This is a genomic window from Agreia sp. Leaf244 (genome assembly GCF_001422695.1).
Classification (GTDB): domain Bacteria; phylum Actinomycetota; class Actinomycetes; order Actinomycetales; family Microbacteriaceae; genus Agreia.
The window spans coordinates 173,015-401,739 of the sequence record NZ_LMLX01000001.1; the positions used below are offsets into that span (position 1 = coordinate 173,015).

The 228,725-nt window shown below is 66.4% G+C and carries 214 protein-coding genes, 2 tRNA genes, 1 other RNA gene and 1 pseudogene (2 of these 218 running past the window's edge); 74 read left to right on the forward strand and 144 right to left on the reverse strand.

Annotation, left to right across the window (positions count from 1 at the left end):
- From ASF06_RS00765 to ASF06_RS19920, 4 genes are all read left to right on the forward strand, one after another.
- A protein-coding gene (locus ASF06_RS00765; protein WP_082500597.1) for a phosphate ABC transporter ATP-binding protein crosses the window boundary here: on the forward strand, window positions 1-43 show its final stretch. Its footprint begins 878 nt before the window's first position; only the last 43 of its 921 coding nucleotides appear in the window; its start codon lies beyond the left edge, outside the window; the stop codon is at window positions 41-43.
- Between the two features lie 4 nt (window positions 44-47).
- Window positions 48-1,775 (forward strand): serine/threonine protein kinase, encoded by a 1,728-nt coding sequence (locus tag ASF06_RS00770; RefSeq protein ID WP_055942122.1) that lies wholly within the window; start codon window positions 48-50, stop codon window positions 1,773-1,775.
- Window positions 1,776-1,792: 17 nt separating this feature from the next.
- Complete coding sequence (locus ASF06_RS00775; RefSeq protein WP_055942125.1) at window positions 1,793-2,209, forward strand: GNAT family acetyltransferase; 417 nt, start codon at window positions 1,793-1,795, stop codon at window positions 2,207-2,209.
- Window positions 2,210-2,402: 193 nt separating this feature from the next.
- Window positions 2,403-5,093: a response regulator transcription factor gene (locus ASF06_RS19920; protein WP_055942127.1), complete on the forward strand. Its 2,691-nt coding sequence runs from the start codon at window positions 2,403-2,405 to the stop codon at window positions 5,091-5,093.
- A gap of 30 nt (window positions 5,094-5,123) precedes the next feature.
- Here ASF06_RS19920 and ASF06_RS00785 read toward each other — a convergent pair whose 3' ends face one another.
- The 7 genes from ASF06_RS00785 to ffs all read right to left on the reverse strand — a co-directional run bounded on the left by ASF06_RS00785 (window position 5,124) and on the right by ffs (window position 11,273).
- Window positions 5,124-6,308 carry an acetate/propionate family kinase gene (locus tag ASF06_RS00785; protein WP_055942129.1) on the reverse strand — a complete coding sequence of 395 codons (1,185 nt, stop codon included), beginning with the start codon at window positions 6,306-6,308 and terminating at the stop codon, window positions 5,124-5,126.
- A complete protein-coding gene (gene pta / locus ASF06_RS00790) occupies window positions 6,305-8,455 on the reverse strand; it encodes a phosphate acetyltransferase (protein WP_055923862.1) in 2,151 nt (716 codons plus the stop codon). Before pta ends, ASF06_RS00785 begins: the two co-directional genes overlap by 4 nt.
- A 104-nt stretch (window positions 8,456-8,559) precedes the next feature.
- Window positions 8,560-9,078 carry a hypothetical protein gene (locus ASF06_RS19770; protein ID WP_055942134.1) on the reverse strand — a complete coding sequence of 173 codons (519 nt, stop codon included), beginning with the start codon at window positions 9,076-9,078 and terminating at the stop codon, window positions 8,560-8,562.
- Window positions 9,078-9,692, reverse strand: a complete 615-nt coding sequence (locus tag ASF06_RS19775) for a signal peptidase I (protein WP_200920282.1) — start codon at window positions 9,690-9,692, stop codon at window positions 9,078-9,080. The genes ASF06_RS19770 and ASF06_RS19775 overlap by 1 nt, the downstream gene beginning before the upstream one ends.
- Window positions 9,689-10,333, reverse strand: a complete 645-nt coding sequence (locus ASF06_RS00805) for a SipW-dependent-type signal peptide-containing protein (RefSeq protein WP_055942137.1) — start codon at window positions 10,331-10,333, stop codon at window positions 9,689-9,691. The genes ASF06_RS19775 and ASF06_RS00805 overlap by 4 nt, the downstream gene beginning before the upstream one ends.
- A gap of 22 nt (window positions 10,334-10,355) precedes the next feature.
- Entirely contained in the window at window positions 10,356-11,012 is a 657-nt protein-coding gene (locus ASF06_RS00810; RefSeq protein WP_055942141.1) for a SipW-dependent-type signal peptide-containing protein, read from the reverse strand.
- Window positions 11,013-11,176: 164 nt separating this feature from the next.
- Window positions 11,177-11,273, reverse strand: an RNA gene (gene ffs / locus ASF06_RS18990) — signal recognition particle sRNA small type.
- A gap of 53 nt (window positions 11,274-11,326) precedes the next feature.
- Between ffs and ASF06_RS00815 the strand changes: the two genes are divergently transcribed.
- Window positions 11,327-11,980 (forward strand): SDR family oxidoreductase, encoded by a 654-nt coding sequence (locus ASF06_RS00815; protein ID WP_055942144.1) that lies wholly within the window; start codon window positions 11,327-11,329, stop codon window positions 11,978-11,980.
- Between the two features lie 88 nt (window positions 11,981-12,068).
- On the opposite strand, the gene ASF06_RS00820 is transcribed toward ASF06_RS00815, so the two are convergent.
- Together ASF06_RS00820 and ASF06_RS00825 are read right to left on the reverse strand one after the other, a co-directional pair.
- Window positions 12,069-12,153: transfer RNA gene (locus tag ASF06_RS00820), tRNA-Ser, on the reverse strand.
- Between the two features lie 60 nt (window positions 12,154-12,213).
- Complete coding sequence (locus tag ASF06_RS00825) at window positions 12,214-12,765, reverse strand: hypothetical protein (RefSeq protein ID WP_055942145.1); 552 nt, start codon at window positions 12,763-12,765, stop codon at window positions 12,214-12,216.
- Window positions 12,766-12,945: 180 nt separating this feature from the next.
- On the opposite strand from ASF06_RS00825, the gene ASF06_RS00830 reads away from it, so the two are divergent.
- Genes ASF06_RS00830 through ASF06_RS00840 form a run of 3 tightly spaced genes read left to right on the forward strand, consistent with a single transcriptional unit; the run spans window position 12,946 to window position 14,903 of the window.
- On the forward strand, window positions 12,946-14,052 hold the full coding sequence (locus ASF06_RS00830; protein WP_055942147.1) for a C2 family cysteine protease: 1,107 nt from the start codon (window positions 12,946-12,948) through the stop codon (window positions 14,050-14,052).
- A gap of 9 nt (window positions 14,053-14,061) precedes the next feature.
- Window positions 14,062-14,328 (forward strand): hypothetical protein, encoded by a 267-nt coding sequence (locus ASF06_RS00835; protein ID WP_055942150.1) that lies wholly within the window; start codon window positions 14,062-14,064, stop codon window positions 14,326-14,328.
- Window positions 14,325-14,903, forward strand: a complete 579-nt coding sequence (locus ASF06_RS00840) for a GrpB family protein (protein WP_055942153.1) — start codon at window positions 14,325-14,327, stop codon at window positions 14,901-14,903. The genes ASF06_RS00835 and ASF06_RS00840 overlap by 4 nt, the downstream gene beginning before the upstream one ends.
- A 56-nt stretch (window positions 14,904-14,959) precedes the next feature.
- Here the strand turns inward: ASF06_RS00840 and ASF06_RS00845 are convergent, their stop codons facing one another.
- From ASF06_RS00845 to ASF06_RS00855, 3 genes are read right to left on the reverse strand one after another with little or no spacing between them, the layout of a single operon-like run.
- Complete coding sequence (locus tag ASF06_RS00845; RefSeq protein WP_055942155.1) at window positions 14,960-15,997, reverse strand: AlbA family DNA-binding domain-containing protein; 1,038 nt, start codon at window positions 15,995-15,997, stop codon at window positions 14,960-14,962.
- A gap of 58 nt (window positions 15,998-16,055) precedes the next feature.
- Window positions 16,056-16,604 (reverse strand): hypothetical protein, encoded by a 549-nt coding sequence (locus tag ASF06_RS00850; RefSeq protein WP_157439027.1) that lies wholly within the window; start codon window positions 16,602-16,604, stop codon window positions 16,056-16,058.
- 34 nt (window positions 16,605-16,638) lie between these two features.
- Window positions 16,639-17,253 carry an RNA polymerase sigma factor gene (locus ASF06_RS00855; protein WP_055942163.1) on the reverse strand — a complete coding sequence of 205 codons (615 nt, stop codon included), beginning with the start codon at window positions 17,251-17,253 and terminating at the stop codon, window positions 16,639-16,641.
- A 226-nt stretch (window positions 17,254-17,479) separates the two neighbouring features.
- Here ASF06_RS00855 and pgi point away from each other — a divergent pair, with 226 nt between their 5' ends.
- The 7 genes from pgi to ASF06_RS00890 all read left to right on the forward strand — a co-directional run bounded on the left by pgi (window position 17,480) and on the right by ASF06_RS00890 (window position 22,629).
- The gene (gene pgi, locus ASF06_RS00860; RefSeq protein WP_055942166.1) at window positions 17,480-19,207 is read left to right on the forward strand and encodes a glucose-6-phosphate isomerase; all 1,728 of its coding nucleotides are present in this window, start codon (window positions 17,480-17,482) and stop codon (window positions 19,205-19,207) included.
- Window positions 19,208-19,238: 31 nt separating this feature from the next.
- A complete protein-coding gene (locus ASF06_RS00865; RefSeq protein WP_055942169.1) occupies window positions 19,239-19,868 on the forward strand; it encodes a dihydrofolate reductase family protein in 630 nt (209 codons plus the stop codon).
- A gap of 20 nt (window positions 19,869-19,888) precedes the next feature.
- Window positions 19,889-20,377, forward strand: coding sequence for a glutathione peroxidase (locus ASF06_RS00870; RefSeq protein ID WP_055923896.1), 489 nt, complete (start codon window positions 19,889-19,891; stop codon window positions 20,375-20,377).
- A gap of 5 nt (window positions 20,378-20,382) precedes the next feature.
- Entirely contained in the window at window positions 20,383-20,895 is a 513-nt protein-coding gene (locus tag ASF06_RS00875; protein WP_055923899.1) for a hypothetical protein, read from the forward strand.
- Between the two features lie 19 nt (window positions 20,896-20,914).
- A complete protein-coding gene (locus ASF06_RS00880; RefSeq protein WP_055942172.1) occupies window positions 20,915-21,532 on the forward strand; it encodes a J-domain-containing protein in 618 nt (205 codons plus the stop codon).
- A gap of 69 nt (window positions 21,533-21,601) precedes the next feature.
- A complete protein-coding gene (locus tag ASF06_RS00885) occupies window positions 21,602-21,931 on the forward strand; it encodes a hypothetical protein (protein ID WP_055942175.1) in 330 nt (109 codons plus the stop codon).
- 71 nt (window positions 21,932-22,002) lie between these two features.
- Complete coding sequence (locus ASF06_RS00890; protein WP_055942179.1) at window positions 22,003-22,629, forward strand: TMEM175 family protein; 627 nt, start codon at window positions 22,003-22,005, stop codon at window positions 22,627-22,629.
- A gap of 39 nt (window positions 22,630-22,668) precedes the next feature.
- Here ASF06_RS00890 and msrA read toward each other — a convergent pair whose 3' ends face one another.
- The 6 genes from msrA to ASF06_RS00920 form a co-directional block, all read right to left on the reverse strand.
- Window positions 22,669-23,187 (reverse strand): peptide-methionine (S)-S-oxide reductase MsrA, encoded by a 519-nt coding sequence (msrA, locus tag ASF06_RS00895; RefSeq protein WP_055923911.1) that lies wholly within the window; start codon window positions 23,185-23,187, stop codon window positions 22,669-22,671.
- Entirely contained in the window at window positions 23,184-23,705 is a 522-nt protein-coding gene (gene msrB, locus ASF06_RS00900; protein WP_055942182.1) for a peptide-methionine (R)-S-oxide reductase MsrB, read from the reverse strand. The genes msrA and msrB overlap by 4 nt, the downstream gene beginning before the upstream one ends.
- A 90-nt stretch (window positions 23,706-23,795) precedes the next feature.
- Complete coding sequence (locus ASF06_RS00905) at window positions 23,796-24,296, reverse strand: DNA alkylation repair protein (protein ID WP_235500853.1); 501 nt, start codon at window positions 24,294-24,296, stop codon at window positions 23,796-23,798.
- A complete protein-coding gene (locus ASF06_RS00910; RefSeq protein WP_055942185.1) occupies window positions 24,296-24,733 on the reverse strand; it encodes an SRPBCC family protein in 438 nt (145 codons plus the stop codon). The genes ASF06_RS00905 and ASF06_RS00910 overlap by 1 nt, the downstream gene beginning before the upstream one ends.
- A 14-nt stretch (window positions 24,734-24,747) precedes the next feature.
- Complete coding sequence (locus ASF06_RS00915; protein WP_055942188.1) at window positions 24,748-25,320, reverse strand: dihydrofolate reductase family protein; 573 nt, start codon at window positions 25,318-25,320, stop codon at window positions 24,748-24,750.
- An 18-nt stretch (window positions 25,321-25,338) separates the two neighbouring features.
- Window positions 25,339-26,325, reverse strand: a complete 987-nt coding sequence (locus ASF06_RS00920) for an EamA family transporter (protein WP_082479437.1) — start codon at window positions 26,323-26,325, stop codon at window positions 25,339-25,341.
- 72 nt (window positions 26,326-26,397) lie between these two features.
- Here ASF06_RS00920 and ASF06_RS00925 point away from each other — a divergent pair, with 72 nt between their 5' ends.
- Together ASF06_RS00925 and ASF06_RS00930 are read left to right on the forward strand one after the other, a co-directional pair.
- Complete coding sequence (locus ASF06_RS00925; protein WP_082500600.1) at window positions 26,398-26,955, forward strand: CGNR zinc finger domain-containing protein; 558 nt, start codon at window positions 26,398-26,400, stop codon at window positions 26,953-26,955.
- 9 nt (window positions 26,956-26,964) lie between these two features.
- Window positions 26,965-27,444, forward strand: coding sequence for a PPOX class F420-dependent oxidoreductase (locus tag ASF06_RS00930; RefSeq protein WP_055942194.1), 480 nt, complete (start codon window positions 26,965-26,967; stop codon window positions 27,442-27,444).
- Between the two features lie 24 nt (window positions 27,445-27,468).
- Here the strand turns inward: ASF06_RS00930 and ASF06_RS00935 are convergent, their stop codons facing one another.
- On the reverse strand, window positions 27,469-28,032 hold the full coding sequence (locus ASF06_RS00935; protein ID WP_055942198.1) for a manganese efflux pump MntP: 564 nt from the start codon (window positions 28,030-28,032) through the stop codon (window positions 27,469-27,471).
- A 118-nt stretch (window positions 28,033-28,150) separates the two neighbouring features.
- On the reverse strand, window positions 28,151-29,257 hold the full coding sequence (locus ASF06_RS00940; protein ID WP_055942201.1) for an AI-2E family transporter: 1,107 nt from the start codon (window positions 29,255-29,257) through the stop codon (window positions 28,151-28,153).
- Between the two features lie 64 nt (window positions 29,258-29,321).
- Between ASF06_RS00940 and ASF06_RS00945 the strand changes: the two genes are divergently transcribed.
- Window positions 29,322-30,605, forward strand: coding sequence for an MFS transporter (locus ASF06_RS00945; protein WP_235500854.1), 1,284 nt, complete (start codon window positions 29,322-29,324; stop codon window positions 30,603-30,605).
- A gap of 3 nt (window positions 30,606-30,608) precedes the next feature.
- On the opposite strand, the gene ASF06_RS00950 is transcribed toward ASF06_RS00945, so the two are convergent.
- Together ASF06_RS00950 and ASF06_RS00955 are read right to left on the reverse strand one after the other, a co-directional pair.
- The gene (locus tag ASF06_RS00950) at window positions 30,609-31,112 is read right to left on the reverse strand and encodes a dihydrofolate reductase (RefSeq protein ID WP_055942205.1); all 504 of its coding nucleotides are present in this window, start codon (window positions 31,110-31,112) and stop codon (window positions 30,609-30,611) included.
- Entirely contained in the window at window positions 31,109-31,915 is an 807-nt protein-coding gene (locus ASF06_RS00955) for a thymidylate synthase (protein ID WP_055942208.1), read from the reverse strand. Before ASF06_RS00955 ends, ASF06_RS00950 begins: the two co-directional genes overlap by 4 nt.
- 54 nt (window positions 31,916-31,969) lie before the next feature.
- On the opposite strand from ASF06_RS00955, the gene ASF06_RS00960 reads away from it, so the two are divergent.
- The 3 genes from ASF06_RS00960 to ASF06_RS00970 all read left to right on the forward strand — a co-directional run bounded on the left by ASF06_RS00960 (window position 31,970) and on the right by ASF06_RS00970 (window position 33,917).
- Complete coding sequence (locus tag ASF06_RS00960; protein ID WP_055942209.1) at window positions 31,970-32,326, forward strand: hypothetical protein; 357 nt, start codon at window positions 31,970-31,972, stop codon at window positions 32,324-32,326.
- 81 nt (window positions 32,327-32,407) lie between these two features.
- Window positions 32,408-32,713 carry an SHOCT domain-containing protein gene (locus tag ASF06_RS00965; protein WP_055942212.1) on the forward strand — a complete coding sequence of 102 codons (306 nt, stop codon included), beginning with the start codon at window positions 32,408-32,410 and terminating at the stop codon, window positions 32,711-32,713.
- A 43-nt stretch (window positions 32,714-32,756) separates the two neighbouring features.
- Window positions 32,757-33,917: a DNA alkylation repair protein gene (locus tag ASF06_RS00970; protein WP_055942215.1), complete on the forward strand. Its 1,161-nt coding sequence runs from the start codon at window positions 32,757-32,759 to the stop codon at window positions 33,915-33,917.
- On the opposite strand, the gene ASF06_RS00975 is transcribed toward ASF06_RS00970, so the two are convergent.
- Window positions 33,875-34,420, reverse strand: a complete 546-nt coding sequence (locus ASF06_RS00975; protein WP_055942218.1) for a DUF6328 family protein — start codon at window positions 34,418-34,420, stop codon at window positions 33,875-33,877. The genes ASF06_RS00970 and ASF06_RS00975 overlap by 43 nt on opposite strands.
- Before the next feature lie 25 nt (window positions 34,421-34,445).
- The gene (locus ASF06_RS00980) at window positions 34,446-34,952 is read right to left on the reverse strand and encodes a GNAT family N-acetyltransferase (protein ID WP_055942221.1); all 507 of its coding nucleotides are present in this window, start codon (window positions 34,950-34,952) and stop codon (window positions 34,446-34,448) included.
- Between the two features lie 161 nt (window positions 34,953-35,113).
- Here ASF06_RS00980 and ASF06_RS00985 point away from each other — a divergent pair, with 161 nt between their 5' ends.
- A complete protein-coding gene (locus tag ASF06_RS00985) occupies window positions 35,114-36,508 on the forward strand; it encodes a protein kinase domain-containing protein (protein WP_055942224.1) in 1,395 nt (464 codons plus the stop codon).
- Between the two features lie 3 nt (window positions 36,509-36,511).
- Here the strand turns inward: ASF06_RS00985 and ASF06_RS00990 are convergent, their stop codons facing one another.
- Window positions 36,512-37,453: an aldo/keto reductase gene (locus ASF06_RS00990; RefSeq protein WP_055942228.1), complete on the reverse strand. Its 942-nt coding sequence runs from the start codon at window positions 37,451-37,453 to the stop codon at window positions 36,512-36,514.
- Window positions 37,454-37,739: 286 nt separating this feature from the next.
- Between ASF06_RS00990 and ASF06_RS00995 the strand changes: the two genes are divergently transcribed.
- Both ASF06_RS00995 and ASF06_RS01000 read left to right on the forward strand, forming a co-directional pair.
- A complete protein-coding gene (locus ASF06_RS00995; RefSeq protein ID WP_157411948.1) occupies window positions 37,740-38,291 on the forward strand; it encodes a TetR/AcrR family transcriptional regulator in 552 nt (183 codons plus the stop codon).
- Between the two features lie 128 nt (window positions 38,292-38,419).
- Window positions 38,420-39,046: a hypothetical protein gene (locus ASF06_RS01000; protein ID WP_055942231.1), complete on the forward strand. Its 627-nt coding sequence runs from the start codon at window positions 38,420-38,422 to the stop codon at window positions 39,044-39,046.
- Here ASF06_RS01000 and ASF06_RS01005 read toward each other — a convergent pair.
- The 3 genes from ASF06_RS01005 to ASF06_RS01015 are packed head-to-tail and all read right to left on the reverse strand — an operon-like array spanning window position 39,043 to window position 41,906.
- A complete protein-coding gene (locus tag ASF06_RS01005; protein ID WP_055923966.1) occupies window positions 39,043-39,450 on the reverse strand; it encodes a DUF3224 domain-containing protein in 408 nt (135 codons plus the stop codon). The two genes, ASF06_RS01000 and ASF06_RS01005, sit on opposite strands and share 4 nt — an antisense overlap.
- 9 nt (window positions 39,451-39,459) lie before the next feature.
- The gene (locus ASF06_RS01010) at window positions 39,460-40,050 is read right to left on the reverse strand and encodes a GNAT family N-acetyltransferase (protein WP_055942234.1); all 591 of its coding nucleotides are present in this window, start codon (window positions 40,048-40,050) and stop codon (window positions 39,460-39,462) included.
- Complete coding sequence (locus tag ASF06_RS01015) at window positions 40,050-41,906, reverse strand: helicase HerA-like domain-containing protein (protein WP_055942236.1); 1,857 nt, start codon at window positions 41,904-41,906, stop codon at window positions 40,050-40,052. The genes ASF06_RS01010 and ASF06_RS01015 overlap by 1 nt, the downstream gene beginning before the upstream one ends.
- A gap of 154 nt (window positions 41,907-42,060) precedes the next feature.
- Between ASF06_RS01015 and ASF06_RS01020 the strand changes: the two genes are divergently transcribed.
- Complete coding sequence (locus tag ASF06_RS01020; protein ID WP_157439028.1) at window positions 42,061-42,978, forward strand: hypothetical protein; 918 nt, start codon at window positions 42,061-42,063, stop codon at window positions 42,976-42,978.
- Window positions 42,979-43,071: 93 nt separating this feature from the next.
- On the opposite strand, the gene menC is transcribed toward ASF06_RS01020, so the two are convergent.
- From menC to ASF06_RS01075, 12 genes are all read right to left on the reverse strand, one after another.
- A complete protein-coding gene (menC, locus tag ASF06_RS01025; RefSeq protein ID WP_055942243.1) occupies window positions 43,072-44,181 on the reverse strand; it encodes an o-succinylbenzoate synthase in 1,110 nt (369 codons plus the stop codon).
- Window positions 44,178-45,464, reverse strand: coding sequence for a saccharopine dehydrogenase family protein (locus ASF06_RS01030; RefSeq protein ID WP_055942246.1), 1,287 nt, complete (start codon window positions 45,462-45,464; stop codon window positions 44,178-44,180). Before ASF06_RS01030 ends, menC begins: the two co-directional genes overlap by 4 nt.
- Window positions 45,465-45,473: 9 nt before the next feature.
- Window positions 45,474-46,985 (reverse strand): arabinosylfuranosidase ArfA, encoded by a 1,512-nt coding sequence (arfA, locus tag ASF06_RS01035; RefSeq protein ID WP_055942249.1) that lies wholly within the window; start codon window positions 46,983-46,985, stop codon window positions 45,474-45,476.
- Between the two features lie 56 nt (window positions 46,986-47,041).
- The gene (locus ASF06_RS01040; RefSeq protein WP_055923985.1) at window positions 47,042-47,923 is read right to left on the reverse strand and encodes a carbohydrate ABC transporter permease; all 882 of its coding nucleotides are present in this window, start codon (window positions 47,921-47,923) and stop codon (window positions 47,042-47,044) included.
- Window positions 47,920-48,840 (reverse strand): carbohydrate ABC transporter permease, encoded by a 921-nt coding sequence (locus ASF06_RS01045; protein WP_055942252.1) that lies wholly within the window; start codon window positions 48,838-48,840, stop codon window positions 47,920-47,922. Before ASF06_RS01045 ends, ASF06_RS01040 begins: the two co-directional genes overlap by 4 nt.
- A gap of 99 nt (window positions 48,841-48,939) precedes the next feature.
- Window positions 48,940-50,304, reverse strand: a complete 1,365-nt coding sequence (locus tag ASF06_RS01050; RefSeq protein ID WP_055923991.1) for an ABC transporter substrate-binding protein — start codon at window positions 50,302-50,304, stop codon at window positions 48,940-48,942.
- A 71-nt stretch (window positions 50,305-50,375) separates the two neighbouring features.
- On the reverse strand, window positions 50,376-50,528 hold the full coding sequence (locus tag ASF06_RS19925) for a hypothetical protein (protein WP_157439029.1): 153 nt from the start codon (window positions 50,526-50,528) through the stop codon (window positions 50,376-50,378).
- Window positions 50,529-50,653: 125 nt separating this feature from the next.
- Window positions 50,654-51,664 (reverse strand): LacI family DNA-binding transcriptional regulator, encoded by a 1,011-nt coding sequence (locus ASF06_RS01055; protein WP_055942255.1) that lies wholly within the window; start codon window positions 51,662-51,664, stop codon window positions 50,654-50,656.
- Between the two features lie 35 nt (window positions 51,665-51,699).
- On the reverse strand, window positions 51,700-52,410 hold the full coding sequence (locus tag ASF06_RS01060; protein ID WP_082500603.1) for a phosphatase PAP2 family protein: 711 nt from the start codon (window positions 52,408-52,410) through the stop codon (window positions 51,700-51,702).
- 52 nt (window positions 52,411-52,462) lie between these two features.
- Window positions 52,463-53,704, reverse strand: coding sequence for a multidrug effflux MFS transporter (locus tag ASF06_RS01065; protein WP_235497096.1), 1,242 nt, complete (start codon window positions 53,702-53,704; stop codon window positions 52,463-52,465).
- 99 nt (window positions 53,705-53,803) lie between these two features.
- Entirely contained in the window at window positions 53,804-54,901 is a 1,098-nt protein-coding gene (locus tag ASF06_RS01070; protein WP_055942258.1) for a glycerate kinase, read from the reverse strand.
- Complete coding sequence (locus ASF06_RS01075; RefSeq protein WP_055942263.1) at window positions 54,898-56,100, reverse strand: ROK family protein; 1,203 nt, start codon at window positions 56,098-56,100, stop codon at window positions 54,898-54,900. The genes ASF06_RS01070 and ASF06_RS01075 overlap by 4 nt, the downstream gene beginning before the upstream one ends.
- Before the next feature lie 91 nt (window positions 56,101-56,191).
- Here ASF06_RS01075 and xylA point away from each other — a divergent pair, with 91 nt between their 5' ends.
- Together xylA and ASF06_RS01085 are read left to right on the forward strand one after the other, a co-directional pair.
- Complete coding sequence (gene xylA / locus ASF06_RS01080) at window positions 56,192-57,385, forward strand: xylose isomerase (protein WP_055942267.1); 1,194 nt, start codon at window positions 56,192-56,194, stop codon at window positions 57,383-57,385.
- An 88-nt stretch (window positions 57,386-57,473) separates the two neighbouring features.
- Window positions 57,474-58,877: a xylulokinase gene (locus tag ASF06_RS01085; protein ID WP_055942269.1), complete on the forward strand. Its 1,404-nt coding sequence runs from the start codon at window positions 57,474-57,476 to the stop codon at window positions 58,875-58,877.
- Window positions 58,878-58,951: 74 nt separating this feature from the next.
- Here ASF06_RS01085 and ASF06_RS01090 read toward each other — a convergent pair whose 3' ends face one another.
- From ASF06_RS01090 to ASF06_RS01130, 9 genes are all read right to left on the reverse strand, one after another.
- Complete coding sequence (locus ASF06_RS01090; protein WP_055942272.1) at window positions 58,952-60,049, reverse strand: substrate-binding domain-containing protein; 1,098 nt, start codon at window positions 60,047-60,049, stop codon at window positions 58,952-58,954.
- 54 nt (window positions 60,050-60,103) lie between these two features.
- Entirely contained in the window at window positions 60,104-61,474 is a 1,371-nt protein-coding gene (gene mmsB, locus ASF06_RS01095; RefSeq protein WP_055942275.1) for a multiple monosaccharide ABC transporter permease, read from the reverse strand.
- On the reverse strand, window positions 61,474-63,021 hold the full coding sequence (mmsA, locus tag ASF06_RS01100; RefSeq protein ID WP_055942278.1) for a multiple monosaccharide ABC transporter ATP-binding protein: 1,548 nt from the start codon (window positions 63,019-63,021) through the stop codon (window positions 61,474-61,476). The genes mmsB (ASF06_RS01095) and mmsA (ASF06_RS01100) overlap by 1 nt, the downstream gene beginning before the upstream one ends.
- 126 nt (window positions 63,022-63,147) lie before the next feature.
- Window positions 63,148-64,338, reverse strand: coding sequence for an ROK family transcriptional regulator (locus ASF06_RS01105; protein WP_055942283.1), 1,191 nt, complete (start codon window positions 64,336-64,338; stop codon window positions 63,148-63,150).
- Window positions 64,339-64,501: 163 nt separating this feature from the next.
- Window positions 64,502-66,019 (reverse strand): L-arabinose isomerase, encoded by a 1,518-nt coding sequence (araA, locus tag ASF06_RS01110; RefSeq protein ID WP_055942286.1) that lies wholly within the window; start codon window positions 66,017-66,019, stop codon window positions 64,502-64,504.
- Window positions 66,016-66,738 (reverse strand): L-ribulose-5-phosphate 4-epimerase, encoded by a 723-nt coding sequence (locus tag ASF06_RS01115; protein ID WP_442853917.1) that lies wholly within the window; start codon window positions 66,736-66,738, stop codon window positions 66,016-66,018. The genes araA and ASF06_RS01115 overlap by 4 nt, the downstream gene beginning before the upstream one ends.
- Window positions 66,735-68,411, reverse strand: coding sequence for a ribulokinase (gene araB, locus ASF06_RS01120; protein ID WP_055942289.1), 1,677 nt, complete (start codon window positions 68,409-68,411; stop codon window positions 66,735-66,737). The genes ASF06_RS01115 and araB overlap by 4 nt, the downstream gene beginning before the upstream one ends.
- 174 nt (window positions 68,412-68,585) lie before the next feature.
- The gene (locus ASF06_RS01125; RefSeq protein WP_055942294.1) at window positions 68,586-69,605 is read right to left on the reverse strand and encodes a LacI family DNA-binding transcriptional regulator; all 1,020 of its coding nucleotides are present in this window, start codon (window positions 69,603-69,605) and stop codon (window positions 68,586-68,588) included.
- Window positions 69,602-70,258, reverse strand: a complete 657-nt coding sequence (locus ASF06_RS01130) for a hypothetical protein (RefSeq protein WP_157439030.1) — start codon at window positions 70,256-70,258, stop codon at window positions 69,602-69,604. Before ASF06_RS01130 ends, ASF06_RS01125 begins: the two co-directional genes overlap by 4 nt.
- A gap of 192 nt (window positions 70,259-70,450) precedes the next feature.
- Here ASF06_RS01130 and ASF06_RS19325 point away from each other — a divergent pair, with 192 nt between their 5' ends.
- Entirely contained in the window at window positions 70,451-70,984 is a 534-nt protein-coding gene (locus ASF06_RS19325; RefSeq protein WP_055942300.1) for a hypothetical protein, read from the forward strand.
- Window positions 70,981-73,536 carry a LuxR C-terminal-related transcriptional regulator gene (locus tag ASF06_RS01140; protein WP_055942303.1) on the forward strand — a complete coding sequence of 852 codons (2,556 nt, stop codon included), beginning with the start codon at window positions 70,981-70,983 and terminating at the stop codon, window positions 73,534-73,536. Before ASF06_RS19325 ends, ASF06_RS01140 begins: the two co-directional genes overlap by 4 nt.
- 15 nt (window positions 73,537-73,551) lie before the next feature.
- On the opposite strand, the gene ASF06_RS01145 is transcribed toward ASF06_RS01140, so the two are convergent.
- The 4 genes from ASF06_RS01145 to ASF06_RS01160 all read right to left on the reverse strand — a co-directional run bounded on the left by ASF06_RS01145 (window position 73,552) and on the right by ASF06_RS01160 (window position 76,689).
- Window positions 73,552-74,388 (reverse strand): MetQ/NlpA family ABC transporter substrate-binding protein, encoded by an 837-nt coding sequence (locus tag ASF06_RS01145; protein ID WP_055942305.1) that lies wholly within the window; start codon window positions 74,386-74,388, stop codon window positions 73,552-73,554.
- A 38-nt stretch (window positions 74,389-74,426) separates the two neighbouring features.
- The gene (locus ASF06_RS01150) at window positions 74,427-75,134 is read right to left on the reverse strand and encodes a methionine ABC transporter permease (protein ID WP_055924042.1); all 708 of its coding nucleotides are present in this window, start codon (window positions 75,132-75,134) and stop codon (window positions 74,427-74,429) included.
- The gene (locus tag ASF06_RS01155) at window positions 75,131-76,159 is read right to left on the reverse strand and encodes a methionine ABC transporter ATP-binding protein (protein ID WP_326940632.1); all 1,029 of its coding nucleotides are present in this window, start codon (window positions 76,157-76,159) and stop codon (window positions 75,131-75,133) included. The genes ASF06_RS01150 and ASF06_RS01155 overlap by 4 nt, the downstream gene beginning before the upstream one ends.
- Before the next feature lie 68 nt (window positions 76,160-76,227).
- A complete protein-coding gene (locus tag ASF06_RS01160; RefSeq protein ID WP_055942311.1) occupies window positions 76,228-76,689 on the reverse strand; it encodes a GNAT family N-acetyltransferase in 462 nt (153 codons plus the stop codon).
- 67 nt (window positions 76,690-76,756) lie between these two features.
- Between ASF06_RS01160 and ASF06_RS01165 the strand changes: the two genes are divergently transcribed.
- On the forward strand, window positions 76,757-77,509 hold the full coding sequence (locus ASF06_RS01165; RefSeq protein WP_055942312.1) for an ArsR/SmtB family transcription factor: 753 nt from the start codon (window positions 76,757-76,759) through the stop codon (window positions 77,507-77,509).
- Here the strand turns inward: ASF06_RS01165 and ASF06_RS01170 are convergent.
- Together ASF06_RS01170 and ASF06_RS01175 are read right to left on the reverse strand one after the other, a co-directional pair.
- Window positions 77,506-78,840, reverse strand: a complete 1,335-nt coding sequence (locus ASF06_RS01170) for an O-acetylhomoserine aminocarboxypropyltransferase/cysteine synthase family protein (protein ID WP_235500855.1) — start codon at window positions 78,838-78,840, stop codon at window positions 77,506-77,508. The genes ASF06_RS01165 and ASF06_RS01170 overlap by 4 nt on opposite strands.
- On the reverse strand, window positions 78,837-80,036 hold the full coding sequence (locus tag ASF06_RS01175; RefSeq protein WP_055942315.1) for a MalY/PatB family protein: 1,200 nt from the start codon (window positions 80,034-80,036) through the stop codon (window positions 78,837-78,839). The genes ASF06_RS01170 and ASF06_RS01175 overlap by 4 nt, the downstream gene beginning before the upstream one ends.
- A gap of 98 nt (window positions 80,037-80,134) precedes the next feature.
- On the opposite strand from ASF06_RS01175, the gene ASF06_RS01180 reads away from it, so the two are divergent.
- The 5 genes from ASF06_RS01180 to ASF06_RS01200 all read left to right on the forward strand — a co-directional run bounded on the left by ASF06_RS01180 (window position 80,135) and on the right by ASF06_RS01200 (window position 86,296).
- Window positions 80,135-81,577: an NtaA/DmoA family FMN-dependent monooxygenase gene (locus ASF06_RS01180; RefSeq protein ID WP_157439031.1), complete on the forward strand. Its 1,443-nt coding sequence runs from the start codon at window positions 80,135-80,137 to the stop codon at window positions 81,575-81,577.
- A gap of 111 nt (window positions 81,578-81,688) precedes the next feature.
- Complete coding sequence (locus tag ASF06_RS01185; protein WP_055943995.1) at window positions 81,689-82,537, forward strand: DUF1684 domain-containing protein; 849 nt, start codon at window positions 81,689-81,691, stop codon at window positions 82,535-82,537.
- Window positions 82,534-83,766 (forward strand): LLM class flavin-dependent oxidoreductase, encoded by a 1,233-nt coding sequence (locus tag ASF06_RS01190; protein ID WP_055942321.1) that lies wholly within the window; start codon window positions 82,534-82,536, stop codon window positions 83,764-83,766. Before ASF06_RS01185 ends, ASF06_RS01190 begins: the two co-directional genes overlap by 4 nt.
- Window positions 83,763-85,142 carry an NtaA/DmoA family FMN-dependent monooxygenase gene (locus tag ASF06_RS01195; RefSeq protein WP_055942324.1) on the forward strand — a complete coding sequence of 460 codons (1,380 nt, stop codon included), beginning with the start codon at window positions 83,763-83,765 and terminating at the stop codon, window positions 85,140-85,142. Before ASF06_RS01190 ends, ASF06_RS01195 begins: the two co-directional genes overlap by 4 nt.
- Window positions 85,142-86,296 carry an FAD-dependent oxidoreductase gene (locus ASF06_RS01200; RefSeq protein WP_082500608.1) on the forward strand — a complete coding sequence of 385 codons (1,155 nt, stop codon included), beginning with the start codon at window positions 85,142-85,144 and terminating at the stop codon, window positions 86,294-86,296. The genes ASF06_RS01195 and ASF06_RS01200 overlap by 1 nt, the downstream gene beginning before the upstream one ends.
- A 6-nt stretch (window positions 86,297-86,302) precedes the next feature.
- Here the strand turns inward: ASF06_RS01200 and ASF06_RS01205 are convergent, their stop codons facing one another.
- Entirely contained in the window at window positions 86,303-87,247 is a 945-nt protein-coding gene (locus ASF06_RS01205) for a quinone oxidoreductase family protein (RefSeq protein WP_055942327.1), read from the reverse strand.
- Between the two features lie 115 nt (window positions 87,248-87,362).
- Entirely contained in the window at window positions 87,363-88,619 is a 1,257-nt protein-coding gene (locus ASF06_RS01210) for a DUF222 domain-containing protein (protein ID WP_055942330.1), read from the reverse strand.
- A 275-nt stretch (window positions 88,620-88,894) separates the two neighbouring features.
- Here ASF06_RS01210 and ASF06_RS18995 point away from each other — a divergent pair, with 275 nt between their 5' ends.
- A complete protein-coding gene (locus ASF06_RS18995; RefSeq protein ID WP_082500609.1) occupies window positions 88,895-89,944 on the forward strand; it encodes a GNAT family N-acetyltransferase in 1,050 nt (349 codons plus the stop codon).
- A gap of 17 nt (window positions 89,945-89,961) precedes the next feature.
- Here ASF06_RS18995 and ASF06_RS01220 read toward each other — a convergent pair whose 3' ends face one another.
- The 5 genes and pseudogenes from ASF06_RS01220 to ASF06_RS01235 form a co-directional block, all read right to left on the reverse strand.
- On the reverse strand, window positions 89,962-90,990 hold the full coding sequence (locus ASF06_RS01220; RefSeq protein ID WP_055942333.1) for an ABC transporter substrate-binding protein: 1,029 nt from the start codon (window positions 90,988-90,990) through the stop codon (window positions 89,962-89,964).
- A gap of 79 nt (window positions 90,991-91,069) precedes the next feature.
- The gene (locus ASF06_RS01225; RefSeq protein WP_082500610.1) at window positions 91,070-91,909 is read right to left on the reverse strand and encodes an amino acid ABC transporter ATP-binding protein; all 840 of its coding nucleotides are present in this window, start codon (window positions 91,907-91,909) and stop codon (window positions 91,070-91,072) included.
- Window positions 91,906-92,880, reverse strand: coding sequence for an amino acid ABC transporter permease (locus ASF06_RS19930; RefSeq protein WP_235500895.1), 975 nt, complete (start codon window positions 92,878-92,880; stop codon window positions 91,906-91,908). Before ASF06_RS19930 ends, ASF06_RS01225 begins: the two co-directional genes overlap by 4 nt.
- 255 nt (window positions 92,881-93,135) lie before the next feature.
- A pseudogene (locus tag ASF06_RS19935) lies at window positions 93,136-93,570 on the reverse strand (GNAT family N-acetyltransferase); the annotation flags it as partial.
- Window positions 93,557-94,699, reverse strand: a complete 1,143-nt coding sequence (locus ASF06_RS01235) for an LLM class flavin-dependent oxidoreductase (protein WP_055942336.1) — start codon at window positions 94,697-94,699, stop codon at window positions 93,557-93,559. The gene ASF06_RS01235 and the pseudogene ASF06_RS19935, both read right to left, overlap by 14 nt.
- A gap of 161 nt (window positions 94,700-94,860) precedes the next feature.
- Between ASF06_RS01235 and ASF06_RS01240 the strand changes: the two genes are divergently transcribed.
- Both ASF06_RS01240 and ASF06_RS01245 read left to right on the forward strand, forming a co-directional pair.
- On the forward strand, window positions 94,861-96,924 hold the full coding sequence (locus ASF06_RS01240; protein WP_082500612.1) for an FAD/NAD(P)-binding protein: 2,064 nt from the start codon (window positions 94,861-94,863) through the stop codon (window positions 96,922-96,924).
- 218 nt (window positions 96,925-97,142) lie between these two features.
- On the forward strand, window positions 97,143-98,915 hold the full coding sequence (locus ASF06_RS01245) for a M1 family metallopeptidase (RefSeq protein ID WP_157439032.1): 1,773 nt from the start codon (window positions 97,143-97,145) through the stop codon (window positions 98,913-98,915).
- Here the strand turns inward: ASF06_RS01245 and ASF06_RS01250 are convergent.
- The 8 genes from ASF06_RS01250 to ASF06_RS01285 form a co-directional block, all read right to left on the reverse strand.
- Entirely contained in the window at window positions 98,885-99,460 is a 576-nt protein-coding gene (locus ASF06_RS01250) for a hypothetical protein (RefSeq protein ID WP_157439033.1), read from the reverse strand. The two genes, ASF06_RS01245 and ASF06_RS01250, sit on opposite strands and share 31 nt — an antisense overlap.
- On the reverse strand, window positions 99,457-100,467 hold the full coding sequence (locus ASF06_RS01255) for a hypothetical protein (protein WP_157439034.1): 1,011 nt from the start codon (window positions 100,465-100,467) through the stop codon (window positions 99,457-99,459). The genes ASF06_RS01250 and ASF06_RS01255 overlap by 4 nt, the downstream gene beginning before the upstream one ends.
- A gap of 146 nt (window positions 100,468-100,613) precedes the next feature.
- On the reverse strand, window positions 100,614-102,167 hold the full coding sequence (locus ASF06_RS01260; protein ID WP_055942348.1) for a serine hydrolase domain-containing protein: 1,554 nt from the start codon (window positions 102,165-102,167) through the stop codon (window positions 100,614-100,616).
- A 2-nt stretch (window positions 102,168-102,169) separates the two neighbouring features.
- On the reverse strand, window positions 102,170-102,826 hold the full coding sequence (locus ASF06_RS01265) for a histidine phosphatase family protein (RefSeq protein ID WP_055924108.1): 657 nt from the start codon (window positions 102,824-102,826) through the stop codon (window positions 102,170-102,172).
- 104 nt (window positions 102,827-102,930) lie between these two features.
- Window positions 102,931-103,917, reverse strand: coding sequence for an NAD-dependent epimerase/dehydratase family protein (locus ASF06_RS01270; protein ID WP_055942351.1), 987 nt, complete (start codon window positions 103,915-103,917; stop codon window positions 102,931-102,933).
- Window positions 103,914-106,586 (reverse strand): alpha/beta fold hydrolase, encoded by a 2,673-nt coding sequence (locus ASF06_RS01275; protein ID WP_055944007.1) that lies wholly within the window; start codon window positions 106,584-106,586, stop codon window positions 103,914-103,916. The genes ASF06_RS01270 and ASF06_RS01275 overlap by 4 nt, the downstream gene beginning before the upstream one ends.
- A 77-nt stretch (window positions 106,587-106,663) precedes the next feature.
- Window positions 106,664-107,686: a 3-oxoacyl-ACP synthase III gene (locus ASF06_RS01280; protein WP_055924113.1), complete on the reverse strand. Its 1,023-nt coding sequence runs from the start codon at window positions 107,684-107,686 to the stop codon at window positions 106,664-106,666.
- A 196-nt stretch (window positions 107,687-107,882) separates the two neighbouring features.
- The gene (locus ASF06_RS01285; protein WP_055942354.1) at window positions 107,883-108,743 is read right to left on the reverse strand and encodes an SDR family oxidoreductase; all 861 of its coding nucleotides are present in this window, start codon (window positions 108,741-108,743) and stop codon (window positions 107,883-107,885) included.
- A gap of 89 nt (window positions 108,744-108,832) precedes the next feature.
- Between ASF06_RS01285 and ASF06_RS01290 the strand changes: the two genes are divergently transcribed.
- A complete protein-coding gene (locus ASF06_RS01290) occupies window positions 108,833-109,228 on the forward strand; it encodes a winged helix-turn-helix transcriptional regulator (protein ID WP_055942357.1) in 396 nt (131 codons plus the stop codon).
- An 84-nt stretch (window positions 109,229-109,312) separates the two neighbouring features.
- Here ASF06_RS01290 and ASF06_RS01295 read toward each other — a convergent pair whose 3' ends face one another.
- On the reverse strand, window positions 109,313-110,806 hold the full coding sequence (locus ASF06_RS01295; RefSeq protein ID WP_235500856.1) for an MFS transporter: 1,494 nt from the start codon (window positions 110,804-110,806) through the stop codon (window positions 109,313-109,315).
- A gap of 184 nt (window positions 110,807-110,990) precedes the next feature.
- Here ASF06_RS01295 and ASF06_RS01300 point away from each other — a divergent pair, with 184 nt between their 5' ends.
- Window positions 110,991-112,409, forward strand: coding sequence for a dihydrolipoyl dehydrogenase family protein (locus tag ASF06_RS01300; RefSeq protein ID WP_055942363.1), 1,419 nt, complete (start codon window positions 110,991-110,993; stop codon window positions 112,407-112,409).
- Entirely contained in the window at window positions 112,406-112,831 is a 426-nt protein-coding gene (locus ASF06_RS01305; protein ID WP_055942370.1) for an META domain-containing protein, read from the forward strand. Before ASF06_RS01300 ends, ASF06_RS01305 begins: the two co-directional genes overlap by 4 nt.
- 24 nt (window positions 112,832-112,855) lie before the next feature.
- Here the strand turns inward: ASF06_RS01305 and ASF06_RS01310 are convergent, their stop codons facing one another.
- Window positions 112,856-113,698: a helix-turn-helix transcriptional regulator gene (locus ASF06_RS01310; RefSeq protein WP_055942373.1), complete on the reverse strand. Its 843-nt coding sequence runs from the start codon at window positions 113,696-113,698 to the stop codon at window positions 112,856-112,858.
- A 101-nt stretch (window positions 113,699-113,799) separates the two neighbouring features.
- Between ASF06_RS01310 and hxlB the strand changes: the two genes are divergently transcribed.
- Both hxlB and hxlA read left to right on the forward strand, forming a co-directional pair.
- Window positions 113,800-114,387: a 6-phospho-3-hexuloisomerase gene (hxlB, locus tag ASF06_RS01315; protein ID WP_055942375.1), complete on the forward strand. Its 588-nt coding sequence runs from the start codon at window positions 113,800-113,802 to the stop codon at window positions 114,385-114,387.
- Between the two features lie 52 nt (window positions 114,388-114,439).
- Complete coding sequence (hxlA, locus tag ASF06_RS01320) at window positions 114,440-115,063, forward strand: 3-hexulose-6-phosphate synthase (RefSeq protein WP_055942378.1); 624 nt, start codon at window positions 114,440-114,442, stop codon at window positions 115,061-115,063.
- Between the two features lie 100 nt (window positions 115,064-115,163).
- Here hxlA and nrdF read toward each other — a convergent pair whose 3' ends face one another.
- From nrdF to ASF06_RS01410, 18 genes are all read right to left on the reverse strand, one after another.
- Complete coding sequence (gene nrdF, locus ASF06_RS01325) at window positions 115,164-116,138, reverse strand: class 1b ribonucleoside-diphosphate reductase subunit beta (protein ID WP_055942386.1); 975 nt, start codon at window positions 116,136-116,138, stop codon at window positions 115,164-115,166.
- A 114-nt stretch (window positions 116,139-116,252) separates the two neighbouring features.
- Entirely contained in the window at window positions 116,253-118,358 is a 2,106-nt protein-coding gene (gene nrdE / locus ASF06_RS01330; RefSeq protein ID WP_055924141.1) for a class 1b ribonucleoside-diphosphate reductase subunit alpha, read from the reverse strand.
- A 35-nt stretch (window positions 118,359-118,393) separates the two neighbouring features.
- Entirely contained in the window at window positions 118,394-118,804 is a 411-nt protein-coding gene (nrdI, locus tag ASF06_RS01335) for a class Ib ribonucleoside-diphosphate reductase assembly flavoprotein NrdI (protein WP_200920310.1), read from the reverse strand.
- A gap of 43 nt (window positions 118,805-118,847) precedes the next feature.
- Window positions 118,848-119,081 carry a glutaredoxin-like protein NrdH gene (gene nrdH, locus ASF06_RS01340; protein WP_044441583.1) on the reverse strand — a complete coding sequence of 78 codons (234 nt, stop codon included), beginning with the start codon at window positions 119,079-119,081 and terminating at the stop codon, window positions 118,848-118,850.
- 298 nt (window positions 119,082-119,379) lie between these two features.
- Complete coding sequence (locus ASF06_RS01345) at window positions 119,380-120,786, reverse strand: APC family permease (RefSeq protein WP_055942393.1); 1,407 nt, start codon at window positions 120,784-120,786, stop codon at window positions 119,380-119,382.
- 71 nt (window positions 120,787-120,857) lie between these two features.
- Window positions 120,858-122,819 (reverse strand): S9 family peptidase, encoded by a 1,962-nt coding sequence (locus ASF06_RS01350; protein WP_055942396.1) that lies wholly within the window; start codon window positions 122,817-122,819, stop codon window positions 120,858-120,860.
- Between the two features lie 9 nt (window positions 122,820-122,828).
- Window positions 122,829-123,503 (reverse strand): DedA family protein, encoded by a 675-nt coding sequence (locus ASF06_RS01355; RefSeq protein WP_082500614.1) that lies wholly within the window; start codon window positions 123,501-123,503, stop codon window positions 122,829-122,831.
- A gap of 119 nt (window positions 123,504-123,622) precedes the next feature.
- Window positions 123,623-124,789 (reverse strand): N(5)-(carboxyethyl)ornithine synthase, encoded by a 1,167-nt coding sequence (locus tag ASF06_RS01360; RefSeq protein WP_055942399.1) that lies wholly within the window; start codon window positions 124,787-124,789, stop codon window positions 123,623-123,625.
- 41 nt (window positions 124,790-124,830) lie between these two features.
- Window positions 124,831-125,067, reverse strand: coding sequence for a hypothetical protein (locus ASF06_RS01365; protein ID WP_055924161.1), 237 nt, complete (start codon window positions 125,065-125,067; stop codon window positions 124,831-124,833).
- Between the two features lie 50 nt (window positions 125,068-125,117).
- Window positions 125,118-126,275 (reverse strand): cystathionine gamma-synthase, encoded by a 1,158-nt coding sequence (locus ASF06_RS01370; protein ID WP_055942402.1) that lies wholly within the window; start codon window positions 126,273-126,275, stop codon window positions 125,118-125,120.
- A 44-nt stretch (window positions 126,276-126,319) separates the two neighbouring features.
- Window positions 126,320-127,684 carry a cystathionine beta-synthase gene (locus tag ASF06_RS01375; protein WP_055924167.1) on the reverse strand — a complete coding sequence of 455 codons (1,365 nt, stop codon included), beginning with the start codon at window positions 127,682-127,684 and terminating at the stop codon, window positions 126,320-126,322.
- A 42-nt stretch (window positions 127,685-127,726) separates the two neighbouring features.
- Window positions 127,727-128,503, reverse strand: a complete 777-nt coding sequence (gene aqpZ / locus ASF06_RS01380; RefSeq protein WP_055942405.1) for an aquaporin Z — start codon at window positions 128,501-128,503, stop codon at window positions 127,727-127,729.
- A gap of 28 nt (window positions 128,504-128,531) precedes the next feature.
- Window positions 128,532-129,953 carry a mechanosensitive ion channel family protein gene (locus tag ASF06_RS01385; RefSeq protein WP_055942408.1) on the reverse strand — a complete coding sequence of 474 codons (1,422 nt, stop codon included), beginning with the start codon at window positions 129,951-129,953 and terminating at the stop codon, window positions 128,532-128,534.
- Between the two features lie 7 nt (window positions 129,954-129,960).
- Window positions 129,961-132,138, reverse strand: coding sequence for an adenylate/guanylate cyclase domain-containing protein (locus ASF06_RS01390; RefSeq protein WP_200920283.1), 2,178 nt, complete (start codon window positions 132,136-132,138; stop codon window positions 129,961-129,963).
- Window positions 132,139-132,215: 77 nt separating this feature from the next.
- Entirely contained in the window at window positions 132,216-134,123 is a 1,908-nt protein-coding gene (locus ASF06_RS01395) for an ABC transporter ATP-binding protein (RefSeq protein WP_442853923.1), read from the reverse strand.
- 119 nt (window positions 134,124-134,242) lie between these two features.
- The gene (locus ASF06_RS01400; protein WP_055942413.1) at window positions 134,243-135,205 is read right to left on the reverse strand and encodes a carbohydrate ABC transporter permease; all 963 of its coding nucleotides are present in this window, start codon (window positions 135,203-135,205) and stop codon (window positions 134,243-134,245) included.
- Entirely contained in the window at window positions 135,202-136,545 is a 1,344-nt protein-coding gene (locus tag ASF06_RS01405; protein WP_082500615.1) for a carbohydrate ABC transporter permease, read from the reverse strand. Before ASF06_RS01405 ends, ASF06_RS01400 begins: the two co-directional genes overlap by 4 nt.
- Before the next feature lie 167 nt (window positions 136,546-136,712).
- Window positions 136,713-138,038 (reverse strand): ABC transporter substrate-binding protein, encoded by a 1,326-nt coding sequence (locus ASF06_RS01410; RefSeq protein WP_055942416.1) that lies wholly within the window; start codon window positions 138,036-138,038, stop codon window positions 136,713-136,715.
- Between the two features lie 306 nt (window positions 138,039-138,344).
- Here ASF06_RS01410 and ASF06_RS01415 point away from each other — a divergent pair, with 306 nt between their 5' ends.
- Window positions 138,345-139,373, forward strand: a complete 1,029-nt coding sequence (locus ASF06_RS01415; protein ID WP_055942419.1) for a LacI family DNA-binding transcriptional regulator — start codon at window positions 138,345-138,347, stop codon at window positions 139,371-139,373.
- Window positions 139,374-139,876: 503 nt separating this feature from the next.
- Here ASF06_RS01415 and ASF06_RS01420 read toward each other — a convergent pair.
- The 3 genes from ASF06_RS01420 to rplJ form a co-directional block, all read right to left on the reverse strand.
- The gene (locus ASF06_RS01420; RefSeq protein WP_055942422.1) at window positions 139,877-140,572 is read right to left on the reverse strand and encodes a hypothetical protein; all 696 of its coding nucleotides are present in this window, start codon (window positions 140,570-140,572) and stop codon (window positions 139,877-139,879) included.
- Window positions 140,573-140,712: 140 nt separating this feature from the next.
- Window positions 140,713-141,096 (reverse strand): 50S ribosomal protein L7/L12, encoded by a 384-nt coding sequence (gene rplL, locus ASF06_RS01425; protein WP_055924190.1) that lies wholly within the window; start codon window positions 141,094-141,096, stop codon window positions 140,713-140,715.
- 90 nt (window positions 141,097-141,186) lie between these two features.
- A complete protein-coding gene (rplJ, locus tag ASF06_RS01430; protein WP_055924194.1) occupies window positions 141,187-141,699 on the reverse strand; it encodes a 50S ribosomal protein L10 in 513 nt (170 codons plus the stop codon).
- Window positions 141,700-142,022: 323 nt separating this feature from the next.
- Between rplJ and ASF06_RS01435 the strand changes: the two genes are divergently transcribed.
- Window positions 142,023-142,454, forward strand: a complete 432-nt coding sequence (locus tag ASF06_RS01435; RefSeq protein ID WP_055942427.1) for a DUF4190 domain-containing protein — start codon at window positions 142,023-142,025, stop codon at window positions 142,452-142,454.
- Here the strand turns inward: ASF06_RS01435 and ASF06_RS01440 are convergent.
- Both ASF06_RS01440 and ASF06_RS01445 read right to left on the reverse strand, forming a co-directional pair.
- The gene (locus tag ASF06_RS01440; RefSeq protein WP_235500857.1) at window positions 142,445-143,374 is read right to left on the reverse strand and encodes a TolB family protein; all 930 of its coding nucleotides are present in this window, start codon (window positions 143,372-143,374) and stop codon (window positions 142,445-142,447) included. The two genes, ASF06_RS01435 and ASF06_RS01440, sit on opposite strands and share 10 nt — an antisense overlap.
- A 36-nt stretch (window positions 143,375-143,410) precedes the next feature.
- On the reverse strand, window positions 143,411-144,328 hold the full coding sequence (locus tag ASF06_RS01445) for an LPXTG cell wall anchor domain-containing protein (protein ID WP_055942429.1): 918 nt from the start codon (window positions 144,326-144,328) through the stop codon (window positions 143,411-143,413).
- 155 nt (window positions 144,329-144,483) lie between these two features.
- Between ASF06_RS01445 and ASF06_RS01450 the strand changes: the two genes are divergently transcribed.
- Entirely contained in the window at window positions 144,484-145,740 is a 1,257-nt protein-coding gene (locus ASF06_RS01450; RefSeq protein ID WP_055942432.1) for a hypothetical protein, read from the forward strand.
- Window position 145,741: 1 nt separating this feature from the next.
- On the opposite strand, the gene ASF06_RS01455 is transcribed toward ASF06_RS01450, so the two are convergent.
- Both ASF06_RS01455 and ASF06_RS01460 read right to left on the reverse strand, forming a co-directional pair.
- Window positions 145,742-147,229: a sensor histidine kinase gene (locus ASF06_RS01455; protein WP_055942436.1), complete on the reverse strand. Its 1,488-nt coding sequence runs from the start codon at window positions 147,227-147,229 to the stop codon at window positions 145,742-145,744.
- 29 nt (window positions 147,230-147,258) lie between these two features.
- Complete coding sequence (locus ASF06_RS01460) at window positions 147,259-147,999, reverse strand: response regulator transcription factor (RefSeq protein WP_055924209.1); 741 nt, start codon at window positions 147,997-147,999, stop codon at window positions 147,259-147,261.
- 182 nt (window positions 148,000-148,181) lie between these two features.
- On the opposite strand from ASF06_RS01460, the gene ASF06_RS01465 reads away from it, so the two are divergent.
- Both ASF06_RS01465 and ASF06_RS01470 read left to right on the forward strand, forming a co-directional pair.
- Complete coding sequence (locus ASF06_RS01465) at window positions 148,182-149,681, forward strand: ABC transporter permease (protein ID WP_055942438.1); 1,500 nt, start codon at window positions 148,182-148,184, stop codon at window positions 149,679-149,681.
- An 82-nt stretch (window positions 149,682-149,763) separates the two neighbouring features.
- Window positions 149,764-150,432, forward strand: a complete 669-nt coding sequence (locus tag ASF06_RS01470; RefSeq protein ID WP_055942441.1) for an ABC transporter ATP-binding protein — start codon at window positions 149,764-149,766, stop codon at window positions 150,430-150,432.
- Between the two features lie 105 nt (window positions 150,433-150,537).
- Here ASF06_RS01470 and ASF06_RS01475 read toward each other — a convergent pair whose 3' ends face one another.
- On the reverse strand, window positions 150,538-151,377 hold the full coding sequence (locus tag ASF06_RS01475; protein ID WP_055942444.1) for an NAD-dependent epimerase/dehydratase family protein: 840 nt from the start codon (window positions 151,375-151,377) through the stop codon (window positions 150,538-150,540).
- 98 nt (window positions 151,378-151,475) lie between these two features.
- Here ASF06_RS01475 and ASF06_RS01480 point away from each other — a divergent pair, with 98 nt between their 5' ends.
- The 3 genes from ASF06_RS01480 to ASF06_RS01490 all read left to right on the forward strand — a co-directional run bounded on the left by ASF06_RS01480 (window position 151,476) and on the right by ASF06_RS01490 (window position 153,423).
- Window positions 151,476-152,105, forward strand: coding sequence for a YqaJ viral recombinase family protein (locus ASF06_RS01480; protein ID WP_326940670.1), 630 nt, complete (start codon window positions 151,476-151,478; stop codon window positions 152,103-152,105).
- Entirely contained in the window at window positions 152,102-152,872 is a 771-nt protein-coding gene (locus ASF06_RS01485; protein WP_055942447.1) for an alpha/beta fold hydrolase, read from the forward strand. Before ASF06_RS01480 ends, ASF06_RS01485 begins: the two co-directional genes overlap by 4 nt.
- A 194-nt stretch (window positions 152,873-153,066) precedes the next feature.
- On the forward strand, window positions 153,067-153,423 hold the full coding sequence (locus ASF06_RS01490; RefSeq protein WP_055942451.1) for a nuclear transport factor 2 family protein: 357 nt from the start codon (window positions 153,067-153,069) through the stop codon (window positions 153,421-153,423).
- Window positions 153,424-153,505: 82 nt separating this feature from the next.
- Here the strand turns inward: ASF06_RS01490 and ASF06_RS01495 are convergent, their stop codons facing one another.
- From ASF06_RS01495 to ASF06_RS01505, 3 genes are all read right to left on the reverse strand, one after another.
- The gene (locus ASF06_RS01495; protein ID WP_055942454.1) at window positions 153,506-154,291 is read right to left on the reverse strand and encodes an SDR family oxidoreductase; all 786 of its coding nucleotides are present in this window, start codon (window positions 154,289-154,291) and stop codon (window positions 153,506-153,508) included.
- Between the two features lie 110 nt (window positions 154,292-154,401).
- Window positions 154,402-154,932: a MarR family winged helix-turn-helix transcriptional regulator gene (locus ASF06_RS19940; RefSeq protein WP_055942457.1), complete on the reverse strand. Its 531-nt coding sequence runs from the start codon at window positions 154,930-154,932 to the stop codon at window positions 154,402-154,404.
- A 33-nt stretch (window positions 154,933-154,965) separates the two neighbouring features.
- Complete coding sequence (locus ASF06_RS01505; RefSeq protein WP_235500858.1) at window positions 154,966-155,589, reverse strand: DUF998 domain-containing protein; 624 nt, start codon at window positions 155,587-155,589, stop codon at window positions 154,966-154,968.
- Between the two features lie 188 nt (window positions 155,590-155,777).
- Here ASF06_RS01505 and ASF06_RS01510 point away from each other — a divergent pair, with 188 nt between their 5' ends.
- A complete protein-coding gene (locus ASF06_RS01510; protein ID WP_055942462.1) occupies window positions 155,778-156,800 on the forward strand; it encodes an NADP-dependent oxidoreductase in 1,023 nt (340 codons plus the stop codon).
- Between the two features lie 49 nt (window positions 156,801-156,849).
- The gene (locus ASF06_RS01515; protein WP_055942465.1) at window positions 156,850-158,283 is read left to right on the forward strand and encodes an RNB domain-containing ribonuclease; all 1,434 of its coding nucleotides are present in this window, start codon (window positions 156,850-156,852) and stop codon (window positions 158,281-158,283) included.
- A gap of 44 nt (window positions 158,284-158,327) precedes the next feature.
- Here ASF06_RS01515 and ASF06_RS01520 read toward each other — a convergent pair whose 3' ends face one another.
- Complete coding sequence (locus ASF06_RS01520; protein ID WP_055942467.1) at window positions 158,328-158,990, reverse strand: TetR/AcrR family transcriptional regulator; 663 nt, start codon at window positions 158,988-158,990, stop codon at window positions 158,328-158,330.
- 75 nt (window positions 158,991-159,065) lie between these two features.
- On the opposite strand from ASF06_RS01520, the gene ASF06_RS01525 reads away from it, so the two are divergent.
- A complete protein-coding gene (locus ASF06_RS01525) occupies window positions 159,066-160,499 on the forward strand; it encodes an MFS transporter (RefSeq protein ID WP_082500617.1) in 1,434 nt (477 codons plus the stop codon).
- Between the two features lie 59 nt (window positions 160,500-160,558).
- On the opposite strand, the gene ASF06_RS01530 is transcribed toward ASF06_RS01525, so the two are convergent.
- The 7 genes from ASF06_RS01530 to ASF06_RS01560 all read right to left on the reverse strand — a co-directional run bounded on the left by ASF06_RS01530 (window position 160,559) and on the right by ASF06_RS01560 (window position 165,349).
- Window positions 160,559-161,089: a GNAT family N-acetyltransferase gene (locus ASF06_RS01530; RefSeq protein ID WP_055942473.1), complete on the reverse strand. Its 531-nt coding sequence runs from the start codon at window positions 161,087-161,089 to the stop codon at window positions 160,559-160,561.
- A 131-nt stretch (window positions 161,090-161,220) separates the two neighbouring features.
- Window positions 161,221-162,174 (reverse strand): hypothetical protein, encoded by a 954-nt coding sequence (locus ASF06_RS01535; RefSeq protein ID WP_055942475.1) that lies wholly within the window; start codon window positions 162,172-162,174, stop codon window positions 161,221-161,223.
- Between the two features lie 225 nt (window positions 162,175-162,399).
- The gene (rplA, locus tag ASF06_RS01540; protein ID WP_055924235.1) at window positions 162,400-163,089 is read right to left on the reverse strand and encodes a 50S ribosomal protein L1; all 690 of its coding nucleotides are present in this window, start codon (window positions 163,087-163,089) and stop codon (window positions 162,400-162,402) included.
- A 100-nt stretch (window positions 163,090-163,189) separates the two neighbouring features.
- Window positions 163,190-163,621 carry a 50S ribosomal protein L11 gene (gene rplK / locus ASF06_RS01545; RefSeq protein ID WP_055776148.1) on the reverse strand — a complete coding sequence of 144 codons (432 nt, stop codon included), beginning with the start codon at window positions 163,619-163,621 and terminating at the stop codon, window positions 163,190-163,192.
- A gap of 199 nt (window positions 163,622-163,820) precedes the next feature.
- Window positions 163,821-164,804, reverse strand: coding sequence for a transcription termination/antitermination protein NusG (nusG, locus tag ASF06_RS01550; RefSeq protein ID WP_442853918.1), 984 nt, complete (start codon window positions 164,802-164,804; stop codon window positions 163,821-163,823).
- Window positions 164,805-164,914: 110 nt separating this feature from the next.
- Entirely contained in the window at window positions 164,915-165,187 is a 273-nt protein-coding gene (secE, locus tag ASF06_RS01555; protein WP_055924239.1) for a preprotein translocase subunit SecE, read from the reverse strand.
- An 89-nt stretch (window positions 165,188-165,276) separates the two neighbouring features.
- A tRNA-Trp gene (locus tag ASF06_RS01560) sits at window positions 165,277-165,349 on the reverse strand.
- Window positions 165,350-165,557: 208 nt separating this feature from the next.
- Between ASF06_RS01560 and rfbB the strand changes: the two genes are divergently transcribed.
- The 3 genes from rfbB to ASF06_RS01575 are packed head-to-tail and all read left to right on the forward strand — an operon-like array spanning window position 165,558 to window position 168,070.
- Window positions 165,558-166,556: a dTDP-glucose 4,6-dehydratase gene (rfbB, locus tag ASF06_RS01565; RefSeq protein WP_055942478.1), complete on the forward strand. Its 999-nt coding sequence runs from the start codon at window positions 165,558-165,560 to the stop codon at window positions 166,554-166,556.
- 1 nt (window position 166,557) lies between these two features.
- The gene (locus ASF06_RS01570) at window positions 166,558-167,265 is read left to right on the forward strand and encodes an HAD-IA family hydrolase (RefSeq protein ID WP_055942480.1); all 708 of its coding nucleotides are present in this window, start codon (window positions 166,558-166,560) and stop codon (window positions 167,263-167,265) included.
- Between the two features lie 46 nt (window positions 167,266-167,311).
- A complete protein-coding gene (locus ASF06_RS01575) occupies window positions 167,312-168,070 on the forward strand; it encodes an HAD-IIB family hydrolase (protein ID WP_055942483.1) in 759 nt (252 codons plus the stop codon).
- A 66-nt stretch (window positions 168,071-168,136) separates the two neighbouring features.
- Here ASF06_RS01575 and ASF06_RS01580 read toward each other — a convergent pair whose 3' ends face one another.
- Window positions 168,137-168,913, reverse strand: coding sequence for an SDR family oxidoreductase (locus ASF06_RS01580; protein WP_055944023.1), 777 nt, complete (start codon window positions 168,911-168,913; stop codon window positions 168,137-168,139).
- 65 nt (window positions 168,914-168,978) lie between these two features.
- On the opposite strand from ASF06_RS01580, the gene ASF06_RS01585 reads away from it, so the two are divergent.
- Window positions 168,979-169,476, forward strand: a complete 498-nt coding sequence (locus tag ASF06_RS01585) for a MarR family winged helix-turn-helix transcriptional regulator (protein WP_055942487.1) — start codon at window positions 168,979-168,981, stop codon at window positions 169,474-169,476.
- 100 nt (window positions 169,477-169,576) lie between these two features.
- Here ASF06_RS01585 and ASF06_RS01590 read toward each other — a convergent pair whose 3' ends face one another.
- Together ASF06_RS01590 and ASF06_RS01595 are read right to left on the reverse strand one after the other, a co-directional pair.
- Window positions 169,577-170,332, reverse strand: a complete 756-nt coding sequence (locus tag ASF06_RS01590) for a glycosyltransferase family 2 protein (protein WP_055942490.1) — start codon at window positions 170,330-170,332, stop codon at window positions 169,577-169,579.
- Entirely contained in the window at window positions 170,305-171,429 is a 1,125-nt protein-coding gene (locus ASF06_RS01595) for a diacylglycerol/lipid kinase family protein (RefSeq protein WP_082500620.1), read from the reverse strand. Before ASF06_RS01595 ends, ASF06_RS01590 begins: the two co-directional genes overlap by 28 nt.
- Before the next feature lie 123 nt (window positions 171,430-171,552).
- Between ASF06_RS01595 and ASF06_RS01600 the strand changes: the two genes are divergently transcribed.
- Window positions 171,553-172,755, forward strand: a complete 1,203-nt coding sequence (locus ASF06_RS01600) for a pyridoxal phosphate-dependent aminotransferase (protein ID WP_055942491.1) — start codon at window positions 171,553-171,555, stop codon at window positions 172,753-172,755.
- Between the two features lie 102 nt (window positions 172,756-172,857).
- Here ASF06_RS01600 and ASF06_RS01605 read toward each other — a convergent pair whose 3' ends face one another.
- On the reverse strand, window positions 172,858-173,208 hold the full coding sequence (locus tag ASF06_RS01605) for a DoxX family protein (protein WP_055942494.1): 351 nt from the start codon (window positions 173,206-173,208) through the stop codon (window positions 172,858-172,860).
- Between the two features lie 102 nt (window positions 173,209-173,310).
- On the opposite strand from ASF06_RS01605, the gene ASF06_RS01610 reads away from it, so the two are divergent.
- Window positions 173,311-173,826 (forward strand): MarR family winged helix-turn-helix transcriptional regulator, encoded by a 516-nt coding sequence (locus ASF06_RS01610; protein WP_157439035.1) that lies wholly within the window; start codon window positions 173,311-173,313, stop codon window positions 173,824-173,826.
- Window positions 173,827-173,839: 13 nt separating this feature from the next.
- On the opposite strand, the gene ASF06_RS01615 is transcribed toward ASF06_RS01610, so the two are convergent.
- Window positions 173,840-174,121: a hypothetical protein gene (locus tag ASF06_RS01615; RefSeq protein ID WP_055924271.1), complete on the reverse strand. Its 282-nt coding sequence runs from the start codon at window positions 174,119-174,121 to the stop codon at window positions 173,840-173,842.
- Between the two features lie 195 nt (window positions 174,122-174,316).
- On the opposite strand from ASF06_RS01615, the gene ASF06_RS01620 reads away from it, so the two are divergent.
- The gene (locus tag ASF06_RS01620; RefSeq protein ID WP_055942499.1) at window positions 174,317-174,898 is read left to right on the forward strand and encodes a histidine phosphatase family protein; all 582 of its coding nucleotides are present in this window, start codon (window positions 174,317-174,319) and stop codon (window positions 174,896-174,898) included.
- Window positions 174,899-174,909: 11 nt separating this feature from the next.
- On the opposite strand, the gene ASF06_RS01625 is transcribed toward ASF06_RS01620, so the two are convergent.
- The 8 genes from ASF06_RS01625 to ASF06_RS01660 form a co-directional block, all read right to left on the reverse strand.
- Window positions 174,910-176,433 (reverse strand): hypothetical protein, encoded by a 1,524-nt coding sequence (locus ASF06_RS01625; RefSeq protein ID WP_157439036.1) that lies wholly within the window; start codon window positions 176,431-176,433, stop codon window positions 174,910-174,912.
- Window positions 176,349-177,590 (reverse strand): multiple monosaccharide ABC transporter permease, encoded by a 1,242-nt coding sequence (gene mmsB / locus ASF06_RS01630; protein WP_055942504.1) that lies wholly within the window; start codon window positions 177,588-177,590, stop codon window positions 176,349-176,351. Before mmsB (ASF06_RS01630) ends, ASF06_RS01625 begins: the two co-directional genes overlap by 85 nt.
- Before the next feature lie 33 nt (window positions 177,591-177,623).
- Window positions 177,624-179,192, reverse strand: a complete 1,569-nt coding sequence (gene mmsA / locus ASF06_RS01635; RefSeq protein WP_055927697.1) for a multiple monosaccharide ABC transporter ATP-binding protein — start codon at window positions 179,190-179,192, stop codon at window positions 177,624-177,626.
- Window positions 179,193-179,335: 143 nt separating this feature from the next.
- Complete coding sequence (gene chvE / locus ASF06_RS01640; protein WP_055942507.1) at window positions 179,336-180,460, reverse strand: multiple monosaccharide ABC transporter substrate-binding protein; 1,125 nt, start codon at window positions 180,458-180,460, stop codon at window positions 179,336-179,338.
- A gap of 303 nt (window positions 180,461-180,763) precedes the next feature.
- The gene (locus ASF06_RS01645; protein WP_235497179.1) at window positions 180,764-181,747 is read right to left on the reverse strand and encodes a LacI family DNA-binding transcriptional regulator; all 984 of its coding nucleotides are present in this window, start codon (window positions 181,745-181,747) and stop codon (window positions 180,764-180,766) included.
- A gap of 541 nt (window positions 181,748-182,288) precedes the next feature.
- The gene (locus ASF06_RS01650; RefSeq protein ID WP_082500621.1) at window positions 182,289-183,386 is read right to left on the reverse strand and encodes a fatty acid desaturase family protein; all 1,098 of its coding nucleotides are present in this window, start codon (window positions 183,384-183,386) and stop codon (window positions 182,289-182,291) included.
- 152 nt (window positions 183,387-183,538) lie between these two features.
- On the reverse strand, window positions 183,539-183,973 hold the full coding sequence (locus ASF06_RS01655; RefSeq protein ID WP_055942510.1) for a VanZ family protein: 435 nt from the start codon (window positions 183,971-183,973) through the stop codon (window positions 183,539-183,541).
- A 58-nt stretch (window positions 183,974-184,031) separates the two neighbouring features.
- A complete protein-coding gene (locus tag ASF06_RS01660; protein ID WP_055942514.1) occupies window positions 184,032-185,420 on the reverse strand; it encodes a sugar nucleotide-binding protein in 1,389 nt (462 codons plus the stop codon).
- A 127-nt stretch (window positions 185,421-185,547) separates the two neighbouring features.
- Between ASF06_RS01660 and ASF06_RS01665 the strand changes: the two genes are divergently transcribed.
- The gene (locus tag ASF06_RS01665; RefSeq protein ID WP_082500622.1) at window positions 185,548-186,798 is read left to right on the forward strand and encodes an MFS transporter; all 1,251 of its coding nucleotides are present in this window, start codon (window positions 185,548-185,550) and stop codon (window positions 186,796-186,798) included.
- A gap of 56 nt (window positions 186,799-186,854) precedes the next feature.
- Window positions 186,855-187,985: an SDR family oxidoreductase gene (locus ASF06_RS01670; protein WP_055942517.1), complete on the forward strand. Its 1,131-nt coding sequence runs from the start codon at window positions 186,855-186,857 to the stop codon at window positions 187,983-187,985.
- Here ASF06_RS01670 and ASF06_RS01675 read toward each other — a convergent pair.
- Window positions 187,969-189,429, reverse strand: coding sequence for an HNH endonuclease signature motif containing protein (locus tag ASF06_RS01675; protein WP_055942519.1), 1,461 nt, complete (start codon window positions 189,427-189,429; stop codon window positions 187,969-187,971). The two genes, ASF06_RS01670 and ASF06_RS01675, sit on opposite strands and share 17 nt — an antisense overlap.
- A gap of 358 nt (window positions 189,430-189,787) precedes the next feature.
- Here ASF06_RS01675 and ASF06_RS01680 point away from each other — a divergent pair, with 358 nt between their 5' ends.
- The 3 genes from ASF06_RS01680 (at window position 189,788) to ASF06_RS01690 (ending at window position 192,111) form a co-directional block, all read left to right on the forward strand.
- Window positions 189,788-190,165 (forward strand): hypothetical protein, encoded by a 378-nt coding sequence (locus ASF06_RS01680; protein ID WP_055942522.1) that lies wholly within the window; start codon window positions 189,788-189,790, stop codon window positions 190,163-190,165.
- A gap of 173 nt (window positions 190,166-190,338) precedes the next feature.
- The gene (locus ASF06_RS01685) at window positions 190,339-190,629 is read left to right on the forward strand and encodes a hypothetical protein (RefSeq protein ID WP_055942524.1); all 291 of its coding nucleotides are present in this window, start codon (window positions 190,339-190,341) and stop codon (window positions 190,627-190,629) included.
- 165 nt (window positions 190,630-190,794) lie between these two features.
- Window positions 190,795-192,111 (forward strand): UDP-glucose dehydrogenase family protein, encoded by a 1,317-nt coding sequence (locus ASF06_RS01690; RefSeq protein ID WP_055942527.1) that lies wholly within the window; start codon window positions 190,795-190,797, stop codon window positions 192,109-192,111.
- A gap of 61 nt (window positions 192,112-192,172) precedes the next feature.
- Here ASF06_RS01690 and ASF06_RS01695 read toward each other — a convergent pair whose 3' ends face one another.
- The 6 genes from ASF06_RS01695 to ASF06_RS20155 all read right to left on the reverse strand — a co-directional run bounded on the left by ASF06_RS01695 (window position 192,173) and on the right by ASF06_RS20155 (window position 199,372).
- Complete coding sequence (locus ASF06_RS01695; protein WP_162237666.1) at window positions 192,173-193,198, reverse strand: LCP family protein; 1,026 nt, start codon at window positions 193,196-193,198, stop codon at window positions 192,173-192,175.
- Window positions 193,199-193,416: 218 nt separating this feature from the next.
- Window positions 193,417-193,884, reverse strand: a complete 468-nt coding sequence (locus ASF06_RS01700) for a hypothetical protein (protein ID WP_055942533.1) — start codon at window positions 193,882-193,884, stop codon at window positions 193,417-193,419.
- Window positions 193,885-194,009: 125 nt separating this feature from the next.
- Window positions 194,010-195,701: a DUF4012 domain-containing protein gene (locus tag ASF06_RS01705; RefSeq protein ID WP_162237667.1), complete on the reverse strand. Its 1,692-nt coding sequence runs from the start codon at window positions 195,699-195,701 to the stop codon at window positions 194,010-194,012.
- Window positions 195,702-195,873: 172 nt separating this feature from the next.
- A complete protein-coding gene (locus ASF06_RS19005; protein ID WP_162237668.1) occupies window positions 195,874-196,758 on the reverse strand; it encodes a glycosyltransferase family 2 protein in 885 nt (294 codons plus the stop codon).
- Window positions 196,759-196,805: 47 nt separating this feature from the next.
- Complete coding sequence (locus ASF06_RS01710) at window positions 196,806-198,266, reverse strand: lipopolysaccharide biosynthesis protein (RefSeq protein WP_082500626.1); 1,461 nt, start codon at window positions 198,264-198,266, stop codon at window positions 196,806-196,808.
- Complete coding sequence (locus tag ASF06_RS20155; protein WP_442853919.1) at window positions 198,263-199,372, reverse strand: polysaccharide pyruvyl transferase family protein; 1,110 nt, start codon at window positions 199,370-199,372, stop codon at window positions 198,263-198,265. The genes ASF06_RS01710 and ASF06_RS20155 overlap by 4 nt, the downstream gene beginning before the upstream one ends.
- Before the next feature lie 330 nt (window positions 199,373-199,702).
- Between ASF06_RS20155 and ASF06_RS01715 the strand changes: the two genes are divergently transcribed.
- On the forward strand, window positions 199,703-201,874 hold the full coding sequence (locus ASF06_RS01715; protein WP_082500627.1) for an acyltransferase family protein: 2,172 nt from the start codon (window positions 199,703-199,705) through the stop codon (window positions 201,872-201,874).
- Between the two features lie 314 nt (window positions 201,875-202,188).
- The gene (locus tag ASF06_RS01720; RefSeq protein ID WP_157439037.1) at window positions 202,189-203,166 is read left to right on the forward strand and encodes an O-antigen ligase family protein; all 978 of its coding nucleotides are present in this window, start codon (window positions 202,189-202,191) and stop codon (window positions 203,164-203,166) included.
- A 50-nt stretch (window positions 203,167-203,216) separates the two neighbouring features.
- Here the strand turns inward: ASF06_RS01720 and ASF06_RS01725 are convergent, their stop codons facing one another.
- The 7 genes from ASF06_RS01725 to ASF06_RS01750 form a co-directional block, all read right to left on the reverse strand.
- Window positions 203,217-204,104, reverse strand: coding sequence for a glycosyltransferase family 2 protein (locus ASF06_RS01725; protein WP_200920284.1), 888 nt, complete (start codon window positions 204,102-204,104; stop codon window positions 203,217-203,219).
- Window positions 204,097-205,191 carry a polysaccharide pyruvyl transferase family protein gene (locus ASF06_RS01730; protein ID WP_157439038.1) on the reverse strand — a complete coding sequence of 365 codons (1,095 nt, stop codon included), beginning with the start codon at window positions 205,189-205,191 and terminating at the stop codon, window positions 204,097-204,099. Before ASF06_RS01730 ends, ASF06_RS01725 begins: the two co-directional genes overlap by 8 nt.
- A complete protein-coding gene (locus tag ASF06_RS01735) occupies window positions 205,188-206,075 on the reverse strand; it encodes a glycosyltransferase family 4 protein (protein WP_200920285.1) in 888 nt (295 codons plus the stop codon). Before ASF06_RS01735 ends, ASF06_RS01730 begins: the two co-directional genes overlap by 4 nt.
- Window positions 206,076-206,212: 137 nt before the next feature.
- The gene (locus tag ASF06_RS19010; protein ID WP_082500628.1) at window positions 206,213-207,241 is read right to left on the reverse strand and encodes a glycosyltransferase; all 1,029 of its coding nucleotides are present in this window, start codon (window positions 207,239-207,241) and stop codon (window positions 206,213-206,215) included.
- A gap of 37 nt (window positions 207,242-207,278) precedes the next feature.
- Window positions 207,279-208,679, reverse strand: a complete 1,401-nt coding sequence (locus ASF06_RS01745) for a sugar transferase (RefSeq protein ID WP_235500859.1) — start codon at window positions 208,677-208,679, stop codon at window positions 207,279-207,281.
- A 76-nt stretch (window positions 208,680-208,755) separates the two neighbouring features.
- Window positions 208,756-209,442 (reverse strand): arsenate reductase/protein-tyrosine-phosphatase family protein, encoded by a 687-nt coding sequence (locus ASF06_RS20160; protein ID WP_082500629.1) that lies wholly within the window; start codon window positions 209,440-209,442, stop codon window positions 208,756-208,758.
- Between the two features lie 65 nt (window positions 209,443-209,507).
- Window positions 209,508-210,905, reverse strand: a complete 1,398-nt coding sequence (locus tag ASF06_RS01750) for a polysaccharide biosynthesis tyrosine autokinase (RefSeq protein ID WP_055944032.1) — start codon at window positions 210,903-210,905, stop codon at window positions 209,508-209,510.
- A 175-nt stretch (window positions 210,906-211,080) separates the two neighbouring features.
- Between ASF06_RS01750 and ASF06_RS01755 the strand changes: the two genes are divergently transcribed.
- Window positions 211,081-211,812: a CPBP family intramembrane glutamic endopeptidase gene (locus ASF06_RS01755; RefSeq protein ID WP_055942556.1), complete on the forward strand. Its 732-nt coding sequence runs from the start codon at window positions 211,081-211,083 to the stop codon at window positions 211,810-211,812.
- 409 nt (window positions 211,813-212,221) lie between these two features.
- Here the strand turns inward: ASF06_RS01755 and ASF06_RS01760 are convergent, their stop codons facing one another.
- From ASF06_RS01760 to ASF06_RS01785, 4 genes are all read right to left on the reverse strand, one after another.
- Complete coding sequence (locus ASF06_RS01760) at window positions 212,222-213,787, reverse strand: acyltransferase family protein (RefSeq protein ID WP_082500630.1); 1,566 nt, start codon at window positions 213,785-213,787, stop codon at window positions 212,222-212,224.
- Window positions 213,682-214,371 (reverse strand): acyltransferase family protein, encoded by a 690-nt coding sequence (locus ASF06_RS01765; protein ID WP_162237669.1) that lies wholly within the window; start codon window positions 214,369-214,371, stop codon window positions 213,682-213,684. The genes ASF06_RS01760 and ASF06_RS01765 overlap by 106 nt, the downstream gene beginning before the upstream one ends.
- Window positions 214,372-215,294: 923 nt before the next feature.
- On the reverse strand, window positions 215,295-216,002 hold the full coding sequence (locus ASF06_RS19020; protein ID WP_162237670.1) for an SGNH/GDSL hydrolase family protein: 708 nt from the start codon (window positions 216,000-216,002) through the stop codon (window positions 215,295-215,297).
- 118 nt (window positions 216,003-216,120) lie between these two features.
- Window positions 216,121-216,342: a hypothetical protein gene (locus ASF06_RS01785; protein WP_055942574.1), complete on the reverse strand. Its 222-nt coding sequence runs from the start codon at window positions 216,340-216,342 to the stop codon at window positions 216,121-216,123.
- 503 nt (window positions 216,343-216,845) lie between these two features.
- Between ASF06_RS01785 and ASF06_RS01790 the strand changes: the two genes are divergently transcribed.
- Window positions 216,846-218,888: an acyltransferase family protein gene (locus ASF06_RS01790; protein ID WP_055942576.1), complete on the forward strand. Its 2,043-nt coding sequence runs from the start codon at window positions 216,846-216,848 to the stop codon at window positions 218,886-218,888.
- A gap of 284 nt (window positions 218,889-219,172) precedes the next feature.
- Here ASF06_RS01790 and ASF06_RS01795 read toward each other — a convergent pair whose 3' ends face one another.
- On the reverse strand, window positions 219,173-219,478 hold the full coding sequence (locus ASF06_RS01795) for a hypothetical protein (RefSeq protein WP_055942579.1): 306 nt from the start codon (window positions 219,476-219,478) through the stop codon (window positions 219,173-219,175).
- Between the two features lie 503 nt (window positions 219,479-219,981).
- On the reverse strand, window positions 219,982-220,527 hold the full coding sequence (locus tag ASF06_RS01800) for a TIR domain-containing protein (RefSeq protein ID WP_082500633.1): 546 nt from the start codon (window positions 220,525-220,527) through the stop codon (window positions 219,982-219,984).
- Window positions 220,528-220,944: 417 nt separating this feature from the next.
- On the opposite strand from ASF06_RS01800, the gene ASF06_RS01805 reads away from it, so the two are divergent.
- The 4 genes from ASF06_RS01805 (at window position 220,945) to ASF06_RS01820 (ending at window position 225,157) form a co-directional block, all read left to right on the forward strand.
- Entirely contained in the window at window positions 220,945-222,465 is a 1,521-nt protein-coding gene (locus tag ASF06_RS01805) for a sugar transferase (protein ID WP_082500634.1), read from the forward strand.
- Entirely contained in the window at window positions 222,465-223,724 is a 1,260-nt protein-coding gene (locus tag ASF06_RS01810) for a DUF1972 domain-containing protein (protein WP_082500635.1), read from the forward strand. Before ASF06_RS01805 ends, ASF06_RS01810 begins: the two co-directional genes overlap by 1 nt.
- Window positions 223,721-224,497 (forward strand): CDP-alcohol phosphatidyltransferase family protein, encoded by a 777-nt coding sequence (locus ASF06_RS01815; RefSeq protein WP_055942585.1) that lies wholly within the window; start codon window positions 223,721-223,723, stop codon window positions 224,495-224,497. The genes ASF06_RS01810 and ASF06_RS01815 overlap by 4 nt, the downstream gene beginning before the upstream one ends.
- Before the next feature lie 132 nt (window positions 224,498-224,629).
- On the forward strand, window positions 224,630-225,157 hold the full coding sequence (locus ASF06_RS01820; RefSeq protein ID WP_055942588.1) for a TIR domain-containing protein: 528 nt from the start codon (window positions 224,630-224,632) through the stop codon (window positions 225,155-225,157).
- A 96-nt stretch (window positions 225,158-225,253) separates the two neighbouring features.
- Here ASF06_RS01820 and ASF06_RS01825 read toward each other — a convergent pair whose 3' ends face one another.
- Together ASF06_RS01825 and ASF06_RS01835 are read right to left on the reverse strand one after the other, a co-directional pair.
- Window positions 225,254-227,548 carry a right-handed parallel beta-helix repeat-containing protein gene (locus ASF06_RS01825; protein WP_082500636.1) on the reverse strand — a complete coding sequence of 765 codons (2,295 nt, stop codon included), beginning with the start codon at window positions 227,546-227,548 and terminating at the stop codon, window positions 225,254-225,256.
- Between the two features lie 283 nt (window positions 227,549-227,831).
- Window positions 227,832-228,725 carry the 3' portion of a glycosyltransferase family 2 protein gene (locus ASF06_RS01835; RefSeq protein WP_055942596.1) on the reverse strand. It continues 69 nt past the right edge of the window, so 894 of the gene's 963 nt are visible here — the last part of the coding sequence; the start codon falls outside the window, past its right edge; its stop codon occupies window positions 227,832-227,834.

The window sequence follows — 228,725 nt, forward strand, 5'->3', positions numbered from 1 at the left end:
GGACGAGCGCACCTTCGACTACGTCAACGGTCGATTCGGCTGATCGCGTGACGGACACCTCCGACGCGCCCGGATCCGCGCCCGACGATGCACTCGTCGTCGGCGGCCGCTTCGAGCTCGGCCGCCTGCTCGGCTCCGGCGCATCCTCGGCCGTGTTCGAGGCGCACGACCGCGAGCGCGGCGACGCGGTCGCGCTCAAGATGCTGCATCCGCACCTCTCGTCACGAGACGATGACGTTGCGCGATTCCTCGGCGAAGTGGCCACGTCGCCCACGGCACCGCACCCGAATCTGGTGTGCACGCGCGCGTCGGGCGTGCACGACACCGGCGGGCTCGCGCAGGCGTGGATGGCCCTCGACCTCGCTCCGGGCATCACCCTGGCCGAATCGATCGAGCTGTTCGGGCCGCTGACCATCCCCGAGGCGCTGACCGTCTCGGCGGCTCTGCTCGGCGGACTGGCCGCGCTGCACTCCCACCAACTCGTGCACCGGGACGTGTCGCCCAACAACGTGATGATCTCGAGGCCCGCCGATCGCGCCCTCGAAATCTCCGACGTGCGCCTCATCGACTACGGGCTGGCGGATGCTCCGGGCCGGGCCGCCCGCGACGCCGACGGTCTCGTGGCCGGCAGCGTCAACTTCATCTCGCCGGAGCAGGCCAGAGGGCTCGAGGTCGACGCGCGCGGGGATCTCTACTCCGTCGCCGCCGTGCTGTTCTTCTGTGTCACCGGCCAGGTTCCCTTTCCGCGCGAGACGAGCGAACTGACGCTGCGCGCGCAGGTCAACTCGCCCCCGCCTCTGGCCTCGGCGCTGCGACCGGGGGTGTCGCGCGGGCTCGACGGCCTCATCGCCCGAGGCATGTCGAAGAGGGCGAGCGCGCGGTTCGACTCGGCGGCCCTGATGCTCGAGGCCGTCGCGGAGCTGCAGCAGCGGGAGCGGCCCGATCAGTCGTCGGAGACCCTCGCACGAACCACGGTGATGCCGCCGGACTCGGTCCGCACGCGCGTGACCGCGCCCCGCGACGCAGCGACCGAGAGGTTCGCGTCGCCGGGCGTGCGCTCCACGGTCACCGCGCGTCGCGCATCCGTTCGGCCCGTCGCACCCGTCGCACCCGCGCGACGAACGCGCCGCCGGGCGAACCCCGTTGTGGTGCTGGCGATCGCGCTCGGTGCCGCAGTCGTCGGTTGGGGCGTCGTCGCCGCGGTGCTGGAGGCGCCTCCGACTCCGACGATCGCGGCTCCGATCACCTCGACCGCCGCGGTCGAGCCCGCCCCGGTGGCGCCCGTCGTGGCCGACGAACCCGTGCGCCTGCAGCTGCCGAGCCTCGCGTCGCTGCCCATCGTGGAGGCGCAGCAGACGCTGGTGTCTCTCGGACTCACGGCCGGAGGGCTCACGGCCGTCGATGGCACCCAGCCCGCGAACACGGTTGTCGCCAGCTCTCCACCCGCGGGCGACTGGCTTGCGCCCGGCGACGTCGTGCAGCTCTCGTACGCCTCCGGATCGAACAGCGTGCCCGATGTGACCGCGATGAGCCGCGACGACGCTGTGGCGGCCGTTCAGAATGCCGGCTTCGCCGTGACCACGGCGACGGTCGAGGACCCGGTCGCCGCAACCGGATCAGTGGTCGGGAGCACGCCCGCTGGCGGTTCACGGCTCGTTCTGGGCAGCACCGTGACCGTGCTGATCGCGTTCACCACGCCCCACCCCACTCCGACACCGACCCCCACGACGACTCCGACGCCCACGCCGACTCCCTCGCCGTCCCCGCCTCGCTGACCGGGCAGGATGGAGGGATGCAGATTCGACCTTTCGCTCCCGAAGACACCGATGCCGTGATCGAGCTGTGGACCTCCGCAGGACTCGTGCGCCCCTGGAACGACCCGCGCAAGGACATCGAGCGCAAGCTCGCGGTGCAGCCGGAGCTGTTCCTCGTGGGCGAGTCGGACGGCCAGGTCGTGGCGGCCGCGATGGTCGGGTACGACGGCCACCGCGGGTGGGTCAACTACCTGGCCGTGTCGCCCGGATCCCGTGGCCTCGACTACGGTCGCCGCATGATGGAGGAGGCGGAGCGACTGCTCATCGAGCTGGGCTGCCCGAAGCTCAACCTGCAGATCCGCAGCGACAACGCCTCGGTGCGCGCCTTCTACGAGCACCTCGGCTACACGGAGGACGCTGCGGTGAGCTACGGAAAGCGGCTGATCACCGACTGAGGCCGGGGCTGCCGACACGGCAGCTGCCGAACCCCGCACTACTGAGAATTCGACTACTGAGACTCCGAGTCCCACAACTCAGTAGTCCGCGCCGAGGCTCTGAGAGCGTTCTCCACGTAGGCTCAAATACTACCGATCAGGGGTGATCGGGCATGGGGGTGTGACAGTGATTCCGCAGGCGGGCCACAGATATGTGGCATACAAGTCCGATCTGCGCACGATCGCGGAGTCGTCGGGCAGCAATCGGGATGAGCACATAGCCCGACTGAGATCGATCGTTCTCGGCGGAGGCACAGCGATCATCGCGGCCGCAGCCGGCCTTGGCAAGAGCTTTGTCGCACGGGGGATCGCCGCTGCGGTGACCGCCCTCGGCGGCTCGGTCAGCACCGTCGCCTGCGTCCACACAAGAGAAGACCAGCTCGTCGATGGAGTCGTTCCACGCAGCGATCTGCTGATCGTCGAGGATGCTCACCTGCTCAGCTTCGACGATGCAGTGCGGCTGACCCGCCTCGCCCTCGACCCGAAGCGGAGCGTCTTGATCACGATCGACTCGGGCATGTCATGCACGGCACCCCGCAGCGAAGCGTGCCATCGAGAACTCACCACACTCTGGACAGAGCATGGCGTCTCCCGAATCGACCTCAGCGGGGTCGGCTATGACGAGGCCGTGATCATCATCGAGGGAGTCGCCGGGCGCGATCGTATCGATGTCGTCACCCGGGCACGCATCCTCCTTCTCGCTGAAGGCAACCCTCGGCTGCTCGAGGAACTGACTCGGGAGGAACTGCACCGAGGCACCTATTCCGCCAGACAGCAGAACATCCTGCTCGGACCGTCCTACATGTCGCCCCGCATCCTCGATTTTGTTCGCCCCCTCCTGCGCGGGATGTCAGACGATGAGGAATACGCACTCGTCACCCTCGCTCGCCTGGGCGCTCTCCCGTTCGCGAGAGCAGCCCGGCTGGTCGGCAACAGCCCGCTCCGCTCGCTTCTGCGCAGGGGACTCGTGAGCTACGACCCCCGCACACCGGACAGCGTCTCGAGCAGACCCATCTACGCTGCTGCGGCCCTCGCGATCCAGGTCGGGGAGAATCCGTTCGAGGCCGGGCACACGGCCGAACTCATCCTGCTGAGTGACCTGTCGGCCGGTCTGGAGTTGTCGAACGCGGAGTGCGCCTTCGTGGCCGAGTACCTCGTCAACGAGCCGGGCCCCGATCCGCTCTCCGAGATCTCCAACACAGAGGCGGCGATTCTCCTCGCCAGGGCCGCCCGCCATGCGAACAAGACGGGTATGCCCGGCTCCGCTCGCATGTTCGCCCATCGCTCGCTCGGCTATGCCCCTACGCTCTCGGGCGTCGAGCAGCTGTCTCGATGCCTCGTCGCCCAAGGCAAGTTCTCCGAGGCGCTCGACGTGCTCGAAAGAGTGCCTGTCGAACACGTCGATCCTTCGGAGGACGCTGCGTTCCTGTCATGGTGGATGCTGGTGCTGAGCCGTCGCGGTCCCTCCTTCGAGCGAGTCGAACGCCTCGAGAAAGAGGCCAGATCCTGGGGAACTGTCGACTCGGCACTCGACGAGTGGACGGTGTTTCTCGCCGCGCGGTCGAACATGATGCTCAGCACCTATCGCGACGGTGTCGCAGAGATGGAGTCGATCGCCCGGGATTCATCGTCATCGGGCTACTTCGTTCTGCGAGCCCTGACCGAGTTGATGCCGTGCTACGTGCACCGGGGCGAGAAGACGAAGTTCACGTGGGCTCTCGAGAAGGGATGGGCGCTCATAGCCCCCATCCTCGCGTCGAATCCGGAAGATATGAGATGGGACCCGGCCCGCTCGACGACCGAGTTCATCATTCAGGCCTCGCTTGTCCGGGCCACGATCGGTCATGATCGGGCCGGGCTGGCGCGGGAGCTCGAATCGTTCGCCCTTCGCACAGTCGACACGGCCGACGAGTACGGAATGTCGCTGGTCAACCTTGTAGCGGGCCACCTCGCACTCGAACAGAGCGATGCCCAGCGTGCCGAGAACGAGTTGGCGCGCGCCTTGGAGAGAGTCGGCAACAGCCCTCAGACGAAGTGGGTGACCTGGATGCAGATTCTCCGATCCAATGCTCTCGCAATGCTTCAGCGGCACGACGATGCCCTGCTCTTGGAACGAGAGATCTCGCCGATCGAACGCGAGAGCACTCCGTGGCTCGCGCACTACTCTGGTCATCTCAGCGCGCGGATGAGGGCCTATGAGGGAAACGTCGCCGGCTCGATCGATGCCTGCCGTACCATCGCCGACGAAGAATCGAACTCTCGATTCTTCGCCATGCGTCCACTTCACGTCGCGGCGGCGTTGGGAACCGATCCGAGCACGCTAGTCGCAGAGATCGACAGGCTGCCCGCGCAGCAGATGTGGGATTCGACGCGGCTGCTCGAAGAGCATGTTCGCGCCTCCGCCAGCGGGGATGCACGCGCGCTCGAGCGGATCGGCGACGAACTCGCCTCCCTGAACCACTGGTGGGAGGCCGTGCTCTCGTATACGACGGCCGCCACACTGTTCGACGTGGCGGGAGAGGAGGCACGCCGAGCCACCGCATTGGAGAACGCCCGCACCACTCGATCGAAGCTGCCGGCCACTCCGAAACTCGGACTCGTGGACAACGGCGCATGGTCCGAGTCACCGTCGATTGATCCCGACCACCGGCGCTCGACCATGCTCGCCGCGCTGACACCTCGGGAGCGGGAGGTCGCCACGCTCGCGGCCGACGGCATGTCTAACGCCGAGATCGCTGCCCGACTCTATTTGAGCGTGCGAACGGTCGAATCGCATATCCTCCAGGCCCGCTCAAAACTGGGAGACGTGCGCCGCTCCCAACTCGCGTCGATCGTTTCGACCTGACGCTCGAGTCGAACCCTCGGCGACGGCGTTTCAGATCACGGCGAGTGTCTGTCGCGCGATCTCGAGTTCTTCGTTCGTGGGAATGACCAGCACGGCGACCCGGGACGCATCCGTCGAGATGACCCGCGCACCGCGCTCCGACGACTCATTGCGCTCCTCGTCGATCTCGATGCCGAGGATGCCCAGGCCCGCGAGCGCTCCGGCACGGATGAGGGGGGTGTTCTCCCCCACGCCCGCCGTGAAGACGATCGCGTCGAGGCGGCCGAGGTGCGCCGCGTAGGCGCCGACATACTGCTTCAGGCGGTGCAGGTACACGTCGAGCGCGGCCTGCGCGTCCGCGTCTCCCGCCCGCGCCGCCGCGATCAGATCGCGCATGTCGCCGTGGCCGCTGAGCCCCAGAATTCCGCTTCCGCGGTTGAGCAGCGTGTCGAGGTCGTCGAACGTCTGGCCCGTCTTGCGGTGCAGGTGGAACAGCACGGCGGGGTCGAGGTCGCCAGAGCGGGTGCCCATCACGAGCCCCTCGAGGGGAGTCATGCCCATCGACGTCTCGACCGACTTTCCGTCGGAGACGGCGCAGGCGGACGCCCCGTTGCCGAGGTGCAGCACGATCGTCTTCGTGTCGTCGAGGGGCCGGCCGAGGAACTCCGCGGCGGCCTCCGACACGAACTTGTGCGAGGTTCCGTGGAACCCGTAGCGCCGGATGCGGTGCTGGTCTGCCAGCGTCTTGTCGATGGCGTAGGTGTACGCGGCGGGCGACAGGGTGGAGTGGAACGCCGTGTCGAAGACGGCCACGTGCGGCACGTCGGGGAACGCCTTCTGCGCCGCGTCGATGCCCTGCAGGTTCGCCGGATTGTGCAGCGGAGCCAGATCGGCCAGATCCTCGATGTTGATCTTCACGAGATCGGTCACGATCGTCGCCTCGAAGAAGCGTTTCCCGCCATGAACGACACGGTGGCCCACGGCCACGGGCGGATGCTCGTCGAGCGACGGCCCGTTCGCCCGGAAGGCGTCGAGCATCACCTGGAATCCCTGCGAGTGATCCTTGATCGGAAGGTCGAGTTCGCTCGAGCCGTCGGCGGTGGTGTGCTTGGAGTGACCGGTCTCGTCGCCGATGCGCTCGACGAGGCCGGAGGCGAGCACCTCTTCGGTCGTCATCTCGATGAGCTGGTACTTGAACGACGACGAACCGGAGTTCACCACGAGAATCGCGCTCATGCGGGAACTCCTTCTGCTGCGACGGCGTCGACGGGCTGCGCCGCCGCCTGGATGGCCGTGATGGCGATGGTGTTCACGATGTCGGCCACGAGAGCGCCGCGGGACAGGTCGTTGATCGGCTTGTTGAGTCCCTGCAGCACGGGCCCGATGGCCACGGCGCCGGCGCTGCGCTGAACCGCCTTGTAGGTGTTGTTGCCCGTGTTGAGGTCGGGGAAGATGAACACCGTGGCGCGACCGGCCACCTTGCTGTCGGGCATCTTCGTGGCCGCAACCGCGGCATCCGCTGCGGCGTCGTACTGGATCGGACCCTCGACCAGCAGGTCGGGGCGTCGCTCGCGCACGAGTCCGGTCGCCTCTCGAACCTTCTCGACCTCGGCGCCCGAGCCCGATGTTCCCGTGGAGTACGAGAGCATCGCGATGCGTGGGTCGACTCCGAACTGCGTGGCGGTCGCGCTCGACGAGATGGCGATGTCGGCGAGCTGCTCTGCGGTGGGGTCGGGGATGACGGCGCAGTCGCCGTAGACCAGCACGCGGTCGGCGAGCGCCATGAGGAACACGCTCGAGACGACGGATACGCCGGGCTGGGTCTTGATGACCTCGAACGCCGGCCGGATGGTGTGCGCCGTCGTGTGCGCCGCGCCGGAGACCATGCCGTCGGCGAGGCCGAGCTTGACCATCATGGTTCCGAAGTAGGAGACGTCGGTGATCGTGTCGCGGGCCTGCTCGACCGTGACGCCCTTGTGGGCTCGGAGCCGGGCGTATTCCTCGGCGAACGGCTGGCGGTACTTCTCATCGAACACGCTCACGATGTGCGCGCCTTCGAGATCGAGTCCGAGTCCGGCCGCCCTGGTGCGCACCTCGTCCTCCTCGCCCACGATCGTGAGCTCGGCGATGCCTCGGGCCAGCACGGTGCTCGCGGCCTTCAGCACGCGATCGTCGTCGCCCTCGGGGAGCACGATGTGTCGACGCACGTGACGGGCCTGGTCGATGAGACCGTACTCGAACATGAGCGGTGTGACGACGGTCGACGAGCTCACATCGAGCAGCTCGAGCAGCTTCGCACCGTCGACGTGCTGCTCGAACAGGGCCAGCGCGCTGTCGTATTTGCGCTGCGAGTCGGCGGCCAGGCGCCCGCGGGTCGAGGTGATGCGCAGCGCCGTGTCGTAGGTTCCGAGGTCGGTCGTGACGATCGGCAGGGTCGAATCGAGGCCCGAGATCAGGCGGGTGATCGGTTCGGGAAGCTCGAAACCGCCGTTGAGGATGATGCCCGACAGCGACGGGAAGGTTCCCGACGCGTTGGCCATGAGAACTGCGAGGAGCACCTCGGAGCGGTCGGCGGGAATGACCACGACGGCGCTCTCGGTGAGCCGGGGAAGCACGTTGACCATCGACATGCCGGCGACGACCACGCCCAGGGCCTCACGATTGAGCAGGCTCGCGTCGCCCGAGAGCAGCGAACCGTTCGTGGCCTCGACGAGGTGCTGCATGGTGGGCGCGACCAGAACGCGGTCTTCGGGGATGGCCCAGATGGGAACGGACGCGGGTGCGTCGATGGCGGAACCGATCGCATCCCGGATCTCGTCGAGGCGCTCGGGATCTGCCCGGTTCGACACGATGCCGAGCAGGGTGGCGTGCGCCAGCTTGAGCTCGACCTGCGCCAGCTCGGTGAGCTGGCGCATGTCGTCGGGAGTGCGGGACTCGGAGTAGCCCAGCGTCTCCGACGAACCCTGGCCCTTGCGTCCACCGAGCACCAGCAGCACGGGCGCACCGAGGTTCGCGGCGACGCGAGCGTTGAATGACAGCTCGCTGGGGCTGCCGACATCGGTGTAGTCCGAGCCGAGGATGACCACGGCGTCGCACTCCCGCTCGACCGCCTTGTAGCGCTCGACGATGACCGACAGGGCGGCATCCGGGTCGTTGTGCACGTCGTCGTAGGTGACGCCGATGGTCTGCTCGTAGCTCAGCTCGACGCCGTCGTGAGCCAGGAGCATCTCGAGCACGTAGTCGCGCTCGGCGACCGAGCGGGCGATGGGCCGGAAGACGCCGACCCTCTGAAGCGAGTGGCACAGGGTGTCGAGCACCCCCAGCGCGATCGTTGACTTGCCGGAGTGGCCTTCGGCTGACGCGACATAGATGCTTCTCGACACTTCGGATCCTTCGAACTCGTGGTTGCTTAGGCTCTCCTCACCCTATTCGCTCGTGCTGTCGTTCAGCGGGGAACCCTCTCAGGTCGAGAGGATGTGCAGTGTGATCACGTCGGGTTCGGCGCACAGGTGGGATTCGCCCCGAGCAGGCCCATGGTGGCCGTGGCTCCGGCCCGCACGGAGGTCCATCCCGTCGCGTCGACGGTCTGCAGGTAGAGCCCGTAGCTGCCGCCGAGAAGGCCCCCCAGCACGGAAGCGGCGAAGGTTGTCGTGTACGTTCCTGCGACCGGCCCGGTCGTGGTGACTCCCTGGCCGAGCAGCACCACCGTGAGGTTCGGCAGGAGGCCACCCTCGGCCACCGCGTAGGCGATGTTCGCCGGTGCCGCGTAACCGGTGCCGGCCGGGAAGTTCCATTTCACGGTGATCGTCGGGCTCGTACCCAGCGTTCCGGGGCTGAGCACGCAGCTCTGGATGACCGGCTTCGGAACAGTCGTGGCGGTCAATGTGGTCTGGGCCACCTCCTTCTCCGCCCAGGAGGCCTCTGTCTCGTCGGCGCCTCCGACACCCCATCCCGCGATCACGGCCGCGCCCAGCACGATCGCGACGACCCTGTTTGCCCGCCGCATCAGCAGACGTATCCTCCGAACGAGTCGGCGCCGGCACGGTGTCGGGCGCGGGTCGTTCGTCGCGGCCTCGTCGATCGGGGCCAGAAATACCAGGTGATGAACGAGGCCACGACGACGGTCACCGAGCCGAGGGCCACGGGATTCGACATCGCCACGACGGCGACGGCGAGTCCCGGAACGGATGCCATGACGATGCGCACCGTCGAGACCGTGTACGGCGCCGGGTCGTCGACGGGGTTGGCATCTCCGCGCAGGGTCAGGATCGTCTGCCCGTCGGCGCCTCGTTCGGTGGCGACCACCCGGTGGGTGACGGGCAGCTGGTCGGGGCGGTCGACGGTCACGACGTCGCCGACTTTCGCTTCGGATGCCGGAATCTCGCGCACGACGGCGAGCGACCCGGCGGGGATCGTCGGGGACATCGACCCGGTCTTGAACATGATCAGCGTGACGTCGAACAGCACCGCCGCCAACGTGAGTGCGATGCAGACTGCCCCGAGCACGGATGCGATGTTCAGGAGCACCTCTCGAACGACGCCGTGCCGTCGACCGTGCGCGGCGGATGCCGGGGTGTCGGGTCCGACCCCGGAGTCGACTGCGGCCAGGGTTCCGATCATGAGCTCGAGGTGGCCTTCACTTCCCACGTGGCGGTGATGCTTCCTCCCTGCAGGGTGTTCGGGGCATCGGCGTTCATCGACACCTCGAAGCAGAGCTGGGTGACGGCGGACTGGTTGGCCGCCACGCCCGTGGTCACCGTGGGCGTGCTGGTGAGCGCGGCACCCCCTGCGGCGGGAAGCCCCGCGGCGCCCACGATGTAGACCGCTCCAGCGCTGAACTGGCTCGCATCGCAGGTGCCGGTGGCGTAGCGGACCACCCGGTACTTGAGCGCTGCGGCGAAGGCCGTGTTGTTGGAGGTCGCGCTCTGCAGTGCCAGTGTGCCGTCGAGCGACACCGCCTTCGTGCGAACCCAGAACGGCGCGTACTTCACCGTGGTGGGCGACATGGCTGCGGCGGAGAAGGCGAAGACGAGCGGCGCGGCGGCCGTCGAGTCGGCCCAGGTCGAACCCGAGTTGATCGACGACTCGGTGTTGAAGCTGCTCGCCGTGAACGTGGCCTGGCCGTATTCGCTGTCGGTCCACGCCGCCATGGTCAGGGACCCTCCGACGCCGAGCACGAGACCCCCGGCCAGAATCGCCCGGATCCGCGTGAAGCGGTGGGGACGATCCTCGGCTCGGGGCCCGTGTGCGTGGCGCATCATTCTCCGTCGTCGTCCGAGGTTCTCAGTCGTTGTCCGAGACCGACTCGGCGGCGAACTCCCACGTCACGGTTGCGGCGCCACCCTCGACCAGACCATCGCCGGCCGTCACGATCAGGCACAGGTTCACGGGATCGCCGGCTGCCGCGGCCGCTCCCTGCGTCAGGTCGAACGTCGCGGCGTCCGCTGCCGTGGTGGCCGTGCCCGCGGCGACCAGCTCGCCGCCGGTCGTGTCTGCATCGCAGCCGAAGGCATCCGTCGTCAGGATCTCGTAGGTGAGGTTGGCCGCGTTCGCGCCCGCGCCGACGCTGCTGAGCGTCACGACCGCATCCGTTGTGGTGGCAGCATCGAGGCGCACGGCGAACGGTGCGTAGACGACGTCGGCCGGTGCCAGGTTCAACGGCTCCACCTCGAATGTGAGTGCCGCGCCCGGAGCGGTCTCGTGGTCGCTGAACGCGCCGCCGAGTGTCTCCTGACCCTCGAGGTTGAACGAGCCGGCGCCGAACGTGCCGGTCGCGAATTCGGAATCGTTCCACGCGGCCAGAGTGACCGCCGCCCCCACCCCGAGCACGAGGCCGCCCGCGAGAACCGCGCGAACGATCCCCCTTCGCCGCGTGCCGTGCTCTGTCGCGTGCTCTGTCGCCTGCTCTGTCGTCGTGTGTTCGCTGGTCGATGTGCTCATGTCGGTGCCCCTCGAGTCCCCCGGATCGTTCGCCGCACAGTGCGGCCTGATCTCGACATGGTGGAACGGGAAAGCGGGGCTGGGGGCCGAAAAGGCCGATCTCCAGCAGCCGAACGCAGACAATCCAGTAGTCCGCGGGCTCGCCCCAGTAGTACCGAGGCAAAAGAAAAGACCCCCCGCGCACCCGCCAGAGCCTGGTTACCCTTGCTACGTTTCCGTCCTGGGGGAGTTGGCCTGGATGGCGCCACGCGGGGAGCCGTCAACTACTTTACGCGAGGTTGTGCGCCTCTCGCGAACTGAGGTGTACTTGACGCATGCGTATTGCAATTGCGGGGGGTCACGGCAAGATCGCCCTGATTCTCCAGAAACTTCTCAGTGACGCCGGCCACGAGGCCGTCGGCCTCATCCGAAACCCTGAGCAGGCGGGCGATCTGCTCATCGCGGGCGGCATCCCCGTCGTGCTCGACCTCGAGCAGGTCTCGGCCGAGACGCTCGCCGCCGACCTGGCCGGGGTGGATGCCGTGGTGTTCGCCGCCGGGGCCGGTCCCGATTCCGGGGCGGCTCGTAAGCTCACCGTCGATCGGGATGCGGCCGTGCTGCTGGCCGACGCGGCCGTGATCGCCGGCATCCGGCGTTACGTGATGATCTCGGCGATGTCGGCCGACTCGTTCGAGCCAGACTCCGACGATGTGTTCCAGGTGTATCTGCGGGCCAAGAGCGAGGCCGACTCGGCCGTGCGCCAGCGCGATCTCGATTGGACCATCATCCGCCCGGGCGCCCTCACCGACGACCCCGGAACGGGCCTGGTGCACCTCGCCGAGAGCACGGGCCGAGGCTCGATCCCCCGTGCCGACGTCGCAGCGCTCGTGTACTGCAGCCTCGTCGACGGGGTGGGCCTGCACGCCCAGTTCGAGGCGATCGAGGGCGACGACCCGGTGGCGGAGGCGCTCACCATGGCGCGCTACTAGCGCCTTCTTTCCTGCGGCGATCACCTGCCGCGACCCCGAAACGCACAAACCCCTGACCGAAGGAAAGACCTTCGATCAGGGGTTTCGGCGGTGGCGGAGAGATTCGAACTCTCGATAGGTTGCCCTATACACGCTTTCCAAGCGTGCCTCTTCGGCCGCTTGAGTACGCCACCTTGTGTTCTTGACGAACCTGACTATCGTAACCGATGACGTGCAGGCGTGTGCGCATCGCTCTACTCGGAGCCCGAGCAGTCCCCATCCGACACCGGAGCCGTCAAGGTGATCTCCGTGTAGTCCTTGTCCATGAAGCGGATCTCGGCGCCGCTGTCGTCGGACGACGAGATGCCGGTCCAGCCGCCGTCGAGGGTGTCTTCAGACGACACCGTGTCGAAGTCGTGCTCATCGAGCACAGGATTGACGATCTCCATGACCGACTTCCACCCGCCCGCCGCTGCCCACAGTGACGAATCGCTGCGAAGAGTGGGCAGGATGAGCACGCATCCGCCGTCGTTGTCGGCGGTGATCTCGGCGGCATCCGTCGCCGATCCGTCCCAGGCGAGGTCGGGGTAGGCGGATCGCAGCGCGGACTGCACATCGCCCAGCACGACGGGATAGCTCACTGAGGCTTCCTCGGAGGAGACCGGCTTCGGCTGGGCCGAGCACGCCGAGAGCAGTGTCGTCACCACCGCCATCAGGCCGATCGCCGCGACAGCCGCACCCCGGCGTGAACCGGCGAGACTCCGCCTGCGACCGCTGTTCGACCGCCAGGAATCCGAGAGCGTCATCTTCACTCCTTGCATCGCGCGCAACTGAGCCACATCTCAGGTCCGCGCACCCAGCGTAGCGAACGGGGCCCTTACGCCCATGGGGACCTCTCCCCATGGGCAGGCAGCGAAGCGACGAGTATCTTTCTTCTCATCACGAGATTTCGCGATCACGATCACACTGTGGGAAATGAGCTGGTCATGGGTGCTTTCTATGGAGCCGACGTCACCGAGTTGCGCACCTTTGCGAAACTCGCCGACGCGAGCGGCCGCCAATTGGAGGAGACCATCGCACGACTCACCGGTGAGCTGAACAGGGTTCCGTGGCACGGGCCCGATGGCAGCCAGTTCACGGCCGCGTGGCACGGCCAGCATCGCCTCACCCTGCAGGCGGCCCAGCTGGGCCTGATCCAGGTGGCCTCGACGATCCGCGCGAACGCCGACCAGCAGGAGAGCAGCAGCACGGATTCGGGTGGATCCGCGGGTGGCCCCGGCAGCGGCGACAGGTCAGGCGGTGGCGATGGCGACAAGCCCGAACCGGATCCGTATGGTGACCTGGGAAAGGACTACATCGACATCACCAATCCGATCGCGCTCGACGACGACGCGCTAGACCCCCAGAACATCAAGCAGGGGGCGCTTGGCGACTGCTGGTTCCTGGCCGCGCTGGGCACGGTCGCCGACGCCGACCCGGACTTCATCCGGGATCACATGACTCAGAACGACGACGGAAGCTGGACGGTCACGATGTACGACGACGGCAAGCCCGTCGAGATCAACGTCGACCCGACCGCGCTCCCGGGAGCGGTGAGGGATGCGGATGGCAACTTCAACTTCGCGACCATCTACGAGAAGGCGGCCGCCGAGTTCTTCGGCGGGAGCTACGAGGACATCGACGGCGGATACTCCGACGACGCTTTCGCGGCCATCACCGGCGGCGACACCGACCGGACAGGAGAGTCGGACTTCGACGGCATCAAGGACAAGATGGCAGACGGGCCTGTCGCTGTGGGAACCGAGGGAGACGACGCGAAGTGGTGGTGGGACGATGAGGTCGACAACGACCACATCGTGCCCAATCACGCCTACATGGTCGACACCATCGAGACCCATGTGAACGAGGCCACGGGCGAGGAGGAGACCATGATCCACCTGCTCAACCCGTGGGGCCCCAACGGAGGTAACCTCACGGGTGACACCCCGGGCGAGAACGGCGAGAACCAGCGCTGGGGCGACGTCTGGCTGACCGAGGACGAGTATAAAGAGAACTTCGATTCGGTCTACTCCGGCACCATCGAAGAGAAGTAGAGGCCAGACATGAGCACGATCACCGCCGAACAGGGCTCACAGCCGACCATCGACGAGCTGACGATCGGCATCATCGATGCGGCGACACGGGCCGGGGTGTCGAAGGCCCGCCTGCTGTTGCGTCTGCCCACCGGCGACATCGCCGTCACGATGACCGTGGGTGAGTCCCGCGTGGTCGAGGGGTACGGCATCCTGACCCTGGATGACGTCGTCGCCGACCAGCCGGCGCCGAGCCGTCCCACGGTGAGCCTGACGGTGACTCCCGAAGCGCCATGACCCGAGGCCGCAGACCAGACGTCGCATCCCTCCACCTGGTGGGCGGCCCTGAGGCGCTCACCGTCGCGCTCTCCGAGTACGACGACCGCTGGCGCGGTATCTACAGGGAGCACAGGCAACGGATTCTCACGGCCGTCGGAGCCGTCGACGTCGACATCGAGCACATCGGATCCACCTCCGTTCCCGGCCTGGCCGCGAAGCCGATCATCGACATCGTCGTCGCGGTCGACGACATCACGGCCGAAGAGGACTACCTCGATGCCCTCCTCGCGGCCGGGTACGAGCTGCGAGTTCGCGAACCCGGGCATCGCCTGGTGCGCACGCCCTCCCGCGACGTGCACGTGCACATCTACGAGCGAGGCGCCCCCGCCATCGACGAGTACCTGCTCCTGCGCGATCACCTCCGCTCCGATGCCACCGATCGCGGCCTCTACGAGCAGACGAAGCGGCAGCTGCTGAGCAGGCAGTGGGGCGACATGAACGACTACGCCGATGCGAAGACCGACGTGATCGCCGCGATCAAGGAGCGGGCGAAGGCCGCGCGCGTAGATCCGGAACTATTGGAGTGCACATAGAATCGAGGTCTGCAAAACGGCATGACTCGATGCGTTCCAGTCGTTCAGTACTCCGGTCACGGGGCGAGCTGCGGGCGAAGCCGTAGCTGCACGTCAGCGAGAGATACGGCGCGCTTCGATGTCCCTCTGCGTTCCACCCATGTAAATCCCTGACCGTACATTTTGGCTCCATCTAGGACGACACCCTCGACCAGGAAGGGGAGCCATGCAGCAGACTGCGACGGAATAAGGATGGCCAGCACAGACCGATGATCTTGGTGAAAAACATCGATCACGAGTCCCTGCGGGGCCGGGGAGACGAGTTGTTGAATGACATCCTCGATTCGAGCCACCGAGGCCTCTAGCCTCGTGATTCCAGCAGTGTTGTCGATCACGTCCCTGCCGAAGGCGTCCTGACCCGTTCCAAAACCGATGATGATCATTCCGCCGTCTTTTGAGTTGGCGAAGCTCGAAACATCGAGCGCAAGTTCAAACCGCTGGCGGGCGTCTCCAAGGCCATACATCGCGCGCTTCACCTCGAGCCAGTCACTCTCGGCCATCCCCAACAAAGTCGACCATGCTCCGACTCGCAGTTTCTCCATGACTGCTGCGGGGGTGTCGCTCTCGGATAACGTGCCGCGCAGCCGCGCGAGGATCAGATAAGCCTCCAGAGCGATTTCTCCAAACGACATGTCGTCCGTGACCGACATCGCCACATCGCAAGACTTGGCATCTCTGTATTCCTTCAGTTCGGCCGACAGCACTGCGAGCCTGCGACGTCCCGCGTCTTTCGAAAGGGCGGCTTCGATGCCGTCGCCTGTCGTGACCGCCGGGTGCAGCACCTGAACGAGCATTGTCCGTTCGTGCAGATCGAATGTCAGGTATTCATTGCTAAATCCCATTTGCGGGGCTCTCACGTCAAGCGGGTCGGCGGGAATACCCAACCCCGCCTCGGCACGAGGCGTAGTCACGCCCAGACGTGCATCTTCTGTCAGCTCATGCGCGAGTGCTTGGCACACGACTCCGAACTCTAGATCAGAAACCTCGTCCAGGCGGACGTCGATATCCGCATGACAGCTGACCTCGACTCCATTGGGGAAGGTGACAATACGCATGTTTTATCTCCAGTGCAATTGACGGAACTTTACCTGCGGACCAGGGACCGATCTACCGTCACTTGAGCCACTCGTGGGCGAATACCGTGGCGTCCTCCAATGTCGCCGAGCGGAGATGCCTGGTGCCGAAGGCGTCCGGCGGCATCGTGCCCCGGCGCGGCAGGCCGGTGTACGGCAGCAGGTGACGCACCCAGTCGCGCTCCACCCTCGGGCTGCCGAACGGACCGTTGGCCACGATGAAGCGCTCCCTGCGGCCGGGCCCCGTTCCCAGGTCGAGCGTGCTGACACCACGGAAGATCATCGTGCGGGCCAGAACGATAGACGACAACGGCTGCGCCTCTCCGCCGTTGATGCGGATGAGACCGCTGCGCTGATCGAACTCCGCGTACTGGTTGAGACCGATCAGAAGCGGGATGACGATGGCGGGGATGAGGAGGAACATCAGCATGAGCGGCGTGTGTTCAGGGTGCGCACTGAGGAGCCCGAAAACGGTGCCGACGAGCGTGGCACCGATGCCCAGGACGAGACTCACGACCATGCCGCGCCACGGGGTGGGGCGGCCGAATCGCACGAGAGGATCCGGTCCGGTTCCCGCGTCTCGACTCATCCACCCGACTTTAGGGCACACGGCCACGGGCGCGTCAGCGCCAGCCCGACAGCTCCCCCGCCAGCAGCGCCCGGGTGCGAACCAGCATCCCGCGCACGGTCGTGGCGGGGATACCCAACTCGATACCGATCGCCGCGTAGCTCAGGCGGTCGATCTGCCGTAGCTCCCAGCAGCGACGCTGCACGTCGGTCATCAGGTCGAGAACGCGCCGAGCGTCGGCGACGAACGCTCGCCGGTCGGCGATGGCATCCGGGCCGTGGTCATCGGATGCCGTGACATCGTCGTCGAGATCGGCCCGGCTGCGTAGCGCTGCTGGTCGCAGCCGGTCGTAGCACCGTCGACGAACGGTCGTGATCAGCCAGGCTGCGATCGTGTCTCCGTCGATGACGTTGTCGGCATGGGTCCAGGCGGCGAGGAATGTCTCCTGCACGACATCGTCCACATCGGCGGTGCCTCCGAGAACCCGATACGCGACGGCGTTGAGCAGCGTCGCGTACCGACGCATGATCACACCGAAGGCCCGATCATCGCCCGAAGCCGCTCGGATGATCAGGACACGATCCGAATCCGACTGCAGCCCCGCGAGGGGCACTCGCTCGACGTGATCGGCAGAGCGAGGCGGACGGGGTGCTGAGATCGTGGCGAGCATGCGGACTCCAGGCGTCGAACAATATGTATACGCATTGTTCGGACTCGGCCCATGCGACGATTGCCGCGCTGGTGCCCCCAGAGCGAGGGGTTCTTTCCGACGCACGCGCATGCGTCGGAATGGGGCGTCGCATGGGCACCCCCACAGGAATAGGCTTGTCGGTGGCTCGCCTCGCACCGCCGCGAGAGTCGCGGGCCGCGCGCCACCGGCACTTACGGAGAACCCCTTGACCGAATCCGCTCCCGTCGATCCCACCACGACAGACGCCTGGAAAAACCTCGCCGCCATCGCCGATGGCTTCGCACCTGATCTCCGAGCCTGGTTCGACACCGACGCCGGCCGCGCCGAGCGTTACACCTTCCAGGCGGCAGACCTCACCGTCGATCTCTCGAAGGGCCTCGTCACAGAGGAGATCCTCTCGAACCTGCTGCAGCTCGCGACAGACGTCGACGTGGCCGGCCGCTACCAGGCCATGATCGCCGGCGAGCACATCAACGTCACCGAAGACCGCGCGGTTCTGCACACGGCACTGCGTCGACCGAAGAACGGCGAAGGCCTCGTTCCGCCCGCGGGCTTCATCGTCGACGGGCAGGACATCGACGCCGACGTGCACGCCACCCTCGACAAGGTGTACGCGTTCGCCGACAAGGTGCGATCTGGCGAGTGGACCGGCGTCACGGGCAAGCGCATCGAGACCGTGGTCAACATCGGCATCGGCGGATCCGACCTCGGTCCCGTGATGGTCTACGAGGCGCTGAAGCCCTACGTGCAGCAGGGCATCGAGGCCCGATTCGTGTCGAACATCGACCCCAATGACGTCTTCGAGAAGACGGTCGGACTCGACCCCGAGACCACCCTCTTCATCGTCGCGTCCAAGACCTTCGGCACCCTCGAGACGCTCACCAACGCGCGCCTCGCCCGCGAGTGGCTCTGGGCTCAGCTGGGCGCTGCCGGCGTTCTGGAGGACACCGACGAGGCGCGCACCGACGCCGTGGCCAAGCACTTCGTGGCCGTGTCGACCGCTCTCGACAAGGTCGCCGCATTCGGCATCGATCCCGAGAACGCCTTCGGCTTCTGGGACTGGGTGGGCGGCCGCTACTCGGTCGACTCCGCCATCGGCACCTCCGTCGTCATCGCGATCGGCCCGGACAACTGGCGCGAGTTCCTCGCCGGATTCCACGCGGTCGACGAGCACATGCGCACGGCCCCCCTCGAGCAGAACGTGCCCGTGCTGATGGGCCTGTTGAACGTCTGGTACACGAACTTCCTCGGCGCCCAGAGCCACGCCGTGCTGCCCTACGCCCAGTACCTGCACCGCTTCGCCGCCTACCTGCAGCAGCTCACGATGGAGTCCAACGGCAAGAGCGTGCGCTGGGACGGCTCGCCCGTGACGACGGACACCGGCGAGATCTTCTGGGGCGAGCCTGGCACGAACGGCCAGCACGCGTTCTACCAGCTCATCCACCAGGGCACCCGTCTGATCCCTGCCGATTTCATCGCGGTGGCCAACCCGGCGCATCCGCTGAAAGACGCAACCGGCGACGGCGCAGGCGTCGAGCCGGGGCAGGATGTGCACACGCTGTTCATGGCCAACTTCTTCGCGCAGACCAAGGCCCTCGCCTTCGGCAAGACGGCCGACGAGGTGCGCGCCGAGGGCACGAAGGAGTCCGTCGTTCCCGCACGCGAGTTCGCCGGGAACCGTCCGACGACGTCGATCCTCGCTCCCGCGCTCACGCCGAGCGTGGTGGGTCAGCTCATCGCTCTCTACGAGCACATCGTCTTCGTCGAGGGCACCGTCTGGGGCATCGACTCGTTCGATCAGTGGGGTGTCGAGCTCGGCAAGCAGCTGGCGCTGCAGATCACGCCCGCCGTCGCGGGAGATGCGGCCGCCCTCGAGACTCAGGACTCGTCGAGCAAGTCGCTCATCGCGAAGTACCTGGAGCTGCGCAAGTAGTGCGCAGCTAGGAGCGTAAGGAGAGCCGACCATGGCCGGTCGCATCGAGATAGATCTGTTCAGCACGCTCGACGGCGTGATGCAGGCCCCGGGCGGGCCCGAGGAGGACCCGTCGGGTGGATTCGGCTTCGGCGGGTGGCAGGCGCCGATGAACGACGAGGCCGTGGGCGTGCAGGTGATCGAGGGCATCCGGCGTATGGATGCGCTCCTGCTGGGCCGGCGCACCTACGATATCTTCGCCGCATACTGGCCGAACCAGCTCGCAGGCGACCGCGGGGCCGAGAACGAGATCGCGGCCGCGTTCGACGCCATCCCGAAGTATGTGGCCTCGCGGGGGGAGCCGGAACTGCCGTGGCGGGACTCGCACCTGCTTGGCCTCGATCTGGCATCCGAGGTCAACGCACTCCGCGAGCGCCACCGCGAGGTGCACGTGATCGGCAGCATCGACCTCGCTCGCACCCTGGTGGCCGAGGGCCTCTTCGACCAGCTCAACCTGTGGGTCTATCCGATCGTGCTCGGCGCGGGCAAACGCCTCTTCCCGGCCGACGGACCGGCCATGAGACTCGAGCCTCTCTCGTCGTCGACCATCTCCACGGAGGGGACGCTACTCCTCCGCTACGGCCCGACGGGCGAGGTGCCCACGACGGGCGATATGACATGAAGGAGTCGTAGGCTGACATCATGAACCTCGACGACATTCCCATCACCACCACGACGGGTGAAGAGACCACCCTCGGCGCCTACGACGGCGTGAGGCTGATCGTCAACGTCGCTTCTCGCTGCGGCCTCGCCCCGCAGTACGAGAAGCTCGAGACCCTTCAGAAGACCTACGGAGACCAGGGCTTCACCGTGCTCGGCTTCCCCAGCAACCAGTTCCTCCAGGAGCTCTCGAGCGACGAGGCCATTCAGGAGTACTGCTCGACGACATGGGGCATCACGTTCCCCATCTTCGAGAAGATCCGCGTCAACGGCCGCAATGCCCACCCGCTCTACAAGGAGCTCACCAAGACGCCCGACGTCGACGGCAAGAAGGGCCGCATCAGCTGGAACTTCGAGAAGTTCGTGGTCACCCCCGACGGCGCGGTGCACCGGTTCAGCCCGCGCACCGAGCCCGACGACCCCGCCATCATCGGGCTGATCGAATCGTCGCTGCCCACCCCGTCGCAGTAGCGGCGGTGCGGAGCGATCCGGCGACCGTCGCCCCGGAGCACCGCGCGGAGGCGCTGAAGGAACGCGTCTACGTCACCTTCACCAGCCTCGCGGTGGTGCTGGCGATGCAGTCGCACTCCACAGACGAGCTCAGTGCTGGCGAGGCGGCATCGACCCTGAGCATCACGGTGATCGGCACCCTGCTGGCGGTCTTCGTGGCCGACGTCGTCTCCCACCTCGCGGTGCACGCGACCGTGCCGACAGCGGCCGAGATCCGACGCATGGCCGCGGTGAGCTTCGGAGCCTTCGCCACGGTCGTGCTCCCCCTCATCTTCATCGGGTTTGCCGCTCTCGATGCCTGGAGTGTCGACGCGGCCCTGCGCGCATCCACCATCGCCCTCACGATCTCGCTGATCGCCATCGGCTTTCTCGCCGTGCGCCGCGTGAAACTGGCCTGGTGGCAACGCCTCATCGTGCTCGGAGCGGAGTTCGCCGTCGGCGCAGCGGTGGTCGGCCTCGAACTGCTGGCGCACGGCTGAGCACTCGTAGGCTTGATGCATGGGTGGACCCACGGAACCTCGTGACTCGCGGCTGAACGTCGCCCGGTATCAGGTCGACAAGCTCACCCCCGAGAGCGAACGCGACGACGATGCGGTCGACGCCGGACAGCCGACCATGGAGCAGCGCGCGCAGATCGTCGAGATCTCGATCCAGCAGGCCATGCGCCGGGGCGACTTCGACGATCTGCCCGGCGCGGGCAAACCACTGACGGGCCTGCAGAACGCCTACGACCCGAACTGGTGGATCAGGCAGAAGATCGAGCGGGAGCGTCTGACCGGACTGGGTCCGCCGGCGCTGACCCTGCGAACGGAGGACGCCGAGCTCGACGAGCGCCTCGATGCCGCCCCGTCGGAGGAGGCCGTGCGCAGCATGCTCACCGATTTCAACGCGCGCGTCATCGAAGCCCGGCGGCAGTTGCAGGGCGGGCCGCCGGTCGTCACGCGTCCGCGCGATGTCGACGCCGAGGTGCTGCGCTGGCGCGAACGGCGGGATGCGCGCTACCGGGAATACACGGAGGCGCGGGAGCGCGAGGAGGCCGAATATCGGGCGATGAGCTGGCGAGAACGGCGTAGACTTCGCCGCACCCGGTCACGCCGAGAAGATAATTTAGGCTGACCTTAGTCACGGGCATCGGCCCGTGCAACCCCATTGCACCGGCAATACCGGGCACACGAGAGTGGACACATGAGAGAGCTTCACTATGGGGGCGGCACCCTGATCGTCGGCTACGAGGTCTGTACCGCGGTCTTCGACTACGCCCTCGCGCTGGTGCGGTCAGGTCGGTCCGACCTCATCACCGTGCCCGTGCTGGTGAACGGCGAGGTCGACGAGTCGAACCTGCTGCTGGGGCCGACGACCCAGATCTTCTGCACCCCCGCGGGCGTGACCCACCGCGATCTCGACGACCCCGCGGTCGTCAGCGATCTGCGCGCACGCATCGACGGACTGCATCGACCGATCATGGCGCTGTCCAACGACACCGCGGCCTATCCGGACTTCGAGTTCGAATACTGACAGGCGTGCGGCTACAGTTCAGGGCATGTCGCCGCAACTGGTCGCCCTCACTGTGTCGATAGAGGTGCATCGTGGCTGAGCAGACGCGGGGAGACCTCGTCCGGCTGGTCACCTTCAGCGACGCCGTCGTGGCGATCGCCGCCACGCTGCTCGTTCTGCCGCTCGCCGAGAATGCCACACAGGGCGGTGCTCCGTCGCTCGGCGAGATCGTCGCATCGAGCGGCAGCCAGGTTCTGCTTCTGCTTCTCAGTTTTCTGGTCATCTGCCGGTTCTGGATCAACCATCACGACATCATGCGAGAGCTCGTCAGCTTCGACCCGCCGCTCTTCTGGGCGAACGCCGTCTGGCTCTTCTCGATCGTGCTGCTGCCCTTCACGACCAGCCTGATCGGCACGTCCGACAGTCGGGATCCTGCCACGACCGGCGTCTACATCGGCAACATGCTCGTGACCTGCCTGGCTGCCCTGGCGATGCAGTGGCACGTCACCCGCACGCCCGCACTGCAGTCTCCGCAGAATCGGGGCGCTGCGAAGCTCAAGGGCGACGTCGTGACGGCGATCACGATGGCCGTCGCCCTGCTTCTCGCCGTTCTCGTGCCCGTCATCGGGCCGTGGGCACTGCTGCTGCTCGCAGTCGACGGGTTCGTCGCGCGACGCATCCACCCGAGAACGAGAACGCCGGGTCCGCCGCGTCGATGACGCGGCGAACCCGGCGCGGGTTCAGCTCGAGGTCAGTGCTCAGGCCACCGACTGCTCACGGCGCGGGAGCTTCCAGCCTGGACGCACGTAGTGGCAGGTGTAGCCGTTCGGGTACTTCTCGAGGTAGTCCTGGTGCTCCTCCTCGGCCTCCCAGAACGCGCCCGCGGGCTCGACCTCGGTGACGACCTTGGCGGGCCAGAGACCGGATGCGTCGACATCGGCGATCGTGTCGAGCGCGACCTGCTTCTGCTCGTCGGAGGTGTAGAAGATCGCCGAGCGGTAGCTCTCTCCCACATCGTTGCCCTGGCGGTTCTTGGTCGACGGGTCGTGGATCTGGAAGAAGAACTCGAGCAGGTCGCGGTAGCTGATCTGCGAGGGGTCGAAGACGATCTCGAGCGCCTCGGCGTGGGAACCGTGGTTGCGGTAGGTGGCGTTCGGGGTGTTGCCGCCCGAATAGCCGGTGCGGCTCGAAATCACTCCCGGACGCTTGCGGATCAGGTCCTGGACGCCCCAGAAGCATCCGCCGGCCAGGATTGCGGTTTCGGTTGTCGTGGTCATCGTGAGATCTCCTCGGTGCTCGTGGATGCAGTGGTGCTGGTCGTGCTCGACGTCGATGTACTCAGCGTCGATGTTGTCGAAAACAGGCTCCGGTAATCACCGTAGCCCTCCTTCTCGAGGTCCGCCTCAGGGATGAAACGCAACGACGCGGAGTTGATGCAGTAGCGCAGCCCTCCCGCCTCGGCCGGTCCGTCGTCGAAGACATGACCCAGGTGGCTGTCGCCGTGGGCGGACCGGACCTCTGTGCGCACCATGCCGAAGGCCTTGTCGGTCTTGACCACGATGTTTGCGGGGTCGATCGGAACGGTGAAGCTGGGCCAGCCGGATCGGCTGTCGTACTTGTCGGTCGATGCGAAGAGCGGCTCACCCGACACGACGTCGACGTAGAGCCCCGCGTCCTTCTTGTCCCAGAACTCGTTCTGGAACGCGGGCTCGGTGGCGTCGTCCTGCGTGACGCGGCGCTGCTGGCGAGTGAGGCGGGCTATGGCCTCGGGGGTCTTGCTGTACTGGGCTGACACTGTCGTCTCCTCGTATGGTGCGCAGCTGGCTGCCGCGACTATCAGGTAGAACAGGCGTGCCCCACCGGATGTTCCGGTGTCGGCAAACACTCAGGAACGGGCATCCACAACGGCCGCCGCCCTGCTCAGGAGCGGATCGTCGCCTCGCGCCCAGCGGGCGACGACGGTGTCTGCGCGGGGTCGATCCCGATCGCCGAGCGACCGCACGAGCGGCCCGATCACGTCGTGTGCGAGCCCTACGGCGATGTCGGGGAGGATGCTCGACCGCAGGAACCCCTCGAGCCTCGTCAGGTCGGAGACGACGAGCACCGACAGATTGCCCTGCAGCAGGATGATCGCGGCCAGGCGGCGCTCATACACGGGTGCGGACCAGAGCAGCGAGCTCAGGGCCGTGATGTCGTCGTGTGCGAGAGAGGGATACCGCCTCAGGGTGTCGCGAAGGGTCGCTCGGATGGCACCGACCGACGCGCCGTAGTACTCGATTCCGTCGCCGAAGCGGGCGCGATGCTCCTCTGCGCGCTGCCACGACGACTCGTACTGCAGTGCCTCGTCGATCGCGTCGGCGGCCTCGCCCAGGTGCTGCGACGCCACTACTCGCTCTCGGCGACCAGGGTGCCCATCACATCGAAGAACGCGTTGTAGCCGATGGCGGTCTGGTCGAGCTGGCCCTGGTCGAAACCCGGGGACTCCTGCGACATGATCATCTCGGTGCCGCCGCCGACCTCAGCGAGATCGACCGTGATCACGCCGCGCGCATCGAGCGCGGGATTGTCGGTGATGGTCATCACGAGGTGAGACGGCGCATCGACCTCGAGGTACTCTCCGATCCAACTGATCGACGTGTCGTCGGGCAGCTTCATCACGGCCTTCCACGATCCGCCCGGGCGCACATCCATCGACAGGGTCTCGGCGGGAACGTCGACGCCATCGGTGCCGAACCACACGGCGAACTTCTCCGGGTTCGTCCAGGCGTCGAAGACGGCCTCGCGAGGCGCGGCGAACGAGCGGGTGATGGTGAGTCCTGCCATGGTCGTACTCCTCGTCAGTGCTGCTCTGTGTGCAGTGAACGGTAGCGCATCGAGATTGCTCCGTTGCCGAACCTGTGCACATCGACGAGGTCGAGGTCGAGGTGCGCTGCGCGCGGGAAGAAGGGGGTGCCGCCGCCCACGACCACGGGATACGCGACGTAGATGTACTCGTCGACGAGCCCGGCGGCGATCGCCTGCGCGGCAAGGTGCGCTCCTCCGATGCTGATGTCGGCGGCGGCCGTGCGCTTCAGTTCCGCGATCGAGCGGGGATCGAACGAGCGCTCGATACGTGTGCGGTCGGTGGATGCCTCGGCGAGCGTCGTCGAGAACACGACCTTCTCCGCCGCCCGCCAGATGCGCGTGTAGTCCTGCATGACCTGATCGGGGTCGGACTCGGCTTCGGGCGAGGCCCAGAACGACATGACGTCGTACATGCGACGCCCATAGAGGTAGGTGCCGATCGGTCGGGCGACCTCGTTGGCCGCGGCGTGCACCTCGTGATCGGGCTCAGCCCAGTCGAATCGACCGTTCTCGTCGGCCACGTAGCCGTCGAGCGACCCGATCCCGAAATACAGCAGCTTCGCCATGGTCAGGACACTACTCGTCTACTCGGGCAGCCGCACCCGATCGTTCCGAGGCGTTCCGCGCTTCGTCGAGGCGGGCTCGATCGGGGCGTCGAGCGGCGGTTCGGTCTTCTCGCTCCTCACGAAGCCGATGCCCACGAGGATGAGCACGCCCCCGAGCAGCTGCGGAATCGTCAGCTGCTCGCCGAGCAGCAGCCAGGCGTAGAAGGTCGCGGCCACGACCTCGAGCAGACCGACGAAGGAGGCGAGCCGGGAGCCCAGCATCTCGCTGGCCGTGATGCTCGTGGCGTAGGCGATCGCTGTCGACACGACGCCGACGATCGCCAGGGGGATCCACCAGGGCGCCGTTCCGCCGAACAGGGCCACATCGCCGAAGGTCGCCGTGAACGGCACGAGCCCGGTCAGGCCGACTGCTCCGAGAGCGACCCCGCCGATGACCAGCCCGGCGGCTGCGAGGGCTACGGGAGGAAGGCCGTCGCTCGGCTGCGCGGCGACGAGGTAGTAGACCGCGCAGCCCACCATCGCCGCGAGCGCGAAGCCGAGTCCGAGCGCGTCGAAGCTCGCCGAGCCTCCCGGCGACACGACCATGACCAGGCCGACCAGGGCCACGACCGAGCCGATCAGGACCACGGCCTTCGGCATCCGGCGCGTGCGCGCCCAGGCGAAGGCGACGAGCAGCAGCGGGGCCATGTATTCGATGAGCACGCCGGTGCCGACCGGGATGCGCTGGATGGCCGCGAAGTAGAGCAGCTGGGTGCCGGCCACGCCGATGAGCGCCATGGCGAGCACACGACCACGCGAGCGCCAGAGCGCTGACCAGCGTCCGCGCAGCATCACGATGGCGACGGGCGAGAGCACGATGCCGCCGACGAGGGCGCGCACCGTGACGGCCGCCGCGGGGCTCCAGCCGGCCTCGAGCAGCGGCTTGACCAGGGCGCCGGAGCTGCCGAACGTGGCCGCCGCGATCACGGCGATGACGAGACCGGCTGAGGTCTGAGACCGTGGCATGGCATTCCCTTTCGAACAGCTGTTGATGCTCCGTGATCCAGACGCTAGTCTCAGAATGAGTAAGGAGTCAATTTGCATTTAGCCCCTGACACTGAAGACATCCTGGCGTTCATCGTGGCGCTCGGCAATACGGTCGCCTCCGCGTCTCGCAGCGGCACCGACGAGATCGCCACTCCCGCCCGACTGACCGAGCTTCTCAGCGCCCACGGGTACACCGGGCGCTTCGATCGCGACGAGCGGGAGCTGGCCGACGTGCACCGCGCACGCGCCCGGCTGCGACACGTCTGGAGCCTGAAACGCGAGGCGGCGGCCGACGAGGTCAACGAGATACTGCGGCAGACGCGAGCACTCCCCCAGCTGGTGCGACACGACGCCTTCGACTGGCACCTGCACGCGTCGGCCGACGACGAACCGCTCGCCGATCGCATCCTCAGCGAAGCGGCGCTGGCGTTCGTCGACGTGATCCGCACCGATGAGATGACGCGCCTGCGCTCATGCGGGGCCCCCGACTGCGAGGGCATCTTCGCCGACCTCTCGCGCAACGGCTCGAAGAGGTTCTGCAGCGTGCGCTGCGGCAACCGGGTGAACATGATCGCGTTCCGCGAGCGGGCGGCGGCCGACAGCGCCTAGCCTTGGCGCATGGCCAGAACCATCTCCACCAACACCACCGTCGACCGCGACGGAATGCTCGACTTCGTGCGCCCCCGGCACCGGATGCTCGTCGCCACGACGCGCGCAGACGGCCGGCCCCAGATGTCGCCCGTCTCGGGCGGCGTTGACGAGCTCGGTCGCATCGTCGTCTCCACCTACCCCGGCCGGGCCAAGACCCGCAACGCCGAGCGCCGATCGGCCGCGTCGGTGCTCGTGCTCTCCGACGACTGGAACGACGCGTGGATCCAGGTCGACGGCGACGCCGAGGTGCTGCACATGCCCGAGGCCGCAGACGCCCTCGTCGACTACTACCGCAGCATCGCGGGCGAGCACCCCGACTGGCAGGAGTACAGGGCCGCCATGGCCATCCAGAACAAGTCGTTGCTGCGCATCACGCCCACCAGGTGGAGCCCGATCTCGACCGGAGGGTTTCCGGCCGACGTGGCCGCCCGACTCGACGGGGAATGAGCGCGAGACCGCCCGGCACCCGCCTCAGAGCACGCCGAGGTGGTCGAGCAGGATGCGGGTGCCGATGAGGATCAGGATGAGCCCGCCGGCGATCTCGGCGGGGCGGCGGAACTTCACGCCCGCCCGATGACCGATCAGGATGCCCGCGAACGTCAGCACGAACGTCGTCACTCCGATGAGCACGGCCGTCTCGGCGATCGAGATCGACAGGAACGCGAACGACAGGCCCACCGCGAGCGCGTCGACGCTCGTGGCCACCGACAGCACCAGCAGCTCTCGGATCTTGAGGCGGTCGTCGACCTCCTTGTCCTCGGGGTTCGAGAACGCCTCCCAGAGCATCTTGCCGCCGATGACGGCGAGCAGCCCGAACGCCACCCAGTGGTCGACGCCCGTGATGTAGGCAGCGAACTGGGTGCCGAGGAACCATCCGATCACGGGCATGACAGCCTGGAACACGCCGAACGCGGCGGAGATGATGAGGGCGTTGCGCACGTTGAAGCGGCGCATGTGCAGGCCCTTGCCCAAGGCGACGGCGAAGGCATCGGCCGAGACTCCGAGCGCGACGAGGAAGAGTGACCAGAGGGCCATGCGAAGGGAGACCTTTCACGGAACGAGCGATGAACTGCTCGCCGTTGAGATCTCCAGCCTGCCAGCCGCGCGCGCACCGCCCGGTCGAAAAGCCCCGATTCACGGGATTTCGGACCGCCTAAGCTGCGGCGTCGACACCCGCACGCGGGCGCGACTCGTCGTCGTTCCAGGTCTTGATGATCGCCCACCCGACGGCGGCGATCGGTACCGCGAGCACGGCTCCCGTGATGCCTCCGAGGATGGTTCCGGCGGTGAGGGCGACGAGGATCACGAGCGGGTGCAGCTTGAGCGACTGCGCCATCACGACGGGCTGCAGGAAGTTGCCCTCGAGCTGGTTCACGGCGATCACGATGATGATCACGATCAGCGCGATGACCGGCCCGTTCGCCACAAGGGCCACCAGGGCGGCAAGCACGCCGGCGGCGGTCGCTCCGACGATCGGGATGAAGGCCGTGACGAAGACGATGACGGCGAGCGGCAGGGCGAGGGGCACACCCAGGATCGCGAGGCCGATACCGATGCCGGCCGCGTCGACGAAGGCGATGATGGCCGTGCCGCGCACGTAGCCGCCGAGCACCCGCACGGCGGTCGCACCGATGCGCTCGCCACGGGCCTTGCGGTGGCCGCGGAACGGTCGCAGGAAGAAGGCCCAGATCGCCGGCCCGTCTTTGAGGAAGAAGAACAGGATCACGACGGCCAGCGCCGCTCCCGTGGCGAGCTCTCCGACGACGGATGCGCCGGCGAGGGCACCCGATCCGGCCTGGCTGCTCGTGGCGAAGTCGATGAGGGCCTGCTTGGCGGACTCGATCTGGTCGGCGTCGACCGGGATCGGACCGTTCGTGATGAAGTTCTGCAGCTGGTCGAGGCCGTCCTTGGCCGACGACGCGAGCGTGTCCCACTGGCCGCGCACGGCGAAGACGATGAGGGTGACCAGACCGCCGATCACGACGATGCCGGCGAGCAGGGTCAGCCAGGTCGCCAGGATCGCCGACATGCCGCGGTTCTTCAGGAAGCGCATGATCGGGGACGCGGCGGCCGCGATGATGAGCGCGATCAGCACGGGGATGACCACGAGCTTGAGCTGCACGAGCGCGAACACGACGACCACCGCCAGCGCGAGCACGATGAGGATCTGGCCGCTGCGGATGGCCAGGGAACCCATCTTGTCGGTCAGCAGGGATCGCAATGAGGGAGTCGTCGTGGGCTCGCCGGAGGGAACGGTCATACAGACACCCTAGGGAATGATCGGATCGGCGCACCCCCTGGACGCGCGCACCTATACTTGCCCGGTGCCGCACCGCCCTCATCCCCCGACCGGCGATTCGGCTTCGTCGGCGCGGGCCGGCGGTCGCGCGCTCGCCCTTGTCGGCATCGTTCTCGTCGCGGTCAACCTGCGCACTGCCGTTGCGGCCCTGTCGCCGATCTTCTCCCAGATCAGCGTCGACGTTCCCGTCGACAGCGTGGGAGTGGGCCTGCTCGGAACGCTCCCTCCCCTCTGCTTCGCGGTCTTCGGGCTGCTGGCCCCCGCTCTCAAGCGGCACCTGCGCCTCGAGACCCTGCTGATCGCGGCGCTGTGCGCCATCCTGATCGGTCACCTCGCGCGTGGGCTGTCGCCCGACTACGCCGTGCTCGCCCTGGCGAGCGTGCTCACCTTCGCCGGCATGGGCGTCGCCAATGTCGTCCTGCCGCCCATCGTCAAGAAGTACTTCCCGTCGTCGATCGGGGCGCTCACCTCTGTCTACGTCACGATCATGGCGCTCTTCAGCCTGATCCCTCCGCTCGTCGCCGTGCCCGTGGCCGACTCCATCGGCTGGCGTGTCAGCGTCTCGATGTGGGCGGTGCTGGCGCTGGTCGCGATCGTGCCGTGGCTCGGTCTCTGGATGCGCGACCGCCGGTCGACGGCGGCGGCCGCACCGGCGGCATCCGATTCGCCGCTCGACGCCGAGCTGCTGCCGGAGGTCTCGTCGGCCGTCGCCGGCACGGTCTGGCGCTCGGGGTTGGCCTGGTCGATGGGCCTGCTGTTCGGCGCCACCAGCCTCAACGTGTATGCGGCCTTCGCGTGGCTCCCCGAGATCCTCATCGATCTCGCCGGGGTGTCGCCCGCCCAGGCCGGCGTACTGCTGTCGCTCTACGCCGGCATGGGCATCCCGTTCTCGCTTCTCGTGCCGGTTCTCGCGAGCCGCATGCGCTCCGTCGGGCCGCTGATCGCGCTTGGTCTGGTGTTCTACGTGCTCGGCTACGGCGGTCTACTGCTCGCTCCGGCCGCCCTCCCCTGGCTGTGGGTGGCCCTGGCCGGAGCCGGTCCCCTGCTGTTCCCACTCGTGCTCGTGCTCGTGGGGCTCCGAAGCCGCACGCCGGAGGGAACCGTCGCGCTCAGCGGATTCACCCAGGGCATCGGCTACGCGCTCGGTGCCCTCGGGCCGCTGCTCGTCGGCGTGCTGCACGAGCTCTCCGGCGGCTGGACCGCTCCCCTCGTGTTCCTGCTGCTCACCCTCGCGGTCGTCGTCGTGGCGGGCCGGGTGGTCGCACGTCCCCGCATGCTCGAGGACGACTGGCACAGCAGCCACAGCTGATCGCTACCGAGTGCGCGCGTAGCTCACGAAGCGGTAGCGGATGCCCGTGCGCGAGGAGAGCCAGTCCGTCGCCTCGGTCGAGCCCCAGGCCGCGGGGTCGACGGCCGGCGCCCGGGTGTCACCCGCCACGTCGAGGTCGACCTCGGTGACCTCGAGGCGGGATGCCAGGGGCAGGGCCTGCGCGTAGATGTCGCCGCCGCCGATGACCCAGACGGGAGCCGACGGATCGTCGCGACCCGTCGCATCCAGAACCTCGTCGAGCGAGTGCGCGACCTCGGCGCCCTCGGCGGCGAAACCGCGGTCGCGGGTGAGCACGACGTTGCGCCGGCCGGGAAGGGGCCGGAAGCGCTCGGGGAGGGACTGCCAGGTTCGGCGCCCCATGACGACGGTGCCCCCGAGAGTGACCTCCTTGAAGTGGGCGAGGTCTTCGGGCAGGTGCCACGGGATCGTGCCGTCGCCGCCGATGACTCCGCCGCGCGCCTCGGCCCAGACGAGGGCGACGCTCATACGGCGACGGGCGCCTTGATGGCGGGGTGGTGCACGTAGTCGACGATCTCGAAGTCGTCGTAGCGGTAGTCGAAGATGCTGTCGGGCGTGCGGGTGATGCGCAGCGTCGGAAGCGGATAGGGCTCGCGGGTGAGCTGTTCGGTGACCTGCTCGACATGGTTGTCGTAGATGTGGCAGTCGCCGCCCGTCCAGACGAAGTCGCCGACCTCGAGGCCGGCCTGCTGGGCGACCATGTGGGTCAGCAGCGCGTAGCTCGCGATGTTGAACGGCACACCCAGGAACAGGTCGGCGCTGCGCTGGTAGAGCTGGCACGACAGCTTGCCGTCGGCCACGTAGAACTGAAAGAGGGCATGGCAGGGAGCCAGGGCCATGTCGGGGATCTCGGCGACGTTCCACGCCGACACGATGATGCGCCGCGAGTCGGGATCGGTCTTCAGCGTCTCGATGACCTTCGCGATCTGGTCGATGTGGCCGCCCGACGGCGTGGGCCACGAGCGCCACTGCACACCGTAGACGGGGCCGAGCTCGCCGTCGGCATCGGCCCACTCGTCCCAGATCGTGACGCCGTGCTCGCGCAGCCAGCCCACGTTGCTCTCGCCGCGCAGGAACCACAGCAGCTCGTAGGCGATCGACTTGAAGTGCACCCGCTTGGTCGTGATCAGCGGAAAGCCCTCGCTCAGGTCGAAGCGCAGCTGGGCGCCGAAGACACTCGTCGTTCCCGTGCCCGTGCGGTCGGACTTCGCGGCCCCCGTCTCGAGCGTGTGGCGCAGAAGATCTTCGTACGGAGTCTGAAGTGTGGGCACCCTGCGATCTTAAACCACCGGGTGCCCGCGTGGGACGAACTATCGTGGACAGTAATGATCACTCGACTTCAAGCCGCCCTCCGCCTCGACATCTCTGTGGAGATGGCTCGAAAGCACGGCATCGCCGGCAAGATCTCCGAGGCCGAGCTCGACGAGCTGAACGACAACCCGCCGCCCTGGCTCGCCCAGTCGCGAGCCAACCGCACCGGCAAGAAGGCCGTCTGGGTGCAGCTCAGGTGCGACGTGTGCGGCTTCGAGGAGTCGGTCAGGCCGAAGAAGTGGTGGCCCGACTTCACCTACCTGACGTGCGATCACCACAGCATCGGCGACATCCCCCTGCCCGCCGAGGGCCTCAAGCGCAGTGAACTCGACGGCATAGGCTCACGCTTCATCGCGATCATCGACGCCTGATCTTCCTCCGAGTTCCCTCCGTATACCCCCCGTTCGGGGCTGATCGGCGGCAGGGTTGAAGGCAGAGAGAAGGGAATTATCATGCCCGAGAGCACCATGTCCGGATTCATGCCCGTCATCTTCTGGGTCATCGGCGGCATCGTCGTCGTCGTCGCGATTTTCGTGATCGTCTCTGCGGTCACGAACGCGGCTCGCGTTCGCAAGGCCGGCCACAATCCACTGACCCTCCAGACAGACATTGCGACGAAGCTGCTCGACAGCGATGCGCTGAGTTCCCAGCCCACGGTGGAGGCGCGGCTACAGAAGATCGAACAGCTGCGCGCTGCCGGCACCATCACGGGCGAGGAGTACGACACCGCACGCTCGCGCCTGTTGACGCAGCTCTAGCGGCGCATTCTGCCCTGTCACACCTGTCGAGTACCGTGACCGCATGGGTGTGATGAACGAACTGATCGATAGAACAACCGTCGTGCGCCTGACGGCTCTGCTCCGCGACGCCGACCCCTCGCGCGACTGGATCGCCGTCGAGGAGTCGGCCGACGCAGTGGACGGCCTTCAGCTGCGCGCACGCAGCGACGTCGTGGCGGCGGCCATTCTGCGCGACAATTCGGGCGCCGACGACGATCACGCTGCGAACTACCGTCGTCTCGCCGCAACCGTTCGTCGGGCCCTGCACGGGAACGCGCTCGCCGGATGGATGGTCTGGCCCGTGTCGGAGGCCGTCACCTCGGCGGCACTCCTGTGTTGGTCGAGCGGCATGCCCCACGACGACGGCCCCTTCGATAACGACCCCTTCGACGACGGCCTCGACCTGCTCTCCGAGCTGACGCCCCGCCTCAGCTCCGAGTTCGCGATCCGGCGGTTCCTGGCGGCCGACCTCGACCGCGCCGTCGACCGCATCCTGCCCTGGACCCTCAGCGACGACGAGCACGTTCGCCGGCTGGCCACCGAGGGCACGCGTGCGTTTCTGCCCTGGGCGGTTCGGGTGGCCGAGCTCACCGCGAGACCCGAGAAGACCGTGCCGATCCTCGATGCGCTCCGTCGCGACCCGAGCGAGTACGTGCGGCGCTCGGTCGCCAACCACCTGAACGATCTCAGTCGGCAGAACCCCAGCCTCGTGGTGCAGACGGCAAGGCGATGGATGCGCGAGCCCGACGAGAACACCCGCTGGGTGGTGCGGCACGGGCTCCGCACACTGGTGAAGAGGGCAGACCCCGGAGCCCTCGCCCTCATGGGCTTCTCGGACACATCCGTCGTGGCCTCCGAGATCTCGGTCGCCGACGACACGGTCGTGCTTCCCGGAGCGCTCGACTTCTCCTTCACCGTCACCAACGACGCAGAGTCACGCGTGAGGCTCGCGGTCGACTACGTCGTGTCCTACGTCAAGAGTTCCGGGGCGCTGGCCGAGAAGGTGTTCAAGCTCACCACTCGAGACCTGGAGCCGGGAGAGTCCGTGGAACTGAGGAAAAGACACGCGATCCACCAGATGACCACCCGGGTGCACTACGCGGGAACGCACCTGATCGAGTTGCAGATCAACGGTCGCCGCTACTCGCGCCGGTCGTTCGAGGTCGTACTGCCGACTCCGTGAGCGGCGCGACGCCGCAGCACGCGCGGCAGCACGACCCAGAGCATGCACACGACGGCGAGCACGCCCACACCGGCGAGCACACCGCCGGCACGTCCGAAGACGAAGTCGAAGATGAGCATCGCGGTACCGGCCAGGGTGATCGCCACACCGCCCATCGTGACCTGCAGAAAACGGTCGGTCGAGTCCACGATCGTGGCCTTCGCGCGCTGACGGAAGAGCACGCGGTGCAGGCTGACAGGAGCCAGTCCCATCACGGTCGTGAGGATGGTGACGACCACGAGGCAGGCGTAGACGGTTCTCTGATAGTCGTCGAGGTCGGAGAACCTGCTCTGGAACACCGCCGCCAGCAGGAAGCCGGTGAGGATCTGGGTTCCCGTCTGAATGACGCGCAGCTCCTGCAGGATCTCGTCCCAGTTGCGATCCAGTCTCTCCGTGGGAGTCTCGTGTCGTCCGTCGTTCGGGTCCGCGTCCTGGTCGGCCGCATTGCCGGTGGTGTCGTTCACGTGCGCTCCTTGTTCTACCGTCAGGCTACCGAAGCACGAGTTCGAAGCACAGCGACTGGGGCATGACCTCGGCGTAGGGCGCGTACACCGGGATCGGCATGAATCCCAGGCTGGTGTACAGGCCGACCGCCTCGGGCTGCCGGTCTCCCGCCTGCAGAATGAGGCGACGCGCACCCCCGCGGCGGGCGATGGCGATGATCTCCGTCATCACTGCGCGACCCAGGCCTCGCCCACGCCGCGAGCCGTCGACGATGACCCGCTTGACTTCCCACTCCTGACCAGAGTCTGAGCCAAGCATCCGAAGACCGGCATGAGCCACCGCGACACCCTCGTCGACCAGCAGCACCGTGTCGACGACCGTCGTCTCATCGACCGCGAGCGCATGTTCGATCTTGGCCGACAGCTCCGCGTCGGCCGGGCTGTCGAGGCCGTAGCGCACGTGCATCTCCGCATCCATGAGCGCGCGCATCGCCACCGCGCGGGGATCGGTCCATTCGACGTGCTGAATCTCGGGTGCGTGAGGTGCGGGCATCCGACGATTCTCGCAAACACACGGGCACCAGACAAAAAGCCGCCGCAGCACGGCCGGGCACCACTCGTCAACCCCCGACTCCATTGCTGAGGTTCCGTCGTATACCCCTCTACGATCACTGGTAGGGGTGAACGGCATCCACTGGGGATGGGGGCTGCACGATGAGCGAGAAAACGGCGCGCCACCCGTACTCCGTGCTGCACGATCGTTACCGCATCGACTCCTTCGTCGGCAAGGGCGGAATGGCCTCCGTCTATCGCGCACACGACCAGATGCTCGGTCGAGACGTGGCGGTGAAGCTCTTCGAGCCCGCGCCGGCCAACACCGAGGAGCTCGCGCGCCAGCATCACGAGCTCGCCGTGCTCGCCAGCCTGAACCACCCGAGCCTCGTCACACTCCACGATGCGGGAATCGACCGCACCGACCCCGACAACCCGCGCCGCTTCCTGGTCATGGAACTCGTGAAGGGCAAGAACCTCAAAGAGGCGCTCGCCGAGGGGCCGATGACCCGTCGTCAGGTCGCCCAGCTCGCATACGACCTCGCTGAGGGACTCGAGTACGCCCACCACCACGGCGTGGTTCACCGCGACGTGAAGCCGGCCAACATCCTGCTGGCCGAGTACACGAGCCACGGGGTGCGCACGCGGGCGAAGCTCGCCGACTTCGGCATCGCACAGTCACCCAAGAGCCTGCCCGAGAACAGCGGCTCCGCCACGGGAACGGCCGCCTACCTCAGCCCGGAACAGGCCCGAGGCGAGGCGCTCGGCCCCGCGAGCGACGTGTACTCGCTCGGTCTTGTGCTGCTCGAAGCATTGAGCGGCCAACCCTCGTTCACCGGCCCCAAGCTGCAGGCCGCGATGGCGCGGCTCCTCGACGACCCCGAGGTGCCCGACGACCTGCCCGTCGACTGGCGGATCGTGCTCACCGGCATGACCTCGCGCACGATCGCCGACCGGCCGGCCCTGGGCGAGATCATCCTGTTCTTCCGTCGCGCCTTCCTGACCGATTCCGCTCGGCATGGCGCACCCGCGGCCTCGGTTCTGCCGAACGACGAAGCTGCCCGTCTTGCCGCCGTCAGGCGCTACGACGTGCTCGACACCCCCGCGGACGGCACGTTCGACCGCATCACGGCACTCGCCGCCCGACTCTTCGATGTTCCCATCGCCATCGTCAGCATCGTCGATCTCGACCGCATCTGGTTCAAGTCTCATCACGGCCTGAAGATCTCGGAGACGGGCCGCGACGCCGGCCTCTGCGCCTCCGCCATCCTCGGCGGCGAGGCGTGGGTGGTGGATGACGCGTCGTTCGACCCGCGGGCGATGGCCAATCCGCTCGTGGCCGGGGAGTTCGGACTGAGGTTCTACGCCGGAGTGCCCCTGACCACGCGTGATGGGCACAATCTCGGAACCCTCTGCGTTCTCGACTTCGAGCCCCGCCAGACGAGCCCCGACGAGCTCGAGACCCTGACGGACCTCGCCGCGATGGTCATGAACGAACTGGAACTCCGCCTCGAGCTGCGCCGCGCTTCCGGCGCAACGGAAACGGTCAGTCCCTAGTCCTCAGAATCCGGCAGAGGCGTTGTCGAGCAGCGCGATCTCCGAAGCCGTGAGTTCGAGGCGGGCGCCTTCGAGCAGATCGGGCAGCTGATCGATCGTGCGGGCAGAGGCGATCGGCGCCACCACGGTCGGCCGGGCCAGCAGCCAGGCCAACGCGACGCTCGCGATCGCGACGCCCCGCGCATCCGCCACCGTTGCCAGCGCGGAGACGACGCCGAGGCCCTCGTCTGTCAGGTAGCTTTTCGCACCCGCCCCGCGGCTGCTCTGGTCGAGGTCGGCGGTCGTGCGGTACTTGCCAGTCAGGAACCCGCTCGCGAGTCCGTAGTAGGGCAGAACGCCGAGGTCGTTCCGCTCGGCGACGGGAGCGAGGTGCTGCTCGAAGGCGGAACGATGGACGAGGTTGTAGTGCGGCTGCAGGGCGACAGGGGCTGCGAAGCCGTTTCGACGGGCGATACCGACCCATTCGGAGACCCGCTCGGCCGTGAAGTTCGAGATGCCGACGTAGCGCACCTTGCCGGCGGTGACCAGCGCATCGAAGGCGGCCACCGTCTCTTCGAGAGGAATGTTCTCGTCGTCGTAGTGCGCGTAGTAGAGATCGATGTAATCGGTGCCGAGACGCGCGAGACTCGCGTCGGCCGCCGCAGCGACCGTGCGCGCAGAGAGACCGCGGAACTCGGGGTGCTGGCTCACCTTGGTCGCGATCACGACATCCGATCGGTTGCCCGCGTCCGCCATCCATCGACCGATGATCGTCTCGGACTCGCCACCCGAATTGCCTGGAACCCAGGCGGAGTAGGCATCGGCGGTGTCGATCAGGTCTCCTCCACCGGCGACGAAGGCGTCGAGCACCGCCCGCGACGACGGCTCGTCGCTCGTCCAGCCGAACGTGTTGCCCCCGAGAGCGAGGGGAAAAACGGTGAGATCCGATGAACCGATTGTGGTCACGACACACTCCTTCGACTGTTTTACATCACTGAGAACCACCACGTACTTTAGAACGGGCCACCCGCCCGGCAGGCCGCAGTCGTTCCGCAGACAAGATACCCCCGAATCCCTCCCAATCGAGTGAAAGGGGTGATCTATGAGGTGAAAGCTTCGATTCCGGAGACTCTCGCGCTTCCCCTATGACCGAACTGGCGGTAATGGAGTAATCCGGCACGCTACGTACAGTGTCAAGCGATCTTAGTCAAGGCGGTGCTGCAAAGGATACGTGTCGCCTATCATTGCGTTCGTGACTGACCCCCGAATCAAAAGAACCCGCCTGCACGTCCTCGAGACGACCCGTCGTATGCTCTCGGAGCGCAACGGCGAGACGATCACCCTGAGCAGCCTCGCGAAGGAGGCGGAGGTCTCCCGACGCACGCTCTACGTGCACTGGGGGACCATCGAGCAGGTCATCAGCGAGGCCGTGAGCCTCGCGCCCGGCAGCGACGGATTCGATCCCGAGGGCCTGTCGAATCGCGAGCGGGTCGTGCACTTCCTGACCAGCGTGCGCGACGGCATCCACGAACCGATCACCAAGGTGGCCCTGACCTCGCTGATCCACCACGCGACGCAGGAGGACAAGGCAGTCGCTTCGATGGACGACATGAGCGACAAGCGCCTCGAGCAGTTGCGTGAGCTCATCGGCCCCGTCACCGAGGAGCAGTTCGCCCAGCTCGTCGGGCCGGTCTACTTCAGCGAGCTCGTGCTGCACAAGCCTGCATCCGACACGCTCATCGAGAGCCTGGCAGACGTCGCCGTCGAGCTGGTCGGCGCCGGAGAGCCCGCCGCCTCGAAGTGACCTGACACGCCGATACGGCGTGTCCTCATTAATGCGGCTGTCCGATACCGCACCGCGCGATCTACGATTGCCGGAGGCGGGGGCGCCCGGCCCCTCCTCTCCTTCGGAGCATGAGGAATGGGGTCGCGGTGATTCAGAACCCGGTCTCGCGCGCCGAACGCCTCCTCCGGCCGGTGGCCCAGCTGCACGGTCAGACACGTCTGGTCACCGCCGCCTTACTGATTCCCGTCTTCGCCGCGGTGTTCTGGTTCACCATCCCTCGCGGAACCTGGCCCCGTGTGCTGGTCGCGCTGGTGGTCGTCACCGTCGTCTACGCCCTTGCGTCTTACCTGCTCTCGCGTGTGTCGATCCGCATCTCGCACGACTGCGTGAGCGAACGCGGCTTCTTCACCACCAACAGGGTCGCCAGCAAGCGCATCGAGAGCGTGCTCATCCTGACGGTCTACCGGGGTCAGTCGCTCGAGACGGTCCAGCAGCTCTTCCTGCTCGACACCACCGGCGATGCGCTGCTGCGCATGCGTGGGCAGTTCTGGTCGGTCGACAGCATCGAGGCCTTGGCCTCCGCGTTCGACGTGCCGGTGCGTCGCGTCGAAGAACCCATCACCCGGGCCGCGCTTCGTCGTGACTACGCGCCGATCCTCTACTGGTTCGAGCGGTGGCCGTTGCTGGGCGCCGTCGTCTCCGCGGGCGCGATCGCGGGCCTGTCCCTCGTGCTCATCCTGCTGATGTCGCCCGAGAACCTCGTCGTCGGCTAGCCCTCGTCGACGAACCGCAAGGTGAGGGTGAGTGTGTGCCCCTCCTCATTGTTCGCGTAGATCGCCTCGCCCCGAGCGCCGGCCAGCGCACCAGTGCCCGACCCCGGAACGATGCTGCCGAAACTGTGACCGTCGTCACCCTCGGCGAGCCCGCCGTGCTGGATGACCAGGGATCCGGCGCGACCGCCGATCACGCCGGTGAACAGCTCGGACGCCACATAGCCGGCGCCGACGGGGTTGCTCGCCATCAGCAGTTCGGCCGCGCTCTCCCCCTCGATGTCGCCGGTGAAGACCTTGGTGACCGTCACCCGGGCGAGCTCGCTGCGCTCCCCCTCGTCGCCGTAGGAGGACTGCTCCCAGCCGATGATCTCGAAGGGGGCGATGAAGGGAGCGTCGTCGGTCATGTGGCGATCCTAGAGTGTCATGCCCATCAGCGCACCGACCTCGGGCTCGGCCGGCAGTGCGACGAAGCCGAGGCGGGAGTAGAACGCGATCGCCGACGTGTTCGACGGATCGGCGACGAGGTGCAGACCCCGCACACCGCGGGCCCGCAGCGCGTCTGCGAGGGTCTCGATGAGCATCCGGCCGAGGCCCCGCCTCTGCAGCTCGGGAAGCAGGTCGATGTGAAGGTGGGCGGGATACTCGTCGACCCCGGGCACGAGCATCCGCTCGGGGCGCAGCCCGGCCGCGAGCACCCCGTGAGGGCCGTCGTCGGGTGCGTCGGTGGGCACTTCGGCGGGCACCGCGTGACGCGCGACGAAACCGGGCAGCCACTCGGCACGGTACCGGCGAACGAATTCGCGCGTGTCGGCGGTGCCGAGGATGTAGCCCGCGACCCGCTCGCCCGTATCGACGACGAACGCGAGAGCCGGGTCGAAACGGAGGTACGGCGCCGCATACACATCCGCGAGGATCGCGGGGTCGCCCTGACCGGTGCGCACGCAGACATCGTAGACGTGCGACTCGTCGCCCTCACGAAACGGCCGGATGCTCGGTTCGGCCATCAGCGTCGGCGCGCGTTGCCGAAGATGCCGCGCATGACCTCGGTGAGGATGGTCTTCGTGACGGGCGATCCGAGCACCTGCTCCATCGGCGTCTTCGACGATCGGCGGGTCGACGACGACCTCGTCGTGGTGCGGCGAGGCTGAGCCTGCCGGGTCACCCGGTCGTACTCGGCGTCGAGTTTCTTCTGCGCGGCCAGTCGCTCCTTCTCGGTCTTGGCGGCCTGCACCGCGGCTGCCGTCTCGGCCTCGGCCCGAGCGGCGGCGGCGGATGCGGCGTCGAGGCGACGGGCCAGCATCTCCTTCGCCGAGTCGGGGTCGACGGCGGTGCCGTAGCGCGCGAGCAGCGGCGACGCCTGCACGGTGGCCTGCATGTCGGCCGCCGGCGTGGGATCCATCGAACCCTGCGGGGCGCGCATGCGCGTCCACGCCACCGGAGTGGGCGCACCCTTCTCGTTCATCACCGTGACGATCGCCTCGCCGATGGCCAGGCTCTGCAGCACCTCGCCGAGGTCGTATTCGCTGACCGGATACGTCTGCACGGTCTGCCGCAGCGCCTTGGCGTCGTCGGGGGTATGGGCCCTCAGCTGGTGCTGCACGCGCGAACCGAGCTGGGCGAGCACATCGCCCGGAACATCCTTCGGGGTCTGCGTCACGAAGAAGATGCCCACGCCCTTCGAGCGGATGAGGCGCACCGTCTGCGTGATGGCCGACAGGAAGTCCTTCGAGGCGTTCGCGAAGAGCAGGTGCGCCTCGTCGAAGAAGAACACCAGCTTCGGCTTGTCGATGTCTCCGACCTCGGGGAGGTCGTTCATGAGATCGGCGAGCAGCCACATGAGGAAGGTGGAGAACAGCGCCGGCTTGTCCTGCACCCCCGGAACCTCGAGGAGGCTGACGATGCCGCGACCGTCGGATGCGAGCCGCAGGAAGTCGGCCGTGTCGATCTCGGGCTCCCCGAAGAAGACATCGGCGCCCTGGTCGGAGAACGTGATGAGCTCGCGCAGGATCACTCCGACGGTGGCGGGTGCGAGGCCGCCCAGATCTTTCAGCTCGCCCTTGCCCTCGTCGCTCTGCAGGTAGCTCAGAACCGAACGCAGGTCGGCGAGGTCGACGAGCGGCAGACCCTGCGCGTCGGCGTAGTGGAACACCAGCCCGAGGCTCGACTCCTGCGTCTCGTTGAGGCCGAGCACCTTCGACAGCAGCAGAGGCCCGAAACTGGTGATCGTCGCCCGGATCGGCACTCCGGTGCCGAGGCCGCCGAGGGTGAAGTACTCGGTGGGGAAGGCGGTGGGCTTCCAGTCCTGGCCGATGCCGCGGGTGCGCTCGGTGAGCTTGTCGCTCGATGCGCCGGGTGTGGCGATGCCCGACAGGTCGCCCTTGATGTCGGCCGCGAAGACGGGCACGCCCGCGGCGGAGAGCTGTTCGGCGAGCCCCTGGAGCGTCTTCGTCTTGCCCGTTCCGGTCGCTCCGGCCACGAGGCCGTGCCTCGCGACCATGCCGAGCGGGATGCGCACCTGCACGTCGGCGAGCGCCTCGCCGTTGACGAGCGCCCCCATCTGCAGGGCCTCGCCCGCGAAGTCGTAGCCCGCCCGCACCGCGTCGACCGCCGCCGGGCTCAGAGGCCCGGATGCGATGGGCTGCGCGGGCGCGACGGGCTGCGTGGATGCGATGGGCTGCGTGGGTACGACGGGCTCCGGATCGACCGGCGCTGCAGCGGCCTGCGCCTCAGCGGCTCGCCGTGTCGCCGCGGCGAGCGCCGCCTCGGCCGCATCCGCGGCAGCCTGCGCCGCGGCCGCCGCGGCCTTCGCCTGCGCGAGTGCGGCAGCAGCATCCTGAACAGAACCGTCGTCGTTCGTCATACACAGACTCTACCGACGAAGCCCGCACTCCGATCGACGAGTCGACTTGCCTCGTTTCGCCGCCTTCCCGGGCGACAACGCGGCAGATTCGGGCAACTCGGCGACGCTGTGGACAACTTCTGTGAGCATTCACGATTGTGGGCATAGTGAGCGGGTGAGTCCGGTCCCTCCCAAGCGAATTGTCTTCCCTGCCCGCGCGTTCACGGTGGCCGAGGCGCGAGCGAACGGTGTCACGGAGAAGCGCCTCCGCGCCCGCGACCTGACGACGCCGTTCCACGGCCTACGCCTCCGCGCCGGGTGGGAAGACGGACTTCCGCCCGCGATGGTGTTCGAGGAGAGGTGCCGCGCTCTGGCACAGACCCTTCCTCCCGAGGCGGCCTTCAGTCATGCGACCGCTGCGGCCCTGCACCGCCTGCCCCTGCCGACCGAGTTGCAGAACTCATCTCTGCACGTGACGGTGCCTCGCGGCCGGCGCGCGCCTCACCGCCACGGAGTGGTCGGGCATCAAGCCACTCTGTCACCCGGTGATGTCGATGCCCGGTTCGGCTTCGGGGTGACAACGCCCGAACGCACCTGGTGCGATCTGGCTGCGGTTCTCCCCCTTGCGCCGCTGGTCGCGATCGGCGACCGTCTCATCCACCGCTCCCTCCCCCGGACAGACCTCGCCCGTCTCGCTCTCGCCGTCACCAACCACGGTTCCGGGCGGGGTGCCAGGCTTCTCGCCAGGGCACTTCCGATGCTCGACGACGGCAGCGAATCACCGATGGAATCGTGGCAGCGAGTGATCATCATTCTGGCGGGGCTGCCCACGCCCGTCACCAACTACGAGGTATACGACGATCGGGGCGTGTTCGTGGCGCGCGTCGATCTCGCATACCCCGCTCTGAAGATCTCGATGGACTACGAGGGTGACCACCACCGCACCGACAAGAAGCAGTGGCGCCGCGACATCGCCCGATTCAGAAAGCTGAAGACGATCGGCTGGGATGCAAAGCGCTACACGGCCGACGACCTCACGGCGCCCGACGAGTTCATCGCCGACCTGGCGGCCTCGATTCGGGCCCGGTCGTAGCCGGGTTGCCCGAATCCGCCGCATCGGAGGCGGTCGAGCGGGCAGATTCGTGCAACTCGACGTCGCGCGGAGCCGGGGGGGCGGGCGGCGCGCTCAGCGCAGCAGCAGCGGGGGCCGGGTCGCCCACTCGGCCACGAGCTCGGTGCGCACGGTGACGCCCGTTCCCGGGCCCGTGGGAACACGAAGGCGTCCGTCGACCAGCTCGAACGGCTCGGTCAGATCGTCTGCGTAGTAGCGCTTCGAGGCCGAGGTGTCGCCGGGCAGGGTGAATCCCGGAAGCGCCGCGAGCGCCACGTTCGTCGCTCTGCCCAGCCCGGTCTCGAGCATGCCCCCGCACCACACGGGAACGTCGCGTGCGAGGCACACGTCGTGGATGCGCACGGACTCCAGGTATCCGCCGACCCGTCCGGGCTTCACATTGACGATGGATGTCGCATCGCGATCGATCGCATCGCTCGCGACGGCGGCCGACGTGATGGACTCGTCGAGGCACACCGGGGTGTCGATGGCCGCGGCGAGCACGGCGTGGCCGGCGATGTCCTCCTCGACGAAGGGCTGCTCGATGAGGAGCAGCCCGAACGCGTCGAGCTCGCGCAGGTGATCGATGTCGTCGAGGGTGTAGGCGGTGTTGGCGTCGACCTGCAGCAGGGCCTCGTCGCCGAGCAGCGCGCGCACCGCACCGACGGGCTCGAGATCCCAGCCGGGCTTGATCTTCAGCTTGATGCGCCGATACCCCTCTGCGACATACCCGGAGACCTCGTCGAGCAGCTCGTCGATGCTCGGGGCGATGCCCACCGAGACCCCGCAGTCGACCTCGTCGCGTGCGGCGCCGAGGTACCGCCCGAACGAGAGCCCGGATGCGCGCAGCTGGGCATCCAGAACGGCCGCCTCGACGGCGGCCTTCGCCATGCGGTGGCCGACCACGAAGCGCAGTCGCGCATCCAGTGTTTCGGCCGTGATGTCGGGCGCGGCCAACACGGCGGGCGCGAGGTAGTGCTCGATGACGTGCTCGCAGCCGGAGACGTACTCGCTCGAGTACACGGGGTCTGCCCCCGCCACGCACTCGCCCCAGCCCTCGACGCCGTCTGAGGTGACGACGTGCACGAGCAGCACGTCACGCTCGGTCTGGGTGCCGAAGCTGGTCTCGAACGGCCTGACCAGGGGCATCGCGAGGCGATGCAGGCTGATCCGCGCGATCTTCACGAGACGAGCGGAACGAGCCGGTCTTCGAGACCCCAGGCCTGGCCGTAGCCGCCCTCGGACTCCGGCGCCTTCATCAGGTCGAGGAAGGCGCTCGCGTCGAAGGCCTCCGGGCCGAGCACGCCGACGCCCGACCAGGCGCCCGTGCTGAGCAGCTCGAGCGCGATCACGGGGTTCAGGGCGGTCTGCCAGACCACGCACTGGGCCTCGTACTCGCGCATCGTCCATTCGTTGTCGCTGACGTGATAGAGGTAGACCTCGCGAGGCCGGCCGTCGACGCCCGTGCCCGTGACCCACAGGCCCGCGCAGGTCTTGCCCGACATGCGGGGTCCGAGGGTTGCCGGATCGGGGAGGCCTGCGGCGACCACGTCGCGCGGCGCGACCTCGACGGGGCCGTTCGCCGAGCGCACCCTCACGGGTACGGTCGAGTCGAGCCCCAACTGGTGCAGCGTCTTGAGGATTCCGATGAACTCGTTGCCGAGGCCGTACTTGAACGTGACCCGCTTGGCGTCGACCCAGCGCGGCATCAGCAGCACCTCCTCGTGCTCGACGTTGACGCACTCGACGTCGCCGATGCCCTCGGGGAAGGTGAAGACCTCGGGCTCCGAGAACGGCGGGGTGGTGAACCAGCCGCGATCCTTCTCCCAGACGACCGGAGGGTTGAGGCACTCCTCGATGGTCGTCCAGATCGAGAACGACGGGGCGAAGATCTCGTTGCCTGCCTCGTCGCGCACCACGAGGTTGGCGCCGTCGCGGGTGCCGAGCTCGTCGATCTCTGAGAAGAGGTGATCGGCGGCGTAGCGTGCGAACACGTCGCTGAGCCCGGGCTCCACCCCCATGCCCACGAGAGCCAGGCGGCCCGCGGTCTCCCAGTCGGCGGCCTGCGCGAACTGGTCGTCTCCGAGCTTCACGCCTGTCTCGGAGTGCGGGTCGGTGGGGTGCGGCTCCGACAGGCTCATCGCCATGTCGAGATAGTCGGCGCCCGCGGCGAGCGCGCCCGCGAAGATCGTGGGCACGAACTTGGGCTCGACCGCGTTCATCACGTGGGTGGCGCCGTGTCGCCTGGCGACGTCGGCGACGCTGTCGGGGTCGGATGCGTCGATCGCGTCGACCGAGAAACGGCCGGCGACCTCGCTGCCGTGTTTCGAGGCGATCCAGTCGACGGTGCGCTGCGCCCTCGAGATGTCGTAGTCGGTGACGACGATCTGCTCGTAGAACGACCGCCGCGCTGCGATCTTGGCAATGGCATCGCCGACGCCGCCGGCGCCGACCAGGAGGATTCTCATGGGTGAACGCTACCCCAGGCTCACCGCGCTCCACGAGACCGCCGGCAGGGTGATCGTGACGACGCCGTCGACGACGCTCGCGCTCGTGTTGGGGGTGAGGCCGACTCGGTTCTGATCGGCGAGCGTGTTCGCCGCGTAGACGTCGGCGTCGGCGAGCGTCGAGGCCTCGAGGATGCCCAGAGCGCCCAGGCCCGCGACGTCGATGGTCACGGTCGCCTCCTCGGTCTCGCTGCGGTTCACCAGGAAGACCGCGGCGGTTCCCGTCTCGGCGTCGAAGGTGGCGACGGCGTCGACCGTCGCGACCGTTCCGTAGTCCTTCGTGTCGTGCGTGTCGCTCTCGAGCTTGACCTCGAGCACCGTGCCCCGGGCGAGGCGCGAGGTGACGGAGAAGGGGAAGAAGGTGGTCTGGCGCCACGAGTCGCCGCCCGGTTCCGTCATGATCGGCGCGATCACGTTCACGAGCTGGGCGAGCGAGGCCGACTGCACTCGATCGGCGTGCTTCAGCAGCGAGATGAGCAGGCTGCCGAAGACCACGGCGTCGGCGACGGAGTAGACGTCTTCGAGCAGGCGCGGGGCGACGGGCCACTCCTCGACGTCGGTGATGCGATCGACCGTCTGGTAGCGCTCGATGTACCAGACGTTCCACTCGTCGAACGAGATGTTGATCTGCTTCGACGACCGCAGCTCGGCCTTCACGCTGTCGGCCGTCGCGACGACGGACTCGATGAAGTGGTCCATGTTGACGCCCGAGGCGAGGAAGCTCGTGAGGTCTCCCCCGCGCTCCTCGTAGTAGGCGTGGCACGAGATGTAGTCCACGTCTTCATAGGTGTGCTGCAGCACGGTGCGCTCCCACGATCCGAAGGTGGGCATCTGCGCGCTCGACGATCCGCAGACCACGAGTTCCACCCGCTCGTCGAGCTGGCGCAGGGCCTTCGCTGTCTGGCTCGCGATCTTGCCGTAGTCCTCCGCACTGCGATGACCGAGCTGCCACGGGCCATCCATCTCGTTGCCGAGGCACCACATGGTGACGCCGAACGGGTCGACCTGGCCGTTGGCGATGCGCAGGTCGCTGAGCGTCGAGCCGGAGCGGATGTTCGTGTACTCGACGAGGTCGAGCGCCTCCTCGACACCGCGGGTGCCCAGGTTGATCGCGAGCATCAGCTCACTGTCGACCTTCGTGAGCCAAGACGAGAACTCGTGCAGCCCGATCTCGTTCGTCTCGGTGGAGTGCCAGGCCAGGTCGAGCCTCCGCGGGCGGTCCTCCCGCGGGCCGACGCTGTCCTCCCATTTGAAGCCCGAAACGAAGTTGCCGCCGGGGTAGCGGATGGTGGTGGTTCCGAGCTCCTTGACGAGGTCGATGACGTCGCCCCGGAAACCTTCGGCATCGGCCGTGGGGTGCCCCGGCTCGTAGATGCCGTCGTAGACGCAGCGTCCGAGGTGCTCGACGAACGAGCCGAAGATGCGGCGATTGATCGCCCCGACGGCGAAGTGGGGGTCGAGGGTGAGGCGTGCGGTGACCATGGGTGTCTCCTGGTTTTTCAGGGGTGAGTGAGGTGAGTGGTGCTTCGCGAGCGGGACTACTTGAGGGCGCCGAGCGAGAGGCCGCCCTGCCAGTACTTCTGCAGCGAGAGGAATGCGATGACGAGCGGGATGATCGAGATGAGCGACCCGACGACGATGAGCGTGTAGAGCGAGGTTCCGCCGCCGTTGTTCGAGGCCGCGAGCGCCTGCCAGCCGCCCAGACCGACGGTCACGGGATAGAGGTTCTGGTCGCTGAGCACGGCGAGCGGCAGGAAGTAGTTGTTCCACGTTCCGACCACGGAGAGGAGCAGCACCGTGACGACAGCGGGGCGCATGAGCGGCAGCGCGACGGTGAAGAACGTGCGCAGTTCGCCCGAGCCGTCGACGCGGGCCGCGTCGAGCAGCTCGTCGGGAACGGCGTCGGCCGCGTAGACCCGCATGAGGTAGACGCCGAACGGGCTGAGCAGCGACGGCAGGATGACCGCCCAGATCGTGTTCGTGAGGTGCAGCTGCGACATGAGCATGAACGTCGGAATGACGAGCGCGGTGAGCGGCACCATGACCGAGCCGAGCAGGATCGCGAACGAGAAGTCGCGACCCTTGAAGGCGAACTTGGCGAAGCCGTAGCCCGCGAGCACCGCGAGCACGGTGGCGCCGACGCCGCCGAGCAGGGAGTACAGCGCGGAGTTGCCGAGCCAGCGGAAGTAGAGGCCGCCCTTGTAGGTGACGAGCTCCTGGATATTCGCCAGCAGATTGAAGTTCTTGTCGAACCAGAGCGCACCTCCCGTGCCCGTGAACAGGCCCTGCGGGTCTTTCGTGCTGGCGACGAACAGCCACCACAGGGGCAGCAGGAAGTACACGATGAGGATGACGAGGAAGACGTGCGCCGCGACGTTCGGCTTCTTCCTGACCTTGATCGGGCTCGTGATCGTCGTCATGAGAGGCCTCCCCGGCGCTTGCGGCTGGCGAATAAGAAGATGTACACCGCGATGAAGACCACGATGCCGAGCGAGAACGAGATGGTCGACGCGTAGTTGAACTGCGAGAACCGGAAGGCGAGATCGAACGCGTAGATGTTGGGCGTGAAGCTCGAGGTGATCGAGCCGTTCGAGATCGGCCTCAGCACCTGCGGCTCCGTGAAGAACTGCAGCGTGCCGATGAGGGCGAAGACGAGGATCAGGGCCATCGCGCTCGAGATCATCGGCACCTTGATTCGCAGGGCGATCTGTCGCGGCGTCGCGCCGTCGATCCGTGCGGCCTCGTAGATCGAGGGGTCGATTCCGCGGAGCGCCGCGTAGATGATGATCATGTAGTAGCCGGCCCACTGCCAGACGACGATGTTGAGCAGCCCGCCGAAGATGTTTCCCGAACTCAGGATCTCGGGTGCGCTCTGATTGACCACCGTGAAGAGGTCGGTGAGCGGCCCGAAGGTCGGGCTGTAGAGGAAGCCCCACATGAGCGTGCCGACGACGGCCGGGATGGCGTAGGGCACGAAGATGGCCAGCCGGGCGAAGCGCGACAGCCTCGTGGTGAGCGCGTCGAGCACGAGCGCCGCCGCGAGCGATACCGCCATCTGGATGGGGATGAGGATGACCGCGAAGCGGATGACGAACCAGATGCCCGAGAGGAACTCCGGGTCGGTGAACGCCTTGATGTAGTTGCCGGCGCCGGCGAAGATCGTGCCGGTGGCGAGGCCTTTGGAGAAGAGGCTGAGATAGAACGCGTAGGCCAGGGGCGCCACGAGGAAGACGAGGAAGATCGCTCCGAACGGAGCGATGAAGAGCCAGCCTATCCAGGGGCGACGCAGGTTGCGGCGCCGGGAGGGTGCTCTCAGCACGGCGGCGGGGTGTGTCATGTCAGTCCTTCGATCGACTGTGAGGAAAGAGTGGGGGGGCCCATCGACGGGCTCAGGGAACGGTGTCGCTCCCTGAGCCTGTCGAAGGGGAAAGACGTGCTACTTGACCGTGAAGCCCTGCGCCTTGGCGTAGTCGGTCATCGTGCCCTGCAGGTCGTCGAGAGCATCGGAACCCGACTTCGACCCATCGATGATCGAGACCATCGCCTTTGTGAGCTCCGAGTAGTAGTACGTGGTGAACGGGCTGTAGGTGTAGCCCTCGTACGCGTTCTCGGCGGGGATGTAGACCTCTTTGTTGGCCGTCTGGCCGCCGAAGAACTTGACGGGCGTGTCGGCGAACGCGTCGGAGGCCAAAATCTTCTGGTTGAGCGGGAAGATCGTCTGGGTGTCGACGCCGTCCTGCAGTTCCTCGTCGGATGCGTACAGCTCCTTGGCGACGGTCGCCGCCAGATCCTTGTCCTTGGCCTGCGTGGTGACGGCGAACGTGGATCCGCCCCAGTTCACGGAGACGGGGTTGGCGGGATCCCACTGGGGAAGCGGGGCCGCCTTCCAGTCTGCGCCGTCTCCCTCGGTCGAGGCTCCGGCTCCGGTCAGGTATCCGGGAGCCCACGCCGCGGAGACGTAGGTGGCGTAGGAGCCGTTGGCCAGGCCGCCGATGTAGTCGGTGTTGAACTGGTCCTGCGTGTCGACGATGCCCTTCTTGACCAGGTCTGCCCAGTAGTCGGCGACCTTCTTCGAGCCGCTGTCGTTCAGTTCGACGCCGATGTTCTGCGGGTCGGCCGACTCGTAGTCCCAGGCCTTCTGGCCGTTCTGCGTCATCAGAGCCGTGAACCAGGCGGGTACGTTGCTGCCGAAGTCGCCCATGAACGGGCCGCCCGCGTCTTTGAGCTGCTGCCCCGCAGCGGCGTATTCGTCCCACGTCGTCGGCACGGCGATGCCGTACTTCGCGAAGATGTCGGCGCGGTAGATCATGGCCATCGGGCCGCCGTCGACCGGGATGGCGTAGACGGAGTCGCCGCTGGAGACGTCTTTCCACGCACCGGCGCTGAAGTTGGCCTTCACGTCGTCGGCGCCGTGCTCGCTGAGGTCGACGAGAGCGTCCTGCAGGATGAACCCGGGAACGACCTCGGCCTCGAGCATGACCACGTCGGGGGCACCCGTTCCCGCCGCGATCGCGGTGGAGAACTTGGCGTATTCGTCTGCGCCCTGACCGGCGTTCGACCAGCAGACCTGCACGTCGTCGTGCGATTTGTTGAACATGTCCACGACCGTGTTGATGTTCGGGTACCACGCCCAGACCGACACCTGGGGGGCGTCTTTGTTGACGATGGTGTTGCTGCACGAGCCTGCGTCACCGCCTGCGGAGTCGGTGCTGCCTCCTGCGCTGACATCGGGCGAGCAGCCGGCGAGAGTGACCAGGAGAGCGCCAGCGCTCACCACGGCCAGAAGTGATTTGGTCTTCACTGTGATGGTTCCCTTCGAGGAAAGAACCGCGACGATGCTGTCGCGAGTTCGGGTGGGGGTGCGTCGTCTCCCTAGCGCAGCGGTGCGTGCGCCGAGGCGGGAGAGGGGTGGGAGAGTTCGGCGATGACGCCTGCCCGCGGGTAGCGGCCTATGACCATCAGCGAATCCTCCTTGATTCGGGCAATCGACTTCGCCCACAAGGCGTGAAATCGAATTCTTGTCATTTACAACGTTGTAAAGTAAACGTTGTAAAAGCGATTCTGCACTGCCTCGGCACCCCTGTCAAGACGAAGATCGCGACGAGTGCGCAATCGATATGAACGCCGTCCACGCGGCGCTCAGGCGGCACTCAGCGCGCGCTCGACTCCCGTTGCACCACACGGAATTCGGTCGCGAGATCCCGCGCCGGAACATCCGCGCCGGGATTCTCGATGCGTTCGAGAAGCAGGTCGACGGCGGTCTCGGCGATCTGATCCTTCGAGGGATCGATCGTCGAGAGCGAGGGGATCGAATAGCGCGTCTCGTCCAAGTCGTCGAATCCGATGACCGCGACATCGTCGGGAATGCGCAGCCCCGCCTCCTGCATCACCCGCATCGCCCCGAGCGTCATCGAGTCGTTGAAGCCGACGAGGCCGTCGAAGGGCACGTTCTTCGCGAGGTAGGACCGCATCGCATCGGCGCCGTCCTTGCGATGCCAGGTGAGAACGCTGATCACGAGCGACGGGTCGTAGGCGACCCCGGCCTCGTCGAGGGCCTGTCGGTACCCCTCGAGCCTGAGGCCTGCGGATCCGACCACCTCGCCGGGATGCGAGCCGAGGGCGGCGATCCGCCGCCTGCCGAGCGAGAGCAGGTGCTCGGTGGCGGCCTTCGCGCCCGCCGTGTTCTGCATGGTCACGTGATCCTTCGGCCCGTGGAAGATGCGGTCGCCGAGCAGCACCATCGGCATGCGGCTGTCGAGCTCGTGCGCGTCCTCCTCGCCGAGGGCGAGAACGCTGTAGAGGATGCCGTCGACGAGCTGCATGCGGGGTCCGCGCAGGATCTCGAGCTCCTCTTTCTTGCCCCCGGGCATCTGCTCGATGATCACCGAGAGCCCCTTCGCCTGGGCCGCACGCATGACCGCGTCGGCGAGTTCGGCGAAGTAGGCGTTGCGCAGGTCGGGGATGAGCAGGCTGATCACGCCGGAGCGCCCGGAACGCAGGCTGCGGGCCGAGAGGTTGGGCTGGTAGCCCAACTCGGAGATGGCGGACTCGACCTTGGTGCGGGTGGCCGGCCTGATGTGCGGATAGTCGTTGATGACGTTCGAGACGGTCTTGATCGACACGCCGGCCAGCCGGGCGACATCGTGCAGGGTAATGGCCACGGCTTGAGACTACAACGTTGCAGAAACGGCGGCCATCACCCTCGCGACAGAACGAAGCGATGCCTGCGCTCGTTCTCCCGATACAGCCTGTTCGCGATCGGAGCCCAGACGATCACCGCGACTCCGGCACCCAGCAGCAGTCCGCCGAACGTGTCGCTCAGCCAGTGCGCTCCGAGATAGGTGCGGCTCAGCAGCATGAGCACGACGTACACGACCCCCGCGATCCAGACCCAGCCGCGGCGCAGGATGATCGCGAGCACGACGGCCATGGTCGTCGCGTTCGCGACATGGCCCGACGGGAAGGACCCGAAGTCGGCGTGCACCAGGATCTCCTCCGGCCTCGCCCTGCCGAAGATGCCCTTGAGCAGCTGCACCAGGCCGGCCGACAGGATCGTCGCGACCGCGAAGTACAGCGCGGCCCAGAACCTGCGGAACAGGCAGAGCCCCACGATGATGGCGATCGGAACGATGAACACCCCGATCACCCCTCCCCCGAGGTAGTTCATTGCGAGCGACGGGATCTCCCACACGGGCGAGCGGTGCTCGACGATCTCGTCCATCCACTCGGTGTCGAAGCCGAGCGGGTTGCCGGCCCCGCGCAGCATGACGAGCGCGCCGATCAGCACAGCGACCACCAGCACCGCGAACGCGCTGACCAGGGGCCAGAACCGCTGCACTCTGCGGGTCTTCTGGTCGGTGCTGGGCTCCGTGCCCGGCTCGATACTCTCGGGGTTGCGCGTCGTCATCCACCGACCGTACCGGCTGCGCAGAATCCCTGCGCAGGGCTTGCTATCGGCGTCAGTGGCCCAGCGCCGGCACCGTCGACGGCCGCACGATGAGCCAGAGGGAGAGCACGGCGACGGCCGCGGTCACGGCCATGACCGCTCCCATCGGCACCGCGCTGGTGATGCCCAGGAAGCCGACGACCGGAGAGATGAGGCCGGCGAGGCCGAAGTTGACCGCCCCCAGAAGAGACGCGGCCGTGCCGGCCTCCTTGCCGTGCCGGTCGAGGGCGAGCACCTGCACGCAGGGGAACCCGAAGCCGCAGGAGGCGATGAAGAACCAGAGCGGAACGAGGATGCCCACCAGCCCGGCACCGGCGGAGTCGAGCACCACGATCGCGATGGCGCACACCAGCATGACCATCGTCGTTCCCGCCAGGATCCACTGCGGGGGCACGTATTTCGTGAGTCTGGCCGATGCCTGCGTGCCGACGGCGATGCCGATCGAGTTGACGGCGAAGAGCAGCCCGTACTGCTGCGGGTCGAGCTCGTAGACGAGCTGGAACAGGAACGACGACGCCGACAGGTAGGTGAAGAGCCCGGCGAACGTCATTCCGCCGATGAGGGCCACGCCCACGAAGATACGGTCGCTGAGCACGGACTTGTAGCGCTGCCCCAGGGTCGAGTGCCCGTCGTCTCGCGGGCGATCCTTGGGCAGGGTCTCGACGATCCAGAGCCAGACGGCCACCACGACGAGGATGCCGTAGATCGCGAGCGCCCAGAAGATTCCGCGCCAGTCGGTGAAGCGCAGCATCTGCGAGCCGATGAGCGGCGCGAGCAGGGGTGCGAGCGTGGTGACGAGGGCGAGGCGCGAGAGCATGCGCACCAGCGGACGACCGCCGAACAGGTCGCGCACCATGGCCATGGCGACCACTCCGCCCGCGGCGGCACCGGCGCCCTGCAGCACCCGGAAGATGCCGAGCGACACGATCTCCGGAGCGACCGCGGCTCCGATGCAGGCCGCGATGTGCAGCAGCGTCGCGACGATGAGCGGCAGCCGTCGACCGACCTTGTCGCTCCACGGACCGACCACGAGCTGACCCAGCGCGAATCCGATCGTGGTGCCAGTGAGGGTGAGCTGGATCGCTCCGGCCGACACCCCCAGGTCTTCTTCGAGGATGGGGAACGCAGGCAGGTAGAGGTCGATCGTGAGTGGCCCGAGCGCGGTGAGTCCGCCGAGCAGAAGCACGTAGACGAGGCGTTGGCGCCGCGAGAGGGAGTCGCCCGGGTGAACGACGGTGATGGAGTCAGTTGTCACGGGATTCCTTGCGCGATCGCGGCGATAGACGAATGGAATCCACACTACCGAATCGATTCGACTTCTGATCCCGTGCGCTCGAATCGGTTCGATCCGCTTTCAGTCCCGGCGCGAGAAATCGACGGCGAGAACGGCTCCGGCCTGCTCCGCGTAGACGAGCGGATGCGCGAGCGAGCGCTCCCGGGATTCGGCAAGGTCGGTCAACGACACGGCCGCGGCGAAGTCGTCGCCGGGCGCGGCGATGCGCCCGGCCACCAGCATCGGCACGGTGGATGCGGCGCGAGCGGCCGAGAGCACGCGCGACGCCACCTTGCCGCCGGCCGACTGCTCGTCGAAGCTGCCCTCGCCCGTGACCACGACGTCTGCTGCGGCGATCGCGGCGTCGAGGCCGGAGAGGAGCGCGATCTCGTCCGATCCGGAGACGAGCACCGCACCCCAGGCCACGAGGCCGAAGCCCACTCCCCCGGCCGCGCCGACGCCGGGAAGATCGGCGGGCACAGCCGGCAGGACCGAGGCGAGGGCGGCGAGACCGCGCTCGAGCTCGTCGACGATGCCCGGCGACGCACCCTTCTGCGGCCCGAAGACCCGGGCCGATCCGCGCTCGCCCAGGAGGGGGTTCGTCACATCGCAGAGAACGGTGACCCCGCCGGCCGGCAGCGGCCTCAGGCCACTGAGCTCGGCTTCGACGAGGTCGTGCAGGCCCCGGTTGCCGTCGGCGATCGGCGAGCCCTCGGCATCCAGAAACCGCGCGCCGAGCTCGCTGAGCACGCCTGCTCCCCCGTCGGTCGACGAGCTGCCGCCGATGGCCAGGACGAGGCGGCGCACCCCGTGGTCGAGGGCCGCCCGCACGGCCTGGCCGAATCCGCGCGTGTGCGCATCCAGGGGCCTGAGGCCGGCGAGCAACGGGAGGCCGCTGGTGTTCGCCAGCTCGACCACGCCCGTGCCGTCGGGCAGGAGAAGCCACTCGGCGTCGACCACCGCGTCGTCCGGACCGGTGACGCGAACGGGCATGAACTGCGAGCCCGGCACCGCGGCCGCGACGGCATCGATCGTGCCCTCTCCCCCGTCGGCCAGGGGCAGCAGCACGAGGTCGTCGTCGGGGCGCGCGCGGGCCCAGCCCTCGGCGATCGCCCGGGCCACGGCGTCAGCCGACGCGCTGCCCTTGAAGGAATCGGGGGCGATCACCACCCGGCTCACGACCCGAGCACTCCCGCGGGGTCGGCCAGCATCGGCCCGAAGGCCAGCTCGGCGGCGCCCACCATCAGCAGGCGCGTGCGCAGCTGGGCTCGCTCCACCGTGACCTGCTCGCCGAGGGTGCCGAACGACGCGCGTCGGATGCCGTCCTGCAGCCGGGCGGGATTCGCGGCGAAGAGCGATCCGAGGAATCCGCCGAGGATGATCGACGACGGGTTGAAGATGGCCACGAAGTTGCCGAGCGCTGTGCCCAGGACGTCGAGCTGCCTGTCGATCTCGGCTCGCACCGCGTCGTCGACCGTCTCTCCGAGCATCCGGTCGAACTCGTCGCCGTCGACGGGGTCCGCACCGAGCACGTCGAGCAGGCGACCGACACTGACCTCGGTCTCGAGGCATCCGGTCTTGCCGCAGAAGCAGGTGACGCCGTTGCTGTTCACCAGCGTGTGGCCGAGCTCGCCGGCGTAGCCGCGCGCGCCCTGCAGGGTGCGGCCGGCGACGAGAACACTGCCGCCGATGCCCGAAGTCGATCCATTGAGGTAGACGATGTCGTCGACGCCGCGTCCGGCGCCGAAGAGGCTCTCCGCGAGCAGGCCGAGCTGCGCGTCGTTCGCGGCGAGGGCCGGGATGCCGACCTGGGCGGCGACCGGCTCGGCGAGCGGCTCGTCGTTCCAGAGAAGGTGCGGGGCGAGGGTGACGACACCGTCCGACGTGCGCACGAGCCCGGGCACGGCCAGGCCGACACCCACGATGCGCTGGTCGTCGTCGAGGCCGGCGCGCAGAGCATCCACCTCGCGTCTCACGATGTCGATCGTCTCGGAGACGCCAGGTGCTGCGGGGGCCTCGTGCCGCACGCGCGAGTGCACGCGGCCGCCGAGGCCCACCAGGCCGATGGTCACGGCGTCGAGGTCGGGGTTCACCGCCACCGCGAGCATGCGGTCGGTCAGGTGCACGAACGGGCTGGGGCGCCCCACCGTTCCGGGGTCTGTCTGCTGGGTCTCGTACACGAGCCCGAGCTCCGCCAGCTCGGCGACGAGCGCCGCGATGGTCGAGCGGTTCAGGCCCGTCGCGCGGGTGAGACCGGCCCGCGTCTGCGACCCGCCGTGGTGCAGCAGCGTCAGGATCGTGGAGAGGTTGTGCCGCCTGGCCTGGTCGTTGCTGTTGCCCACGCGACTGAGCGGGGCGGGCACAGACTCGACACTCATGATCCGAATACTAGTCTCCCGATCGTCGTCGAAAGCTGATATGTTTTCGACAGCAACAATTCACCAATGACGTTGAGAGACGGGAATCACCATGGCCCTCGAGCCCACGCGCGACGATAAATTCTCCTTTGGCCTCTGGACCATCGGCTACAACGGAGCCGACCCGTTCGGCGGCCCCACCCGAGCACCCCTCGACGTCGTCGAAGCGGTGCACAAGCTCAACGAGCTCGGTGCCTACGGACTCACCTTCCACGACGACGACCTCTTCGCCTTCGGCTCCACCGACGCCGAGCGCCAGACGCAGATCGACCGCCTCAAGCAGGCACTCGCCGACACCGGCGTGATCGTGCCGATGGTCACCACGAACCTGTTCTCCGCTCCTGTCTTCAAAGACGGCGGCTTCACCTCGAACGACCGCGGAGTGCGCCGCTTCGCGCTGCGCAAGGTTCTGCGCAACATCGACCTGGCCGCCGAACTGGGCGCCAAGACCTTCGTCATGTGGGGTGGCCGCGAGGGCGCCGAGTACGACTCGGCCAAGGACATCCGCCAGGCCCTCGAGCGCTACCGCGAGGCCGTGAACATGCTCGGCGACTACGTCACCGACAAGGGCTACGACATCCGTTTCGCGATCGAGCCCAAGCCCAACGAACCGCGCGGCGACATCCTGCTGCCGACCCTGGGCCACGCGCTCGCGTTCATCAACACCCTCGAGCGCCCGGAACTCGTCGGCGTGAACCCGGAGGTCGGCCACGAGCAGATGGCCGGTCTGAACTTCGCCGCCGGAATCGCGCAGGCGCTCTACCAGGGCAAGCTCTACCACATCGACCTCAACGGCCAGCGGGGCATCAAGTACGACCAGGACCTGGTCTTCGGCCACGGCGACCTGCAGAACGCCTTCGCCCTCGTCGACCTGCTCGAGAACGGCGGCCCGAACGGCGGACCGGCTTACGACGGCCCCCGCCACTTCGACTACAAGCCCTCGCGCACCGAAGACATCACGGGCGTCTGGGACTCGGCCGCCGCGAACATGCGCACCTACCTGCTGCTCAAGGAGCGCGCCGCAGCGTTCCGCGCCGACCCCGAGGTGCAGGAGCAGCTCGCCGCGTCGCGCGTTCTCGAGCTGTCGCAGAACACGCTGGGCGAGGGCGAGAGCTACGACGACCTGCTCGCCGACCGCAGCGCCTACGAGGAGTTCGACGCCGACGCCTACTTCAACGGCAAGGGCTTCGGCTTCGTGCGCCTGCAGCAGCTGGCCCTCGAGCACCTGCTGGGCGCGCGCGGCTAGTACCCATCTCGTTCCCTGAGCCTGTCAAAGGACCCCTTCGACAGGCTCAGGGAACGGTTCGTTTTTCACACAACAAGGAACCACACCCATGCCCCTCGTCGCCGGAGTCGACTCCTCCACCCAGAGCTGCAAGGTCGTCATCCGCGACGCCGAGACCGGCGCGCTCGTGCGCATGGGCCGCGCGCCGCATCCGGAGGGCACCGAGGTCGACCCCGCCGCTTGGTGGCACGCCCTGCGCCAGGCGCTCACCGCAGCGGGCGGGCTCGACGACGTCGACGCGCTGGCCGTGGCCGGCCAGCAGCACGGCATGGTGGCTCTGGATGCCGACGGCCGGGTGATCCGCGACGCCTTGCTCTGGAACGACACCCGCTCGGCCCCCGCGGCCACGGAGCTGATCGCGGAATTCGGTGCCGAGGAGCTGGCGCGACGCACGGGAAGTGTGCCCGTCGCATCCTTCACCATCACGAAGCTGCGCTGGCTGCGCGACGCCGAACCGGCCAACGCCGAGCGCGTCGCCGCCGTCGCCCTCCCCCACGACTGGCTCACCTGGCGCCTGCGCGGCTACGGCCCCGCCGGCGATGAGACCAGCCCGCTCGGCCCGGTCCTCTCCGAGCTCACCACCGACCGCTCCGACGCGAGCGGTACCGGCTACTTCGACTCCGTCTCCGGAGAGTACGACCGCGAACTCCTCGTCGCCGCGCTCGGCCACGACTGCATCCTCCCGCGCGTGCTCGGCCCGGCCGAGTCTGCGGGAACGACTCCCTCGGGCGTCGTCCTCGGCGCCGGCGCGGGCGACAACGCGGGCGCGGCCCTCGGCCTCGGAGCCCGGGCCGGAGACGTCGTCGTCTCGATCGGCACGAGCGGCACGGTCTTCGCCGTGACCGAAGCACCCATCAACGACCCGTCGGGCACCGTCGCCGGCTTCGCCGACGCGAGCGGGCTGTCACTGCCGTTGGTGGCCACCCTCAACGCCGCGCGCATTCTGGATGCGACGGCCCGGCTGCTCGGGGTCACCCACGACGAGCTCGGCTCGCTGGCCCTGGCCGCGGCGCCGGGATCGAACGGTCTTGTTCTGCAGCCGTACTTCGAGGGCGAGCGCACACCGAATCTGCCGGATGCCACGGCCACCCTCTTCGGCATGACCCTCGCCTCGACCACCCGCGAAGGCCTCGCCCGCGCCGCCATCGAGGGACTGCTCTGCGGCCTGGCAGACGGCGTGGCCGCCGTGACCGCGCTGGGCGTGCAGGCCGAGCGACTGCTCATCATCGGCGGAGCCGCTTTGAACCCGGCCGTGCAGGCGATCGCCGCCCAGGTGTTCGAGCTGCCCGTGAGCATCCCGACGCCCGGCGAATACGTGGCCGACGGTGCCGCGGCACAGGCCGCCTGGGTTCTCACGGGCACGCGCCCGAACTGGACCGTCTCGACGGTCGCCACTCCCGCCCCCGACTACCGCCCGGGAATCCGCGCCCAGTACGCAGCCCACGCGGTCTGACGCCCCGCAGAAACACCTCAGGCCGACCCGAGAGGTCTCTCGGATCGGCCTGAGCCTGTGTGCTGCTGAGCGTGCTACTTGGTGAGCGGCTCGAGGGTCGGGTCGTTGGCGTACGCCTCGGCCGCGTTGTCCTTGGTCACGATGACCGGGTCGAGCAGGAAGGCCGGAACGACCTTCACGCCGTTGTCGTACGACTCGTCGTCGTTCGTCGTGGCCTTGCCACCCTTCTGCAGTTCGCCGACCATGTCGATGGCCTGCTTGACCAGCGCGCGGGTGTCCTTGTTGATGGTCGAGTACTGCTCGCCCGCCATGATGGACTTCACGGACTCGACCTCGGAGTCCTGACCGGTGACGACCGGGATCGGCTTGCCGGCGGCCTTCACCGAGGTGATGATCGCGCGAGCCAGCGTGTCGTTCGGGGAGAGGACTCCGTCGAGCGACGTGGTGCTGTAGGTGCTGGTGATCAGCGAGTCCATGCGGCTCTGGGCGTTCTCCGCCTTCCAGCCGGCGGTCGCCGTCTGCTTGATGTCGGTCTGGCCCGAGCCCACGACGACGGTGCCGTCGTCGATGGCCGGCTGCAGAACGCTCATCGCGCCGTCGAAGAAGACGGCCGAGTTGGCGTCATCCGACGAACCCGAGAACAGCTCGATGTTGTACGGGCCTTCGGCCTTCTTCGCCTTCATGCCGTCGAGCAGGGCCTGGCCCTGGAGCTCGCCGACCTTGAAGTTGTCGTAGGCGACGTAGTAGTCGACGGCCTCGGTGTTGAGGATCAGGCGGTCGTACGCGATGACGATGGCGCCGGCGTCGTGCGCGGCCTCGACCTGGGTCGAGAGCTGCGAACCATCGGCGGCACCGATGATGATGACCTTCGCGCCCTTGGTGACCATCGACTGGATCTGGCCCTGCTGGTCGGCGACGGTGCCGGATGCGGCGGCGTACTGAACGTCACCCTTGTAGCCGGCCTCCTTGAGGCCGTCTTCGAACAGTCCACCGGCGAGGACCCAGTTCTCACTGGTCTTCGAGGGCAGTGCGACTCCGATGACGGAATCGGCGGCGAAACCGGCCGACGCTCCATCGGTGGAGGTCGTGTCTCCGGCGCGGCTGGAGCAACCCGACAGCGCCAATGCTGCGACCGCAGCGACAGCTGCAGCGGTTAGTGCGACTTTACGCATTTCAATCACTTTCTTTTGTGTGGTGCAGGGATGAGTGGTGCAGGAAGGAAAGATCTAGTTGTTGGGGGTGACCGACGAGGGGCGGTTGGTCTCCGACGCACCGACGGTGGGCTCGAGGGCGTTCGTGTCGTCCTGCACCCGGGGAACCGGCGGCGTCTCGACGGCCACGGCGCCACCTGGGCGCTTGCGCGTGAGGAATCCGGTGATCGACGGGCGGCCCTGGCTCTTGTTCCAGACGTCGATCGCGACGGCGGCAAGGAGGACGAGGCCCTTGATGATCTGAACTCGGTCAGACGGAACGCCGACGAGCTGCAGACCGTTGTTGAGCACGGCCATCACCAGACCACCGATGATCGAGCCGGTCACGGTTCCGACACCGCCGGCGACGGCGGCGCCACCGATGAACACGGCCGCGATCGCGTCGAGCTCCCAGTTCAGGCCGTCCTGCGGGCCGGAGGCCGTGGAGCGGGCCACGAAGATCATGCCGGCCAGCGAGGCGAGCACAGACATGTTCATCATCACGAAGAAGTTGACACGGCGGGAGTTGACGCCCGAGAGCTCAGCGGCGTGCGAGTTGCCGCCGACCGCGTAGATGTGACGGCCGAAGATCGTGTTGCGGGTCACGAACGAGTAGAGCAGCACGAGCACGCCGAGGATGATGCCCGAGATGGGGAAGCTGGTGCCGACGCGGCCCGACGAGAAGAGGTAGGTGGCGTAGCCCGTCACGATGACAAGCCCGGCGATCTTGATCAGCGAGACCCAGAGCGGAGCCATGTCGCTGCCCATCTCGGCCTGCGTGCGGCGGGCCGAGAACTCGCGCCACACGATGGCCACGATCACGACGAGCCCGAGCAGCAGGGTGAGGTTGTTGTAGCCGGTGTCCGGGCCGATCTCGGGCAGGTAGCCGGCGCCGATGAACTGGAACTCCTTGGGCACGGCCACCGAGTTGGCGTTTCCGATGAACTGGTTGCCACCGCGGAAGATGAGCATGCCGGCCAGCGTCACGATGAACGCGGGCACTCCCACGTAGGCGACCCAGAAGCCCTGCCAGGCTCCGATGAGGGCGCCGACGACCAGTCCGAGCACGATCGCGACGGGCCACGGCACGTTGAAGTTCTGCATGAGGCTCGCCACGACGATGCCGGAGAACGCCGCGACCGAACCGACCGAGAGGTCGATGTGCCCCGCGATGATCACCATCACCATGCCGATGGCGAGGATGAGGATGTAAGAGTACTGGCTCACCAGGGCGATCAGGTTGCCCGGGGTGAGGGTCAGCCCGCCCGTCCACACCTGGAAGATGATGATGATGACGACCAGGGCGCCGAGGATGCCGAGCTGCTTGGCCCCCGATCCGCTGCCGAACATCTTGCCGAGGTCGCGAATGCCTCCGGATTTCTTGGGGGCTTCGGTGATTTGAGTCATCAGGAAAGAACCTTCTTCTTGGCGGAGGTCATGCTCTTCATGAGCGTTTCGGGATCGGCCTCTGCGGCCGGGATGTCATTGGTGATGGCGCCTTCGAAGACCGTGTAGATGCGGTCGGAGATTCCGAGGAGTTCGGGCAGCTCGCTCGAGATGACGATCACGCCCTTGCCCTCGTCGGCGAGCTTCTGGATGATGCCGTAGATCTCGAACTTGGCACCGACGTCGATGCCGCGGGTCGGCTCGTCGAGGATCAGCAGGTCGGGGTCGGTGAACATCCACTTGGCCAGAACGACCTTCTGCTGGTTGCCGCCCGAGAGCTTGCCGACGCCCTCGTTGACCGTGGGCGTCTTGATGCGCAGGCTCTTTCGGTAGGCATCCGAGATCTCGTACTCCTTGACCTCGTCGACAACGTCGCGCTTCGAGATCTTCTTGAGCTTGGCCGAGACCGTGGAGCGCTTGATGTCGTCGAGCAGGTTGAGCCCCAGGACCTTGCGGTCCTCGCTCACGTAGGCGAGACCGTGGTTGATCGCGTCGCCCGCGTTCTTGAGCACGATCTCCTTGCCGTCCTTGATGATCGTTCCCGACACGTAGGTTCCGTAGGAGCGGCCGAAAATGCTCATGGCGAGCTCGGTGCGCCCGGCGCCCATGAGTCCGGCGATTCCGACGATCTCGCCCCGGCGCACGAAGAGGCTCTCGTCTTTGCAGACCAGGCGGTCGGAGATGAGCGGGTGCTGCACGGTCCAGTTGCGCACCTCGAAGAAGACCTCGCCGATCTTCGGGGTGTGCTCGGGGAAGCGGCTCTCGAGGTCGCGACCCACCATGCCGCGGATGATGCGGTCCTCGTTGACCCCGTCCTCCTTGACGTTGAGGGTCTCGATGCTGCGGCCGTCGCGGATGATCGTGATGGAGTCGGCCACCTGCTCGATCTCGTTCAGCTTGTGCGAGATCATGATCGACGCGATGCCCTTGGACTTGAGGCCGCGGATCAGGTCGAGCAGGTGCTGCGAGTCGTTCTCGTTGAGCGCCGCCGTGGGCTCGTCGAGGATGAGCAGCTTCACGCTCTTGTTGAGCGCCTTGGCGATCTCGACGAGCTGCTGCTTGCCCACGCCGATGTTCTTGATGAGCGAGTCGGGGTCGTCTTTGAGGCCGACCCGGGCGAGCAGCTCGATGGCCCGCTTCTTCGCGTCCTTCCAATCGATGACGCCGCCGCGGCCGGGCTCGTTGCCCAGGAAGATGTTCTCGGTGATGGAGAGCTCGGGGATGAGCGCCAGCTCCTGGTGGATGATGACGATGCCGGTCTGCTCGCTGGAGCGGATATCGCGGAAGCGCACCTCGTTGCCCTGGAAGACGATGTCGCCCTCGTAGGTGCCGAAGGGATAGACGCCCGAGAGCACCTTCATGAGGGTGGACTTGCCCGCGCCGTTCTCGCCGCAGATCGCGTGGATCTCGCCGGCCTTGACCGTCAGCGATACGTCGGAGAGGGCCTTGACCCCGGGGAACTCCTTGGTGATGGATCGCATCTCAAGGATCGTGGGACTAGAAGACATTCATGCGCTCCTTGAAAGACTCCGCTGTCGGACTCGAGGATTCTGTCGAAATCTCTCGCTTAGGTAGTAAACGCCCTCGACCCCCTTGTCGTCAAATAGTTAACGCAACGACTTGATAACGGGAGGTCAGTGCGGGTGCACGCCCGGCTGCTGCAGCACGAGTGCGGCCGCACCCAGGGCCTCGGCCCGGTCGCCGAGCGACGACATGCGGATGGCGGTGGTCTCGCCCACGATCGGCAGAGCGTTGCGCACCAGGCCGCGCTTCACGGGCTCCAGGATGATGTCGCCCAGGGCCGCGAGCGGTCCTCCGATGAGCACGACCTCGGGGTTGATCATGTTGGCCATGTTGGCGATGGCGCGGCCCACGGCAGTGCCGGCGTCGTCGAGCACGCGCAGGGTGGCGGGGTCGCGTGCGAGACCGCGCCGCACGATGTCGGCCGTCGTCACCGGCACGGGCGACCCGCGCCCGAGCAGCTCGATCATGATCGAGATGGATGCCACGGTCTCGAGGCATCCCCGGTTACCGCAGCGGCACACGAGGCCGTGGTCGGAGACCGGGGTGTGCCCGATCTCGCCGGTGATGCCGAGATGGCCCCCGTAGGGCGCCCCGTTCAGGATGAGACCGGAGCCGATGCCCGAGCCGATCTTCACGAACACGAGGTTGCGGACGCCGCGATTCTCTCCCCAGGTGACCTCGGCGAGGGCGCCGAAATTGGCGTCGTTGTCAATGATCAGGGGGAACTCGAAGTGTCGTTCGAGGTCGGTGAGGCCCACTCCCACCCACTCGGGAAGGATGGCGCCGACGACCACGGTGTTGGTGCGCCGGTCGATCGGTCCGGGGATTCCGATGCCCACACCGAGCACTTGGGGGCGCTCGATGCCGTTCTCCTCGAGCAGCCGGTCGAGCAGCTCGGCACCGACGACGAGGCCGTCTTCCGCGGCGTAGCCGAGGGGCAGGGCCAGGGCCTCCTCCGCTCGCACCTCGTAGCCGAGGCTGGTGATGACGACACGCACGTGCCGTCTTCCGAAGTCGACTCCCACGGCCACGGAGCCGCTGTCGAGCAGGCGAACCGAGAGGGCGCGGCGGCCGGAGCTGGTCACGGGCGAGGTGTCAACGAGACCGTTCGACTCCATCTCTTTCACGATGTTGGAGACGGTGGCGGTGGACAGCCCCGTGGTGCGGGCGAGCTCGGCCTGGGTCGAGGGTCCTCCGGTGAGCAGCGACTCGACGATGCGTTGCTGGTTCAGCTGCCTCAGGGCCCCCTGCGACCCCGGGTTTCGAGGACGGCTCTTCGCTGAGCGTGTTCGTGCAGGCATGTTAGAAGGGTGCATCATGTTCACCTTGTAGTCAAGAAGTTAACGCATAGCCGACAGAGAATGTGATCGGTCACTCGTCAGGTGCACAACCGCCGACACGAGAAAGGCCCGGCGGGCCGCACCGCGATGGATGCGACCCGCCGGGCCCACGGGACGACTCGGGTCAGATCGCCTGCGCCAGACGGTAGTAGGCCGCGTTCCAGCGCACCTCTTTGGCGAACTCGCGCAGTTCGGTGTTCTCGTCGATGACCAGCAGCTCGGTCTTCGCGATCTCGGCGAAGTCCTGGAAGACCTCCAACCCTAGGGCGGTGGACATCACCGTGTGGTGCGCCGCACCGGCCGTGAGCCACGCGGCGGCCGACGTCTGGAAGTTCGGCTCGGGCTTCCACACCGCACGTCCGACAGGCAGGTTCGGCAGCGGAGCCGTGGGCTGCACGACCTCGACCACGTTGGCCACGAGGCGGAAGCGGTCGCGCATGTCGGAGAGGGCGACGACCACGGCGGGACCGGAGTCGGCGGTGAAGACCAGGCGCACCGGGTCGTCCTTTCCGCCGATGCCGAGCGCGTGGATCTCGAGGGTGGGCTTCTTCGTCGTGAGCGACGGGCTGACCTCGAGCATGTGGGCGCCCAGGATGAGCTCCGCACCGGGAGTCATGTCGTAGGTGTAGTCCTCCATGAGGCTCGCGCCTCCGGGCAGGCCCGCGCCCATCACGTTGGCGGCGCGCACGAGCACGGCCGTCTTCCAGTCGCCCTCGGCTCCGAAGCCGTAGCCCTCGGCCATCAGGCGCTGAACGGCGAGACCCGGAAGCTGCTTCAGCCCGCCGAGGTCTTCGAAGCTCGTGGTGAAGGCCGAGAACCCTCCGGCCTCGAGGAAGGAGCGCAGTCCCAGCTCGATGCGGGCCCCGTCGCGCAGCGACTCGTGGCGCTCTCCGCCGACGAGGAGCTCGGGCACGACGTCGTAGAGCTCGATGTATTCCGCCACGAGGGCGTCGACAGCGGCGTCGCTCTGCGCATCCACGGCCTCGACCAGCTCGTTCACGCCCCAGGTGTTGACCTGCACGCCGAACCGCAGCTCGGCCTCGGTCTTGTCACCCTCGGTGACCGCCACGTAGCGCATGTTGTCGCCGAAGCGGGCGAGCTTCATCTCGTGCGTGGCGGCCCAGCCTGCGGCCGCGCGGCTCCAGTCGGAGATCTGCTTCTGCACGCTCGGGTCGGTGACGTGGCCGACCACCGTCTTGCGGGCGACGCCGAGGCGGGCCTGGATGTAGCCGAACTCGCGGTCGCCGTGGGCGGCCTGGTTGAGGTTCATGAAGTCGAAGTCGATCTCGCCCCAGGGCAGCTCGACGTTGGCCTGCGTGTGCAGGTGCAGGAGCGGCTTGCGCAGCAGGTCGAGGCCCGTGATCCACATCTTGGCCGGCGAGAAGGTGTGCATCCACGCCGTGACGCCGATGACCTTGTCGTTCGCGTTGACCTCGAGGGCCATACGGCGGATCGCGTCGGAGTCGGTCAGCACCGGCTTCCACACGATGCGAACCGGGATGCCCGTGGACGCCTCGAGCGTGTCGGCGATCGTCTTCGACTGCTCGGCCACCTGGCGGAGGGTCTCCTCTCCGTAGAGGCCCTGGCTGCCGGTGAGGAACCAGATCTCGTAGTCGTCGAGGGAGGTGCGGAGTGTGCTCATGCGAGGGATCCTTCGGGGTTCTGTCCGTAGACGTTCTGGTAGCGGTTGAAGAGGGAGTCGATCGCGGGCTCGGGAATCTCGACGGGGGCGCCGAGCTGGCGGGAGATGTGCACGGTGCGGGCGACGTCTTCGACCATGACGGCGGCCTTGACCGCGTCGCGGGCGTCTTTGCCGATCGTGAACGGGCCGTGGCTCTTCATGAGCACGGCGCGCGAGCGGTGGCCCTTCAGCGTTTCGACGATGCCGCGACCGATCGAATCGTCGCCGATGATGGCGAACGGTCCCACGGGGATCTCGCCGCCGAACTCGTCGGCCATGGCCGTGATCACGCACGGGATCGGCTCGGCGCGCGCAGCCCACGCGACCGCGTAGGTGGAGTGCGTGTGCACCACTCCCCCGACCTCGGGCATATGCCGGTACACGTAGGCGTGCGCCGCCGTGTCGCTCGAGGGAGACCGGTCGGAGCCGGGCGTGCCGGGGATGACGTTGCCGTCGAGGTCGCAGAGAATCATGTTCTCGGGTGCCAGGTCGTCGTAGTCGACGCCCGACGGCTTGATCACGAACAGGTCGGCGCCCGGAACGCGGCCCGAGATGTTGCCACCCGTCCAGATGACGAGGCCGTAGCGCACCAGCTCGCCGTGCAGCCGCGCGACGTCGTCGCGAACGCGCGCGATCGCATCCAGGATGTCGGGAGTGAATTCGGTCACGGTATCGCTCACGCGAGGGCCTTCTTTCTGGCGGTCTTCAGCCGCTTCATGACGTCGTTGGCGCCGCGACCGAAGTAGTCGTGCAGCTCGGAGTAATCGGCGTAGAGCGCGTCGTAGGCATCGGCGTTCGCCTCGTTCGGAACGTAGACGGCCTCGTCGAGGCGGCCCATCGCGTCGCTGGCGGCGACCACATCGGGGTAGGCGCCGGCCGCGACGGCGGCGTGGATGGCCGAGCCGAGCGCGGGGCCCTGGGTGCTGGCGAGCACAGAGATCGGCATGCGCAGGATGTCGCTGTAGGTCTGCATGAGGAACGCGTTCTTGATCAGACCGCCGGCCGCGATGAACTCCGTCACCTCGACGCCGGATGCGTTGAACGTCTCGATGATCTTGCGCGTTCCGAACGCGGTCGACTCGAGCAGCGCGCGGTAGATCTCCTCGGCGCGAGTCGCGAGCGTCTGGCCGACGAGCAGGCCCGACAGCTCGGTGTCGACGAGCACAGAGCGGTTGCCGTTGTTCCAGTCGAGGGCCAGCAGGCCGTGGCCGCCGACCGGCTGGTGCTCGCTGAGCTCGGTCAGATACTGGTGGATGCTGATGCCGCGTGCGTCTGCGGCCTCCCGATAGTGGGCGGGCACCTGGTTCTCGACGTACCAGGCGAAGATGTCTCCGACGCCGGACTGGCCCGCCTCGTAGCCGTAGAGACCCGAAACGATGCCGCCGTCGACGACGCCGCACATGCCCGGAACCTCCTTGAGGATGTCGGAGTTCATCACGTGGCAGGTCGAGGTGCCCATGATGGCCACCATCTGTCCGGGCTTGACGGCGCGCGCGGCGGGAGCGGTCACGTGGGCGTCGACGTTTCCGACGGCCACGGCGATGCCCTCGGGCAGGCCTGTCCAGGCCGCGGCCTCCGCGGAGAGCCGACCCGCGGCATCCCCCAGCTGGCCGATGCGGTGCTCGACCTTGCTGGTGGCGAAGTCGGCGAAGTCGGGGGTGAGCGCGGCGAGGAACTCGGAGCTCGGGTACTCGCCGTCCTGCCAGATGCCCTTGTAGCCGGCCGTGCAGGCGTTGCGCACGTACTCACCGGTGAGCTGCCAGACGATCCAGTCGGCGGCCTCGACCCAGTGGTCCATGCGGTTGTAGAGCTCGGGGTCCTCCTCGAGCAGCTGCAGTCCCTTGGCGAACTCCCACTCGCTCGAGATGAGTCCGCCGTAGCGGGGAAGCCAGGCCTCGCCGCGTTCTTCGGCCACCCGGTTGATGCGGTCTGCCTGGGGCTGGGCGGCGTGGTGCTTCCACAGCTTCACGTAGGCGTGCGGGCGGTCGGCGTACTCGGGCAGCTCGTTCAGCGGGGTGCCGTCTGCGAGGGTCGGAACCATCGTGCAGGCGGTGAAGTCGGTGCCCACCCCGATGACCTTCGACGGATCGATGCCCGCTTCGGCCAGCGCGGCGGGAACGGTGTGCTTGAGCACGTCGACGTAGTCGCTCGGCACCTGCAGGGCCCACTCGGGCGGCAGGGCGGCACCGGATGCGGCGAGCGTGCGGTCCATGACCGCGTGCGGGTATTCGAGAACACCGCTTCCGAGCTCGGCCCCGTCGCTGACGCGAACGACGACCGCCCGGCCGGAGAGGGTTCCGTAGTCGATGCCGACGACGTAGCGCTCGTCGTCGTTCATGTCGGAAGTGCTCATCGGGGGAACTCCTTTGTTCGCATCACGCGGTGGATCCGGTTAATGTGACCGTTCACATTGCCGTGTTCATGTTACCTGAGCGCCGCCGCCCGCTGTCAAGCGAACTATCCGCGCCGGGCCGGTATATCCGCGCCCGGACGACCGGCGGCGGATGCGCCGAACAGGCGCGGATGCTCATAGCGCGCGGGGCGCAGCCGTCGACGCTCGCACGATGAGGTCGGGAACCAGGGCGCGCTCCTCAACCGGGGTGGCGCGGATCGCCGCCAGCAGCAGCGCGATGCAGCGCCGGCCGAACTCGTCGAAGTCCTGCCGCACGGTCGTGAGCGGCGGCCAGAAATGCGCGGCCTCGGGAATGTCGTCGAAACCGACGACGCTCACGTCACCCGGAACATCCAACCCCGCGTCGCGGAGCGCGTGCAGCAGGCCCAGCGCCATCTGGTCGTTCGACGAGAACACGGCGGTGACGTCGCCCTCTGCGGCGATCCTCTGCCCCGCGAGATAGCCGGATTCGGGGGTCCAGTCGCCCACGAGCGGCTCGCTGGGAGGGAGCCCGGCGGCCTCGAGCTCGGCCTGGAAGCCCACGATTCGCGCCTCCGCCTCGATCCAGTCGAGCGGACCCGCGAGGTGCCGGATGCGCGTGTGCCCCAGCTCGAGGAGGTGCCGCGTGGCGCGCCTTGCCCCCGTGATCTGGTCGACGGAGAGCGCGTGATCACCGCGCCGACCGGTGGACTGCATCGTGACGAACGGCAGTTCGAGCCCGCGCGAGACCAGCGCGTCGAACACGCGCACCTGAGGCGCGATCACCACCAGCCCCTCGATTCCGAGGTCGAGCAGGTGGGTGAGCGCCGCCTGGATCTCGTCGACGTCGTTGCCATCGACGTTGACCGTGTTCACGAAGTAGCCCTCGGCGCGGGCCGCGCGCTCGATGGCGCGGATGCTCGACGCCGGCCCGTACTGCGCACTCGACGCCGACAGCACACCGAGCGTCGCCGAGCGCGAGGTGACGAGGGCCCGGGCCGCCCGGTTGGGGCGGTAGTTGAGCTCGCCCATCACGGCGAGCACCCGCTCCCTGGTCTCGGGCCGGATGCTCGGGTGTGCGTTGAGCACGCGCGACACGGTCTGGTGCGACACCCCCGCGATGCGGGCGACGTCGCGAATGCTGGGGGCGCGACCGGATGCCGGCGGCTGCGTCACTCCGCCCGCCGCAGGGCGTGCGCCATCCACCACCACACCAAAGAGCCCGCGGTCGCATAGACGAGGAGCGAGAAGATCGTGGCGAGGATCGAGACGCCGAAGGTCAGGGCGATTCCGGATGCGTCGTCGCCGGAGACGGAGCCGCTGCCGAGGACGGCGCCGACGATGATCGTGATCAGCGGCGCGACCAGCGGCGAGACGACGGTCGACGCAATCAGACCGAGGCCGACCAGGATCCCCGTCGCGCTCCAGGTGACGGCCCACGGGCGAGCGACTCCGACCGAGGCGATCATGGCCTTGCCGATCCAGATGCCCGCCCAGCTGACGGCAGCCCCCAGCAGCATGGCGACGATCAGCACGAGCCACGCCACCCAGGCACTCTCAGGCGACAGCCCGGCGGCTTCGAGAACGGAATCGAGGGGCCTCACCTGGTAGCCGTCGGACTGCCGGACGATGCCCTGCACCAGAGACATGATCACCACGATGAGGAACAGGATGCCAGCCAGCGTGACGATGGTCAGGCCGGCGGTGAGCACGGTGTTCGATACGGCGCCCGCCACCAGTGCGCGGTTGCGGTGCGCCCGGGTCAGAGGCGGCCTCACAGTGCGCACGTTCGGGTAAGAGAAGCCCGGTGGCTGAGTCGGCTGGCTCACACGATCTCCTTGTCGAACGTCGTGCCGAAAGGATACCGGCTGGCCCGGTGAGCTCCTCGCACGTCGGCGCGGGTGTTTAATGAGTCATCATGACGATATGGGACTTCTCGGATTCGACTCGATCGACCCCGCATTCCTGACGTGACGAGAACCGACAGCAGATCACGGATCGTATCGGCGTGGAGTACGTCGATGCTGCTTCAGTGCGCCGCATTCGGAGCGCTGACGGCCGTGCTCATCACAGTCATGAGCCCGATCACCTCGTCGATCGCCCTCGCCTCTCCCGTGGCCTACTCTTTCGTGGGATCGATCTCGTCTCTCGGCCCGCTTCTCGCCGCCCGGTGGTTGCGCGCACCGGGTGCTCTCGTGCTCACGGCACTCGTGGCCGGGCTCCTGGCGATGCCCTTCACCGCGCTCGGATTCCTGATCCTTCTGGCATTGGGCCTGCCGGCACTCGCCGGCGAAGTCGTGCTGCTGGCAAGCAGATTCTCGACCAGACCTCGAGAGGCTTCGTGGTACGCCGCGGCCGCCACGCTCGCCCTGGTGCTCTTCGCCATCTCGCTCGTCGTGATCGATCCGGCGGTCATGTCGCCATGGGTGGTCATCCTCACCCTGCTCGGCCGCGTGCTGTCGATCCTGCTGCTCGCGGCCGTCGCCGTGAGGGTGGAGAAGGCGCTCACCCGGTCGGGCCTCCGTCGACGGCCCGTCGGCGGAGGCACCCCGTGACGGTGTGGGGCGCCCCGCGACTGCCGCCGCACTTCGTGTCGAGGCCGGGCCTGGTCGACATTCTCGAGTCTCCCGTTCCACTCGCCATCGTGCACGGGCCGGCCGGAGCGGGAAAGACGTCGCTGCTCGCCGAGTGGGCGGCCGGCACCGCTCAGCACGGCATCTGGGTGCAGTTCGAAACGGCCGACACGACCGGGCCCGCGGCCGTGTCGATGATCGCCGCCGAGCTGTCGGCCGCCGGAATGATCTCCGAGCCGAACCCCCTCCAGCTGGCCGATGCCGCGATGGCGGGCGGCGCCGACGAATGGTCGTTGCTGCGTCGCGGCCTTCAGGCGCTCGGCCGCGAGCTCGTTCTCGTGATCGACCGCGCCGATCTCCTGATCCCCTCCGAGCTGCACTCGCTCCTGTCGATCCTTCCCCGAGTGGAAGGCCTGCGACTCGTCCTCTCGACCAGACGCATCTCCGTCGTCGACGCATCGACGCCCGTCGTGGGCGTCGTGCGCTCCGTCATCGGGTGGAAGGAGCTCGCCTTCTCCCGCTCCGACGTGCGCGTCGCCCTCGGAGCCGGCGAGACCGACGAGCTCGTCGATGAGGTGATGCGTTTCGGCGGTTCGCCCCTGCTCACGCGCGCCCTCGCAGCGGCCGGACCGAGAACATCCGATGTGCCCGAGCGGATCGCCCGGGCTGCCGACACCTACGCGAGCTACGTCTGGGCGAACACCGCGGCCGGCGGCGATTCCGGGGAGACCGTCGAGCAGTACAGATCCTTCCTTCTCGCCATCTCGATCGCCGATGCGCTCGACGGCGAACTTGCCGAGGACCTCTCCGGAATGCCGCAGGCAGTGGCGCTGCTCGATCGCGCCGAACGCGATGGGCTCGGCCTCTGGCACGGCGAAGGCGCCACCCGCACGTTCACCCTGACGCCGTTGCTGCGCGAGACCTTCCTGCAGGAGCTGAAGAACGAGAGACGCGCCGCCCTCGCGGGGCTGCGCCGAAAGGTCGCCGTGTGGTCGCACGCACATGGGCGCCCCTTCGAGGCCCTCGACTTCGCGGTGCGCGCCAAAGACCTCGCCTTCGCATCGACCGTTGCCCGCAGTTCGTGGATGCTGCTTTTGCGCAACCACGGGTCGCAGGTCATCGAGGCGTTCGCCACGACCCCTCTCGTGGCCCTGCGCCAGTACCCGCTGCTCTCGCTGCTTCTCGCGTTGATCTTCAACGCGCGCGCGCACCACCGGGTTCGCGCGATCGAGTTCTTCGGCCTCGCGATCGCGTCCTCGCGCATTCTGGGCTCACGCGCCTCCCCTGCCGACCGTGCCCTGTTCCGCACGATCGAGAGCAGCTCGCTGCGGGTGCTCGGGTCGTTCGAGCCGGCACTTTCGGCAGCGGAATCGGCCTACGAGACGCTCATGGGGCTCGACCTCGAAGACCTAGCCCGACTCGGTCGTCTGCAGCCCGCGCTCTTCAACCACGTCGGCATCAGCTTCTTCTACAACGGACGCATGGAGAAGGCCATGGCCAGCTTCCGGCGCAGCTCGTCGATCGGTGAGGCCGAGAACGTGCCGTCGGGGCTCGAGGGGCTCGCCCTCGAGGCGGGGGCCGCTGCGATCACGGGAGATCTCGTGACGGCCGAGGATCGCTCGGCCGATGCGTTGCGCCGACACTGGCCCGACGGGTGGATCACCGGGTACATGGGCAGCTTCTACCAGGTCGCCGAGGCGTTCATCGCCCTCGAACACTTCGATGCCGAGAAGGCCGACGAGCATGTGCGCTCGCTCGACCGGCATCGCGCGACCATCGAGCACTGGCCGATTCTCGCGCACCTGGACGCTCTGATCGCCATGTTCAGGGGAGACCCCGATCGGGCACTGCTCGACCTCGAGCGCGAGATCGCCACCCACTCGAAGCGCTCCTCGCTCGGCCCCTTCACTGCGGCACGGCTCCGTGCCACCCGATCGCTCCTGCACCTGGCGGCGGGCGACGCCGACGCCGCCGAGAGCGCCCACGCGGTTCAGGGTCGGCGCGCGCGGCGCGACACGGTCGCTCTCGCGCGCATCATGCTGGCGCGAGGCAATCCCGACGGCGCCCTCGAGCTGCTGGGGCAGGCCGCGCCCGGCGACGATCAGACGCCCCGGGTCGAGGGCGAGGTGCTGGTTCTCAGGGCCGCCGCGCTCACGGCCGGCGAACGCACCGAGGCGTCGGCCGCCACGCGTCGGGCGGCGACCTTCCTGCAGCACAGCCACCAGGGACTCGCCTTCGCCCTCATCCCGGAGACGCACCAGCGTGGGATGATGCCGGGCATGCTGGCCGTGAATCCCGCCCTCGCGTCGGCGCCGTCGCTCGTGCCGGTCGCGGAGACCCGCGTGTCGCTGACCGCCCGGGAGGAGGCTGTCGCCGAACAACTGGCGCGCTTCGCCTCGGTCTCGGACATCGCGACCGCCTTGACCGTGTCGCCGAACACGGTCAAGAGCCAGCTCAGATCGCTTTACCGCAAGCTCGGCGTCTCGAATCGCGCAGACGCGATCGCCGTGCTGAGCCAGCGCCGCGCGCCCTGAGAGTGCGCGTCGGGCCTACGAGACGGGCACGACGAGCCCGCCCCAGGTCTCGTCGATGTAGTCCTTCGTCTCCTGCGAGGTCAGCAGCTCGTAGAGCTTCGCCACCCGCGGGTCGTCCTTCAGCTCGTCGCTGGTGGCGAGCACGTTGAAGTACGGACTGTCGCTGCCCTCGATGAGGATGGCCTGCTTGGCGGTGAGACCGGCGGGAAGCGCGAAGGAGATCGTCACGAAGGCCGTGTCGACATCGGCGACCGCCTGGGCGAGGGTGGCGTTCTCGATCTCGACGAACTCGTAGTCGTGGGGGTTCTCGGTGATGTCGGCGAGTACCGTGGGCTCGTCGGCGACCTCGATCAGGCCCTCGGAGGCCAGGATCTTGAGGGCGCGGCCCTCGTTCGTCGGGTCGTTGGGGATGGCGATCTTGGCGCCGTCCTTCAGGTCGTCGAGACTGGTGACCTTGTCGCTGTAGAACGCCGCACTGGGCAGGTAGACCTCGCCCGCGCTGACCAGCGTGCCGCCGGCCTGCTCGTTGTACGTGTCGAGGAAGGTGCTGTTCTGAAAGAGGTTCGCGTCGATCGAGCCGTCGCTCAGCGCTGTGTTGGGCGTGTTGTAGTCGGTGAACTCGGTGAACTCGATCGTGAGGCCGGCGTCGGCGGCCAGGTTGTCGGAGACGAACTTCAGGATGTCGCCGGCGGGCGTCGCGAGCGCGCCCACCTTGATCGTGCCCAGATCACCGGAGCCCGACCCGGAGCCGGCGTCGGAGGACGAATCGGAGGCGGTCGAGCACGCGGCGAGCGCGGTCAGGGACAGTGCGGCCGTTGCGACGGCGGCGACGATGCGGATGCTGTTCTTCATCAGGGTGCCTTTCGGATCGAGGTGCAGGGGGTGGGGTGTCAGGAGTTCTGGCGCTGGAGGCGTCGCGCGCCCCACGCCGCGAGGGCGGCGAGGGCCTGCACGATCAGATAGATGACGATGATGACCGCGACCATGTGGATGGTGCTGTAGCGCTGGTAGCCGTAGCGGAATGCCACGTCGCCGAGTCCACCGCCGGCCACGGTGCCGACCATGGCCGAGAAGTTGATGATCGAGGTGACCGTCGTGGCGAGCCCGAGGAGGATGCTGGGCAGCGCCTCGGGCACCAGCACCTTGCGCACGATCTGCCACGACGTCGCGCCCAGGGAGTCGGCCGCCTCGGACAGCCCGGGCTCGACCTCCTTGATCGCGATCTCGACCATGCGGGCGAAGAACGGGATGGCCACCAGCGACAGCGGCACGATCGCCGCTGTCGAGCCGATGAACGTGCCGACGATGAGGCGGGTGAACGGGATGACCGCGATCATCAGGATGATGAACGGCACGCTGCGGCCGAGGTTGACGACGAAGTCGAGAATCCGGTTGATGACGACGCCTGCGCGGCGCGAGCCGAAGGGCGCCGAGAAGAGGCCGCCCTTCTCTGTGCCGACCAGCAGGATTCCGAGGGGCAGGCCGACGATGATCGTCACGAGCAGCGCGACGCCGACCATATAGAGGGTCTGGCCGGTGCCGATCAGCAGCACCTGGAACAGGTCGGACCAGAATCCGGGAGCGGAGGGATCGATCATGCGTCCGCACCTCCTACGACCTCGACGAGAAGGCCCTGGCCGCGCAGGTCGGCGAGCGCCCTGTCGATGTCGTCGCGCGGGCCGGGGAGGGCGAGCCGCGTGCGCCCGGCCTGGTTGCCGCCGATGGTCTCGACGGCGGCGCCGAGGATGCTGACGTCGAGTCCGTGCACCCGCGCCAGCTGGGCGATCACAGGCCGGTCGGCCAGGCCGCCGCTGAAAGTGATGTCGACGACGGTGTGGCCGGCGGGCGTGTGCACCTCGCCGAGCGGGAACAGGTCGCGGGCGAGGCGCGAGCCCGGCGTGCGGATGAGGTCGACGAGGTTGCCGGTCTCTGTGACCCGGCCACCCTCGAGAAGCGCGGCCGAGTCGCAGATCGTCTTGACGACATCCATCTCGTGGGTGATGAGCAGCACGGTGAGCCCGAGCTCCGAGTTGATCGTCTTGAGCAGCGCGAGAATCGATCGGGTCGTCTCGGGGTCGAGGGCGCTCGTGGCCTCGTCGCTGAGCAGCACCGACGGTTTCGCCGCGAGCGCCCGGGCGATGCCGACGCGCTGCTTCTGCCCGCCCGAGAGCTGGCCCGGGTAGACCGATGCCTTGCTCGACAGGCCGACGAGGTCGAGGATCTCCGCGGCCCGGCGGCGACGCTCGCGTGCATCGACGCCCACGATCTCGAGGGCGAGCTCGACGTTGCCCTGCACAGTGCGGCTGGTGAGCAGGTTGAAGTGCTGGAAGATCATGCCGATGCCTCGCCGGGCACTGCGCAGCTCTGCACCGCCGAGGCTCGTCAGAACGCGTCCGTCGACCTCGATGCTTCCCGAGTCGGGCCGCTCGAGCAGGTTGACGGTGCGGATGAGCGTGCTCTTGCCCGCCCCGCTCTGGCCGGCGACGCCGAAGATCTCGCCTCGCTCGACCGTGAGGCTCACGTTGTCGAGCGCGGTGACCCGACGGTCTGTGCGGCCGAACGTCTTGGTGACGTCGGTGATGGCGATCATGGGATTCCCGGTGGTCGGTGGTGCAGACGACATTGCACAGCACCGCGCAACTTCAGGTGCTCCCCAGTGTGGCCGAGCCCGAACCGGCCGACCAATTCGTGTTACCGAATGTGAACGACGCGCTTCCAGGCGACCTCGCGGTCGAGCTGCCCGGTCTGCCGGAAGAGCGCGACCTGGGTCGTCTCGCCGAGAGCCGCGGCCAACGACGAGGTCGACGCCCGCTCGAAGCCGAGCTTCTGCCAGAACGGGCCGGAGCGCCGACTGAACAGCCAGGCGCGCTCGACGCCCGCGGCCCGTGCGGCATCGAGGGCGAACCGCGCCAACTCGCTTCCGAGTCCGCACGATCGAACGGCCGACGCGACGGCCACGCTGCGGATCAGGGCGTCCGGCGCCGAGGGCGACCGCTCGAAGCCGGTGCTGCCGACGATCTCGCCCCGCTCCCCCCGCACGATCCAGTAGCGCGCGCCCCGCGCATCCAGCCCGGCCGTCGTGAGGTCGGCCTCCGCGAGAAAGTCATGCAGTTCGGCCGTGTCGAGCGGGGCGACGGGTATCGGACGGATCACCCGACCGAGCGTAGCAATCGAAGGGATTCGTTGACAGGTGACCATATAGTCACCTATTTTTGACCTCATGGACGAGGTGTTCCGGGCTCTGGCAGACCCCACGCGGCGGGCGATCCTCGACGCGCTGTTCGTCGAAGACGGCCAGACCCTGGGCGCGCTCGAGGCGCGGTTCGACATGAGCCGCTTCGGCGTGATGAAACACCTGGGAATCCTCGAGGAGGCCCGGCTCGTGATCGCTCGACGACGAGGCCGCGAGAAGCTGCACTTCCTCAATCCCGTGCCCATCCGGCTCGTGCACGACCGGTGGACGAGCAAGTACGCGGAACCCTGGACGGCCGCTCTCAGCGACCTCAAGACAGAACTGGAGAGAACCATGGAGAAGGTATTCGAGATCTACATCCGCACGACGCCAGAGCGTCTGTGGCAGGCGATCACCGACCCCGAGATGCGCAGCGTGTACAGCTTCGGCAACCGCATCGAGTCGGACTTCACCGAAGGCTCGAGCTACACGCAGACCAATCCGAAGGCGAATGCGCCGCTCGGCGACGGGGTGAACCTCGTGGTCGATGCGCCTCGCAAGCTGGTGCAGTCGATGGTGGCCAGGTGGAGCGACGAGGTCGCCTCCGAGGGCACCACCCGCATCACGTGGGAGATCGAGCAGGTCGGAGACTCGTGCCGCCTCGTCGTGACCCACGACGAACTGCGCGAGGGCGCGAACGAAGAGCTGTACGGCGGCTGGCCGATGATCCTCTCCGGCCTCAAGACGCTGCTCGAGACCGGCGAGAAGCTCACGACGCCCGGCTCGCTGATGTACACCTAGGCGACGCGGGCCAGTGCCTGGTCGAGGTCGGCGATCAGGTCGTTCACGTCTTCGATGCCGATCGACAGCCTGATGAGACCCGGGGTGATCCCGAGTCTCTGTCGCAACTCCTCGGTGAACGAGAAATGCGTCGTGGTGGCGGGATGCAGCGCCATCGACCGCACATCGCCGATGTTCGTCATGCGGGAGACGACCCGCAGACCGTCGAGGAAGCTCCGCGCCCCGGCTGCTCCCCCGCGAACGGTCACGGCGAAGACCGACCCGGTGCGGCCGCCGTACAGGCGCTGCGCCAGCTCGTACGCCGGATTCGACTCCAGCCCGGCGAAGTCGACGCTCTCGACCTTCGGGTGCTGCTCGAGCCAGCGGGCGATCGTGACCGAGCTGTCGAGGTGCCGCTCCATGCGCAGTGACAGGGTCTCGATTCCCTGGTGCAGGAGAAACGAGTTGAAGGGCGACAGCGCCGGCCCGATGTCGTTGACCACGGCCTCGCGAGCGAGCCGCGCGTACCCGGTGCGGCCGTATCGCTCGAGCAGCGATCTGCCACCGGATGTCTGGGGTTCGGTCAGCAGCGGATAGCGCCTCTCCGAGGCGGCCCAGTCGAACGTGCCGCCGTCGACGATCGCCCCGGAGAGCCCCGCGCCGTGGCCGGAGAGGAACTTCGTCGACGAGTGCACCACCACGGCGGCGCCGTGCTCGATCGGGCGGATCACGTAGGGCGACGCGATCGTGTTGTCGACCACGAGGGGGATGCCGTGCCGGGCGGCCACGCGGGCGACCTGGTCGATGTCGACGATGTCGTTCTTGGGGTTGGGGATGGTCTCGGTGAAGATCGCCTTCGTGTTCGGCTGGATGACGCGATCCCACTCGTCGTCGTCGGCCGTGTTCCACACGTAGTCGACGGAGACGCCGAAGCGGGCGAAGCTGCGCCCGAAGAGCACCCGCGTTCCGCTGTAGATGCTGGCCGTCGACACGATGCGCTCGCCGTTCTCCGCGAGCGCGAGCAGGGCTGCGGTGATCGCGGCCTGCCCCGACGAGACGACGATGGCCTCCGAGCCGCCTTCCAGCGAGGCGATGCGCTTCTCGGCCACGGCCCCGGAGGGATTGCGCTGCCGGGAGTAGATGAGCCCGTCGGCGTCTCCGGAGAACCGGTCTCGGGCATCGTCGAACGAGTCGAAGCGGTAGCCGGCGGTCATCGCGATGGGCGAGACGCGGGCTCCGGCGTTGAGGTCGTCGTACTCGCCGGCGTGCACCTGGCGAGTGTCGAAGGCGTAGCCCTGCCAGTCGTATTCGGGCGGCGCGATATCGGTCGAGGGAGGGATGGCTTCGGTCACAGAACACTGCTTTCTTGGGCGGCGGGGCTGAGACATCGGCGCACGGCGTGCGCCATGTCGAGCACGGCCTGCTCGAGGATGGGTCGGGGCATGGCGAAGATGAGACGCGCGTACCCCTCGTAGGCGCGGCCGCAGAGCGACCCGTCGGTAAGGGTGACCCCCGCCTCGACGCGGAAGAAGTCGGCGACCGAGCCGTCGATCTCGAGATCGGAGCAATCGAGCCAGGCGATGTACGTCGCATCCGGGATCGTGAACCGCACCTCGGGCAGGTGCTCGGCGAGCAGCTCGGCGATCAGCCGGCGGTTGCCGTCGAGGTAGTCGACGACCTCGCCCAGCCACTCGCGGCCCTCGGTGTACGCCACGGTGGCGGCGATCACTCCGGGGGTGGATGCGCCGTGCATGACCGAGAAACCGAAGGTCTGGTAGAGCTCCTCGTCGGCTGAGTTCGACGTGATCAGCTGGGCAGTCTTCAGGCCGGGCAGGTTCCAGGCCTTGGATGCCGATGTCGACGTGATCGTGTGCCTCGCCGTGGTCTCGGACAGCGACGCGTAGGGAATGTGCGCGACCCCGTCGTAGCGCAGGGGCGCATGGATCTCATCGGCGAACACGCGCCCGTTGTGCCGGTCGACGATGCGGGCGATGGCCTCGAGCTCGTCGCGTGTGAGCACCGTTCCGGTGGGGTTCTGCGGATTGCAGAGGATGAGCGTGCGGGCGCCGGCGCGGAAGGCCGCCTCGAGCCCGGCGAGGTCGTGCTGCCAGCGGCCGTCGGCGTTCACGACGCCGGGAACCTCGAACACCTCGCGGCCCAGCGTGGGAATGAAGCTGAGGAACGGCATGTACGCCGGCGTGGGGATGATGACTCCCGTTCCGGATGGCGAGAACTTGGTGATGGCCACCTCGAGCGCGGCCATCACGTCGGAGACGGCGTGCACGTTCTGCCATGGGAAATCCCAGCCGTACTCGTCGCGGTGCCAGGCCGCGGTGGCCTTGCCCATCTCGTGCGAGGTCGCCGGGGCCAGGTAGCCCAGGTTGCCGTCGTCGATGGCCTGGTGCAGCGCGCGGGTCACCTGCGGCGCCGTTCCGAAGTCCATCTCGGCCACCCAGGCTCCGACTGTTCCGGGGTGCAGGCTCCACTTGCGGCTCGAGGGAATGCTCAGCTCGGCACGGGTGATGTGGTCGAAGCGGGCGTGAGTCATGCAGCGATCGTACGGACTATGCGCCCGACCCCGTCGCTGCTTTACGCCATGTGTCATCGGCCCTCGGCGTTCCCCGTCTGCGCGCTTATGGTCGTCGCATGACCACCCCCACGCCTGTCCGCATGTTCGAACGCGATGGACAGCTGGTTCTCGGGGCGATGGTGCGCACGCTCGGGGCGTTCCCCTCCGGATGGCGGTATCCCGGCGCCCACAGGAACCCGGCGAACGACCCGGCGGCGCTCAAACGCCTCGCCCGCACCGCAGAGAAGGCCGGTCTCGACTTCCTCTTCCTGGGCGACTGGCTGTCGTCGAGCTCCGACCTCGAGTACACCGAACCGTCGCTTCTGGCGCGCATCGATCCGTTCAGCTCGGCCGCGTACCTCGCCGCCGTCACGAACCGCATCGGCCTGATCGGCACGGCCAGCACCGCGCATTCCGAGCCGTACGCGATTGCCCGCGCCGCGGCATCCATCGACCGCCTCAGCGGCGGGCGCTTCGGCCTCAACCTGACCGTGGGAACCGACCCGAGGGCCGGTGCGAATTTTGGAAGAACGGATGCCGGCGGCCCCGACGACAACCGCTTCGAGACCGGGGTCGAGTACGTGCGGCTGCTGCGCAGCCTCTGGGACAGCTGGGACGACGACGCCGTCGTGGCCGACGCGAAACGCGGAATCCTGGTCGACCACTCGCGGGTGGATCCGGTCGACCACGAGGGCAGGCGGTTCAGCGTGGCCGGGCCGCTCAACGCGCTGCGCCCCGTGCAGGGGCAGATCCCCGTGGTGCACGCGGGAGTCTCTGTTCGCGCCCGGGAGTTCGCGGCCGCACACGCCGACATCCACATCGTGGCGCCGTCGAGCCTCGGTGACGCGGTGAAGTTCTACCGCGAAGCCGGCCTCCGGGCGACGGCGGCCGGTCGGGCACCCGGCGACATCACGATCATCGCGCCCATCCTGCCCATCGTGGGCGAGACGCGACAGGCGGCCTTCGCGATCTACGACGAGCTCGTCGCGCTCGTGCCCCTCGACGACGGCAGCCCCCGGGCGCAGTCGCTCGGCCTGCCGGCGAACAGGTCGACGGCCGCGCTCCTGCGCTCCGTGGGCCTGCCCCTGCTCGAACGCGGTCTCGACGAAGCAGTGTCGCTCGCGACCGCGGAACGCTTCAACGCGGTGGGGCAGCGCCTGCTCGAGGTCGTCGAGTCGCGCTCCGGGCGCTCGATCGGCGGCGCGCGGCCGATCACCTACCGGCACCTCGTGGTGGCGCAGGCCATCGCGGCTCCGCTCGTCGTGGGGTCGGCCGTCGACATCGCCGATCACCTCGAGACCTGGTTCCGCGCCAGCGCCGCCGACGGCTTCGCCATCCAGAGCGCGTTCCTGCACGAGCAGTTCGACGCGTTCGCGCATCAGGTGGTTCCCGAGCTGGTGCGCCGCGGCCTCGCGCACGAGGGCTACGACGCGAAGACCCTGCGCGGCCACTTGAACCTCACGAAGCCCGCTCGCGAGGCGCCGGTCGCCCCGACTGTCGGCCCGCACTGGGTGATCTGAGACGGTCCGAACGGGCAATGCAGTCAAGCCGCGTTACGCCCTGTTTCGTGCGTGACCTTCTATGTCGAGCCCATCGCATCACGTCGCACACGCACTCGTAGCGTGACTGCCATGAGTACAGCTGCAGACACAATCGATTTCGCCACCGAGTGGCAGGCGTGGCACGACGCCCACGAGACGAACCGCGCCGACCCGCACGGGTTTCTCGCTGTCACGAGCCTGAACTGGCTCGACGAGACCCCGACACGGTACCCGGATGCTCCGGGCGAGTGGTCGACGTCGGCCGCCGGCCCCGTCGTGAGACTCTCAGACGGAGAACAGATCGTGGTCGACGGGCGGGCCATCGTCGGCAGCACGGACCGCGTCACATACGAGTTCGGCGTCATCCCCGAGCGCGGCGGCGTCACCGTGAGCGCCGGAGACGCGGAGTTCGAGGTGGCCCGACGCGGAGGAGCCGACATTCTGCGCCCGCGGCACCCGTCGCATCCGACCCGCGTCGAGTACGCGGGCACGCCGGTCTTCGCGCCGAACCGCAGCTGGGTGGCCGAGGGCACGTTCCGTGCGTTCACCGAGCCCAAGCCGGTCACCGTGGGCTCGGTCGCCGAGGGGCTCGAGCACGTCTACGACTCCCCCGGCGTGATCGAGTTCGAGCTGGGCGGCGAGAGCCTCTCGCTCACGGCGTTCAACGGCCCCACGCCCGGATCGCTGTTCGTGCTCTTCACCGACGCCACCAGCGGCGTCACGACCTACGCCGCCAACCGCTCGCTGCAGATCGACGCACCGGATGCCTCGGGCCGCGTGACCGTCGACTTCAACAGGGCCACGAACCTGCCCTGCGCCTACACCGAGTTCGCGACCTGCCCGCTGCCTCCCTCCGAGAACCGGCTGCCGATCGGCATCGAGGCCGGCGAGAAGACGCCGCTGCGCCCGAGCGCCGCAACGGACGGCGACGCGCGATGAGCCGCACTCCGTTCCACCTCGGCGTCGCGCTCGACGGGGCCGGCTGGCATCCCGCGGCCTGGCGCGACGCCACCGCGCGTCCTGAAGCCCTGTTCGACCACGACTACTGGGTCTCGCTCGTCGTCGAGGCGCAGGCCGCCGGCATCGATCTCGTCACCATCGAGGACTCCTTCGGCCTGCAGACCAACGGGTACGGACCCTTCGAGCTGCGCAGCGACGAGGTTCGCGGCCGACTCGACGCGCTGCTTCTCGCCAACACCATCGCGGCGCAGGTGCCCGGCATCGGCATCGTGCCGACCGTGACCACCACGCACACCGAGCCGTTCCACACGGCCACGGGCATCCAGACCCTCGATCACGTCTCAGAGGGCTGGGCCGGATGGCGGGTGCAGGTCTCGGGCCGCTCCCACGAGGCCGCCCACGTGGGCCGCCGCGAGATTCCCGTGCTCGACCCGGCGCGCGCGGCGAGCGGCACCGACGAGCAGCAGACCGCGCTCATCCGCAGCCTGTTCGGCGAGGCCGCCGATGCCATCGAGGTGGCTCGCCGCCTCTGGGACAGCTGGGAGGATGACGCGGTGATCCGCGACGTGCCGACGGGCCGCTTCATCGACCGCGACCGGCTGCACTACGTCGACTTCGAGGGCTCGGACTTCAGCGTGAAGGGGCCGTCGATCGTGCCGCGCTCGCCGCAGGGCCAGCCCGTCGTGTTCGTGCTCGCCCACCAGACGGTGCCCTATGAGCTCGCCGTCGCCCAGGCCGACATCGTGGGTATCACACCGCACTCCGACGAGCACCTCGAGGAGATCCTCGGCGAGCTCGGCGACGCGGAGTTGGCGGTCGAACGCCGCGTTCCCGAGGCCCTGCGCGTCTGGACCGAGGCCGTGGTGCTCATCGAGCACACGCGCGAAGCGGCCGTCGCCGCCCTCGCGGCGCTCGACGACCAGCACGGGTCGACCTACGCATCCGACGCCGTGATTCTCGCCGAGACCGCCGAGAATGTGGCCGCGCAACTGCTGCGCTGGCAGCAGGCCGGAATCACCGGCGTGCGCCTGCGCCCGGCCCGACTGCCGCTCGACCTCGAGCGCATCACGCGCGAACTCGTGCCCGTGCTCGCCGAGACCGGTGTGCTCAAGCGGCCGGCATCCGCATCGTCGCTGCGCGAGCGCCTGCAGTTGGCGCGCCCGAGCAACCGATACGCCGCAGAACTGATCGAAAGCGCACACCGATGAGCACCCCGAAGCCCGCCAAGCAGATCCACCTCGCCGCCCACTTTCCGGGCGTGAACAACACCACCGTGTGGAGCGACGAGCGAAGCCGGAGCCAGATCGCGTTCTCGTCGTTCCGCCACTTCGCCCAGAACGCCGAGCGAGGCAAGTTCGACTTCCTGTTCCTGGCCGAGGGGCTGCGGCTGCGCGAGACGCGCGGCCTCATCCACGACCTCGACGTGGTCGGGCGCCCGAACACGCTCGCGATCCTGGCCGCCCTCGCCGGGGTCACGTCTCACATCGGCCTCGTCGGAACGCTGAGCTCGACCTTCAACGAGCCCTACGAACTCGCCCGCCAGCTCGCCACGCTCGACCACCTGAGCCGGGGGCGCGCCGGCTGGAACATCGTTACGACGTCGGATGCGTTCCACGGGGCGAACTTCCGCCGCGGAAAGTTCCTCGACCTCGCCGACCGCTACAGCCGCGCGCAGGAGTTCTTCGACGTCTCGTCGCAGCTCTGGGACAGCTGGGCCGACGACGCGATCGTGGCCGACAAGGCGTCGGGTGAGTTCGTCCGCACCTCTGGTCTCGGGCTCGTCGACCATCACGGACCTCAGTTCGACGTGACCGGCTACGCGACCCTGCCGCCCAGCCCTCAGCGGCATCCGGTGATCGTGCAGGCGGGCGATTCGCCCGACGGCCGCGACTTCGCGACCAGCTCGGCCGACGTCATCTTCTCGAGGCACGCCGACTACGAGGCCGGTCGCGCGTTCTACGACGACGTGAAAGGGCGATTGGATGCGGTGGGCCGCCCCCGCGATTCGCTCAAGATCCTGCCCGCCGCCACCTTCATCCTCGGCGACACGCACGCCGAGGCACTGGAGCGGTCACGCGAGATCTCGCGCCTGCAGGTGAGCCCGCAGACCGCGATCTCGTTTCTCGAACAGGTCTGGAACACCGATCTCTCGGGCTACGACGTCGAAGGGCCGCTGCCGTCGATCGATCCCGTCGTCACGGCGGAGGGCGGTGCGAAGGGCCGGGCCCACGTGCACACCGACCCGATCGCCACCGCCAACGCTTGGCGCGAGCAAGCCGCGGCCGAGGGCTGGTCGATCCGTGAGCTCGTGATCTCGTTCGCCGCGAAGCACACCTTCGTGGGCACGCCCACGTTCGTCGCCGAGACGATCAACCGGCACGTGCAGGAGGATGCCTCGGACGGCTTCGTCATCGTGGGCAACACCAACCCGACCGGCCTCGACGAGTTCGTCGACCGGGTGATTCCCGAGCTGCAGGAGCGGAGCGTGTACCGCACCGACTACGACGAGAACGCCACCCTGCACGAGACGCTCGGGCTGCCGGCAGTTCCCTCTCGGTCGGCCGCGGCGCTGGCCTCGGCATAGTGGTCACGCGCGCCGACGTCGTCGTGGTGGGCGGCGGGGCCATGGGCTCCGCCGCCGCCTGGCAGCTCGCCCGTCGTGGACGCGAGGTGACCCTGCTCGAGCGCTTCGGCCCCGGGCACACCCTGGGCGCCTCGCACGGGGCATCGCGCAACTTCAACCTGAGCTACGGTGACGACACGTATCTGTCGCTGCTGCGCGAGGCGCTGCCACTGTGGCGCGAGCTCGAGGCGGAGTCGGGCGTCGCCCTGCTCGATCAGGTCGGGCTCGCCAATCATGGGGGGAATCCTGCCTTCGACGCGGTCGCGTCGGCTCTGCCGGCGTACGGCTTCGAAGCATCATTCCTCACACCGGAGGAGGCCGGCTCGCGCTGGCCGGGCATCCGGTTCGATTCTCGAGTGCTCTTCACGCCGCAGGCCGGCAGGCTCGACGCGGATGCCGCGGTGTCGGCCCTGCAGCGGGCGGCGGCCGCACGCGGCGCCTCGGTTCGACACCATTCTCGGGTCGTCGCCATCCGGGTCGTGTCAGACGAGTCCGTGCTTGTGGATGTGCAGCCTGTCGATCGCGACTCCGGCGAGCCTGCCGGTGCCGTCGAGACGTTCGACGCGGGCCGGGTGGTCGTGACGCTCGGCGCCTGGACGTCGAAGCTGCTCGACTCGACCGTGGCACTGCCGCGACTCGTCGTGACGCAAGAGCAGCCCGCGCACTTCGCCGTGCGCGACGCGACCCTGACCTGGCCCGGCTTCAACCACGCGCCGACTCCGGGCGATCCCTCCTACGACTACTGGTACTCGGGCGTCTACGGCATGTTCACGCCCGGCCAGGGCGTGAAGGCCGGATGGCACGGCACGGGCGCGGTGGTCGATCCGGATGCGCGCACGTTCGTCGCCGAGCCCGCGCAGCTGGCGGCGCTTCAGCGCTACGCCCGAGAGTGGCTGCCGGGCGCCGACGCGGATGACTTCGTCGAGATCAGCTGCACCTACACGACGACGCCCGACTCGAACTTCGTCGTCGACAGCGTCGGTCCCGTGTCGGTCGGCGCGGGCTTCTCGGGTCACGGCTTCAAGTTCACGCCGGCCATCGGGCGCATCCTCGCCGACCTGGTCGACGGCGCCGGCCCCGCGCCCGCCCTGTTCTCGCTCGCCGCGGCCCGGTGATCTCGGCTACGGGATGAGCACGATCTTTCCGCGGGTGTGTCCCTCCTCGCTGAGGCGCTGTGCGTCGGCGGCGCGGGCCAGCGGAAAACGCTCCGAGACCTCGACGTCGAACTTGCCCTGCGACGCGAGCTCGATCGCCGCGGGAACGCCCTCGGCGCGAAGTCGCACTTCATCGTCGGTCAGGGGGACCGGGTTTCCCCCCATCCACGCACGAATGCCCAACTCGGCAGCTCGGTTTCCCACCACGATCGTGCCTATGCGCGATCGATCCTCGACCAACTCGAAAGATGCCTGAAGGGCTTCCTCGGTTCCGGCCCCGTCGAGCACCACGTCGATTCCCTCCGGCGACGCCTCCCGCACACGCTCGACGAGCCCCTCCCCGTACCTCAACGGAACAGCTCCGAGTTCTGCCAGACGCTCGTGGTTCGCGGGACTCGCCGTAGCGAACACGCGGGCTCCCCAGGCCACTGCGAACTGCACGGCGGCCTGGCCCACGCCACCCGTTCCGCCATGGACCAGCAGCCGCGTGCCCTCGGTGACTCCGAGCGATCGCAGCGCCTGGTAGGCGGTCGAGACCGGAATGCCGACGGCCGCGGCCTGCGACCAGGTCCAGACGGAGGGCTTGCGCGTCAGGTTCGACGGAGTGACGACGAGGTGGCTCGCGTACGCGCCGGTGGCTCGCTCGATGATGACCTCGTCGCCCGCGGCCCAGCCGTCGACCCCATCGCCGACCTCGAGAACCACGCCGGAGGCATCCGACCCCACGCGCCGTGGCGCGTCGATCGGAGGGGTCGGGCGCTTGCCCGATCGCAGCTTGGAGTCGATCGGGTTCACGCCGATGGCCTGCACCTCGACGAGCACCTGCCCCGACCCGAGGGAAGGAATCGGAACCTCGACGACCTCCAGAACCTCTGGTCCTCCGAGACGTGAATACTGAACAATCGTCGCCATCGATCGACTCCCTCTTCTGCTTCTGCCCATGCCCACGCGTTCTGCATGAGGCGGGTCGAGCGCGACGCTAGTTCGCGGAGGCGCGCATTGCAAGTGCGCGCAGCCGACAGAATACTCAGAAGGGGCAGGGTTCTTCTGCGGTCACCTCCTCTGACGTGGTCTTCGTGGCCGCGTCGACGAGCACCTTCGGGGCGGGTCGCATCATGCCTTGGGGTTCGAAGACGTAAACGAGGCCGGCGGGCGACGTCCAGATGAGGGTGTTGTCTTCACCTTGTTCGATCTGCCACCGGGTGTGGTGCTTCACCCGGTGGTGGGTGGGCGAGAGCGGTGCGAGGTTCTCATCTTCGGTGAGCCCGCCGCCCGCGAAGTCGAGCGTGTGGTCGCAGTACGGGTGCACCAGCGTTGCGTGATCGCGCATCTCTTTGGTGGGCCGGTAGTCGGTTGGGCTGAGCTGCAGGATGCGCCCCGTGATCGGATCGGTCAGGATGCGCCGCCACGACGTCGCATCCGCTGTGAGCCTGGCAGCGGTGACCGGGTCGATCGGGCCGTAGCCGCGGAGGATCGCCGGCTCGTCGCCGACGCCGAGCAGGGTCATCGCGGGAACCATGACGTGCACACGGCCCCGGATGCCCGTGGTTGCGCCGGGGATCGAGGTCTCGCCGTTCAGCATCAGGTCGGAGAGCGCGTCGACTCGCAGTTGGGTGACGCTGCGCGGATCGCCACCCACCTTCAAGCCCCTCGCCAGCGCCACCGCCCGGTTCGCGATGGCGTATACCTCGGGAGCGGGAGCGAACAGGGTGAGATAGGCCATGCCATCTTTCGCTGGATCGACCGTGACCCGACGGGTCGTGACCGCCTTCTCGACCCGCTCGACCACTGTCTCGGGCTTTGCGATCTGCGCGTGCGAGCGGGCCCGGTACTCGAGCTGCTTGTAGGTCAGCCCAGGGGCGAGCCTGGCCATGCGAGCGTCGTACTTCTTCAGCGCCTCACCCTCCAACCCGTCGGCGTGCGTCGCGATGACCGCGGCGTGCTCCTCGGACATGTCGCCAGCGGCGAGCACCGCAAACGACGCCGGAAGCTTCGACACCAGCGCGATAGCCGTATCGGCGAGGGTGCGGGCCCGGTACTCGGTGCGGTGGGTGAGCATGGCGACCTCGGTGAAAAACTCCACCTCGGCAACACGGGCAGGTGACCACTGCGGGCCCGCCGTGGACTGGTCGTGCGGAGCCTCGGCCAGCAACAGCTGCCAGGCGTCGTGCACGTCGACGGCCCGAAGGGCGCTCAACTCGGCGATCTGCTTATCTCGGGCGGCTATTCGCTCGAGGGCCGCCACGTACGGTGACTGCTCGGGAGGGATATCGGCTGGTGTCATAGGAGAAGTCAAACAGCAGCCACCGACACCAGGTCGATCACAGCAATCAGACGTTGATCAGGAATTAGGCCTGTGGATAACCCGCCGAAAGGGCACCCTGTGGAGGAGCAGTCGCGGCGGAATGGGCTGCCCTTCGACAGGCTCAGGGAACGGGTCTCGATACGGTCGGGGCGTTCCCTGAGCTTGTCGAAGGGCGGCCTATCGAGACTGCCGACGACGACGAAATGGGTGACGCCGGTGCGGCTGGCGTCAGCCGCATCTCGTAGTCTCGACTGGTGTCAGAACCGCTCGAAACCCAGCCCGCCGCCACCCTCGCCTTCGCCGTGCGTCGGGCGCGCGAAGACGAGTACGAGGCCACCGGCGAACTCACCTCGCTCGGCTTCGCCACGGGCCCCTACGCCCACCTGCCCCGTCGGCCCGAGCGCGTTGCCCTCGAACGCGACGCGGGCGCCCGCGCCGGCGACGGCGGACTGCTCGTCGCCGTCGAAGACAACACCAACCGCCTCCTCGGCACCGCCACGGTCACCCGCGCAGAGAACCCGATCTCACGGCAGGCGCGCGACGGCGAAGCCGAGCTGCGCCTGGTTGCGGTCGACCCGGCAGCCCGCGGTCGCGGCGTCGCGCAGGCGCTGGTTCAGGCATCCATCGACCTGGCCCGCAGCTGGGGCGTGCCGGGGCTCGTGCTCGACACCGGCCCCCTCAACCACACCGCGCAGCGCAACTACCTGCGCGCCGGATTCGAACGCGTCGCCGCACGCGAACTCGGCACCGAGACCGGAATCGGAACCCCGCAGGTCTATCGCTACGCGTTCGACGACGTCGCGCCCGTGCGCATCCGACTCGTGCGCCAGACCGAGCTCGATGCCGTGGCCCGACTCACCGTCGAGGCCTACACCCGCGATTACCGGCTTTCCGAGACCTACCGCAGATCGCTCGCCGACGTGCACGACCGCGCCCGCGCCGACGAGGTCTGGGTGGCCGAGGACACGGCCACCGGAGCCATCCTCGGCACCGTCTGGACTCCTCGCGAGGGCGCGCTCCTCTCGCCCGTCGCGCGCGACGGCGAACTCGACTTCCGGTTGCTCGCCGTGGCCCCGGATGCGCGGGGTCGCGGAATCGGTGCCGCGCTCACCGAGCACGTGGTCGGCCTGGGCCGCATCCGCGGCGTGAAGCGCGTCGTGATGAATAGCGGTGGTTCGATGCTCGCGGCTCACCGCCTCTACGAGCGGCTCGGCTTCGTGCGCCTGCCGGAGCGGGAGGAACGCATCGAGGTCGAGCCCGGACGATTCGTGGATATCGTCGCGTTCGGACTCGACCTCGGTTAGGTGGAGGAGCGGGGCCCTTAGTCGGTCTTCGGCAGTCCCGGAGGGTTGATCTCGCTCGTCGGTACCGACTCGCTGTCGAGTCCCCAGCGGTCGAGCACCTCCTGATACTCACCGCCGTCGATCGCAGCGTTGAGCACGATGTTCACGGCGTCGATCAGGCCGTTGCCCTTCTTGGTGGCAGCCGCGATGTCGGCCGTCTGCGGCCATCCGCCGCTGATCGTGCCGACGAGCTTCGTGTCTCCTGTCGAGGCCGCGGCATACGCGCCGGTCGCATTCGGCTCGAAGTACGCGTCTGCCCGACCCGACTGGATGGCGAGATTCGCCGCAGCGGTGTCGTTGTAGTAGACGAGCTCGGCAGGCTTCTCGCCGGCGGCGGTCAACTCCTCGTTCCAGGCGAGCAGGATCTTCTCCTGATTGGTGCCCGATCCCACGATGACGGTGAGCCCGGAGATGTCCTTGGCCTCCTTGATCGAGGCGATATCGCTGTCGGCCTTCACGTAGAAGCCGAGCAGGTCGACCCGGTAGCTGGCGAAGTCGTACAGCTCCTTGCGCTCCTCGGTGACGGTCACGTTGTTGAGGATGATGTCGTACTTGCCCGACTGGATTCCCAGCGGCCAGTCCGCCCAGTCGACCGAGACCGGGTTGTACTCGAGGCCGAGTCCGTCGGCGACGAGGGCGGCGAAGTCGGCCTCGCTTCCCAGCGCGGTGGTGTTGTCATCGGATGCCGCGAAGACCAGGGGCGGAGCACCGCTCGCGACGGTCTGGGCGACGGTGAGCTTGCCGGGTTCGATCGGCTGGAAGCCGCTCGCCTTGAGGGATGCGACGGCGTCGGCGACCGGGTCGATGCTCGGCCGGTCGCCGGCGTTCTTCGACGTGAGGTCGAACGAGGTGGCCGCGGCGACCTGATCCTCGGTCGAGCCCGTGGCCTTGACGTCGGCCGAGGTCGAACTGCTCGCGTTGGCGGCGAGGGCGATGCCGCCTCCGGCCAGGGCCACGACGACGACGGCGCCGACGATGACCCCGATCTGCTTCTTGTTGATTGCCATGATCTGGTGGTGCCTCTCTGAAGTGATGCTGTGATGGTGCGGTGGAATGATGCGGTGGTGCTCGGGCTGAGACGGATCGTCAGAGCACCTTGCGGAGGAAGTCCTTGGTGCGGGGATGACGCGGCTTGAGCAGAACCTGGCTGGGCGGACCCTCTTCGAGGATCTCGCCCTGCTCGAGGAACACGACCCGGTCGGCGACCTCGCGGGCGAAGCCGATCTCGTGAGTCACGATGATGAGCGTCGTGCCGCTCTTCGACAGCTCCCGGATGACGTCGAGCACCTCCCCGACGAGCTCCGGGTCGAGCGCGCTGGTCGGCTCGTCGAAGAGCAGCACCTTCGGGTTCAGCGCCAGTGCGCGAGCGATGGCCACGCGCTGCTGCTGGCCGCCGGAGAGCTGACGCGGGTAGTGGTGCTCCTTGTCTGCCAGCCCGACGCGGGCGAGGAGTGCCTTCGCCTGGTCACGGGCCTCCGCCTTGGTGGCCCGCTTGAGGGCGACCGGGGCCTCGACGACGTTCTCGAGGGCGGTCAGATGCGGAAACAGGTTGAAGTTCTGAAAGACGATGCCGATCTGCGTGCGGCGTTCGAGCACGTTCTTCTCGGGCAGCTCGTGCAGCCGCCCCGAGCGCAGTTCGTAGCCGATGAACTGGCTGTCGACCGTCACCGATCCTGAGTCGACCGTCTCGAGGTGGTTGATCGTGCGCAGCAGTGTCGACTTGCCCGAACCCGAGGGCCCGATCAGGGCGATGACCTCGCCCGGCTGCACGGTCAGCGACACGTCTCGCAGCACGCGCACCGCGCCGTAGCTCTTCGAGACGTCGGTGATCTCGACGAGCCCGACGGTGGCGCGCACCGGCTTGACCGGAAGCGCCAGCGGGATCGCCTGCTCGTCGAACGATCGGATGAACGTCGGTGTGCTCATGATCCACTCCCCAGAACGGTGTCGTGTCGTCGGTTCTTCTCGGCAGCGAGCGGGTCGTCGCCGGTCTCGTCGCCGAGGCGCGCCCACTGCAGCTTTATCCAGGCCGTGGCCCGCTGGATGGGCGTGGGCGGCAACTCGCGATGCGCGCCGCGGGCGTAGTGCCGCTCGACGTAGAACTGGATGATCGATAGCACGGTCGTGATGATCGCGTACCAGACCACCGCCACGAGCAGCAGCGGGATGACCCGCTGGTTGCGGTTGTAGATGACCTGCACCGTGTAGAACAGCTCGGGCAGCGCCACGACGAACACCACCGAGGTGCCCTTCACCAGTCCGATGACCTCGTTGAAGAAGTTCGGCAGGATCGCCCGCGCCGCCTGCGGCAGGATGATGCGGAAGAACCGCACCCGCCGCGGCAGGCCGAGGGCGGCCGACGCTTCGAGCTGCCCCTGGTCGACAGACAGGATGCCACCGCGAATGATCTCGGCGAAATACGCGGCCTGGTGCAGCGTGAGCCCGATGGTCGCCGCGGCGAACGCGGTGATCAGCGTGGTGGTCGAGAACTCGACCAGCCAGAAGTCCGTGGTGAACGGGGTTCCGAGCCCCAGGGTCGGATAGAGGTAGCCGAGGTTGTACCAGACGAGGATCTGCACCAGCAGCGGCACCGAGCGGAAGAACCAGATGTAGGCGTAGGCCGCCCCGCTGAGCAGCGGCGACTTCGAGAGCCGGAAGTTCGCGAGAACCGCCCCGAGGATGAACCCTCCGATGACCGACACGACCGTGAGGCCCAGGGTCACGCCGAGGCTGTTCAGCACCGACTGCGAGAAGAAGTACTCGGCGAAGACGTTCCACTCGTACTGCTGGTTCGTGAAGAGTGACCACACGAAGTGCAGCACGACGAACGCGACCAGCGCGCTGAGCACCCACCGCCACCAGTGCCGGGTGGGCACCACTTTCACGGCCTCGGGCACCGCCTTGCGCTGGTCGAGTAGGCCGCCCGCGGCCGTATCGAGACCACCGGATGTGGTCTCGATACGCGGTGCTCGTTCCTCGCGACCGCTACTCGACCGGCGCAGGCGCGCGGGAGCATGGCCGGATTTGGCGAGACTCGCGTCATGGGCCGTCGTGATGCCGGCCACGTCGAGCGGTTCGTCATCCAGGCTCTTGGCGAACCCGTGCACGATCACCTCTTCGGGGTCGAGCGTCGTGTCGAAGAGCGGCGTGTAGCCGGTCTGGAAGTAGAGGTGCTTCGCCTCGGGCTGGCGAGGACCGGTGGTGAGGTAGGCCCGCGTGTAGCCGCGGCGCACCGCCTCGGCCTCCAGCTCGGCGACCACCCGGCGGGCCAGGCCCTGGCGGCGGTGCGCCGACGAGGTCCAGATGCGCTTCAGCTCGGCCGTGCGCTCGTCGAACCTCTTGTAGGCACCGCCGGCGATCGGCACGCCGCCCCGCAGCAGCAGCACGAACGCTCCCCCCTGCTCGGGTGAGAACGCCTCGACCGGATAGCGCCGGATCTCGGCCGACGCCTTCTCGCCGAAGAACTCGCCGTAGCGCGCGTCGTACTCCTGCTCGAGCTCGCGCAGAAGGGGCTCGGCGAGCACGTCGTCGGCCGCCACGTAGACGAAGCGGTCGGTCACCTGCACGGTGTGGTCATGCAGCGTCACGGGATGCCTCCGGCCCGGCTGCAGAGGACGCGGTCGCCGCGGCGGCGTCGCGCCTGGCGACCTCGTCGCGCACCAGCGGAATGACGTAGCGGCCGAAGTCGATCGTGTCGTTCACGAAGTCGTAGCCGCGGGCCGAGATGATGTCGACTCCGAGGTCGATGTAGTCGAGCAGGGCGGCGGCCACCGTCTCGGGTGTGCCGACGAGGGCGTTCGAGTTGCCCCGACCGCCGGATGCCGCGGCCGGCCTGGTCCACAGTGCCCGGTCGAAGCGGTCGCCCTGGCTCGCGATCGAGAGCAGCCGCTGCGATCCGGCATTCTCGGGATTCTTCAGGTCGCCGACGAACGAGTTCGGCGCCGCCTGAGCCTGCCGCGCCTCGATCTTTCCGAGGATCTCCTCAGCCTTCTTCCACGCCAGCTCCTCGGTGGCTCCGAGGATCGGGCGGAACGCGACCTGGATGCGGGGCCGCTCGGGGCGCCCGGCCGCGAGCGCCTCGACCGTGATGCGCTCGATCTGCTCGGCGGTGTTCGCCAGCGGCTCGCCCCACAGCGCGTAGATGTCGGCGTCGGCGGCACCGATGCGGTACGCGGCGTCGCTGGAGCCGCCGAACGAGATCTGCGGCCGTGGCTGCTGCGCCGGCCAGATGTCGCTGACGAAGTTCTCGAAGCGGTAGTGCGCCCCGTCGAAGCTGAACGGCTCGCGGCTGGTCCACGCCTTCTTCACGATCCGGATGTATTCGCCGGTGCGGGCGTAGCGCTCGTCTTTGGTGAGGAAGTCGCCCTCCGCCGCCTGGTCGGCCGTCGATCCGCCCGTGATGACGTGCACGTTGAGGCGTCCGTCGCTGATCTGGTCGAGCGTCGCGAAGACCTTCGCCGCATACGTGGGGTACGACACGTTCGGCCGGTGCGCGAGCAGAATCTTGAGGTGATCGAGCTTCGACGCGATGTAGGCAGCCGCGGTCGCCGGGTCGGGTGAACCCGAGTGGTAGGCGAACAGGATGCGGTCCCAGCCGTTGTCCTCATGCGCTCGGGCGAACCGCAGCGTGTAGTCCTTGTCGAAACTGGCGCCGGAACGCGACTGGGTCTCGCCGCCGTCATTGAGCCCGGCGATGCCGAGGAATTCGATGGGCATGGCTGCCTCCTTCTTATGGTCTCGACACGGGCCGTGTCGCGTTGGAGAGACGTTAGGTGTGCTCGCGCAAGCCGGCCAAGCGGTTTCGTTCACAATTCGTCACGTCGTCACGCGGGGTCACATTCCTCGATTTCGATGGACGAAACGTCGACGGTGGTGGGATGTCGCACGCGCACCACTCCTCAGCCACCTCGCCCGAGCCAGCCGCCTCGCCCGAGCTTCACGTCGCCCTCATCGGCGGCGGCCCTCGCGGAGCCGGCGTCCTCGAGCGGCTCGCCGCCAACCTGCCCGAGCTGTGGACCACCGACGCACGGATCGTCATCCACGTGATCGACCCGCATCCGGCCGGCCCCGGCCGCATCTGGCGCTACGCGCAGTCCCCTCTTCTCAAGCTCAACTCGATGGCGGCCGACGTCACGATGTTCACCGACGAGTCGTCGACGATCGACGGACCGGTGCGGCCCGGCCCGTCGCTCATCGAGTGGGCCGGCCTCGTGAACGCGGGCGAGATCGCGATTCCTCGCGTCGATGCGCGCCTCCGCCAGGAGATCGAGAACCTGTCGCCCGCGAGCTTTCCCACCCGCCGCCTGCAGAGCCTCTATCTCAGCTGGTTCTTCGAGGATGCCGTGGGCCTGCTTCCCGAGACCGTCACGGTCGTCGTGCACCGGGCATCCGCCGTCGAGACCGTCGACGAGGGGCCGACCCATCGCATCCGGCTCGACGATGGCGTCTCGATCGCGGCCGACGTGGTGTTGTACTCGCTCGGCCACACGGGCGCCGAGGCCGAGCCGGAGCACGCCGACCTCATCGACTTCGCGCGCCGGCGCGAGCTCTTCTATCTGCCCCCGGCGTTCACGGCCGATGCCGACACCCGCGCGATCGTGCCCGGCCAGCGCGTGATCGTGCGCGGCATGGGCCTCGCGGCCGTCGACCTCACGGTGCTGCTCACCGAGGGGCGCGGCGGCCGCTTCGGTCGCGGCGACGACGGGGTGCTGCGCTACACCGCGTCGGGGCTCGAGCCGCGGCTGTACTTCGGATCGCGCCGCGGCGTGCCGTACCACTCGAAGATCTCGTCGACGCTCGTGGGCGAGCGTCCGGAGGCCCGGTACTTCACGCCGGCCGTGGCCCGCTCGCTCGAGCAGTCGCTGCCGTCGCTCGACCTCAGCGTCGACGTGTGGCCGCTCATCGCGAAGGACATGCTGTGGGGGTACTACCGCGAGCTGTTCACCGGACACCCCGAGCGGGTGGAGTCGAGCTGGGATGCGTTCGTTCAGGTCTTCGACCGGCTCGACCCGCGGGCGCTGCTGCTGGCCGCCCCGCACATCGATGTAGCCGACAGCACTCCGCGCGGCCACGCGATCCCGTCATTCGAGGGCGAAGACGAGCACATCGCCCGTGACGCGCAGACCTTCGTCGACCTGGTCGAGGGCACGGTGGCCTATGCCGACGACAGGCTCTTCCTGCCAGAGCTCGACCGACCGCTCGGCGGCGCCCTCGTCGCCGACCCGGGCGAGCTGCAGGAGCTCGTGCGCGACTACATCCGCACGGACCTGCAGCTGCGCACCCGGCCGGAGCACAGCGCCACCCTCGGCCTGTTCATCGCTCTGCTCACGAGCCTCTTCACCCTGTCAGACATCGTGGACTCGCCCAAGTGGACCGCCCAGTCGCGGGTGCGTGACATCCACGGCTGGTGGCTCGGCTACTTCAGCTTCATCGCCAGCGGGCCGCCCGCGCACCGGCTCGAGGAGCTCGTCGCCCTGTCCGAGGCGGGCATCGTCGAGTTCCTCGGCGCAGGCATCTGGGTGGAGGCCGACGAGAACGAGGGCATCTTCCGCGCGGGCAGCGCCACGACGCCTGCGACCATCACCGCAAGCGCCCTGGTGGATGCGCGGCTGCCCGAGACGGCGATCTCGCGCAGCGACAACGAGCTGCTGAGGTCGCTGGTCACGAGCGGAGCCGGCCTCGAGGAGATCGTGAGCGACGGGGCGTACTCGGCCAGCACGGGAAGGCTGTCGGTGCGGCAGCTCGACACGAGGCTGCTGGGCGCGGGCGGATCGCACTCCTCTCGTCAGTACGCGATCGGGCCGTACACGAACTCTCCGTTCGTGGGGGCGTTCTCGCGCCCGCGCACCAACGCGATCTCGTTCCGGGAGAACGACAAGGTCGCCCGTGCCATCCTGGCCCGCCTCGCCGAACTGGCCGAGGAGCGTGAGCTGGTCGCGTGACTCACTGACGTGCGGGAAGTGGCCGCTTCGTCGACGGTTGACGCGGCCACTTTCCGCACCTCAGTGAGGCGGCGGCGTCGATACGACCGCAAACGGCCGGGTCGGCCGGCGCATCCGGGGCTCGAAATGTACCTGTAACAAACTGACTTCGTTCGTGTCTGGTGCGCACAGACCGAATCTCGATAAGGTCGCCAGACTGCAACGAGATAGGACTTTCTGTGACCACGTGTGTTCTTGCCGCGACCGGATTCGATTCGGGGCCGATGCTCCTGATCATCGCCGCACTTCTTCTCGCGACAGGAAGCGCCGCCTGGCTGCTGCTCGGCCGTCGCCAGCGCGGCGCTAAGGCCGCCGTCTTCGCGGCCGTCCCCCTCCTGCTGCTGGCGCTCGTCGCAACCGGCGGCATCGCACCCGCCCCGGCCAGTGCCGCGGAACCGTGCCCGCCGGGGATGAGCGCTCCCGTGGCGACGACCCCCGCGACGACCGACCCGGTCACGCCCGACCCTGTCACGCCCGTCGACTTCGAGCCCGGGGCGGCCGGAATCGGCGACTCCTACTTCCCACTCGACGGCAACGGCGGCTACGACGTGCAGCACTACGACCTCGACCTCGCCTACGCGCCCGACACCGATGTGCTCTCGGGCACGACCACGGTCACGGCTATCGCCACCCAGAACCTGTCGGCCTTCAACCTCGACTTCGACACCCGCGATGTGAACGGCGACGACGCGATCGTCATCTCGTCGATCACCGTCGACGGCGTGCCCGCCGACTGGAGCCTCGCAACCACCCAGATCAGCGCATCCACCGGCCAGCCGCAGGTCGAAGGCTCGGGCGACGACGACGCCACACCCCCGCGCACCGAGCTGACCATCGTGCCGCCCGCGGGCATCCCGCTCGGCGCCACGATCACGACGGCCGTCACCTACAGCGGCGTGCCGATCGTGGTAGCGGATGCGTTCGGTCCGGCGGGCGTGTTCCCCACCCCGACCGGCGCGGTCGTCGTGGGACAGCCGCGGGTCGCGGCCACGTGGTTCCCCTCAAACGACCACCCGAGCGACAAGGCCACCTTCTCGACGCGCATGACCGTTCCCACGGGCCTCGAGGTCATCGGCAACGGCCGGCTCGCTTCGCAGACGACCGCCGCCGGCCTCGACACCTTCGACTGGGAGATGGAGAAGCCGATGGCCACCTACCTGGCCACGGCGACGCTGGGCGACTTCGACGTCGAGACGAACACCGACCCGGCCACCGGCATCACCTATGTGGACGCGATCGACCCGACGCTGTTCGACCGCGACGTCGACGGCGCCCCCGGAGTCAAGGTGGGCGACATCGCTTCTCAGATCTTCGCGACCGAGCCCGAGGTCATCGACTTCCTGTCGACATACTTCGGCCCGTACCCGTTCTCAGAAGCCGGCGGCATTGCCATCGGCTACATCGACGAGGACACGGGAGACGACCTGCCCTACGCGCTCGAGAACCAGACGCGACCCATCTACCCGGCGTGGGCGTTCCCGGCCGACGTCGATGCCAGCGTCGTCGTGCACGAGCTCGCCCACCAGTGGTACGGAGACGACCTGTCGATGAACCGCTGGTCGGACATCTGGCTCAACGAGGGCTTCGCCACCTACGCCGAATGGCTGTGGGAGGAGGGACAGGGCGGTCGCACGACCCAGCAGAGCTTCGACGCGGCCTACGCGCGCTCCGGCACCTCGTCGTACTGGCAGACCGTCGTCGCGGACCCGGGCTCGGCAGGTATCTTCGCCGGCGCCGTCTACTCACGCGGCGCCATGACCCTGCAGGCGCTGCGCAACGAGGTCGGAGACGACGACTTCTTCGCCATCCTCAAGGGCTGGGCTACGGAGAACGCGGGCACCTCGGTGTCGACGACGCAGTTCGTCGACTACGCCGAGAGCGTGTCGGGACAGGACCTCACGGAATTCTTCGATACCTGGATCTACACGGCGGGCAAGCCGGCGCTCGGCTGAGCGGACCGGCGGGCTCTCCAGCGCGCTACTCCCCACAGCACCGAGCCGGCTACCAACAACAGGATCGCCAGCGCACCGACCGCCACGGCCCCGGCGATGGAGAAGAACGACACGACCGGGCCCACGGTGAATCGGCCATCCGGCACGGGGCCGTCGCATGAGATGCGGAGCACGCCTGGCGTGTCCACAGCGAAGCTTCCCTGCGCGTCCCAGCGCTCGGGAAGCAGCAGCCCCTGCTGAGTCATGTCGGGCCTGAGCGCGAACTCCTCTCCATCGAGATCGCCGGTGCACGAGATGTCGCTCCACCGCTCGTTGGGCGTGACGTAGACGGCGTGGTCTCCGCGCGACACCTCCACCGTCATGACCTCGCCGAACGGCGCGGCCGGCGCAAGCTGGAACCCGGCGCCGAGCACCAGGAACGCTCCGCCGAGCAGCCCGAGCACCCCGAGCGCGCTGAGGATCAGTCCGACGACGGCCAACGCGCGTGACGGCTTCGTGCCGGGTCGGTTCTCCTGCGGGCTGAACGGCGTCATGGGCTGACTCACGATGCTCTCATCGGATAGGTCTGCGACCCGTCCTGGGTGAAGACGACGACATCGCGCAGCGTCCAGCGACTGTCGATATCGGCTTGGATGACCGGAGCCGCGGCGAGCACCGCCTCACTCGTGAGATCGAGCGGCAGCAGCGTGCCATCAGGTGCCAGCGACGGCAGCAGCACGATGTCCAACGTGAAGTTCTCGGGAGCGAAGTAGAGCACCGAGCCGTAATTCGGTCCCGCCACAGCCTTAAGCGGTTGATCCGCGCGGTCCAGGCTCGTGCCCTGCACGTACTTGGGCTCGCCGTCGACGGAGTTCAACAAGTCCGGCGCACGGAGGGCGGCCGCGAAGGTCGACGTGGAAGGGTCCAATCCCGTGTCGGTGATGATCTGATTCATCTGCGCAGCGACAGCGGTCGGGCGCACACCGTCGAGCAGTCCGCCGTAGCCGACCGTGTACGCGAGTTCGAACCCGCTGGCAGAGAAGGTGCTCGTTCGCAACTCGACTCCACCGATCGCCTCCATGCGGGCCCAGGCCGCGACACCCCGCGCGACGGTCGTCACGTCTGCGTCAGGGGGGACCGGAAGCTCGAGGTGCGGTATGTCTCCCCCGGGGGCGCCGACCTCGATGATGTTGAGCGACAGCTGAGCGTCGTCACTATACGCGGCCGTTTCCTTCTTCAGCGCTCCGGGCACGTCGGATGCCTCGTAGGTGTCGATCACCTCGAGCGTCGCCTGCTCGGCCAGAGCGGCGTCGGTGACGGAATAGGAGATCGAGAAATCGAGCGCGTTGAGCACCTGCCTGACATCCGCGATGCCGTCGATCTGCTCAAGCTGCACCAGCAGCTCCGCTGTGGCAGCACCGAATGGATCCTGCTCAGGCTCGGGCTGCGTCGCGCAGCCCGCCATCAGCAGCGCACCGGCCAGCGCGATCGCGGCCGCCCGCATGCCGAACCCGACTCGACGCGTCGTCCGCATCATCACCCTCGACTCCCGCATGCGCACCTTTCGTTCCATCTCCCGCTCACTGAGCAGCGTCCGACGAGCCTAAGTCGCCCGCTCCCGCATCACGATGGGGAGTTGTCCCCCTCGACAAGGCCCGGCCTCGGCCTAGTCGGTCGGCACTCCCCGGCGGGCTGTGGTCTCGATACGCTCGTTCCTCGCTACTCGATCGGCGCAGAGGGCGCGGCGGACCCCAGCGGCCGGTAATGGCGCAGCACCGGCGAGAGCGGGGTCGTCGGCGTGCGCACCGCCACGTCGAAGCGCTGCAGCATCGCCGGCGTGGTCGGCGTCAGCTCAATGCGGCACTCCAGTTCGCCCGCGCGGCCGGGAATCGTCCAGGCGACGTGGGCCGGCGCGACCGACCAGGTGAGCCGGGCGTCGAGCGAAGGTGTGCCGTCGGCATCCAGAACCCCGCCGACCTCGGCGATCGCCGCCGCGATGCGCGCGTCGCGCACGTCTGCCGGCACGTCGCCGAGCAGGTTCGGGCTGAAGATCGTGGGCGGCGCGGAGGCATCGTGGATGCGCCCCGAACCGCGCACGGCCGCGTCGACGGCGCGGGCCGCCTGCACGGTCGAGGGCCAGAGCGGGATGCGCCGCGCGGGCTCATCGCGCGAGTCCAGGACCAGGCGCAGCATGCCGGCCGCCGCGACCGACAGCTTCAGACCGTTGGTGTTGCCGAAGACCACGGCGCCGACGCCGGACTCCAGGTGCCAGCGCATGTTCGACGACCAGCCGGGCAGTCCGCCCGAGTGCTGGGCGAAGCGGCCGAAGCGCACGTCGTGCTCGACGTAGAGACCGAGGCCGTAGCCCTGTGCCTCGAGGGTCTGATCGGCGGTGCGATCGGCGGCACCCGGCGCGACCGTGTGGATGCGCTGCATCTCGCGCCGCGATGCGCGGCTGAGAATGGCGTCGTCGGTGTTCGTCGGGTCGAAGGCGCTCGAGAGCCAGGCGCTCCAGCGGGCGATGTCGGGCGGGGTGCTGAACATGCTCGCTGCGCAGGCCCCGATGCCGCCACCGACAACGGGGCGCGAGACCCAGCTGGCTCCCTTGTCGAAACTCGTGAAGCCGTGCGCGATGCCGTCGCCGCCCTCGCCGTCGCCCGCGAAGTCGGCGGGCTTGTAGCCGGTGGAGGAGAGCCCGAGCGGCTCGAAGAACGTCTCGCGGGCGAACCGCTCGAAGCCCTGGCCGGTGAGGTCCTCGACGATCACCCCCAGCAGCCAGAAGCCCACGTTGGAGTACTGGAAGCCGACGCCCGGCAGGCCAGCGAAGCCCAGCCCCGCCTCGACAACGTCGAGGAAGTCGGCACGCGAGAGGGCCAGCTCGTGGTCGGCCCACCCGTTGTCCTCGGGCAGTCCCGAGGCGTTGCTCATGAGCATCCGCACCGTCACGGGCTGCACGACCCCGGCCTCGTCGACCGGGTCGCGGAACTGCGGCACCAGATCGGCGACACGATCGTCGAGCGAGAGCAGTCCGCGGTCGCGTAGCACGAGCACGGCGGCGATGCAAAAGCTCTTCGACATCGAGGCGATGCGGTAGATCGTGTTCTCGGCGGGCGCCCGGCCGTCGAGCTGGAACTCGCCGATGCCGTGGTGGAACAGCACCCCGCTGCGATCGAAGACCGCGTAGCTGATCGACGGGCTCACCAGCTCGGTGTCGTCGAACCAGGCGCCAAGACGCGCGACGACGTCGGCGGACAGCTCGGATGCGGCGGTCATGATCAGCGGGTCTCGGATGCCGGGCCCGCGTGGGCGGCGTCGTCGACGGCGGCCCCACCGATGGCCTGGCCCATCCAGGTGAGCGCGCGCCAACCCGACTCGGGGCTGCCCTCGAGAATGACGACGCCCGTGTTGCTCAACGAGTGCTCGGCCGAGAAGTCGGCGCTCACGTTCTCGGCGCGGGCTCCGACCCAGGATCGGATGATGGCTCCGTGCGACACGATCGCCACCGCGGAATGCCCCGTGGCGGCGGCCTCTGCGATCACCTCGTCGTAGCGGGCGTAGACCTCGGCGCCGGACTCGGCCCCGGGCATCCGCCGATCGACGTCGCCGTCGGCCCAGGCGATGACGGTCTCCATGTAGATGCGCACGGCCTCATCGTCGTTACGCATCTCGAGTTCTCCGGCATCCACCTCGCGAAGGCCCGAGCGGATCTCGACCGTGAGGCCGCGGGCCTCGGCAAGCGGCGCCGCCGTGAGCTGCGCGCGCAGTTGCGTCGAGGCGAAGATCGCGCCGATCGTCTCGTCGACGAGCGCGCCCGGAACAGCGGCGGCCTGCTCGACGCCGAGGTCGGTGAGGCCGGGTCCGGGAATCGCGGTGTCGAGGGCTCCGATGATGTTCGAGGGGGTCTGGCCGTGGCGGATCAGCAGTAAACGCATCCTTCGACATTACCGGCCCGGTTCATGGAGCCCCGTTCGTCGAGCCTGTCGAGACGGCCCTTTCCCCGTTCGTCGAGCCTGTCGAGACGCGCCCTTCGACAAGCTCAGGGAACGGGCCGCTCACCCGTCGCGTAGTGCGCAGCGAGGCGCCGCAGCCCCTCGTCGAGGCTCACCGCGGGCTGCCATCGCAGCTCTGCGCGGGTGCGTCGCTGGTCGAACCAGTGCGCGGTCGAGAGCTGCTCCGCGAGAAACCGCGTCATCGGTGGCTCGTCGACCCCCGGCTTCACACGCCAGACGGCCTCGATCAGGGAGCCCGCGGCCCGGGCGACCCCGGCGGGAACGCTCCACGCCGGCGCCGGAACACCTGCCGCAGCGCAGATGCCCGCGAGCAGCTCGGCCACGGGGCGCGGCTCTCCATTGGTGATCACGTAGGCGTTGCCGTGAACCTCGTCGACGCGCTCGAGAGCGGCGGCGATCGCGGTCGCGGCGTTGTCGATGTACGTGGTGTCGATCAGCGCTGCGCCCCGGTCGAGCAGCGGCAGCCGCCCCGCCCGCGCGCGCTCCACGATGCGTTCGATGAGCTGCGTGTCGCCCGGCCCCCACACCAGGTGCGGTCGCACCGCCACGACTCGAAGCGAGGCGGAGTCCGCACCCAGCGCCAGCAGCTCGGCGCGCGCCTTCGTGCGGGCGTACTCGCCGCGCGCGTGCGCGGGGTCGGCCGGCTGCGCGTCGTCTCCGACGATGGATGCCCCGGCGTGCGCCACCGACGGCGACGACACGAAAACGAGGCGGCCGGCCCCGGCCTGGCGCATCGCCGCGATCAGCGTGCGCGTGCCGCCGACGTTCACGGCCTCGAACTCGGCCGGGTCGCCGGCCAACGAGACCTTCGCGGCCAGGTGCACCACGGCATCCATGCCCTCGACGGCGCGCTCGACGTCGACCTGCGACGTCAGGGAGCCGAGGACGTCGTCGACACCGTCGACACCGGATGGCCGCCGCTGGAAAGTGCGCACCTCGTGCCCGGCGCCCGCGATCTCGCGGGCGACGGCGCCTCCGAGGAAGCCGCTGGCCCCCGTGACGAGAACCTTCACGGTGCGCTCAGCTTCGCACCCGAGAGCACTCCCTCGGCCCAGCGCGACAGGGCCGAGCGGTCGATCTTCGAGTTGTGCCGGATGTCGGTGGGCAGGGCGGCGACGACGAGCACCGCCGCGATGTCGAGTGCGGTCGCGTGGCGGACGGCCGCAACGAGGTCGCTGTCGCCGAGGGCTGCGGGTCGGCTCGCGGCCGGATCGGTCTCGAGCACGGCGACGAGCTGCTGCGTTCCGCGAGGGCCGATGCCGGCGAGCGCCGCCCTGTTCACGCCGAGCAGCGACTCGATCCTCTGCTCGGGGCCGACGGGCGTGACGACTCCCCCGGCCGTGACGATCACGTGGGGAAGGCGGCCCTCCACCCAGAGGCGTCCGGCGGCGTCGAGGTGCCCGACGTCTCCGGTGCGGTGCCACCGCTCACCCTGCACGTCGGCAGCGGCCGGAACCGAGTCGGCGTCGGCGATGCGGTTGGTGGCCCAGAGCCTGTCGTACGCCTGCTTCAGATGCGGAGCCGACAGAACGATCTCCCCAGTGACGCCGGGCTGATCGCTCGGCTCGCCCACAGGCATCCCGTTCTCGTCGAGGGCCGCGATGCGCACGCGCACCGACCCAGCGGGGCGTCCGACGCAGACGCCGCCCGCGTGCTCGCCGTCGGGCAGCGCGGCTGCATCGTCGGCGGCTGCGCGGATTCCGTCGAGCGTGATGTCGGTCATCAGCAGTCCCTCGGTCATGCCGTAGGGGGTGTGCGGGGTGGCGTTCGGCATCAGGCGACCGGCCGCGGCGAGCAGCGACTCGGGCACGGGGGCGCCCGCCGAGAGGAAGGTCTGCACGCCCGCGAGCGCCGCCGTGTCGGAGGCGTCGAGGGCATCCGCCGTCGCGACCACGTTGGCGAGCGCGGCCGGCGAGAGGAAGACGACCGAGGCATCCACCGCGGCCGCCGCCCGGGCGGTGGCCTTCGCCGTGAGCGTGCGCGGCGACGTCACGTTCATATCGGGAGTCACCGAGCGCGCACCGAGAGCGGGGCCGAGCAGCGCGAACGGGGCGAAGCCGGCGACGAGCCCGGTGCCGACGCCCACGTCGTATTGCGACGAGAGGGCGTCGCGAACGGCCTCGAGCTGTTCGTGCGTGTACACGACGCCCTTGGCCGGGCCGGTCGATCCCGACGTGAAGAGCACGGCGGCGACAGCGGATGCCGCGGGCGGCTCCGGCAGGGATTCGTCGGCCCCCAGCCGCGCGACCTCGCCGAGGGAGTGACGCACGCCGAGGGCGAGCGCTGTGGGCAGGGGAAGCGTGGTGGTGGAGATCTTCTGCCCGGGCCAGGAGAACGCGCGGGCCACGGTGAGTCCGGGCAGGGCGCCGATCACGTGGTCGGGGCGGGCGCCGCGCACGGCGCGGGTCAGGCCGGGCAGGCCGAGGCCGGCGTCGGCGACGACCACGACCGCGCCGATGCGCAGGCAGGCGTAGAGCACGGCGGTGAGGTCTGCGCTCGGCGGGATGAGGAGGGAGACGCGGTCGCCGGGCTCGACACCGGCGCGCACGAGGCCTGCGGCGAGCTGGCGCACGCGCTTGGAGAGGAGCTTCCACGAGACCGTGCGGTACGGCTTCATGTCGACGAGGGCCGTCTCGGAGCTGTCGCGCAGCTCGTCGAGCACGCTCCAGAGGGGTCGCCCGGAGCCCTCTCGTTCCCTGAGCTTGTCGAAGGGGGGCTTGTCGACGGGCTCGGTTCCCTTCGACAGGCTCAGGGGACGGGAACGGGACAGACCACCCAGCCAGTCCAGAACGACCGGCGCATACTCCACGTCCTCCGCGATCATGTGCCCGGCGCCCTCGAACCTGTGGATGTCGGCCAGCGGCATCCGTTCGCCGAGGTCGTCGAGGTAGGTGTCGGAGAAGATCGGGTCTCGCGGGCCCCACAGCATCAGCGACGGAACGCCCAGCTCGCGCACACCGGCCGCGATGCGCTCGAGCTCGTTCCACGACTCGTGCCGCTCGTCGACCGGGATGTCGGCCACGAACGCGCCGATGCCGCCGCGCCGGTCGGCTGAGCGATACGGCGCGCGGTAGCCGTTCTTGACCTCGGCAGAGAGAGGCGGATGCGCCAGCGCCAGCGTCGTCTCCAGGAAGGCGGGCGTGGCCACGGTCGCGCGCCCCAGCACCCCGCGCTGCAGCGCGAGCCGCAGCGGCCAGGGGATGGCGCGGTCTTCGGGCTGGTGGATCGCCGTGTTCAGCAGTACGACGCCGGACAGGAGCTCGGGGTGGTCGACCGCCCAGCCCATCGAGACGACGCCGCCCCAGTCGTGCCCGACCGTGACGACCGGGCCGGTGAGTTCGAGGGTGTCGGTGAGGGCGGCCAGGTCGGCGACCCGGCGCTCGAGCGGCCGCTCCGTGCCTGTGCGCTCCGAGAAGCCCATCTCGAGCTGGTCGACGGCGATGACCCGCCACACGTCGCCCGAGCCCGTCTCCGCGACCGCGGTGGCTGCATTCGTCGCTGCGGCCACGAGCCCGCGCCACAGGTACGACCACGTGGGGTTGCCGTGAACGCAGAGCAGCGTGCCTACGGGAGTCACGCCGAGCTCGTCGAGCACGGGGCCGTTGTCGAGCAGATGCCAGGTGACCGGGCGACCGGAGCCGCCGTCTGAGACCTCGACGAGGCGGGAGAATCGCGCATCCATGCCCGGCAGGCCGGCGGGCGGGAGAGACGCGGCCGCGGTTCGACCCGCCGACCGGGGCAGGCGGGAGGAGCCGTGACTCACCAGGCGATCTCCATCATGGAGGTGTTGAGGCCGGAGCCGACCCCCATCAGCAGAACGCGGTTGCCGCGCACGAGCTTCGAGGCCTCCTGCGCCAGCGTGATCGGAATCGACGCGGGCCCCACGTTGCCGAGCAGCGGGAAGGTGATGGGCACGCGGGTGGCGTCGAGGTTCGCGGCCTTGACGATGGCGTTCGTGTGAACCGACGAGACCTGGTGCATGATGTAGCGGTCCATGTGCGACCAGCTCCACTGGCGCTTCGCGTCTTTCCAGGCGCTCACGACCAGCTCCATGCCGCCCTTGAGCAGCGCCTTCGCGTCGGTGAACATGCCGTCGACGCTGCCGACGCAGAGGTCGTTGAACTGGGTGGCCGCGCGGGTGATGCCGCCGAGCATGCGGTGGCCTTCCGGATGCAGGTCGGCCCGGCCGATCACGGCCGCTGCGGCTCCCGAGCCCAGAGTCAGGCTCGCGAACTCGCTCATGAAGTCCTTGCGCTTGATGCCCTCGCGGCCCAGGCGCTCGATGGTGTTGACCTGGATCTCGTCGGCGTCTTCGCCGTCGATGATCACGGCGTAGTCGATCTGGCCGGCGTCGATGAGCTGGCCCGCGAGCGCCATGCCGTTCACGAAGCCGAGGCAGGCGTTGGCGATGTCGAAGTTCGTTGCCGAGCTCGGCAGGCCGAGCCCGTGGTGGATGCGCACGGCGACGGAGGGCTCGAGGTGCTTGCGGGTCACGGAGGTGTTGATGAGCAGGCCCACCTGGTCGGGCCGGATGCCCGCCTCGGCGAGGGCCTTCTTGCCCGCTTCGATGGCGGCATCGTCGAAGGTCTGGCCCTCTCCCCAGTTGCGGCGCTCGTGCACTCCGGCGACGCGCTGCAGGAGCCCGGTGGGAAGCTTGAGGCGTTTGAGCGCGGGAGCGAGGCGACGATCGATCTCTTCGGATGTCGTGATTCGGGTCGCCATGGTGGTTGCGACCGACAGAAGTGCGACATTGCGGTGAGTCGTCGTAGCGTTTCCGTCCAACGGAGGTTCCTATCGAGTTGTGTTCGTGGGGTGCGGCTCGCAAACTGAGCGATCGTCCACAGGAGAGTTTAGTTCCTCACAAGCTGGGGGTTGCCCCACTTGACTCCTCACCGCAGAGCGGGAGTTCCCGCCGATCGCGGTGGCTGGGCCACGGCTCTCGGCGGGAACTCCCGCGCATCCACGTCTTCTCGGTGGGCTACTTGAGTGCAGCGGCGATCGCGTCGGCGAGCGGCGTGCTCTCACGCCCGAGCAGGCGCTGCAGGTCGCCCGAGTCGGTGAAGAGGTCGCCGCGCTTCGTCGCCACGTCGAGCGCCGTCACGAAGCCGGCCGTTCCCGAATCCAGACCGACGCCTTCGAGCGTGGCGACGAGCTCGTCGGGGGTCACGTCGCGGTAGACGATCGTTGTGCCCGTGGCCGTGGAGAGCGCGGCAGCGAGGTCGGTCATCGTGAAGGCCGGAGCGCCGCCCAACTCGTAGACCGCGTTCTCGTGGCCGGACTGCACGAGCGCGGCGGCCGCCGCCTCGGCGAAGTCGGCGCGGGGTGCACCCGAGACGAGTCCGTCTCCGGCAGCCCCGACGATCTCGCCCGTGGCGCGGTACTGCTCGACCTGGCCGAGGTAGTTCTCGACGTACCAGCTGTTGCGCAGAATGGTGAAGGCGACACCGGATGCCCGAAGAGCCTCCTCGGTCGCCTTGTGCTCCGGAGCGAGAGCCAGCTCGGTCGTGTCGGCGCGCGGTGCGCTCGTGTAGACGATGCGCGAGACGCCGGCCGTCTTCGCCGCGTCGATCACGTTGGTGTGCTGGGCGACGCGCTGGCCGACTTCACTGCCCGAGACGAGCAGAAGGGTGTCGACTCCCGCGAGGGCGTCGGGCAGCGTGGCGGCATCGGAGTAGTCGGCGACGCGGACCTGAACGCCCTGATCGGCGAGGTCCTGAACCTTCGAGGGCGTGCGCACGAGGGCGACGATGTCGCTCGCGGGCACCCCGGCCTCGATGAGCGAGGTGACGGCGTGGTGACCGAACGGTCCTGATGCTCCGGTGACGGCGTAGGTGGTCATGATGTTGCTCCTTCTCGAGGGCTTTCGTTCGTGTAGCACTAACTATTACACAGTACCCCCGAAAGCGCAGCACAGGCTACGATGGAGACATGACAGATCAGGAAACTCCGAGCAACGAGCTCGTGACCTCTGTCTTCGCGCGCGACTGCACGTCACGCGCAGCTCTCGAAGACGTGTCCACGAAGTGGTCGAGCCTTGCTCTGCTCGCCCTCGGCGAAGGCGACTTCCGCTTCAACGCGTTGCGGCGCAAGGTCGAGGGAGTCAGCGAGAAGATGCTCTCCCAGACGCTGCAGACCCTCGAACGCGACGGAATGGTCACGCGCGAGGTGCACTCCACTATTCCCCCGCGGGTCGAGTACTCCCTCACCGCGCTCGGCACCCTGGTGGCCGAGAACCTGCGCACCCTCGCCGACCTGCTCGAGGCATCCGCCCCCGGCATCGGGGCGTCGCGCGCCACCTACGACGAGACCCGCGCGACCGCCTGACGCGGCCGAGGCATCCGCTCCCATTCGGTACATCGGCGCCCGGTCGTCCGGTGGCGGATGCGCCGAACAGGCGCGGATACGGCTCTAGTGACCCGTGTTGGTGCGGCGCGGCAACGCGAACACCAGGATGAACGCCAGCACCGCGAAGCCGAGTGAGACGACCATCGCGGCGGCCGCCGCGTCCGTGAATCCGGTAGCCACGGCATCCGGCGTCTTGCCACCGATGACGAGGCTGCCGAAGAACACGCTGCCGATCACCGCGATGCCCACGGCGCTTCCGATGCGCTGAACGGCGCCGATCACGCCGCTGGCCGCGCCGGCCTCGCGGGGGTCGACCGTGGCCACGATGAACTGCGCGTTCGGGGCGATGAAGAGTCCGTTGCCGAGGCCCGCGATGAGCAGCGGGGCGATGAGCAGCCAGTTGGTGAGGTCGGCGGCATCGGTCAGGAGCAGCACGAGCCACAGCCAGGCCAGGCCGATGACGACGAGCAGCGTACCCAGGATCAGCACCGTTCGGCCGAGGCGCTGCGTGAGCCGGTTGCTCTGCGAGCTGCCCACGATGCTTCCGATCGCGAACGGGATCGACACGATGCCCGACTCGAGGGCGGTGTGGCCGAGGCCCGACTGCCAGAGGATCGAGATCGTGAAGAAGATGCTGGTGAAGGCGGCGAAGTAGACGAGCGCGAGGATGACTCCGCCGGTGAACGCCGGGTGCGAGAACAGCCGCGGCGGAACGAGGGGGCTGCGTCCGCGCTTCGTGTAGGCGACCTCCCACGCACCGAAGGCGACCATGAGAAGAGCTCCCCCGACGAGGGAGAGGATCGTCCACAGCGGCCAGCCGGTGTCCTGGCCCTCGATCAGCGGAACCAGCAGCGCGATGAGGCTCGCCGAGACCAGCACGAGACCGATCCAGTCGAGACCCGAGCGGTCGGCGTGGCTCGCCTCCTCGTCGCTCTGCTTCGGCAGCAGGATGGCCGCCGCCACGAGCGTCGCGATGCCGATGGGCAGGTTCACCCAGAACACCAGTCGCCAGCCGTCGGTCTCGCCGAAGGCCTGGATGAGGAGACCGCCGATGATCGGACCGAGCGCCGATGAGACACCGATGACCGCGCCCATGATGGCGAAGGCCTTGCCGCGCACGCGGCCGGGGAACAGAAGCTGGATGAACGCGGTCACCGCGGGCACGAACATGCCGCCGGCCAGACCCTGCACGACGCGGGCGATCACGAGCTGCAGGTCGTTCTGGGCCAGGCCGCAGAAGAGGCTGGCCAGCGTGAACAGTGCGAGCCCGGTGAAGAACACCCACTTGTGCCCGATGCGGTCGCCCACGCGACCGGCCGGAATCAGGGCGAGGCCGAACGCGAGAGCGTAGCCCGAGATGATCCACGAGAGCGTGCCCTCGCTGGCGTCGAGGGTCGTGCGGATCGTGGGCAGGGCCACGTTGACGATGGTGGTGTCGAGCAGCGCCATGAACATGCCGGCGAGCAGCACGATGAGCGCCTGCCACGCCCGGCGCGAGACCATGGGAGGAGCAGAGGGAGAGGAGGTGGGGTTGTCGCCCCGGACAGTTTCAGCCACGAACGGGCCTTTCAGACTCAAAATCAGCCGCGCGAACCGATCGCACGAACGAAGCCCGGGTGCGGACGACTTCAGAATCATACGCTCGCATTCGCCTCGCGGCGCACCCATTGCGATTCTGTTCAGCCCGAGTTTGGCGCGCCACCCCTCCCCTGTTCGTGGTCGGCCGCGCTACTGTCCCACCATGACTGACTACAGGGATCACTACGACGTGGCCGTGATCGGCGCCGGCCCCGCGGGAACGGCCGCCGCTCTCCGCGCGGCTGAGCTCGGCGCGAGCGTCGTCGTTCTCGAAGCGGCGCGGGTCGGCGGCACCTGCGTGAACACGGGATGCGTTCCGACACGCGTGCTGGCCAAGACCGCGCGACTCATTCGCGAGACGCGTCACGCCGACGTCTACGGGGTCGAGGTCGCGGCTCCCACGATCGACTGGGCCACCACGGTCGCCCGCGTCAGAGAGCGCGTCGACCGGGTGCGCTCGATCAAACGCGAGGCCGAACGCTTCGCCGAGGCGGGCATCCACCTCATTCACGAGGGACGGGCGAGGTTCGCCGACGACAAGACCCTCGTTCTCGACAGCGGTCGCCGCATCACGGCCTCGTCGATCCTCGTGTGCGTCGGCGGTCACTCTCGGCGCCTGCCGATCCCCGGCGCCGAGCTCGCCACGGTGCCCGAACAGGTGCTCGACCTGCCGTCGCTGCCGGGCCGCGTCGCCGTGATCGGGGCGGGCAACACCGGCGCCCAGCTGGTCACCGTGTTCAGCTCCTTCGGATCGCAGGTCACCGTGCTCGACCTCGCGCCGCGGGTGCTCATGCCCTCCGATCCGTCGATCTCCGAGGCGGTGGCGGCCGCGTTCGTCGAACAGGGAATCGAGGTGCGCACCGGCATCGAGGGCGTCGACGGTCTGGCGCGCGCAGACGACGGCGGCATCACCCTGTCGTGGAGAGACGGCGGAGACGCACACCAAGCCGACTTCGACGCCGTCATCATGGCCACCGGATGGCCGGCGGACGTCGAGGACCTGGGTCTCGAGAAGGCGGGCATCGAGGTCGTGCGCTCGGCCATTCCGGCCGACGCGTACTTCCGCACGGTCGTTCCGCACATCTTCGCCGTCGGCGACGCGAACGGGCGGGACATGCTCGTGCAGGCGGCACAGTTCGAGGGAGAGGCCGCGGCGGAGAACGCCGTGCTGGGCGCCAACCGTCGAACGCCGCATCATCTGCTGCCGGCGGGTGGCTTCACCGATCCCGACTACGCGGGCGTGGGGCTCACCGAGCAGCAGGCCCGCGAGCGGCGTATCGAGTGCGTCGTTGCGACCGTTGCCTTCGCCGCTGTCGACCGCGCGGTCATCGACGACCGGGAGACGGGCTTCTTGAAGCTCATCGCCGACCCACGACGCGAGCTGATCCTCGGAGCCCACGCCGTCGGGGAGAACGCGATCGAGGTCATCCAGTCGGTGACCACCGCGATGGCAGCGGGAGTCGACGTGTCGACTCTCGCGAACGTGCGCTTCGCCTACCCCACCTACAGCGCCGTGATCGGCATGGCGGCGAGGGCACTGCTGGCCGATGCCCCGGCGGACGACGACGGCGAGCTGAGGTGAGACACGCCCCACGACGCCGGCTCCGCCTTGTCGCGGGCGCATCCGCCTTCGCTGCGTTGCTTCTCCTTTCCGCCTGCGCCTTCGGCGGACCTGCCTCGACGCCCGCGTCGACCGTCATCCTCCTCCCCGGCGGGCTCTTCGGTACGTGGACAGAAGACGGGAGCGATTCCCTCCTGCAGCCGTACATGTCCCTCGAGAAAGACGGCACATTTCGAGGCAGCGACGGATGCAACACGCTCAGCGGCACGTGGACCTACGCGGAGAGTGACGGGGTGGTCTTGGGCGACATCGCGTCGACGGAGATCGCCTGCCAGGGCATGGACACGTGGCTCGCTCAGGTCGCGACCGCCCAGGTGCAGGCCGGCGTCATGACCGTGAGGTCGGCCGACGGAACCGTCATCGGCCGGCTCGAGGGCTCTTAGAACCCTGCCGTATCGGGGCGGCCGCTACGCCCCCGGGCGGCTCAGCACGGCGAGCTCTCCACGGGTGCGCACGCCGGCCTTGCGCAGCACGTTCGACACGTGGAACTTCACCGTGTTCGCGCTGACCCCCAGCTGCTCCGCGATCGCGCGGTTCTGGGCGCCCGAGGCCACGAGCTTCAGCACCTCGCGCTCCCGCGGTGACAGCGACACCACGTCGGCGAGCGGCTCCGGAACGGCGGGCGGATCGAGGGGCAGCGTGATCGCGAGCGACGATCCCCACCCGGGAGTCGCTGTGACGTCGAAGCCGCCGTTCAACGCGGTGACACGTTCGGCGATCGGCCGCAGCGAATCATCGTGGGGCGTGAGCTCGCCCGCCCCGTCGTCGCGGATTCCGATGAGCAGGTTCAGCCCGTCGCAGTCCCACTGGATGCGCACCTTGCGGCTCTCGCCCGCGTCGACGAGCGCGAGCACGGCGCTGCGAACGATGGCGCGGGCGGCGTGCGCGACCTCACCGGGAAGCGCCCGGCCGGTCGACGGCGGCTCGACGAACTGCACGTCGAGGTCGCCGAAACGCACAAGGGGGCGCAGGTCGCTGCGCAGGCGCGCGAACGCTCCGACCACCGGCTCGAGCTGAACGCTCGAGCGTTCGTCGTTCGCCGTGCGCAGTCCCACGAGAGCCGACGCGGCCACGTCGATCGCCATGGCTCTGGATGCGCGATCGTCGAGCCGGGTCGACCTGAGCACGGCGAGCACAGACTCCAGCACCACGGCGTGCCTGTCGGTCTGCTCTGCGGAGAGGCGGGCCTGCTCGGCTCGCCACCGTCTGCTGGCGGCCGAGGCGGCGTCGTCGAGGTCGAGGTCAGGCATCCGGCCACCCTACCCGCTGAACCCCTACCTACCCATCGGTATAGGCGAAACCGGCCGTCCGGGCGGGGGCACCGGTCTGCCGACCCGCGAAGACTGGAGGAATGAGTTCAGATGCACCCGGGTTCGACCGCTCCCTCTCGCTGATCGCCGCAGAGCTCGGATCGGTCGTCGAGCGGCTCACCGACGACGCCTCCTCAGATGACGACGGCGCCGAGGCGTTGGTCGACGAGATCGCGCGAGCCCGCAGGGTCTTCGTTCACGGCGCAGGCCGCTCGGGGCTCGCCCTGCGCATGACGGCCATGCGGCTGATGCACCTGGGCCACGAGGTGCACGTCGTCGGAGAGACCACGACACCGGCGATCGCCGAGGGCGACGTGCTGCTCACCGCCAGCGGCTCGGGAACGACCGAGAGCATCGTGCGCGCCGCCCGCTCCGCGGTCGAGGCAGGCGCCCGTGTCGCTCTCATCACGACGGCTACGGAGTCTCCGCTCTCCGAACTCGCGTCGGCGACCCTCGTCGTGCCCGCCGCGGCCAAACTCGACAGGTCGATGACGGCATCCGCCCAGTACGCCGGCGGCCTCTTCGAGCAGACGGTCGTGCTGGTCGGCGACGCACTCTTCCACACCCTGTGGCAGCGCTCGGGCCGCACGGCCGACGAGCTCTGGCCGCGGCACGCGAACCTCGAGTGACCCAGCTCGATTCGACTTTCCCCTCCCTCCACCCGCAACACGAAGGAACACAATGAAACTGCAGTTCGCCATGGACACCCTCACCACCGAAGCCGCCCTCGAGCTGGCCGCGGCGGCCGCGCCGCACGTCGACATCCTCGAGCTCGGCACCCCGCTCATCAAGAGCGCCGGCCTCTCGGCCGTCACGGCCATCAAGGCCGCTCACCCCGACAAGATCGTCTTCGCCGACCTCAAGACGATGGATGCCGGAGAGCTCGAGGCCGACATCGCGTTCGCCGCGGGAGCCGACCTGGTGACCGTGCTCGGCACCGCCGGCGACAGCACCATCGTCGGCGCGGTCAAGGCCGCGAAGAAGCACGGCAAGGGCATCGTCGTCGACCTGATCGGCGTCGCCAACAAGTCCGAGCGCGCCCAGCAGGTCGTGGCCCTGGGCGCCGAGTTCGTCGAGATGCACGCGGGCCTCGACGAGCAGGCCGAGGAGGGCTTCACGTTCTCGACCCTGCTCGACGACGGCAAGGCGTCCGGCGTGCCGTTCTCGGTAGCCGGTGGCATCAACGCCTCGACCATCGCCTCCGTTCAGCAGTCGGGCGCCCAGGTCGCCGTCGCCGGAGGCGCCATCTACGGAGCCCCCGACGTGGGAGCCGCCGCCGCAGAGCTGCGCGCCGCCATCGTCTGACGCACGGCAGCAACACGAAACGCGGGTGTTCCCGCCTGGCGCGGTGGTTCAACCACTGCGCTGGGCGGGAACACCCGCGTTCGTTGCGTGAAGGTGGGGTTTAGAAGTCCCAGTCCTCGTCTTCGGTGACTACAGCCTTGCCGATGACGTACGACGAGCCCGAGCCCGAGAAGAAGTCGTGGTTCTCGTCGGCGTTCGGCGAGAGCGCCGACAGGATGGCCGGGTTCACGTCGGTGACCGTCTTCGGGAACATGGCCTCGTAGCCGAGGTTCATGAGCGCCTTGTTGGCGTTGTAGTGCAGGAACTTCTTGACGTCTTCGGTGAGGCCGACCTCGTCGTAGAGGTCTTGTGTGTACTGCACCTCGTTGTCGTAGAGCTCGTAGAGCAGCGAGAACGTGTAGTCCTTGATCTCGTCGCGGCGCTCCTGGCTGACCGTCTCGAGTCCGCGCTGGAACTTGTAGCCGATGTAGTAGCCGTGCACGGCCTCGTCGCGGATGATCAAGCGGATCATGTCTGCCGTGTTCGTGAGCTTGGCGCGGCTCGACCAGTACATGGGCAGGTAGAAGCCCGAGTAGAAGAGGAACGACTCGAGCAGCGTCGAGGCGACCTTGCGCTTCAGGGGGTCGTCACCCGTGTAGTAGTCCATGACGATCGCGGCCTTCTTCTGAAGGTTCTCGTTCTCGGTCGACCAGCGGAACGCCTCGTCGATGTCTTTCGTGTTCGACAGGGTCGAGAAGATCGACGAGTAGCTCTTGGCGTGCACGCTCTCCATGAACGCGATGTTCGTGTAGACGGCCTCTTCGTGAGGCGTGATCGCGTCGGGAATGAGACTGACCGCGCCGACCGTGCCCTGGATCGTGTCGAGCAGGGTGAGTCCGGTGAACACGCGCATGGTGAGCTGCTGCTCGGCGGGCGTCAGCGTGTTCCACGACTGCACGTCGTTCGACAGCGGAATCTTCTCGGGCAACCAGAAGTTGTTGACGAGCCGGTTCCAGACCTCCACGTCTTTGTCGTCCTGGATTCTGTTCCAGTTGATCGCATTGACGTGCGACACCAGTTTGAGCTTCTCGACCATGACCTTATTTTCTTTCGTTCACTGAGCTTGTCGATGTGGAGCGTGGGTGTGGATGCCCGCAGGCAAGGCTCAGGGAACGACTCGTTCCTTGAGCCTGTCGAAAGGCCGGGAGCGCTAGAGCGCACAGCTCACGCATCCCTCGATCTCGGTGCCCTCGAGGGCCATCTGGCGAAGACGGATGTAGTAGATCGTCTTGATGCCCTTGCGCCATGCGTAGATCTGCGCCTTGTTGATGTCGCGGGTGGTCGCCGTGTCCTTGAAGAACAGCGTCAGCGAGAGACCCTGGTCGACGTGCTGCGTTGCCGCGGCGTAGGTGTCGATGATCTTCTCGGCGCCGATCTCGTACGAGTCCTGGTAGTACTCCAGGTTGTCGTTCGTCATGAACGGGGCCGGGAAGTAGACGCGACCCAGCTTGCCTTCCTTGCGGATCTCGATCTTCGCCGCGATCGGGTGGATCGATGCGGTGGAGTTGTTGATGTACGAGATCGATCCGGTGGGCGGCACGGCCTGCAGGTTCTGGTTGTAGATGCCGTGCTCCATGACGGATGCCTTCAGCTGGTCCCAGTCGGCCTGTGTCGGGATGTGCACCCCGGCCGTGTCGAAGAGTTCGCGGACGCGGTCGGTGGCGGGCACCCACTCCGCGTCGGTGTACTTGTCGAAGAACGCGCCGGATGCGTAGGTCGAGTCCTCGAAGCCCTCGAACTTGACGCCGCGCTCGATCGCGATGGCGTTCGAGGCGCGCAGGGCGTGGAACAGCACCGTGTAGAAGTAGATGTTCGTGAAGTCGATGCCCTCTTCGGAGCCGTAGAAGATGCGCTCACGAGCGAGGTAGCCGTGCAGGTTCATCTGGCCAAGGCCGATGGCGTGCGACTTGTCGTTGCCGTCTTCGATGGAGCGCACCGACGTGATGTGGCTCATGTCGGAGACTGCGGAGAGACCCCGGATCGCCGTCTCGACCGTGAGGCCGAAGTCGGGCGCATCCATCGCCAGGGCGATGTTCATCGAGCCCAGGTTGCACGAGATGTCTTTGCCGATCGTGTCGTACGACAGGTCTTCGTTGTACGTGGTCGGGGTGTTGACCTGAAGGATCTCGGAGCACAGGTTCGACATGTTGATGCGGCCCTTGATGGGGTTCGCCGCATTCACGGTGTCTTCGAACATGATGTACGGGTAGCCCGACTCGAACTGGATCTCGGCGATCGTCTGGAAGAAGTCGCGGGCCTTGATCTTGGTCTTCTTGATGCGCGAGTCGTCGACCATCTCGTGGTACTTCTCGCTCACCGAGATGTCACCGAACGGCACACCGTAGACACGCTCGACGTCGTAAGGCGAGAAGAGGTACATGTCTTCTCCCTTCTTGGCGAGCTCGAACGTGATGTCGGGAACGACGACGCCGAGGGAGAGCGTCTTGATGCGGATCTTCTCATCGGCGTTCTCACGCTTGGTGTCGAGGAAGCGCATGATGTCGGGGTGGTGGGCGTGCAGGTACACCGCACCGGCACCCTGGCGCGCGCCAAGCTGGTTGGCGTAGCTGAAGGAGTCTTCGAGCAGCTTCATCACGGGGATGATTCCCGAGGACTGGTTCTCGATCTGCTTGATGGGCGCACCCGACTCGCGGATGTTCGACAGCAGCAGCGCCACCCCGCCGCCGCGCTTGGAGAGCTGGAGGCTGGAGTTGATTGCGCGGGAGATCGACTCCATGTTGTCTTCGATGCGGAGAAGAAAGCAGGAGACGAGCTCGCCGCGCTGGGCCTTGCCCGTGTTGAGGAACGTGGGGGTGGCCGGCTGGAAGCGGCCGCCGATGATCTCGTTGACGAGGTTGATCGCGAGCTGCTCGTTGCCGCCGGCGAGGCCGAGGGACGTCATCACGACGCGGTCTTCGAAGCGCTCGAGGTAACGCTTTCCGTCGAATGTCTTCAGCGTGTACGAGGTGTAGTACTTGAACGCGCCGAGGAAGGTGTCGAAGCGGAACTTCTTCGAGTAGGCGAGGTCGTTGAGCTTGGTGATGAACTCGAACGAGTACTGCTCGATGGTCTCGGCCTCGTAGTACTCCTTCTCGACGAGGTAGTCGAGGCGCTCGCGCAGCGAGTGGAAGAAGACCGTGTTCTGGTTGACGTGCTGCAGGAAGAACTCGCGCGCCGCCTCTTTGTCTTTGTCGAACTGGATCTCGCCGTTCGGCCCATAGAGGTTCAGCATCGCGTTCAGCGAGTGGTAATCCATCTGCACCTGACCCGGGGTCTCGATGCGGGTGTTCTCTAGTGATGCTGTGGGGACGTCCAAAACGCTTCCAATCCTTCGTGGACGGCGGTGACGTCGTCCGGGGTTCCGAATACTTCGAATTTGTAGAGGTGGGGAACTTCGCACTTGCGGGAGACGATGTCGCCGGCCTTGCAGAAGGCTTCCCCGAAGTTGGTATTGCCTGCAGAGATCACTCCGCGGATGAGGGATCTGTTGTGCTCGTCGTTGAGGAACGAGATCACCTGTTTGGGAACCGCCCCGCCCTCGGTGCCCCCACCGTAGGTGGGGAGCACGAGAACGTAGGGTTCGGTGGCCATCAGTCTCGGCTGCCACTTGTGCAGTGGGATGCGATCAGCCGGCATCCCGAGCTTCTCGATGAAGCGATGGGTATTGCCCGACACCGACGAGAAGTAGACCAGGTTCGACAGGGTGGGGATCGTGTCGACCACCGCTGCGAGTGACACGGGGTGACTAGCCGGCGAGACGGGCCAGCTCATCGATCTTGTCGGGGCGGAAACCCGACCAGTGGTCGTTGTCGGTGATGACGACGGGCGCCTGCAGGTAGCCCAGCTCCTTGACGGCGGCCAGGGCCTTCTCGTCGACCGACACGTCGAAGATCTCGTACTCGAGGCCCTTGTTCTCGAGGGCGCGGTAGGTGGCCGTGCACTGCACGCAGGAGGGCTTCGTGTAAACCGTGATTGCCATGGAAATGCGCCTTTCAGACGAAGGGGAAGGGTGGGATGTTCTGTATTGGTTTGTGGTACTGGCGGGGTATCTCAGGGGCCGTGAGGCCCCGTCACCGTGCCGGGAGTTCAATACTACATATAGGGATGGGTCTCTTCGACTGCCACTAGATGAAGTGTTACACCCGTGTAATTCTCCACACGAAGTGCACACCCTTATCAACCATTTCTCCACAAGAAAAATGCCTGAAATTCACGGTTGATCTCTCCTCTTGTGGATAACTCGGGCGGCGAAAAACTTTCCAAAAAAGATGCGGCGATCATTCCGCTCGGCGTGTCGCAACGCGTCTGCCCACCAGACGCCCGACACCCCAGAGCACCACTCCGATACCGAGCAGCACACCCGCGATCTCGTACTGCTCCGCCGGCCTGCCAGACGACCAGGGCAGCACGAGGTAGACGCACACGATCACACCCAGAACCGGAAGCGCCGTGGGAGTTCTGAAGTGCTCGTGGTCGACCTTGTCGCGCCGCAGCACGAGCACGCTCACGTTCACGAGAGCGAAGACGGCGAGCAGCAGAAGAGAGGTCGTTCCGCCGAGCAGGATGACGAGCGGGTTCTCGGGATCGATCGACACGTAGGCGGTCAGGGCGAGAGCGATGGCCGTGGTGAACAGGATGGCGGCGAACGGCGTCTGGCGCTTGGTGTGCACCTTCGACAGGAACGACGGCAGCACGCCCCTCTTGCTCATGCCGTAGAGCAGACGGCTCGCCATCATCATGTTGATAAGGGCGCTGTTGCCGACCGCGAACAGGGAGATGAACGGGATCAGGGCCGAGATCGGGAAGTCGGGCGCCGCCGTCTGCACGACGGTCACGAGAGGGGTGTCGTTTCCCGCCAGCTCGCCCACGGGCACAACGGCCACGGCGATGATCGCGACCACCACGTAGACGACGGCCGTGATGGTGAGGCCCGAGAGCAGCGCCCGAGGGAAGATGCGGGAGGGGTTCTTCACCTCTTCGACCATGTTCACCGAGTCCTCGAAGCCGACCATGGCGAAGAACGCCAGCGACGTCGCCGTGCTGATGGCCAGGAAGAGACCCTTGTCTTCGGGCGTCTCGAACGCGACGACGCGCGAGAAGTCGGCGTTGCCACCGAAGATGGCGAAGCTGCCGATGAGGATCACGAGCAGCAGGCCCGACAGCTCGACGAGGGTCAGCACCACGTTGAGCCCCACACTCTCGGCGACGCCGCGCAGGTTGACCGCCATGACCAGCAGCATGAACAGCAGCGCCACGACCAGCAGGATGCCCGGATTGGAGCTGTCGAGGCCGAACCCGGTGGCGAAATTGCTGGCGAACGCGCCCGATGCGGCCGAGGCCGAGGTGAGCCCCGAGCACATCACCGTGAAGCAAACGATGAACGTCACGAAATGGATGCCGAAGGCCTTGTGCACATACAGCGCCGCTCCGGCGGCCTGCGGGTACTTGCCCACCAGCTCGAGATAGGAGCACGCGGTGAGCATGGCCACGCCGAAGGCCACGAGGAAGGGCAGCCACGCGGCTCCCCCGACCTCGGCCGCGACCTGGCCCGTGAGCGCGTAGATGCCCGTGCCGAGAATGTCGCCGACGATGAACAGCAGCAGCAGCTTGGGGCCCATCACCCGCTTGAGTTCGGGCTGCGCGGACTCGCCGTCGCCGGCCTTCCTGTCATCGAGAACCGTCATCGCACTCACTCCCGTCCATCACCGCCATCGTGCCCGTCTGCAGCAAGACTGCATGGGGGCCGGTGTGCGGTCTACCCCTTGAGTTCGAGCACCGGCACGTCGACCGGGGTGAAGCCCATGACCTGCCCGTAGAACGAGAGTTCGGCCTCGGTGGCCGAGATGATGGTGGATGCGCGCCTGAACCCGTGCGACTCGCCCTCGTAGGCCAGGTAGGCATGCTTCAGACCCTTGGCCTCGAGCGCGTCTCTGAAGCGCTCGGCCTGCGACGGCGGAACGATCTCGTCGTCGAGCCCCTGCAGCAGCAGCACCGGGCACGACAGCCCGTCGACGTTGTTCAACGGGGCCCTCTCTTCGTAGAGGGCTGCGGCCTCGGGCAGCGGGCCGACCAGGCCGTCGATGTAGCGCGACTCGAAGTCGTGGGTCTCCTGGGCGAAGAGGGTGAGCTCGGCGACGCCGAAGTACGAGGCCCCGCAGGCGAACACGTCGGACCGCGTCAGCGAGGCCAGAACGGTCCACCCGCCTGCGGAGCCGCCGCGGATGGCCAACCGCGAACCGTCGGCGAGGCCCGCCTCTGCGAGCCCGCGTACGGCGGCGACCGTGTCGTCGACATCCACGATGCCCCACTGACCGCGCAGCCGGTCGCGGTACTCGCGACCGTAGCCGGTCGAGCCGCCGTAGTTGATGTCGACAACGCCGATGCCCCGCGACGTGAAATACGCGATCGCAGGATTGACCGCGGGCACGGTGCGGCTCGTGGGGCCGCCGTGCACGAAGGCCACGAACGGGGGCAGCTCGCCCTCAGGCGCTGCGAAGTCGGAATTGGCGGGCTCGTAGACGAAGGTGTGCACGGGCCTGTCGGCCGTGCCGAAGGTGCGCGCGGCCGCGGTGGGCAGATACGCGTCGTCGGGCAGGTGGTCCACAGAGAGTCGGATGTCTGTGAGCACGCCGGTCTGCAGGTCGAGTTCTCGAAGCCCCGACGCCAGAACGGCGCTGCCGCCCGTGACGAGGATGCGATCGCCTCGGCGCGCCCCGAAGGAGACAGAGTCGACGGGCAGCTCGATGTCTTCGAGAAGCCCCGAGTTCACGTCGAGGACAGCGGCCTGGTCGGTGCCGAAGGTGCTCACGGTCAGCAGCGTGTCTGAATCGAGCACCGAGTACCAGGTGGTGCCGAGCATCCACAGGGCGCCGCCGAAGTCTCTCGGCGCGGTGTGCAGCGCCCGCGCTTCGGGGCTCTGCGACCCGAGATCGAGCAGATAGAGGTTCCACCAGCCGGTGCGGTCGCTGATCACAAAGAGGCTCTGCTCGTCGCGCCACTCGGGCTGCAGGACCGACTCGGTGGTGCTGCCGGCCAGGGTGCGCCAGTCGAGAACCCGGCCGTCGTCGCCCAGAGACCCGACCCGCAACTCCGTGCCGTCCCACGGCATCTGCGGGTGCTCCCACGCGATCCACGCGATCATCGTGCCGTCGGGCGAGAGGCGCGGCGACGCCAGAAAGCGCGACCCCGCCACGATCGAACGGATGCGCCCCGCGTCGGCCGCGGCACTGCCGTCGAGCGGAATGGCGACGATGTCGCGCTCGAGGTCGCCGCCCGAATGGGTCTCGCGAACCGCGATGATCTCGGCGCCGCGGTACTGCAGCTCTGCGAAGCGCATGCCGAGCCCGTCGGGAGTGAGAGGCGTCGGGGCCGCGCCTACGGTGTCGACGTCGAGGCGGTAGACCCGCTGGTCGTCGAAGTTCGCGAAGACCAGCACCGGCGGGCCGTCGGCGAGGCCCGCCACGGTCCACGCTCCCCCGCCGTATTCGTGCACGCGGGTTCGCGCGTTCCACGGCTGCGGCAGCACGTCGACCGGCTCGCCGGCCGGCCCCGCGCGGCGGATGGAGATGCGGCCGCCCTCGGTGGGCCGGAGTTCTTGCCACCACACCTCGTCGCCCGCATAGGCGCCCCCACCGACGGGGTGACCCGAGCTCGCGAGGGACTCCGCGCTGATGGGCGAGGTCCAGGTTCCGTACGGGGCGATGCGGGGCTCGGTCATGCGTTCACGCTACAACGGCGCACCGACAGCCACGATGTCGGGGGTCGCGACGGGCCCGGCGGCCTCGCCCGACGCATCCCTCTTCGCCCGAGCAACCCGGGCCGCGCGAGACATCACGCGATCGACCAGCAGGCCGAGGAGCACGGCCGACGCGGCCGCGATGAGGGCCGAGAGCAGCGGGTTGTCCTGGATCCAGGCAGAGGCGAGTAGGGCGACGGCGAACATGTAGAGCGACCAGGATGCGCCCGCCATGATGCTGAGCGGCACGAAGGTGCGGCGCGGCAGCCCCACGCTGCCCGCCGTGAGGTTCACGGCGATCCGACCCACCGGTATGTAGCGGCCCGTGATGATGAGGCTCGCGGGGCGGGCGAGCAGCTGGTGCTCCGCACTCGCGATCGCAGCCCGCATGGGACGACTGCGCATCCAGCGGTATCTCGTCGTGCCGATCCGGCGGCCCAGCTCGAAGACGATGTTGTCGCCGATCATCGCGCCGAGCGCGGCGACCACGATGAGCGGCACGAGCAGAGCGGGACCGCTGCCGACCGCGACGGCGACGGCCGCGACGAGAACGATGTCGCTCGGCACGGGAGGAAAGAAGGCGTCGAGCATGCAGACCGCGAAAACCACCAGCAGGGCGAAAGGCGACGACACCGCACCGACGAGAAGGTCTGTGACGAATTCCATGGAGCCTCCGGGGGTGAGAGACGAACGACGTACTTCCCACCGTAGGAATCAACGGCCGTCGGCACCTCCACCCGAGGGACCATCCGTGCGGCACCCCGGTCGTACCCTCACGCTAGGCGTCACTGCACCGGCGTATAGGGGTATTCCGTTGAACGTTTCTGGAATTCCAGGATCGCCGGGTTGCGCACCTCGCCGCCCTCGATCTCGATCGCCCGCCTGATGGTGTCGGACTCCGCCCACGACGCGGCGCCCTCCATAACGATGCGGAGGAACGGCATCAGCGCCTCGCTGATCTCCCAGGTCGTGGAGTTCCACAGCAGCGAGGGGCTGTGGTCGACCGCGTAGTAGTTGGTCGACTCGCCGACGGTGAACATCGGGTCGGCGAACGTGGTCGCCCTGGCCCATTCGAACCCCATGCCCTCGTCCACCGACACGTCGACGATGAGGCTTCCGGGCCGGGAGGCGTCGAGGTCCTCGGTGCGCAGGTAGGTGAGCGGCGCGTTCGGGTCCTGCAGCGTGCAGTTCACCACGATGTCGTTCTCGGCGAGGAAGGGAGCGAGCAGCACAGGCCCGTCGTCGGTGTTCACGGTGCTCTCGAAGGGCGCGGAGTCGTTGTGCTCGAACTGGATGATGTCGACCGACGGAATGGGCGACCCCACCGCAGCGATCCCGCGGTTGGTGAGCACGCGCACATCGTGGATGCCGTGGGCGTTGAGGGCGGTGACGGCCCCGCGGGCGGTCGCACCGAATCCGATGACGACGGCGGTCAGGCGACGCCCGTAGTCGCCCGTCGATCCGCAGAGCTGCAACGAGTGGATGACCGAGCAGTACCCGGCGAGCTCGTTGTTCTTGTGAAAGACGTGCAGCCCGAATCCGCCGTCGGACTGCCAGTGGTTCATCGCCTCCCAGGCGATGAGCGTGAGCCGCTTGTCGATCGCGAGCTGGGTGATCTCCCTGTCTTGCACGCAGTGCGGCCAGCCCCACAGGACCTGGCCGTCGCGCAGGTCTTCGAGATCGGATGCTTGAGGCTTGGGCAGCAGTACCACGTCGGCCGTGGCGATGATCTCGTCGCGCGTCGCCATGGCTGCGACCAGCGGCTCCAGCTCGGAGTCGTGGATGCCGAACCGCAGCCCGTAGCCGCGCTCGAGGATCATGTTCGCGCGCAGATCCTCGTCGATGCGCTCGAGGTGCGCCGGGTGGATCGGCAGCCGACGCTCATCGGCTTTGCGTGAGGTCGCCATCACGCCGAGGCGCAGAAGGGCGGGCGCTGAAGTGGTTTCGCTCATACCTGACCCTAGGCCACGGGCCGCCGACCCCGGGCCTGGCGCTACTCGGCGATGTCGCCCGCCACGATCGCATCCGCGTACTTGCGGATGTCCGGCCCCGGTTCGAAATCGATGAAACGGTCTTTCAGACGCGCGAACAGCTGCTCGTACGCCTCGTCGGACTCGTGCCCTTCAAGGGTCTTCGACAGCTCGAGCACCGCCTCGCGGAGCACCCGGTCGCTGTCGTCGAGGATCTTGGCGCGGGCTTCGTCGTTCCATACGATGTCGGTGGAGTTCATGTCTCCACGCTAAGCGTGGCCACCCCGCCGAACGAGGGGGTTGCGTGACCCTACTTCTTGGGCAGGGCCTGCTCGATGTCGGCGAGCAGGTCGTCGGCGCCCTCGATGCCGACCGAGAGGCGGATGAGGTTCTCGGGAACCTCGAGCGCCGTTCCCTTGACCGAAGCGTGGGTCATCTCTGTCGGGTAGCCGACGAGCGATTCGACGCCTCCGAGGGACTCGGCGAGCGAGAACAGCTTCGTCGACTCGGCGAACTTGCGCGCAGCCTTCGGGCCGCCCTTGAACGCGAGCGACAGCATGCCGCCCGGCCGACGCATCTGCCGCTTGGCGAGCTCGTGGCCGGGGTGCGACTCGAGACCCGGGTAGAACACGGTCTCGATGGCCGAGTGTCCGACGAGGTACTCGGCGATCTTCTGCGCGTTGTCGCTGTGGCGCTCCATGCGCACCGCGAGGGTCTTGATTCCTCGAACGGTGAGCCAGGCATCCATCGGGCCCGAGACGGCGCCGGCGGCGAACTGCTGGAAGCGCACCTTCTCGTGCAGCTCGTCGTCGTCGAGCACGAGCGCGCCGCCGAGAACGTCGGAGTGGCCGCCCAGGTACTTGGTGGTGGAGTGCACGACCACGTCGGCGCCCAGCACGAGGGGCTGCTGCAGGTAGGGAGACGCGAAGGTGTTGTCGACGACGACGAGCGCGCCCGCCGCATGGCCGATCTCGGCGAGCTCGGCCACGTCGCTGACCTTCATCAGCGGGTTCGAGGGCGTCTCGAGCCACAGCACCTTGGTCTTGCCGGGGATGACGGCCTTGGCCACCGCCTGCAGGTTCATCATCTCGACGGTGTCGTTCTCGACGCCCCACCGACCGAAGACGCGGTTGATGAGCCGGTGCGTTCCGCCGTAGACGTCGTTGCCCAGCACCACGTGGTCACCGGGCTCGAGCACGGCGCGCAGCAGTGCGTCCTCCGCAGCGAGCCCCGATGAGAACGACAGCCCGTGCTTCGCTCCCTCGAGTGCCGCGACCAGCGTCTCGAGCGAGGAGCGGGTGGGGTTGCCGCCCCTGGCGTACTCGTAGCCGCCGCGGAAGCCGCCGATGCCGTCTTGAACGAAGGTCGACGTCTGGTAGATCGGCGGGATGATCGCGCCGGTCGTCGGGTCGAACTCCTGTCCGGCATGAACGGCGACGGTCTCGAACTGCTGCTTTTTCTGGGGCATGTCTACTTTCAAGTCTCTTCGGAGGCGTTTTATTCGGCCGCGCGCTATTCGCTCAGGAACGTGAGCAGGTCGTGCCGGGTGATCACGGCAACGGGCTTGCCGTCATCGGTCACCAGCAGGGCCCCGGCCTTGCCGAGGAAGCGTCGCGCCGAGGCGACCGATTCGTGGATGCCGATGAGAGGCAGAGGATCGCTGGCGAAGGCCCCGACATGGTCGGTCATCGCCGCGCGTCCTGAGAAGACCTCTTCGAGCAGGCTCTGCTCGTTGAGCGAGCCGGTGACCTCGCCCATGACGACGGGCGGCTCGGCCGAGAGCATCGGCAGCTGCGAGACGCCGTAGCTCGTCATGATCTGGATGGCGTCGCGCACCGTGTCGCTGGGGTGCGCGTGCACGAGCGCCGGCAGCGCCCCCGTCTTGGCCTTGAGGATGTCGCCGACCGTCGCCTCGTCGGTGGCGTCTGCGAAACCGTAGCTGCGCATCCATTTGTCGTTGAAGATCTTGCCCAGGTAGCCGCGACCACCGTCGGGAAGGAGCACGACGACCACGTCGTCGGGGCCGAGCTTCGCGGCCGCCTTGAGCGCGGCGGCGACGGCGAGACCGGAGGATCCGCCCACGAGGAGGCCCTCCTCGCGCGCCAGCCTGCGGGTGAGGGCGAACGACTCTGCGTCGCTCGCGGCGATGATCTCGTCGACCACGCTGGCGTCGTAGGCCTCTGGCCAGAAGTCCTCTCCGACGCCTTCGACCAGATAGGGACGACCGGTGCCGCCGGAGTAGACCGAACCCTCGGGGTCGGCGCCGATGATCGTGACCTGGCCGTCGGAGACCTCTTTGAGGTAGCGGCCGACGCCCGAGATGGTGCCGCCCGTGCCGACGCCGGCGACGAAGTGCGTGATCCTGCCCTCGGTGTCGGCCCAGATCTCGGGGCCGGTGGTCTCGTAGTGGCTGAGCGGACCGTTCGGGTTGGAGTACTGGTTCGGCTTGAAGGCGCCGGGGATCTCGCGGGCGAGGCGGTCGGAGACCGAGTAATAGGAGTTGGGGTCTTCGGGCGCCACCGACGTGGGGGTCACCACGATCTCGGCGCCGTAGGCCGTGAGCACGTTGCGCTTGTCTTCACCCACCTTGTCGGGGAGGACGAACACGCAGCGGTAGCCGCGCTGCTGGGCCACGAGCGCCAGGCCGATGCCCGTATTGCCCGACGTCGGCTCGACGATGGTGCCGCCCGGCTTCAGCTTGCCCTCGCGCTCGGCCGCATCAATGATGCGGGTGGCGATGCGGTCCTTCGACGATCCGCCCGGGTTCAGGTACTCGATCTTCGCGAGCACCGTGGCCTGGATGCCCTCGGTGACGCTGTTGAGCTTGACGAGGGGGGTGTTGCCGACGAGGTCGATGACGGTGTTCGCGTATTTCACCTCACGAAACTATCACCGACGCCTGTCGGGCAACCCCGGGAATCAGGTGGCGGCGAGCTTTCGCACGCCGTCGAACAGGTAGCGGTAGCTGAGGCCCGCGATCAGGCCGCCGACGATCGGGAAGACGATGAACACCCAGACCTGCGCGAGCCAGTCGCCGCCGCCGAAGACGGCCGTCGCGATGGAGCGGGCCGGGTTGATCGACGCGTTGTCGACGGGGATGGCGATGAGCAGCAGCAGGGTGAGCGTGAAGCCGATCGCGATCGGGGCGAAGCCCTGGTGCGCGCGCGAGTGGGTCACGCCGAGGATCACGAACAGGAACAGGCAGGTGATGACGATCTCGATCGCGATGGCCGAGCCGAGCCCGAAGCCGCCGGGCGAGTGCTCGCCGAAGCCGTTCGACACGAATCCGCCCGCGACGGCCTTATCGAGGAAGCCTTTGGGACCGCCCGACGCGATTGCGAACACCGCGAGCGCCCCGAGCACCGCGCCGACCAGCTGGGAGACGATGTAGATCGGCACGTCCTTCCAGGCGAAGCGGCCGGCCGCGGCGAGTCCGATGCTCACGGCGGGGTTGAAGTGGCCGCCGGAGATGGGGCCGAACGCGTACGCGCCGATCATCACGGTGAGGCCGAGGGCGATGGCCACGCCGAGAAAGCCCACGCCGAGCGGGTTCGTACCGTCGGCGTCGCCGAAGAAGGCGGAGAAGGTGGCGGTGCCGACGAGGCCGAAGACCAGAAGGAACGTTCCGGCGATCTCGGCGATGATCTTGGCCGCGAGCGACGGCTCGGCGGGTGCGGGGGCATCGGGAAAGGACATGGGTTCCTCCAGGGCTGCGGGACGGGCGTCAGAGTGCGATGGTTCCCGACGAGGCCTGCGCGGCAGCGAGTGCGGCCGCGGCGAGTGAACGCCGGTTGTCGAGCGTCTCGCCGATGCGGCGAGCGAGCGACGGGTGCTTGTGCACCATGTCGTCGACGACCGGACTGGGCACACGCAGAACGGTCACCGGGCGACTGGCGACCACCACGGTGGTGGTCTTCTGCCTCGTGAGCGCGGCTTGTCCGATGAACTCGCCTCGCTCGACGACGCCGATGCGCAGCCTCCCCGCCTCGTACGGTACCGACAGCTCGAGCACGCCTGTCAGAACGACACGCACACAGTCCGGAACAATTCCCGCTTTCTGAAGTATTTCTCCCGCACCGTACTGCTCGATGCGGCACGAATCGGCGACCGCGTCGAGATCCTCCTGCGGGAGGTTGAGCCCGGGGCCGACGAATCCCAGTGCCTCGATCACGTTCTCGCGGGTGTTCACCGGGTCTGTCGTGTCTCCGTCGAGCCCGAGATCGTGCCGGCGAGCGGCGTACCAGAGCCAGGCGAGGAAGAGCGAGACGGTCTCACCCTCGACCGCGGGACTGGTGACCGGCAGGCTCACCGTGTACGAGGCCTTGCCCTCGTAGCTGACACTCGGCCTGCTGCGGCTGTCGAGGTGCGGCAGCGCCGACGCGGTCTCGGAGAGCATCGTCAGAACGACATGCGGGGCATCATCCGTGGTGAACGTGACCGGCACCGTGGCCACGTAGCCGTCGACCGGCTGGCTCAGGTTGGTGAACGACCCGCCTGCCAGCGACGAGTTGGGCATGATCTGGATTCCGTTGCCCGTGTCGATGTGCACCGAGCGCCAGTTGACCTCGACGACCCGGCCCCTGACATCCCCCACGTCGAGGTAGTCGCCGAGCTTGAACGGCTGCTCGAAGAGCAGCAGCAGGCCAGAGATGATCGACCCCACGGCGTTCTGCAACGCCAGGCCGATGACGATGGATGTGACACCCAGCGCCGCGAAGAGACCCCCGACATCCGCGCCCCAAACCCACGAGAACAGGATGGCGAGACCCACCAGAATGAGCGCGAGCCGCGCGAGGGTGACGAAGATGGAGGGCAGGCGTTCCCGCCAGCTGCCTTCGCGCGCATTGCCGAAGATGGCCACGTTGAAGGCCGAGAGCACGAGCAGGATGAGTAGAAAGCCGAGCACCGTGCCGACGACGCGCACCCAGGTCAGATCGAAGCTCTGCTGCGACGCGAAGGTGAGCAGCGCGAAGATCGCGGCCACCGGAACCACGAAGTTGCGCAGGAGCCGAACGGGCTTGGCGGCGGGTGATTCGCGTCGCTGCAGCACCCCGTAGATCTCGGTGAGCACGACGAGCAGAACGGGCAGGGCGATGACCACGCCCAGGGCCCAGCCGAACCACGGTTCGCTCCAGAGATCGATCACGGCGTCGTCATCCCCTCTGCTGCGAGATCTGCCAGACCGACTGCGGGCCGGACTTCGTCTCGATCGTGCCCACCTCGGTCATGTTCGGCAGCTCGCCCACCTTGTCGCGCACCCGCTGGCTGATGAACACGCCGGGCTTGCCGGCCAGCGCCTGCACCCTGTTGGCGATACTCACCGCGTCGCCCCACATGTCGTACGCGATCGACGAGCGGCCGACCAGTCCGCTGGTGACCGTGCCCGTGTCTATTCCCGCGCGCAGTGAGAGGGTCGCCCCGTGCTGGGCGTTGAACCGCTCGACGATGCGGATCATCTCGAGCGCGAAGTCCACCGTGCGGCGAGCGCTGTCGACCCGCGGAACGATCAGTCCGCAGCTGGCGAGGTAGCCCTCGCGCAGGGTTCGCACCTTCTCGATGCCCTTCTCCTGTGCGGCCTCGTCGAACTGGCGCACGAGGTCGTTGAGAAGGGCGAGCTCCTTCTCCGCTCCCAGCCCGGCCGCGAAGTCGTCGAAGCCCACGAGGTCGGCGAACAGCACCGACACGTCCTGATGGTCCTCTGCGATCGTCTCGTCGCCGTCGCGGTAGCGTCGCGCGACGGACTCGGGCATCAGCGTGTGCAGGATCTTGTCGTTCTCGGCCTGCTGCTCGTCGATGAGCGCCTGCTTCACCTGGAGGCTCCGACTCATGTCGTTGAACGCCGACGCGAGGTCGCCGAACTCGTCGCGGGTGTTCGCCGCCACCTCCACGCCGAGATCTCCCCCGGCCACCTGTCGGACGGCACCCACGAGCCGGCGCACCGGGCGGGTGAAGACCTGCGCGAGGAGAAGTGAGAGCAGGGCCACGACCACGAGCAGCGCCGCGATCGACAGCACGAGGTTGCGCGTGAAGTCGGCCACCGGCGCGAAGGCCTCCGCCGCGGTGATGCTCGCCACGATGACCCACTGCTGGCCCTTGATGTCGAGGGGGCCGTAGGCGGCGAGCGTCTCCCTGTCGAGGTAGCTCTGCGCCACCATCACACCGGTCTTGCCCTGCTGCGCCTCGCGCACCGGGGCCGTGTCGACCGTCTGCAGCTCGACCGTTCCCTTCACGTCGACCGCGCGCTGAGCGAGCTCGGGCGACAGGCCGCCCGAGATCGCACGTTCGCGATACTGCTCGGGGTCGTCGATCAGCAGACGGGACACCGACCGCATGGTGTCGTCGGGCCCCACGATGTACGCCTCGCCGGTAGCGCCGAGTCCGTCCTCCTTCCACTGCTGGTCGCCGGTCATCACGTCGTTGATGGCGTTGATCGGCAGTTGCACGGCCAGCACGCCGACGACGTTTCCGTCCTGTCCGATCGGGGAGACTCCCCACGCCGTCGGCACACCGAGGCTCGGCTGATAGCGCTCGAAGTCGGTGACCTTCACGAAGTCGACGATGTTCGAGTTCAGCGCCTCGGTGTAGGCCTCGGCGAGATTCGTGCCCTTGTAGGGCCCCGTATTCACATTCGAGCCGAGGTCGACGCCCTTGTAGACCGAATAGACGATGTTGCCCTGGGTGTCGAGAATGAGCGCGTCCTCGTACTGGTACAGCTGCGCCATCTCGCGGAAGTACGGGTTGTACTTCTCGTTGACGGCCGACCAGGCGCTGCCGTCGCCCGCGTTCTCGACCTCTGCGGCCGCATCGAAGTCACCCGCCGGCGGAACGGTGTAGTAATTCTGGAGGTACGTCTCGGCGCTCGTCTGCGGCAGGAAAGCGTCGGAGACACTCGTGGCGCCGGTGCGTTCGTTGAGCTGGGGGATGAAGCTGTCGTCGTAGTACGTCTCGACGGCGGCCGTCTGGGCAGGGTCGGTGGGCTGGTTCTGCAACTCCTGGAAGGCCGAGGCGAACTCCGAGGCCGCCTGGTTGCCCGTCGCTCCCTGCGAGTCGAGATTCAACCCGATCTCGATGTTGGTGAAGAGCGACTCGATCGCATCCGATTTCGCCTCGCGCAGGTTCGTCATGCGGTCGAACTCGGCCTGCCGCAGGCTGTCGGTGCCGGAGGTGTAGCCGATGTACCCCACGATCAGGGTCGACCCGATGCTCACGCCGAGCAGCATGATCAGCAGCTTCGACTGGATGCTCAGCCCGCGTCGCACCAGCGTTCCCGCCGACGAGCCGAGTCGTGCGGCTCGCCTCCGGCTGTTCGAGAGAGAGTTATCCCCTGACATCGCGCCCCGATTCGATTTACCGAGCCGCCCCCGAACCGCCGCCCCCTGGGTGCAACCTTAGTCACACCCGTCACTTTTCACGACGAATTTTCTCGTTGCTGCGAGTACAGCGTCGAGTAGACCCCGCCGGCGTCGATGAGTTCCTGGTGCGTTCCGCGCTCGACGACCTCGCCGTTGTCGATGACGAAGATCACGTCCGCAGACAGCACCGTCGAGAGACGATGGGCGATGGCGATCGTGGTGCGTCCTCGGGATGCCGTGTCGAGCGCCGCCTGCACGACCCGTTCCGAGATGGTGTCGAGCGCGCTGGTGGCCTCGTCGAGGATGAGCACCGCCGGGTCTTTCAACAGCACTCGCGCGATCGCGATGCGCTGCTTCTCGCCGCCCGACAACCGGTAGCCCCGCTCCCCCACCACCGTGTCGTATCCCGCGGGAAAGCTCATGACGCGATCGTGGATGTTCGCCTGCCGCGCCGCGTCCTCGATCTCGGCCTGCGTCGCATCCGGCTTCGCGTAGCGCAGGTTCTCGCCGATCGTGGCGTGAAAGAGGTACGTCTCCTGGCTGACGATTCCGAGGTTCGCTACGAGCGAGTCCTGGCTGAGCTCGCGCACGTCGGTGCCGGCGAAGCGCACCGTGCCATCGGTCGCCTCGTAGAAGCGCGGCACCAGGTACGACACGGTCGTCTTGCCCGCCCCCGACGGCCCGACGAACGCGGCGAACTGGCCGGGCTCGATCACGAACGAGACCCCGTTGAGGGTCGGCCGCGAGTCGGTCTCGGCATCCGGGTAGCGAAACACGACCTCGTCGAATTCGACCCGGCCGAGGGATGCCGTCGCGACCGACCGCGCATCGGGCGCGTCCGCGATGGCCGGCTTCAGATCGAGGTACTCGAAGATCCGCGCGAAGAGGGCGCTCGAGGTCTGCAGGTCGAGCGCGACGCGCATGAGCCCGAGCAGGGGGAACAGCAGCCTGGCCTGCACGGTCGTGAAGGCGACGATCGTGCCCGCCGTGATGTCGGGCGCCCCGCCGACCAGCAGCCAGCCGGCCACGAGGTACACGATGGCGGGAATGGCCGACAGGAAGATGTTGACCATCGCGAAGAACCACTGGCCGCTCATCTGCTGGCTGACCTGCAGCCGCACCTGGGTGGCGTTCTCGTCGGCGTAGCGGCGGATCTCGGTCTGCTGGCGGTTGAAGCTCTTCGACAGCAGGATGCCCGAGACGCTCAGCGTCTCCTGGGTGATCGCCGTCATGTCCGACAGCGACTCCTGCGTCTTCGTCGCGATCCGGGCCCGCACCTGGCCGACCCGGCGCTGCGCGAGAACCAGGATGGGCATGAGCACCAGGGCCACGATCGTGAGCTGCCAGTTCAGCAGGATCATGGCGACCACGGCTGCGATGAGCGTGACCGTGTTGCCGAGGATCGACGAGATCGTGTTCGTGAGAACGTTGGCCACGCCGCCCACGTCGTTCTGCAGGCGCGACTGGATGACGCCGGTCTTCGTCTTGGTGAAGAAGCTCAGCTCCATCGCCTCGAGGTGGGTGAACAGGCGAACGCGGAGCGCGCCCATCACACTGTTGCCGACCTTCGCGGTGAGATACGTCTGCCAGACGCTCAGCAGGCTCGACACGACGTAGATCACGATCATCAGCACGACGATCTCGATCAGCACCGGCAGGTTGGGGCCCTGGATGATCGAGCCGGCGTCTCCCGTGTCGCTGCCTGAGCCTGCCGAAGGGTCTGCCGAGGGGAAGAGACCGTCGTCGAACGCCCGCTGCGTGAGCAGCGGAGGGATCACCGTGAGACCGGCGCCGAGAAGCACGAGCACGATCGTGCCGATGATCGGTCGCCGATAGGGAGAGAACAGCGAGAGGATGCGACTCAGCAGGTGGTCGATCTTCGGGGCGTCCTTGTTCAGCTCCTTCTGGAGGTCCGCGTCGCCGGCGCTGACCCCGCCTCGGCGGCCGCCGCCGCCCCCTCGCATACTCATCTCTTCAACTTACCCGCCGCACAACGCACAAAGCCCTTCGACGGGCTCAGGGAACGATGCGTTCCCTGAGCCTGTCGAAGGGCGACTCAGTGCCTGATCTTGTCGAAGGCGGCCTAGCCCTTCGTGGCTCCCGCGAGCAGGCCTCGAACGAAGAAGCGCTGCAGCGAGAAGAACACGATGAGCGGAACGATGATCGAGATGAACGCACCGGCCGACTGCAGGAACCATTGGTTGCCCCAGGTGCCCGACAGCGAGTTGAGCGTCTGCGTGAGCGGCAGCGAGGTCGACGGCGCGAAGATCGTCGCGACCAGCAGGTCGTTCCACACCCAGAGGAACTGGAAGATGGCGAACGACGCGATGGCCGGCGTGGCCAGGGGAAGCACGATACGGAAGAAGATCTGTCCGTGTCCGGCTCCGTCGACGCGAGCGGCCTCGATGACCTCACCCGGAATCTCCGAGATGAAGTTGTGCAGCATGAAGATGGCCAGCGGCAGGGCGAAGATCGCATGGGCGATCCACACCGTTGCGAAGCTGTGCTCTGCGTCACGCAGCTCGAACCCCGGGAAGATGCCGACGCCGTTGACGGTGAGACCCTTCGAGAAGAGGCTCAGCAGCGGAACGAGCGCCATCTGGATGGGCACGATCTGCAAGGCGAAGACACCCACGAACACGATGTTCTTGAACTTGAAATCGATCCAGGCGAAGGCATAGGCCGCGAGCGAGGCGATGACGAGCGGGAACACGGTTGCAGGAATCGTGATGCCGAGCGAGTTGATGAACGACTGGCCCAGGGTCAACGCGGTTCCACCCGAGTTCAGCGCCTGCGAATAGTTGTCGAGCGTGAACGACGGGTTGACGAAGACGGTCCACCAGCCGCTCGACTGGGTGTCGGCACCGGGTCGGAACGAGGTGACGAAGAGGCCGAAGGTCGGGATGGTCCAGATGACCGCGATGATGATCGCGGCGATCGTCGCGCCCTTCGAGGTGAGGCGCTTCTGCGCCATCTTCTCGCTCTTCTGGGTCTGCCGGGCGACCTGACGCTTCGTGCGTGTGTCGACGAGAGTGTCGGCGGTCATCGGATCTCCCTCTGCTTCCTCATCTGGTTTGCGTTGTAGATGATCAGCGGCAGCACGAACAGGAACAGCACCACGGCGAGGGCCGCCGAGTGTCCGTAGCTCTGGAAACGCTGCTGCTGGTTGACCATCTCGAAGCCGAGAACGGTCGTGTTGGCGCGACCACCGGTCATCACGGCGACGATGTCGTACACCTTGAGGGAGCCGATGGCGATCGTCGTCAGAACGACGATCAGGGAGGAACGGATGCCGGGAACGGTGACGTTGCGGAAGCGCTGCCAGGCGTTGGTGCCGTCGAGTTCGGCGGCCTCCATCTGCTCGGTCGGAACTCCCTTGATGGCGGCCGACAGGATCACCATGGCGAAACCGGTCTGCGTCCAGATGAAGACGACGAGAAGAAGGAGCGTGTTGATCAACGGCTGCGCGTCGAGCCACGAGACGGGCTGGCCGCCGAAGGCGGTGACGATGGCGTTGAGCAGACCGACCTGCTCGCCCTGCCTGTTGTCGTAGATGAACTTCCAGATGATTCCGGCACCCACGAACGAGATGGCCATCGGCATGAACACGAGCGACTTGAGGTACTTCTCGCCGCGGGCCTTGTCGATGAACACGGCGTAGGCGAGGCCGATGATCGTGGAGAACACCGGAGCGACGAGCACCCAGATGAGGGTGTTGACGACCGACCAGAATCCCTCGGGGTTGGTGAAGACCCAGAAGTAGTTCTCGAGTCCCACGAACGTGGTCGTCGTCTTGTCGAAGAACGACTGGTAGATCGTCGCGATGGTCGGGTAGATGAGTCCGATGGCGAGAAGCAGCACTGCCGGCGCCATGAAGGTCACCAGCTGGAAGAGGTAGCCCGCTCCCTGCCTCGACCGGTAGTCGGCGAAGAAGAGCAGGGCGCCGACGACGAGCGCTATGACCAGGACCCAGATCAGGGCGTTCTGGTACGGGCGCAGCAGCATGAACGCGAGAACGGGAATCACGAAGCACGCGGCGAGACGCAGCCAGAAGTAGAAGTTGCCTGAGCGAGGCGCGTACTCGATGAGAACGAGGATCAACGCGATCACGAGGCCGAAGATCACGATGATGATCGGGATCTGAACCAGCGGGTTCAGGTTGCCCATCCATCGGAAGAGGCTGTTCAGCGAGAAGCCGAGCGAGACGGGCTTCGCGTCATCGTTCGGAGGCGAGGTGATCAGCAGGATGAAGACGACGGCCAGGATGACCGCGGCCCCGGCGACGACCAGCCTGGTCGTTCGTGCCGACGGCGGCCGCTTCGGGGAGTCGTGCGGCTCCGGAGGTACTTGCGACACCGGAGGCGTCTTCGTTCGTGTGTCGGACATGGATACCCTTTCGAGTACAACGGTGGACTCTTGGATTGGCCAACAGTAGCGCTTAATGAACCAGCGCGTTGATCATGAGATCTGCGGGGCCGAGAGTGGGGGCCGCCCCGTTGCAAGAGCGGCCCCCACTGGGCGCCGGGCACGTGTGCCCGACAGGTGGTTATGCGTTAGTTGTCGTATCCGGCCTGGATGTCACTGAGCACCGTGTCGGTGTCCTTGCCATCGATCCAGCTGACCATGCCCTTCCAGAACGAACCGGCACCGACGGTCGACGGCATCAGGTCTGAGCCATCGAAACGAACGGTGGTGTTCGGGTCCTGGAGGAGCTTCATGGCGTCCTGCAGAAGCGGGCTGGATGCCTTGGACGGGTCGGCGTTCAGGTTGGCCGAGATGCTTCCGCCGAGACCGACGCGAATGTCGGCCCACTCGGGAGTCGCCATGTACGCCGTGACCTTCTGGACTGCCTCGGAGTCGGTGAACGGGGTGACGAACTCGCCGCCGACCTCGATGTTGGCCGCGTCGGCCTCGATGCCCGGGAGGACGAAGCCGTAGACGTCGCCGTCAGGTCCGACCGTGGGGGTCTCGCCCGCAGCGGTCTTCACGTCGAGGAAGTTCGCCGAGAGGAACGATGCCTGGTGGGTCAGGGCGCAGCTGCCGTCGGCGACCTTCGCCGCGACGTCACCGAATGCGGTGGAGTTGATGCTCTTCACGTCGCCGTAGCCCGCGTTCACGTAGTCCGGGTTCAGCAGGATCTTTCCGACGGCGTCGAACGCGTCCTTGATCTCGGGGTCGGTGAACTTGACGTCTCCTGCGACCCAGTTGTCATAGACCTCGGGGCCGGACTGGCGAAGGACGAGGTCCTCGATCCAGTCGGTTCCGGGCCAGCCCGACGCGGCGTCGGAGGCGAAGCCTGCACACCAGGGGGCGGCACCCGTCTTGTCGCGGATGGTCTGCGTCATGGTGAGGACTTCGTCGTACGTCGTGGGAACCGTGATGCCCCACTCCTTGAACTGAGCCGGCGAGTACCAGACGTAGCCCTTGATGCTGGCGAGCATGGGGGCGGCGTAGAACTTGTCGTCGAAGGTGCCGTACTTCTTCCAGTCGGGCGACCAGTTCTTGTCGACGTTGGCCTCGGTCTCTTCGCCGGCCTCCTTCACCTCGCCGGTGTCGACGAGGGTCTTGAGCAGACCCGGCTGGGGAACGATGGCGATGTCGGGGGCGGAACCACCGGTGACCTTCGTCACGATGTTGCCCTCGAAGCTCTTGTCACCCGTGTACTCGACCTTGATGCCGGTGTCTTTGGTGAAAGCGTCGAACGACTTGTTCAGAGCGTCGGCCTCGGTGCCGGTGATGCCACCGGAGATCTTGACGGTCTGGCCCTCGGTCGAACCGGAGTCGGTGCCGCTTTCTTCGGCGCAGCCGACGAGTGCGAGTCCGACGATTGTGGCGATGGCGATGGGTGCTGTGATACGGCGATGCAGGGAAACCCGCATTTCTCCTCCTCATTGAGTCGAGAACAGATCGTCAGGACTGCCGATCTGCCTGCCGGTTGAGTGACCGGACTAGGGCGCCCCAACCGCGCGAACAGGCCGCGAGGAGGGCAGGTAGGAAAACCTTTCCATAAGTCCTAATAAATCACAAGCTCTCTCTCGGCAGTCAAAAATTCCGTAACGATTCGATACCGAGAGCGCTCTCAGAGTTCCGCTCGTTTCCAGGGACGACACTATGGTGGGGCAGCGGAATTGTGACGGAGACGTTACGATTCTGGAAGCGGTTGCAGACGAGGAGGTCGGCCAGGAATGTCGGGCATCGAAGACGTCGCGCTTCGAGCGGGGGTATCGAAAGCCACTGTCTCGCGCGCGCTGAGCGGTCGGGGGTACGTGTCGACCATCACCCGCAGCAGGGTGGAGACCGCGGCGAACGAGCTCGGCTACGTGGTCTCGTCGAATGCCTCGAGCCTCGTCACCGGTCGCACCAACAACGTGGGCGTCATCATCCCCGTCATCAACCAGTGGTTCTTCGGCAGCATCATCGAGGGAGTCGAACGCGCGCTCCTCGACCGCGGCTACGACCTCATGCTCTACAACCTCACGAAGAACACCGAGGCCCGCAGCAGGGTCTTCGAGTACTTCCTCGTTCGCAAGCGCGTCGACGCGATCATCGCCGTGACCCTCGAGATCTCACCCGACGAGGCGACATCGCTTCTCGCGCTCGGCAAGCCCATCGCCGGAATCGGCGGCCCCCTCGCCGGAATCCCCACGCTGAGCATCGACGACATCGCCGCGGCGAGGCTCGCGACCGAGCATCTGATCGCCCTCGGGCACACGAACATCATGCACGTCGGCGGCGATTCAGCCGAGCTCATGGATTTTCACGTGCACTCGAAGCGGTTGCAGGGTTTCCGAGACGCGCTCGGAGCCGCCGGCCTGCCGTTCAGCGACGAGTCGTACATGGCGACCCACTTCGACATCCCCGGAGGCTACGCGGTGGCGAAGCAGATCCTGGGCGATCCCCGGCGGCGGCCCACGGCAATCTTCGCGGCAGCCGACGAGGTCGCCATCGGAGTCATCCTGGCGGCTCGCGAGCTCGGCATCTCCGTGCCCGACGACCTCTCGGTGATCGGAATCGACAACCATCCGCTGGCCGAGCTCTTCGGCCTCACCTCGATCGCGCAGAACCCGGCGAAGCAGGGCGAGCAGGCGGTCGACCTGGTCATCCGCCAGCTCGAGACCTCCGGTTGGACTCCGCCGAGCATCCACACGATGGTGCCCGCACAGCTCGTGATGCGCTCGAGCACGTCGGCCCCGAGAACGGGCGCCCAGCGCTGACGCCACGGCGCCGTTCGCCCAATCCTGCTTCGGTGCCGGTCGAGCGAACCCCTTCGGCGCCGGTCGGGTAGCGAGGAACGAGCGTATCGTGCGGTCAAGCCGCTTCGCATCTCGGTGGCGGGGTAAACGCTGTTTTGCGCTGGTCTAGTAGGCCGCCTGCGGCCGTATCGAGGCCACCGTCCCACTGAGGTGCGGAAAGTGGCCGCGTCGACCGTCGGCGAGGCGGCCACTTTCCGCACTTCAGTGCGTCGGAGATACGCCACACCAACGCAGTATTCGGGTCGGATGCGCTCATCTCCGCCCATTGCACTGTCGAGTAGGCCACGAAGCTGCCGCATCGACGCCACCGCGGTAAGGATGTCGAGAGCACCGGCTCGTGCCTCGGGCGGCCACTCAATCAACGCATGGTGGGGTCACGTTTCATTGGAGACCACCGTGAGGCGATACGCCGTGCTCGTTCCTCGCGCGGCTACCCAATCAGCGCAGAACGGGGCCGGATGCGACTAGTCGCGTTCTCCTCGGAAGGCGCGGCCCGAGGCGACCAGGAATTCGTCGAAGGTGGCTCGCGCCCGGCGACGACGGTCGCCGCGGGCATGGCCGGCCGCGCGCACGCGCGGCTCGGGCCGCCTGGTGCGCAGGCGTTCGGGGCGCCAGCGATCCGGCCACCAGGTGTGCGCGAGCGAGAAGGCGAGGAGCAGCCACCCGGGAACGAGCAGCCAGCCGTTCGGCGCTCCCCATCCCCCGAGGATGGCCGACGCGATGAGGAGACCCGCACCGACCGCGCTGCCGACGAGGGCGAGCTCGCCGTTGCGGATCCACCAGAGGCGGGCGCGACGCGTGAAACGGAGCGGAACCCCGACTACCACGACGAAGACGGTGGAGATCGCCGAGGCGACGACCGCGGCGAGCAGGCAGAGCAGAAAAGCCCCGACCCCGCCGTCGGCGTAGCCCGAACCGAGCAGAAGGATCGTGGCGGCCACAGAGAGAGCGGCGCCGGTTGCGATGACCTGCGCTGTCAGAACTCCGAGCTGAGCGGCACCGCTCGCCACGGGAGGCGCGACGGCCTTGACGGTGCCGACGACCCGGGTCGCGGATGCGCGAACACCGGCGCGCGCACTCGGATCGAAGAAGGAGCGTCTGTCGCGGGCGGGCGGGGCGTCGTGCACCCGCGGGGGAACATCGTCGTAGACCGTGGCCATGATCGCTCCTTCCCTGAGCAGGTCTTCAGGGTACACATGACGGCTGAGAACACAGCCCCTCAAGGAAACACAGAAGGCCCCCGCACGTTCAGTGCGGGGGCCTTCTGATTCAGTAGCGTGCTCCGAAGTCGGAGCGCAGACTACTTGAGGGTGACGGTTGCGCCAGCCTCTTCGAGCTGAGCCTTGGCCTTCTCGGCGGTCTCCTTGTTGGCGCCCTCGAGGACGGCCTTGGGAGCGCCGTCAACGAGTGCCTTCGCCTCTCCGAGACCGAGGCTCGTGAGGGCGCGCACCTCCTTGATGACCTGGATCTTCTTCTCGCCAGCAGCCTCGAGGACGACGTCGAAGGAATCCTTCTCCTCGACCTCTTCGGTTGCGGCGGCAGCTCCACCGGCCGCGGCGACCGCGACGGGGGCAGCAGCGGTGACCTCGAAGGTCTCCTCGAACGCCTTGACGAACTCGCTCAGCTCGATGAGCGTGAGCTCCTTGAACGCGTCGAGCAGCTCTGCAGTTGACAGCTTTGCCATGATTTTCTCCTTGTTTCCCCTTCGACAAGCTCAGGGAACGGTTTGGTGTTACCTGCGCACAACGCTCAGGGAACGGTTTGTTGAAGGGTGTTAGTTACTTGACTGCTTCTCGCGCAGCGCATCGACCGTGCGAACGGCCTTCGACAGCGGTGCGTTGAAGAGGTATGCGGCACCGAACAGCGAGGCCTTGAAGGCGCCCGCGAGCTTGGCAAGCAGCACCTCCCGGGATTCGAGGTCGGCGAGCTTCGAGACCTCTTCGGCGGAGAGGGGGTTACCGTCGAAGTAACCGCCCTTCACAACGAGAAGAGGGTTTGCCTTGGCAAAGTCGCGCAGGGACTTCGCAACGGCGACAGGGTCACCGTGAACGAATGCGATGGCGGACGGGCCGGCGAGTTCGTCGTCGAACGACGAGATGCCGGCGTTGTTGGCCGCAATCTTGGTCAGCGTGTTCTTTACCACGGCGTAGCTTGCGTGCTCACGAAGGGTGCCGCGCAGCGTCTTCAGCTGGGCGACCGTGAGACCGCGGTACTCGGTCAGCAGAACGGCGGTCGAGCTCTGGAAAAGTTCCGTGAGTTCGGCAACCGAGGCTTCCTTGTTCGCCATGGCGCTCCTTGTGGTTTCAATGCCGGTAGCCCCGGGCTCACCCCACAAAAAAAGCTCCGGCGCAGGAGGCCGGAGCGAATGCACACGAGTGTGCGTTTACTGACTATTCCTGCGCAGGTCTTCACGGACGTGAACCTTCGATCACAGCGTCTGCGTTCGAACAAGTCGAATGCGGGCACGGCGATAACCGGCGGTCTTTGGCTTCGTTCACTGTACGTCATGCGCCGGAGCCATGCAAGTGCGGCCCCGGATCATGCCGTGGTACTACGACAACACGTCCCGGGTCCGATGCCGTGGAACATCCTCGTTCGTAGCGTTGAAGCATGACAACTTCGACACGCACCCCAGACACCCCGAACACCCCCGACACGACCGAGACGGCGACGATCGCCCCCGACCTCACGGCCACCACCCCGCTGCCCGGCACGCCGCAGACGGCCCCCGGCCAGACAGCCCCCGGCCAGCCGGCCACCCCGGCGGCATCCCCTCAGTACGGCTACCCGCCCGTGCGTCCGACCAACGTGCTGGGCATCATCACCCTGGTTCTCGGCGTGCTCGGATTCGCGATCGTTCCGGTGATCACCGGGCACATCGCTCTGGCCCAGATCAAGCGCACGGGCGACGACGGTCGCGGCATCACGATCGCCGGCCTCGTGCTCGGATACATCGGCCTCGCGGGCTACCTGCTCGCCGCCCTGTTCTTCTTCGGGGCGCTCTTCCTCGGAGCGGTCGGCGCCATCGGCTCCTATCGCTGATGCGCCGGTCGCAGGCCGCCGCTCGCGCTCTCCGTCGTCGGATAGGCGACGTAGGCGACGCGGCGGCCATCAGGTGACCAGCCCGGCACGTTCGTCGTGCCCTGCCCGCCCAGGAACGAATCGATCGTGGTCACCGCGCCCGACGCGAGCTCGATCAGCCTCAGTTCGACCTCGAGGTTCGGCGGATGGCCCGTCGTTCCCACCGGGTAGCTGAGATAGAGCACGTGCCGCCCGTCGGGCGAGGGATGCGGGAACCAGTTCACGCGATCGTCGTGCGTGACCCGCGTCAGCTGCGTGCCGTCGGTGCGCATGCGGAACAGCTGGGCGTGGCCCGGGTACTCGCCGGCCCGCTCGGAGTTGAACCAGATCCACTCGCCGTCGGCCGAGAAGTCGGCTCCGTCGTCGGCGAACGCGTCGTCGGTGAGCTGCGTGTGCGGCCCGCCCGAGGCCGGCAGCGTGTAGACATTGGTCACCCAGTCGCCGGATGCGTCGAGGCCGCCCCCGATGGCGGCCAGCGTCAGACCGTCGGGCGAGACCGAATGCAGGTAGTACTTGAAGCGCAGCGCCGGATCGGGCAGCTCGGTCACCGGAGTCGCCGCACCGCCGCCCCAGGGAAGCCTGTACAGCCGGCCGTCGCGGGCCGAGACCAGAAGGTGCCGCCCGTCGGGCGAGATCACGTGGTCGTTGTTCAGCACGAGCGGTGCGGGCACCGGCATCGGCTCGAGCGCCGATGACCCGTCTGCGCGCAGGCGCACCAGGCCGCCCTCGACGTTGAGCACGAGCCATTCGCCCTCGGGATGCCAGTTCGGCGCCTCGACTAACAGCGAGGTCGAGCTGAACACGACCGACGTCTCACCCGAATCGAGGTCGAAGATGCGCACGTCGGCGCGCTGATCCGCGCGGAGGGTCAGGAACGTCATGCCCTCCATTCTGGCCGCCTGCCGCGGCTGTTCGACTCAGCTCGACTCCGGCGTGCGGCGTCGGCGCACGAACAGCACCGCGCCGAGGCCCAGGATGGCGGCGAGAGTCGCCCCGATGAAGGGCAGCATCACGTCGGCCCCCGTGTCGGCGAGGGAGCGGTCGCCGCCGACGGGACTGGTCGTGCCCGCGCTGTTCTTCGTGCTGTTCTTCGTGCTGGACCCCGGCGTGGTGGAGCCGGGCGTGGTCGTGCCGCCCGTGCTCGATCCCCCGGAATCCGACCCGCCGTCGACCGGCGTGGTCGTGGGCGGTGTGGCGACCAGGAGGGAGACGGTCGACGGCGTGCCGAGGGCCGCGCCGCCCGTGGGCGCCGACAGCGACACGGTGAACGGAGCACTTGCCACCTCGGCTGCGGCGAGCGCCCGCGCGACCGCGTGGTCGGCGACCACCGATGTCGCTGCCCGCGCCGATGCACCCCCGAGACCCGGCGCATCCGTCGGATCGCTCGGCGGCACATCATCGCTCGGCGGCACATCGTCGCCGGGCGGGACGTCGCCACCGGACGGCACATCGCCGCTGCCGGGCAGCCCACCCGGCACATCGCCGAGGAAGACGATCGGAATCACCTTGTCGGCGGTGTCGCGATCGAGGAAGGTGACCTGGGTGTCGATGGGGGCGATCACCGAGGCGAGTTCTGCGGGCAGCGCCTGGGAGTCGACGCTCACCCCGACGACCCCGTCTGCACCGCCGCTGCGGTGCACGCTGATGAAGGCCCGGTCTCCTGCAGCGATGCGCGACGCCGACGCGCTGATCGTGAGGATGCCCGGAGCGGCTTCTGCGGCGGACGCCGCGAGCGGTGCGCCCAGCGGGTTCGCGGCGACGAGGCCGGCGGCAAGGGCCGCTGCGACGGCCAGGAGGCCGGTGACACGCCTCGCGGCGGCGGGACGATCGATCATGCGACGACGGAGTGCACTAGTACTCACTATGTGGGGAATCCAATTCGGTCTCGAGAACGTATCTTTTCCCCCAGCCTCAGTACTATAGCCCACAGGGCCCACGGGGGGCGGGTTCTGTCGATGATCTACCGCCGACTCACGCACCCGGAGAACAGATGGCCAAGAACGACGCACGGTTTTCGTCCGTCGGCGCGAGCCATCACCTCGCTCCGGGAAACACGCCAGAGATGCCCGAACTCGTGCCCTCCGGCTCGACGTCTGGCGCCCGCCTGAAACGCGCCACAGCGCTTCCGCTCGCCAAGCCCGCCGCCCCGCGTCGTCGTCGGCGCGCCGCATGGGTCGTGCTCAGCATCGGCTTCTGGCTCGCCCTCGTCGCAGGGGGAACGTCGCTGATCGTCGCGGCCACCGGCTCGGGCGGATCGGACGATCCGCCCGCGTCCGATACCGATTCCCGCTCCGACGCCTACTTGGCGGCCGTCGACGAGTTCCGCAGCACCTGGTCGGCGGAGGCGATCACCGGGCTCGGCGCGACCTCGATCGGCATCACGCTCGAGACGAAATACGACGAGTTCTCGCAGACGACGCGCGCCTACGACGCGCTGGCGCAGCAGTGCGCGGCTCTCGACGGAACGCGCAGCCGGTTCGATGCTCTCGTCGGCGTACCGCCGCCGACGGCTCCCTCGCCGGCCCAGCGTTCGGCCGACGAGTCCGTGAACGCCCGCGTCGACGAGGCGACCGCCTCGATCGCGCCCCTGCTCGCGGCGGCGAACGAGCTGCTCTCCGACGGCAGAACCCAGCTCGACACCCTCGACACCCTCTGCGATTCGCTCACGCGACTGCGGCCGATCGCCGACGCACGCGCATCGGAGACGACCGCCACCGCCACACCGCTGATGGTTCCGCCCGGGGAGTCCGAGCAGGTCGTCACCACCAGCGGCACGGTCGAGTTCGCCTGCTCGGGCGATGCTCCCTGCCAGCCCCTCGCGAGCCCCGCGCGCGAGAGCTACGGCGCGGCGATCAGCGCGGTGAACACCCGCTTCGACGACGCCGCAGCCTCCTTCTACTCCGATCACTGCCCCGTGACCGCTCTCGCCGACTACTGCGTTCTCGCGGCCGATCTCTGGTCGAAGCGCTCCGCGGTCGACGCCGAGTCGGCAGCCCGATTCGCCAAGGAGACGCCGTTGAACGCCGGCGTTCCCCTGCCCGAGTACAGCGCCTGGCTCGAGACGACCGACGCCGAATTCGAGGCGGGCCAGGCCGCGCTCGACGACTGGCTGACGGCCTACTCGGGCGGAGACGCCGCGCAGCCCGGCGACAGCGCGTTCGTCACGGTCGTGTCGACGACCGCAGACGCGGCCGAGAGCCGTTTCGCCCAGCTTCGCGACGCCGCGAGCGACGCCGCCGCAGGCTGAGTCAGCGGGCGGCCGCTCCCACCGCTCGCTTCGGCAGCGTGATGCGGAACGCGGTGGCACCGGGACGCGACTCGACCTCGACGCCCCCGCCGTGCGCATCCACCACGGCCCGCACAATCGCGAGACCGAGCCCGGTCGAGGTCGAGCCGGCCTGGCGGAATCTCGACACGTCGCCGCGCACGAATCGCTCGAACAGGGTCTCGACCAGCACGGGATCGATGCCGGGGCCGTCGTCGGAGACGGTGATGATCGCACTGGGAACCCCGGATGCGTCGACGCCGGACGCGAGCGCCACGGTCACCTCGGTGCCGGCGGGCGTGTGCACCCGCGCATTCGCGAGCAGGTTCGACACCACCTGGTACAGCCGAGGCCCGTCGCCGGAGACCTCGATCGGCTCCTCGGGCAGGTCGAGCACCCACTCGTGATCGCCCGCCGCGACGTGGGCGTCGCTCACGGCGTCGACGAGCACGCGGGTGAGGTCGACCGGAGCCTTCTCGATCGACGGCCCCTCGTCGAGACGGGCGAGCAGCAGCAGGTCCTCGACGAGGCTCGTCATGCGCGTGGCCTCCGACTCGATGCGGCCGAGCGAGTGCGTCACGTCGGGGGGCAGGTCGAAGTCGCCGCGCCGGGTCAGCTCCGCATAGCCGCGGATCGAGGCGAGGGGCGTGCGCAGCTCGTGGCTGGCGTCGGCCACGAACTGGCGCACCTTGTTCTCGCTCGCCTGCCGCGACGTCAGCGCAGAGGCCACGTGTCCGAGCAGCTTGTTGAGCGAGGCCCCCACCCTGCCCACCTCGGTGCGCGGATCGGTGTCGGCATCCGGAACGCGCTCGGCGAGCGCCACGTCGCCCCGGTCGAGCTGGAGCCGGGTGACCCTGGTCGCCGTGGCGACGACGCGATCGAGCGGCCGCAGGGCGAGGCGGATGAGCACGGTTCCGAGCAGCGCGGCCACCACGAGGCCGCCGATCGTCACGAGAACGGTCACGATCACCAGCTGCGTGACCGTCGCGGTGACATCGGCGAGGGGAAGGCCGACGACGATGCCATTGCCCGATTCGGAGCGGTCGAACGCCACCCGGTAGTCGCCGAGCGACCCGCCCAGGTTCACGGTCTGGGGCTGGTCGGTCGCCGTGAGCGACGAGAGGGTGTCGAGCTGCTCGGTCGTGAGCTGCTGCAGCACCCCGGCGGAGTCGACGATCGCGGCGCGGTCCACGACTCCCCCGAGGCTGAAGCCGCCCAGGGTCCCTGCGGCCTGCCCGGGGCCTCCCACGAAGGCGGGATCTCCGGAGGATCCGGTGCTGCCCGAGCTCGGGGAGTCGGGCCGCGGCCCGTCGATCGACATGAGCGACCTGTTCGTGGCCGTCTGCAGCTGCGTGTCGAGCCGCGCGAGCAGAAACCCGTTGAGGGCCAACGACGAGACGACGCCGATGATCAGCCCGACCAGGGCGATCAGGGCGAGAACGCTCAGGATGAGCCGGTTGCGCAGGGTCATGGATCGCACTGATGAAGGCCGGTCGGCGCTCAGGCCGCTTTGAGGATGTAGCCGGCGCCGCGCACGGTGTGGATCATCTGCGGGCGTCCGGCATCCACCTTCTTACGCAGGTACGAGATGTAGATCTCGACCACGCTGGAGCGACCACCGAAGTCGTAGCTCCAGACCCGGTCGAGGATCTGCGCCTTCGACAGAACCCGGCGAGGGTTGCGCATCAGAAATCTCAGCAGTTCGAACTCGGTCGCCGTGAGCTCGATGGGGTCGCCGCCGCGGTGTACCTCGTGGCTGTCCTCGTTCAGCACGAGGTCGCCGATCGAGACCTCCGGGTCGAACGCGTCGGTGAGCGTGAGGGTCGAACGACGGATGAGGCCGCGCAGGCGGGCCACCAGCTCCTCTAGGCTGAACGGCTTGGTCACGTAGTCGTCGCCGCCCGCGGTGAGGCCGGCGATGCGATCGTCGAGCGCGTCCTTCGCGGTGAGAAACAGCACGGGCGTCTCCTGCCCGTCGGCGCGCAGGCGCTGAAGCACGGCGAGGCCGTCGATGTCGGGCAGCATGATGTCGAGCACGATCACGTCTGGCTTGAATTCGCGGGCGATGCGCAGCGCAGTCTGCCCGTCGCCCGCCGTGCGGATCTCCCACCCCTCGTAGCGCAGGGCCATCTGCAGCAGGTCGGTGAGCGTGGCCTCGTCATCGACGACGAGGGCGCGCACGGGCGAGCCGTCGGCCCGGGTGATCTTGGGGCGGGAGGAGGAAGCGTGGGTCTCGGTCACAAGCCCCAAGTATCGACCCGGTTCCTATGCGGATTCTATGAATCAGGCTGCGATCGGCTGTGGACATCGGAAGCCCTCCCCTCTTACGTGATTCATAGCCTCGTCATAAGCCTCGCCGGGGCGGCGTCCCTACCGTGTGACCGCGGATCACCCGCACCGACACCGCCTTCCCAAGGAGCCCCATGTTCATCACCTACCTCCGGCGAGAACTCGTCAACAGACGAAAGCAGACCATCATCATCGCCGTCGGCATGGCCCTCGCCATCGCCCTCGTCATCATCGTCAACTCCGTCGCGGCCGGCGTCAAAGACGCCCAGACCTCTGTTCTCGGCAGCGTCTACGGGGTCGGAACAGACATCACCGTCTCCAAGGCCGCAGCGGCCCCGGGCGCTGACGGCGCCGGAGGGCCCGGCCAGCGCTTCGACTTCGGCGCCGACGCGGGCTCGACGGCAGACGGATCGACGGCCGTCGCGACCTCGCGCCTGACGGCGGGCATGGGCACGTCGACGTTCGACGCGACGACCCTCGACACCGTCACCGCCGAGAACGGCGTCTCCGAGGCCGCCGGCGTTCTGGCGCTCACCAACACCACCTTCGACGGCGAGCTGCCCGACTTCAGCCAGATGCCGCAGGGCGCTGCTCCGGGCGAGGCGGCCGAGGGCACGGCCCCGACCGGCGGGGCGGATGGCGCGGGCGGCTCCTCATTCAACGTCGATTCGTTCACGGTGCTGGGTCTCGACCCCGCGGCATCCGCTGTCGGCCCCCTCTCGGCCGTGACGCTGACAGACGGCCGCACCCTCGCATCCGGCGACACCGGCACTTTCGTGGCCGTGCTCGACAGCGCCTACGCGACGACGGCCGAGCTCGCCGTCGGCGGCACGATCGACATCGGCGGCACGTCGTTCGAGATCGTCGGCCTCGTCGAGTCGTCGAGCGGCGACGCGTCGACCGCATCGAACGTGTACATCCCCCTCGACGTGGCGCAGAGCCTGAGCGGCGAAGACGGCATGATCTCGAGCATCTACGTGCAGGCCGCCTCGGCCGACGACATCGCGTCGCTCAAGACCTCGCTCGAGACGGCGCTGCCCGACAACACGGTGAGCACACAGTCCGACCTCGCGTCGAGCGTGTCGGGTTCGCTGTCGACGGCGTCGACCCTCGTGGGCAACCTCGGCACCTGGCTGTCGGTCATCGTGCTCGCCGCCGCGTTCCTGATCGCGATCCTGTTCACCATCTCGGGAGTCACGCGCCGCACCCGCGAGTTCGGCACGCTGAAGGCCATCGGCTGGAGCAACCGGCGCATCGTCGGCCAGGTCGCCGGGGAGTCGCTCGTGCAGGGACTCATCGGAGGCGTCGCGGGCATCGCGATCGGACTGTTGGGTGTGATCGTGGTGAACCTCGTGGCCCCGACCCTCAGCGCGACGGCGTCGACCCAGACGGCCGGCGGGCTTGCGGCACCGGATGGCGCGGCAGCCGGCGGGCCCGGCATGGGCGGCGGCGGCTTCGGTCAGGCGGCGCAGGCCGCGGCGACCTCCGACGTGGTGCTCAACGCCCCCGTCACGGTGTCGGTCATTGTGATCGCGGTAGGGCTCGCCGTGGTCGGCGGCCTGCTCGCCGGCGCGATCGGCGGCTGGAGGGCATCGCGCCTCCGGCCGGCCGAGGCGCTGCGCGCCGTCGCCTGATCATCCACCCACCCGCGTTTCCCCCACCCGCGCATCTCTTACTCGCGCATCCATTACTCGCGCATCCACGAAGGAGCGACACATGTACCAACTCACCGACGTCACGAAGAGCTACACGAAATCGAAGCACACCGTCACCGCGCTCAAGGGCGTCACCCTCACCATTCCGAGCGGCCAGATGGTCGCCATCCAGGGCCCGACGGGCGGAGGCAAGTCGACGCTGCTGCAGATGCTCGGCGCACTGGACAGACCCACATCGGGCCAGGTGATGCTCGGAGACTCGACGCTGTCGAAGCTCGGAGACACGAAGCTGGCCCACATCCGGGCCAAGGAGATCGGCTTCGTCTTCCAGGGCTTCAACCTGATTCCCACCCTCTCCGCACGCGAGAACGTCGAGACCGCGCTCGCGCCCCTGGGGCTCTCCAACGCCGAGCGCACCTCGCGGGCTTCGGCGGCGCTGGAGTCGGTGGGGCTCGGCGAGCGCATGCTGCACCTGCCGGCCGAACTGTCCGGCGGTCAGCAGCAGCGGGTCGCGATCGCGCGGGCGATCGTGAAGGACCCGGAGGTGCTGCTGGCCGACGAGCCCACGGGAAGCCTCGACGAGGAGACGCGCGACGAGATCATGGAGCTGCTCGAGGGCATCTGGCGCGAGAAGCAGCTGACGCTGATCATCGTCACGCACGACTCCGCGGTCGCGAAGCGGGCCGAGCGCCGCCTGCACATCAAGGGCGGGGCGGTGAAGGAGCTGTAGCTCCGCTTCCTGAGCCTGTCGAAGGGCCGTTCCCTGAGCCCGTCGAAGATCCGTTCCCTGAGCCCGTCGAAGGGCCCCTTCGACAGGCTCAGGGAGCGGGGGGCGTCAGTCGCGCCAGCTGTGCTTCGGGTCGTAGCCGAGCAGGCGACGGGCCTTGTCGATCGAGAGCAGCGTCTTCGTGTCGCCGAGCTCGCCCCGGGTCTCCACCCCCGGGTACACCTCGGCGACGAGTTCTGCGTTCGGGCGGCTCATCACCGTGTCGGCCGCCGCGATGATGAAGCGGTCGAACCCGGTGTGCTGCCACTCGAGCGCCTTCAGCACAGCCTGGGCTCCGTCGCGCGCATCGATGTAACCCCAGAGGTTCCACTTGCGCTTCAGAGCATCCGAGTCGAACGACGGGAACTCCGCGTAGTCGGACACATGCATCACGTTCGAGAAGCGCAGGGCCACGATCTTCAGCTCGGGATTCCACCTCGTGAGCTCGATCGCCATCGTCTCCTCGAGGTGCTTCACGAGCGAGTAGGTGCTCTCGGGCCGGGCCGGGTACTCCTCGTCGACCGGAATGTAGGGCGGCGGCACGTCGAAGGGCAGGCCGAGCACCGTCTCGCTCGACGCGTAGACGATGTTCGTGATGCCGGCCCGCTCCGCGGCCTTGAACACGTGGTACGTGCCGAGCATGTTGTTCTCGAACGTCACGACATCGCTCCGCATGCCCGGCGCCGGGATCGCGGCGAGGTGCACGATCGCGTCGAAGCCGTCGGGCCCGTCGTCGATGCTGTGGAACGCATCCACCACGTCGCCGTAGTTCGCGAGGTCGAGCCGCACGAAGCCCGACCCCCGCTCGCCGACGACGTCGAAGTTGGTCACGGTGTGGCCTTCGGAACGCAGGTACGACAGCACAACGCTGCCGAGCTTTCCAGAACCACCGGTCAGGGCAATACGCATTGAAACTCCATTGTCGTGAGGCGGGCGCGAGGCGGTCATCCGGTCGATGCCGAGCGCGTCCCTCCAGTCTGTCACCGGTCGTGAGCGAGAATAAGCAGGTGACTCTTCAGCCCATGCTCTCCTTCCCCTGGGAAGACGAGCAGAGGCCCGCCCGCCCCGCGCACCTCGACCGACTCGTCGCCGACGGCACGAACCGGGTCGAGTGGCTGCGCGCGCGCAGCCGCGGGGTCACCGCCACCGACGTCGCCCGCCTCACAGGGCCGCAGAACCTCGAGTCGGTCGCCTACGACAAGATCAACGGCACGGGCTTCGGCGGCAACATCTTCACCGAGCACGGCAGGGATCGCGAGCCGCACATCGCGCGCTACGTGCGAGCCATGTACGGCGTGCTGCCGAGTTCGTCGCTGTTCCACGCCGAGGGCGAGAAGCGGCATCTCGCGACGCCCGACGGTGTGGCGGTCACCAAGCACGGCACGGTCGAACTCGCCGAGATCAAGACCACGAACAAGGCCTGGCGCTCCATTCCGCGGCACTATCTGCGGCAGGTCTGGTGGCAGCAGTATGTTCTCGGCGCCGAACGAACCATCGTCGTGTGGGAGCAGCACGACAACTTCCTTCCCGTCGACCCCGAACCGCAGAGCCGGTGGGTCGACCGCGACGAGAACGAGATCGCGCGCCTCGTGAGCCTCGCCGACAAGCTGCTCGCGCTCATCCAGCCCGGGCGATGACCGTCGTCCTGCTGCACGGCCTGGGCGGCGAGAGCTCCCAGCCGCTCAGCCTGTTCGCCCCGGTGATCCCGCCTACCGTCACCGTCGTGGCACCCGACGTGAGGGCGCACGGCAGCAGCACTGTCGTGGGATCGGCGGCCGACTTCTCGCTGGCGAATCTAGCCGACGAGGTGGCCCTGGCGCTCCTGGCGGCCGGCCACGCATCCACACCGCTCACCCTCATCGGCATCTCCATGGGTGCTGCGATCGCTCTTCGCCTGGCGCTCGACGAGCGCCTCGACGTGCGCGAGGCCGTCTTCGTGCGACCGGCCTTCACCGACAGCGGGCTCCCGCCCAACCTCAGACCCTTTCCCGTGATCGCACAGCTGCTGGCCGACCATGGCGCCGTCGAGGGCGAACGACGCTTCCGCACCGGCGCGGTGTTCGCGCGTGCCGCCGCCGAGTCCCCCGTCGGCGCCGACGCGTTGCTTCAGCAGTTCCGCAGTCCGCTCGCAGTGGAGCGCTCGAGGCGACTCGTCGAGATCCCCCGCAACCGTGCCTGGTCCGACGCATCCGAGCCCGCCGCCGTGACCGCCCGCACGGCCGTGGTCGCCGCAATCGGCGACCCCGTGCATCCGGTCGCCGTCGCCCGCCGCTGGGCCGAGCTGCTGCACGACCCGGAGTACGCGGAAGTGCCGTCGCGCGACGCGGGCTACGGAGCGCAGGTGGCGGCGGTGCGCCGCAGCGTCACCGCATTCCTGGGGTGGGACGCGGCGTCGACCCGCTAGAGCACAGGAACGCCCGCATGATCACCGATATTTACTGTCTTATGAGACACTAAATATGTTACTGTCCTAGAGGACGGTTTATTGGTGTGGTCGATCGGGATGCGACTTTCGCGGCGCCCGCACCCGTCTTCACGGTGGTCGCAGCCAGCGTCCGCCAAGCGCACGAGATATCTCGAAAGAAGAAAGGACAAACAGTGAGCGAGGAACTGAAGAACGGCGACCTGCCGGCGGCTGTCCACGGGTTCGTGGATGGATGGCAGGCAGGCGAAGCCGACACGGTCGAGGCTCTGTTCGCGGAGAACGCGGTGGCTGCAGACCAAGGAGAGACCTTCCGTGGCCGGGAGGAGATCCGCAGGTGGATCGACGAGTCGATCCACCTCTTCACCACCACCCTGTCATTCCTCGGAGCACGGGAGGTCGACGGAATGGTCGGAGCGTCGTATCGACTCGAGGGAGACTTCCCCGGCGGAGTCGCGGAGCTGGAGTACCAGTTCCACCTCAACGATGAGGGGAAGATCGTCCAGCTCGATTTCGCCCCCTCAGCCGTGTAGCCGATCCGCACCACGAAGAAGAGGCTGCCTCCACGTGGAGGCAGCCTCTTCTTGTTTCGCACGAGAACGCAGCGACGTCTCGTCAGACGGTCCGGACTGTTCCGCCGTCGATCACGACCTCGGCGCCGACGATCGCCGACGCCCGGTCGGAGACCAGGAATCCGACCAGGTCGGCGATCTCCTCCGTCTCGGCGAATCTGCCCAGGGGCACGCCGCCGAGCGAGTCCATGACGCGCTGCGCCGCCGCCGCGCGGGTGATCCCGTTGGCCTCGGCGATCCGGTCGTAGAACACCTCGGTGCCCTCCGTCCTGATGCCGCCGGGGCTGATCGCGTTGACCCGCACACCCTTCGGAGCGAGCTCGGTGGCCAACCCCTTGCTGTAGGTGCGGAGCGCACCCTTCGCGGCCGCATAGGGAAGACTCGACTCCCACTGGGGCATCTGGCGCTGGATCGAGGTGAAATGCAAGACGACCCCTGCCCCTTTGGCGAGCATGCCGGGAATCAGTGCGTGGTCGAGGCGCACGGCTCCCAGGAAGTTGAGCTGGAGTTCTGTCATCCACTGCTCTTCGGGAACGGCTTCGAAACCGCCCGCCGGCGTCGATGACCCTCCGACCACATGAACGACGATATCGACGCCGCCCGCCTTGTCCATCTCAGCAGCGACGAGATCGGTGCCCTCCTTCGTGGAGGTGTCAGCGGCGATGAATCGGTCGGCGTGCTCGTAGCCGTCAGGCATCGACCGCGCCGAGACGTAGACGTCTGCGCCGAGTTCACGCAGTCTCTCGACGACCGCTGATCCGGCGCCCTTCGTTCCCCCGGTAACCAACGTGACGCGACCGTCCAGACGATCGCGATCCTTGCTCGACATATGTGTTCTCCCATCGCTCGATGATGTCTTCAGGACCCGACGTGTCGTCGTGTCGAAGATACTGTCCTCAAGGACAATATCATCGATACTGTCCGCTAGGACATCAACAATCAGGATGTGGGTGGAAGAAGGCCTCGCTCGAGCATGCGAGTGGCTGAATCGATCGCGTCCTTGACGAACCTCTCCGTGAGGTCGGTGTACCGGCGGATGTCGGCGGGGGACCATCCCTCCAGCACCTCGGCAATCATGCGATCACCGAGCGCGTACACACCACGCGCCGCTTTCTCACCGGCTTCGGTCAGGCTGATCAGGGTCGCGCGGCCATCGGCCGGATCGGTTGTGCGCTTGACGAGTCCGTCACCCTCGAGCCGCCGCACGATCTTGCTGACGTGGGACGCCCCCGTGGCGAGCACTTCCGCGAGGGATGTCGGTCTCATCGGCCCCCACGCCAGCAGATGACGGAGTGCCGAGTGAGACTGCTGGTCGATGCTCTCGCCGCTCTTGGCGAGAATGTCGCCCTGGATAGCGGGAGAGTCCCACAGAAGGATCAGCGCACTCAGGTTCGCGAGCAGCTCCGACCTGTAAGGAAAGTCGCCCGGGTGAAGCGATCGTCGACCGCTCGGCTTCTCACTCTCGTCCACGTGGCAACTCTAACTACTTTGTCCGTATGGACATCACGTGGTGGGGCGCGTAGCGCCGAGCAGAGCCAGGGCGAGCACGGCCAGCCAGAGCAGCGCGACGGTCGTTGCGACGAACTCGAGGATGCCGCCGAGGTCGACCATGAAACGGGCCAGAGACAGGATGCCGCCGGTCCCGGCGACGACGGCGACCACGACGGCCGAGATCCACGAGAGTCGGGCCAGCCCCGGGTGGTCCTTCGCCGTCGCCACCTGGAGCATCGCGACGCAGGCCGCGGCGAATCCGAGCACCGCGATGCTCGTGTGGATGAGGTCCTGCCAGGTGAACGACGAACCGACGGGCAGGGGGCATCCGCTCGTGCAGGTCACCTGCGAGGCAACCGCGAACGAGACGCCGGCGACGACCAGAGACACCGAGGGAGTCCAGACCGCGAGCATGCGCAGCCGCGAGCGCAGGTGGCGTGCGGCGACGGCCACGACCACGGCGGCCGAGGCGATGAGAAGGAGGGCCCAGCGGAACGCCCACGCGGTGGGCTCGCCGTCGGCTCCGAGTTCGCTCACATAGACGAAACGGTTCGCGGCGATGCGCGCTCCCCATAACAGGACGAGCCCGATGAGAACAGCTGTGGCAGCGATCGGAAGGAGGATTCGGACTGTCACGATATGCGAATGGTACCGGGGGTGCCTTTTGTTTGCTTCCAAGGAACACCGTCGTAACACCGGTGAATCATTCGACCGATTGACTGGAGCCTGCGGGAAGCCCGAACGACCCTCACGCTCGATGGACTCAATATTCCCATCGAGAATCCCTCACGGGATGCCCAGAACCAGTCGATGAAAGGCCAGCAATGACGCCGCACGAGACCCATTCGATCACCCCGAGCCTCGTCAGCGCTCCCCCATCGAACACTCCCGCGACCATGACGGCGATCGTGTTCGACGTGCCGGGAGACCCGGGCGTTCTGCGCCTCGCAGAGGTGCCCACACCCATCCGGGCCGGCTCGGAGATTCTCGTTAAGGTGTCGGCCGCGGGAGTCAACCCGATCGACGCGAAGACACGGTCGGGCGCCGGCGTCGCGGCGGCCATCCCGCTCTACCCCGCCGTTCTCGGCCGCGATTTCTGCGGCATCGTCGTCGAGAGCCCGTACGACGGGCATCCGCTCAAGCCCGGCGACGAGGTGTACGGCGTCAGCGCCTCGCCGCGGGTGGCCGGCTCGTACGCGCAGTACGTCTCGGTGCCCAGCCTGCAGGTCGCGCGCAAGCCTCGTCGGCTCACCCCCGTCGAGGCGAGCGCGGTGCCGACCGCAGCGCTCACCGCATGGGGGCTGGTCGTCGATGTGGCCAAGGCGCATGAGGGGCAGCGCATGCTCATTCACGCCGGTGCCGGCGGAGTGGGCCACCTCGCCGTGCAGCTCGCCGCGTACTTCGGCGCCCGGGTGGTCGCCACGACTTCGGCCGCCAATGTGAGCTGGCTGCGCGAGCTCGGAGCGGAGGAGGTCATCGATTACACGACCACGCGCTTCGAAGACCGGGTGTCGGATGTCGACGTGGTGATCGACCTCGTCGGCAACGTTCGCGACGACACAGGAACCCGCTCGCTCGCCACGCTGCGCCCCGGGGGACTCATCATCTCGGTTCCCACGGGCAGCTGGCTCGGTTTCGCCGCGGAGGCCGAGGCGGCGGGAATGCGGTCGAGCGGCTACTCCGTGGCCCCCGACGCCGCCTGTCTCTCCATCATCTCCCGGCTCATCGATTCGGGCGATCTGCACGTGCACATCTCTGAGATCTACCCCCTGGAGGACGCTGCCGAGGCGCACGCGCTGCTCGAGCGCGGGCACACCCGCGGCAAGATCGTTCTCGAGATTCCCTAGCGCCGCATCCCATCGTGCGGCGTCACCGGCGCCGCGTACGCTGGGGCGGGTGACCACGTTTCCGCTGAGACTGACCTCGACCGACGACCGACTCACCGCCGCGATAGCGGCGATCCGTAACGACCTCGACCTGCCGCAGCAGTTTCCGCCCGCGGTCGAGCGCGAGGCCGAGCGCGTCGTCGCCGCGAATCCGCTTCCCACCGCCGACCTCACGGCGATACCGTTCGTCACCATCGACCCCGAGGGGTCGACCGACCTCGACCAGGCCGTGCAGATCGAACGACTCGGCCAGGGGTTCCTGGTTCGCTACGCGATCGCCGACGTGCCCGCGTTCGTCGAACCGCTCGCAGAGATCGATGCGGAGGCCCGACTCCGGGGCCAGACGTTCTACGGCCCCGACGGGCGCATTCCGCTTCATCCGACCGTCATCAGCGAGAACGCCGCGTCTTTGCTGCCGAACCTCGTGCGAGGCGCGTTCGTGTGGAGGTTCGAACTCGACGGCGACGGCGCCGTGCTCGACACCACCCTCTCCCGCGCGCGCATCCGGAGCGTTCGCCAGCTGTCGTACCTCGAGGCCCAGCGCGAGATCGACGCGGGCCCCATCGAGTCCGATCCGGTGCGGTCGACGCTGCTGCTGCTCGCCGAGCTCGGCCCTGCACGACGCGAGCTCGAGCGCCTGCGCGGGGGCGCGAGCCTGTCGAGACCGGAGCAGATCGTGCAATCGCACGACGGGCACTACACGCTCGAGCGTCGCTCGTCGTTGCCCGTCGAACAGTGGAACGCGCAGGTCTCGCTGCTCACCGGCATGGAGGCCGCGCGCATCATGCTCGACGGTCGTGTCGGCATCCTGCGAACGATGCCCGAACCCGAGCCCGACACCGTCGATCGCTTCCGACGCCGCACGGAGGCGCTGGGTCATCCGTGGCCCGTGAGCATGCCCTACGGCGATTACCTAGCGTCTCTCGACCCGAACGACCCTCTGCAGCTGGCCATCACGCACGCCGCGGGATCGCTGTTCCGGGGCGCCGGCTATACCGCCTTCGACGGAGAGCTGCCCGAGCAGGTGATGCAGGCCGCCGTCGCGGCGCCCTACGCTCACACCACGGCGCCGCTCCGACGCCTGGTCGACCGCTTCGTGCTTGTCGTCTGCGAGGCCCTGTGCGCCGCCAAGGCTCCGCCGCAATGGATCCGCGACGCCCTTCCCACCCTGCCCAAGATCATGGCCTCGTCCGACTCGCGTGCATCGCAGCTCGACAGCAGGTCGATCGGGGCGGTCGAGGCGGCCCTGCTGAGCGATCGAGTGGGCGAGGTCTTCGACGCCTCGGTGATCTCGGCAAGGGAATCCCGCGGAGTCGTTCAGGTGATCGACCCCGCCGTCGACGCTGAGTGCACCGGCGCCCTGACGCCCGGCCAGCGGGTTCGCGTGCGTCTCGTCGAGGCCGAGATCGCAACCGGTCGGGTCTTGTTCGAGCTCGTCGCCTGAGACAGATCGGGGCTCGCCCGGTCGGGCCTAGGCCCTGGTCGGCGCTAGCCCCGGGTCGGCGCTAGCCCCTGTCGGCCGGCCGGTCGGTCGGTCGCCGCGCACAGCACCGTGTCGAGCTTCGCCCCGAACGACAGGGTCATCAGCTCGGTCGCCGCCTCGTCGCCCTCGAAGTTATCGGGCAGACCGATGGCGAGGAGCGTGTTGATGAGCATGCCGTCGGCGAGGAAGCTGCGCACCTCGTCTGCCGGAAAGTGCGCCTCGTCGCGGAGCAGTCGATAGATCTCGAGGAAGCCCGCGCGTGCCCGCTCCCCGATGACCGGGTCGTGCCCCTGGATGAAGCCCTGCATCAGGGACATGAGGATTCCGCGGTCTTCGATCAGGTCGACATAGGCCTGACCGAGCCTCGCGCCGAGCTCGTTTGACGGGATCTCCCCCGTGCTGTGCTGCCGGAGGACCTCCCGGAACGCCACGGTGAGCTTGCCGAGGGCGCGCTCGATCACCTCGACGAAGAGCTTCTCCTTGGTGCCGAACATACGCACCACGTAGGGCTGGCTGATCCCGGCCGCCTGGGCGATCTGCTCCGTCGTCGTCCCCGCATAGCCGCGCCTGCCGAACACCTCGCTCGCGTGGCCGAGGATCAGTTCCCGGCGCTCGGCGGCGGGCATGCGTTCTCGGACCGGCTGTTCGACGGCGGCGTTGTTGGTCACGCTTGATATGGTATCAGGTGATAACTTAGCCTCTGGTTATTGATTGATTACTACCGAGAACCGTGTGGAGAGCTCATGTCCGTCGCCCGTCGCATTCCCGTCTGGCTCGCGCTCGTCGCCGCCTCGTTGCCCATGTTCATGGCCACCCTCGACAACCTCGTCGTCACGAGCGCCCTGCCCGTGATCCACGAGGACCTCGGCGCCGGTGTCACCGAGCTGCAGTGGATCACGAACGCCTACACCCTGAGCTTCGCCGCTCTTATGCTGCTCTTCGTCAGTCTCGGCGACCGCTTCGGCAGGCGACACTTCTTCGTCGGAGGAATCGTGCTCTTCACGCTCTCGAGCGCCGCCGCCGCGCTCAGCACCGAACCGTGGATGCTGGTGCTCGCCCGGGCCCTGCAGGGTGCGGGCTCCGCGGCCGTGATGCCCCTGTCGCTCACCCTCCTCGTCGGCAGCGTCTCGACCCGCATGCGGCCCTTGGCCATCGGTATCTGGGGCGGCATCTCCGGGCTCGGCGTGGCGCTTGGCCCACTGGTCGGCGGCGCGGTCGTCGAGGGCTGGAGCTGGCAGGCCATCTTCTGGCTGAACGTGCCGCTCGGCATCCTGTCGGTGCCCCTCGCCATCGCCGCCCTCCCGAACTCGTTCGGCGCCCGGGTGCGCTCCGACGTCATCGGCGTCATCCTCGCCGGCGTCGGCATCCTCGGCATCGTCTACGGAATCGTGCGCGGCAACGACGCCGGCTGGACGAGCGCCGAGGTACTCGTCGGCCTGCTCGGCGGCGCCATCCTGCTGGCGCTGTTCCTGGTGCGGGAGTCGCGTTTGTCGGCGCCTCTGCTGCCGCTGCGTCTCTTTCGGGACCGCAGCTTCTCGATCTCGAACGCGGTGGGCCTCACGTTCAGCTTCGGCGCCTTCGGCTCCGTGTTCATCCTCATCCAGTTCCTGCAGATCGTGCAGGGATATTCCCCCCTCGAGGCGGGCGTCCTCACCATGCCCTGGACCGTCGCGCCCATGGTCGTGGCCCCGCTCGCCGGGCTCGTCGCACCCCGCGTCGGCACGCGCATCCTGATCGTCGCCGGCCTCACGTCTCTGACGATCGGCATCGGCTGGCTCGCCGCCACAATGGCCCCGGATGCGACGTACCCGAGCATGCTTCCCGGGTTCATCTTCGCGGGGCTGGGCATGGGCCTGGTCTTCGCGCCCAGCTCCACCGCCGTGCTGGTGAACATGGCTCCCGACGACCACGCCAAGGCCTCCGGCACCAACTCGACGCTGCGCGAGATCGGCGTCGCCCTGGGCATCGCCGTGCTGACCGCCGTCTTCACCGGGGCGGGCGGCGAGCTCACGCCCACCGGGTACGTGGATGCCGCGGTGCCGGCCGTGTTCGTCGGCGCCGGCGCCCTGGCCCTCGCCGCCGTGATCGCGCTCTTCCTTCCGGCCGGACGGAGCCGCGGCATGCGCGACGTCGCCCCGCTCACCCCGGAGCCGGTGCTCGTCTCCGCCGCCCGCTGAGCGGCCCGCTCCCTGAGCCTGTCGAAAGGATCCGTTCCCTGAGCCCGTCGAAGGGGCGCCTACAGGGCGAGTTGCCTCACGAAGTCGTCTTCGTAGTTGTCGCCCACGAGAAAGTGCTTCGTGCCGACCCTCGCGAAGCCGTTCTTCTCGTAGAAGCGGTTGGCGCGGGCGTTCTCCTCGTTCACTCCGAGCCACACGCCGGCGGCCCCTCGTGCGCGCGCCGCCGACAGCGTCTCGCTCATGAGGGCGCCAGAGATGCCCTGGCCGTGGTGGCCCTGCATGACATAGAACTTGCTGAGCTCGATGGAGGGCCGCAGGCTGAGGGCTGCGACGACGTCGGGATCGCTCGGCTCGGCGAACACCAGCATCGTGTAGCCGACGACCTCGTCGTCGACCTCGGCGATCAGGATGTCGCGGGCCGGGTCCGCGAGGTAGGCCTCGAAGTTCGCATGGCTGAGGTGCGTCGAGATGAACGCCGCCTTGGCCTCGTCGGTGGTGTGCGGAGGACACGCGAGCGGGAAGGTGACGGCGGCGACCCGGGCGAGCGCCGCAGCATCGGATGCGGTCGCGCGCCTCACAGAAACAGACATCCCGCCACACTACTGCCCTCTGCCCACCGATCACGGGCGCCGTGTTGCCGGTTCGACGCACAGCTCGGAGCCGAGTTACCGAATGCGGCGACCCGAACTGTCACCTCAGTGCTGCACGCACCTGCCGACGCTCAGTTCGGCCTGTAGCGGAGCCTTCCTGCCCACCCCTGCCGGTCCAGTTCTCCCTGCACATCAGCGAGGAACTCGAAGACTCCAGGCGGTTCCATGTCGTCGGCAACCACACGAGGGGCGACCATCTCCTCTCCCGCGAGTTGCCTGAATCGCCTGATGTCGCGCATCCATTGCCTGCGGCTCGTGCGGTGATGGTCGCCGTCGTAGTCGAGGGTGATGCGGTAGTCCCGAATGCGCAGGTCGGGCTGCACGATGACACGGCCGCGCTCGTCGAGGATGGGTTCGTTGACGACGAGCTCCGGGCATCCGGCTCGAAGCAGCAGCAGACGAAGCTGCGTCTCCTTCGGTGAATCGACGCCTTCCCGTATTGCGCCCAGCGCTGCCGAGACGAGGCGACTGCCTCTGCGGTCGGCGGACTGTTCCGCGGCTGCGCGCAGCTCTTCGAGCGTCGCCAGGGGTCGATATCCCCGCCTGGTCTCCCGTGCGCGCACGAGATAATCCCCAACCACGACGGCCTCCTCCAAGGTCAGTGACGTGCTGGATAGCTCAAGCCACGCGCGCGCCGCGGTGCTGTGCGCGAACCCGGCGGATCGCATCCACTCAGTGCCTGTCAGAGTCGCACGATGGCCGATGACCTGGGCGCGCCGGGGTGCGCGATACGGCGCAGGCACCGTGACATGGATGCTCGGGGTACCGCCCGCGCCGACGGGAAATCCGTAGAGTCGTGCCGCCGAGTCGTGGCTGATGAAAGATCCGGGTGGAAGCACCTGCATCAGTGCCCGACAGCGCTGAATGAAGGTCGGCTCGGAACGAGACGCGACGTTGACGCCACGAACAGGCTGGCTGACATCGCGGGCACGCAGCCTCGACGCGCCGATTCCCCGCGCGAGCGCCTCGCGAGTGGTGAACGCGCGAGAGGCCAGGTCATTGGGCAGCGGCCCTGGGGTAGGCATGAGGCGAGGATGACAGTGCTCGACGTGGGTGCAGCAGCGCCCCCGTGCACCTGTGCACGGGCGGGGTTCCCGGTCGCCTGTGGCGGAGTCGATCGTGTGGGCGGTTCCGTTGCTTCGAATCGTCAACTCGTGGCCACCTGACGACCGCAACTGCCACCTCGGGGCGTGGATGCAGAAAGGGCCGCCCTCGCGATGCGAGGGCGGCCCTTTCTGAGGGAGCTGAGCCTAGATGGCGTTGACGTCGAGCGGGATGCCCGGGCCGAACGTCGTGGAGACCGTGCCCTTGTGGATGTAGCGACCCTTGGACGACGACGGCTTCAAGCGAACGACCTCTTCGAGGGCGGCCTTGATGTTGTCGGTGAGCTGGTCTTCAGAGAACGAGGCCTTGCCGGCGACGAAGTGCACGTTCGAGTGCTTGTCGACGCGGAACTCGATCTTTCCACCCTTGATCTCGTTGACGGCCTTGGCGACGTCGGGCGTCACGGTGCCGGTCTTCGGGTTGGGCATAAGACCGCGGGGGCCGAGCACCTTTCCGAGACGACCGACCTTGCCCATGAGCTCGGGGGTCGAGACGGCGGAGTCGAAGTTCGTGTAGCCGGCGGCCACCTTCTCGATGAGCTCGTCGCCACCGACCTCGTCGGCGCCGGCCGCGATGGCGGCCTCTGCTGCGGGGCCCGTCGCGAAGACGATGACGCGGGCGGTCTTACCGGTGCCGTGAGGAAGAATCACGGTGCCGCGGACCATCTGGTCTGCCTTGCGGGGGTCGACACCGAGCTTGAGGGCGACCTCAACGGTGCTGTCGAACTTGGCGGAGCCGGTGACCTTCGCGAGGGCGACTGCCTCGGTGGGCGTGTAGACCTTGCCCTCTTCGATCTTCTCTGCCGCGGCCTTGTAAGCCTTGGAATTCTTTGCCATTGTCGATTCTCCTGAATCTGAGAGTGTGGTTTACGTGAGCCTGGCTGGCTCTCCCACGCCGTGCTAGTTGTTGGTACCGCCTGAGTGAAGCGGTGAGGTGTTACGCCTCGACCGTGATGCCCATGGAGCGGGCGGTGCCGGCGATGATCTTCGACGCGGCGGCGATGTCGTTCGCGTTGAGGTCGGCCATCTTGGTCTCAGCGATCTCGCGGACCTGGGCCTGCGTGAGCTTCGCAACCTTGACGGTGTGCGGCGTACCCGAACCCTTGGCGACTCCGGCGGCCTTCTTGATGAGCTCGGCGGCCGGGGGCGTCTTCAGGATGAACGTGAACGAACGGTCTTCGTAGACGGTGATCTCGACGGGGATGACGTTTCCGCGCTGAGCCTCGGTGGCTGCGTTGTACTGCTTGCAGAACTCCATGATGTTGACGCCGTGCTGTCCGAGCGCCGGCCCGATGGGCGGTGCGGGGTTGGCGGCGCCGGCCTTGATCTGAAGCTTGATCAGACCAGTAACCTTCTTCTTCGGTGCCATGATTTCTCTTCCTTCTCTGTGTCGAGTCGGCCCTGATTGGCGAACTCTCCCGCCGTTCGGTGAACGCGGTTTGTGGTCGACCCCGTCAGCACGCCACTGGCGCGCCGGAATGAGCACAACCCCGCAAGCATACGCGATTCAACTCGTTAACGCCATCGAGCCCACCGAATCAACGGTGGGCTCGATGTGCTGAAGAGCTTTAGAGCTTGGTGACCTGGTCGAAGCTGAGCTCGACCGGAGTCTCGCGCTCGAACAGGGAGACGAGCACCGTGAGCTTGCCGCTCTCGGGCTTGATCTCGCTGATCGAACCGGGCAGGCCCGCGAACGAGCCTTCCTTGATGGTGATGGTCTCGCCGATCTCGAAGTCGACCTCGGCCGGGATCGAGCGGGAGACGGCCTTGCCGCCCTTGCCACCCGAAGCCTTGGCAACGGGAACCTCGGCGACGACGACGAGCGACTGGAGCATCGAGAACGCTTCTTCGAAACGCAGCGGCGTGGGGTTGTGCGAGTTGCCGACGAAGCCGGTGACGCCGGGCGTGTGGCGCACGACAGACCAGCTGTCTTCGTTGAGGAACATGCGCACCAGCACGTAGCCGGGAATGCGGACGCGGGTGACGAGCTTGCGCTGGCCGTTCTTGATCTCGACGACGTCTTCCATCGGAACCTCGACCTGGAAGACGAAGTCCTCCATGCCCATCGAGGTCTTGCGGCTCTCGATGTTCTGCTTCACGCGCTTCTCGAAGCCGGCGTAGGAGTGGATGACGTACCACTTGCCCGGAAGGGTGCGGAGCTCTTTGCGGAACGCCTCGTAGGGGTCGACCTCGGCGGGCTCGGCTTCGGCCTCGTCGGCCTCGTCGTCACCGGATGCGTCGGGCTGGCTGGCCGCGTCGATCACGTCTGCCTCGGCCTCGGCTTCGGCGACCGCAGTGGCGATGTCGTCTTCGTCGGCGTCGAGCACCGTGTCGGCGTCGGGGTCGTCGATCACATCGATGGCCGCGCGGGCCTCGTCGGCGTCGCTGATGTCGAGCGCGTCATCGACGATGGCGTCGGCCTCGGGGTCTGGATTCGCGTCGATCGCATCGAGGAGAGCGTCGAGGTCGGCGGGCGTCTCGCGCGCCGTGGTGCTCTCGGGCTTCTCTTCGCCTTCGACGATGTCGACGTCGTCGCGCTGTGTGTCTGCCACGTAAATCCGTTCCAATTCGTTTATTGATGCGCACTGCGCATGGGGCCGTCGGTCACCGCTCAGCGGAGCCCGGCCGTACGACCTGATGGAGGTCGTACCTGTTGTAAGGACTAAACCGGGTTGCCGAAGACGATCAGTGCAAGCCAGGCGAACACTGCGTCGAGACCCGACACCAGCGCCATCATGATGATGACGAAGACCAGAACGACTGCGGTGTAGCTCAGCAGCTCCTTGCGCGTCGGGGTGACGACCTTCTTGAGCTCTTGGAAGACCTGCTTGATGAAGAGCACGATACGGGCGAACGGGTTGCGGCGCGCAGCCCGTTCTTTCTTGGCGCTCTCGACGACGTCTTCACTCGGTTCGTCGATTACTTTGCGTGCCACGTAAGTAGTTACCCTTCACAATTCGGCCATCCGGCCCAATCGCATCCGTTCTCCCTCGCCGAACAGCGAGGGCTACCGGATTCGATCAGCAGGGCGGACAGGACTCGAACCTGCAACCTGCGGTTTTGGAGACCGCTGCTCTACCAATTGAGCCACCACCCTTCGGGCTGAAAAGCCCGGGAATCAATGCCCTCCAAACCTTGGTCTGCCCAAAAAGGGCACAAAAAAGCTTGGCAGACTTCAACTACCTCGACCAAGTGTAGGCGAGAGCAGAACGAGAGTAAAGCCAGCACACACGGCCCTCCCTGATAGCGGCATCGGGCCCCCGTTACTATGGGGTCATTCTTTTCCTCTACTTCAGGAGATCTCCGTGCGCAAGCTTCTCGTTACCGGTGGGGCCGGTTTCATCGGTTCCAATTTCGTGCACTACGTGCTCGAGAACACCGATGACCATGTGACCGTGCTCGACAAACTGACCTACGCCGGCAACCTCGCCTCGCTCGAGGGCCTCGATCCCGAGCGGTTCACGTTCGTCAAGGGCGACATCGCCGACGCGGCCCTCGTCGACGGGCTGGTGAAAGACGCCGACGTCGTGGTGCACTACGCGGCCGAGAGCCACAACGACAACTCCCTGCACGACCCGCGCCCCTTCCTCGACACGAACATCATCGGCACGTTCACCCTGATCGAGGCGGCCCGCACCCACGACGTGCGCTTCCACCACATCTCGACAGACGAGGTCTACGGCGACCTCGAACTCGACGACCCGGAGCGCTTCACCGAGCAGACCCCCTACAACCCGTCGAGCCCGTACTCCTCCACCAAGGCCGGCAGTGACCTGCTGGTACGCGCCTGGGTGCGCTCCTTCGGACTGCGCGCCACCATCTCGAACTGCTCGAACAACTACGGCCCGTACCAGCACGTCGAGAAGTTCATCCCCCGCCAGATCACGAACGTGCTCACCGGCGAGCGCCCCAAGCTCTACGGCGCGGGCGAGAACGTGCGCGACTGGATCCACGCGAACGACCACTCCTCGGCCGTTCTCACGATCATCGACAAGGGCGAGATCGGCGAGACCTATCTCATCGGTGCCGACGGCGAGAAGAACAACAAGCAGGTCGTCGAGCTGATCCTCGAGACCCTCGGCCAGCCGTCCGACGCCTACGACCACGTCATCGACCGCCCGGGCCACGACCTGCGCTACGCGATCGACTCCACCAAGCTGCGCACCCAGCTCGGCTGGACCCCGCAGTACTCCGACTTCGAGTCGGGCCTGGCCTCCACGGTGGCCTGGTACCGCGACAACGAGAACTGGTGGAAGCCGCAGAAGGCCGAGACCGAGGCGAAGTACCAGCTTCAGGGGCAGTAGCGTGACGACCGCCGCTCCGGCAGGAGCCGACGGAACGACGAACCTCACCGCGCGTGCCGTTCTGTTCGACATGGACGGCACGCTCGTCGACTCGACGGCCGTCGTCGAGCAGGTCTGGACCGCCTTCGCGGCCGAGCACGGCCTGGATGCGCAGGCGATCATCGCGACCGGCCACGGCGTGCGGGCGGAGGACACGATGCTCCGCCACGGACCCGCCGGGTTCGACGTCGCCCGGGGCGCCGACCGCCTCTTCGACCTCGAGCTGGCCGCGGTCGACGGGATCGTCGCGGTTCCCGGGGCCGCCGCGTTCGTCGAGAGCCTGCCCGCGGCATCCATCGCCCTCGTCACCTCTGCGAGGCGCGCGCTCGCGCTGCGCCGCCTCGAGCTGGCCGAGGTGCCGGCCCCCGGAGTGGTCGTCACCGCGGCCGACGTCGAGCACGGCAAACCCGCCCCCGACTGCTACGTGATGGCGGCGTCACTGCTGGGCGTCGACCCCGCCGACGCGATCGTCTTCGAGGATGCCGAGGCCGGGATCGCCGCGGGTCTCGCGGCGGGCATGCGCACCGTGGTCGTGGGCTCGCACGAGAGCGAGACCACCCGCGGGCTTCCGCGCATCCGCGACTATCGCGATGTCGTCGTGACCGTGCACGAGCCTCTCGCCGGAGACGCCGATCCCCGGCCGAGCTTCACCATCGCACTGCCCCTCTAGAATCGACGCGCCCGCTACTTTTGCGACCGGTGCAGAACGGACAGCCATGACTTCGACTCCCCGCCTCGTCGCCTTCGATCTCGACGACACCCTCGCGCCGTCGAAGACGGCCATCGATCCGCGCATGGCCGACCTGCTGCTCGAGCTGCTCGAGCGCGTCGAGGTCTGCATCATCTCTGGCGGCCAGTACGGCCAGTTCACGGCCCAGGTCATCGACAGGCTCACGAACGCGAGCGCCGCGGCCCTCGAGCGACTGCACCTCATGCCCACCTGCGGCACCCAGTACTACCGCTACGGCGGCGGCACGTGGAACCAGGTCTACGCGCAGAACCTCACCGACGACGAGAAGCAGCGCGCGCTCGTCGCCGTGGAGTCCGAGGCCAAGCGGCTCGGCTACTGGGAGAGCGAGACCTGGGGTCCGATCCTTGAGGACCGCGGATCGCAGATCACGTTCTCGGCTCTCGGCCAGGGCGCTCCCGTGGCCGAGAAGTCGGTGTGGGACGCCGACGGGGTCAAGAAGAACTCGCTGCGCGAGGCCGTGCAGGCGCTTCTTTCCGACCTCGAGGTGCGGAGCGGCGGCTCGACCTCCGTCGACATCACGCGACAGGGCGTCGACAAGGCCTATGGAATGACGCGCCTGGCCGAGATCACGGGAATCCCCCTCGACGACATGCTGTTCGTGGGCGACCGCCTCGACCCCAACGGCAACGACTACCCGGTGAAGGTGCTCGGGGTCGAATGCCACGCGGTCGAGGGCTGGCACGACACGGCCGCCTACCTCGACGAGCTCATCCCGACGCTGTAGGCCCCACTCCCTGAGCCCGTCGAAGGGCCCCGTCTCGACAAGCTCGACGAACGGGGCCGCCGGCGATCACCAGGTGGAGTCGCCCCTGATCACCGCGTCGCTGCCACCATCGACGAAGACGACCTGGCCGCAGAGGTGCGAGTTCTCCTCGCTCACCAGCCACGCGAGCAGCCGCGCGGGCACGATCGCCTCGGCGAATCCGTTGAGCGGCATGGGCACGCCCTGGCGGATCTGCTCCCTGCCCTCTTCGGTCTCGAGCAGCGGTGCGGTCATGGGAGTCACGATGACCCCCGGCGCGATCGCGTTCAGGGGGATGCCCGCACCGGCCCAGTCGGGAGTCGGAGCGCTGCGCCTGATCCACTGCGCGAACGCCTTCTTGGTCGAGGCGTAGATCGAGCCGCCCGTCCCTCCCTGCGACACGACCTCGGCCCTCGCGAGCGCCGCCGCCTCGTCACCCGCGGTCATCGCGGCGACGAGTTCGTCGTCGACGGGGTGCAGGCTCGCCATCGAGGCGACCCCGACGGCGCGCGGCGCGTCGGACGTCGCGAGCAGCGGGCGGAGCCCCTCGAGCGTGGCGACCATTCCGAAGAAGTTGACCCCGACGGTGGCGGGGATCTCGGCCGCGAGCCCTGCGATCGCGAGCACCCCGTCGATGGATCCGCCGCTGATGCGCTCGACCTCGGTGACGAGCGTCGAGCGGCCCTCCTCCGTGGTGAGGTCGACGGTGATGTCGGCGTTCTTCAGGTCGACGCCGATGACGGTGGCTCCCCGTTCCGCAAGAAGGGCGGCGGTGGCCTGCCCGATTCCGGATGCGGCTCCGGTGACGACGTACGTGCGAGTCATGCGATCTCCTTTGATCATGAAAAGGTTTCCATTGGAAAGCATATCTGTCGACTAGCGTGGACTCCATGGTCGGCGGCGAATCCTCAGGCGAGCAGGCCGCTCCCCTGCAGTACCGCTCCGAGCTCGTCGCGATCCTCGCCGACCTGCAGGGCGTATGGGACTCTCCGCGGTTCCAGTCCGGCATCGCGCACTCCCGCCGACGCGACTTCGGCGCCATCGAGGTGCGCATCCTCTGGACCCTGGCCCGTCGCGGCCCGCTCCGGCCGTCGGCCCTCGCCCAGCTGCTGGTGACCGGCGCCCCGACGATCAGCAAAGCGCTCGTGAAGCTGACGGCATCCGGTCTCGTTCGCCGCGACGTCGACGCCAGCGACGGCCGCGCGCACACCATCGCGCTCACCGAAGCGGGCGTGGCCGCCGCGCAGGATCTCTACGACGCGGGCGACGACATGATCTCCGAGCTTCTCGCCGACTGGCCGGCCGACGAGGCCGCCGACTTCACGCGCTTCGCCCGACGTTTCCTCGAACAGACCATCGCATACGCGACGCGCTTGCCTGCGCCCTGAGACTGTCGAAAGCTCGTTCCCTGAGCCTGTCGAAGGGATGCCCTTCGACAAGCTCAGGGAACGGCGGGAGGGCCCTTCGACAAGCTCAGGGAATGGCGGCTCAGGGAACGCGGCGCAGGATGCGCCGGGCCCAGCGCAGCCACGGCAGATCGTGCGGCCAGTGGATGAACAGGGAGTGGAACCCCCGGCCGATGCGGGTGGCGAAACCGCTCGCATCGAAGAGCGGGCGCATCGAGATGCCCATTCCGAGCCCTCGCACATAGCGGATGCGCCGGCGCGGCCCGATGTGCATCGACAGGTCCATGTCATCGTGAACGACCTCGTCGCCTCGGTGCACGGCGTCGCTCACCGACGCCCAGGCGTCGCGGCGGATGGCGAAGTTCGAGCCGAAGAGGGGCGTGTGCCCGAGGGCCAGGAACACCGTTCCGAAGTACGCGCCCAGGTAGAACAGCGCCAGCGGCGCACGCAGAGCCCTCGGCCCGTCGATGAAGTGCGCGCCGCCGGTGACGGCGACGGCATCCGGATGCCTGACCAGGGCCCGTTCGATCCGCTCGAGCCAGTCGCGCCCTGGCAGGCAATCGGCATCCAGTCTCGCGATGACGTCGCAGGCCGCCGCGTCGTAGCCGGCCGCGCTGGCCGCCGGGATTCCGCCGCCCTCGATGAAGACCACGCGGGCGCCGGCATCGCGGGCGACCCGGGCGCTGTCGTCGGTCGATCCGTTGTCGACGACGACGATCTCATCGGGCCGGCGCGTCTGGCCCACGATCGCGCGCAGGCAGCGCGCCAGCAGGTCGGCGTCGTCCTTGACCGGGATGACGACCGAGATCGTCAGCGCGATGGCGTCTCGTCGCCCGATGCCTCGAAGAGGTCTTCTTCGGCCCCATCGCCTTCGTCGAGGCGCTCACCCGGCAGCTGGGTCTCGTCGGGCTCGTCCTCGGACTGCGGCTCCTCGAGTACGACCTCCGCCGGGATGCGTACGCGCAGCGCGCCCGCGTCGACCCAGGTGCGGAAGGCGACCGTGGTGCCGAAGCTGTCGCCATCGAGCTCGATGTCATGGGCGCGGTCGAGCTTCACGACGAGCTCCTTGCCCTTCACATAGTTGAGGGCGCGCACCTCTTTCGACAGACCGGCGAGGCGCCGGCCCGCGGCGGTGCGGCGCAGCACACCGTTCTCCCAGATGATCTTCACGATGATCTGCACCCAGCCCACGACGCCCTTGGGTCGCAGCATCACGATGTCGAAGAGCCCGTCGTCGACGGCCGCCTCGGGAAGCAGCAGGATATTGGCCGGCAGCGAGCCGCAGTTGCCGATGATGATCGTGTGGGCGCGCACGGAGTGGTTGCCCTGCTTGTCGAGGTTGTAACGCATGCGCAGCTCGTTCTTGTCGCGCAGGGCCTTGGCGATGGCGCTCACATAGGCCAGCCAACCGACCTTCTTCTTGAGGTCGTCGTCGGTGTTCGCGATCATCGTGGCGTCGATGCCGAGACCGGCCATCACCACGAAGGCGAACTTCTCGACAGAGCTGTCCTCGCGGCGCACCTGGATCATGCCGACGTCGATCGCCCGATCGTCGCCCGAGAACGCGGTCTCGACGGCGTGGTCGAGGTCGTTCAGGGTGAGGTCGAGGTTGCGGGCGAGCAGGTTGCCCGTTCCACTGGGAAGCAGGGCGAGCGAGGCCTCGCTTCCGTGCACGGCTTCGGCGACCGACCGCACCGTGCCGTCACCGCCGGCCGCGAGGATCATGTCGGCACCGGCATCCAGAGCGTCTTTCGTGACACCCTGCCCCGGGTCGTCGACGCTCGTCTCGAACCAGAGCGTCTCGCCCCACCCGTTGGGGCCCTCGTGCCGCTCGACCGAGGCGCGCAGCGCGTCGAGGTCGACCTTGATCGGGTTGTAGACGACGGCGGCGACGAGCTTCTGGCTGTCGGATGCGTCGGGCTGGTTTTCGCTCATGGGTCAAGGGTATGGGTGACGTGCGGTTGCAGGAATATATCCCTCCGACCGGATGCGCAAACGGCCGCGGAGGCCCTAAACTCTCCCGTCGATTCGCGGCCCCTCCCGCTAGGCTTGACTCTTGTGACCGAACCCACCCGCATCTCGCACCGCATCGCATCCATCGCCGAATCGGCGACCCTGAAGGTCGACAGCAAGGCCAAGGCGCTCCAGGCGCAGGGCCGCCCTGTCATCAGCTACGCGGCGGGCGAGCCCGACTTCGCCACCCCCTCGCACATCGTCGAAGCGGCGTCGCGCGCGGTGCTCGATCCCAAGAACTACAAGTACACCCCCGCGGTGGGCCTGCCCGACCTGCGCGAGGCCATCGCGGCGAAGACGCTGCGCGACTCGGGGCTCGAAGTGTCCGCGTCGCAGGTCATCGTCACCAACGGCGGCAAGCAGGCTGTCTACCAGAGCTTCGCCACGCTGCTCGATCCGGGCGACGAGGTGCTCGTGCCCACTCCCTACTGGACCACGTACCCCGAGGCGATCCGTCTCGCGGGAGGCGTGCCGGTCGACGTGTTCGCGGGCAGCGACCAGAACTACCTCGTGACCGTCGAGCAGCTCGAGGCCGCACGCACCGAGCGCACCAAGGTGCTGCTGTTCGTGTCGCCGTCGAACCCGACCGGCGCGGTGTACTCAGAGGAGCAGACCAAGGCGATCGGCGAGTGGGCCGACGAGCACGGACTCTGGGTCATCAGCGACGAGATCTACCAGAACCTCACGTACGACGGAGTGAAGGCGGTGTCGATCGTCGAGGCCGTTCCGTCGCTGGCCGACCGCACGATCCTGGTCAACGGCGTCGCGAAGACGTATGCCATGACCGGATGGCGGGTCGGGTGGATGGTCGGCCCGGCCGACGCCATCAAGGGTGCCGCGAACCTGCAGTCGCACCTCTCGAGCAACGTCTCGAACGTGTCGCAGCGCGCCGCCATCGAGGCCCTGAACGGTCCGCAGGACGCGGTCGAGGAGATGCGCCTGGCCTTCGACCGTCGGCGCAAGACCATCGTCGCGGGACTCAACGAGATCGAGGGAATCGTCTGCCCGACTCCCGAGGGCGCGTTCTACGTCTACCCCGACGTCACCGGGCTGCTGGGGCGCACATGGGGCGGAGTCACTCCCACCACGTCGCTCGAGCTGGCCGATCTGATCCTCGACCAGGCCGAGGTCGCCGTCGTTCCCGGTGAGGCCTTCGGTCCCAGCGGGTTCCTGCGTCTGTCGTACGCCCTGGGCGACGAGCCGCTGGCCGAGGGCATCGCACGACTGCAGAAGCTCTTCGCGGTCTAGCTGTCTGCGCGGGTCGGGTCGGTTTCCCTTCGACAGGCTCAGGGAACGGCCCTTCGACACGCTCAGGGAACTGCCCTTCGACAGGCTCAGGGAACGACAGGCCTAGACGCTGAGCAGGCGCAGCACGAGGGCGGCGATGCCCACCACCAGGAGCACGACGGGAGCTCCGAGTCCCTTCGTGTCGCTCACGCGCAGGTGGGCGACCACGGCGCCGATGAAGTAGACGATCACGCCGATGGCCGCGGCGACGCCGATGGGCCACCAGAAGATGCCGGCCACGAGACCGAGGGCGGCCGCGATCTCGAGCACCCCGAGCATCCAGACCTTGTCGCGGGGCATGCGCACCACGTCCATGCCCTTCATGACGGTCTCGTTCTTGATGAGCTTGTTGTAGCCCGAGCCGCCGACGGCGATCGCGAGCAGGGCGGACACGATGATCGAAGCAAGGAACATGGTTTTTCTCCTGAGGTCGTGGCCAACGATACGACATCAGATCATCCGAAGCAAGACGATCTCATTCTGGACGAACTCAGCCGGGAGTCGTACCCTTGGGTCATGGCCCGCGACTCGATCGATACCTCCTCCGGGGCGCGCACAGACGCAGAGACGGCGCCGATGCCGCCCGGAGTCTGCTCCTCGGTCGACAACCTCGAGACGGCCGATCTCACTTGGCTGATGCACAGGGCAGCCGAAGTGCTGCGCGCCGACTTCGACGCAGTCGCGAAGGCCGCGGGTCTGGCCGATCTGCGCGACTGGCTGGTGTTGTCCGTGGTGACCGACGGCATCCCCCGCACCCAGCTGGAGATCGCCCGACAGCTCGGGATCGACAAGACCACGCTGATCGCGGTGCTCGACCGGCTCGAGGGCAGCGACTTCATCGTGCGCAGCGCCTCGCCGACCGACAGGCGGGTGCGCATCCCCGCGGCCACGGCCGCAGGCGCAGCGGTCTACGAGAAGGTGACCGTGGAACGCGACGCCGCCATCGCGGCGAGACTGGGCGACGTGCCCGAGGCCGAGCAGCGGGCACTGCGCTCGGCGCTGTGGACTATCGCCAGCGCGCCCTCGGCGTAAACCTGCCGGGCTGTTACTTGGAGGCCTTCTTCTCTTTCTTCGAGATCGTTTCGCGCTCGGCCTCGAGCGTGGCCCGCAGATTGTCGTCGATGCGGTCGTCGACGACGCCGAGGAATGGGTTCGCCAGCCGCTTCTTCGCGGGCAGCGATGACAGGTAGGCGGTGGCCGCCTTCTGCACGCGAACGGTCGCCCGCTCGATCTTCGAGACCGACGCATCGGGGGTGGCGGCGATCTCCGCATGCTTCCCCAGAGCCTTGATGAGTTCGGCCAGCGCCGTGGTGATCTTCTTCGTCATGGGGGCATTCTCTCAGGCCAAGGTTAACTCGCAAGTCGAAGGCGATCATTGCTCACAACCGCGGTTCTGCCCGCGAACGGATGTGCAGAATCGAGCGCTCCGGGGCGTGTCGTCGAGCGGGGTTCTACGATGGGTCAGGGCCCCGACGTCTGACCGGATCGCCCTCCCCACTCTGCCGACGAAAGCCCTTCTTCTATGCGCATCGAACTCATCCGCCACGGCCAGACGGACTGGAACCGCGACGACCGGCTGCAGGGATCGAGCGACATTCCCCTCAACGCGACCGGCCGCGCGCAGGCCGTGGAGACCGCGGCCCTGCTCGCCGACCAGGGCCTGGCCGCCATCGTGTCGTCGCCGTTGGCGCGCGCCCGCGACACCGCTCGCATCATCGCCGACATCCTCGGTATCGAGCTCGGCGCCAGCTACGACGACCTCATCGAGCGCGATTACGCCTCGTTCGAGGGAACCGTGGCGTCGGGCCCGATGCCCGACGAGCCCGATGCCGAGTACCCCGATATCGAGAGCCGCGAGTCCGTGACGGAGCGCGGCATGCGCGCGATCGGCGAGATCCGCGACACACGGCTGCCGATCGACGGGCCGGATGCGACGATCGCCGCGGTCTGCCACGGCACGATCATCCGATACGTCCTCTCCGAGATCCTCGGCGAGGAGATCCCCCACATCCACAACGCCGCCATCAACGAGATCGAGTGGGCCGACGGCTCGTGGCGCGTGCTGAGCGTCAACCGCATGCCGACGCTCGACGTCTCGGAGTAGTTCCTCCTGCGCTAGAGCGGCGCGATCAGCTCGAGCAGCTCGAGTCGACCGCCGCCCCGGGGCACCTCGCCCACGACGCGACCGCCGGCCATCGCCACGGTGCGGTCGCACTGCTCCTGCAGCTCGTCGAGGTCGGAGGAGGTCATGATCACCGCCTTGCCCGCCGCCGTGATCTGCCCGAGGAGCCGCCACACTTCGGCGCGCTGCCCGGCGTCGAGCTCGCGGGTCGGCTCGACGAGCAGCAGCACACGGTGCTCCGATGCCGGGAACAGCTCGAGCAGGCTGCGGATGCGCACCCACTCGTCATCGCGTCCCCGCATGCGCACGGCGTCGAGCGCCCGGGCACCCGGCGTCGACGCAAGCTGCTCGTCGTCACGGCTGACCAGCCCCGTGTTCACCAGCGTCGGCAGCATCGAGGGCGTCGCGGGCGCGGAGATGCCGCCCACGATGCGCACCCGGTACTTCGGCTGCACCGTCACGATGGCGAAGATGCCGGCGCGGATCGCGGCGATGGTCGTGCTCGTGTCGACGGGCAGCCCCTCGAGCAGCACCACGCCGGTGGGCGCGGTTCCCGCGGTGCGCCCGAATACGCTGAGCAGCAGTTCGTTGCGACCTGATCCCTCGAGTCCGGCCAGGCCGACGATCTCGCCGGCCGCAGCGCTCACCGAGGCGTCGACGACCACCGGGGTCGTGCGGTCGAACTCGTCGAGAGTGCTCCAGTTCACGATCTCGACCAGGGTTTCGGATGGCGAGTCCGTCGCCCGGTCGCGTGGCGCAGGGCCCGTGGCGTCGACCGGCGCCTCGCCGGCGGGTTCCTCGCCGACCGGCGCATCGCCGGCCGGCGCCCCGCCGACCATCGCTCGGAGGAGCTGGCCACGGGCATCCACTCGACTGTCGCCGGGCCGCAGCACGGTCGTGACCGACCCCGACGAGAGAACCGAGACCGCGTCGGCGATCTCCAGCGCCAGGAGCGGACGCTGCGAGGCGATGACGACCGCGACTCCGTCGTTCGCGAGGCGGCGCAGCACCTGCGTGACGCGGTTGGCGCCGGCCTCGGTCAGAACGGCGGTCGGCTCTGTGAGGGCGATCGTGGTGGCCCCGTGGGCGAGTGCCCTGGCCACCTCGACGAGCACGCGCGACGCGTCGTCGAGCTCTTTCGCCGGGGTGGGGAGAGGCGTGTAGACGTCGACGCGGCGCAGCAGGGCGGTCGTGCGGGTGCGCATCGATACCCGGTCGACGATGCCCGGAAGCCCGAACAGCCGGCGGCGCGGCTCGATGCCCAGAAACACGTTGTCGGCCAGGTCGAGGGTGCCGGTCAGGCCGGACGCCCGCCGAACATGAGCGAAGGGGACGTCGCCCGCGACCTGAGCCAGGACGGCGTCGAGCCCGGGCGAGTCGACGCCGAGAACGACGTGGATCTCGCCCGGGCTCGGGCTGAACTGCTCGGGGATCAGCGGCCTCCGGAGCGGCGCTTGTTGTAGACGTCGAAGGCCACGGCGAAGAGCAGCACGAGGCCCTTGACGGCCTGCTGCCACTCGATGCCGATGCCCATGATCGACATACCGTTGTTCAGAACACCGATGATGAGACCACCGATGATGGCGCCGCCGATGGTGCCGACACCACCCTGAACCGCGGCTCCACCGATGAAGGCGGCCGAGATGGCCTCGAGCTCGAAGCCGTCACCGGCCTTCGGGCCGGCGAGGTTGAGACGAGCCGTGAAGATGAGGCCCGCGAGAGCCGCGAGGAATCCCATGTTGACGAACAGCCAGAAGGTGACGTTGCGGGTCTTGATGCCCGAGAGCTCTGCCGCGTGCAGGTTGCCGCCGATGGCGTAGATGTGCCGGCCGAAGACCGAGCGGTTCATCACGATGCCGTAGACGAGCACGAGCACGGCGAGCACGATCAGCGTGATCGGGATGCCCTTGTAGCTGGCGAGCGCGTAGGCGAAGAATCCGATGGCCACGGCGATGAGCACGAGCTTGGCGACGAACCAGATGATCGGCTCGACGGCCTGGCCGTAGCTCGCGCGGCCCTTGCGGGTGCGGAACTGCTGCACGACGAGCGCGATGATCGCGATGGCCGCGACGCCGAGAGTCAGCGGATCGAGTTCGAGTTCACCGAAGACGTTGCTGAGGAAGCCATTGCCTAGCGCGCGGTACTCGGTGGGGAACGAGCCGATGTTGGCGTTGCCGAGCACGACGAGCGCGAGGCCTCGGAATATGAGCATGCCCGCGAGCGTCACGATGAACGCGGGTATGCCCACGAAGGCGATCCAGAAGCCCTGCCAGACACCCACGAGGGCTCCGACCAGCAGCGACAGGATGATCGACAGCCACCAGGGAAGGCCCCATTGCACCGCGAAGACACCTGAGACGGCGCCGACGAAGGCCGCGACGGATCCGACCGACAGGTCGATGTGGCCGGCGATGATGACCATCACCATGCCGATCGCGAGAACGAGAATGTAGCCGTTCTGCACGATCAGGTTGGAGATGTTCTGCGGTCGCAGCAGGATGCCGTTGGTCAGCACGCTGAACAGCACCACCACCAGGATGAGCGCGATGAAGATGCCGTTCTTGCCGAGGTCGGACAAGATGTGGCTGAACCGTTCGGTGAACCTGTTCTCAACCGGGTTCACCTGGCTGCCGGCCGCGACGCCGTCGGCGGGCTTGGTCTCGAGGTCAGACATGTCGTTGTGCTCCTATATCCACCAGCGCGAGCGCTAGCGGGCCTTTTCCATGGTCATGAGTTTGAGCAGAGCCTCGGGGCTCGCCTCTTCGATCGGCAGTTCGCCGGTGATGCGTCCCTCGGACAGGGCGTAGATGCGGTCGCAGATTCCGAGCAGCTCGGGCAGTTCGCTCGAGATGACGATCACGCCTTTGCCCTCGGCGGCCAGCTTGTTGATGATGCTGTAGATCTCGTACTTCGCTCCCACGTCGATACCGCGGGTGGGCTCATCGAGGATCAGAACGTCGGGGTCGGAGTAGATCCACTTCGACAGCACGACCTTCTGCTGGTTTCCGCCCGACAGCTTGCCGGTCTTCGCCAGCACGGTCGGAGACTTGATGTTCATGCTCTTGCGGTACTCGTTGGCGACGGTCCACTCCTGGCCGTCGTTCACGAGGCCGAGCTTCTCGAGCTTCTTCAGCGCCGCCATCGAGATGTTGCGCTTGATGTCGTCGATGAGATTGAGCCCGTAGGTCTTGCGGTCTTCCGTGGCGTAGGCGAGGCCGTTCGCGATCGCCTCCGACACGGTGCGGGTCTTGATCTCGACGCCGCTCTTGTAGACGCGGCCGCTGATCTTCGAGCCGTAGGTGCGGCCGAACAGGCTCATCGCGAACTCGGTGCGGCCGGCGCCCATGAGCCCGGCGATGCCCACGATCTCTCCGCGACGCACGTTGATGTTGACGTTGTCGACCATGACGCGGCTCGGGTCCTGGGGGTGGTGCGCGGTCCAGTCTTCGACGCGCAGGATCTCGTCGCCGATGTGCGGCGTGTGATCGGGGTAGCGGTGCTCGAGGTCGCGGCCCACCATGTCTTTGATGATGCGCTCTTCGGTGACGTCGCTCTTCTTGATCGTCTCGATCGTCTTGCCGTCACGGATGACCGTGACGGAGTCGGCGACCTTCTTGATCTCGTTCAGCTTGTGGCTGATGATGATCGCCGTGATCCCCTGCTCTTTCAGGTGCAGGATCAGGTTCAGCAGGTGGTCGCTGTCCTCGTCGTTCAAGGCAGCGGTGGGCTCATCGAGGATGAGCAGCTTCACCCGCTTCGACAGCGCCTTCGCGATCTCGACGAGCTGCTGCTTGCCGACTCCGATGTCCATGATCTTGGTCGTCGGGTTCTCGCGCAGGCCGACCCGGGCGAGCAGCTTGGCCGCCTCGGAGTTGGTCTTGTTCCAGTCGATGAGGCCCATGGCCCCACGCTGCTCGTTGTTGAGGAAGATGTTCTCGGCGATCGACAGGTACGGGCTCAGGGCCAGCTCCTGGTGGATGATGACGATGCCCTCGGCCTCGGAATCGCGGATGTCCTTGAACTCGACGATCTTGTCTTCGAAGACGATGTCGCCCTCGTAGGTGCCGAACGGGTAGACACCCGACAGCACCTTCATGAGCGTGGACTTGCCGGCGCCGTTCTCGCCGCAGATGGCGTGCACCTGGCCACGGCCGACCTCGATCGTGACGTCTTGCAGCGCCTTGACGCCGGGGAACGTCTTGGTGATTCCCCGCATCTCGAGGATGTTGGGGGCACCGCCATCGAGCGGAGCGTCGCTGAGAGGTGCGTCGACCATGTCCGTCATCTGCGAACCTGCTTCCTTGCTGGTTGTTCGTGTGGTGGGTATTACGTCGCCCTAGGCGGCGACGAGAGACTGGATGCGCCGGGCGCGCGACCCGATCGGGTCACGCGCCCGGAACATCCGGGATCTTTGGTGTATTAGCCCTTGATCTCGTCTTCAGTCCAGTAGCCGGAGTCGACCAGAACCTCGGTGATGTTGTCCTTCACGACGATCTGCGACTCGAGCAGGTAAGAAGGAACAACCTTCGCGCCGTTGTCGTAGTCCTTCGTGTTGTTCACCTCGGGCTCTTCGCCGTTCAGGATGGCGGTGGCCATGGCGACAGCGACCTTGGCGAGTTCGCGCGTGTCCTTGAAGATGGTCGCGTACTGCTCGCCCGAGTTGATCGCCTTGACCGAGTCGAGCTCGGCGTCCTGGCCGGAGATGGTCGGCCATTCGTCGCCCACCGTGTAGCCGGCGTCGGTGAGAGCCGAGATGATTCCACGCGAGATGCCGTCATAGGGCGAGAGAACCGCGTTGACCTTCTTGGAACCGTCGGAGTACGTGGAGGTCAGGATGTCCTCCATGCGGCTCTGCGCGGTTTCGCCGTCCCAGCGGAGGGTTGCGACCTGCTCGAAGTCGGTCTGGCCACTGCCGACGACGAGAACGCCGCTGTCGATGAGGGGCTGGATCTCCTGCATGGCGCCGTCGAAGAAGAACGTGGCGTTGTTGTCGTCGGGCGAACCGGCGAAGAGCTCGATGTTGAACGGGCCGGCGGGTGCGCCTGAGATGGGCGTTCCGTCGAGCTCGGTGAGGCCGAGACCGTTCAGCATCGACCAGGCCTGCTGCTGGCCGACCTTGAAGTTGTCGAACGACGCGTAGTAGTCGACGTTCTCGGTGTCGCGGATCAGGCGGTCGTAAGCGATGACGGGGATGTCGGCGTCGGCCGCATCCTGCAGAACACTGGTGAGCGTGGTGCCGTCGATCGAGGCGACGATCAGGGCCTTGGCGCCCTTGGTGATCATGTTCTCGATCTGCGAGACCTGGGTGGGGATGTCGTCTTCTGCGTACTGCAGGTCGACGGTGAAGCCGGCGTCTTCGAGCTGCGACTTGACGGCGTCGCCGTCCTGGATCCAGCGCTCGCTCGACTTGGTGGGCATCGCGACGCCGATGAGGCCGCCGTCTCCGCCGCCTTCTCCGCCGCCGCCTGAGCCGCTGGAGCAGGCCGAGAGGCCGATGATCATCGCGCCGGCGGCGACGCCGGCGAGGAGGGTTTTGATTTTCACTGTGTGAATTCCTTTCGAATGTGCAGTGGACGTCGTTGTCTGCAGTGGTGCACGAACCGGCATCGTCCCGGAGACCGATTCGTTCGCCGTGCAGGGCGAGAGCCCAGCGCGGCAGAGGGGGTGCGGGCTAGGGAGAGGATGGACGGGCTGCGCTGCGCGTGCTGCTGGCCATGTCTACGACTCCCTTGTCTGCTCTGGTGCGAGGTGCGATCCACATTCCTTGTGAACGTTCACAACGCGTGTTCATACTAGACCCGCAACGGATCACCGTGTCAACCACCATTTCGGGCCGTGTCACGATCGTTACCGATTCAGCGGCGGGCCGGTGGATCCGCGCACAACGAGGGTCGGAGCGATGATGCCGTCGTACTGCTCCCCCGCGTCGAGGCCACCGAGAAGCAGAGCCACGCAGCGCCGTCCGAGCTCGGCGAAGTCTTGCCGCACCGTCGTCAGGGGCGGCCAGAAGTGGGCGGCATCCGGAATGTCGTCGAAGCCGACGATGCTGATGTCGCCCGGAACATCGAGACGGGCGTCGCGGATCGCGTGCATGAGACCCAGGGCCATCTGGTCGTTGGCGGCGAAGATGGCCGTGAAGTCGCGCACGCGCAGCAGCTCGCGCCCGGCGAAGTAGCCGAACTCGGCGGTCCAGTCGCCCAGGAACGGGGCCGTCGTCGGCATGTCCTGGGCGTTCATCTCGTCGAGGAAGCCGGTCATGCGCGCCTCCGCCTCGATCCAGTCCTGCGGGCCGGCCAGGTGGTAGATGGAGCGGTGACCGAGTTCGATCAGGTGGCGGGTTGCGAGACGCGCACCCATGATCTGGTCGACCGAGAGAGACCTGTCTCCGTCTGTCCCCGTCGACTGCAGGGTGACGATGGGCAGGCGCAGCGCCATGCCCGCGAGGGTGTCGAACGTGCGCCGCTGCGGCGCGATGACCACGAGTCCCTCGATGGCCTGGTCGAGCAGGCGATCGATGGCGCGCACGATCGAGGTCGATTCGAAGCCCTGGATGTTCGCCGTCGTCACCGCGTAGCCGGCCGCGTTGGCCGCGTCCTCGATCGCCTGGATACTGGCGGCGGGGCCGTAGTTGGTACGCGACGCCGACAGGATGCCGATGGTTCGGGATCGAGACGTGACCAGCGCGCGGGCGGCCCGGTTGGGCCGGTACTGCAGCTGCTCCATCGAATCGAGCACCCGCTGCTTGGTCTCGTCACGGATGTTCGGGGCGTCGTTGATGACTCTGGAGACCGTCTGGTGGGAGACCCCGGCGAGGCGCGCGACATCGTGCATGCTCGGCGCCCGTGACTTCTTCGCCACCGGCTCGGGTTCGTCTGCCACGCGCTCTAACCTCATCGTTGTTCACGTTCACAAGGGTGAGCGCCAGTCCATTATGCACGCGTCGCGGGTTGCGGCACCTTCGCGCTGCCCCTGAACTCGTGAGCAGGGACTGCGCACGCGCACGCGACCCGCCACAGAATGCGCAGATCCGACCGGAGAACAGCACTCTGTGGCAAGTCGACGCCCACCCCCACGCGCGACCTGCCACAGAATGCGCAGATCCGGCCGGAGAACAGCACTCTCTGGCAAGTCGACGCCCACCCCCACGCGCGACCTGCCACAGAACGCGCAGATCCGACCGTCGAACAGCACTCTCTGGCAAGTCGACGCCCCGGCGGAGTCTCGAGCTGACCCGAAGTGCTGTCCTACGCGAAAAAGAGAGCACTTCGCGTCAGGTCGAGGTCTGGTGAACCTGTCGATCTGACGCGAAGTGCTCTCAAGTGAAGCGGGTGAGGCGCGTGGAGCGCGTGGAGCGCGTGGAGCTGTGCTGGGCCTAGCGGCCGAACGCCTGCGCGGCCGGGCAGTCGAACGGGTCTCCGCCGGCCGAGAGTCCGACCTTGTTGAGGTAGCGGATCACGATGCCGTACGACTGACGCAGACCGGTCTCGGTGTAGAGGATGTCGTGCTTCTCGCAGTACTCCTTGGCGATGGCCTGAGCCTTCTTGAGGTTCGGCCGGGCCATGTTCGGGAAGAGGTGGTGCTCGACCTGGTAGTTGAGCCCGCCCATGAAGGTGTCCATTACGAAGCCGCCGCGGATGTTGCGCGAGGTCAGCACCTGGCGACGCAGGAAGTCGACCTTGCTGTCGTGGGGCAGCGTGGGCATTCCCTTGTGGTTTGGGGCGAACGAGGCGCCCATGTAGACCCCGAAGACGGCGAGCTGAACACCGATGAAGGCGAAGGCCATTCCGGGCTCGAGCAGCAGGAAGATGACGATGACGTAGGCCGCGATGCGCGTGGTCAGCATGCTGATCTCGAGCCAGCGCTTGTCGACCTTGCCCTTGCCGAACACCGTGCGGAAGCCGTGGATGTGCAGGTTCAGGCCCTCGAACATCAGAACGGGGAAGAAGAAATAACCCTGGCGCTTCGTGGCCCAGGCGTAGAGGCCCTTCGACTTGGCCGCGTCTTCAGGGATGAACGAGATGAAGTCGCGTTCGATGTCGGGGTCTTTGCCGAGCACGTTGGGGTTGGCGTGGTGGCGGGAGTGCTTCGTCATCCACCACGAGTAGCTGATGCCCACGAAGAGATTGGCGAGAGCGCGTCCGGCGATGTCGTTCGCCTTGCCCGAAGTGAAGACCTGACGGTGCGAGGCCTCATGAGCCAGGAACGCGAACTGGGTGAAGATGATGCCGAGTGCGGCAGCCATCAGCAGCTGGAACCACGAGTCGCCGAGCAGCACGATACCCACGCCGACGCCCCCGAGGGCGGCGACGAGCACGCCGAACATGGAGTAGTAGAAGCCCTTGCGGCGGCGCAGCAGGCCGGCGTCGCGAACGGTGTTGAGCAGCGAGGAGTACTCGCTGGTCGGGCTGGTGCGCGCCCCGCCGGGCTTGGTCTTCGTGAACGTGATGCGCGGTTTTACTGTGTCAGTCACAGAGGCCCCCTTCGGCCATCGGGCCCGAGCAGGGCAGCAAGACAACCAGGTTCTAGGGGTGACTTGTTGCCACTCTACGGGGCGGGGCCTCGATCATGGGGTCGAAGGCCGGATGCACGGACGACCCACAGGCGCTTGCCAGCCCCGGTGGGTCAGGCGGGTGATCGGTGCGTCTGTATATAACGCAGGATGCATATGATCACTCCCCCGAGCAGGGCGCCGCTCGTATTGGCCGCGACATCGCCGAGCGAAGCGTATCGAGCGGGAAGAAACAGCAGCTGCGCGAGTTCGATGCACGCCGACGCGAGCAGTCCGAGCACACCCGACACCCACCAGAAGGACGGCCGCACGAGGATCGCGATCAGAGCGCCGATGGGCACGAACATCACGACGTTCGAGGCCGACTCGACGACCGCATAGGTCACCCAGTGCGGCAGGCCGTTGCGATGCAGAAACGCGAGCGTGCGGCCGATCGCCAGGTGGAACGGCCTGTCGACCGGCGTGGGCCAGAAGGTGATGGCGATCACCACCAGGGTGATCAGCCCCAGAGCCCCCCACGCCCAGCGTCTGAATCGAGGGCTGTCCATTCGCCGAGGGTACCCGAACAGTGTTTCGACGCCATTTCTTTCGTGGCGCCGAAAAGCCCTACACGCCCAGGTAGTGCTTCAGAGCCTCGTCGCCATCGCGCGGAACGAACCCTGTGTCGGCGAGCTTGCCCAGGGGCAGCACGCTGCCCAGCGGGCGCGGCGCGACCGACTTGCCGGCGAAGTACTGCTCGGTCGAGACCCCGGTCACATCCGACGCGGAGTGTCCGGTGAGCTCGTAGACGCGCGCGGCGATGGCGGCCCACGACTGCGGCTCGCCCTCGTTCGTGAGGTTGTAGGTGCCGAAGTCGGCGCCCGTCGTCAGCAGGTGCCGGATGCCGTCGGCCAGGTCGGTCGTGAAGGTCAATCGCCCGATCTGGTCGTTCACGACACTCGGCGCCACTCCGCGAGACGCGAGCGACGCCATGGTGCGCACGAAGTTGTTGCCCTCGCCGATGACCCAGCTGGTGCGCACGATGTAGTGACGCGGAACGGTCGACACGATGGCGTCGGCCGCCGCCTTGGTCTGGCCGTACACGCCGAGCGGCGAGAACGCCTCGTCTTCGGGGTGCTCGGCCGCGGTTCCGTCGAAGACGTAGTCGCTCGAGACGTGCACGAGGGTGAGCCGGTTGGCGGTGGCGACCGATGCGAGCAACGCGACGGCCGAGACGTTCGCGGCCCAGGCATCCGATCGGCCCGATGCCGTCTCGGCCTCGTCGACCTTCGTGTAGGCGGCCGCATTGATGATGGTGTCGTAGTCGCCCCAGTGCCGCGAGGCGTAGCTGGCCGGGTCGGCGACGTCGAACTCGGCGCGCGACACGTATTCGGCGTCGGGGAAAACGTTGCGCAGCGCGAGGCCGAGCTGACCGCCCGCGCCGAGCACGAGCGTGCGCGCACCCTTCATGGGAACGACGTCGGCGAGTCGCGGGTGGGCCTGGTCTTTCGCGCTGATCTCGACGTCGTCGAGCGAGATGGGCCAGGGGATGTTCGCGGTCTCGTCGGCGAGGTTGAGGAACGTGTACGAGGCGGCCGGGCTCCAGTGGTCGTTGACCAGGTAGGTATAGGCCGTGTCTTCTTCGAGGGTCTGATACGAGTTGCCGACTCCGCGCGGCACATAGACGGCGCGGCCCGCGTCGAGCTCGACGGTCACGACGGCGCCGAACGAGTCGCCCTCGCGCAGGTCGACCCACGCCCCGAAGATGCGCCCGGTGGCCACCGACACGTACTTGTCCCACGGCTCGGCGTGGATTCCGCGGGTGGTGCCGGTCTTGCCGTTGAAGGAGATGTTGTTCTGCACCGGACCGAAGTCAGGCAGCCCCAGGGCGAGCATCTTCTCGCGCTGCCAGTTCTCTTTGAACCAGCCGCGGTTGTCGCCGTGCACCGGAAGGTCGAGGATCACGAGCCCCGGAATCGCCGTCTCGGTCAGACGCAGTTCGTTCGCTTCGGTCATCGGTAACACCTGTGCTTTCTCTTGCCGCGCGCGTTCGGTCGCGCGCAGCGAGCCTACCGGGAACCGGCGCGGGGGTCACTCCGTTGCGCCGGGAATGGACTCGGGTTCTCGACGCTTGTAGCTCGTCATGACCTCTGTCGCGACCCGGCCCGGCACCACCTCCTCCGACCTGCGTGGATGGCTCGGGGTGCTCTCTGTGTCTCTGGGCTCGTTCGTGCTGGTGCTCTCGGAGTTCCTGCCGATCGGCCTGCTCACGGCGATCTCCGACGATCTCGACGTGAGCATCGGAACCGCAGGCCTGATGGTCGTCGCCACGGGGCTGGCCGGTGCTGTCAGCGCGCCGATCGTCACCATCGCCACCTCGCGGATCGACCGGAGGATCGTGCTGTGGTCGCTCAGTCTTCTGCTCGTGCTGGCCGACCTGCTGGGCGCAATGGCGCCGAACTTCACCGTGCTCATCGTGGCCCGGCTGCTGCTCGGCGTCGCCCTCGGCGGCTTCTGGTCGATCGGCGCCGGCGTCGCAGCGCGGCTCGTGCGCCCCGAGTCGGTCATCCGGGCCTCGTCGTTCATCACGGCCGGCATCTCGGTGGCGACCGTCGTGAGCCTTCCGCTCGGCTCGTTCATCGCATCCGTCGCCGATTGGCGCCTCGCGTTCGTGATCGGCGCGGCACTCGGCGCTGTCTCGCTCGTCGGACAGTTGCTGCTGCTGCCGAAGATCCCGTCGGTGCAGCGGGTGCGCGCGTCGACTCTGGCCGCGCTGCTGAAGCTGCCGCGCGCCCGGGTGGGACTCATCGGCGCGGCGTTCGTGTTCGTCGCCCAGTTCGCGGCCTACACCTTCGTGTCGCCGTACCTCGAAGAGCTCGTCGAGCTCGACGCGGGAACCATCACTCTGGCGCTGCTGATCTTCGGAGTGGCCGGCATCGTGGGCAACTTCGCCGCGGGCTTCACTCTGTCGCGCAGCGTGACCGCCACCGTGGGAGTCGCGATGACCGTCGTCGCCGCCACGATCGTGCCGCTGCCCCTGCTCGCGTCGTCGCTCGTGGGCGTGTTCATTCTCATCACCGCCTGGGGCCTGGTGTGGGGTGGCCTGCCGCTCGGCATGCAGACCTGGATGGCGAACGCCTCGCCCTCGGCATCGGAAGGGGGTCTGGCGCTCTTCGTCACCACGATCCAGCTGTCGATCGCCGCGGGATCCGTATTCGGCGCCCTGGCCGTGACCGCGAACGGCCTGGCCTTCGACTTCTGGCTGGCGGGCGGAATCGCGGCGGTCGGCGCCGTGGTGGTGTTCAACCTGGGCCTGCGCGGCGACCGGGCGGCGGCCTCGGCGAACGCGAACGCCGCCGCGATCGCCGCCCTGGAGCCGCAGCCCGTTCGCTGACCTGTGCAACCGCCTCGGGCGGAATACCTCGTCGACGGGCGCGGTTCGAGAGGGGGATGTCACTCTCACCGAACTCCTCCCCGCCCACTTCTGCCCCAGCATCCGACTCCCTTGCGGCATCCGACCGCGTGGCCCTCGTGGTCGGCGCGTCGGGCATCGCGGGTTCGGCCCTCGTCGACACACTGACGGCCGATGGATGGCGGGTGCTCGCGCTGGCCCGTTCCGAGGGCCGGCAGGCCCCCGGGGTCGAATGGATCGCGGCGGACCTGCGTTCGCCGGAAAGCCTGCGCCAGGCCCTCGAGGGGCGAGGCGTCAGCCACGTCTTCTTCACCGCCTGGTCGCGCCAGTCGACCGAGGAGCAGAACATCGCGGTGAACGGGGGCATGGTGCGCGACCTGCTCAAAGCGCTCGACGGATCTGCCGTGGTGCACGCTGCACTGGTGACGGGCCTCAAGCACTACCTGGGCCCGTTCGACGCCTACGCCCAGGGAGAGATGCCCGACACTCCTTTTCACGAGGACGAGCCCCGGCTCGACATTCCGAACTTCTACTACGCGCAAGAGGACGAGCTCTTCGCTGCTGCAGAGCGCCAGGGCTTCACCTGGTCGGTTCACCGTTCCCACACGGTGATCGGCCACGCCGTCGGCAACCTGATGAACATGGGGCTCACGCTCGCGACCTACGCCTCGATCTGCCGTCACCTCGATCAACCCTTCGTCTTTCCCGGCAGCGAGACGCAGTGGAACGGCGTGACCGACATGACCGACTCCACCGTTCTCGCCGAGCAGATGGTCTGGGCCTCCACGTCGCCGGCGGGCGCGAACGAAGCGTTCAACGTGGTGAACGGCGACATCTTCCGCTGGCGCTGGATGTGGCCGAAGCTCGCCGCATACTTCGGCGTCGAGCCCGTCGGCTTCGAGACGAGCCCGCGACCTCTCGAGCAGCAGATGGAGGGAATGGACGAGGTGTGGGCGACGATCGCGGCGCAGCACGACCTCGTCGAGCCAGACCTCGGCCGCCTCGCGTCGTGGTGGCACACCGACGCAGACCTGGGCCGTGACATCGAGGTCGTGACCGACATCAGCAAGAGCCGCCTGGCCGGGTTCCACACCCATCACCGCACAGTGGACTCGTTCACGGCCCTCTTCGATCGCTACCGACACGAGCGGCTCATCCCCGCCGCGTGAACCGAACGGGGCCGGGTGACGGACTCGGCTTCCGCGGTCGGTTTCTGTTCGTGCGCGCACCCGCACCCGCGTTCGCACTCGCACTCGCACTCGCACTCGCACTCGCACTCGCACTCGCACTCGCACTCGCACTCGCATGGGCATAGTGGAGCGCGACCCCACGGAACCTGACTCTGATGGGTGATCGCAGCGGATCGAACTCTGCCGGCGGCACCCAGCGGTAGCTGTCTTCGTAGCGTTCGCCGACGATCCGCGCTATGCGATGACCGTGATTGTGCAGGTGCATGTGGTGGAACCTGCAGAGGAGGACTCCGTCTTCGACATCGGTCTTGCCGCCTTCGCTCCACGGATCGATGTGATGCACCTCGCAGAACGACGGCGGGGCGTTGCACCCCGCCACGACGCATCCGTCTTGGAGGGAGGCGATCGCCAGGCGCTGCTTGGCCGCGAAGAGGCGCACCTCCCGGCCGAGGTCGAGCGGCGCGCCCGCGGAGTCGACAATCAGGGGAACGAACCCGGTGTCGCAGACCAGTCGATCGATGGTCTTCATCGAGACGGGGATGCCCGTTCCTTCGATGAATGCGACACCGTCGCTGTTGGGCCGCGTGAGTTCGTCGGCCCTGACGACGACCTGCACCGTTGGCCGCTTCTGCGCGAGCAGCGCGTTCTCGTCGACGAGGGCACCGGCCTTGAGCAGGGCCACGAGCACCGAGGCGCGGATCTGCTCGGTCGTGCGCGGGTCGTCTTCGAGAGCCTTTGCCATGGTCGCGGCCTTGCCGTGAACGAGTCGAGGCCCGCCGATTCGGGGACCGAGTAGCAAGTCGAGGGTGTTCTTGAACCAGGCGCCGTCTTCGGGCGCGAACGACGCGCGCAGATGAACCATCCCGTCTCGATCCGTGTAGATCTTCGCCTCTTGCCTGGCCTGCATTTCGCGCTCGTTCTCCGCCACGCTCGCGCGATCGAGCAGCGCACGCGCGTTTCGGGCGTCACGATAGACCAGCTCGGGCGCGTCGAGTGGATGCAGATACTCGAGAATTCGGTCTGCCGCCGCGGCCAGCGCCTCTGGAGACACGTCATCGGCGCTGCCGCCGAGCCCCGCACGCAACGCCTCGAATCTGTCGGGGCTGATGGCGCCCGACTGCATGCGCTCTGTGATCGACGCGAACCACGGCCGCTGCGGCAGCCCTGCGTCGGCCTGCCCGCCGGGCGGTGCGAACCGCACTGGCGACGCCTGCATCACAGACTTGCCGAGGTTGTCGATCTTTCGGGCGTCGGCCTTCGTGCTGCCGGTCAACGCGGCGATCATCGACTGCGGATTCAGGTGCCCCTCGGTCTTCGCGAGCCCCGCCCCGCCGAGCTCTCTGCGGGAGCGCTGGTTGATCTCGGCAGCCCCACAGGCCAGCGCTCGATCGACCTCGTGCCTGAGACCCGCCGTGATGCTCATGAATGTCTTCAACTCATCAGAGGTGAACTCTGAGAAGTCGGTGGCACCATGAATACTCGACAGACGAGCCGTAAAGGCTCGGATTGTGTCGAATACTGTTTCTATAGACATAGATTACCGTATCGCACACAGTAGAACAAGTGTTCTAAAGACTAAAGTTGCAAAGATGAGGCGAAGACGATTCGTTTGTGCGGCCCTGACCGCTACCATCGCGACAGCAATCCTCGTCGGCTGCACGAACACACAGGCACCTACGCGGACAAAAGCCCCGACACCCAGCAGCGCGAGCACCTCAGCCATCACTCCCAGCCCGACTCCGACCGTCGTACCTGATAACGCGGGCGACGTCTTCGAGCCCATGTCCTGTACGCCCCTCAGATCCGATGACAAGCCGAAGATCAGTGGCGGACGCCAGCAGATCGCCGTCGACAGCGGACCCCGCGCCGGGGCGACCGGCCAGGCACTGCTCGATCACGACGGCACGCCGGTGGCGTATGTCGTCGCTGCCGATGACATACCCGACTTCATCTCCGACCGCTTCTGCGTCGGACTTGCCTACCTCAACAACGTCAACGGCCCCCGCAGGGGCGGCGCCATGGAGCTCTACGCCGGCGACATCCTCAACTTCGATGCCGAGACCGTCACTACCGTGGGCGACATCAACGGCGACGTAGAGGACTACCCGCTTCCAGACCCTCTCCCGCCGCAACACGCGCCCGAATTCACCCTGCCATGACGTCGCCAGACACTCGCGTGACCGCGCGACCATACGGCATCCAAGCCCGCCTGGCTAGCGCCAGCCCCGTCGCGCACGCGCAGGACTAGCCTTAAGGCACGATCCAACAAGAAACCGCGAAGAAGCGATGCAGGCGACGGGACACCTGTCGTGATCGTGTCGAGGGGGCCGACATGAAGTTCATCCGATGCCAGGGCAAGTCGTTCGTGACGACCGACGATGTCGCACAGGCGGTCTCGAATTTCTCGGCCGCCGCCAGCCGTCGCGGGCGTGTGGTGATCATCGACGTTCCGGTCGTCATCGACCACGATGGCCCGGTCGTGCAGCTCGTTCTCTCCCCGGGCGAAGCCCTCGAGATCTCCGACTCGGCGACGCCGCACCAGGAACTCGACACGACTCCCCTGATCCGATCCCTGACCGAACGCCGCCTGGCCTGGCGGCCCCACACGGCAGAGAACGACTGAATCGGCCAGACGAACAACTGAGCCGGCCACCCGCGCGCTGAAACCGGGCCGGATGCGCGGCTGCACCCCTGAAGGAAACTCGCCGGATACATAAGTCTGGTAGGAATGAGGGATGGATAAGCACGACGAGGTGCATCACTTTGCTCAATCGGGGGAAGGCAGCAAATGAAGCTCTCTGTAATCGGATGCGGATACCTGGGCGCGGTTCACGCCGCGTCGATGGCCGAGCTCGGTCACGACGTGATCGGCATCGACATCGACCAGGCCAAGATCGACGCGTTGGCCGCGGGAAAGGCGCCGTTCTTCGAACCGGGCCTGCCCGAGATCCTCACGTCGGCCACGGCCACGGGTCGACTGCGCTTCTCGACAGACCTCGCCGACGCCGCCGGTAGCCAGGTGCACTTCATCGCGGTGGGAACGCCGCAGAAGAAGGGCAGCTACGCGGCCGACCTCACCTATGTGAACGCGGCGCTCGACGGGCTGCTCCCTTATCTTTCGGATGGCGACCTGGTGGTCGGCAAGTCGACGGTGCCCGTCGGCACCGCCGCCGATCTCGCGGCTAAGGTGACGGCATCCGGCACGGGCGCGATGCTCGCCTGGAACCCCGAGTTCCTGCGTGAGGGCTTCGCCGTTCAAGACACCATCTCTCCCGACCGTCTCGTGTACGGGCTGCCGCCCGAGCCGGCCCAGGCCGAGGCATCCAAGGCCTTGCTCGACGGTGTCTACGAGTCGGCACTCGGCAAGGACACGCCACTGGTGGTCACCGACTACGCGACCGCCGAACTCGTGAAGGTCTCGGCCAACGCCTTCTTGGCGACGAAGATCTCGTTCATCAATGCGATGGCCGAGATCGCCGAGGTCACCGGCGCCGACGTCACGCAGCTGTCGACCGCCATCGGCCTCGACGACCGCATCGGCTGGAAGTTCCTGAAGGCCGGCGTCGGCTTCGGCGGCGGGTGCCTGCCGAAGGACATCCGCGCGTTCACCGCTCGCGCCGAGGAGCTGGGCCGCGGCGAGTCCGTCGCCTTCCTCAAGGAGGTCGACGCCATCAACCTGCGTCGCCGCCAGCGTGTGGTCGACCTCGCGGTCGAGTCGCTCGGGGGCCAGGTGAACGGCAAGAAGATCGCCGTTCTCGGCCTGGCGTTCAAGCCGCACTCCGACGACATCCGCGACAGCCCGGCGCTCGACGTCGCCGTGCAGCTCAAGGGCCTTGGTGCGAACGTCGTGGCCACCGACCCCGAGGCGATCCACACGGCCAGCCGCGTGCATCCACAGCTCACGTACGAGGTCGAGCCGGCCGCGGCGCTGCAGGATGCCGACCTGGTCGTGCTGGTCACGGAGTGGGACGAGTTCCGGCACATGGACCCGGCGTGGGCACTTCCGCTGGTGAAGACGGCGACGATCATCGACGGCCGCAACACACTGGATGCGACGGCCTGGCGCGCCGCTGGTTGGTCTTACATCGGGCTGGGTCGCCCCTAGCAGGCAGTACGAGAAAAAGAGGGACCGCGCCATTGCGGTCCCTCTTTTTCGGTCTCAGCGACTACTTCGGCGGAATGAGCGCCGCGAACTGCTCGGCCGAGTCGCTCTGGAAGGCCGACTTCACGGCCACGAAGGCATCCCAATCGACGTTCACGATCGACTGTCCGTCGCTGGACGTTCCGGTGCCGCTGGTCGGGGCGGTGAAGAACGACACATCGGTAGGAGTCACGTCGCGCAGCTCCACAGCGAGCTGACCCACGTAGCCGGCGTCGAAGCCACTGTCGACCACGAGGTAGGGCGCGATGGCCGAGACGAGTCCGCCGAGGCGGCCGGGGTTTGTGAGGATAGCGGCGTTCATGACCTGACTCATGACCCCCTTCGCGAACTCCTGCTGGTTGCGAGCCCGCTGAAAGTCGCCGTCGTCGAAGGCGTAGCGCTCACGGACGAAGGCGAGCGCCTCCTCCCCGTTCATGGCCTGCATGCCCCGCTCGAAGCGGTGACCGGGCATCTTCGACGAGTCGAATGGGATGGAGTTGTAGACGTTCACCCCGCCGAGCGCGTCTGCCACACCGCGGAATCCCGCGAAGTCGACGACCGCCACGTGGTCGATGCGTGCACCGATCATGCCCTCGATGGTCTGCACGGCCAGGGGCACTCCCCCGTATGAGAGCGCGGCGTTGATCTTCGCCTCTCCGTAGCCGGGAATGTCGACCCAACTGTCGCGCATGATCGACATCACGGTGATGTGCTGGCGATCGGCCGGAATGTGCACGACCATGATCGTGTCGGAGCGCTGGCCCTCGAGGCCGTCGATCGACGTGTTGCCATCCCCACGCGTGTCGGAGCCGAGCACCAGGATGTTCTGGGCGGCGGGGGCAGCGGTCGGCGCCGGCGCCTCCGGCCGCACGTCGGCGGCGGGGAAGGCGTTGGCGAGCTTCACGGTCTTCTGATCCCAGGTCTGCCCGAGCTGCATGGCGTACGCGGCAGCCGACCCGCCTCCGACGAGTGCCAGCACGCCGATGATCACGGCAGTTGTTCTCCACGGATGGCGACGCACCCGTGTCGTCGCCGCTGTGCTCTTCGACATATTGCCACTCTCCATAAAATGAATAATGCTCACTTTATGAGGAAGAGCTGTTCGGCGCTACCCCCTCTCCGAGGGCCGAGGGCACAGATGCAGAATGCCCCCGGCTTTTACCGAGGGCACACACGCAGAATGCCCCCGGCTTTCGCCGAGGGCATTCCGTGTAAGACGCCTACAAGAAGCTATCCGAGTGTCGGTTCAAGACACCTTCCAGGCGTTTGCTAGACCGACGCCTTCTGGCGGCGAACGATGGTGAGAACCACGGTCAGAGCGATACCGAGAGCAAGAGCACCGGCAGCGCCCCAGATGATCAGCATCGGGGTCTCGAGACCCGTGTTGGGCAGAGCACCGTTCGAGCCCGAGCCCGAACCGGCACCCGAGTCAGTCGGAGCAACGGTCAGGGTGCCGACGGCAACCTTTCCGGAGACGCCGGTCACGGTGATGGTGTACGTGCCCGGCTGAGTCGCCGAAGCCGTGTACGAAACCGCTCCCGAGGCGCTTGCCGCCTTGGATGCGGTCGTAACCACCTTGACGACGCCCAGCGTGACTGCATCGGGTGCAGACGCCGTGGTCGGTTCGTTGGCATCGAAGCCGGAGAACGTCAGCGTGGCGGCATCTCCGGGTGCGATCGTGACGGCCGAACCGTCAGTGGTTTCGTAGGCGTTCGCCGCTGCTGGTACTGCGAACACCGCGAGAACTGCAAGTAAGCCTGTTGCAAGGACCTTTTTGAACATGAGAAACTACCCCCAAAATAGTTTGTGATTTCGCCGACACTGGCAGCCCGAGTGGGCATATACCCCAGATTGGGGTATTCCTACTGTAGGGCACTTTCACAGCTAAACTCAACATCTTTTGTTTCGATGCTGTAAACAAGCGGCGTATGTTCGACCAACATCTCCTTCGACCCGGACACATCGCCCAGGAACTGAAACTCCAAAGTTGTGCTCTCTCCTGGCGCTAATTCCACCTGTAATTTGCTCAAGGTGTAACCCTCGTCGGACGCTGGATGATAGTCCGCGGCAACATCGTCGCGGAGCGCGCCGAGGTTGTACAGTCCGGGGGCACCATAAACAGACACATTGGTTCTGATGCTTCCCACGGGGGCGCCACTGACCCCACCTCCTGTCACGTAATCGGGAAGTGACGAAACCGAGTCGGCGAGGAGCGAGTTGGTCAGCGTAATGTTCACAGAGTAGTTCGGCAGCCCGTCCTTCCGGCACACGTTCTGACCAGTTGAAACTGAGACGTCAAGATACGGATCCATCTTCGCGGCAGTCGCGTCGTTGAAGTAGACGCCGAATACTTCAGAAGTAGAACTGCTCATGGGGAGCGACCCGGAAAGCGACGAATCCGCCAAAATTGCCTGATCGTCCGGGTGGGCACTCCACAACAAGACTCGTCGTTCGTCAGCCGCGTGACCTAAAGCATCCACAAGTTTCGTCGCGTCAAGCTCACCGCCGGCGACCTTCTCGAACACAGCCGCCGCAGCCGAAGCGAAGAATACGTCCTGCTCGACGGGTTCTTGATACCTCGAGTAAACGTCCTGAAGTAGAAGCTGCACCGCGTTCTCGCTCGTCAGCACATCGCCCGTTGGGAGTGTTATGGGCCCAGTGGCAGCGAGGAGGTACGAGAGGGCCACTGGATCGAGAGAGACTACGCCGTCAACCTCGAGGCCGAACCGCTCCTTCCACATCTCCCGCGCGATCTGTCCAGAGACCGAGAAATTGGGCGTGAAAGTCACGTCTTGAATGTACTGAGCGGTGTTCTCTCCATATATGGCACGCGTTTCTACCGGAAGATCGATGACAGGAGCTTCGAACTTCGGGAAGTCTCTTGATGACGCCTGTGCCGTCAAGGCCAATGAACCTCCATTGGTCGACACCACCGCCATCGCACCTGGGATGCCACCCGTGGATCTCAGCTCCGCGTTGTTTTGAAATAGAACGAGATAGTTGCGAGGACCATCGTGGCCAAGCATCGAAGGAATGAGTCGCGACGCGCTCTCGATCAACGAGACCGCGTTTGAGGCCTCCGTTAGTGCATTTTTCAACTTGATGCGGGCCTCGGAGACCTGGGCGAGCGTGCCGCCCACATCGATCGAGTCGACGTCGGCAGTAGCTTGAGCCAGAGAGGCTGAAGCCGATGCGAGCGTCGGCTGTGCGTCAACTATGGGCTGCAGGTCAATATGTCCGGCTTGCGGCTTGAAGCTCGATAGGCCGATCGTGCCGGTCAGTGTTGTAAGAGGGACCACGCCGTTCTGCGCGACTTCGTCCCCAGCTGCCGCCAACTCCCTCACGACGCGCAGATTCGCTCCGACCCAAGGAAGCGTTTCACCGGCCCTCCAGATCGGGTCGCTAGTCAATTCCGCCGCTGTGGTGGTGTGCTGAGCTATCCTGTCTGCTGCGGCAGAAGCGCCAGCGACATCGCCCGCGACAACCTGCGCTTTGATTTCAGAAGCAATAGGTACTACCTGGCTCAGTTCTTTCTGCGCAAGATATGCGCGCACTCCGACCCACGATGCGCACAAGATGACCGCCAGCCCGAGTGTCAATGCGAGCCAACCAAACGTGCGGCGAAGGATGCGGGATCGACGTGTTCGACGAGGACGTGCGTGAGTAGGCGACATTGTGCTCATTCGTGTTTTTCGGAAGTATTTCGGGTGATGGTCGACGGCTCGCTCAATCGCCAGAGAAGCCCTTTACCGCGAAGAAAGTCCTGTCACGCCCCCGCCGAACCACATTCATTAGCTCGGAGGGCGAGTAGAGAAATACCATCGCTGCTCTGTGACTGAATCTGAGTACCGCATGGGGCGCACTATGGGCTCGAATTCGATGAGCTGCAAGCCTCAGGATACGAACATCGTCCTTGCTCAAAGTCGACCGGTGCTTTCGCAAGTACGCCTCGGTGCCACGCGCGCGCGTTTCGGTCTTTGCGGTAAGTTGCCCCTGGCTGTGTTTCCGCTGATTAACGAGTCGCTCGCTGACAACGGCATAACGCAATCCCCGCATGAGAAAGCGGTAGAGGAAATCGGTGTCGTTCTTCACGCGGAGAAGCGGGTCGTATCCGCCGAGGTCCCAGAACGCTGAAGATCGAATAACAACATTGCTGCCAGTCGCACCGGGGTTCATCGCGGCAGCGTCTGCTGCAATAAGTCCCGTACGAATCGCCTCTCCGGGTCGGGTTTCATCGGCCGAGAATTCAAGAAGCCATGTCACCACCATGTCCACGGAGGCAACCAGTTGCTTGCGAACCTCAGCTAAGTAGGTTCGAGACCAGGTGTCGTCATCGTCCAGAAACGCGAGAACCTCCCCCTTAGCCGATCGTGCCCCGGTATTTCGAGATTCAGACGCCCCGCCTGGTCGGTCCGTATAGGTAATGAAGGTAATCGGCACGGAGGTAGTCGATTGTGCGAAATCGCAAACCATCTTTGACGGAGAGTCGTCGACGTCGCTGACAACGACAATCTCATCCGGCAGGGAGGATTGCGCCAAAACGGAGCCCAAGGCCTCCTCGAGTAGATTGCTTCTCGAGTGGGTCGGAATGACACAACTTATAAACACCACGTGAATCCCCCAATATACGTGTTGGTGCTTCCAAATCTAGGCCGGAATTACGCCCTCCTGCGCCCCAGAGCCAATCGCATGAACTGAGTCAGAACTCTGATATCCGCACGAACCCTAGGGAAGATAACCCATGCCACAAGGTACCAAATAGCGGCGGCACCTATGCCACCGAAGACACGTGCCATTGGACCGGCCGACTCCAGGACCGTCGACGCGGCAAATGCCAGAATGGCGGCCGGCGCACCGAATGTGCCGATGGCCCTCAGGGCATCCCCGAAGAACGGCCGCACGTTGATCTTCGCCTGCCGGCCAACCCACAATAGAGAGGCAATCCAAAATAGTCCGTATCCGACCGAGTGGCCGATGGCTACTCCCATGGCTCCCCATGGCAGTCCGGCCAACATGACCACAACAACAGCCGGCTGAGCGACGAGGTAGAACCAGAACTGCTGTTTGGCCATGCCTTTCGCCATGTAGATCCAATAGGAGATCTGCACCACCGCCCGGAAGATGCCTCCTATTGCCAAGACTTGAAGAATCTGTCCCGCTTCTTGCCACTGAGCTCCCAAAACCCAGACCACAATCTGTTCTCCGATGGCAGCCACGACTGTGAACAGGCTGGCGGTGACGTAGAGCGCGATGAGCTGTGCTTGCCGCAGGTATCGGACAAACTTTTCTTGCTCGTCCGAGATTCGAGACAGAACTGGAATGGCGACTCGTGAGAGCGGCGTATTGATCTGCGTCAGAGGCATAACAAGAAGCTGGTAGGCCCGGTCGTACATTCCCAGACTCGCCGCACCCCACACTCGACCGATAGCGATGCTGTCCACATTGCGTGTGGCGTAGGAGACGAGCTGTGTTGCCGCGAAGCTCATCCCAAACTTAATAAGCCCACCCATTTCAGCCCGGCCAGGGAGCCCTGGCATCCACCGAGCAAAAATGACCGCGAGCGCAAGCCCTGCAACCGATACGACCAGCTGCTGGGCAACAAGAGCCCAGTATGTCCCCTGATACAAGGCCAGCCCCAAGGCTGCAGCGAACGCCAACGCGTAGGGGACGATATCTGCGACCGCTAGCGCAACAAATCGAAGTTCACGGTTTATTCGGACACGGAACTGGGTCGAGATACCGTTCACCACGAACGTCATCGAAAGTACGTGAACGATTCCGACCAGTTCGGGCCGACCGTAGAACAGGGAAATGGGCACTGCAAGGAAAAAAAACAGAATGGTCAGGATCGCGCCAACGCCGACGTTAATCCACAGAAGGTTGGACTGCTGCTGCTGAGACAACTCCTTCGCCCGAAGCGCTGACATCGAGAGCCCGAAGTCCCTGAATATCTCTCCAACGCCGACAATTGCTACGACCATGGCGATAATGCCGTAGTCGCTTGGCGAAAGGAGCCGCGCCAAGACGATGGTCGACGCGAGCATGAGAACGAGTTTGATCCCCTGAGAGGCAATCGTTACTGCGCTCCCTCGCGCCGCGCTTGAGGCTAAGCCACTCATCTAGGCGCCGTCTCAGACGCCAGGCTTCCGGGCTGCCTCTGCGCTATTCCAACCATCTCCTTCGACAGAACAGCAAGGTCCGCCCGCGCGGCGGACACTATTTCACTCAACCGCGAGTCGCTTTGAACGATTCCGACTATTCGATGAGGGTCGTTTTCATCTGCGGCGGAAAAGCAAGACGATCTCAAGCCAACAGCTCCGAGCGTTCTATCAACCTTTTCCGGCGATCCCACCGTGTATCCGACGGGAACGGCTCCTTCAGTGGCCCCGATAATAAGGGCGTGCAGTCGGTCGCTCAAGACGGCTCCACTCTGGCGATAGATCTCACGCACGACGGTCTCCTGCGCCGCGTGATCCTCTCCATGCCACTCCATGGCGTTCGCTCCCCCACCGAGCTTCGCGGCAATTTCCACCGATCGAGACGAGTCTCGCCTGACTTGCGTCAAGATGACAGGTGTCAGTTGCAGCGCTTCAGCGGCCCGCCTTACACCTGCGTACCACGTCGCAGTGGGGGCAGGTCGGTCGCCTCGCATTGAGATGGCCAAGAATTGCCTGTCCGATTCTGGACTTGCCCAACTGGACTCTGCGGTCGGTGTACCGAGCGCAAAAGCCCAGTCGGGCGAAACTCTTCCGATTCGCGCATAGTCTCGGCTCTTCTGATCACGCCATGTGACCAGGTTGCTCATGCGCAACGCCAAAGGTGGAACCGTCAATCTTCCATTGTCGGCGCCTCTCAGCCCGACGCCTGTCTGGATAATGGCCGCGCCACGTAGCCTGGCGAGGATCAAAGACGCGGCCTGTCGTCCGCCGAGGTAGAGCCGACGACGATGCACCTGACTCTCGCCAGCGTTAAGAACGAAGGTCGCTTCGCTGGGACGCATTTTCGAAAAAGAACTCAGCCATTCAGACCGCGACCGAAAGACACGATCTCCTTCTGCGAGACCGGCGGCGCGGCAATACCCGTCGCTGTTTGATCCGATCAATACATAAAGTTGGAGACCCCCCGATCTCAATGCCTCGAGCAACCCCCGCCGTAGGACGGAGTCACCGAGATTATCTTCCTGGCCAATGACTGAAACGAAGACGCTCTGCACGTCGGCAAGCATAACTATGTCGTCTCGCTTGTCGAGGTTGGACGGTTCGGCGACATATAACGCGGAAAATCGCGGCAGTCAGACTAAAGACCTGGTCAATTGATGTTTAGATTCATTGCCTTCGAACCTGTCATTCTCCAGGACGCCACCTTTACCCGGTCGGAAAAGCCAAATTGTGGCCCACATTTCACACGATCGAAACACCTGGCGCCGATTGGCAGCCACCTGCCCGTTAACATTGTCGAGAGGCAGGGGGAGTCTCGTTTCATCGGGCGTTTGCGCGGCACCCTCAGCTATTGACCACGTTCTTTCGGCAGGTCAGTTGCCTGAGACAGGAGACCCGTGACCGATACGAACGTAAGCACCGAACCAGCCCAGTCGACGGCAGGACGGCCCGAGGCGAAGTCACGCCCGGGATTTCGTCCTGACATCGAGGGCCTTCGAGCGGTCGCCGTTCTGGCCGTTGTGCTCTACCATGTCCACTCGGGCTGGCTTCCTGGTGGATTTATCGGTGTCGATATCTTCTTCGTCATCTCCGGTTTTCTCATCACGCAACAGATGCTCCGGGAGCGGGAGAAGACTGGCCGAATCGGCCTCGTCCGTTTTTACTCGAAACGAATGACTCGCCTTATCCCTGCAGCAACCGCAGTACTGATGGTGACCGCGGGTTCCGTCTACCTCTTCGTTCCACGCATCCACTGGTCGCAATTTGGACAGGACATAGTTGGGGCCGGCGCCTACGTCATTAACTGGACGCTTGCAGCGCGATCGGTTGACTACCTCGCGGAAGACGCGGCCGCGTCGCCCGTCCAACATTTCTGGTCTCTAGCCGTAGAAGAACAGTTCTACCTCCTGTGGCCACTCCTGATCATATTGGCTGGCTACGCCGCATCTCGTATGAAAGGTTCGCACTTCGCGAGGATCTTTCTTGGCATCGCAATCATCGCGACCGCACTCTCTCTGACATACGCCATTTGGGCAAATTTCGATGGCGATGCGACCGCCTACTTCTCATCGTTGTCCCGTCTTTGGGAGCTTGCCGTAGGCGGCGCCGCGGCCATCTCCGTTCCATTCATACGGAGCCGTATCGGCGTCCTCGCCAGCGAGCTCGTAACCGCGTTAGGCGTCGCGTTGGTCCTGTTCTCGCTGGTCACCATTGACGCAGAACAAGGATGGCCAAGCCCCCTCACGATATTGCCCGTTATGGGCACCGTTCTTGTGCTCACCCTCGGAAACGATCGAAGCTTCCGCAGTCCCGTGACGAAAGTTCTTGGGGCCAGGCCGATGGTGTGGATCGGAGGCCTGTCCTATTCGTTTTACCTGTGGCACTGGCCTCTCATCGTTCTCGCCGCATATGCAACCTCATCCGCAAGCACTTGGGTCTCAGTCGTCGCCGCCGCTGTCTCAATCCCGGTCGCGTGGCTTTCGCTGAGACTCATCGAGAATCCTGTCAGGTATTCAGAATGGGCCCGCTCCAAAACGCGGCACGGAATTTACATAGGACTCGGCGGTGCCGCTACCTCGATCATCTTCGGTCTTCTGCTCGTTCTCGCTGCTCCTCAAAATATTCTGCTCAAGCCCGACGGGGCGGTGGCCGAGGGGGCGAAGATATTGGCCCCAGTAGTTGCCGAGACTTCTCCTGCCCTGCTAAGCGAGCCTCCTGCGTGGATCACGCCCGACCCCATGAATGCAACATCGGACGTCCCGGCCATCTACGCAGACGATTGCCAACAAGTGGACGCGGACGCGGAAGCCATCTCTTGCACCTACGGCGACACCGATTCTCCGAAAGTGGTGGCCTTGGTAGGCGATTCCAAGGCAGCGCAATGGCTCCCCGCTCTTGACGCATTCGCTCAAACGAGTGGACTGAGGCTTGTGACCTTCGCGAAGAGCCGTTGCGCATTCACAGACTCTCTCCCCCTCGTGGGTGGCAAGCCGTACAACGCGTGCGCGGCCTGGAATTTGAATGTCCTCGATGACCTTCGCGAGCTGAAACCGGTATCCGTCATCACATCGCAAGTAGGCACGAAGGCAGCGTCATCCGAGACCTCCGTCACGGAATCCGAGGAGATGAGTCAGGGCATGGCTCGTCAGTGGCAGAAGGTAATGGATATGGGAACCCAGGTAATCGTGATCGGCGACAATCCCAACCCGGGGAGCAACGTATATGAATGCGTCGCAGAGAACCCGGAGATGATCGACAGTTGTTCCTTCGATAAGACAGCAGCAGTCGCAAGAAGTGCCTTGCCGCTTCAGCTAGAGGCGCTCGCCAGTCTCGGCGGTCGAGTAATCAGCGCCTCCGGCGATGAGACCAGTGGCGCAGACACTCGAATAGCACTATTGGATTTGACCGACGCCGTGTGCCCAACCTCCGGCAGCGGAACGAAATGCCAACCGGTTATCGGCAATGTCCTTGTCTACCGACAAGGATCGCACCTCACAAAAACATATGTGCAATCAATGGAAAACCGTCTAGATCCACTCCTCGACCGGGCCGGAGTCTTGGGAAAATGAACTCAACAAAGTCCCCTCCGGCTAGCTCCCGTGATGCTGAACTTCTCCCTCTAGCCCGACGCACTACCTGGCTCGGATTTGCATGGATCCTTGTGATTGCCGCCACGCCTGTATTCCGACTTCTTTTGGCGAACTTAGGGGATCGTTTAATTCTCGCTGTTCAAGTGCTGATCGTTCTAACGCTTCTTCTGGGTCGGGCTCGAAAGCCATTCGGGTCTCCACTTTGGATTGCCGCCGGCTGCCTCATCCCGGTGGCCGGAGCCGTTGCAGGTCAAGCTTCTGACGTCGCGGCAAGCTTCTCGACAGCTATCAACTTGACCATCCTCGTTGGCTTGCTCCCCTTCGCTTTGCGATACTTCACAGCGACCGAACGCAGCTGGAGTAGTCGCGCCATAACTGCTTTCTTCGTCGTTCAATCGATCTCCGCCTTGGCTGGCATCCTCCAGCTTCAGCTTGGTCTCGAGTTTTTCAGCAATAGCGCGCGGGACGGTAGAGCAAACGGTCTCGCCGGCCACCCCAACGTGCTTGGGTTCATGTGCACAATAGCGATACTTGCGAGTGCGTACCTTCTTCCTCGGGCAAGTAGAAAACTTCGATTGCTCCTCGTTGTCGTTCTCTCGGTCAACTTCTTTGCCCTGCTGGGGACTGGAAGCTTGAGCAACCTAGCCGGTCTTATCGTCGGGGGGATCTTGCTCCTCATCGCAATGCGGGCAACGATCAAAGTGGTTTTCTGGACCGTCACGGCCTCCCTTCTCTCGATTCCATTCTTCGCTTTGACCGGCGCCTCGCTATCAGAGCTCACGGGCGGTCTACAGGGCCGAGTAGACGTCGTCACCGGCGAGACTAGCGGAGTTGGCTCGCTCCAAATCAGACAGCAGACGTGGGCATCAGCATGGGCTCGAATTCAGGAAGATCCCTTCGGTGGCTCGGGTATGGATGCCATGCATCAGGCGGTCTACGGCACGACCGTGACCCACAACATCATTTTGCGTTTCTGGTACCAGGGTGGACTCATCCTGCTGATCGCACTTATCTGCGTACTGATCGTGATGCTCGGCATCATAATCAGATCGCTACGAACGGGTCGCGATGCTGGGCCGGCAGCGGTGCTGGCCTCGATCATCACATTCGCGATGACATCCGCGCTGTATACGGAAGCACAGTACTGGATTCCCATCTGCCTTGCCGTTGCGCTCGTAGGCCTCCCCGGTGGAAGAGATGACGGCTCTCTGGAGCCGGCAGGGGATACACCGCGAACTGCGGTCCAGACCCAGCCCTTACGAAAAGGTTGATCCCAACGAAGAAGACGGTTGCCGATTTCCCACGGAGTTGAGAAGACCTTCTAGTTTCGCCTCCATGGACTGGTCGCCAACTTGGATATGGCATAGGCCGGATCCTTCATCAGCCACTGAGACATTGATCGCAGAGCTCTGAGCCGATGGCCCTGCGCCCAATGTGCCCTGGCAACTCTCGCAATCGCCGCCATCTGTCGTCGTCGGATAGACATGAGATCAATGGGAATCTCGAGAGCTTTCGCGTAGTAGTCGCGGATGGACTCTTTCGCCTCAATCGCGGAGTCTGCCGAGGCGACAGATTTGCCGCCAGCAAGGCTGTACCTGCAAGTGAAATCATCGCGCACATCGACCCCGCCCGTCATCGACAATCGAATGAGAAGTTCATAGTCTTCAGCAAAGCGCGGGGCTAGGGGTTCCGGATCCAAATCCCTCGCCTCGAAGTATGCAGAACGCCGCACGACCGCAGCGGCCGGCGGCCACGGACCATGTCCGTGCACAAGGAGCGTTTGTGTAGTCACTGGATCGAAGCGAATCGGAAAAGGGCGTTCGAGACCGTCTCCGCCCACCCCTATCACTCTTCCGGCTGCGACGACGAGATCATTGTTAGCCTGGAGGACCTCGACTGAGCGTCGGACACCATCTGGCACGAGCTCGTCGTCGGCGTCCAAGAAGATCAAGAAATCTCCCGCTGCTTGACCAGCGCCATTCTTTCTCGCTTCCGCCGCACCTGAATTGATTTGAACAAAGCATCGCGCTCCGGCGGCTCGAGAAAGCTCGGCCGTGGAGTCGTCGGACCCATCGTCGACGACTATGACTTCGCCAGCCCCGGCCGAGAAGGCTGACTGGATCGCTTGCCGAATTGTCTTCTCAGCCCTATATGCAGGAATTACAACGGAGAGAATCAATTCGCCTCCTCTTTCCTCTGTGTCAGTCACGTGCTTCAGCACCGTCCACTTGCTGATGGCGTTCTGGCGAGACTCCCGCGGTCTGTCTTAGCCGGTCAACAAGGTATTGTCTCTGCGACCGTATCGCGGACCTCGTCGAGGCCAGTTTCGCGTCGTAGGCCGAGCGAGCATCCGGATTCGCGATGAGCTCTGCGCTCATCTTTTCGACGGCCGCCGGGTCGAAGTCATTGACGTTGAAGACATACTCCGACAGGTTTAGATCTCCAAAAGCGCCGAACCCCTTGCGCTCGTACGCCAGGTGGATGACCCAATGACCAGCATTGAGTGCCATCAGGGCTGCATGGAGTCGCACGGCGATGACCACACGTCGAGGGCCTGTATCGCTAAGCAGATCTGCACGACTCAGCGTGGTTCGGGGCTTAAGGGAGGCCATCGCTTCCGTATCGTCGTTGCTGGCTCCAGTGCTCTGCACATACCCGTCGAAGGTTCCCAGTCGCCGACTCAGGTCGACCACGTAAGGGCTGAGCTTCCCCCGGACGGACCTCACAGTCAGCACCGGCACCGTCTCTGGCAGGTCGGTCGACCTAGGAGCCCTGTTCTCGCTCAACAGAGCCAAGTCAGGTATTCGAACGGTGTTGTCCAGCGCCAGTTCATCGACGCTGCGATCATCCCGAAGGAATATGAGGCTGACGTTTCGAAGCAGACGTCGGGCTACAAAGCGCGATCCGAATCGCAACGGACCAATACTTTGAGGTAGGTAGACGACGGGAGTTGACGTTCGAGATGCACGCCAAAGTTGATACCCGTGCGCGAGAAGAGTCTTGGCTCCCTCGACCAGGTGTCCCGCCCGCAGGTACCCACCTCCAACCGCGAAGATCATGTCAAATGAATCAAGGCTGTGGAGGGTGCGAATGAACTCTCGGGTTACGCCTCGTCTGCCTACTGAGCCATCGACCACGACGGAGTCGATGAGCTCGAATGTCTCGGGATGCAGTGCGACGATCGTGACATCCGACACAGCTGGGAAGGCCTCCTTGATTGCACCAAGACTCTCCGTAACGAGCAAGCCGTCACCCGCGTTCGTCGCACTATAGGCGTGAAGCAGCGCAATCCTCACTCGGAAACCACCTCTCCGTAGACGCGTATATGCTCATCCACGCTCTTCCCCCACTCGAATTGTCTGGCCCACTCTCGCCCGTCGTCCGGAACGCGCGCGAGCCAAGCAGTATCCGAGAGAGCTTTAGAAATCGTGTCGGCAAGGCCGTAGGCCGTCAGATCTGACATCTCATAGGCCGGTCCCGCAACTTCAGCGAGCGATCCCCTCCGCGATGTCACGACTGGCGCTCCAGCAGCCATTGCTTCAAGAACCGGGAATCCGAATCCTTCATACAGACTCGGGAATACGAAGAGTGAGCAGGCCTGCATCAACGCGACGCGGTCTGAGTCGCTCACGAAGCCCAAGTACTGCACGTTGGATGCAGCATTGATCGTCTTCATCGCATCGTCGAAGTTCCAGGCTGGCTTTCCCGCGATCAGCAGCGGAACACCGAATGAGCGAATCTCGTCGGTCTCAAATGCTCTGACCAAGTCAATTAGGTTCTTGCGCGGTTCAACGTTCCCCAAGTAGAGGACGAACTGAGACGGAATTTGCGCCCTGAGCTCGTCTGAGATGACTCGAGGAGAACTGAACATCTCGGAGTCGATGCCGTGCGGAATGACAGTGATCAGCTGCCTCTCGACTCCGAATACCTCGCTAATGTCGTCAGCAGCCGACTGCGACACGGTAATCAGCCGACGCGTGGACTTGATCGCCGTCGATACACGGAAGCGCCACGTCGCCTCCTGTCGCGCAGTCCTGGCCACATCGATCCAGCGACTGGCGACTCCGTGTACGGTAACGACCGATGCTCCTCGCGTATGGAGAAGCGGCCCGGTGTCGGCTGAATAGTGCAGAATTTCACCCGGTGACGACGTCAGGCCTCGGAGTGTTTCGCGCGCCATCGTCGAGATTCTGCCGCGCCCGCTCGGAATGAGACCCGTCGCTATTCCCCGCTGCTTCAGACCGTCTCGGATGTTGAGCGCATAGGTCGTGTTACCACCCACGTGCCTATTGACAATTCGATCGGGAAAAAATACTTTCACTTTTGCGATCCCCCGCTTCGTATCGATAGATACATTGATTTCAACGCCGCGGCCTGTCTTTCCGAATTCATGGAGCTCAACAGTTCTTGGCCTGCGGCAGTTGCCTCATGACGCTCTTGCTGATCGGTCAGCACTAGGGAGATCTGTCGAGCAGCGCTGGAAACATCATCGACCTGCAAGATTGGAGTGCCCTCGAACGCAGCAATTCGACGAGCGACAATGGGCACTCTCCGGGCCGCGGCATCGAGGAGGCTTAGAGGAAACCCTTCGTAGCGCGCTGAATGGAAGTAGATGGCAGGCAGATCCAGCGCGGCCGCAACTTCCCGCTTGTTCAGCCATCCGGTAACCTCGATACCGGTTGATTCGAGGATCTGTCGGGCTTCTGACGGACCATCGCCGATCCAGCGGAAACGGACGTCCGGGACCTGACGTCGCACCTCTCTAGCAACGTCCGCGAAAAACACCGGATCCTTCTGCGAACACACACGGCCGATCATGACGACGTCAGCGAGGGCGTCACCCGTCGCCCTGTATTCTCGAACATCCATTGTCGGCGCGTTGGGAATGAAGTAGCGAGTCACACGCGCGTTCAGGGATTTCGCCAACCTGTCCTCATGTGGGGATAGAACAGCGATGCCTGCGGACCGTGGTGCCAGAAACTTCTCGACGACTCGGAAAATGAATCTCGGCAACCGACCGGATTCTGAGTCGGTGAACTTGTACCCGTGCGGCTGATAAATCACTCCTCTGCCGAACGGCAACAACCGGGTGTACAGACCCGCCCAACTTGAATGGGCATGGACCACATCTGGCTGCAGTCGATTCACTGTGCGCCGCACAGCGAGCGTGCGTGCCACAAGCGAAGAAGGTAACGGAGTTATCGAGGCGTAGTTACCGTCAGCGGCCGGCTCTTCCTTGCCGGACCACAGCAAATGATGCTCGTTATCCGGCGTCAGTCGCACAGCAGTCTCGATCGCCCGGCTTATGCCCCCGGCATGACATTCCGTCACGTGCAGAATCCGCATAGGTTCCGTCACGACGCAAGCCCCAAATTGCCAGTCATCAGTATGCTCCCTCTCGCGCGAAGACCGCACGTCCGGTTCTCCACAGGATCAGCAGATCACCGGTGATCGACCAGTTCTCCACGTAGAACAGGTCCAGCCGCACTGTGTCCTCCCACGACAGATTTGACCTACCGCTCACCTGCCAGAGTCCGGTGATTCCCGGTTTGACAAGGAATCGGCGGTGCACGTGCGGATCGTAAAGATTGACCTCTCGCTCAAGGGGTGGTCGAGGGCCAACGAGCGACATGCTCCCACCCAGCACGTTGAAGAGCTGCGGGAGTTCGTCAAGACTGAAGCGTCGGAGGATGCGGCCAATTGGCGTAACTCGTGGATCGTCCGACATCTTGAAAAGAACCGAGTTGCCTTTGTCTCTCTGCTGCAATTGCAGTTGTTCGAGCATCTCCTCGGCATTCGTCACCATCGACCTGAACTTGAGCATCTCGAACCTGGAGCCGTTGATTCCCACTCGCTCCTGCCGGAACAGAACCGGACCGGTCGACGTCAATCGAACTGCGACCGCGATCCCGGCGAGCAAGGGCGAAATCAACACCACGAGTACCCCAGCGACAAGAACATCGAAACTGCGTTTGGTGAACTGTTTTGCGCCTGTGTATCTGGGTGTCTCAACGTGAATGAGAGGCAGACCCGCCACCGGACGCGTGTGAATACGCGGTCCTCCGATGTCGGTCAAACTTGGCGCCACAACCAGATGTTGGCGGCCAGGCTCGAGGCTCCAACTGATCTCGCGAATCTTCGTGGCGGAGAGCTCCTCGCTACTCGTGATGATGACCGTGTCGGCGCCAGCTGTTGACATTGCCAACGGAAGATCATCAGCGCTGAAGTACGACGGGACATCGAGTTCGGACGAACCTCCCTTAGGTACTGGGCCGAGGACGCACGCCCCCACTACGAGATAGCCCGCTTCCCCTTGGCGAGCCAGCTCTTGGGCGATGTGGAGGACCGAGGGAAACGAACCGATGAGAACCACCCTCGACGAATAGTTCCCGGCAAGACGTTGCACCTTTAGCCATTGACGCCACATCCAGCGCGAAAACATCAACACCAGAACGCCCCCGGGCAGCGCGATGAGGATATAACCGCGAGCTAGGTCGATCTGAAAGAGATACGCGACGATGGCAAGGATTCCAAACAGCCGGACGCTGGCGTCGGCTATGAGCCGATATTCCTGCGTTCCCGTACCAAGAACACGGTAGCTTCTGGTCCCGAAGACGCTCAGCATGAACATCCAGGCGACCGCCAGAATTACTGAGATCAACGTGTAACTGACGGCAAGATCCAAGTCGGTTCCGCGGAATGCCACATCAGCGCTGCTCAGCCCAAACCATGCGATCTGGACGCCGAAAATTACCCAGATGAGAACGAGGCCGTCGGTGATCATGAGCCTGAAGGCATAAACCTCGCGCCAATTCCGGCCGCTTGTCCGATTCCGAGCCTGTACGGATCCGTTCGTCTGGCTACTCATTGCTCGTCGACCTCTGGATAGGTCCACCTGCAGGAGTATCTCTCCGTGCACCACCCGCGGGTAGATCACGTAACGCCGAAGGCTCATGCCACGCCGCTGCGAAGGCCGACACTACAGAATCCATGGTCTGATCGATCTCTCGGCCGACCAATTCGTAAATCGAATGAGACCGACGGTATGGGTCGACAATGTCGTCATCACCCGGCTCAATGGGAGGAACAGCAAATCCACGGTAGCGAGCTAGGTCAGTGACGACTGAACCTGGTGTTGCTCCGCCAACATGCGTCTGATCACGAACTTCATTGGCAACGGCACTCACACGCGCGAATTCTTTGAGCGTGAATGTGTAACGAGATGCCCGAGGATGAAGTGAGACGACCGCCGCGCGATGCTCGCGCGTTGCAGTAAGAATGAGGCTCGATCGCTCGATTAGTTGACGAGTCAATTGAGCTGCTTGGTGCTGGCCAGGGTCTCCCCCGTAGCTGACGGAGATCTCCCGGGCCTCGGGAGTCATCTCCTGCCCTGGCAAGGCATTTGTGCCCGCACTTGAGATCGTGATTGATGCAGTTGAACGCGGCAGTCGCGCACGAAGAAGCTGTTCCATAATCGGTGAGCGACAAATATTGCCGGTACACACCGTCAGTATCTGAAACGACTCGACATGACTTTGATCAAGCATTGATTCTCTCCCCCAAAAAAATCATGAATGCCGCCTACACGGCGCTAGCCGATGTCTCCGATTCTCTATCCGCCGGCGGGTACCGCTTTGGAATCAATGTCCCCATACCCGTAGCCGTATCCGTACCGGCCATACCCGTAGGCATCAGGACCCTTAGTCGGCAGCATTGTCAGAACCACACCCGAGACAGGAGCGTCAACGTTTTGCAGGGCAGTGAATGCGCCCTTGAGTTGATTCTTGTGCGTCTTGCCCGCCGCGCATACGACTATCGTTCCGCCCACGACTCGGGCCAGAATCGCTGCATCGGTCACGGGAAGCAATGGTGGGGCATCGAAAAGAACCACATCAAATGCTCCGTTGAACTCCACCACGAGCTTGTTGAGAGCCTCAGAGCCCAGGAGCTCACTGGGATTGGGTGGAATCTTTCCCGCGGGAAGAATAAACAGATCCTGCTTTCCCCAGGGCTGAATCACATCCTGTGGCTCCGCTGTGCCAATGAGCAGATCAGTCAAACCGACCGCACCTTCAAGCCCCATGTATTCGTGCAACTTGGGTCGGCGAAGATCTGCGTCAATCAAGAGAACCCGAAGGCCGGAGTCAGCCAAAGCGATTGCCAAGTTGGCCGCTGACGTGCTCTTGCCTTCGCTTTCAATCGACGACGTTATAACGAAAGAACGATCTTCTCGCCCGATGTCCAAGAACTGCAGGTTGGTTCGCAGGGTGCGGAACGATTCAGAACGCGGGCTGCGGGGATCCGCGTGGACGATGAGTGGGCGCTCGCGCGCCTTCGGGTCGAAGACGATGCCTCCGAGAATCGGCACCTCTGTGATAAGGGCGACGTCTCGTTCGTTCCTGATTCGATTGTCGAGAGTCTCGCGCAGAACAGCCAACCCAATGCCCAGGGCGAGACCCCCCAGAGCCCCCAACGCTAGGTTGATTGGGACGTTCGGGCTGACTGGTGATTGCGAGACCGAAGCATGCTGCACAAGCGTCAGCTTCACGGGCGACGATGCGGTCTGGTCGGCTGGAGCTTCAACCTCCTCGACAACCCGAGTGAGACTCTCCGAGATTGAGGTGGCGATTCGCGCAGACTCTGCATTGTCTGCGCTGACCACCGTGATCTCGATGAGCGTCGTGTCGAGAGGCGCAGAAGCAGTCACCATTCGAGCAAGTTGGTCACTGCTCAGGTCCAGTCCAAGTTCTGAAATTACGGGCAGCAGGACGATCGGGGTTGTCACGAGATCGGCATACGTTTTGACGCGCTGCTGCGTGAAGGTGTTGCCCTGTTGCAATTCGGACACTGTCGAGCCAGCCGAAGTCGAGACAAACACTTTTGCCGAAGAGCTATATTTCGGCGTTTGAAGAATTGAATATGCCGCCGCGGCGCCGACCCCGAGCAGGAGGACGATCGCAATCAGTATCCAACTCTTCTGCAGAATTCGAATGTAGTCGCGAAGTTCCACTACGTCGGCCTTCCCCTCAAGGTCGTTAAACACGGAGACCGACTAACGACCCCCGCGTTCATGGTGCCACACATATGTACGCTGAATCGCCCAATCTAGTTACGGGGGTGTAACGCGATTGGAACGTCTCGAGTTCGTGCACCGAGTAAGCCATCCGGGAGGCTAGGTTTCTCGTGTGAACATACGATCCGACGAGGCACGCGTCCCTACCGCGCGCTGGGGAGCCTTCGAGTCGATATTTGGCCTATTGTGTGCGGTCATCTCGATGTGGCTGCTTGTCCGCTGGTTGACATCGCCCGGATATCACGATGGTCACCTTGCGCTGATCCTCAGCTACGCCGTCGTCTGGCTACCGTTGCTGGCTGCCACGATCGTTGCCTGCTATGTCACAGGCACCCGTTCCCTCGGTCAGGACCTTGGCCTCCGAGTTACATGGCTAGATGCCTTATTCGGGCTTGGCATTGGTCTCCTGGCGCGGGCCGCCGCTAGCGTAATTGAGATTGCCTTCTACGGTCGAATGACCGGTCTTGGTGTCACCTTCGGTGATGTGATCTACGACGGGTGGTGGGTGTTTGGAGCAGTCCTGGCCCCCATCTTCTTCGCCCCGTTTATTGAGGAAGTCTTTTTTCGAGGACTAGTTCTGAGAACAGCTCTGCGAATCTCATCACGTTCAATGACAAGAGCCGTGGCGATGAGTATTTCAGTCCTAGCGAGTGCCGTATTGTTCGCGGCCCTTCACCTCACGGAGGTAACCAGCCCCACAGCTGCAGCTGCAATTGGATCGAGCACCCTCATTTTTGGCATCGCCTCGGGCGTTCTAGCGGCAATTACAGGACGGACTGGGGGAAGCATCATCGCCCACGTAACGTTCAATGGCTCCCTCGTCTTGGCCGCCCTCCTGGCCTGACTCAACAAACGCGGTAGATGACGATGGCAGCGCTTCTAGGCGTCCGCCGACCGTCCGTGGGATGTGCCCCGCAAATGGACCTCGTCCGTAACGAGATGAATTGACACCTTGGGTCGATCCTGATTGCGATGGGTGACGGCACTTACGGGAGAATCACGGACCCGAACCACGCTGGCTACGACATCGTGATCGTGTCAGGGCAGCCGAACGCGTTGGGCCCGTGTGCGCTAGTTCGACGCGACCCGGATCGACGCGCGGCACCCGCTCGGAATGCGCGCCTTCGGCGGCCAAAGATTTCGTGCCAGAGCTGACAGCAGAGGATCATCGTTCGATGGACTGTCCGAGAGCGCTCAACCGCGTTCGCTGTGTGGGATCACAGCATCCGGTTCGCGCGGCCACGACGGGAAATTCAATTAATCCCCACGGCAGCGAAGGCTTCGGCTAAGGCGGGGGCAATTGACGAACTGTAGCTAGCTGTCATATGTCCCGAATCTGCATATACGGCGCTCTTGCCGACGAACGCCGGGCATTTGGGACCGTCGCAGAACAGCGGCTGTGATTCGATGAATGGGATTCCGAGAGTGGTCGCAACGTTCTGTTCTGCGGTGCGCAGGGTGGTCCAGGAATCGGGGATGCTTCGGATGCAGTCGGCTGGTTTGGAGAGCGGGGTGTAGCACTCCTGGATGTTTTCGGCGCCCGGTGGCGCCATCAGCGATACCTTCGCGGACGAAGCCGGGAGGGCCCGGACGGCTTCGGTATAAGCCGCTTCCCACTCGGCTTGAGCTGCAGCGCCGGTGGCACCCGACGCGAGTCGATTCAGGCTGAGGAATGAATCGGACATGACGATGAGGTCAGGGGACAATTGGTTGACACGCTGACCGACCCATTCCTGATGTTCCGCGCATTTTTGATAGACGGTTGTGCTCTCGCCGCTCGGAAATACTGGGGTCGTCGCAACCGGACACCCTTCACGGGTGAGGGCTCTGACCTGGTAACCAAGGGGTTCGAGGGCTCCGATTATTGCTGGCAGCCAGCTCGTGGCGATGGAGTCCCCGAGAACAACGGCAATCTTTGCGGGCTGGGGCGACCCGTACACGCAAAGGTCAGCGTTATCGTCGTCGACGTTCAGGCAGCCGTTCTCTGTCCACTGCGGCACTCGCTGGTCGGCGATGTTATCGACGGAAGGTTCGAATGTAGGCCACTCCGTGGCGGACGCAGCTGTAGCGATCTGACCAGCGAGAATATCTTGAGCCGTCTGAGGTTCTGCGGGTGCTGACGGGGTGGCGGACCCGAAGTATCCGGGGTCGGTGTTCGTCACTTCAGTGAGTCTCGGGGGCTGCAATGCGATCACTGTAAGGACAAGGGTGACAACGGTGAGGGCGGAGAGACCCACGAGCGTAGGGCCTCCAATGGATCCGGATCGGTGTCGGCGCTTGTTCTTCTTGGCGCGGTTCCAATCTCGAAGCTGCTGGGGCGTGAGTCCGCGAAGCCACCTCGACTCCAAGACGGGGTTTTCAACGACGTGGAACGCTGCGACAGATAGGCCCGCTATGAGGACGGCGGCGACCACGTAGTAGGCCAGCGTGCCTTCGGGAATTATGGATGCGAGCAGGATTACGACTGGAAAGTGCCAGAGATACAGCGAGTAGGAGATTTTGCCGATGTAGTTGCTTACCGGGTTGGTGAGTGGTGCAAGGTACCGCTGTTTGCCGCCGGTTCCTGCCGCGAGGACGAGTGCAGTCGCTAGGACCGGTGCGGCAGCCCACGGCCCAGGAAAGGAAAGGGAATCGTTGATGAGAAACACTGAGCCGATGATTCCCGCGAGGCCAATCCATGCGAGCAACGGCCGGACGCTGTCAGGGAGCCTCGTCAGTTGGGTGGCCGACACCGCCACAAGGGCGCCGATGCCGAGTTCCCACGCTCGAGAGAATGTCGAGAAATAGGCCCAACCCGGGTTGTTCTGACTCTCCCACATCGACCACGCGAATGACCCGCCGTGATGATGACCATGGCTATGCCGATGGCGCGGTGCGCGGCCTTCGTGTTCCACTTCGCGGCGCGGCCTCCGAGTATGAAAATGAGCAGCATCAGCCAGGGCCACACGAAGTAGAACTGTTCCTCCACTGCCAGCGACCAGAAGTGTTGAAGAGGAGAGACGGGACCGTCTGCTTGGAAGTAGTCGGTGCCAGCCGAGGCGAAGCGCCAATTTGCTGCGAAGAAGAACGACCAGATGCCGTCCCAGAACGTTTGTGTTGCTCTCGAGACGTTGAATACGACGAATGCGACGACGACCGTTACGACTAGCACAAGTGTTGCTGCGGGAAGGATTCTTCGAATCCGCCGTTTGTAGAAGCCAATGAACGAGATTGTGTTGGAGCGGTCGTGTTCGCGGAGCAGGAGTCCGGTGATCAGGAACCCAGAGATTACGAAGAAGACGTCGACGCCGATGAACCCGCCGGTTGGCCATCCGATGAGATGGTCGAAGATGACGACCACCACGGCCACCATCCGGAGGCCCTGAATATCTCTACGGAACGCATTCGTTTTTGTTGCCGTCATGCGCGACGGCGCTACTTTGGCCGTGGCCATGGCATCCCCCAATGCTTGGGTTGAAGTCTAACCACGGCTGCATGCGGGCCTCGGCGGAATCGTCGTCCCGTCACACCGATTTAATATGTCGACGTGGCTACCCGACGGCATCGAGCCGCGCTACTTCGACGCCGATCGCCTCCCATCCTTCCGGGGTGGCCGTGTAGAGCTGGTTTCGCAGCGCGAATTAGTGGTCACCTTCGGCGTCAGGCTTGCGCACATCACGGATCTCGACATTGCATGCATTGACGGTGACCTTCAACCCCTCACCCTGTGTTGAGGCTCACCGTCGAAGAGCTTGAACTGGTCAAGCTGCAGCCTGTTCGTAAGGGTTTCCATCTCGGCCGCGTGTTGCCAGATGAACGTGGCGGCCGAGCCGATGGTCTCGAACGCCGTAACCTACACACGGCGCCCGCCCTCGTCGAGACCGTCGGAGTAGACGTGGAGAATGCGCCCCTGGGACTTCGGTCCGTCCCGTCGGACCCATCTGATGATCTCCCCGTGTGGAGCGTCCCGGTCGATGGAGGTTAGAGCGTAGAAGATTTCGTCGACATCCAGTTACTGGTCGCAGCAGCTGAATGGCGTAAAGCGATCGAGGATCCCGTCCATCGAGGAACGTGACCCCAATCGATCCCTATTTCGTCAGCACACCCGTCGGGTGGAATGCACGACCGCCTGATAGATGCCGTCTCAGTGCAGTGGAAGGGAAGCCGTCACCTACGGATGCCACCCATCCACACAAACTAGCCTGTCCGATTCCTCGGCCGCCCGGCTCTGTCTAGGACCTCAAGCATCACTAATTTGACCGCACCTCCGACGAACTAGAAGGGTGTCTGACCGACGCAGACGACGCGTGGCGGCCCCGCACCAGGAATCGGTCGGGCACAAACCAACTAACGAGCAACGTTCGAAGTGCCCAAAATATTAGTGAACTGCGAGACGGCGGCTTCGATCATGAGGGTTGCGCCCGAAGCATTCGGCTGCTCGCCATCATCGGAGTAACCCGGCGTCCAGGTACCATCCACTGCCACGACGGGGCTCGTCACGTCTAGCACCGCAACTCCTTCGAGCTGGGCCGCCGATCTGATCTGGTTATTAACCGTAACGACGGAGCCAGGGAACACATTCGACGGCGGGATGAGAACAGCAATAGGCTCTCCGCCGCGGCTCCTAATGCTTTGCCACAGAGCCTTAATCGAGGAATCAATTTCCGCCGCCGTAGCGCCGTTGACAATATCCTGTGTACCCGCCTGAACAGCGACGAGCTGGCCCTGCGTAATAGCGGCCCCATCGAGTTGGGCTTGTAGTTCCGCAATGCTGTTCCCAGGTTGTCCAATGCGAGGTCCGCTCGAAACTCCTGGAATTAGACCTGCATCGATTGACCCGTTCCACCAAGACTGAGACACATCGCCCACAAAACCCACGCTGAGGTCGTCTGTCTCAGTTGCGGCGGTGGCGGTGACGCTAGGAACGATCTCAGATTCCGCCGTCGAGTCGGGCACAGGCGCTGGCGTAGGACGGTTTCCGATATGGACACCGCTGAGTGCGAGATAGGCCAGCCCGACAGCGGCGAGCGCAATGAGAGCCAGCGCTACATACATAGGACCGTCGCTAGGACCGCTATGTGCGCGGCTCGAGTCTTTTCGACGCGACCGTTTGCTCATCAGATATCCCCCATCGACTTGGTCAACCCTATCCGCGCTTGCAAGCGCGAGCTGTTCATGAGGTAGTGGACGCAGATGCTTTCATCGCTTGAAACGCGTCCTCGGCGGACGCAAACGGACCTGACCAAGCGTGCCGTGTGTGCTCGCTCGCGAGCTTGGTGTGCCATCCGTCCTTCATCTTGTAGACGGTTGCGAGACGCTTGTGTTCGTCGGCATGACCGGTCGCGAAAATGACCGCCAGGCCATCGGTTTGAACGTCGAGAATAATCTTGCTCATATGAACTTCCCCCAAAGTCGTAACTTCACACTAGATGTCCTCTATTAAATTCTCGTTACGAGACGGTAAGGAAGTCGCTCACTGCTACTCCAAGCCAAAGTCATTCAGCTCAGTTTTGGCAGTCCTATTTCTTGAACCACCCGTGCCGCGAATCTAGTTCTCGGATTCCCCAGCACCCATTTCGTCGGCGGAGTCAAATTGGCTATATGTGTGCGTTCCCGCCTGAGGATAACGATCGAGCGTGCAGCCCAGTGTTGTCCGGACATCCGAAATCCGCTGCAGAACATCAGCACAATGTCGGACGACGGTCACCAAGCAAACATCTGCTCCGAGCCACTGCTGGCTGCACGAGAAGAGAGTTAGGCGCACTGCCGAGACCTCGTGTCAATGATTTCCACGGGCGCAGCAACCATGTCGAAACTTGTTCACTCTAGAGTGGGGGCCACTGTCAAACAATCTTGGGGGCTTCGTTGGCCAGACGTACGCTCCGCGCTGATGTGCAAATGCTCCGAACCATCGCCGTTGCGCTGGTTATCCTCGACCACCTCGAACTCATACAACGGCTTCCAGGTCATCCGCAGGGCGGGTTTATCGGAGTCGACATATTCTTCGTCATTTCCGGATTCCTGATCACTGGGCACATCGTCACCGAGCGAATCGCTAAGGGAAAGATCTCACTCCGAGATTTCTACGTCCGACGCGCTCGACGGATCGTACCTATGGCTGTACTCGTTGTTGTGGTCTTCGTTATCGCTTCGTACGCGATCTTCTGGGCGTCGCAGGCGAATCGATACGCGGTGGACGGGATTTGGTCCCTGTTGTTTGTTTCGAATATCGCCTTTACAGCTTCAGGGACGGACTATTTCGCCACGGACGCACCGTCAATTTTTCAGCACTACTGGTCGCTCTCCGTCGAGGAACAGTTCTACATCTTCTGGCCCGTCATCGTGATTGCTGCCGGTGGAGTTGCGATGCGTAGCAAACACCCACGCCGAACGCTGGCCGCTGTTGCCCTCTGCGTCTTCACGATCTCGTTTATTTGGGCTTGTCTAAGTACAGCAAGCGGCCCAGTGGCTGCATATTTCTCAACCTTCAGTCGAGCGTTCGAGTTTGCTGCCGGCGCTATCTTGGCGATCGTTGCTCCCGCACTGACTAGGGTTTCGACGCAGGCGCGCTTGCCACTGGCGCTCACGGGTCTGATTGGTCTTGCCGCATCCGTGTGGCTAATCGATCCAGCAGTTGGCTTCCCCGGCCCCTGGGCCTTGCTACCTGTCATCTCCACCGTTGCCGTAATTGCCGCTGGCACAGGTAAGGAGGGGGGTGTGACTATCCCGTTTATTACTAGTTCGCCCGTCATATACGTTGGCAATATTTCGTATTCCCTCTACCTGTGGCATTGGCCAATCATTGTCATCGCAGCAGCATTCATTCCTTCCAACCTCGCCGTGATCGTCATCGCTCTTGGTCTGACAGTCGGCCTATCGGCCCTGTCATATCGGTACATCGAACGCGCCGTGCTCGCGTCATCCTGGCTACTGGAAATGTCTGGCAACCCAACGCGCAGGCCACGAATCCTCAAGAGTGTGGGCGCTCTAGCTGCCGGCTTGACGATTGCAGTCGCAGTCATCGGCGGCAGCACGGCTATGACTCAGCGAAGCTCTGACTCCGGCACTTCGTATGCCCTCGACACTCCTAATGAACCGAATACTGTTACCCGCCTCGTCAACGCGCTTCAGATTCAGGTATCTGCGTCGCTATCCACGTCAAGTTGGCAAGGGCTTACACCAGCTGTTGACGAGCTGGGAGAGGGCATAACCGCAGATCTCGAGGACTGCTGGACGAGCAGAGAGGAACCGTTCGACACTTGCGACCGAGGCGATCCACTTGCGAAGTACTCCGTAGCGTTGATCGGAGATTCCATTGCGATGACATACGCACCCGGATTATTGAGGCTGCTCGAACCGCTAGATATGCATCTTAGAATTTACGCGAAAGCCGGATGCCCCGCGGCCGACGTTGCCGTCCTCTCCACAGACGGGTCTCCTTATGTTCAATGTGACGAGTTCCGTGATCGAACCCACGCCGCAATCACGGATGATCCACCCGATCTCGTAGTGGCGGCGTCGTCGTTAACGTTCGAGACTGGCCGCGATCTCAACAACCCGGATCGCATGGAAGTACTCGGAGAGGGTTGGCGCTCAACTCTCGGTGCCATCAACGGTGCTAAACGAGTCGCCGTTATAACGGCGCCGCCGAAGGGCCAAGATCTCGCTGTTTGCGCGAACCGCTTCAACACGCCCGTTGCTTGCGCGACGACGGTCGGAGCGGCCTGGGATGAGACCCGAACCACCATCACGAGAGCCGCTTCTGAGAACGGAGCGACGCTCATCGATAGTGGCCTTTGGTACTGCGATACCGAAGGGAGCTGCCCCGTCTCCGTGGATGGGCTGATCGTCAGACGTGATCAAGTTCACCTCACCAAGGAATACAGCGAATCACTCGCGCCCATACTGTCCGCATGGCTCGAGAAACTCCTAGGGTCGTAGAAGGCGCGGTCGTAGACTCCTCTTCTCAAGGCGGTCCTGCCCCGAACTAACCCATCAATCGTCGCCGTCTCGTCGACTCTCTGTGGGTTGCAGCAATGGCCTCGTTGTCCCCTCATCCTCGGTGAGCGAATCGAGCGACTTGACGGTTTGTCCATCGCATACGAGTCTCTCCCCGGGGTGCATCCGCTGAGGGAACAACGTCACCTGCTGCCACGCGCCAACTGCGAATCTAGAGCCGCATTGTGGGAAGTGGCGGCAGCGCGCTGCTCTGCTGACTTTATCGATCAACGCTGCGGCGGCACCACTCGCGGCTCGCCTCGAACAGCGCGCGGAACGGGCCCATTTCGCGGGCGAAGGTCGAGCAGGGACACCTGATGCTTCTTAGACCGCCACTTGAGGTCTACGGACGTTTTGCCGCTCTCAATGAACTCGTCTACAACTAGCCACGTCAGCACGGGGGAACGCTGCTCCGCCAACCATCCGACATTCACGTCATAGGTGCGGATGACCTTCGGCCGAGCCTTTTCATCCTTGAATATCTGCAGGACTTTGAGCGGAATGTCGTTCTCTGCATGGTCTTCTGTTGCCACGATGTGATCCCCCGATCGTGGACCAGCTTTGAGCCTCTGACACCCGTAAGGCGCCGGCGACGCCTGATGCTGTCAGACGACGCTGCCCCCACCACTGAGGGTAGCTCGATCGAAGGTGACACGTTGGGAAAATCTGGGCCCCAATTCTGGTGGCACTGGGTGAGGACGCGGGACGGGGATCTCGATACGGCCGTGGGCGGCCTACTCGATCGACGCGGGGCCGTGGACTGCCTACTCGATCAACGCGGGGCCGCGGACGGCCTACTCGATAACCGCCAGAGACATGTGAAGGCCCCCGCGCCTGGCATGGGCCAAACTCAGGAGCCTTCGGGTGTTCGCCCCCAGTGTCGGCGGAAGACGAACTGTCGCAGCGGTCTTGGGAACCGAGACGACACCACCATCATTCACGAGGTGCCTCTGAGAACGCGCGGGGTGGACGCATAGTCGTCACAGTGTTACCTTCCGCGCCCTCCACCGGCGCGACCGGTCGGGCAGGAAGTACGTCAGCTCGCTTCGTGGCGCTCGCTGCCCGCCTCACGCCCGTGACGACGCACGCGCGACTCTCGACGCAATCGATTCTCGCGGATCGCCGTCTCCACCCATTCGGGGAGGCCGTAGCGGATATGGGCGCGCGCAAAAGACGACGTCGTGAACGGGGGTTCGTAGATCTCGAGAGCCGAGATGGCCCTCGCCGACATGCCTGCGTTCGTGAACGGGTTCGGCCCCACGACGCCCTGATTGCCGCCGTCGTCGGTCAGCTTGTCGATGGCCACCCCGATCATCGGCAGCTCGAGCTGGCGAGCCATGCCTATGGCGTACTTCACCCAGCGCTGGTTGGCCGTGTTCTGGCCGATCAGCACGACGAGGCACGACGTGGCGGCGAGCTGGGCATCGATCCAGAACCGGATCTCGTCGTCGGACTGGTCGACCATGCTTGCGTAGTCGGCGATCGGGGGCTCTGCGGCCACCTTAAGGTCGTCCGTGGCGGTCAGTTTGCGCGCACGGGACAGGTCACCGTCGGTGTCGAACATGAAAAAAAACTTCAGCATACGCGCTCCTTCTACTCGGGGCAGCTGGTGAGGGGCAGGGCCGTAAGGTTCTGGCCGCAAGGAAATCCGGTGGGGACGCGGACCCTTTGTACATTCGCAACAGTGACCACTTCGGATGTGAATCGCTGTGGGGCTTGACTTTTCCTCATTTATTCAGATAATCCCCAATCCGGGGCGGAACGTCGACCTGACTGCTGGGAATCAACGTTGGTACAGAATGCGCCCATATTGGGGGTAATTCCAACCCCCCGAACTGGGTTATATGAGAATTATTCATAAATGAGATAAGTTCATCTTCTATTCACTCGTGCATCTCCGGGGTGGGGAGCTCTTTCACAAAAGACGAGATATTTTCATCTTTTGGTTCTCTGTTTCGTCGGAACCTGCGCGACATCACGCTGAGAGGATCGCCCGCGCATGACCGAGACCACACCCCGTCTGAGTACGGCGTGGACCGCGCACCGTCTCGCTCGACCGGGTGTGAGCGTCGACCAGGCCGACGTCGCCGCTCCGAATCTCTCGAAGTGGGCTCGCAGCTATCGCCAGAGACTGCGCGTCACCGACGCCGTCGTCATTCTCTGCTCGATCGCGGTGGCACAGGTGGTGCGCTTCGGTATCGACGAGCGAACCGTCGCCGTCGGCGGGTATCCCGTGGACTACTCGCAGGTGTCGGCGATCGTCGCCCTGTCGTGGTTCGCGATGATCGGCATCTTCAGAACCCGCGACTCGCGCGTGGTCGGCGCCGGCGCATCTGAATACCGGCTCGTCGTCAACGCGAGCATGCTGACCTTCGGCCTCGCCGCCATCGCGTTTCTCATTCTCCAGATCAACGTCGCTCGGGGGTACTTCATCGTCGCCCTGCCCATCGGCCTGATCGGCCTGCTCTTCGGCCGCTATCTCTGGCGGCGCTGGTTGGTGCGTCAGCGTGAGCGGGGGCACTTTCTCTCGCGCGCCCTCGTCGTGGGCGACATCGCCGACGTGAGCTACGTGATCGGGCAGATCGACGGCAAGGCCGGTGCCGCGTACCGCATCGTCGGCGCAGTGGTGGACGGCAGCCACCCGAACGAGCTCGTCGCCGCGCGCCAGCACATCCCGGTCGTCACGGGTCTCGACAGCATCGCCTCGACGGCAAGCCGACTCGGTGTCGACGCCGTGATCGTGGCGGGCCAGCCCCAGCAGGGCACCGACTTCATCCGCAGCCTCGGCTGGCAGCTCGAGGGCGCGGCCACCGAGCTCGTGCTCGCGGCGCGACTCGTCGACATCGCGGGGCCACGCATCCATTTCCGCCCGGTCGAGGGGCTCCCCCTCATCCACGTGGAGATCCCTCAGTACGACGGGCTCAAGCACGCGCTGAAGCGCACCTTCGACGTGACCCTCTCGGGCCTCGCCCTGATCGCGCTTCTTCCCGTGTTCGCCGTGCTGGCGCTGCTCGTCAAGCGTGACAGCAACGGACCCGTGATCTTCCGCCAGGAACGCGTGGGCCGCAACGGCAAGACGTTCAGTATGCGCAAATTCAGGTCGATGGTCGTCGACGCCGAAGTTCAGCTCGAGAGCCTGCGCGACCGGAACGACGGTGCCGGCGTTCTGTTCAAGATGCGCAACGACCCGAGGGTGACCCGGGTCGGCGCCGTGCTGCGCCGGTTCTCGCTCGACGAGCTGCCCCAGCTGTGGAACGTCTTCGTCGGAGACATGAGCCTGGTGGGCCCGCGCCCTCCTCTGGTGCGCGAAGTGGCGAGCTACGAAGACCACGTTCACCGCCGTCTGTTCATCAAGCCTGGACTCACGGGCATGTGGCAGGTCAACGGACGCTCCGACCTGAGCTGGGACGAGGGCGTTCGCCTCGATCTGTACTACGTCGAGAACTGGTCTCTCACGGGAGACCTCATCATCATGTGGCGCACTGTCAAGGTGCTCACCAAACCAACAGGAGCATACTGATGAATTCACTCAGGATCGCGATGCTGGGCACCCGAGGTGTTCCGGCCGCCTACGGCGGGTTCGAGACCGCTGTCGAGGAGATCGGCCAGCGCCTCGCCGCTCGTGGGCACGAGGTGTCCGTCTACTGTCGCCGCAGCGAGGGCGACGAGCCCCGCGACAGCTACCTGGGCATGGAACTGGTGCACCTGCCGTCGGTGCGCTCCAAGGCGATCGAGACCCTGAGCCACACGGCCCTCTCGGTCGGTCACCTCGCCACGGTCAGGAAGCCGGATATGGCCTTCCTCTTCAATGCAGCTAATGCGCCCTTCCTCCCCGCGCTGCGCATGCAGCGCATCCCCACGGCCGTCCACGTCGACGGCCTTGAATGGAAGCGGGGCAAGTGGGGCAAGAACGGCCGCCGCTACTACCGCTGGGCCGAACAGTTCTCGGTTCGCCACGCGGATGCGCTCATCTCCGACGCGCAGGGCATCGCCGACTACTACACGCACGAGTTCAACATCCCCACGGAACTGATCACCTACGGCGCCCCCATTCTCAACGAGACGCCGACGAACCGGCTGCATGACCTCGGTCTCGCCGCGGGCGGGTTCCACCTCGTCGTCGCCCGGTTCGAGCCGGAGAACCACGTCGACGTCATCGTCGACGGCTACCGGCGCAGCAACGCGGAGCTGCCCCTCGTCGTCGTGGGCTCCGCGCCCTACGCAGCGGCGCACACGACCGAGATCGAGCGTCTGGCCGCGGGCGACCCGCGCATCCACCTCGTCGGCGGCATCTTCGACCAGGAGCTGCTCGACCAACTGTACGCGCACGCCTACACCTACATCCACGGGCACTCCGTGGGAGGCACGAACCCGTCGCTGCTGCGCGCTATGGGCGCCGGTACGGCCGTGATCGCCTATGACGTGGTCTTCAACCGCGACGTGCTCGGAACCGACGGCCTGTTCTTCCGCGATGCCGCAGCCCTCGCCCAGCGCGTCGACAAGTCGGAGTCCGAGCCCCGCGCGACGGCGAAGGCCGCCGCGCTGCTGCAGGACCGCGCCAATGAGCGCTACAACTGGGATGCCGTCACCGACGGCTACGAGGAACTCGCGCAGCGACTGAACTCCGGGTACAGCACCCGCGGCCTCGGACGCCGCAACCGCAACTCGACCGCCTGGGAGCCGTCGCCGACACTCGCTCCGGCAGAACTGGCGCCCGCCGGACTCGCCGCGAACGACGTCGAGCCCGCCCCGCTGCGCAACCTCAAGCGGGCCTCGTGAGCGCCGCCGGCACGCAGACCTCCCCCGCCGCGGAGACCTACCTCGGCACCGTGCGTCGGCTGGCCTCCGCCCAGAAGAAGGCTGCCCGCGGGGCTCCCCCGTACTCCATCTACGTGAACCGCCGGGTGGGTCGCTACCTGGCGGCCTGGGCGTTCCGCGCCGGGCTCAGACCCAACGCGGTCACGGGAATCAGCGCCGCCTTCACCTTCACGGCGATCGTGCTCATCGCGACCGTCGCTCCGGTGTGGTGGCTCGGTGTCGTGGTCTGGCTGCTGCTGGCCGCCGGCTACGCGTTCGACTCGGCCGACGGACAGGTGGCCCGCCTGCGCGGCGGAGGATCGGCCAGCGGCGAGTGGCTCGATCACGTCGTCGATGCACTCAAGATCTCCACGCTTCACCTCGCCGTGCTGATCAGTGCCTACCGCTTCTTCGAACTGCCGAACGATGCCCTGCTGCTCGTGCCGATCGGCTACTGCATCGTGGCGGCGGTGTCGTTCTTCGCCATGATCCTCAACGACCAGCTGAAGGCCGCCTACGGCGCGGCATCGGCATCCGCCGCCGTCACGGGGCCCGCAGCGAAGGCCGACGGCCGCAGCCGCCTGCGTTCTCTCGTGCTCGTCCCCACCGACTACGGGTTCCTCTGCATGCTCTTCGTGCTGCTGGGCTTCCCTGCCCTCTTCTTCGTGGCGTACGCAGCGTTCTTCGTCGCCAACGCGGCCCACCTTGCGCTCGCCAGCGTCAAGTGGTTCAAGGACATGAGCCGCCTGGGCTGAGTACCGGCGCCGTGGTTTACTGACTGTGGACTGCAAGTGCCAAAGAAGTTAACGTTCTGGCGTAATAATCGTCAAAACGATGCGTCCCCTATATGGGAGCCCTTGTGCTCACCAGATGGGGAAACGATCTCAATGCACAACGCTTTTTTTGCCTTCGACTCGGAGCTGGACAGCTTTCGAGCCCAGAGGATCGCCGAGACGGCGGAAGGCGTGCGCGCCGTGCCGGGCAACGTCGACATCACCTTCGACGACCGGCCACTCGATTCACCGATGAAGGCGCGCATCGATGCAGGCATCGACGCTGCGGAATGCCTCGTCGTGCTCATCGGCCAGAACACCGCGTCCGACCCGGGAGTGATCTACGCGATCAGCAGAGCCGTGCACGAGTTCGGCACTCCCGTGATCGGCGTGAGGATCGACAAGCTGGCCGACGAGAACCGTCTCCAGGGCATCGCCGGAGACGATCCGTTTGCGCGATCCGGCCTGTCCGGCCGGTCCCTGCTGCAGATCGAGACCTACGACCCCCCGTTCTCGTCGAGCGTCTTCGCCCGGTCCCACATCCGCTACACCCTGCGCGACTGGGTGGATCTGGCGATCAACGAATCCGTGCGCAGGAACGCCCGCGTCCGCCGGTCGCGTCCTCGCGCGGACTCCGCCTAGCGGTCGACACCGGAGCAACGCACCGAGCCCTCGCGGCTGGTCGTCAGGGTGCCTGTGCCGCCGCGACGGCACGGACGTGCCGACCGCAACCGCTGGCTACTTATGCGTAGCACCCACCGTTGTCTTCGCCTTTATACCCGTTTTGGCCGTCAGAGCCGCAGAGATCGGAGACGATTCGGCCAGCGCCTGCGCGATGATGGCCGCCGGGGCGAATCCGCTAGCGTCGACTGAGCCGACGTAGTCGACGCCCGGATCGCCCTGCTTCGTCGACGCCGTGAAATCGGTCACCGTCTTGTAGTTCACCGTGCCGGCCGAACCGTTAGGCCACATAATGAGGCTCGTCGGCGTCTTGGCGTCAAGTCGGGTGAACAGGTTGCCCCTGAGAGTGATGTTCATCTGGCCGCCGGTGCGCACCTTTGTCGAGTCTTGGATACACAGTGAGCAGCCCGTGCCCGCCTGAGCCTCGCCGATCACGTTGTTGAGCACGGAGACATTCTGCACGTACCAGGGAACCGTGGGGTCTGGCAGTGGCTGTCGCGGATCGTGGCCCGGCTCCGACGTGTTCGAGGCCCGCCGTTTGTCCTGCACCACGTAGACGTTCATCCAGTTGCGCACGACCGTGTTGTTCACGAGGTCGGCACCGCCCGAACTATAGATCTTGATTCCCGCATCGGCGTTGTCGGCGACGTAATTGTTTGCTGCCACGAACTTCTGCGACAGCTCGAACATTAGGCCGTGATGGGCGTTGCCTGTGATGCTGCTGTTTGTGACACTCGCGTTGTAGACCGACTCGTCGAACCAGAGCCCGTTGCCAATGTTGTTGCGCACGACGCTCGCGTCGACCGACACGTTGCGTGCCCGGGTGATCTTCATTCCACCGGCGGCGGGCGAGGAGTTGAACTGCTCTGTGTTGTTGTTTTCGATCAGCATCTTCGACCAGGTTGTGCCGTCGGCGTAGACGCTGTGAACACCGAGAAAACCGTTGTTCGATGACGTCACCGAGGTAATCGTCGCGTTCGGAGCCGCGACACTCAGTCCGGTCGTCGCCATCTCGGTGATGTAGACATCTCGAACGCTTGCTCCCTTAGCCGTGTTATCAAGCCTGACGGCACCCATGTCGGGGATCGACGGCGCGTAGCGCCGTATGCCGATGCCCTGCACGACCGAGTTGGGCGATTGCACGGTCATCGCGCGTACCAGGGTGCTGGCGACGACAGAGGCACCCGATGGGTCGGTGCCCACGATGAGCTGATCCGCTTTCTCGTCGACGAAGAACGTGCCTGAGCCGACCTGGGCCTTTGAGGACACCTGACGCAGCGCCTTGTCATTCACCCAGATCTGGTCGGGGTAGGCAGCCAACGGGTAGGCAGGGTTGATGAAGCTCCACCCCGGCTTCGTACTATCGGCTGCGCCGCGAGAGTAGGTCGGACTGTGGTCGAGTGTTGTCGTCCAGCCGGAAGCGACCCATGTGGAGCCGGAGCGAACGAATTTCGACACGGGTGACGAGCCGTCGAGCCATACGGCCTCTTTGGGATAGTTCTGGATGGTGAGGGACTTCGAGCCTGGAACGACGAGAGTCTCGTGGTACGTACCGGCGCGCAGAACAATTGTCTTTCCGCTGGTAGCCAAGGCGATGGCCCTACTGATTGTCTTCACCGGCTTGGCCTGGGTTCCCGAGTTCTGGTCTGAACCCTGCGGTGCGACGAAGAGTGATCCTGCGGGTACCGAATACGACGCCGAACCCACGCTCGGGGCTCCGGCGCCGTTCACTTGGCCGCCACCGGAGACTGGGGGCGTTGGAACGGTAGGAACCTCGGGCACCGTCGGCGTAGTCGGCTCTGTCGGCGGGGCGGGGGCCGGAGGCGTTGGCGGAGTTGGAGTTGGAGTTGGAGTCGGAGTCGGAGTCGCCGGCACCAGTGTCTTCACCAAGAGGCTCTGAAAGCTGACCGTCGCCCCTGTCGACCCAGAAGAGGTATACGCCCACAATCCGGGAGCACCGGCGGCGGTCAAGCGCTGATCGCTGGAGTCGGTGACCACGGATTGCCAGTCCGGCTTCGTGGCCCCGGTTACCCAGATGCGCGAGCTCAGCGTCACGGGGTTCTGGCCCGTGGCGCGGAATTCTACCGTCAGACCTGTTGACTTGGCCGCCGAGACGGTCGTCGGAGTCGTGGCAAGGCCTACGACCTTGCCCGAGGCGTCATCGATGCGGCCGATCACCAGGGTGACGGCTCCGGTCGGCGAGATGGTGACGGCCGAGCGATAGGCCTTGTTACCCGCTTGGCGCTCGTAGAGCGCGACCCGCAGTCCACCGCCAGCAGTGGGAAGGGCGGGCACAGAGAACGACGTGGTCATGGTCGCGTCGGCCACAGAGACACCCGGAATGTTCGCCATCCTGGACGTGGCTTCGGTAGGGATCTGTAACAGACCCCGGTTGCCCGCGATCGAGAACGACGGAGCCCCCGTGAGCGAGTATGCACCGCCCTGCACACCGGTTCCCCAGCCCTGCTGGTCTGCCCTGGCAAAATCATCTGAGGCGAGGACCGTGGTGGCCGTCCATGACTCAGATTTGGCGAGCGACGGAGCAGGCGCCGCAGCCGAGGCCGCCACCGCCGGCCCTCCGAGCACAAGTGCAGCAGAGACAAGGGCAGCGAGCGGCGCTCTGAGATTCACGTGGTTATACCTTTTCGGTCATCGGGTTGACAGAGGTCGGGCGGGAGTATTCCGAATACACGTGACCCATGGCACCGGAGAGCATTCCTGCCCCCCGAAGACGGGTACGGGTCCCCATTGCTTCGGCCACCATATTATGAGAAATGCTCCCAACCAAACTTTTGGCGAAACCGCCCACTAGACGCACGGACCCTTGCGCCAGCAGAGTGCCTCGCGTAAGTGTTCGACCGAGAAGATCCGACTGCAGGGCCAGCGACGATCTGCTCCACGAATTTCCGCTTCGATACGCCCGTTGCAGCACCCACTCTCGTGTGCTTCGAGAGCTCGGCACGACGTCGTAAACAACCGCTTCGTCGCACCACACCATCTCGCCCCCCGCAGCGACGATCTGCCGGGAGAAGAGCGTGTCGCTGCCCCCTGAAAGGCCGAACTTGTCGTCGAACTCGATGCCGCGGGCGCGCAACCAGGCCAAGTCGAGCAGCAGGTTGTTGGTCGCCGCGACGTCGACTCGGGTGCCGGATGCCAACCGACGCCTCGTGAAGAAACGGCCGGCCTCGATCCATGGCTCGGGCTTTGCCTCGTAGGTAGATACAACCGGGCCGACGACCGCCACTGGCCACGACCGCATGTATTCGTCCACGAGCTGCACCAGCCATCCCTCCACCGGCACCTCGTCATCGTCGATGAAAACCAGCAGACTCGAGTCCGCCTCTCGAAGGGCTCGGTTGCGCGCGGCCGCGATACCGGGCTCGGGCTCGTGCACGTAACGCCCCGACGCGCCCAGCGCACGGCTCGCGCCGTGTCGGGCCGAGGCATCCGGATCATTGTCTACGACGAGGATGTCGACCCGGCCGTCGAAGGAATTCGCCTGTTCGCGCAGTTCGGCCACGAGCGGCAC

Excerpts from the sequence above, each read along its gene's own strand:
- ASF06_RS00940 (WP_055942201.1), bottom strand. The coding sequence starts at position 29,257 with ATGACCGTTCCCTCCGGCGAGCCCACGACGACTCCCTCATTGCGATCC.
- araB (WP_055942289.1), bottom strand. The coding sequence starts at position 68,411 with ATGAGCACTTCCGACATGAACGACGACGAGCGCTACGTCGTCGGCATC.
- araA (WP_055942286.1), bottom strand. The coding sequence starts at position 66,019 with ATGAGCACACTCCGCACCTCCCTCGACGACTACGAGATCTGGTTCCTC.
- ASF06_RS01350 (WP_055942396.1), bottom strand. The coding sequence starts at position 122,819 with ATGACCGAGCCCCGCATCGCCCCGTACGGAACCTGGACCTCGCCCATC.
- ASF06_RS01800 (WP_082500633.1), bottom strand. The coding sequence starts at position 220,527 with ATGCTGAAGTTTTTTTTCATGTTCGACACCGACGGTGACCTGTCCCGT.
- ASF06_RS00865 (WP_055942169.1), top strand. The coding sequence starts at position 19,239 with ATGGCCGGTCGCATCGAGATAGATCTGTTCAGCACGCTCGACGGCGTG.
- ASF06_RS01685 (WP_055942524.1), top strand. The coding sequence starts at position 190,339 with ATGAAGTTCATCCGATGCCAGGGCAAGTCGTTCGTGACGACCGACGAT.
- ASF06_RS01820 (WP_055942588.1), top strand. The coding sequence starts at position 224,630 with ATGCACAACGCTTTTTTTGCCTTCGACTCGGAGCTGGACAGCTTTCGA.
- ASF06_RS01090 (WP_055942272.1), bottom strand. The coding sequence starts at position 60,049 with ATGCGTAAAGTCGCACTAACCGCTGCAGCTGTCGCTGCGGTCGCAGCA.
- ASF06_RS01395 (WP_442853923.1), bottom strand. The coding sequence starts at position 134,123 with ATGCGAGGGGGCGGCGGCGGCCGCCGAGGCGGGGTCAGCGCCGGCGAC.
- ASF06_RS00880 (WP_055942172.1), top strand. The coding sequence starts at position 20,915 with ATGGGTGGACCCACGGAACCTCGTGACTCGCGGCTGAACGTCGCCCGG.
- ASF06_RS00870 (WP_055923896.1), top strand. The coding sequence starts at position 19,889 with ATGAACCTCGACGACATTCCCATCACCACCACGACGGGTGAAGAGACC.
- hxlA (WP_055942378.1), top strand. The coding sequence starts at position 114,440 with ATGAAACTGCAGTTCGCCATGGACACCCTCACCACCGAAGCCGCCCTC.
- ASF06_RS00980 (WP_055942221.1), bottom strand. The coding sequence starts at position 34,952 with ATGCCCGCACCTCACGCACCCGAGATTCAGCACGTCGAATGGACCGAT.
- ASF06_RS01605 (WP_055942494.1), bottom strand. The coding sequence starts at position 173,208 with ATGTTCCTTGCTTCGATCATCGTGTCCGCCCTGCTCGCGATCGCCGTC.
- ASF06_RS01205 (WP_055942327.1), bottom strand. The coding sequence starts at position 87,247 with ATGGCGACGATTGTTCAGTATTCACGTCTCGGAGGACCAGAGGTTCTG.
- ASF06_RS00840 (WP_055942153.1), top strand. The coding sequence starts at position 14,325 with ATGACCCGAGGCCGCAGACCAGACGTCGCATCCCTCCACCTGGTGGGC.
- ASF06_RS01485 (WP_055942447.1), top strand. The coding sequence starts at position 152,102 with ATGACCGTCGTCCTGCTGCACGGCCTGGGCGGCGAGAGCTCCCAGCCG.
- ASF06_RS01475 (WP_055942444.1), bottom strand. The coding sequence starts at position 151,377 with ATGCGTATTGCCCTGACCGGTGGTTCTGGAAAGCTCGGCAGCGTTGTG.
- ASF06_RS01745 (WP_235500859.1), bottom strand. The coding sequence starts at position 208,679 with ATGATCACCGACGGCCTCGTTCTCATCTGGGTAATTTTCGGCGTCCAG.
- rplL (WP_055924190.1), bottom strand. The coding sequence starts at position 141,096 with ATGGCAAAGCTGTCAACTGCAGAGCTGCTCGACGCGTTCAAGGAGCTC.
- rplJ (WP_055924194.1), bottom strand. The coding sequence starts at position 141,699 with ATGGCGAACAAGGAAGCCTCGGTTGCCGAACTCACGGAACTTTTCCAG.
- aqpZ (WP_055942405.1), bottom strand. The coding sequence starts at position 128,503 with ATGTCCTTTCCCGATGCCCCCGCACCCGCCGAGCCGTCGCTCGCGGCC.
- ASF06_RS00835 (WP_055942150.1), top strand. The coding sequence starts at position 14,062 with ATGAGCACGATCACCGCCGAACAGGGCTCACAGCCGACCATCGACGAG.
- ASF06_RS01260 (WP_055942348.1), bottom strand. The coding sequence starts at position 102,167 with ATGACCGCCGCATCCGAGCTGTCCGCCGACGTCGTCGCGCGTCTTGGC.
- ASF06_RS01595 (WP_082500620.1), bottom strand. The coding sequence starts at position 171,429 with ATGAGCGAAAACCAGCCCGACGCATCCGACAGCCAGAAGCTCGTCGCC.
- ASF06_RS00920 (WP_082479437.1), bottom strand. The coding sequence starts at position 26,325 with ATGCCACGGTCTCAGACCTCAGCCGGTCTCGTCATCGCCGTGATCGCG.
- ASF06_RS00830 (WP_055942147.1), top strand. The coding sequence starts at position 12,946 with ATGGGTGCTTTCTATGGAGCCGACGTCACCGAGTTGCGCACCTTTGCG.
- ASF06_RS01365 (WP_055924161.1), bottom strand. The coding sequence starts at position 125,067 with ATGAACTCCACCGACATCGTATGGAACGACGAAGCCCGCGCCAAGATC.
- ASF06_RS01525 (WP_082500617.1), top strand. The coding sequence starts at position 159,066 with ATGTCCGTCGCCCGTCGCATTCCCGTCTGGCTCGCGCTCGTCGCCGCC.
- ASF06_RS01360 (WP_055942399.1), bottom strand. The coding sequence starts at position 124,789 with ATGAGCGAAACCACTTCAGCGCCCGCCCTTCTGCGCCTCGGCGTGATG.
- ASF06_RS01390 (WP_200920283.1), bottom strand. The coding sequence starts at position 132,138 with ATGTCAGGGGATAACTCTCTCTCGAACAGCCGGAGGCGAGCCGCACGA.
- ASF06_RS01665 (WP_082500622.1), top strand. The coding sequence starts at position 185,548 with ATGACCTCTGTCGCGACCCGGCCCGGCACCACCTCCTCCGACCTGCGT.
- ASF06_RS01180 (WP_157439031.1), top strand. The coding sequence starts at position 80,135 with ATGACCACCCCCACGCCTGTCCGCATGTTCGAACGCGATGGACAGCTG.
- ASF06_RS01015 (WP_055942236.1), bottom strand. The coding sequence starts at position 41,906 with ATGACGAACGACGACGGTTCTGTTCAGGATGCTGCTGCCGCACTCGCG.
- ASF06_RS20155 (WP_442853919.1), bottom strand. The coding sequence starts at position 199,372 with ATGCTTGCCGACGTGCAGAGCGTCTTCGTTTCAGTCATTGGCCAGGAA.
- ASF06_RS01220 (WP_055942333.1), bottom strand. The coding sequence starts at position 90,990 with ATGGCAATCAACAAGAAGCAGATCGGGGTCATCGTCGGCGCCGTCGTC.
- ASF06_RS01470 (WP_055942441.1), top strand. The coding sequence starts at position 149,764 with ATGTACCAACTCACCGACGTCACGAAGAGCTACACGAAATCGAAGCAC.
- ASF06_RS20160 (WP_082500629.1), bottom strand. The coding sequence starts at position 209,442 with ATGCTTGATCAAAGTCATGTCGAGTCGTTTCAGATACTGACGGTGTGT.
- ASF06_RS01615 (WP_055924271.1), bottom strand. The coding sequence starts at position 174,121 with ATGACGAAGAAGATCACCACGGCGCTGGCCGAACTCATCAAGGCTCTG.
- ASF06_RS00785 (WP_055942129.1), bottom strand. The coding sequence starts at position 6,308 with ATGAGCGCGATTCTCGTGGTGAACTCCGGTTCGTCGTCGTTCAAGTAC.
- ASF06_RS01150 (WP_055924042.1), bottom strand. The coding sequence starts at position 75,134 with ATGATCGATCCCTCCGCTCCCGGATTCTGGTCCGACCTGTTCCAGGTG.
- ASF06_RS01005 (WP_055923966.1), bottom strand. The coding sequence starts at position 39,450 with ATGACCGACGACGCTCCCTTCATCGCCCCCTTCGAGATCATCGGCTGG.
- ASF06_RS01405 (WP_082500615.1), bottom strand. The coding sequence starts at position 136,545 with ATGTCCGACACACGAACGAAGACGCCTCCGGTGTCGCAAGTACCTCCG.
- ASF06_RS01670 (WP_055942517.1), top strand. The coding sequence starts at position 186,855 with ATGTCACTCTCACCGAACTCCTCCCCGCCCACTTCTGCCCCAGCATCC.
- ASF06_RS00960 (WP_055942209.1), top strand. The coding sequence starts at position 31,970 with ATGATCACTCGACTTCAAGCCGCCCTCCGCCTCGACATCTCTGTGGAG.
- ASF06_RS01660 (WP_055942514.1), bottom strand. The coding sequence starts at position 185,420 with ATGACCGAAGCGAACGAACTGCGTCTGACCGAGACGGCGATTCCGGGG.
- ASF06_RS01235 (WP_055942336.1), bottom strand. The coding sequence starts at position 94,699 with ATGCCCATCGAATTCCTCGGCATCGCCGGGCTCAATGACGGCGGCGAG.
- ASF06_RS00855 (WP_055942163.1), bottom strand. The coding sequence starts at position 17,253 with ATGCTCGCCACGATCTCAGCACCCCGTCCGCCTCGCTCTGCCGATCAC.
- ASF06_RS01345 (WP_055942393.1), bottom strand. The coding sequence starts at position 120,786 with ATGACGGTTCTCGATGACAGGAAGGCCGGCGACGGCGAGTCCGCGCAG.
- ASF06_RS01240 (WP_082500612.1), top strand. The coding sequence starts at position 94,861 with ATGTCGCACGCGCACCACTCCTCAGCCACCTCGCCCGAGCCAGCCGCC.
- ASF06_RS01370 (WP_055942402.1), bottom strand. The coding sequence starts at position 126,275 with ATGCCCCAGAAAAAGCAGCAGTTCGAGACCGTCGCCGTTCATGCCGGA.
- ASF06_RS01285 (WP_055942354.1), bottom strand. The coding sequence starts at position 108,743 with ATGACCACCTACGCCGTCACCGGAGCATCAGGACCGTTCGGTCACCAC.
- ASF06_RS00930 (WP_055942194.1), top strand. The coding sequence starts at position 26,965 with ATGGCCAGAACCATCTCCACCAACACCACCGTCGACCGCGACGGAATG.
- ASF06_RS01355 (WP_082500614.1), bottom strand. The coding sequence starts at position 123,503 with ATGGAATTCGTCACAGACCTTCTCGTCGGTGCGGTGTCGTCGCCTTTC.
- ASF06_RS00950 (WP_055942205.1), bottom strand. The coding sequence starts at position 31,112 with ATGAGCGTCGCCCTCGTCTGGGCCGAGGCGCGCGGCGGAGTCATCGGC.
- ASF06_RS01040 (WP_055923985.1), bottom strand. The coding sequence starts at position 47,923 with ATGACGACGATCACGAGCCCGATCAAGGTCAGGAAGAAGCCGAACGTC.
- mmsB (WP_055942275.1), bottom strand. The coding sequence starts at position 61,474 with ATGACTCAAATCACCGAAGCCCCCAAGAAATCCGGAGGCATTCGCGAC.
- ASF06_RS01075 (WP_055942263.1), bottom strand. The coding sequence starts at position 56,100 with ATGAGTGTCGAGTCTGTGCCCGCCCCGCTCAGTCGCGTGGGCAACAGC.
- ASF06_RS01290 (WP_055942357.1), top strand. The coding sequence starts at position 108,833 with ATGACAGATCAGGAAACTCCGAGCAACGAGCTCGTGACCTCTGTCTTC.
- ASF06_RS01450 (WP_055942432.1), top strand. The coding sequence starts at position 144,484 with ATGGCCAAGAACGACGCACGGTTTTCGTCCGTCGGCGCGAGCCATCAC.
- ASF06_RS01580 (WP_055944023.1), bottom strand. The coding sequence starts at position 168,913 with ATGACTCGCACGTACGTCGTCACCGGAGCCGCATCCGGAATCGGGCAG.
- ASF06_RS01435 (WP_055942427.1), top strand. The coding sequence starts at position 142,023 with ATGACAACTTCGACACGCACCCCAGACACCCCGAACACCCCCGACACG.
- ASF06_RS01275 (WP_055944007.1), bottom strand. The coding sequence starts at position 106,586 with ATGGATGCGCGATTCTCCCGCCTCGTCGAGGTCTCAGACGGCGGCTCC.
- nrdE (WP_055924141.1), bottom strand. The coding sequence starts at position 118,358 with ATGGATTACCACTCGCTGAACGCGATGCTGAACCTCTATGGGCCGAAC.
- ASF06_RS01510 (WP_055942462.1), top strand. The coding sequence starts at position 155,778 with ATGACGCCGCACGAGACCCATTCGATCACCCCGAGCCTCGTCAGCGCT.
- ASF06_RS01495 (WP_055942454.1), bottom strand. The coding sequence starts at position 154,291 with ATGTCGAGCAAGGATCGCGATCGTCTGGACGGTCGCGTCACGTTGGTT.
- ASF06_RS01165 (WP_055942312.1), top strand. The coding sequence starts at position 76,757 with ATGGACGAGGTGTTCCGGGCTCTGGCAGACCCCACGCGGCGGGCGATC.
- ASF06_RS01785 (WP_055942574.1), bottom strand. The coding sequence starts at position 216,342 with ATGAGCAAGATTATTCTCGACGTTCAAACCGATGGCCTGGCGGTCATT.
- ASF06_RS01675 (WP_055942519.1), bottom strand. The coding sequence starts at position 189,429 with ATGAGCATCACGGCGGGTCTCAGGCACGAGGTCGATCGAGCGCTGGCC.
- ASF06_RS01420 (WP_055942422.1), bottom strand. The coding sequence starts at position 140,572 with ATGGCCACGGTCTACGACGATGTTCCCCCGCGGGTGCACGACGCCCCG.
- ASF06_RS01575 (WP_055942483.1), top strand. The coding sequence starts at position 167,312 with ATGACTTCGACTCCCCGCCTCGTCGCCTTCGATCTCGACGACACCCTC.
- ASF06_RS01415 (WP_055942419.1), top strand. The coding sequence starts at position 138,345 with ATGTCGGGCATCGAAGACGTCGCGCTTCGAGCGGGGGTATCGAAAGCC.
- ASF06_RS01825 (WP_082500636.1), bottom strand. The coding sequence starts at position 227,548 with ATGGCGAACATTCCGGGTGTCTCTGTGGCCGACGCGACCATGACCACG.
- ASF06_RS01710 (WP_082500626.1), bottom strand. The coding sequence starts at position 198,266 with ATGAGTGGCTTAGCCTCAAGCGCGGCGCGAGGGAGCGCAGTAACGATT.
- ASF06_RS00805 (WP_055942137.1), bottom strand. The coding sequence starts at position 10,333 with ATGATGCGCCACGCACACGGGCCCCGAGCCGAGGATCGTCCCCACCGC.
- ASF06_RS00970 (WP_055942215.1), top strand. The coding sequence starts at position 32,757 with ATGGGTGTGATGAACGAACTGATCGATAGAACAACCGTCGTGCGCCTG.
- ASF06_RS01445 (WP_055942429.1), bottom strand. The coding sequence starts at position 144,328 with ATGATCGATCGTCCCGCCGCCGCGAGGCGTGTCACCGGCCTCCTGGCC.
- ASF06_RS01105 (WP_055942283.1), bottom strand. The coding sequence starts at position 64,338 with ATGCCTGCACGAACACGCTCAGCGAAGAGCCGTCCTCGAAACCCGGGG.
- ASF06_RS01810 (WP_082500635.1), top strand. The coding sequence starts at position 222,465 with ATGAATTCACTCAGGATCGCGATGCTGGGCACCCGAGGTGTTCCGGCC.
- mmsA (WP_055942278.1), bottom strand. The coding sequence starts at position 63,021 with ATGTCTTCTAGTCCCACGATCCTTGAGATGCGATCCATCACCAAGGAG.
- ASF06_RS01735 (WP_200920285.1), bottom strand. The coding sequence starts at position 206,075 with ATGGCGCGCGAAACACTCCGAGGCCTGACGTCGTCACCGGGTGAAATT.
- ASF06_RS01655 (WP_055942510.1), bottom strand. The coding sequence starts at position 183,973 with ATGGACAGCCCTCGATTCAGACGCTGGGCGTGGGGGGCTCTGGGGCTG.
- rplK (WP_055776148.1), bottom strand. The coding sequence starts at position 163,621 with ATGGCACCGAAGAAGAAGGTTACTGGTCTGATCAAGCTTCAGATCAAG.
- ASF06_RS01255 (WP_157439034.1), bottom strand. The coding sequence starts at position 100,467 with ATGGAACGAAAGGTGCGCATGCGGGAGTCGAGGGTGATGATGCGGACG.
- ASF06_RS00810 (WP_055942141.1), bottom strand. The coding sequence starts at position 11,012 with ATGAGCACATCGACCAGCGAACACACGACGACAGAGCAGGCGACAGAG.
- ASF06_RS01585 (WP_055942487.1), top strand. The coding sequence starts at position 168,979 with ATGGTCGGCGGCGAATCCTCAGGCGAGCAGGCCGCTCCCCTGCAGTAC.
- ASF06_RS01060 (WP_082500603.1), bottom strand. The coding sequence starts at position 52,410 with ATGACGACGCGCAACCCCGAGAGTATCGAGCCGGGCACGGAGCCCAGC.
- mmsB (WP_055942504.1), bottom strand. The coding sequence starts at position 177,590 with ATGTCTGACCTCGAGACCAAGCCCGCCGACGGCGTCGCGGCCGGCAGC.
- nrdF (WP_055942386.1), bottom strand. The coding sequence starts at position 116,138 with ATGGTCGAGAAGCTCAAACTGGTGTCGCACGTCAATGCGATCAACTGG.
- ASF06_RS01185 (WP_055943995.1), top strand. The coding sequence starts at position 81,689 with ATGAGTACAGCTGCAGACACAATCGATTTCGCCACCGAGTGGCAGGCG.
- ASF06_RS01465 (WP_055942438.1), top strand. The coding sequence starts at position 148,182 with ATGTTCATCACCTACCTCCGGCGAGAACTCGTCAACAGACGAAAGCAG.
- ASF06_RS01155 (WP_326940632.1), bottom strand. The coding sequence starts at position 76,159 with ATGTCGTCTGCACCACCGACCACCGGGAATCCCATGATCGCCATCACC.
- ASF06_RS01620 (WP_055942499.1), top strand. The coding sequence starts at position 174,317 with ATGCGCATCGAACTCATCCGCCACGGCCAGACGGACTGGAACCGCGAC.
- msrA (WP_055923911.1), bottom strand. The coding sequence starts at position 23,187 with ATGACCACGACAACCGAAACCGCAATCCTGGCCGGCGGATGCTTCTGG.
- ASF06_RS19925 (WP_157439029.1), bottom strand. The coding sequence starts at position 50,528 with ATGACAAGAATTCGATTTCACGCCTTGTGGGCGAAGTCGATTGCCCGA.
- ASF06_RS01085 (WP_055942269.1), top strand. The coding sequence starts at position 57,474 with ATGCCCCTCGTCGCCGGAGTCGACTCCTCCACCCAGAGCTGCAAGGTC.
- ASF06_RS00815 (WP_055942144.1), top strand. The coding sequence starts at position 11,327 with ATGCGTATTGCAATTGCGGGGGGTCACGGCAAGATCGCCCTGATTCTC.
- ASF06_RS00850 (WP_157439027.1), bottom strand. The coding sequence starts at position 16,604 with ATGAGTCGAGACGCGGGAACCGGACCGGATCCTCTCGTGCGATTCGGC.
- ASF06_RS19775 (WP_200920282.1), bottom strand. The coding sequence starts at position 9,692 with ATGATCGGAACCCTGGCCGCAGTCGACTCCGGGGTCGGACCCGACACC.
- ASF06_RS01645 (WP_235497179.1), bottom strand. The coding sequence starts at position 181,747 with ATGCACGATGTCGCGCGCCTCGCCGGGGTCTCCCACCAGACGGTCTCC.
- ASF06_RS19020 (WP_162237670.1), bottom strand. The coding sequence starts at position 216,002 with ATGTATGTAGCGCTGGCTCTCATTGCGCTCGCCGCTGTCGGGCTGGCC.
- ASF06_RS01030 (WP_055942246.1), bottom strand. The coding sequence starts at position 45,464 with ATGAGAATCCTCCTGGTCGGCGCCGGCGGCGTCGGCGATGCCATTGCC.
- ASF06_RS01760 (WP_082500630.1), bottom strand. The coding sequence starts at position 213,787 with ATGTGGGAGAGTCAGAACAACCCGGGTTGGGCCTATTTCTCGACATTC.
- ASF06_RS01695 (WP_162237666.1), bottom strand. The coding sequence starts at position 193,198 with ATGTCGAAGAGCACAGCGGCGACGACACGGGTGCGTCGCCATCCGTGG.
- hxlB (WP_055942375.1), top strand. The coding sequence starts at position 113,800 with ATGAGTTCAGATGCACCCGGGTTCGACCGCTCCCTCTCGCTGATCGCC.
- ASF06_RS01265 (WP_055924108.1), bottom strand. The coding sequence starts at position 102,826 with ATGCGTTTACTGCTGATCCGCCACGGCCAGACCCCCTCGAACATCATC.
- ASF06_RS01175 (WP_055942315.1), bottom strand. The coding sequence starts at position 80,036 with ATGACTCACGCCCGCTTCGACCACATCACCCGTGCCGAGCTGAGCATT.
- ASF06_RS00985 (WP_055942224.1), top strand. The coding sequence starts at position 35,114 with ATGAGCGAGAAAACGGCGCGCCACCCGTACTCCGTGCTGCACGATCGT.
- ASF06_RS01225 (WP_082500610.1), bottom strand. The coding sequence starts at position 91,909 with ATGAGCACACCGACGTTCATCCGATCGTTCGACGAGCAGGCGATCCCG.
- ASF06_RS01530 (WP_055942473.1), bottom strand. The coding sequence starts at position 161,089 with ATGTCTGTTTCTGTGAGGCGCGCGACCGCATCCGATGCTGCGGCGCTC.
- ASF06_RS01690 (WP_055942527.1), top strand. The coding sequence starts at position 190,795 with ATGAAGCTCTCTGTAATCGGATGCGGATACCTGGGCGCGGTTCACGCC.
- ASF06_RS01680 (WP_055942522.1), top strand. The coding sequence starts at position 189,788 with ATGTCCTGTACGCCCCTCAGATCCGATGACAAGCCGAAGATCAGTGGC.
- ASF06_RS01210 (WP_055942330.1), bottom strand. The coding sequence starts at position 88,619 with ATGACACCAGCCGATATCCCTCCCGAGCAGTCACCGTACGTGGCGGCC.
- ASF06_RS01790 (WP_055942576.1), top strand. The coding sequence starts at position 216,846 with ATGCTCCGAACCATCGCCGTTGCGCTGGTTATCCTCGACCACCTCGAA.
- ASF06_RS01400 (WP_055942413.1), bottom strand. The coding sequence starts at position 135,205 with ATGACCGCCGACACTCTCGTCGACACACGCACGAAGCGTCAGGTCGCC.
- ASF06_RS19010 (WP_082500628.1), bottom strand. The coding sequence starts at position 207,241 with ATGCGGATTCTGCACGTGACGGAATGTCATGCCGGGGGCATAAGCCGG.
- ASF06_RS01535 (WP_055942475.1), bottom strand. The coding sequence starts at position 162,174 with ATGCCTACCCCAGGGCCGCTGCCCAATGACCTGGCCTCTCGCGCGTTC.
- ASF06_RS19325 (WP_055942300.1), top strand. The coding sequence starts at position 70,451 with ATGCTGCTTCAGTGCGCCGCATTCGGAGCGCTGACGGCCGTGCTCATC.
- ASF06_RS01455 (WP_055942436.1), bottom strand. The coding sequence starts at position 147,229 with ATGACCCTGCGCAACCGGCTCATCCTGAGCGTTCTCGCCCTGATCGCC.
- ASF06_RS01765 (WP_162237669.1), bottom strand. The coding sequence starts at position 214,371 with ATGACGGCAACAAAAACGAATGCGTTCCGTAGAGATATTCAGGGCCTC.
- ASF06_RS01440 (WP_235500857.1), bottom strand. The coding sequence starts at position 143,374 with ATGACGTTCCTGACCCTCCGCGCGGATCAGCGCGCCGACGTGCGCATC.
- ASF06_RS01410 (WP_055942416.1), bottom strand. The coding sequence starts at position 138,038 with ATGCGGGTTTCCCTGCATCGCCGTATCACAGCACCCATCGCCATCGCC.
- ASF06_RS01195 (WP_055942324.1), top strand. The coding sequence starts at position 83,763 with ATGAGCACCCCGAAGCCCGCCAAGCAGATCCACCTCGCCGCCCACTTT.
- mmsA (WP_055927697.1), bottom strand. The coding sequence starts at position 179,192 with ATGGTCGACGCACCTCTCAGCGACGCTCCGCTCGATGGCGGTGCCCCC.
- arfA (WP_055942249.1), bottom strand. The coding sequence starts at position 46,985 with ATGGTCACCGCACGCCTCACCCTCGACCCCCACTTCGCCGTCGGGGCG.
- ASF06_RS00825 (WP_055942145.1), bottom strand. The coding sequence starts at position 12,765 with ATGACGCTCTCGGATTCCTGGCGGTCGAACAGCGGTCGCAGGCGGAGT.
- ASF06_RS01610 (WP_157439035.1), top strand. The coding sequence starts at position 173,311 with ATGGCCCGCGACTCGATCGATACCTCCTCCGGGGCGCGCACAGACGCA.
- xylA (WP_055942267.1), top strand. The coding sequence starts at position 56,192 with ATGGCCCTCGAGCCCACGCGCGACGATAAATTCTCCTTTGGCCTCTGG.
- ASF06_RS01010 (WP_055942234.1), bottom strand. The coding sequence starts at position 40,050 with ATGGCCGAACCGAGCATCCGGCCGTTTCGTGAGGGCGACGAGTCGCAC.
- ASF06_RS01190 (WP_055942321.1), top strand. The coding sequence starts at position 82,534 with ATGAGCCGCACTCCGTTCCACCTCGGCGTCGCGCTCGACGGGGCCGGC.
- ASF06_RS00910 (WP_055942185.1), bottom strand. The coding sequence starts at position 24,733 with ATGGCAGGACTCACCATCACCCGCTCGTTCGCCGCGCCTCGCGAGGCC.
- ASF06_RS01805 (WP_082500634.1), top strand. The coding sequence starts at position 220,945 with ATGACCGAGACCACACCCCGTCTGAGTACGGCGTGGACCGCGCACCGT.
- ASF06_RS00775 (WP_055942125.1), top strand. The coding sequence starts at position 1,793 with ATGCAGATTCGACCTTTCGCTCCCGAAGACACCGATGCCGTGATCGAG.
- nrdH (WP_044441583.1), bottom strand. The coding sequence starts at position 119,081 with ATGGCAATCACGGTTTACACGAAGCCCTCCTGCGTGCAGTGCACGGCC.
- ASF06_RS19770 (WP_055942134.1), bottom strand. The coding sequence starts at position 9,078 with ATGCGGCGGGCAAACAGGGTCGTCGCGATCGTGCTGGGCGCGGCCGTG.
- ASF06_RS01145 (WP_055942305.1), bottom strand. The coding sequence starts at position 74,388 with ATGAAGAACAGCATCCGCATCGTCGCCGCCGTCGCAACGGCCGCACTG.
- ASF06_RS00845 (WP_055942155.1), bottom strand. The coding sequence starts at position 15,997 with ATGCGTATTGTCACCTTCCCCAATGGAGTCGAGGTCAGCTGTCATGCG.
- ASF06_RS00935 (WP_055942198.1), bottom strand. The coding sequence starts at position 28,032 with ATGGCCCTCTGGTCACTCTTCCTCGTCGCGCTCGGAGTCTCGGCCGAT.
- ASF06_RS00965 (WP_055942212.1), top strand. The coding sequence starts at position 32,408 with ATGCCCGAGAGCACCATGTCCGGATTCATGCCCGTCATCTTCTGGGTC.
- rplA (WP_055924235.1), bottom strand. The coding sequence starts at position 163,089 with ATGGCAAAGAATTCCAAGGCTTACAAGGCCGCGGCAGAGAAGATCGAA.
- ASF06_RS01310 (WP_055942373.1), bottom strand. The coding sequence starts at position 113,698 with ATGCCTGACCTCGACCTCGACGACGCCGCCTCGGCCGCCAGCAGACGG.
- ASF06_RS00915 (WP_055942188.1), bottom strand. The coding sequence starts at position 25,320 with ATGGCGAAGCTGCTGTATTTCGGGATCGGGTCGCTCGACGGCTACGTG.
- ASF06_RS01045 (WP_055942252.1), bottom strand. The coding sequence starts at position 48,840 with ATGACACACCCCGCCGCCGTGCTGAGAGCACCCTCCCGGCGCCGCAAC.
- ASF06_RS01300 (WP_055942363.1), top strand. The coding sequence starts at position 110,991 with ATGACTGACTACAGGGATCACTACGACGTGGCCGTGATCGGCGCCGGC.
- ASF06_RS00885 (WP_055942175.1), top strand. The coding sequence starts at position 21,602 with ATGAGAGAGCTTCACTATGGGGGCGGCACCCTGATCGTCGGCTACGAG.